This is a genomic window from Robbsia sp. KACC 23696 (assembly GCF_039852015.1).
In the GTDB taxonomy this organism is placed as follows: domain Bacteria; phylum Pseudomonadota; class Gammaproteobacteria; order Burkholderiales; family Burkholderiaceae; genus Robbsia.
This window is the reverse complement of the sequence record NZ_CP156628.1, coordinates 748,648-979,333: the sequence shown is the minus strand read 5'-3', so window position 1 is coordinate 979,333 and position 230,686 is coordinate 748,648. Positions and strand designations below refer to the sequence as shown.

The 230,686-nt window shown below is 62.8% G+C and carries 186 protein-coding genes and 1 pseudogene (1 of these 187 cut by a window edge); 97 read left to right on the top strand and 90 right to left on the bottom strand.

All coding sequences use genetic code 11. The annotated features are described in order from the left end of the window. Positions 1 to 902: 902 nt before the first annotated feature. The 3 genes from ABEG21_RS25475 to ABEG21_RS25465 all read right to left on the bottom strand — a co-directional run bounded on the left by ABEG21_RS25475 (position 903) and on the right by ABEG21_RS25465 (position 4,504). Complete coding sequence (locus tag ABEG21_RS25475; RefSeq protein ID WP_347558385.1) at positions 903 to 2,150, bottom strand: beta-propeller fold lactonase family protein; 1,248 nt, start codon at positions 2,148 to 2,150, stop codon at positions 903 to 905. A 199-nt stretch (positions 2,151 to 2,349) separates the two neighbouring features. Beyond that, positions 2,350 to 3,693: an MFS transporter gene (locus ABEG21_RS25470; protein WP_347558384.1), complete on the bottom strand. Its 1,344-nt coding sequence runs from the start codon at positions 3,691 to 3,693 to the stop codon at positions 2,350 to 2,352. Between the two features lie 28 nt (positions 3,694 to 3,721). Continuing rightward, entirely contained in the window at positions 3,722 to 4,504 is a 783-nt protein-coding gene (locus tag ABEG21_RS25465) for an XRE family transcriptional regulator (protein WP_347558383.1), read from the bottom strand. A gap of 266 nt (positions 4,505 to 4,770) precedes the next feature. Between ABEG21_RS25465 and ABEG21_RS25460 the strand changes: the two genes are divergently transcribed. After that, positions 4,771 to 6,075 (top strand): LLM class flavin-dependent oxidoreductase, encoded by a 1,305-nt coding sequence (locus tag ABEG21_RS25460; RefSeq protein WP_347559099.1) that lies wholly within the window; start codon positions 4,771 to 4,773, stop codon positions 6,073 to 6,075. A gap of 100 nt (positions 6,076 to 6,175) precedes the next feature. Here ABEG21_RS25460 and ABEG21_RS25455 read toward each other — a convergent pair whose 3' ends face one another. Beyond that, a complete protein-coding gene (locus ABEG21_RS25455; RefSeq protein WP_347558382.1) occupies positions 6,176 to 6,436 on the bottom strand; it encodes a hypothetical protein in 261 nt (86 codons plus the stop codon). A 399-nt stretch (positions 6,437 to 6,835) separates the two neighbouring features. Here ABEG21_RS25455 and ABEG21_RS25450 point away from each other — a divergent pair, with 399 nt between their 5' ends. After that, positions 6,836 to 7,306 (top strand): Rrf2 family transcriptional regulator, encoded by a 471-nt coding sequence (locus ABEG21_RS25450; protein ID WP_347558381.1) that lies wholly within the window; start codon positions 6,836 to 6,838, stop codon positions 7,304 to 7,306. Positions 7,307 to 7,360: 54 nt separating this feature from the next. Here the strand turns inward: ABEG21_RS25450 and ABEG21_RS25445 are convergent, their stop codons facing one another. Beyond that, positions 7,361 to 8,113, bottom strand: coding sequence for a GntR family transcriptional regulator (locus ABEG21_RS25445; protein WP_347558380.1), 753 nt, complete (start codon positions 8,111 to 8,113; stop codon positions 7,361 to 7,363). A 525-nt stretch (positions 8,114 to 8,638) separates the two neighbouring features. Here ABEG21_RS25445 and ABEG21_RS25440 point away from each other — a divergent pair. From ABEG21_RS25440 to ABEG21_RS25405, 8 genes are all read left to right on the top strand, one after another. Then, positions 8,639 to 9,460 carry an ABC transporter permease gene (locus ABEG21_RS25440; protein WP_347558379.1) on the top strand — a complete coding sequence of 274 codons (822 nt, stop codon included), beginning with the start codon at positions 8,639 to 8,641 and terminating at the stop codon, positions 9,458 to 9,460. Beyond that, entirely contained in the window at positions 9,460 to 10,227 is a 768-nt protein-coding gene (locus ABEG21_RS25435; protein ID WP_347558378.1) for an ABC transporter permease subunit, read from the top strand. The genes ABEG21_RS25440 and ABEG21_RS25435 overlap by 1 nt, the downstream gene beginning before the upstream one ends. Positions 10,228 to 10,349: 122 nt before the next feature. Continuing rightward, on the top strand, positions 10,350 to 11,423 hold the full coding sequence (locus ABEG21_RS25430) for an ABC transporter substrate-binding protein (RefSeq protein WP_347558377.1): 1,074 nt from the start codon (positions 10,350 to 10,352) through the stop codon (positions 11,421 to 11,423). Between the two features lies 1 nt (position 11,424). Continuing rightward, positions 11,425 to 12,237 (top strand): ABC transporter ATP-binding protein, encoded by an 813-nt coding sequence (locus ABEG21_RS25425; RefSeq protein WP_347558376.1) that lies wholly within the window; start codon positions 11,425 to 11,427, stop codon positions 12,235 to 12,237. Positions 12,238 to 12,275: 38 nt separating this feature from the next. After that, positions 12,276 to 13,730 (top strand): MmgE/PrpD family protein, encoded by a 1,455-nt coding sequence (locus tag ABEG21_RS25420; protein WP_347558375.1) that lies wholly within the window; start codon positions 12,276 to 12,278, stop codon positions 13,728 to 13,730. Positions 13,731 to 13,783: 53 nt separating this feature from the next. Then, positions 13,784 to 14,947, top strand: a complete 1,164-nt coding sequence (locus ABEG21_RS25415) for a DSD1 family PLP-dependent enzyme (protein ID WP_347558374.1) — start codon at positions 13,784 to 13,786, stop codon at positions 14,945 to 14,947. 101 nt (positions 14,948 to 15,048) lie between these two features. Beyond that, positions 15,049 to 17,163, top strand: coding sequence for a hydantoinase/oxoprolinase family protein (locus ABEG21_RS25410; protein ID WP_347558373.1), 2,115 nt, complete (start codon positions 15,049 to 15,051; stop codon positions 17,161 to 17,163). A gap of 52 nt (positions 17,164 to 17,215) precedes the next feature. Further along, positions 17,216 to 18,877 (top strand): hydantoinase B/oxoprolinase family protein, encoded by a 1,662-nt coding sequence (locus ABEG21_RS25405; RefSeq protein WP_347558372.1) that lies wholly within the window; start codon positions 17,216 to 17,218, stop codon positions 18,875 to 18,877. A 124-nt stretch (positions 18,878 to 19,001) separates the two neighbouring features. Here ABEG21_RS25405 and ABEG21_RS25400 read toward each other — a convergent pair whose 3' ends face one another. Continuing rightward, positions 19,002 to 19,751 (bottom strand): SDR family NAD(P)-dependent oxidoreductase, encoded by a 750-nt coding sequence (locus ABEG21_RS25400; protein WP_347558371.1) that lies wholly within the window; start codon positions 19,749 to 19,751, stop codon positions 19,002 to 19,004. A 154-nt stretch (positions 19,752 to 19,905) separates the two neighbouring features. Beyond that, on the bottom strand, positions 19,906 to 20,328 hold the full coding sequence (locus ABEG21_RS25395) for a hotdog domain-containing protein (protein WP_347559098.1): 423 nt from the start codon (positions 20,326 to 20,328) through the stop codon (positions 19,906 to 19,908). 299 nt (positions 20,329 to 20,627) lie between these two features. On the opposite strand from ABEG21_RS25395, the gene ABEG21_RS25390 reads away from it, so the two are divergent. The 6 genes from ABEG21_RS25390 to ABEG21_RS25365 all read left to right on the top strand — a co-directional run bounded on the left by ABEG21_RS25390 (position 20,628) and on the right by ABEG21_RS25365 (position 29,024). Continuing rightward, positions 20,628 to 22,973: an FdhF/YdeP family oxidoreductase gene (locus ABEG21_RS25390; RefSeq protein ID WP_347558370.1), complete on the top strand. Its 2,346-nt coding sequence runs from the start codon at positions 20,628 to 20,630 to the stop codon at positions 22,971 to 22,973. Beyond that, positions 22,970 to 23,335, top strand: coding sequence for a helix-turn-helix domain-containing protein (locus ABEG21_RS25385; RefSeq protein ID WP_347558369.1), 366 nt, complete (start codon positions 22,970 to 22,972; stop codon positions 23,333 to 23,335). Before ABEG21_RS25390 ends, ABEG21_RS25385 begins: the two co-directional genes overlap by 4 nt. A 478-nt stretch (positions 23,336 to 23,813) precedes the next feature. Beyond that, positions 23,814 to 24,527: a gluconate 2-dehydrogenase subunit 3 family protein gene (locus ABEG21_RS25380; RefSeq protein WP_347558368.1), complete on the top strand. Its 714-nt coding sequence runs from the start codon at positions 23,814 to 23,816 to the stop codon at positions 24,525 to 24,527. 93 nt (positions 24,528 to 24,620) lie between these two features. Next, on the top strand, positions 24,621 to 26,393 hold the full coding sequence (locus tag ABEG21_RS25375; RefSeq protein ID WP_347558367.1) for a GMC family oxidoreductase: 1,773 nt from the start codon (positions 24,621 to 24,623) through the stop codon (positions 26,391 to 26,393). Between the two features lie 3 nt (positions 26,394 to 26,396). Beyond that, on the top strand, positions 26,397 to 27,761 hold the full coding sequence (locus tag ABEG21_RS25370; protein ID WP_347558366.1) for a cytochrome c: 1,365 nt from the start codon (positions 26,397 to 26,399) through the stop codon (positions 27,759 to 27,761). A gap of 66 nt (positions 27,762 to 27,827) precedes the next feature. Then, positions 27,828 to 29,024, top strand: a complete 1,197-nt coding sequence (locus ABEG21_RS25365) for an FUSC family protein (RefSeq protein ID WP_347558365.1) — start codon at positions 27,828 to 27,830, stop codon at positions 29,022 to 29,024. An 18-nt stretch (positions 29,025 to 29,042) separates the two neighbouring features. Here ABEG21_RS25365 and ABEG21_RS25360 read toward each other — a convergent pair whose 3' ends face one another. The 9 genes from ABEG21_RS25360 to ABEG21_RS25320 form a co-directional block, all read right to left on the bottom strand. After that, positions 29,043 to 30,368 (bottom strand): MFS transporter, encoded by a 1,326-nt coding sequence (locus ABEG21_RS25360; protein WP_347558364.1) that lies wholly within the window; start codon positions 30,366 to 30,368, stop codon positions 29,043 to 29,045. Positions 30,369 to 30,629: 261 nt separating this feature from the next. After that, complete coding sequence (locus ABEG21_RS25355; protein WP_347558363.1) at positions 30,630 to 31,409, bottom strand: TetR/AcrR family transcriptional regulator; 780 nt, start codon at positions 31,407 to 31,409, stop codon at positions 30,630 to 30,632. Between the two features lie 102 nt (positions 31,410 to 31,511). After that, positions 31,512 to 33,005, bottom strand: coding sequence for an MFS transporter (locus ABEG21_RS25350; protein WP_347558362.1), 1,494 nt, complete (start codon positions 33,003 to 33,005; stop codon positions 31,512 to 31,514). Positions 33,006 to 33,345: 340 nt separating this feature from the next. After that, positions 33,346 to 33,690: a DUF3325 domain-containing protein gene (locus ABEG21_RS25345; protein ID WP_347558361.1), complete on the bottom strand. Its 345-nt coding sequence runs from the start codon at positions 33,688 to 33,690 to the stop codon at positions 33,346 to 33,348. After that, a complete protein-coding gene (locus ABEG21_RS25340) occupies positions 33,687 to 35,402 on the bottom strand; it encodes a PepSY-associated TM helix domain-containing protein (RefSeq protein WP_347558360.1) in 1,716 nt (571 codons plus the stop codon). The genes ABEG21_RS25345 and ABEG21_RS25340 overlap by 4 nt, the downstream gene beginning before the upstream one ends. Next, the gene (locus tag ABEG21_RS25335) at positions 35,399 to 35,725 is read right to left on the bottom strand and encodes an iron transporter (RefSeq protein ID WP_347558359.1); all 327 of its coding nucleotides are present in this window, start codon (positions 35,723 to 35,725) and stop codon (positions 35,399 to 35,401) included. Before ABEG21_RS25335 ends, ABEG21_RS25340 begins: the two co-directional genes overlap by 4 nt. Before the next feature lie 168 nt (positions 35,726 to 35,893). Continuing rightward, positions 35,894 to 37,237, bottom strand: coding sequence for a sigma-54 dependent transcriptional regulator (locus tag ABEG21_RS25330; protein WP_347558358.1), 1,344 nt, complete (start codon positions 37,235 to 37,237; stop codon positions 35,894 to 35,896). After that, positions 37,234 to 39,465: an ATP-binding protein gene (locus ABEG21_RS25325; RefSeq protein ID WP_347558357.1), complete on the bottom strand. Its 2,232-nt coding sequence runs from the start codon at positions 39,463 to 39,465 to the stop codon at positions 37,234 to 37,236. Before ABEG21_RS25325 ends, ABEG21_RS25330 begins: the two co-directional genes overlap by 4 nt. Continuing rightward, entirely contained in the window at positions 39,393 to 40,664 is a 1,272-nt protein-coding gene (locus ABEG21_RS25320; RefSeq protein ID WP_347558356.1) for a dicarboxylate/amino acid:cation symporter, read from the bottom strand. Before ABEG21_RS25320 ends, ABEG21_RS25325 begins: the two co-directional genes overlap by 73 nt. Before the next feature lie 467 nt (positions 40,665 to 41,131). On the opposite strand from ABEG21_RS25320, the gene ABEG21_RS25315 reads away from it, so the two are divergent. From ABEG21_RS25315 to ABEG21_RS25300, 4 genes are all read left to right on the top strand, one after another. After that, positions 41,132 to 45,127, top strand: coding sequence for a DNA translocase FtsK (locus ABEG21_RS25315; protein ID WP_347558355.1), 3,996 nt, complete (start codon positions 41,132 to 41,134; stop codon positions 45,125 to 45,127). 34 nt (positions 45,128 to 45,161) lie between these two features. After that, positions 45,162 to 45,608 (top strand): Lrp/AsnC family transcriptional regulator, encoded by a 447-nt coding sequence (locus tag ABEG21_RS25310; RefSeq protein ID WP_347558354.1) that lies wholly within the window; start codon positions 45,162 to 45,164, stop codon positions 45,606 to 45,608. A gap of 64 nt (positions 45,609 to 45,672) precedes the next feature. Next, on the top strand, positions 45,673 to 45,993 hold the full coding sequence (locus tag ABEG21_RS25305; RefSeq protein WP_347558353.1) for a helix-turn-helix transcriptional regulator: 321 nt from the start codon (positions 45,673 to 45,675) through the stop codon (positions 45,991 to 45,993). A 78-nt stretch (positions 45,994 to 46,071) separates the two neighbouring features. Beyond that, positions 46,072 to 46,329 (top strand): hypothetical protein, encoded by a 258-nt coding sequence (locus tag ABEG21_RS25300; protein ID WP_347558352.1) that lies wholly within the window; start codon positions 46,072 to 46,074, stop codon positions 46,327 to 46,329. 54 nt (positions 46,330 to 46,383) lie between these two features. Here the strand turns inward: ABEG21_RS25300 and ABEG21_RS25295 are convergent, their stop codons facing one another. Genes ABEG21_RS25295 through ABEG21_RS25280 form a run of 4 tightly spaced genes read right to left on the bottom strand, consistent with a single transcriptional unit; the run spans position 46,384 to position 50,715 of the window. After that, positions 46,384 to 47,295: a polysaccharide deacetylase gene (locus tag ABEG21_RS25295; RefSeq protein ID WP_347558351.1), complete on the bottom strand. Its 912-nt coding sequence runs from the start codon at positions 47,293 to 47,295 to the stop codon at positions 46,384 to 46,386. 30 nt (positions 47,296 to 47,325) lie between these two features. Then, the gene (locus tag ABEG21_RS25290; protein WP_347558350.1) at positions 47,326 to 48,084 is read right to left on the bottom strand and encodes an SDR family NAD(P)-dependent oxidoreductase; all 759 of its coding nucleotides are present in this window, start codon (positions 48,082 to 48,084) and stop codon (positions 47,326 to 47,328) included. Positions 48,085 to 48,096: 12 nt separating this feature from the next. Next, a complete protein-coding gene (locus ABEG21_RS25285; RefSeq protein WP_347558349.1) occupies positions 48,097 to 49,458 on the bottom strand; it encodes an MFS transporter in 1,362 nt (453 codons plus the stop codon). A 3-nt stretch (positions 49,459 to 49,461) separates the two neighbouring features. Continuing rightward, positions 49,462 to 50,715 carry a M20 aminoacylase family protein gene (locus tag ABEG21_RS25280; protein ID WP_347558348.1) on the bottom strand — a complete coding sequence of 418 codons (1,254 nt, stop codon included), beginning with the start codon at positions 50,713 to 50,715 and terminating at the stop codon, positions 49,462 to 49,464. 122 nt (positions 50,716 to 50,837) lie between these two features. Between ABEG21_RS25280 and ABEG21_RS25275 the strand changes: the two genes are divergently transcribed. After that, on the top strand, positions 50,838 to 51,803 hold the full coding sequence (locus tag ABEG21_RS25275; protein WP_347558347.1) for a LysR family transcriptional regulator: 966 nt from the start codon (positions 50,838 to 50,840) through the stop codon (positions 51,801 to 51,803). A gap of 269 nt (positions 51,804 to 52,072) precedes the next feature. Further along, positions 52,073 to 53,290 carry a saccharopine dehydrogenase NADP-binding domain-containing protein gene (locus tag ABEG21_RS25270; protein ID WP_347558346.1) on the top strand — a complete coding sequence of 406 codons (1,218 nt, stop codon included), beginning with the start codon at positions 52,073 to 52,075 and terminating at the stop codon, positions 53,288 to 53,290. 3 nt (positions 53,291 to 53,293) lie between these two features. Here the strand turns inward: ABEG21_RS25270 and hutG are convergent, their stop codons facing one another. Further along, a complete protein-coding gene (gene hutG, locus ABEG21_RS25265; protein ID WP_347558345.1) occupies positions 53,294 to 54,118 on the bottom strand; it encodes an N-formylglutamate deformylase in 825 nt (274 codons plus the stop codon). A 307-nt stretch (positions 54,119 to 54,425) separates the two neighbouring features. On the opposite strand from hutG, the gene ABEG21_RS25260 reads away from it, so the two are divergent. From ABEG21_RS25260 to ABEG21_RS25230, 7 genes are all read left to right on the top strand, one after another. Continuing rightward, positions 54,426 to 55,772 carry a Zn-dependent hydrolase gene (locus tag ABEG21_RS25260; RefSeq protein WP_347558344.1) on the top strand — a complete coding sequence of 449 codons (1,347 nt, stop codon included), beginning with the start codon at positions 54,426 to 54,428 and terminating at the stop codon, positions 55,770 to 55,772. A gap of 59 nt (positions 55,773 to 55,831) precedes the next feature. Then, entirely contained in the window at positions 55,832 to 56,854 is a 1,023-nt protein-coding gene (locus ABEG21_RS25255) for a hydroxyacid dehydrogenase (RefSeq protein ID WP_347558343.1), read from the top strand. Positions 56,855 to 56,960: 106 nt separating this feature from the next. After that, positions 56,961 to 58,343, top strand: a complete 1,383-nt coding sequence (locus ABEG21_RS25250; protein WP_347558342.1) for a cation:dicarboxylase symporter family transporter — start codon at positions 56,961 to 56,963, stop codon at positions 58,341 to 58,343. Beyond that, the gene (locus ABEG21_RS25245; protein WP_347558341.1) at positions 58,340 to 59,275 is read left to right on the top strand and encodes a DUF1932 domain-containing protein; all 936 of its coding nucleotides are present in this window, start codon (positions 58,340 to 58,342) and stop codon (positions 59,273 to 59,275) included. Before ABEG21_RS25250 ends, ABEG21_RS25245 begins: the two co-directional genes overlap by 4 nt. 108 nt (positions 59,276 to 59,383) lie before the next feature. After that, positions 59,384 to 61,555 (top strand): hydantoinase/oxoprolinase family protein, encoded by a 2,172-nt coding sequence (locus tag ABEG21_RS25240; protein WP_347558340.1) that lies wholly within the window; start codon positions 59,384 to 59,386, stop codon positions 61,553 to 61,555. Between the two features lie 137 nt (positions 61,556 to 61,692). After that, complete coding sequence (locus tag ABEG21_RS25235) at positions 61,693 to 63,405, top strand: hydantoinase B/oxoprolinase family protein (protein ID WP_347558339.1); 1,713 nt, start codon at positions 61,693 to 61,695, stop codon at positions 63,403 to 63,405. Positions 63,406 to 63,572: 167 nt separating this feature from the next. Beyond that, positions 63,573 to 65,036, top strand: a complete 1,464-nt coding sequence (locus ABEG21_RS25230) for an MFS transporter (RefSeq protein ID WP_347558338.1) — start codon at positions 63,573 to 63,575, stop codon at positions 65,034 to 65,036. 111 nt (positions 65,037 to 65,147) lie between these two features. On the opposite strand, the gene ABEG21_RS25225 is transcribed toward ABEG21_RS25230, so the two are convergent. Both ABEG21_RS25225 and ABEG21_RS25220 read right to left on the bottom strand, forming a co-directional pair. Continuing rightward, on the bottom strand, positions 65,148 to 66,095 hold the full coding sequence (locus tag ABEG21_RS25225; protein WP_347558337.1) for a LysR substrate-binding domain-containing protein: 948 nt from the start codon (positions 66,093 to 66,095) through the stop codon (positions 65,148 to 65,150). Between the two features lie 4 nt (positions 66,096 to 66,099). Further along, positions 66,100 to 67,014 carry a LysR family transcriptional regulator gene (locus ABEG21_RS25220; RefSeq protein ID WP_347558336.1) on the bottom strand — a complete coding sequence of 305 codons (915 nt, stop codon included), beginning with the start codon at positions 67,012 to 67,014 and terminating at the stop codon, positions 66,100 to 66,102. 174 nt (positions 67,015 to 67,188) lie between these two features. Here ABEG21_RS25220 and ABEG21_RS25215 point away from each other — a divergent pair, with 174 nt between their 5' ends. After that, complete coding sequence (locus ABEG21_RS25215) at positions 67,189 to 68,202, top strand: zinc-binding alcohol dehydrogenase family protein (protein WP_347558335.1); 1,014 nt, start codon at positions 67,189 to 67,191, stop codon at positions 68,200 to 68,202. 125 nt (positions 68,203 to 68,327) lie between these two features. After that, a complete protein-coding gene (locus tag ABEG21_RS25210) occupies positions 68,328 to 68,849 on the top strand; it encodes a hypothetical protein (RefSeq protein WP_347558334.1) in 522 nt (173 codons plus the stop codon). Here ABEG21_RS25210 and ABEG21_RS25205 read toward each other — a convergent pair. The 4 genes from ABEG21_RS25205 to ABEG21_RS25190 form a co-directional block, all read right to left on the bottom strand. Continuing rightward, complete coding sequence (locus ABEG21_RS25205) at positions 68,822 to 69,562, bottom strand: GntR family transcriptional regulator (protein WP_347558333.1); 741 nt, start codon at positions 69,560 to 69,562, stop codon at positions 68,822 to 68,824. The genes ABEG21_RS25210 and ABEG21_RS25205 overlap by 28 nt on opposite strands. Positions 69,563 to 69,664: 102 nt before the next feature. Continuing rightward, positions 69,665 to 71,305 carry an efflux transporter outer membrane subunit gene (locus ABEG21_RS25200; RefSeq protein WP_347558332.1) on the bottom strand — a complete coding sequence of 547 codons (1,641 nt, stop codon included), beginning with the start codon at positions 71,303 to 71,305 and terminating at the stop codon, positions 69,665 to 69,667. Beyond that, positions 71,302 to 74,556 (bottom strand): efflux RND transporter permease subunit, encoded by a 3,255-nt coding sequence (locus ABEG21_RS25195; protein ID WP_347558331.1) that lies wholly within the window; start codon positions 74,554 to 74,556, stop codon positions 71,302 to 71,304. Before ABEG21_RS25195 ends, ABEG21_RS25200 begins: the two co-directional genes overlap by 4 nt. Beyond that, complete coding sequence (locus tag ABEG21_RS25190; protein WP_347558330.1) at positions 74,553 to 75,812, bottom strand: efflux RND transporter periplasmic adaptor subunit; 1,260 nt, start codon at positions 75,810 to 75,812, stop codon at positions 74,553 to 74,555. The genes ABEG21_RS25195 and ABEG21_RS25190 overlap by 4 nt, the downstream gene beginning before the upstream one ends. Positions 75,813 to 75,997: 185 nt before the next feature. On the opposite strand from ABEG21_RS25190, the gene ABEG21_RS25185 reads away from it, so the two are divergent. Next, a complete protein-coding gene (locus ABEG21_RS25185; RefSeq protein ID WP_347558329.1) occupies positions 75,998 to 76,690 on the top strand; it encodes a TetR/AcrR family transcriptional regulator in 693 nt (230 codons plus the stop codon). Here ABEG21_RS25185 and ABEG21_RS25180 read toward each other — a convergent pair. After that, on the bottom strand, positions 76,659 to 77,276 hold the full coding sequence (locus ABEG21_RS25180) for an N-acetylmuramidase family protein (protein WP_347558328.1): 618 nt from the start codon (positions 77,274 to 77,276) through the stop codon (positions 76,659 to 76,661). The genes ABEG21_RS25185 and ABEG21_RS25180 overlap by 32 nt on opposite strands. 494 nt (positions 77,277 to 77,770) lie before the next feature. Between ABEG21_RS25180 and ABEG21_RS25175 the strand changes: the two genes are divergently transcribed. Together ABEG21_RS25175 and ABEG21_RS25170 are read left to right on the top strand one after the other, a co-directional pair. Next, positions 77,771 to 78,349: a hypothetical protein gene (locus ABEG21_RS25175; RefSeq protein ID WP_347558327.1), complete on the top strand. Its 579-nt coding sequence runs from the start codon at positions 77,771 to 77,773 to the stop codon at positions 78,347 to 78,349. Between the two features lie 176 nt (positions 78,350 to 78,525). After that, positions 78,526 to 79,866 (top strand): Nramp family divalent metal transporter, encoded by a 1,341-nt coding sequence (locus ABEG21_RS25170; RefSeq protein ID WP_347558326.1) that lies wholly within the window; start codon positions 78,526 to 78,528, stop codon positions 79,864 to 79,866. Here the strand turns inward: ABEG21_RS25170 and ABEG21_RS25165 are convergent. After that, positions 79,863 to 81,131, bottom strand: a complete 1,269-nt coding sequence (locus ABEG21_RS25165) for an EAL domain-containing protein (RefSeq protein ID WP_347558325.1) — start codon at positions 81,129 to 81,131, stop codon at positions 79,863 to 79,865. The genes ABEG21_RS25170 and ABEG21_RS25165 overlap by 4 nt on opposite strands. Positions 81,132 to 81,949: 818 nt before the next feature. On the opposite strand from ABEG21_RS25165, the gene flhD reads away from it, so the two are divergent. From flhD to ABEG21_RS25070, 19 genes and pseudogenes are all read left to right on the top strand, one after another. Further along, positions 81,950 to 82,270 (top strand): flagellar transcriptional regulator FlhD, encoded by a 321-nt coding sequence (flhD, locus tag ABEG21_RS25160; protein WP_347559097.1) that lies wholly within the window; start codon positions 81,950 to 81,952, stop codon positions 82,268 to 82,270. A gap of 24 nt (positions 82,271 to 82,294) precedes the next feature. After that, positions 82,295 to 82,804: pseudogene (flhC, locus tag ABEG21_RS25155) on the top strand (flagellar transcriptional regulator FlhC); the annotation flags it as partial. A gap of 586 nt (positions 82,805 to 83,390) precedes the next feature. Then, positions 83,391 to 84,263, top strand: coding sequence for a flagellar motor stator protein MotA (gene motA, locus ABEG21_RS25150; RefSeq protein WP_347558324.1), 873 nt, complete (start codon positions 83,391 to 83,393; stop codon positions 84,261 to 84,263). Continuing rightward, positions 84,263 to 85,282, top strand: coding sequence for a flagellar motor protein MotB (motB, locus tag ABEG21_RS25145; protein WP_347558323.1), 1,020 nt, complete (start codon positions 84,263 to 84,265; stop codon positions 85,280 to 85,282). Before motA ends, motB begins: the two co-directional genes overlap by 1 nt. A gap of 30 nt (positions 85,283 to 85,312) precedes the next feature. Further along, positions 85,313 to 85,726 (top strand): response regulator, encoded by a 414-nt coding sequence (locus ABEG21_RS25140; protein WP_347558322.1) that lies wholly within the window; start codon positions 85,313 to 85,315, stop codon positions 85,724 to 85,726. Between the two features lie 203 nt (positions 85,727 to 85,929). Beyond that, the gene (gene cheA, locus ABEG21_RS25135; RefSeq protein WP_347558321.1) at positions 85,930 to 88,236 is read left to right on the top strand and encodes a chemotaxis protein CheA; all 2,307 of its coding nucleotides are present in this window, start codon (positions 85,930 to 85,932) and stop codon (positions 88,234 to 88,236) included. Between the two features lie 218 nt (positions 88,237 to 88,454). Beyond that, positions 88,455 to 88,988 carry a chemotaxis protein CheW gene (locus ABEG21_RS25130; RefSeq protein WP_347558320.1) on the top strand — a complete coding sequence of 178 codons (534 nt, stop codon included), beginning with the start codon at positions 88,455 to 88,457 and terminating at the stop codon, positions 88,986 to 88,988. A 165-nt stretch (positions 88,989 to 89,153) separates the two neighbouring features. After that, a complete protein-coding gene (locus ABEG21_RS25125; RefSeq protein WP_347558319.1) occupies positions 89,154 to 90,740 on the top strand; it encodes a methyl-accepting chemotaxis protein in 1,587 nt (528 codons plus the stop codon). A 255-nt stretch (positions 90,741 to 90,995) separates the two neighbouring features. Beyond that, positions 90,996 to 92,021, top strand: coding sequence for a CheR family methyltransferase (locus tag ABEG21_RS25120; RefSeq protein ID WP_347558318.1), 1,026 nt, complete (start codon positions 90,996 to 90,998; stop codon positions 92,019 to 92,021). Continuing rightward, positions 92,018 to 92,884 carry a chemoreceptor glutamine deamidase CheD gene (gene cheD / locus ABEG21_RS25115; RefSeq protein WP_347558317.1) on the top strand — a complete coding sequence of 289 codons (867 nt, stop codon included), beginning with the start codon at positions 92,018 to 92,020 and terminating at the stop codon, positions 92,882 to 92,884. Before ABEG21_RS25120 ends, cheD begins: the two co-directional genes overlap by 4 nt. Next, positions 92,884 to 93,984, top strand: a complete 1,101-nt coding sequence (locus tag ABEG21_RS25110; protein ID WP_347558316.1) for a chemotaxis response regulator protein-glutamate methylesterase — start codon at positions 92,884 to 92,886, stop codon at positions 93,982 to 93,984. The genes cheD and ABEG21_RS25110 overlap by 1 nt, the downstream gene beginning before the upstream one ends. Before the next feature lie 180 nt (positions 93,985 to 94,164). Further along, positions 94,165 to 94,560 carry a chemotaxis response regulator CheY gene (gene cheY / locus ABEG21_RS25105; protein ID WP_024904038.1) on the top strand — a complete coding sequence of 132 codons (396 nt, stop codon included), beginning with the start codon at positions 94,165 to 94,167 and terminating at the stop codon, positions 94,558 to 94,560. Between the two features lies 1 nt (position 94,561). Beyond that, a complete protein-coding gene (cheZ, locus tag ABEG21_RS25100; protein ID WP_347558315.1) occupies positions 94,562 to 95,395 on the top strand; it encodes a protein phosphatase CheZ in 834 nt (277 codons plus the stop codon). Between the two features lie 336 nt (positions 95,396 to 95,731). Next, on the top strand, positions 95,732 to 97,042 hold the full coding sequence (flhB, locus tag ABEG21_RS25095; RefSeq protein WP_347558314.1) for a flagellar biosynthesis protein FlhB: 1,311 nt from the start codon (positions 95,732 to 95,734) through the stop codon (positions 97,040 to 97,042). A gap of 311 nt (positions 97,043 to 97,353) precedes the next feature. Continuing rightward, positions 97,354 to 99,453 carry a flagellar biosynthesis protein FlhA gene (gene flhA / locus ABEG21_RS25090; RefSeq protein ID WP_347558313.1) on the top strand — a complete coding sequence of 700 codons (2,100 nt, stop codon included), beginning with the start codon at positions 97,354 to 97,356 and terminating at the stop codon, positions 99,451 to 99,453. After that, positions 99,450 to 102,863, top strand: coding sequence for a flagellar biosynthesis protein FlhF (gene flhF, locus ABEG21_RS25085; protein WP_347558312.1), 3,414 nt, complete (start codon positions 99,450 to 99,452; stop codon positions 102,861 to 102,863). Before flhA ends, flhF begins: the two co-directional genes overlap by 4 nt. Continuing rightward, a complete protein-coding gene (locus tag ABEG21_RS25080; protein ID WP_347558311.1) occupies positions 102,856 to 103,893 on the top strand; it encodes a MinD/ParA family protein in 1,038 nt (345 codons plus the stop codon). Before flhF ends, ABEG21_RS25080 begins: the two co-directional genes overlap by 8 nt. Before the next feature lie 14 nt (positions 103,894 to 103,907). Then, positions 103,908 to 104,648, top strand: a complete 741-nt coding sequence (locus tag ABEG21_RS25075) for an RNA polymerase sigma factor FliA (protein ID WP_347558310.1) — start codon at positions 103,908 to 103,910, stop codon at positions 104,646 to 104,648. 320 nt (positions 104,649 to 104,968) lie between these two features. After that, positions 104,969 to 106,177 carry a Fic family protein gene (locus ABEG21_RS25070; RefSeq protein WP_347558309.1) on the top strand — a complete coding sequence of 403 codons (1,209 nt, stop codon included), beginning with the start codon at positions 104,969 to 104,971 and terminating at the stop codon, positions 106,175 to 106,177. 66 nt (positions 106,178 to 106,243) lie between these two features. Here the strand turns inward: ABEG21_RS25070 and ABEG21_RS25065 are convergent, their stop codons facing one another. From ABEG21_RS25065 to flgA, 5 genes are all read right to left on the bottom strand, one after another. Next, positions 106,244 to 107,263 carry a DUF2891 domain-containing protein gene (locus ABEG21_RS25065; protein WP_347558308.1) on the bottom strand — a complete coding sequence of 340 codons (1,020 nt, stop codon included), beginning with the start codon at positions 107,261 to 107,263 and terminating at the stop codon, positions 106,244 to 106,246. Positions 107,264 to 107,470: 207 nt separating this feature from the next. After that, positions 107,471 to 107,791, bottom strand: coding sequence for a flagellar biosynthesis anti-sigma factor FlgM (flgM, locus tag ABEG21_RS25060; protein WP_347558307.1), 321 nt, complete (start codon positions 107,789 to 107,791; stop codon positions 107,471 to 107,473). Between the two features lie 210 nt (positions 107,792 to 108,001). After that, positions 108,002 to 108,469 (bottom strand): flagellar protein FlgN, encoded by a 468-nt coding sequence (locus ABEG21_RS25055; RefSeq protein WP_347558306.1) that lies wholly within the window; start codon positions 108,467 to 108,469, stop codon positions 108,002 to 108,004. A 142-nt stretch (positions 108,470 to 108,611) separates the two neighbouring features. Continuing rightward, entirely contained in the window at positions 108,612 to 108,992 is a 381-nt protein-coding gene (gene flgM, locus ABEG21_RS25050; protein ID WP_347558305.1) for a flagellar biosynthesis anti-sigma factor FlgM, read from the bottom strand. Between the two features lie 288 nt (positions 108,993 to 109,280). Continuing rightward, positions 109,281 to 110,207: a flagellar basal body P-ring formation chaperone FlgA gene (flgA, locus tag ABEG21_RS25045; RefSeq protein ID WP_347558304.1), complete on the bottom strand. Its 927-nt coding sequence runs from the start codon at positions 110,205 to 110,207 to the stop codon at positions 109,281 to 109,283. Between the two features lie 156 nt (positions 110,208 to 110,363). Here flgA and ABEG21_RS25040 point away from each other — a divergent pair, with 156 nt between their 5' ends. The 12 genes from ABEG21_RS25040 (at position 110,364) to ABEG21_RS24985 (ending at position 124,074) form a co-directional block, all read left to right on the top strand. Beyond that, entirely contained in the window at positions 110,364 to 110,897 is a 534-nt protein-coding gene (locus ABEG21_RS25040; RefSeq protein WP_347558303.1) for a flagellar basal body protein, read from the top strand. Between the two features lie 97 nt (positions 110,898 to 110,994). After that, a complete protein-coding gene (gene flgC, locus ABEG21_RS25035) occupies positions 110,995 to 111,429 on the top strand; it encodes a flagellar basal body rod protein FlgC (protein WP_347558302.1) in 435 nt (144 codons plus the stop codon). A gap of 11 nt (positions 111,430 to 111,440) precedes the next feature. Next, positions 111,441 to 112,232 (top strand): flagellar hook assembly protein FlgD, encoded by a 792-nt coding sequence (locus ABEG21_RS25030; protein ID WP_347558301.1) that lies wholly within the window; start codon positions 111,441 to 111,443, stop codon positions 112,230 to 112,232. 154 nt (positions 112,233 to 112,386) lie between these two features. Further along, positions 112,387 to 113,625, top strand: coding sequence for a flagellar hook protein FlgE (flgE, locus tag ABEG21_RS25025; RefSeq protein WP_347558300.1), 1,239 nt, complete (start codon positions 112,387 to 112,389; stop codon positions 113,623 to 113,625). A gap of 81 nt (positions 113,626 to 113,706) precedes the next feature. Continuing rightward, positions 113,707 to 114,462 carry a flagellar basal-body rod protein FlgF gene (flgF, locus tag ABEG21_RS25020; RefSeq protein WP_347558299.1) on the top strand — a complete coding sequence of 252 codons (756 nt, stop codon included), beginning with the start codon at positions 113,707 to 113,709 and terminating at the stop codon, positions 114,460 to 114,462. 116 nt (positions 114,463 to 114,578) lie between these two features. Continuing rightward, positions 114,579 to 115,367, top strand: a complete 789-nt coding sequence (flgG, locus tag ABEG21_RS25015) for a flagellar basal-body rod protein FlgG (RefSeq protein ID WP_347558298.1) — start codon at positions 114,579 to 114,581, stop codon at positions 115,365 to 115,367. A 15-nt stretch (positions 115,368 to 115,382) separates the two neighbouring features. Further along, positions 115,383 to 116,555, top strand: a complete 1,173-nt coding sequence (locus tag ABEG21_RS25010; RefSeq protein ID WP_347558297.1) for a flagellar basal body P-ring protein FlgI — start codon at positions 115,383 to 115,385, stop codon at positions 116,553 to 116,555. Then, positions 116,555 to 118,087, top strand: coding sequence for a flagellar assembly peptidoglycan hydrolase FlgJ (gene flgJ, locus ABEG21_RS25005; RefSeq protein ID WP_347558296.1), 1,533 nt, complete (start codon positions 116,555 to 116,557; stop codon positions 118,085 to 118,087). Before ABEG21_RS25010 ends, flgJ begins: the two co-directional genes overlap by 1 nt. 339 nt (positions 118,088 to 118,426) lie before the next feature. Then, complete coding sequence (gene flgK / locus ABEG21_RS25000; protein ID WP_347558295.1) at positions 118,427 to 120,415, top strand: flagellar hook-associated protein FlgK; 1,989 nt, start codon at positions 118,427 to 118,429, stop codon at positions 120,413 to 120,415. A gap of 87 nt (positions 120,416 to 120,502) precedes the next feature. Then, complete coding sequence (flgL, locus tag ABEG21_RS24995) at positions 120,503 to 121,726, top strand: flagellar hook-associated protein FlgL (protein ID WP_347558294.1); 1,224 nt, start codon at positions 120,503 to 120,505, stop codon at positions 121,724 to 121,726. Positions 121,727 to 121,984: 258 nt separating this feature from the next. Further along, a complete protein-coding gene (locus tag ABEG21_RS24990) occupies positions 121,985 to 122,647 on the top strand; it encodes a response regulator (RefSeq protein WP_347558293.1) in 663 nt (220 codons plus the stop codon). Beyond that, positions 122,644 to 124,074, top strand: coding sequence for an ATP-binding protein (locus ABEG21_RS24985; RefSeq protein WP_347558292.1), 1,431 nt, complete (start codon positions 122,644 to 122,646; stop codon positions 124,072 to 124,074). The genes ABEG21_RS24990 and ABEG21_RS24985 overlap by 4 nt, the downstream gene beginning before the upstream one ends. On the opposite strand, the gene fliR is transcribed toward ABEG21_RS24985, so the two are convergent. The 13 genes from fliR to fliF form a co-directional block, all read right to left on the bottom strand. Continuing rightward, positions 124,040 to 124,840: a flagellar biosynthetic protein FliR gene (gene fliR, locus ABEG21_RS24980; protein WP_347558291.1), complete on the bottom strand. Its 801-nt coding sequence runs from the start codon at positions 124,838 to 124,840 to the stop codon at positions 124,040 to 124,042. The two genes, ABEG21_RS24985 and fliR, sit on opposite strands and share 35 nt — an antisense overlap. Next, positions 124,840 to 125,109 carry a flagellar biosynthesis protein FliQ gene (gene fliQ, locus ABEG21_RS24975; RefSeq protein ID WP_347558290.1) on the bottom strand — a complete coding sequence of 90 codons (270 nt, stop codon included), beginning with the start codon at positions 125,107 to 125,109 and terminating at the stop codon, positions 124,840 to 124,842. The genes fliR and fliQ overlap by 1 nt, the downstream gene beginning before the upstream one ends. Positions 125,110 to 125,125: 16 nt before the next feature. Then, positions 125,126 to 126,025 carry a flagellar type III secretion system pore protein FliP gene (gene fliP, locus ABEG21_RS24970; protein WP_347558289.1) on the bottom strand — a complete coding sequence of 300 codons (900 nt, stop codon included), beginning with the start codon at positions 126,023 to 126,025 and terminating at the stop codon, positions 125,126 to 125,128. A gap of 2 nt (positions 126,026 to 126,027) precedes the next feature. Next, positions 126,028 to 126,762, bottom strand: coding sequence for a flagellar biosynthetic protein FliO (gene fliO, locus ABEG21_RS24965; RefSeq protein ID WP_347558288.1), 735 nt, complete (start codon positions 126,760 to 126,762; stop codon positions 126,028 to 126,030). Further along, positions 126,759 to 127,202 (bottom strand): flagellar motor switch protein FliN, encoded by a 444-nt coding sequence (gene fliN / locus ABEG21_RS24960; RefSeq protein WP_347559096.1) that lies wholly within the window; start codon positions 127,200 to 127,202, stop codon positions 126,759 to 126,761. Before fliN ends, fliO begins: the two co-directional genes overlap by 4 nt. Then, positions 127,171 to 128,184 carry a flagellar motor switch protein FliM gene (gene fliM / locus ABEG21_RS24955; RefSeq protein WP_347558287.1) on the bottom strand — a complete coding sequence of 338 codons (1,014 nt, stop codon included), beginning with the start codon at positions 128,182 to 128,184 and terminating at the stop codon, positions 127,171 to 127,173. The genes fliN and fliM overlap by 32 nt, the downstream gene beginning before the upstream one ends. Before the next feature lie 10 nt (positions 128,185 to 128,194). Beyond that, a complete protein-coding gene (gene fliL / locus ABEG21_RS24950; RefSeq protein ID WP_347558286.1) occupies positions 128,195 to 128,890 on the bottom strand; it encodes a flagellar basal body-associated protein FliL in 696 nt (231 codons plus the stop codon). 86 nt (positions 128,891 to 128,976) lie between these two features. Then, positions 128,977 to 130,668, bottom strand: a complete 1,692-nt coding sequence (locus ABEG21_RS24945) for a flagellar hook-length control protein FliK (protein WP_347558285.1) — start codon at positions 130,666 to 130,668, stop codon at positions 128,977 to 128,979. A gap of 129 nt (positions 130,669 to 130,797) precedes the next feature. Next, complete coding sequence (fliJ, locus tag ABEG21_RS24940) at positions 130,798 to 131,247, bottom strand: flagellar export protein FliJ (RefSeq protein WP_347558284.1); 450 nt, start codon at positions 131,245 to 131,247, stop codon at positions 130,798 to 130,800. Then, on the bottom strand, positions 131,244 to 132,698 hold the full coding sequence (fliI, locus tag ABEG21_RS24935; protein WP_347558283.1) for a flagellar protein export ATPase FliI: 1,455 nt from the start codon (positions 132,696 to 132,698) through the stop codon (positions 131,244 to 131,246). Before fliI ends, fliJ begins: the two co-directional genes overlap by 4 nt. Next, the gene (gene fliH, locus ABEG21_RS24930; protein ID WP_347558282.1) at positions 132,695 to 133,342 is read right to left on the bottom strand and encodes a flagellar assembly protein FliH; all 648 of its coding nucleotides are present in this window, start codon (positions 133,340 to 133,342) and stop codon (positions 132,695 to 132,697) included. Before fliH ends, fliI begins: the two co-directional genes overlap by 4 nt. After that, positions 133,335 to 134,330, bottom strand: coding sequence for a flagellar motor switch protein FliG (gene fliG / locus ABEG21_RS24925; protein ID WP_347558281.1), 996 nt, complete (start codon positions 134,328 to 134,330; stop codon positions 133,335 to 133,337). The genes fliH and fliG overlap by 8 nt, the downstream gene beginning before the upstream one ends. Beyond that, positions 134,320 to 136,098, bottom strand: a complete 1,779-nt coding sequence (fliF, locus tag ABEG21_RS24920; protein WP_347558280.1) for a flagellar basal-body MS-ring/collar protein FliF — start codon at positions 136,096 to 136,098, stop codon at positions 134,320 to 134,322. The genes fliG and fliF overlap by 11 nt, the downstream gene beginning before the upstream one ends. Before the next feature lie 505 nt (positions 136,099 to 136,603). Between fliF and fliE the strand changes: the two genes are divergently transcribed. Continuing rightward, positions 136,604 to 136,933 carry a flagellar hook-basal body complex protein FliE gene (gene fliE, locus ABEG21_RS24915; protein ID WP_347559095.1) on the top strand — a complete coding sequence of 110 codons (330 nt, stop codon included), beginning with the start codon at positions 136,604 to 136,606 and terminating at the stop codon, positions 136,931 to 136,933. A 520-nt stretch (positions 136,934 to 137,453) separates the two neighbouring features. Next, positions 137,454 to 137,603, top strand: a complete 150-nt coding sequence (locus ABEG21_RS24910; protein WP_347558279.1) for a hypothetical protein — start codon at positions 137,454 to 137,456, stop codon at positions 137,601 to 137,603. Positions 137,604 to 137,731: 128 nt separating this feature from the next. Here ABEG21_RS24910 and ABEG21_RS24905 read toward each other — a convergent pair whose 3' ends face one another. From ABEG21_RS24905 to ABEG21_RS24870, 8 genes are all read right to left on the bottom strand, one after another. Beyond that, positions 137,732 to 138,103, bottom strand: coding sequence for an EscU/YscU/HrcU family type III secretion system export apparatus switch protein (locus tag ABEG21_RS24905; protein ID WP_347559094.1), 372 nt, complete (start codon positions 138,101 to 138,103; stop codon positions 137,732 to 137,734). Between the two features lie 170 nt (positions 138,104 to 138,273). Continuing rightward, complete coding sequence (locus ABEG21_RS24900; RefSeq protein ID WP_347558278.1) at positions 138,274 to 139,671, bottom strand: flagellar hook-length control protein FliK; 1,398 nt, start codon at positions 139,669 to 139,671, stop codon at positions 138,274 to 138,276. Positions 139,672 to 139,769: 98 nt separating this feature from the next. Further along, on the bottom strand, positions 139,770 to 140,105 hold the full coding sequence (locus tag ABEG21_RS24895) for a flagellar protein FliT (protein WP_347558277.1): 336 nt from the start codon (positions 140,103 to 140,105) through the stop codon (positions 139,770 to 139,772). A 1-nt stretch (position 140,106) separates the two neighbouring features. Then, entirely contained in the window at positions 140,107 to 140,553 is a 447-nt protein-coding gene (fliS, locus tag ABEG21_RS24890; protein ID WP_347558276.1) for a flagellar export chaperone FliS, read from the bottom strand. Positions 140,554 to 140,838: 285 nt separating this feature from the next. Next, complete coding sequence (gene fliD / locus ABEG21_RS24885) at positions 140,839 to 143,100, bottom strand: flagellar filament capping protein FliD (protein ID WP_347558275.1); 2,262 nt, start codon at positions 143,098 to 143,100, stop codon at positions 140,839 to 140,841. Positions 143,101 to 143,249: 149 nt separating this feature from the next. Further along, positions 143,250 to 144,713, bottom strand: a complete 1,464-nt coding sequence (locus ABEG21_RS24880; protein WP_347558274.1) for a flagellin — start codon at positions 144,711 to 144,713, stop codon at positions 143,250 to 143,252. 565 nt (positions 144,714 to 145,278) lie between these two features. Further along, complete coding sequence (locus ABEG21_RS24875; RefSeq protein ID WP_347558273.1) at positions 145,279 to 145,938, bottom strand: response regulator transcription factor; 660 nt, start codon at positions 145,936 to 145,938, stop codon at positions 145,279 to 145,281. A gap of 312 nt (positions 145,939 to 146,250) precedes the next feature. Continuing rightward, complete coding sequence (locus tag ABEG21_RS24870; protein ID WP_347558272.1) at positions 146,251 to 147,174, bottom strand: ATP-binding protein; 924 nt, start codon at positions 147,172 to 147,174, stop codon at positions 146,251 to 146,253. A gap of 819 nt (positions 147,175 to 147,993) precedes the next feature. Here ABEG21_RS24870 and ABEG21_RS24865 point away from each other — a divergent pair. Continuing rightward, positions 147,994 to 150,204, top strand: coding sequence for a hypothetical protein (locus ABEG21_RS24865; protein WP_347558271.1), 2,211 nt, complete (start codon positions 147,994 to 147,996; stop codon positions 150,202 to 150,204). 1 nt (position 150,205) lies between these two features. Here the strand turns inward: ABEG21_RS24865 and ABEG21_RS24860 are convergent, their stop codons facing one another. Then, positions 150,206 to 152,887: a glucosidase gene (locus tag ABEG21_RS24860; protein WP_347558270.1), complete on the bottom strand. Its 2,682-nt coding sequence runs from the start codon at positions 152,885 to 152,887 to the stop codon at positions 150,206 to 150,208. A gap of 27 nt (positions 152,888 to 152,914) precedes the next feature. Next, on the bottom strand, positions 152,915 to 155,380 hold the full coding sequence (locus ABEG21_RS24855; protein ID WP_347558269.1) for an amylo-alpha-1,6-glucosidase: 2,466 nt from the start codon (positions 155,378 to 155,380) through the stop codon (positions 152,915 to 152,917). A 636-nt stretch (positions 155,381 to 156,016) separates the two neighbouring features. On the opposite strand from ABEG21_RS24855, the gene ABEG21_RS24850 reads away from it, so the two are divergent. Next, positions 156,017 to 158,476, top strand: a complete 2,460-nt coding sequence (locus ABEG21_RS24850; RefSeq protein WP_347558268.1) for an EAL domain-containing protein — start codon at positions 156,017 to 156,019, stop codon at positions 158,474 to 158,476. 17 nt (positions 158,477 to 158,493) lie between these two features. On the opposite strand, the gene ABEG21_RS24845 is transcribed toward ABEG21_RS24850, so the two are convergent. The 3 genes from ABEG21_RS24845 to ABEG21_RS24835 all read right to left on the bottom strand — a co-directional run bounded on the left by ABEG21_RS24845 (position 158,494) and on the right by ABEG21_RS24835 (position 162,279). After that, a complete protein-coding gene (locus ABEG21_RS24845; RefSeq protein WP_347558267.1) occupies positions 158,494 to 159,780 on the bottom strand; it encodes a cyclopropane-fatty-acyl-phospholipid synthase family protein in 1,287 nt (428 codons plus the stop codon). A gap of 118 nt (positions 159,781 to 159,898) precedes the next feature. Beyond that, positions 159,899 to 160,747 carry a DUF1365 domain-containing protein gene (locus ABEG21_RS24840; RefSeq protein ID WP_347558266.1) on the bottom strand — a complete coding sequence of 283 codons (849 nt, stop codon included), beginning with the start codon at positions 160,745 to 160,747 and terminating at the stop codon, positions 159,899 to 159,901. After that, complete coding sequence (locus ABEG21_RS24835; protein ID WP_347558265.1) at positions 160,744 to 162,279, bottom strand: FAD-dependent oxidoreductase; 1,536 nt, start codon at positions 162,277 to 162,279, stop codon at positions 160,744 to 160,746. Before ABEG21_RS24835 ends, ABEG21_RS24840 begins: the two co-directional genes overlap by 4 nt. Before the next feature lie 505 nt (positions 162,280 to 162,784). Between ABEG21_RS24835 and ABEG21_RS24830 the strand changes: the two genes are divergently transcribed. From ABEG21_RS24830 to ABEG21_RS24815, 4 genes are all read left to right on the top strand, one after another. Then, positions 162,785 to 163,393, top strand: a complete 609-nt coding sequence (locus ABEG21_RS24830; protein ID WP_347558264.1) for a sigma-70 family RNA polymerase sigma factor — start codon at positions 162,785 to 162,787, stop codon at positions 163,391 to 163,393. A gap of 104 nt (positions 163,394 to 163,497) precedes the next feature. Continuing rightward, positions 163,498 to 164,280, top strand: a complete 783-nt coding sequence (locus ABEG21_RS24825; protein WP_347558263.1) for a cupin domain-containing protein — start codon at positions 163,498 to 163,500, stop codon at positions 164,278 to 164,280. A gap of 126 nt (positions 164,281 to 164,406) precedes the next feature. Continuing rightward, positions 164,407 to 165,240 (top strand): DUF1295 domain-containing protein, encoded by an 834-nt coding sequence (locus tag ABEG21_RS24820; protein WP_347558262.1) that lies wholly within the window; start codon positions 164,407 to 164,409, stop codon positions 165,238 to 165,240. A 162-nt stretch (positions 165,241 to 165,402) separates the two neighbouring features. After that, on the top strand, positions 165,403 to 166,569 hold the full coding sequence (locus tag ABEG21_RS24815) for a cyclopropane-fatty-acyl-phospholipid synthase family protein (RefSeq protein ID WP_347558261.1): 1,167 nt from the start codon (positions 165,403 to 165,405) through the stop codon (positions 166,567 to 166,569). Positions 166,570 to 166,652: 83 nt separating this feature from the next. Here the strand turns inward: ABEG21_RS24815 and ABEG21_RS24810 are convergent, their stop codons facing one another. Then, positions 166,653 to 167,486, bottom strand: a complete 834-nt coding sequence (locus ABEG21_RS24810) for an NAD-dependent protein deacetylase (RefSeq protein ID WP_347559093.1) — start codon at positions 167,484 to 167,486, stop codon at positions 166,653 to 166,655. Between the two features lie 73 nt (positions 167,487 to 167,559). Then, positions 167,560 to 168,435 carry a serine O-acetyltransferase EpsC gene (gene epsC / locus ABEG21_RS24805; protein WP_347559092.1) on the bottom strand — a complete coding sequence of 292 codons (876 nt, stop codon included), beginning with the start codon at positions 168,433 to 168,435 and terminating at the stop codon, positions 167,560 to 167,562. 802 nt (positions 168,436 to 169,237) lie between these two features. Here epsC and ABEG21_RS24800 point away from each other — a divergent pair. From ABEG21_RS24800 to ABEG21_RS24785, 4 genes are all read left to right on the top strand, one after another. Next, complete coding sequence (locus tag ABEG21_RS24800) at positions 169,238 to 170,668, top strand: cytochrome ubiquinol oxidase subunit I (RefSeq protein WP_347558260.1); 1,431 nt, start codon at positions 169,238 to 169,240, stop codon at positions 170,666 to 170,668. Positions 170,669 to 170,698: 30 nt separating this feature from the next. Then, the gene (cydB, locus tag ABEG21_RS24795) at positions 170,699 to 171,700 is read left to right on the top strand and encodes a cytochrome d ubiquinol oxidase subunit II (protein ID WP_347558259.1); all 1,002 of its coding nucleotides are present in this window, start codon (positions 170,699 to 170,701) and stop codon (positions 171,698 to 171,700) included. A gap of 80 nt (positions 171,701 to 171,780) precedes the next feature. Then, entirely contained in the window at positions 171,781 to 171,984 is a 204-nt protein-coding gene (locus tag ABEG21_RS24790) for a hypothetical protein (protein WP_347558258.1), read from the top strand. A gap of 291 nt (positions 171,985 to 172,275) precedes the next feature. Then, positions 172,276 to 172,719, top strand: a complete 444-nt coding sequence (locus ABEG21_RS24785) for a DUF2177 family protein (RefSeq protein WP_347558257.1) — start codon at positions 172,276 to 172,278, stop codon at positions 172,717 to 172,719. A 19-nt stretch (positions 172,720 to 172,738) separates the two neighbouring features. On the opposite strand, the gene ABEG21_RS24780 is transcribed toward ABEG21_RS24785, so the two are convergent. Together ABEG21_RS24780 and ABEG21_RS24775 are read right to left on the bottom strand one after the other, a co-directional pair. Continuing rightward, positions 172,739 to 173,761 (bottom strand): LLM class flavin-dependent oxidoreductase, encoded by a 1,023-nt coding sequence (locus ABEG21_RS24780; protein ID WP_347559091.1) that lies wholly within the window; start codon positions 173,759 to 173,761, stop codon positions 172,739 to 172,741. A 360-nt stretch (positions 173,762 to 174,121) separates the two neighbouring features. Continuing rightward, positions 174,122 to 174,355, bottom strand: a complete 234-nt coding sequence (locus tag ABEG21_RS24775) for a hypothetical protein (protein ID WP_347558256.1) — start codon at positions 174,353 to 174,355, stop codon at positions 174,122 to 174,124. 386 nt (positions 174,356 to 174,741) lie between these two features. On the opposite strand from ABEG21_RS24775, the gene ABEG21_RS24770 reads away from it, so the two are divergent. The 3 genes from ABEG21_RS24770 (at position 174,742) to ABEG21_RS24760 (ending at position 179,026) form a co-directional block, all read left to right on the top strand. After that, the gene (locus tag ABEG21_RS24770; RefSeq protein ID WP_347558255.1) at positions 174,742 to 175,533 is read left to right on the top strand and encodes a gluconate 2-dehydrogenase subunit 3 family protein; all 792 of its coding nucleotides are present in this window, start codon (positions 174,742 to 174,744) and stop codon (positions 175,531 to 175,533) included. Positions 175,534 to 175,827: 294 nt separating this feature from the next. After that, positions 175,828 to 177,597: a GMC family oxidoreductase gene (locus tag ABEG21_RS24765; protein ID WP_347558254.1), complete on the top strand. Its 1,770-nt coding sequence runs from the start codon at positions 175,828 to 175,830 to the stop codon at positions 177,595 to 177,597. A 13-nt stretch (positions 177,598 to 177,610) separates the two neighbouring features. Beyond that, on the top strand, positions 177,611 to 179,026 hold the full coding sequence (locus tag ABEG21_RS24760; protein WP_347558253.1) for a cytochrome c: 1,416 nt from the start codon (positions 177,611 to 177,613) through the stop codon (positions 179,024 to 179,026). A 63-nt stretch (positions 179,027 to 179,089) separates the two neighbouring features. Here the strand turns inward: ABEG21_RS24760 and ABEG21_RS24755 are convergent, their stop codons facing one another. After that, positions 179,090 to 181,267, bottom strand: coding sequence for a hypothetical protein (locus ABEG21_RS24755; protein WP_347558252.1), 2,178 nt, complete (start codon positions 181,265 to 181,267; stop codon positions 179,090 to 179,092). 322 nt (positions 181,268 to 181,589) lie between these two features. On the opposite strand from ABEG21_RS24755, the gene dinB reads away from it, so the two are divergent. Next, positions 181,590 to 182,789, top strand: coding sequence for a DNA polymerase IV (dinB, locus tag ABEG21_RS24750; RefSeq protein ID WP_347558251.1), 1,200 nt, complete (start codon positions 181,590 to 181,592; stop codon positions 182,787 to 182,789). 16 nt (positions 182,790 to 182,805) lie between these two features. On the opposite strand, the gene ABEG21_RS24745 is transcribed toward dinB, so the two are convergent. Then, positions 182,806 to 183,015, bottom strand: a complete 210-nt coding sequence (locus tag ABEG21_RS24745) for a hypothetical protein (protein ID WP_347558250.1) — start codon at positions 183,013 to 183,015, stop codon at positions 182,806 to 182,808. Between the two features lie 216 nt (positions 183,016 to 183,231). On the opposite strand from ABEG21_RS24745, the gene ABEG21_RS24740 reads away from it, so the two are divergent. Further along, complete coding sequence (locus ABEG21_RS24740; protein WP_347558249.1) at positions 183,232 to 183,900, top strand: DMT family transporter; 669 nt, start codon at positions 183,232 to 183,234, stop codon at positions 183,898 to 183,900. Positions 183,901 to 183,945: 45 nt separating this feature from the next. Here the strand turns inward: ABEG21_RS24740 and gcvA are convergent, their stop codons facing one another. Continuing rightward, on the bottom strand, positions 183,946 to 184,866 hold the full coding sequence (gcvA, locus tag ABEG21_RS24735; protein WP_347558248.1) for a transcriptional regulator GcvA: 921 nt from the start codon (positions 184,864 to 184,866) through the stop codon (positions 183,946 to 183,948). Between the two features lie 154 nt (positions 184,867 to 185,020). Between gcvA and ABEG21_RS24730 the strand changes: the two genes are divergently transcribed. Further along, positions 185,021 to 186,361, top strand: coding sequence for an adenylosuccinate synthase (locus ABEG21_RS24730; protein ID WP_347559090.1), 1,341 nt, complete (start codon positions 185,021 to 185,023; stop codon positions 186,359 to 186,361). 120 nt (positions 186,362 to 186,481) lie between these two features. Here the strand turns inward: ABEG21_RS24730 and ABEG21_RS24725 are convergent, their stop codons facing one another. From ABEG21_RS24725 to ABEG21_RS24655, 15 genes are all read right to left on the bottom strand, one after another. Then, positions 186,482 to 187,804 (bottom strand): cytochrome c, encoded by a 1,323-nt coding sequence (locus tag ABEG21_RS24725; RefSeq protein WP_347558247.1) that lies wholly within the window; start codon positions 187,802 to 187,804, stop codon positions 186,482 to 186,484. A 10-nt stretch (positions 187,805 to 187,814) separates the two neighbouring features. After that, the gene (locus tag ABEG21_RS24720) at positions 187,815 to 189,419 is read right to left on the bottom strand and encodes a GMC family oxidoreductase (RefSeq protein WP_347558246.1); all 1,605 of its coding nucleotides are present in this window, start codon (positions 189,417 to 189,419) and stop codon (positions 187,815 to 187,817) included. Between the two features lie 19 nt (positions 189,420 to 189,438). Next, positions 189,439 to 190,032, bottom strand: coding sequence for a sugar dehydrogenase complex small subunit (locus ABEG21_RS24715; protein WP_347558245.1), 594 nt, complete (start codon positions 190,030 to 190,032; stop codon positions 189,439 to 189,441). 200 nt (positions 190,033 to 190,232) lie between these two features. Beyond that, positions 190,233 to 190,847 (bottom strand): alkylhydroperoxidase domain protein, encoded by a 615-nt coding sequence (locus ABEG21_RS24710; protein WP_347558244.1) that lies wholly within the window; start codon positions 190,845 to 190,847, stop codon positions 190,233 to 190,235. Then, a complete protein-coding gene (locus tag ABEG21_RS24705) occupies positions 190,844 to 191,545 on the bottom strand; it encodes a CMD domain protein (protein ID WP_347558243.1) in 702 nt (233 codons plus the stop codon). Before ABEG21_RS24705 ends, ABEG21_RS24710 begins: the two co-directional genes overlap by 4 nt. Before the next feature lie 44 nt (positions 191,546 to 191,589). Further along, positions 191,590 to 193,113, bottom strand: a complete 1,524-nt coding sequence (locus ABEG21_RS24700; RefSeq protein ID WP_347558242.1) for an NAD(P)/FAD-dependent oxidoreductase — start codon at positions 193,111 to 193,113, stop codon at positions 191,590 to 191,592. A 74-nt stretch (positions 193,114 to 193,187) separates the two neighbouring features. Continuing rightward, entirely contained in the window at positions 193,188 to 194,753 is a 1,566-nt protein-coding gene (locus ABEG21_RS24695) for a M81 family metallopeptidase (RefSeq protein WP_347558241.1), read from the bottom strand. 42 nt (positions 194,754 to 194,795) lie between these two features. Next, positions 194,796 to 195,866, bottom strand: coding sequence for an extracellular solute-binding protein (locus ABEG21_RS24690; protein WP_347558240.1), 1,071 nt, complete (start codon positions 195,864 to 195,866; stop codon positions 194,796 to 194,798). Between the two features lie 18 nt (positions 195,867 to 195,884). After that, complete coding sequence (locus tag ABEG21_RS24685) at positions 195,885 to 196,946, bottom strand: porin (protein ID WP_347558239.1); 1,062 nt, start codon at positions 196,944 to 196,946, stop codon at positions 195,885 to 195,887. A gap of 109 nt (positions 196,947 to 197,055) precedes the next feature. Further along, the gene (locus ABEG21_RS24680; RefSeq protein ID WP_347558238.1) at positions 197,056 to 198,045 is read right to left on the bottom strand and encodes a membrane dipeptidase; all 990 of its coding nucleotides are present in this window, start codon (positions 198,043 to 198,045) and stop codon (positions 197,056 to 197,058) included. A 17-nt stretch (positions 198,046 to 198,062) separates the two neighbouring features. Further along, on the bottom strand, positions 198,063 to 198,929 hold the full coding sequence (locus ABEG21_RS24675) for an ABC transporter permease (RefSeq protein WP_347558237.1): 867 nt from the start codon (positions 198,927 to 198,929) through the stop codon (positions 198,063 to 198,065). Positions 198,930 to 198,942: 13 nt separating this feature from the next. After that, positions 198,943 to 199,860: an ABC transporter permease gene (locus ABEG21_RS24670; protein ID WP_347558236.1), complete on the bottom strand. Its 918-nt coding sequence runs from the start codon at positions 199,858 to 199,860 to the stop codon at positions 198,943 to 198,945. A gap of 6 nt (positions 199,861 to 199,866) precedes the next feature. Further along, entirely contained in the window at positions 199,867 to 201,003 is a 1,137-nt protein-coding gene (locus ABEG21_RS24665; RefSeq protein WP_347558235.1) for an ABC transporter ATP-binding protein, read from the bottom strand. Positions 201,004 to 201,014: 11 nt separating this feature from the next. Then, the gene (locus ABEG21_RS24660; protein ID WP_347558234.1) at positions 201,015 to 202,076 is read right to left on the bottom strand and encodes a LysR family transcriptional regulator; all 1,062 of its coding nucleotides are present in this window, start codon (positions 202,074 to 202,076) and stop codon (positions 201,015 to 201,017) included. A 374-nt stretch (positions 202,077 to 202,450) separates the two neighbouring features. Further along, the gene (locus tag ABEG21_RS24655; RefSeq protein ID WP_347559089.1) at positions 202,451 to 203,416 is read right to left on the bottom strand and encodes a bile acid:sodium symporter family protein; all 966 of its coding nucleotides are present in this window, start codon (positions 203,414 to 203,416) and stop codon (positions 202,451 to 202,453) included. Between the two features lie 491 nt (positions 203,417 to 203,907). Between ABEG21_RS24655 and ABEG21_RS24650 the strand changes: the two genes are divergently transcribed. Beyond that, positions 203,908 to 204,312, top strand: coding sequence for a GtrA family protein (locus tag ABEG21_RS24650; protein WP_347558233.1), 405 nt, complete (start codon positions 203,908 to 203,910; stop codon positions 204,310 to 204,312). Here ABEG21_RS24650 and ABEG21_RS24645 read toward each other — a convergent pair. Continuing rightward, positions 204,294 to 205,394, bottom strand: coding sequence for an NADH:flavin oxidoreductase/NADH oxidase (locus ABEG21_RS24645; RefSeq protein WP_347558232.1), 1,101 nt, complete (start codon positions 205,392 to 205,394; stop codon positions 204,294 to 204,296). The two genes, ABEG21_RS24650 and ABEG21_RS24645, sit on opposite strands and share 19 nt — an antisense overlap. A 239-nt stretch (positions 205,395 to 205,633) precedes the next feature. On the opposite strand from ABEG21_RS24645, the gene ABEG21_RS24640 reads away from it, so the two are divergent. From ABEG21_RS24640 to ABEG21_RS24630, 3 genes are all read left to right on the top strand, one after another. Beyond that, complete coding sequence (locus ABEG21_RS24640; protein ID WP_347558231.1) at positions 205,634 to 205,939, top strand: helix-turn-helix domain-containing protein; 306 nt, start codon at positions 205,634 to 205,636, stop codon at positions 205,937 to 205,939. A 208-nt stretch (positions 205,940 to 206,147) separates the two neighbouring features. Then, the gene (locus tag ABEG21_RS24635) at positions 206,148 to 206,573 is read left to right on the top strand and encodes an OsmC family protein (RefSeq protein WP_347559088.1); all 426 of its coding nucleotides are present in this window, start codon (positions 206,148 to 206,150) and stop codon (positions 206,571 to 206,573) included. Between the two features lie 676 nt (positions 206,574 to 207,249). Beyond that, on the top strand, positions 207,250 to 209,556 hold the full coding sequence (locus tag ABEG21_RS24630; RefSeq protein ID WP_347558230.1) for a GGDEF domain-containing protein: 2,307 nt from the start codon (positions 207,250 to 207,252) through the stop codon (positions 209,554 to 209,556). Between the two features lie 84 nt (positions 209,557 to 209,640). Here the strand turns inward: ABEG21_RS24630 and ABEG21_RS24625 are convergent, their stop codons facing one another. Next, positions 209,641 to 210,981, bottom strand: a complete 1,341-nt coding sequence (locus ABEG21_RS24625; RefSeq protein WP_347558229.1) for a tyrosine-type recombinase/integrase — start codon at positions 210,979 to 210,981, stop codon at positions 209,641 to 209,643. Between the two features lie 181 nt (positions 210,982 to 211,162). Between ABEG21_RS24625 and serA the strand changes: the two genes are divergently transcribed. From serA to ABEG21_RS24605, 4 genes are all read left to right on the top strand, one after another. After that, positions 211,163 to 212,365: a phosphoglycerate dehydrogenase gene (gene serA / locus ABEG21_RS24620; RefSeq protein ID WP_347558228.1), complete on the top strand. Its 1,203-nt coding sequence runs from the start codon at positions 211,163 to 211,165 to the stop codon at positions 212,363 to 212,365. Between the two features lie 210 nt (positions 212,366 to 212,575). Beyond that, complete coding sequence (locus ABEG21_RS24615) at positions 212,576 to 213,715, top strand: alpha/beta hydrolase (protein WP_347558227.1); 1,140 nt, start codon at positions 212,576 to 212,578, stop codon at positions 213,713 to 213,715. Between the two features lie 93 nt (positions 213,716 to 213,808). Next, a complete protein-coding gene (locus tag ABEG21_RS24610) occupies positions 213,809 to 214,291 on the top strand; it encodes an ankyrin repeat domain-containing protein (RefSeq protein ID WP_347559087.1) in 483 nt (160 codons plus the stop codon). Between the two features lie 139 nt (positions 214,292 to 214,430). Further along, the gene (locus ABEG21_RS24605) at positions 214,431 to 215,207 is read left to right on the top strand and encodes an HAD-IA family hydrolase (protein WP_347558226.1); all 777 of its coding nucleotides are present in this window, start codon (positions 214,431 to 214,433) and stop codon (positions 215,205 to 215,207) included. Here the strand turns inward: ABEG21_RS24605 and ABEG21_RS24600 are convergent. From ABEG21_RS24600 to ABEG21_RS24580, 5 genes are all read right to left on the bottom strand, one after another. Then, positions 215,204 to 216,193: a DUF2242 domain-containing protein gene (locus ABEG21_RS24600; RefSeq protein WP_347558225.1), complete on the bottom strand. Its 990-nt coding sequence runs from the start codon at positions 216,191 to 216,193 to the stop codon at positions 215,204 to 215,206. The two genes, ABEG21_RS24605 and ABEG21_RS24600, sit on opposite strands and share 4 nt — an antisense overlap. A gap of 40 nt (positions 216,194 to 216,233) precedes the next feature. After that, a complete protein-coding gene (locus tag ABEG21_RS24595; RefSeq protein WP_347558224.1) occupies positions 216,234 to 217,487 on the bottom strand; it encodes an FUSC family protein in 1,254 nt (417 codons plus the stop codon). A 63-nt stretch (positions 217,488 to 217,550) separates the two neighbouring features. After that, entirely contained in the window at positions 217,551 to 218,756 is a 1,206-nt protein-coding gene (locus ABEG21_RS24590; RefSeq protein ID WP_347558223.1) for a threonine-phosphate decarboxylase, read from the bottom strand. Continuing rightward, on the bottom strand, positions 218,753 to 219,799 hold the full coding sequence (locus ABEG21_RS24585; protein ID WP_347558222.1) for a CobD/CbiB family cobalamin biosynthesis protein: 1,047 nt from the start codon (positions 219,797 to 219,799) through the stop codon (positions 218,753 to 218,755). The genes ABEG21_RS24590 and ABEG21_RS24585 overlap by 4 nt, the downstream gene beginning before the upstream one ends. Beyond that, the gene (locus tag ABEG21_RS24580) at positions 219,796 to 221,412 is read right to left on the bottom strand and encodes a cobyric acid synthase (protein ID WP_347559086.1); all 1,617 of its coding nucleotides are present in this window, start codon (positions 221,410 to 221,412) and stop codon (positions 219,796 to 219,798) included. The genes ABEG21_RS24585 and ABEG21_RS24580 overlap by 4 nt, the downstream gene beginning before the upstream one ends. A gap of 907 nt (positions 221,413 to 222,319) precedes the next feature. On the opposite strand from ABEG21_RS24580, the gene ABEG21_RS24575 reads away from it, so the two are divergent. The 6 genes from ABEG21_RS24575 (at position 222,320) to ABEG21_RS24550 (ending at position 230,401) form a co-directional block, all read left to right on the top strand. Continuing rightward, positions 222,320 to 224,677, top strand: coding sequence for an EAL domain-containing protein (locus tag ABEG21_RS24575; RefSeq protein WP_347558221.1), 2,358 nt, complete (start codon positions 222,320 to 222,322; stop codon positions 224,675 to 224,677). After that, positions 224,674 to 226,029 carry a PAS domain-containing methyl-accepting chemotaxis protein gene (locus ABEG21_RS24570; RefSeq protein WP_347558220.1) on the top strand — a complete coding sequence of 452 codons (1,356 nt, stop codon included), beginning with the start codon at positions 224,674 to 224,676 and terminating at the stop codon, positions 226,027 to 226,029. The genes ABEG21_RS24575 and ABEG21_RS24570 overlap by 4 nt, the downstream gene beginning before the upstream one ends. A 104-nt stretch (positions 226,030 to 226,133) precedes the next feature. Next, complete coding sequence (locus tag ABEG21_RS24565; RefSeq protein WP_347558219.1) at positions 226,134 to 226,721, top strand: UbiX family flavin prenyltransferase; 588 nt, start codon at positions 226,134 to 226,136, stop codon at positions 226,719 to 226,721. 204 nt (positions 226,722 to 226,925) lie between these two features. Then, on the top strand, positions 226,926 to 227,963 hold the full coding sequence (locus ABEG21_RS24560) for a zinc-binding dehydrogenase (RefSeq protein ID WP_347558218.1): 1,038 nt from the start codon (positions 226,926 to 226,928) through the stop codon (positions 227,961 to 227,963). Between the two features lie 99 nt (positions 227,964 to 228,062). Continuing rightward, positions 228,063 to 229,181, top strand: coding sequence for an NADH:flavin oxidoreductase/NADH oxidase (locus ABEG21_RS24555; RefSeq protein WP_347558217.1), 1,119 nt, complete (start codon positions 228,063 to 228,065; stop codon positions 229,179 to 229,181). 62 nt (positions 229,182 to 229,243) lie between these two features. Next, a complete protein-coding gene (locus ABEG21_RS24550; RefSeq protein ID WP_347558216.1) occupies positions 229,244 to 230,401 on the top strand; it encodes a hypothetical protein in 1,158 nt (385 codons plus the stop codon). Between the two features lie 51 nt (positions 230,402 to 230,452). Here the strand turns inward: ABEG21_RS24550 and ABEG21_RS24545 are convergent, their stop codons facing one another. Then, positions 230,453 to 230,686: the final stretch of a mandelate racemase/muconate lactonizing enzyme family protein gene (locus tag ABEG21_RS24545; RefSeq protein WP_347558215.1), read on the bottom strand. It continues 903 nt past the right edge of the window; only the last 234 of its 1,137 coding nucleotides appear in the window; the start codon falls outside the window, past its right edge — the gene reads right to left on this strand; its stop codon occupies positions 230,453 to 230,455.

Below are 230,686 nucleotides of genomic sequence, written 5' to 3'. Positions count from 1 at the left end.
AGGGACTCGGCCTATTCAGCGTGCGCTAACGCGTGCTAAACAGTGCGCTTCCCGTTTTCCGTTTTCGTTGCTTAGTTTTAATTGTGCATGAGGCTCCGGTATAGTTTCTTCGCGTCCGAGGCCTAGCGATCATGGACGGCGGCCATATCGTCGACGAACGGGTACAGCACCAACGAAGGTGGTCGCTGACGTCGTCGGAAGTGATCGAACGCTTACGAAACGAGCGTTTGGATGTTCGATGCACGATGCTGAAGCGCTATGCCAGGGAGGCCGGAATGGCCCATGTCGACGGTGCGATGCATCTGTGTTCAATCCGATCGACCCCGCGATGGGAAACGGAACAACTTTTTATGCGAAGCGAAAAGGTTGGAGCGTGCCGCCGTCGGAGAAGGCGATCGAGTCCTGGCGACGCGTAGTGAAAGAAACCAAAGTGGCTTTGTTCGACTTGACTGCTCACACGTCCCTGTCTCGGATTGCGGCGTCTACGGTCTCTGTGGGCCGTACGATTTCGATTTCTGGGGTCTGTACTTCCTGGTCTCAGATCCGAATACAGCGGGAATTTCACTGCCGACCCGATCTACGATCGATGCGCTATCTTCGCCGCTACGCGCAGTGATATAGCGTTGTGCAGGGGATAGATTCGCGGAAGCACCTAACCGTTCTCTCACTGACACGACGCTTTTTTAGCTCTTGTCGGATGGGGGTATTCGAACGCTATGTCGTCAAGCGCTGGAGGACGGCAGGCCGCAGCTCGCGCTGCCAGCGCTCAAGGCCGAGATAAGGTGGCAAATGACCTCGATATGTTCGACCGATTGGTATAGCGGCATTGGCTATGTCTCCCCGAGCGTGACGGGAGGTGGGTCATGCGCAACGCCTTGTCTCGATTTCCCCGCTCGGCGCGCCTAAAGAATCTCTATCCAGTTTGCCCCGCGACCGCCTTTGACTTGTGCAAGGCGGTGCAGCGAACCGTCGTCTGCATCGATGCGATAAACACTGAGCAACGCGGATCGCTCTCCGCAGGCCACCAGGAAGTGTCCCTGCGGGTCGATGCGAAATCCGCGCGGTTGCGTTTCCGTGTGTGCCGAGTGGGCAAAATCAACGCCATATCCTGTCGCATCGCCGTCGGCCGTTTGCGCGAGCACCGGTCCGGCCGCCGAATGGCGGTATCCCACCAACTGACTCGTCGTGCGCTCGGAGGTATATACGAAACGCCCGTCGGGGGAGAGATGGACGTCCGCCGCCCAGACATCGCCCTCGCGGGCTTGGTCGGGCATAGGCGCAAAGGTGTGGGCGCGCGTTTGCTCGACGTAATGATCTTCCGGGGGCAGCGCAGCCACCGAATGGGCAGGACCGTTGCTCGTATGGGCCTTCGGGCCGCGCGCGGAACCGGGGTGCAGATGGGAAATGGGTGGCGGTACGGAGGCGATCGTCGGCGCGCTTAGCGTCCCGTCTTCCGGATCACGCGTGAGCGTGGCCAGGTTGCCGTGCAACTCGCTCAGGACGAGCAGACGCGTTTCGTCGCTTGCCAGGCGCAAATGTCGCGGACCGAATCCGGCAGGCAGCGTGATCGACGCGCCTTGGGTCAAACCCAGTGCGGGATAGGTCTGCAACGTGAACGTGTGCACGGCGTCGTCGCCGAGCGCCGCGACATACAAATCTCTTCCGTCCGCGGAGAAAATGGCCGCATGGGCATTGCCGAGATCGCCGATGACTTGCACTGGATCGCCATGACCGTTAGCGATATCGGCAATGCGGTAGAGGACGATTGCGTGTTGGTGATAGGACGCCCCCACCAAATACAGACTGGACGGATCGACAGTGAGGTAGGCGAGCGGATGCGTCGTCTGCGTGTGGTGCAGCAAGGTGAACGGCTGCGCGGCCTTGGGACCGGAGAACACCGCGATGCCTGCGGCCCCGCCTTCCGGCCCCTTCGTGACAGCGTAAATGTGTTGCCCGTCGGGGCTCGGGGCTAGCGCGGATACCGCCGAGCCGGTGGCAAGCGTGCCTGCCGCCGACAGGACGCCCGTTTTCCGATCCATCCGGTACAGACCGATCTCGGCGTCCAGCGCATTGGACACCAGCACGTGATACGGCTGCTCGCTGGCCGGTGACGATGACGGGATGGCGTCGTTGGGCGCGGAAGTGGTCATTGAATACTCGATTGGAAGCTCAGGCAAATTCGGTGATGCGCGCGATAGCGGCGCCTCTTGACGTCCTTTCCGCTAGCTGCTCGCGCAAGGCAGCGGCGCATGGCATCAGGAGAGAACGCCTTTAATCTACACCGAAACGCTGAAACTGTCCCGTCGAGCGGGGTTTGGCTGCCGCGTGGCGGCAGCGCGTTCCGCCGCCTCAGTCGACCCGTTTGCGCGCCAGATACAAGCCGAGCAGTGAGATCACGCCAATACCGGTTACATACCACGCCGGTGCCATGACGCTACCCGATGCGTCGACGAGCGCATTCACCACCAAGGGCGTTATGCCGCCGAACAGCAACTGCGAACCGACATAGGTGATCGACACCGCGGTGGTGCGGCACGACGTCGGGAACAGCTGCGACAAGACCGAGCTGACCGGGGCGTAGTAGAAGCTGTAGAAGACGAAAGACATCGCGCATTGGAACAGCGCCAAGGTGCCGAACGACGGCGAGTGCGTCAACAGGTAAAAAAGCGGATACAACATACAGAGCCCGATCACCAATGCGATGCCCATGACGCGACGGGTGCCGAAGCGGTCCGCGACATAGCCACCGAATACCGGCACGATCGTGGCGACGATGCCGCTACAGATCGATGCAGTGAAGGCGATGTCCTTGCTGATGCCCAGGCTGCGCTGCGCGAACGTCGGCATATAAATATTGAGAAAGCTCGCGACATTGCCGGCCGCGACGATCATCAGGCCGATCAGCATGAAAGGGACATGCGAATGGAACGTTTCTGCAAGCGGGGTGCGCACGCGCGGCGCTTCGTTTTCGAAGGCCGCCGATTCCTGGATGCGCTTACGCATGTAGACGCCGACGGGACCGATCAGCAGCCCGAAAATGAAGGGCGTGCGCCAGCCCCAGCTTTCGACTTGCGCCGGCGTCAGGATGTGGTTCAGCGATAGCGCAAACAGCGAGGACAGCATCACCGCGAAACCGGAGACCGAGAACTGGAGGCTGCCCAGCATCGCCTTCCATTTCGGATGCTGCTCCGTCAGATAGGAATTGGCGCTACCAAATTCGCCCCCGACGGAGAAGCCTTGCAGCAGGCGTCCGAACACGAGCAGTGCAGGGGCCAGTACGCCGATGTGTGCGTAGGTCGGAACGAATGCCATCAGCAGCGTCCCAAGCAACATCAGCGTTGCCGCGAGACTCATCGCGGCGCGACGGCCGTGCTTGTCGGCATAGATGCCGAGTACGACCGCGCCTACCGGACGTACGAGATAGGAGCTGGCGAACGTCAGCAAACTCAACAACGTCGCGACTTTGGGATCGGTGGTCGGGAAGAATAATTTCGAGATCGTCAGCGCGAACATCGCGTAGACGAGCAGGTCGAACCATTCGAAGAACGCGCCGATATTGGCTGCCACGATGTCCCGTTTGCGAAGGGACCGCGACGCGGCACCGTGCGGTTGTCCCGACGTCGGGGGCGTTCCGGCTTCGGCCTCGAGTGCGAAAGCGGGCGACCGCGGGGAAAGGCTGTCTACAGACTTCATGCCATACCTCGTAGCGTAGGCGGAGGGACTAAACGTAAAAGTGGTTGCCGTTGACCACCAGCAAGGTGGTGGTCTGTTGCGATGCGTTTTCCCATCGGTAGCGGTGGCCCGACGAGAAGCCGTAGACGTCGCCTGTTTCCAGCAGCAGGACGACCTCGTCGACGAACAGTTTCAATTTGCCGCCAACGATGTAAGCAATCTTGTCGCCGGTCTGCCAGGCAAAATCGGCATCGGATTGCGCGCCGGCGCCAATCTCCATCAGGAAGGCCTCCATCGTCGCGCAGTCGGCGGGCGTGACGCGGTACTTCGTGACATCGTTCACGCGCAGCGGCCGCCGATCGATCGCGCGAACGACGAAATCGGCACCCGGCTCCTCGGCGCGGGTCAGAGCGCCTGGCGACGGTGTCCCGGCGATGTCGGATACACCCATTACGCGGCGGATCGTTGTGTCTTCCACTCCGACTGCGGGCATCGCCGGGGCGTAATCACGCTGTGCGCCAGCGGTGTTCCGCGTCTTCTCGTGGCCAGACGTCACAGCGGTGGCTTGCGCCGGCGCACCGTCATCGTCGAACAGTGCCGCGCCGTCTATCTGCAAGGCCTGGCAAATCAGTCGCAACACGCGCATCGACGGCGAGCTGATGCCCCGTTCGATCTGGCTCAACAAACTGACGCTGAGCCCGGCGGCGTCGGCGACGTGTTTCAGCCGTAAGCCGCGGTGCTTACGCAAGTTGCGAAGCCGGGCACCCAGAACCGCGTCTTCTGCATCGGCGCCGGCGCGGCGCGATAACAGCACTTTTTCTGCAATCGACATTCGGTGCGTCCCAAAATGGGGTATTTCGTGAATTGTTGGTGGACAAATTGGCCAGTTCAACGGAAAAAATAATGTTTCGTGAAATTTTGGTCCGCTACGCTAAGCTCACTGAATATCGTGAGGCGCTGCGCGCGAAAAGACGCGGCGCTTCGACGATCGCTTTCGAATGGAGATGTCACATGTCGCAGCAGGCCTCGTCACCCGATCCCGTTTCGGCTACCGCGGTCGCCACCGATACGTCCGCGCCGTCCGGCGCGACGCGCAAGATGCGCTTGGGCGTGTCCTTGCGTTACCTGGGCTACCACACCGCGGCGTGGCGGCATCCGGATGTGCCCGCCGATGGCGCGTTGCAGTTCGATTACTTCCTACGCAGTGCCCGCGCCGCCGAAGCGGCAAAGCTCGATATGCTGTTTTTCGCCGACGGGCTCGGCATTCGCGCCAACGACGAGCCGGCCGGCTCCTTGTGTCGCGATATGCGCAATGCCGAATTGGAACCGTTGACATTGCTGGCGGCGCTGGGCGCCTGCACGTCCCGAATCGGGCTGGTGGCGACAGCCTCTACCACGTATAACGAGCCGTTTCATATCGCGCGCAAGTACGCGTCGATCGATCACATCAGCGGCGGACGTGGCGGATGGAATGTGGTCACGTCATGGTCCGAGCAGGAGGCCTGGAATTTCAGTCGCGATGCGCATCTCGGTTATGCGGAGCGATATGAGCGCGCCGACGAATTCGTCGACGTGGTGACCAAGCTATGGAGCAGTTGGGAGCCGGACGCTTTTATTCGAGACAAGGAGAGCGGTGTCTTCTACGATGCCGACAAATTGCATGTGCCGCATCATGCGGGCAAACATTTCAAGGTGCGCGGTCCGTTGAATTCCGCCCGCACGCCACAGGGCAGGCCGATCATCGTGCAGGCCGGCGCGTCGGAAGCGGGCCTCGAGTTGGCGGCGCGGCACGCGGACGTCGTCTATAGCAATGCGCATGAATTGGAAAAGGCGCAGGTGTTTTATGCGGACTTGAAAGCACGTCTGCCAAATCACGGTCGTTCGCCGGACGACCTGCTCATCATGCCCGGCATTACGCCGTATATCGGACGCACGCGTGAGGAAGCGCAGGCTAAGTTCGACGCTTTACAAGCGTTGATCGATCCGTTGAGCGGGCTGGCGATGCTGTACGGTAATTTCGGCGATCTGTCGAAATACGACGTCGATGGGCCGATGCCGGATCTGAGCGATCATGAAGGATCGCACGTGAAAAGCATTGCGACGAATCTGTTGAATGTGGCGAAGGAAAAGAATCTGACGATTCGCCAGCTCTATCAGATGGTGGCGGCTGGCTTCGGTGTGCGGTATGTCATCGGTACCGCTGCCGACATTGCCGACGATATGCAGCAATGGTTCGAGGCCGGCGCCGCCGATGGATTCAATTTCTGCCCGGCGGTGAACCCGCAGGGCGTCGACGATATCGCCGAACTGTTGGTGCCGGAGTTGCAGAAGCGCGGGTTGTTCCGCACCGAATACGAAAGCAGCACCTTACGGGGAAATCTCGGGCTGCCGGCATTGCGCTGATCGCGCATCGACCAATAAAAAAAGCGGCCGGAAGTGATTCCGGCCGTTTTTTTTGCATTTTGCAAGTCTATCGCGTCATGGCGAGGACCCGCTGTTCGCCTTACCAGCCGCGGTGGTGATCGCGCCATTGTTCACGGCGCCATTGCTCGTGACGCCATGCCTGCTCCTCGTGCCAGCGGCGGGCGCGCCAGTCGTCGTTGTATCCGTAGCGGACCGGCATCGGAGCGGCGTACACAGGCTGCGGGGCAACGTAGGTGGGAACGCCCACGCCGATGGCCACATCCACGTGTGCCGACGCGGCGGTAGACGCCGCAAGCACACCAAGACCCAACACCGCACCAATGATTGCCTTCTTGTTCATGTGTTTTCTCCTCTGATTCCGTGCCGCGCTGTGGGCACTGCCAACGCTGCCAGTACTGCGCCGCGCCGATCGTCAACTCCGTCGTGTCAGTCATCGCGCGGCATCCGCGCTCTGTCCCTCACTGCCGTGCTGCGATGTGAAGCCAGTGTAGAGCGGACTTTCCGTCACAGGTGCTACGCCATTGCGAGATAAGTAACCTTACGTAACCTTGCTTTCGGGGGGCGCATATGTGTCCGGATGCGGCCGTTAGCAGGGTAAGCGACAGTGTGGCATCGTTGCCCACGTGCGGATCGTCGCGTGTGAGAGTTGTAAGATACGTCAAGGGGCGACGTAGTGTGCCCGAGCGGGGCGCTCCGGCGCGTAAGACGGAATGGCAGAGCGGGCGGGGAGGGCGGTGCAATGCGGGTGACACGATTTACAGATCTGGGCATGCGCGTGTTGTTGTATTTGCATGGGAATCGCGGCGCGCGTCAGTCGGCTGCCCCGATTACCGTCGCCGAAATCGCGGCGCAGTTCGACGTGCCGGCAAATCATCTCGTCAAGGCGGTGGGGCGACTGGCGAAGATGGGACTGGTCGATGCGACGCGCGGGCGCAATGGCGGTGTGCGGCTATCGGAAGGTGCCGGCAGGGCGCGATTGGGCCAGGTGATGCGCGGATTGGAAGGGGACGACGCGTTGATCGACTGTGAAGGCCTGCACTGCGCGCTGCGTGGCAATTGCCGCTTACGCGGTGCACTGCATGAGGCCCTGGAAGCGTTCTACCATGCCCTGGACGGTTACACGTTGGCGGACGCGTGTGACGACGCGACCTCGCACCAGGTGCAGCGGATGCACCTCGCCTTCCGCGCGGTGACCACGGCGCTGCAATGACGGCCCGATCGCCGCGCGGAACGCGTGGCGCATGCGCGCGTCGCGTTCCGCACGCTAGCCGTTCTGGCTGACCTGATAGTCGATGTGGTACTCGGCGCGATAAAAGGACTCGCCGCAAACGATCGGCTCTCCGGCCTGATCGCGCAGCGTATAGTCGCGGATCAGCAAGGCGCTGCCTTGCGCGACATCGAGATGCTCCGCGGTAGTGCCATCGGCCACGCTCGCGCGAATCTTCCCGAGCACTTGCCGGACCGGTCGACCCAGTTCGTCGAGAATCCGATGGATCGATCGCGTGTGCAGCATATCGACCGTCATCGCGCGACCGATATCCAGCGGCATCACGCGCACTTCCAAACTCGTACGTTGCTCCTCGACCAGACGCAGACGCCGTAATTCGAACACTTTCTCCTCGGCCGGGAGATGCAGCGAAGCGCCATGGGCATCGCCCGCGGGGCGCATCGAAAAACCCAATACTTCATAATCGACGCGGCCGTTTTCGCCGGCCAGCTTGTCTTCGAAAGACGTGACTTGCGTCAGATGCAGCGGCGTGCTGATCGACCGGATAGAGACGAAGCTACCGCTCCCGGGGCGTCGCACGATCAAGCCTTCATAGGCCAGTTGTTGTATCGCCCGTGCTACGGTCGCCCGCGCCGCCTGGAACTGCTCGCACAGATCGGCCTCGGTGGGAATCTGGTCGCCTTCGTGAAGGCGGCCACTGGCAATTTCATTACGTACGAACTGTTGAATCCGGGCATACAGCGGTTGTCGTCCCGCAAGGGCTTCCCCTGATGGCGCGGCCCGCCGCATGGCCGCCGCTTGGTCGTGTTGTAGCGTTGAGGCTGCCGCCGTCGGGGCGGTCTCGCCGACCGGTCGGGGTCTTGCGTCAAAAGGAGGCGAATCGGATGTGGTCATCAAATGAATGATCAAATAGACATTATTTCTTTCCGCTGCTAGTCTGATGCTGTCGTTTTCAACGCCGATTACACACGTTTGGTGCGCCGCACATTATTGAATAAGCGTCAAAACCAACAACCATCAACCGCACTATGCAGGACAGGCAATCATTGCGTCAATATCGTGTCTTTTTTGGGATCATATGACGTAACATGCGACGTTGGCTATACGACTAGACAGCAACGATGAATGATTAGTCGTGAGGGTTTTACCCTAAAGCCGCGACTTTACGAACGTGCCATGCGAGGATGGCCGCATTGACTGAATACCGTGTCCTGCAATCTATTCGGTATGCGGTATCGTAATCAGCATCGAGCATGCGCCGAGTCATGCTTCTTGTTCGACCGATCGACTAGTGAGAGCGAAATAATTTTTGGGATGAGTGAAAGCGCCGCCAATTCCAATGCGGGGGAGAGCGCCCGCAGCATCGGTCGCCTTGGACCGCGTGGGTCGCACCAGCCGGCGCTGCTGGGCGCGGCGTCCGTCGGCGCCGGCTTGCTCGTCTGGGAGGCCGTCGCGCGGACACAATCGGCGGTGCTGTTAGCGTCGCCGTTCGCCACGTTGCAGAAATTGGGCGCGACGATTGCCGACGGATCATTGCCGACTGCGCTGTGGGCGTCGTTGGGTCATATGGCGCTGGGCTATCTGATTGCTGTCGTGATTGCCATTCCCGTCGGCTTGGCGATGGGACGATCGCGCATCGTGCATGCGCTGCTCGACCCGGTCGTCACATTGATTTATGCCGTACCCAGCGTTGCGTGGGCGCCATTCATCATGATCTGGTGTGGGCTGTTCTTCGAGGCCCGCGTCGCGTTGGTCGTCATCATGTGCGTGTTCGATATGATCATCGTCGTCGACGCCGGGGCGCGGGATGTTAGTCCTCGGCTGCTCGATGTCGGCCGTGCCTACGGCGCGCGTCGCTGGCAATTGACACGCCTGGTGCTGCTGCCCGCCTGCCTGCCTTTCTTGTTGACAGCCTTGCGCATCGGCGCGATCCGTGCGGTGAATGCCATGATTACTGCGGAACTGTTTCTCGCGACGGTCAATTTGGGCGGCATCATGAAGCAGGCATCGGCACGTTTCGATGCCGCGGGCGTCTTGTCGGTGCTGGTCGTGTTGGCCCTGCTGGGACTGGCGGTGCAAGAGCTGTTGCTGCTGTTGGAGCGGCACACTTGCCGCTGGTTGGTAAGGAGCGCCTGATGAACGCATTGCGCGTGCCGATGTGGGCGTTGAACGTGTTGGGCGTCGTCCTGGTCTGTGTGCTGTGGCAACTGGCCGGCGCCGGATTGGGCGAGGCGTTGCTGGCGACGCCATTGCAGGTCGTCGGCACGTTACGGGACACGTTGCACGATGGCGGCTTCTGGCATGGCCTCGGCGAGATGATCTGGCAAATGCTGGTGGGCTATCTGTTGTCGGTCATTGTCGGCATTCCGCTGGGGATCGCGATGGGCCGCGTGCAGGCGGTACGCGCCATCGTCAAGCCTTGGGCCGCGATGTTCGTCGTGACGTCCGCGGCCGCGCTCGTGCCGTTGTTTATCGTGATGCTGGGTCGCGGCCTGTTGATGACCACGGCCATTGTTTTCGTCGTGACGGTCTGGTACATCGTGTTGACGATGTCCGAGGCGGCGCGTTCAGTGTCACCGAAGTCGATCGATGTCGCGCGCGCATATGGCGCGACGCGCTTTCAAGTGTTTCGCTATGTGCTGCTGCCGGCGCTGCACCCGCATACGATGATTGCCACCCGTATCGGTTTGACGCACGCTTTGCGAGCAATGGTGACGGCGGAGATGTTTATCAGCACCGGTTTCGGCAAATTGTTGAACGACGCCGGGCTGGAATTGACGACGGCACCGTTGTTTGCGCTGATCGTCGTCCTGATGGTGTGCAGTGCCGCGGCCACGCGATTGTTGCGGGCCTTGGCGGAATGGAGCGCGCCGTGGTACGCGGCGTCGCGCAGAAAGCGCTAGCGGGGTAGGCGCATGGCGGCGGCGTCGAGGCGTCCCGGCAAGTACGACTAGGGTAGATGCCGCGACGCGTCCGTGTTTCGTCGTGGCGTCAATGGACAATCACTCTCGAGGAAGGATTCGCGATGTTCGATTCGATCAGCCGTCGGCAGATGTTGCGTCTGGGTTTGGGTGGTATGGGCGGCGCGGCCGCGATGGCGACGGGCTTGTCCGCCGGCCTGTCGTTCAGTCCGCGTGCTTTTGCCGCCGATGGACGCGTCCTTAAAATCAGCACGCTCGCGGCCTGTTCCGCGGTCAATGTACCCATGCAGGCGGCGTTCCGCACCTTGCTGCCGTCGACGTCCGGCTATGCGATGCCCGACGTGCAGTTCACCGCAAAGATCCCGCAGATCGTGCAACAGGTCGTGGCGGGCGCCTCGGACCTCGGCGATGGCGATATCGCCTCCACGCTGGCGGCTGCCGAAGCGGGCGCCGACGTAAAGATCATCGGCCTGTCCTACAACAATTGTTCGCAAGTCGTGGTGGTCAATCAATCGAAGGTGAAGAGCCTCGAAGCCATTGCCGAGAAAGGCGGCACCATCGCGGTCAGCGGTATCGGCGACTTTATGCAGGTGATGCTGCTCGGCGCGCTGGAGAAGCGCAAGATCGACGCGAAGAAGATCAATTTTATCGAGATGGGAAGTTCCGGCGATCGTGCCCGTGCGCTACTGGCCGGACGCGTCGATGCGGTGCCGATGCAGTTGGAACAGGCGGCGGAGTTGCAAAAGAAGGACGCCAACTTCGTCATCCTGGTCAAGCCGTGGGAGGAGTTCGGCGATTGGTACAGCGCTGTGCTGATGGCGACATCGGCGTGGTTGAAAAAGCCGGAGAACCATCGCGCGGCGGTGGATGTCGTCAAGGCCGGCCTGACTGCGTTCCGCAAGGTCGATAGCGACTTTGCCTGGTACAAGGCGGAAACGGAGAAATACGCCTCGTCGAAGGATCTGAAGACGGCCGACGAGGCGACGTTGAAGCCGGTATGGACCACGTTGACGAAGACGATGAACGCGTTCCCGAAAAATATGGAGACGCTGACGGCGGATCAGGTCGCGAAGGTGATTCCGTATTACAAGTCGGCCGGTGCGCTGCGCGGCACCGTGGATCTGCACAAAGTGATCGACCGTACCTATCTGGATCAAGCGCTGAAGGAGCTGGGCTGAGATGGCGCAATTGACGGTCTCCGGTATTTCCAAGTCCTATGCGGGCAAGCCGGTGCTGGTATCGCAATCGCTGGAAGCGGCGAGTGGTGAGTTCGTCGCGTTGCTCGGGCCGTCGGGTTGCGGCAAGTCGACGATGCTGCAGGTGATCAACGGTTTGGTACAGGCGGACAGCGGCCGCGTCGTGCTCAATGGTCAGGACATTACCGGCAAGACTGGGAGTGGGCGGGGCATGGTCTTTCAAGGTGCCGAGCTGTTGCCCTGGCGCACCGTGATCGACAACGTTGCGTTCGGCCTCGAAATCGAAGGGGTCGGCAAAGCCGAGCGCCGTGCCCGTGCCGCCGAATATCTGCGGCTGGTCGGCTTAGCCGGCTACGAGCAGGCCTGGCCGCATGAGCTGTCTGGCGGTCAGCAGCAGCGCGTCGGTATCGCGCGGGCGTTCTGCATTCGACCGACGCTGTTGATGATGGACGAGCCGTTCGGCGCCTTGGACGTGCAGACGCGCGATGTCTTGCAAGACGAATTGATGCGGATCTGGGAGGCGGAGCCGAAGACGGTCCTGTTCGTCACGCATGGGATCGAAGAGGCGTTGTATCTGGCGGATCGCATCGTCGTCTACAGCCAGCGCCCCGCGCGGATATTGCGCGAAATCACCGTGCCGTTCGCACGGCCTCGCCGCGACGAGGTAAAGCTGGATCCGGCCTTCCTCGCACTGCGCCGCGAGATTGCCGATTTGCTCCGCGATGAGTTGGGTGAGACGCGGCATGGAAAGGCGGACGCCGCCAGGGGCGCGTCCGCGGAGGGAGCGGCGCACTGATGGCGCCGCATGACACAACAGCCGTGAAGGAAAGCGTGATGTCGACAGCACAGCAGACAGCAGTGCCTTACCGATTGCCGGAGGCGCCAGGTCGGCTCCTGGCCCGGACGCTTAGCGCGCTGCGCTTCGAGGATCTGCCGCCGGAAGTGGTACGCACGGTCAAGCTGTTTACGCTCGATACGCTCGGTGTGATCGGCGGGGCTGCCAAGGCGCCGGGCATGCAGGCATTGATCGGTGCCGTGACGGCATGGGAAGCGGAGGGCGTCGCGACCTTGTTGCTGGATGGTCGAAAGGTGAATCCGGTCACCGCCGCGATGGCGAACGGTGCGGCCGCGCATAGTCTCGATTTCGACGATCAACACGATCCGGCACGGATCCACGCCTTCTGTGTCGTGCTGCCCGCGGTGCTGGCGGCGGTGGAAGCCGCTGCGGCGGATGCGTCCGATGTCGCCGAGCGCGCGCCGGTCATCGACGGCAAGCGGATGCTGACCGCGCTGGCGATCGGCGTCGAGCTGTTCTGCCGCCTCGGCCTGGCCTGTTATAACTCGCTTGGTAAAGGTTGGCATCCCACCACGGCGCTGGGCACGATTGCCTCCGCCGCGGCGTGCGCGTATTTGTTCGGACTCGATGAGGTCAAGACGCTCGATGCGCTTGGCCTGGCGTTCACGCAATTAAGCGGTACGACGCAGTTCATCGCCGATGGCGCACTGGCGAAGCGGATGGGCCCGGGATTCGCCGCGCGTTCCGGCGTGCTGGCCGCCCATCTCGCCCGACACGGTTTGACCGGGCCGGGGCGCTTCCTCGAAGGGAATGCCGGGCTTTTCAAGCTCTATGAACGGGACGAGGTGCGGCCGGAGATTCTGTTCGACGACCTGGGCAAGCAGTGGCACCTTCTCGACTTGAGCATGAAGCCCTATCCGTGTTGTCGATGCACGCATACGGTGATCCAGCTCGCGCTCGATTGCCGCGCGGACGGGCTGACATCGGACGACATTGTCAGCGGTGAAATCGCGTTGGGGCGGGTGAATCGACAAATCGTGGGCGCGCGATTCGACAACGGCCATCCCAATCCGGTCGTGCATGCGCAATTCAACGCGGCCTATACGTTCGCGGCGGCGCTCGTCGATGGTGCCGTTTCGATCGAAAGCTTTTTGCCCGAGCGGATCCGGGCGGACGATCTCGCGTGGGGATCGCGCTTCACCACGGTGGAGAGCGCGACGATCGAGGCCACCGATATCGCACCGGCGGCGGTGCGCCTCACGTTGCGCGATGGTCGTGTGATCGAGAAGCGCCGCGAAACGATCAAGGGCGCACCAAACGATCCGATGAGCGAAAACGAAGTGATCGATAAATTTCGCCGCTGCATGCGTTATGGCCTGGGTGCGAGCGATACGGCCCTGAGCGCTTTGGAGGGCTTGATCGCTGCGCTCGACGAGGCCCCGCGCGCGCAGGCCTTGCTGGATGCATTCGGCGCCTGTCGCGGGACGGCATAAGCAGCGGCACCGTGCCGAGATCGACACGTCATCACCCATTTCGAGATAGATCAATGAGCGTTTCCGATATCGCGTTGTCCAGCGTTGCTGCCGATCTGCCCGATGAGGGCGTCCCCGATAGCCTGATCGGCCAGACGACGGATGTGCTGGACACGCCGGTCGTGATCGTCGATCTCGACCGGTTCGATGCCAATATCGCGCGGATCGTTAGCCGATGTCGGGAGGCCGGCGTGGCATGGCGGCCGCACTGCAAGACGCACAAAAGCGGCGCGATTGCGCAGCGGCTTGTTGCGGCGGGCGCGATCGGCGTGACCTGCGCGAAATTGTCCGAGGTCGCGGTCATGGCGGACGCGGGCGTTCAGGACATTTTGCTGGCAAACCAGATCGCGGGTCCGATCAAGATCGCCCGTCTGATGGCCTTGCGCCAACGGGTCGATGTCGCCGTCTGCGTCGATCACCCCGACAACATCGCGGCATTGGGACAGGCGGCAGCGGGCGCCGGCGTTATCCTGCGCGTCCTCATCGAAGTGGATTGCGGCACGCGTCGGGCCGGTGTGCTGCCGGGTGACGCGGCTGTGGCGCTGGCGCGCGAGATCGGCGCCTATCCGCATCTGCGCTTTGTCGGCGTGATGACATGGGAAGGCCATACGACGCAGATTGCCGACCCGAGCGAAAAACGCGCGGCAATCACTGCGGCGCTGACCGCATTGACTGGCACCGCACACGCTTGCCGCGCGGCGGGATTTCCCGTCTCGATCGTCAGTTGCGGCGGAACCGGCACCTATGACACCTCCGCCTTTGTCGATGGCGTCACGGAGATCCAAGCGGGCGGTGGCATCTTCGGCGACGTGCGATATCGAAACACGTATCGCGTGTCCGTGGATTTTGCCTTGACGATCGTCGCTACGGTTACGAGTCGGCCGACGCCGCGTCGCATCATTGCCGATGCGGGCAAGAAGGCGCTCAGTACCGACGCCGGGATGCCGCTGGCGGTCGGCTTGCCCGACGGGGTGACGGTCACCGCCTCGGGTTTTTCCGCCGAGCATGCAAAGCTGGAGCTGGGGCAGGATGCCACGCTGCCGCGCATCGGTGAACGCATTGCCTTCGTGCCGGGGTATGGCGACACGACCGTGCATTTGCATCAGGCACTGTACGGGGTCAGAAACGGTCGGATCGAGACGGTCTGGCCGATTCGACCCGACGCGCGTCTTTTATAGCGTCGGTCGAGACCGCTTGCGTCGGGTCGAGCACCCGGCTCGACGGGCTGACGATGGTGGGATGGACTGTGGGAAGTAGGATAACCGACGGAATCGAGACGATGAGTAAGCACTACTACAGATTGGGCGTCGACATTGGGGGCACCTTTACCGATGTCGTGTTGATCGGCAGCGACGGCACCATCTACAGCAAGAAAGTGTTGTCGACGCCGAAGGACTACAGTCAGGCGATCGAAAATGGCGTCAGCGCTTTATTGACCGAGCGTCAGATCGATCCGTCGTTGATCACGGAATTCGTCCATGCCACGACGGTGGCGACCAATGCGATCATCGAGCGGCGCGGCGCCAAGGTCGGCCTGGTGACGACGAAGGGTTTTCGAGATGTGCTGGAGATCGGTCGTTTCCGCACGCCGCGCCTCTACGATATGTCCTATCGCAAGCCGGATCCGCTGGTGCCGCGCGAACATCGTTTCGAGGTGACCGGCCGCATGGCGTCCGATGGTAGCGAATTGGAAGCGTTGTCGCTGACGGAGCTGGCCGACATCGCGCGGCAATTGAAAGCAGCCGGCGTGGAAGCGGTCGCGGTGACGTTCATCAATTCGCACGCGAACGCCGCCCACGAGCGGGCGGCGGCAGCCTTTCTTGTCGAGCATCTTCCCGATGTGCCGGTGACGGCGTCCGTGGATCTGTTGCCACAACTGGGCGAGTACGAGCGAACCAGCACGACGGTGGTCAATTCGTATATCCGGCCGGTGGTCGGCCGTTATGTTGCTGCACTGAAGGATCGGCTCGAACGGATGCGCATTGCCGCCCCTTTGATGATCATGCAGTCGAGCGGGGGCATCTCGCCAGGGGATGTCGTGGCCCGTCAGCCGATCGACATCATCGAGAGCGGGCCGGCGGCCGGTGTGCTTGGCGGACAGCGCCTGGGCGTGCATATCGACGTGCCGAACATGATCGTGTTCGATATGGGCGGTACGACGGCCAAGGCGACGATCATCGAGCAGTTTCACTATGCGCTGTGTCCGGAAACCGAAGTGGGCGGGGGCGCGGCCTTGGGTACGCGGATGATTCGCGGTGCCGGCTATCCGGTTCAGGTGCCGACGATCGATATCGCCGAAGTGGGTGCCGGCGGCGGCAGTATCGCCAGCAGCGACGTCGCGGGCGGCCTGCTGGTCGGTCCGCGTAGCGCCGGCGCCGAACCGGGCCCGGTGGCCTATGCGCGTGGCGGCATGCAGCCGACGGTGACCGACGCCAATCTGGTACTGGGCTATCTGAATCCGAAGGCGCTGGTCAGCGGCGAGCTCGATCTCGATATCGCGGCGGCACGCAAGGCGGTGCACGATCTGGGCGCGGGTATCGGTCTATCGGACACCGATACCGCTTACGGCATTCATGCCATCGCCGACGCGACGATGTTGCGCGCCTTGCGCGGCGTTTCGTCGGAGAAGGGCCAGGATCCGTCGAAATACGCGATGCTGGCGATTGGCGGCAACGGTCCGGTGCACGCTTGCACGCTCGCCGAGGCGGCGGGCATGACGCACATCATCGTGCCGCCCGCCGCCGGCTTGTTCAGCGCACTCGGCATGTTGTTTGCCGATGTCGCGCATCAATTGGTGGGGGCATTCTATCGTCGTGCATCGGATATCGACGAGGGCGCTCTGGACGCCGGTGCCGCGCCACTGTACGCGCGGGGCATCGAGATGCTGCATCACGAAGGCTTTACAAGCGACGAAAGTCGTCGCATGACGCTGTTCGCGGACCTGCGCTACGCGGGACAGACGGCGCCCCTGACCTTGCCGGTTCCACCGTCTGCCGATGACGCAGGCACGGGTTCGGCCGGGCGACTGGACACCTTGTATGCCGCGTTCCATGCGGAGCATCAACGCGTTTTCGGTTATGCCTCGCCGAAGGAACCGTTGCAATTCGTTGCCTTGAAACTGGTGGCGGAAGGTCTGGCCGCCGATGCGCGGATGCCGGCGCAAGTGCGGCGGGCGGCGGAAAAAGCGGTGGACAGCGGTACGCGACGCGCATATTTCGGCGACGCGTTCGGATGGATCGACACGCCTGTGCTGGCGCGTGCGGTATTGGATGCGCAAGGTGCGGACGGTCCGATGATCGTCGAGGAATACGACACGACCGTCGTCGTGCGGCCCGGCTGGCATGCTTCGCGTGACAGTTGGAACAATATCGTGCTGACGCGGTCGGTCGCGTGATCGGCATCCGCTTCGTCTGTAAGGCATACGCTCAGGGAGAGGGAAAGCAAGCATGAAGATCGATCCAATCAAGCGGGAATTGCTGAAGAACGCCTTGGTGACCACCGCGGATAATGCGCTGGTGATGTTGACGCGCACCGCGCGCACATCGAACGTCAAGAACAGCATGGACTTTTCGGCAGCCATTTGCGACGCCAAAGGGAATCTGGTGGCGCAAGGCCTCGCGGTGCCGGTCCATCTTGGTGTCGTGATGCCGGCGCTGGCGGCCTGCCTCGACTATTTCGGCGACGACATCCAGGAAGGGGATGTGCTGGCGAGCAACGATCCCTACTCCGGCTGCAGCCATCTGAACGATATCTTTACGTTCAAGCCGGTGTTCATCGACGGCAAGCGAGTCGCTTTCGTCAGCCTGATCCTGCATCACAGTGATCTCGGAGGCCGGGTTCCAGGGGGAAATGCAGCGGACAGCATGGAGATCTTCGAGGAAGGGCTGCGCATTCCGCCTTCCAAATTGGTAGAGACTGGCCAGATCGATACGACGTTGATGCGCATCGTCGAATATAACTCTCGGGTGCCGGACCGGGTGATCGGCGACCTGCGTGCGCAACTGGCCGCGCTGGATCAGGCGGCGGCCGAAGTGTCGAAGCTGGCGGCGGCGTGGGATCCCGATCTCTTCGCGTTCTATTTGTCCGACATGCTGGATTATGCGGAAACATTGACGCGCGCCAATCTGGCGAAGCTGCCCGATGGCGAAGTGGAATTCGAGGAATGGAATGACGATGATGGCGTTGGGCATGGACCCATCCGTATTCACCTGAAGCTGATCAAGCAGGGCAGCACGATTACCGCCGACTTCAGCGATACCGATCGTGACCAGGGCGGCGCCGTGCATTGCAATCGCGCCTTCACCGTGTCCTGCGCTTATGCGGCGATTCGAACGGTGCTGGATGCGCATATTCCGAATAACGCCGGCTTGTATCGTGCGATCGAGGTGAAGACGAAGCCGGGAAGCTTTGTCGATGTCGTGTTCCCGGCTGCGGTGGGCTCGCGCGGCCAAGTGGGTTTCCGTTTGCGGTCGATCGTGCTCGGCGCGTTGGCCAAGCTGATTCCGGGCAGTCTGCCGGCCTGTGCGGGAGGCTCCGAGTTTGCGATTGCTGCATCGGGTAAGGACCAGAACGGGCGCCGCTTTCTGCATCTCGAGTTTCACAACAACACGGGCCTGGGTGGCGGCCCGAACGCCGATGGCCAGGATGCCGGGCCGTACTGCATCGGCAATCTGGCGAACGTGCCGGTGGAGTTGATCGAGGCGGAACATCCATTACGGGTGGAGGAGTACGGCTTCATGCCGGATAGCGGTGGCGCGGGGCAGTATCGGGGCGCGCTGGGGATGGTGCGGCAGTATCGTTTCCTGGTGGACGACGTCCAGGTGCAGGTGCGATCGGATCGCTTCAAGTCCAAGCCGTGGGGTTTGTTCGGGGGTGGGCCTGGCGGCGGTGCGCGCACGCTGTTGAATCCGGGAACGCCGCAGCAGGAGGCCTTACCCTCCAAGTTCATTCGGCGCTTCAAGGCGGGCGATGTGCTGCGTGCGGAGATGGCAGGCGCGGGCGGCTATGGGCCAGCGGAGCAACGTGACAAGCAACGGATCGCCGACGATTTGCGTGAGGGTAAGCTGACGCCGGAGTATGCGAAGACGGTGTATGGGTACGGGGATTGAAACGGTCTACTGTGTTGAAACGTATGCGGTATCCACTGTAGGCTGACTGATACGCGCGACGGCATTGCACGCGTCGCGCCGCAAACCGCCGGCCTCGCCTCGCGTGCGAGGCGGGCCGTACCGCTTACTGCGAGCGTTGCACCTTCAGCGGACCCGGGCCCTGGCACGTCGGCATCATTTCGATTGCATTGATGTTGACGTGCTCCGGCAACGAGAGCAACCAGCTGACGGTGTTCGCGATATCTTCCGGGCTCAACGGCACCGTATCTTGATAGACCGCTGCTGCCTTGCCGTCGTCACCCTTGAAGCGCGTGTTCGAGAACTCGGTACCCCCGACGAGACCCGGCTCAATCGACGTCACCCGCACATTCTTGCCCACCAGATCCGAACGCAGATTCAACGTGAACTGGTGCACGAAGGCCTTGGTCGCACCATAGATATTGCCGCCGGGGTAAGGATACGTGCCTGCCGTCGAGCCCAGATTAATGATCCAGCCGGCGTTGCGCTCGACCATGGCCGGTAGCGCGGCGTGCGAGCAATAGACCAGGCCCTTGATGTTCGTATCGATCATCGTCTCCCAGTCGTCCAGATTCGCCTTGTCTGCGGTATCCAGTCCCAGCGCCAAGCCGGCGTTATTGATCACGGCGTCGAGCGCGCCCACCTTCTCGGCGGCCCACGCGAATGTTGCCTGGACGTCGGCGCGCTTCGTGACGTCGAGTACGCGCGGAATCAATTTGCTGCCCAGTTCGGCGGCCAGCGCGTCGAGACGCGACTGACGACGTCCCGTCGCGATGACGGTATGGCCTTCCTGAATCAAGCGGCGGGCAATGGCTTCACCAAATCCGGCGCTGGCGCCGGTGACGAGAATATTCATAGGGCGATTGGACGGTTCGCGGCGCGGTACAAATGACCGCTTGGTGGAAAACCCCTATCGTAACGCGTTCGCGCCACGCATGTGAGAGTTCGGCCTTGGGTCTGTAGACGTGAGCAGCCTTCGAACGGGGCGCCGCGCATCATTGCTTCGTCCGTCAGGCGACATTTTCCTCGACGCGCGGGCTCAACATCCTCGGTTCGTCGCCTTCCGAGTAGACGATCTGCGTCTTGCCGTGGGGTGCCGGCCGACCGTCGTCGCCCAGATTGACGAAGACGATTTCGTCGACGGTCAGGATGCTCTTCAGCGTGACCTTGTTGCGTACCTCGCAGCGCAGCGTGATCGAGGTCCTGCCGAACTTCGTCGCCGTCATGCCGAGTTCGATGATGTCGCCCTGACGCGCCGAGCTAACAAAATTGATCGCCGAAATCGCCTTCGTCACGACGCGCGGATTGCCTAACTGGCACATGGCGTAAATTGCCGCCTCTTCGTCGATCCAGCGCAGCAAGCTGCCGCCGAAAAGCGTGCCGTTCGGATTCAGGTCTTCCGGCTTGACCCATTTGCGTGTATGAAAATTCATCATGTCACCTCCTCGTTACCTGTAATTATGGGGTTAACCCTAGATTTTCAAGACACCCTAGGGCGATGAGGGTGTTTGATCTTTGTTGGATCGTCGATGATTGCCAACGCCACGTGCATCGATCATTCTGGAAAGACGCCACTGCTCACGCGTTTGTAGCCCTCACGCGCCGTTTTCCTTGCCCAGTCGGGACTGTGCTCCGAAAACTGTGTTCTTTTATTCTCGTTTCCCCTGTATATGCCGACAATATGTCGCAGGCATATGCTTCATGGGCACAAATAAAGTAGCGGAGCGGCACGATGTCAGACCCAAAGATCGAAACTTACAACAACCCGGCCGGTGGCTGGGGCGCGCTGAAATACGTGGCGATCAATATCTTCAAGGAAAAGATCGTCAGCAAGAGCATGCGCACGCTGCTGGCGCAGAATCAGCCGGACGGTTTCGATTGCCCGGGGTGTGCCTGGCCGGACCGGAATCATGCGTCGACCTTCGAGTTCTGCGAAAACGGCGTGAAGGCCGTCGCGGCCGAGGCCACGTCGAAGCGGGTCACACGGCAGTTCTTCGCCGACAATACCGTCACGAGCCTGCTCGAACAGTCCGACTACGAACTGGAACAGCACGGTCGCCTGACCGAGCCGATGGTGTATGACGCCGCCAGCGACAAGTACAAACCGATCGCTTGGGACGACGCTTTCGGGATGGTCGCCAAGCATCTTCGCGCGCTGCCGGACCCGAACCACGCGTCGTTCTACACGTCCGGTCGCGCCAGCAACGAAGCCGCCTTTCTTTTTCAGCTGTTCGTCCGCGAATACGGCACCAACAACTTCCCCGACTGCTCGAATATGTGTCACGAGCCCACCAGCAAGGGCTTGCCGCCTTCGGTCGGGATCGGTAAGGGCACGGTGACGCTGGACGACTTCGACGCGTGCGATACGCTGCTTATTTTCGGTCAAAATCCGGCAACCAATCACCCCCGGATGATGGGCGAGTTGCGAGAGTGCGCGAAGCGCGGCGCGACGATCGTGTCGATCAATCCGTTGCGGGAGCGCGGCCTGGAACGCTTTGCCAGCCCGCAGCACGTGCACGACATGCTGTCGACCACCGGCACGACGATCAGCTCGATGTTCATTCAGCCGACGCTGGGCGGCGATCTGGCGCTGATAAAGGGCTTGATCAAGCACGTCATCGAGCGTGACGACGCGGCGCTGGCAAGCGGCGCCGAGCGCATCGTCGATGTCGCTTTCCTTGCCGAGCACACGCACGGCTTCGACGCGCTGGCCGCCGATATCCGCGCCGAACGGTGGGACCTGATCGTGTCCGAGTCGGGCGTGCCGTACGACCAGATCGTGCAACTGGCCGAAGTTTATATCAAGGGCAAGGCAGTCATTTCCACGTGGGGCATGGGTCTGACGCAGCATAAGTACGCGGTCGGTACGATCCAGATGCTGACGAATCTGATGCTGTTGCGCGGCAATATCGGCCGTCTCGGCGCCGGTCTGTGCCCGGTGCGCGGGCACTCGAACGTGCAGGGCGATCGTACCGTCGGCATCGACGAAAGGCCGCCGGCAGCGATGCTCGATCGGATGGAAAAGGTCTACGGTTTCAAGGTGCCGCGTGAGCACGGCTTGGATGTCGTCGCGACGATTCAGGCGATGCTCGACAAACAGGTCAAGGTTTTCATCGCGCTCGGCGGCAATTTCTTGATGGCCTCGCCGGACACGCCGCGGGTCGCCGAAGCGCTCGAAGCGTGCGACCTCACCGTGCAGATCACGACCAAGCTGAACCGGAGCCATCTGGTTCATGGCCGCGACGCGCTGATCATGCCAACGCTGGGCCGCACCGAAATCGATACGCAGGCAGGCGTGGCGCAAGGCGTGACGGTCGAAGATTCCATGAGCATGGTCCATATCTCGTATGGCATTAACAAGCCGGCGTCGCCGGACCTGCTGTCCGAAATCGCGATCGTCGGACGGATGGCCGCGGCTACGTTGCCGGAGAGTACGGTCCCGTATCTTTGGTACATCGACGACTACGCGCGCATCCGCGACGCCATCGAGTCGATCTTCGATGCGTTCAAGGACTACAACGCCCGCGTCGCGAAACCCGGCGGGTTTCACCTGGGCGTGGCCTCGCGCGACCGCGTCTGGAAGACACCCAGCGGCAAGGCCGAGTTCAAGGTCCACGCCATTCCGACCGATTCCCCAATCCATCGGGCGCGGGCGCGTTTCGGCGACAAGCTGTTGACGCTGATGACCACGCGTTCGCACGATCAATACAACACGACGATTTATGGGATGGACGACCGCTATCGCGGCGTGTTCGGCCAGCGTCGGGTGATCTTCGCCTGTAAGGAAGATATCGAGCGCCTGGGCTTCAAGGCAGGCGAGCGGATCAATCTCGTCAGCGTCTGGGATGACGGCGTCACGCGGCGTGCGGACGATTTCCTGCTGGTCGAATACGACATTCCGGCCGGCTGTATCGCCGGCTATTACCCGGAGACGAATCCGCTGGTACCGTTGGACAGCTTCGCCGACGGCGCCCGCACGCCGACTTCCAAGTCCATCCCGGTATTGATGGAAAAGGTCACGGTACTGCATGCCAAAGGGTCGAAAACGGCACAGGCCCTGGAAGCAACGGTCGCGTGAGTTCGCATCCACTCGACGAGTCGGCCAGCGCGGCGCCCGATGAGGCTGTCGAAGGGGGCCGTGAGGCCGGCACCACAGCAAGCGGTGCCTCCGACAGCGACGGCTCCCTGGAGGAGCAACTGGCGCGCTTGCTGGCGGTTCTGGTCGATCCAAGCGCGGCGTCCGGTTTGTCGCTGGCACGTGTCAGCAAGCGCAGCGGCTTGCCGATGAGCACCTTGCGTCGGCTGCTGACCGTCCTGGCCGATGCCGACCTTGCCACATGGACGCTCGAGGAGAGCGGCAGGGGGAGCGCGTGCCTTACGCCTGCCGGCCGCGCCGCAATCGGCAATGTCCCAGGGCACGATACATCCTCGCCCATCTGATCGATCGCATTCAAAATGGTTCCGCGGTGTCGCTAATCGGCATCGCGGGATTGCCCCTATTTTGAAATCGCTTACCCCGACATTAGTGTTGGTTTGGCGCCGTGGCATATTGCCGCGCGCGCGTGCCGTCACTTTCTAAATGCCTTTCGACACTTTTTGGTAGAAAGCAATTCGTAATTTTTGCAAGAGGATCCAAATGTACTAAATGGTTAGTTCGTTTAGATTTTTCTCACGCCCATCCGATTGTTGTGGATACTGCAATTAGCAACGAAGATTCAGCAACATTCAAACTGTAAACAAGGCGTAATTCGGGGTTCGCTTTGCGTCGAAGACATTTGTATGATTGCGTCCGAATCGTCAGCCGCGACATACCGTCGCTCTGAATGCCATTGGAAGCTACCGCAATGATCGCGAGGGCCTCCGACGCGGGCCGGGCTCGGGCAGACGATGCAATTCATAAAGCATCCAGAGGGAAGACATGCGCAGACGGGGATTTCTCGTATCGATCGCGCTGCTGATTGGCAGTGTGACGGTTGCAAAAGCGAAAGTGATTTGGGGCGGCATGCCTTGGACCGGGAAGGCGTCACCGGCACCGACGCCGGTGGTCGCCGACGGCTGGAAGTTCTTCACCGCTGAGGAAGCGGCGTTGACCGAAGCCCTGTCCGACCGACTGATCCCGGCGGACGAGCTGAGCATTGGCGGCAAGGAAGCCGGCTGCGCGGTGTTCATCGATGCGCAACTGGCCGGCGCCTACGGCAAGGGCAGCTATCTCTACCTCGATGGCCCGTTGAAGCAAGGTCTGCCGCAGGCTGGCCCGCAGTTCAAGGAAGGTCCCGCAGCACGCTGGCGCGCCGGTCTGGCGGCTTTCGATGCCGCAGTGAAGACCAAGGGCGGCAAGTCGTTCGTCGACCTCGCGCCCGATGCGCAGGACGCAATGATCGGTCAGTGGGAATCCGGCACGTTGCCGTTGTCCAACGTCGACGCCAAACTGTTCTTCAACCTCGTGCTCTGGAACGTGCGCGAAGGTTTCTTTGCCGACCCGATCTACGGCGGCAACAAGGACATGGCGGGCTGGAAAATGGTGGGCTTCCCGGGCGCGCAATACGACTTCCGTGACTACATCGGCAAGCCGGGCCAGAAGTTGGACATCAAGCCTGTCAGCTTCATCCGCAAGCCGACCAAGACGACTTAAAGACCCAGACCTGCGTGTCCCGAACCGGTCATGAATGCGGTATCGCGTTCATGACACGGGGTCTCCACAAATACATAGCAAGGAGTATCCAACATGGCGCAAAAGCGGCCAAAAGTGGATGCCGTCATCGTAGGCCTGGGATGGGCCGGTTCGCTGATGGCGAACGAGTTGACGGAAGCAGGATTGAACGTCGTCGCCATCGAGCGCGGCTCGTGGCGCGATACCAGCACCGATTTCCCGACCAGCATCGATACCGACGAGTTGCGTTTCGCCCGTCGTCGCGAATTACTGCAACCGTTGAGCGTCGAGACGATGACGTTCCGTAATCGCCCGGACCAGGAAGCCCTGCCGCTGCGCGACATGAACACCTACCAGTTCGGCTGGGGCGTGGGCGGCGCCGGTTCGCACTGGAATGGCATGACCTGGCGTTTCCTGCCGAACGACTTCCAGACGTATTCGAATACGGTGCAGAAGTACGGCAAGAACAAGTTTGTCGAAGGTCTGCAAGTGCAGGATTGGGGCGTGACGTATGACGACCTCGAGCCCTACTACGACAAGTTCGAACGCATTGCCGGCACTTCGGGCAAGGCGGGCAACATCCAGGGCAAGAAGATCGAGGGTGGCAATATCTTCGAAGGCGCGCGTCAGCGCGACTATCCGCTGCCGCCGCTGGAACGCACGCAGGCTGCGCTGCTGTTCGACAAGGCGACGAAGGACCTCGGTTATCACCCGTTCGCCGTGCCGGCAGGCAATACGTCGGGCGCCTACACGAACACGCTCGGCGTGAAGATGGCCCCGTGTACGTACTGCGGCTATTGCGAATTCTTCGGTTGCGGCAACTGGTCGAAGAGCAGCCCGCAAGCCTGCGTCGTGCCGGCGCTGATGGCGCGCAAGAATTTCAGCCTGATCCCGGATTCGGAAGTGCTGCGCGTCAACCTGACGGCGGACAAGAAGATGGCCACGGGCGTCACCTTCATCGACAACGAGAATCAGGAATGGGAACAGCCGACGGATATCGTCGTGCTGTCGGCCTACCAGTTCGACAATGTCCGATTGATGCTGCTGTCGGGTATCGGCAAGCCGTACAACCGCGATACCGGCGAAGGCGTCGTGGGCCGGAACTACGCCTATCAGACAATCTCGGGCGCTTCCATCTGGTTGAAGGATCAGGAGCTGAATCCGTTTATCGGCGCCGGCGCATTGGCGCAGTCGATCGACGATTTCAACAGCGATAACTTCGATCACTCGAATCTCGATTTCATCGGTGGCGGCACCGCACTGATCCACTCGACCAACGGCCGTCCGATCGGGCTGTCCGGCGGCGTGCCGAAGGGTACGCCGACATGGGGTTCGAATTGGAAGAAGGCCTATAAGAAGGCCTATCAGAACTTCAATTCGATCTACGTCATGGGCAATAGCTATCCGCACCGCGACGTGTTCCTGGACCTGGATCCGGAGTACAAGGATCGCCACGGCCAGCCGTTGCTGCGCGTGACGTTCGACTGGAACGAAAACGACAAGCGCTCGGGCAAGTTCATGGCGGACAAGTCCGTCGAAATCGCGAAGGCGATGAATGCCGAAACGATCGAACGCTCGGAGCCGACCGCGGCACCGTACACGCCGATGACGAACCTGTCGTCGCACACGACCGGTGGTGCGTGCATGGGCGATGATCCGAAGACGAGCGCCGTGAACAAGTATCTGCAGAGCTGGGATGTGCCGAACACCTTCGTTTGCGGCGCTTCGGCGTTCGCGAACAACGGTGGCTACAACCCAACGGGTACCGTGGCTGCACTGACGCTGCATGCGGCGCAGGCGATCCGCGATCATTATCTGAAGGCGCCTGGCGCACTGGTGAAGGTCTAAACGATGGCGCACACTCCTACTCAACAGGCGCCGCGCCGCTCGGGCGCCAAACGCATCGTGATCGCGATCGTGGTGCTGATCATCCTCGCGATCGTCGTGCTGGCCGGCTTGATTGCCTGGCGTTCGCATCAGCGTGCAAACGCGCCGGTCGATACGGCCTTGCTGGATAAGATCACGCAGTACGGCAAGTCGGACGGCAGCGACGAAGCCGATCCGATCAAGCGTGGTCTGTATCTCGCGCAGGCTGGCGACTGTATCGCCTGTCACACGGCGAAAGGCGGCAAGCCGTTCGCGGGCGGCCTGGGCCTGAACACGCCGTTCGGTGTGATCGTCTCCAGCAACATCACGCCGGACAAGCAGTTCGGTATCGGTGATTGGACCGATGCGCAGTTCCTGCATGCGGTGAAGGACGGCGTTGCACCGCACGCGAAGCTGTTATATCCGGCCATGCCGTACAACCTGTATTCGCGCGTCAGCGACAAGGACCTGCTCGACGTCTTCGCTTACTTGAAGACGGTTGCGCCGGTTGCCGAAGCCCCGCCTGCTAACCAGTTGCCGTTCCCGTTCAACATTCGTCAGTCGCTGTTCTTCTGGAATCTGCTGTTCTTCAATCCGACACCGTTCACGCCGGATCCGAAGCAGTCGATCGAATGGAATCGCGGTGCCTACCTGGTCGACGGACTGGGTCACTGCACGGCGTGCCACAGCGGCAAGAACTTCCTGGGCGGCGATACGGATTATCTGCAAGGGTATGACCTGGAAGGCTGGCATGCGCCGGAAATCACGGGCAATACCTATACCGGTATCGGTAGCTGGAGCAATGCGGACGTCGTCGCCTATCTGCACACGGGCGGCAACCGCATCAGCGTGGCGGCCGGTTCGATGGGCGAGGCAGTGACGAACTCGACGCAGCACATGACCGAAGGCGATCTGAACGCGATTGCGACCTACTTGAAGAGCCTGCCGGGCTCGGACCGGAAGTTGCCGACGGCGTCGTCGCAAACCGATGCGATGATGGTACTGGGTCACGACATCTATCAAAGCAACTGCGCCGCATGCCATAAGACGAGTGGCGAGGGTGTGGATGCGATGGTGCCGTCCTTGGCGCACAATCCGGGCGTGCAAGCGCCGGGTGCGAACAACGTGATGCGTACGATCCTGATGGGTGGCCGCGGCGCGGCAACCGCCAGCAACCCGACCAGCGCCCAAATGCCGGCGTTCGCCTGGAAGCTGTCCGATGAGGAAGTGGCCGCAGTGTCGACGTATATCCGTAATAGCTGGGGGAATGCGGCGGACGCCATCGCGACGAGCGATGCGACCAAGATCCGTTCCAGTTTGAAGGCACAGCAACAGATCGGCGCACGCTGATTCTCGAGCGCCGATGGTAAGGTAATGCACAGGACGACACGTCGTTGCCCTGTGCATTTTTTTTGAATGAACGATTCCTCGAAGCATCCCGTTTCGCCGTCGCCCGCGCCATGGGAGAACCTGGTCGCGCCCGACTGGCAGAAGTGTTTATGGCGCACCGGCTTGCTGGCCTGGCCCGCCATCGCGCTGTGCCTGTCGGTTGGCGCGTTCCGGCAACAGATGGTGCCGATGCTGATTGTCGCGGGCGGCGCCTTCACCGTCGGCTTGGGCGCGCTGCAGCGTTTCACGCGGGTGTCGATCATGCCGATGGTCCTGGCCTGCCTCGGCATGATGTTGTCGGCGTGGATCGGATCGCGTATCGGCGCCTCTTTACCGGCCATGTTGCTTGCCAGCGCGATCTGGGCCGCGCTGGGCGGATGGGCGGCGATGCGCGGGCCGGGCCTGACCTGGATCTGCCAGCAATCGACGATTGCCTTGTTCGTGGCGGGCAGTTTCGCCGGCAGCGGCGGCAGCGGCAATGCCGGGACCGGCACGGTGGCGCCGCCCGTCGACGTCGGCCTGCTGCTGGCGGCAATACTGCCGCACGTGGATCACGTGATGCGGGATATCAACCACTTCGGCGCGTCGACGACGCATGCGGCGCAACGGGCCCTGCTGGTCGGCGCCGGTGGCGCGGTGCAAATCGTGTTGCTCGGCCTGGCGCTGGCCTGCTGGCGTCGGGCTATTCCGCCGACCTTGCCGTCGCAGGAATTGAGAAGCGATGCGCGGGGTGCCTGGGCGACCGCGTTACGGGCCGCGCTGGCCTGTACGCTAGCCGGCATCCTCGTACACGTCTTGAAACTCCAGCACAGCTATTGGGCGCCGATGACGGCCTTGGTCGTCTTGAAGCCGTCGTTGAAGGACGAGTTCCACAGTGTGTTGCAGCGCTGTATCGGCACGATCGGCGGCGCGACCTTGGCGACGCTTGCGATCTATTTGACCCATCCAGGAACGGCGATGCTGATCGTTGCGACCAGCGTGTTCGCCTTCGTCGCCTATACGCTGAACCGTGTCAGTTATCTGTTTTTCAGCGCGGCGTTGACGGCCTACATCGTCTGCATGCTCGGTCTGGTCGATCCCGGCCAGTTTGGCGCGGAAATCGCGCTGTATCGCGAGCGCATCGGGGCAACGCTGATCGGTTGCGGCATCGCGCTCGCCACCGACTATCTGCTCAAGGCCATCGGCTTGGACGCCAATCGACGGCCGGAAGCGACGGGCACGTAGCGCCCGCGCGTTACGGACTTACTCGCCGTCCCGCATCGTATTCTTCCCGCGGCAGAATACGACAGTCAGCAGCGACACCAGCGTCAGACCGACCGCCAACGCGGCCACGCCGGTCGAGCCCGCACCGCGCAGCATATAGATCGCGAGGATCGGCGTCAGGCCGCCGACGACGGCCGTCGACAGTTCACGGCCCAATGCCACGCCGCTGGCCCGCACTGCGGCGGGAAATTGTGCCGAGAACAGCGCGCCCTGAACCGCCAGCAAACCGTTCACGCCGATGCCGATCGTCAGCACCATCGCGAGATAGATCAACATCGGCGAGCGGGTTTCAGTCAGCGGAAAGTAGGCGATGCTGGCGGCAATCGAGAACAGCAGCGCGCCGATAAAGAAGCGCCGCACGCCGATCCGGTCGGCCAGCGCGCCGAACAGCGGCGCGGTCACGACGGCAACTGCCGCCGCGATCAAGGTGGCGTGCAGCGATACCGAACGCGGCATGCCGAGCGTCGTGGTGAGATAGTAGGACGTAAAGGTCAGGAACAGAAAGCCCAAGCCGGCCTGCGCGAACTGCGCCCCGATGACGATCAACACGCCGCGCCATTCGTCACGAAGCAGCGTGCGCACGGTGGTGCGTTTTTGTCGCTGCGTTTCGTGCGCGTTCTGCGCCGCTTGAAACGCTTGCGTCTCGCTCAGATTGCGCCGGATCCAGACGCCCGCGAGCAGTAACAGGCCGCTGAACAGGAAGGGGATCCGCCAGCCCCAATCGGCGAAGGCCGGACCGGTAAGCCAGGAAAAAATGCCCAGCGCGGCCGAGGCGAGTAGCATGCCCGCATAGACGCCGGTGGCCGGCAGTGCGCCCCGCACGCCACTGTGGCGCGCCGCACCGGTTTCCACCGCATAGACCGCAGCCACCGCGAATTCGGCACCCGCACCCACGCCTTGAATGATGCGTAAGACGAGCAGCAGCAACGGCGCGGCCAGACCGATCGAGGCATAGGTGGGCAGCAGACCGATCAGGCAACTGCTGCCGCCGGTCAGGAGCAGGATAAAGACAAGGATGCGTTTGCGCCCGAAGCGATCGGACAGGGCAGCGAGTAAGAGCCCGCCGAACGGACGCGCGACGAAGCCGACGGCAAACGTGGCATAGGCGGCAACGGTGCCGACGAACTTATCGGTCGATGGAAAAAAGCTCGCGGACATGACGCTGCCCACCAGCAAGGTGTACAGAAAGAAGTCGTACCATTCGAGCGCGCTGCCGATCACAACCGCCAGGGCCGATTGCCCGCGCTCCTTGCGCGATGGCATCGCCGCTGTCGTCCCCACGCCTTGCAGGGCTGCGACAGGCATGCCCAGGTCCGCTGTTTTTGATGTCGCGTTCCGCATCGAATCTCTAACTCACCGGTGTCTCGGCCAGCGCAAAAAAGCTGGCTAGTCCATGGGGCGCCGTTTGCAAGCGGCAGTCCCTGGCCGAGATTATAGTGAAATGGGGAGATGTAAGGAATCGGTATTGCGTGCTAGGTGTGGGTATATTGCACGATACCCATCAATAATTAGCAGTGAATGCGGGAAGTGCGTAAAAAATGGCGTGATTATGCGGAATCGATGCGATCAAGTCGCGACCGCATCGGGCCGAAGATAGGCCAGCACCGCCTCGACCAGCATCTGACGCTGCGCCGGACGCTGACTCGAGAGCAGCGGATCGCGACCGAACAGCGTGCCGAAGGTGTAGCGATTCAGCACGCGGTGAAACGAGAAGCTGCTCATCAGCATATGCAGATCGATGGCATCGACGTTTGCACGGAAGACGCCCGCGGCCACGCCGCGCTCCAGGATCTGCTCCAATAGCAGGATCGCCGTGGCGTTGCGCCCGCGGCTCGTTTTCGAGCGCTTGAGAAACGCTGCTTGCTGGAAGTTTTCGATGCTGACCAGACGCACGAAATCCGGATGCGCGTCGTGATAATCGAATGTCATGCCGACCAATGTGCGCATAGCCTCGACCGGCGGCAAGCCCAGCAGATGCAAGCGCTCTTCATTGTGCCGGATCCCGCCGTAAGCCTGGTCCAACACGGCTTGGTACAGCTCGTCCTTGCTGCCGAAGTAGTAGTAAATCATCCGCTTCGTGGTGCGCGTCTTAGCGGCGATCGCATCCACGCGCGCGCCCGCGAGCCCATTGCTCGCGAACTCCTCGGTTGCCACTTCCAGGATATTCTGCCGCGTCTGCTCGGGATCGTTCTTACGCTTCGGCCGGGATGGCGTCGATGCCGCCTCGGTCAGCAGCGCGGCTGGCTGAGACGGGAGCGTCGAGGCAACGCCGTCGGAGGCGGCGCGCTTGTCGACGGCCTGGGCGTCCAGGCCGTCCACTACTGAAAAAGGCGAAGCGTCGGGCATACCGGTTGTGCAGTGCGGCAAATCGAGAAGATAGGCACATTGTATGCGCATTTCTCGCGAACCGTCGCCCTGCCGAGCAGGAATCGCCACAACTGATTTACCCTAATGCGAGATTTTCTCGAGCGCGATGTCCCGCGTTTTGGGACCCATCAGTCCGATCACCAGCATGACGATCAGCATCGCGACCGCGATAAATACGAAAACGCCGACCACGCCGAAACCGTGCAGGATCGCCGAAATCGCGAACGCGGTGAAGATGGCGGAGAACCGGCTCCACGAATAGACGAAGCCGACTGCCTGCGCCCGAATCGCCGTCGGATATAGCTCGGTCTGATACGCGTGCAGGTTGAATGACATCATATTGCCGGCCAGCGTGATCAGCACGCCGGTCAGGATCAGCGGCATGCTGCTGGTCACCTGACTGAATAGCAGGCCGCAGACCATGGCGGCGCCCGCCATGAAGACGATCATGCTCTTGCGTTCGAAGCGATCGCCGAGCCACAGTCCGATCATCGGGCCGATTGGCGCCGCCACGGCGATGATGCTGGAATAACCGAGACTTTTGGTCACGGTGACGCCGTGCGAGATCAGCAGCGTCGGCAGCCAGTTTGCAAAACCGAAATAGCCGACGGTCTGGAACACGTGGCAGATCACCAGCATCGTCGTGCGCTTGCGATAAACGCCTTTCCAGATATCGCGGAACCGTTTGCGCTCGCCCACCGGCTCCGGCGGCAACGGCGGGGGCAGCGGCTTGCCGTACTCCGCTTCCACGCGTCGCTCCAAATCCGCGACGATGCGCTCCGCTTCTTCATGTCGCCCTTTCAGCGCGAGCCAACGCGGGCTTTCCGGCAAATGACGACGGATCCACCAGATGAAGAGCGCGCCATGGGCGCCGATCAGGACGACCCAGCGCCAGCCTTCCAGACCGAGAAAGCGAACATCGGACAGCAGATAGGTCAGGATGGCGGCGCAGGGCACCGCGGTGAATCCCACCGCTTGTTCACAGGCGAAGGCGCGGCCGCGAATCTGCTTCGGCACCAGTTCGGCGATATACGTGCCGATGGTCACAAGCTCCACGCCAATGCCGATGCCGGCGATAAAACGCCATAGGTTCAGGCCGAACGCGGTGTCCTGGAACGCCATGATGACGTTGGCCACCGTGTACCACAGCAGGGATCCAGTAAAGACCGCGCGCCGACCGAAACGATCAGCGAGGAAGCCGCAGGCGATCGTGCCGATGAAAAGCCCGGAAAACAGCGCGGCGATAAACCCCGCGACGCCGTTATTGCCGAACAGCCCTGGCGTGGTGGACGACAGCAGGCCGCTCTTGACGATGCCGGGGGCGATATAGCCGGTGAACAGCAGGTCGTACATCTCGAAAAAGAAGCCCAGACTGAGCAGAACGACGAACACCCAGATACTGCGCGTCGCGGGCAGGCGATCGAGGCGCGCCGATAGCAGGCTGGCGGCCAGCGCGGTCTGATGACCGTCATGGTCGGCACGCGGCGCGGACGACGTGGCGCGGGACGATGGGGCGCGCGTGGACGCGGCGCCGGGTGCGTGTTGCGCACCGGTAGGATGGTTGGGCGAACCCATGATGATTGGTGTCTCCGGGATGCGCGCGGGGCGGGGCCGGGGCTTATCCCTTCTGCCGTGTCGCCGTTTCGTCGGACGCATCCGCGATGCAATGAAGCACTGCGATTCCGACCCGATCTGACGCGATCGGGCACTCGATCTTGCCGTAGGTGGGCATCGGGTGGCCCGCCGAAGCGGGGCTCGGGCTAGTACGCGCGGCGGAACCCATCACGTTAGGTAAACCGTTCCTTCCGCACCGTACAATGGGCGATTCCGCCCCCGAACCGGTAAGGTTCGCGACGGGCGCCCCGTTGCACACCGATCCGGCGTGCAGCCGGCGAGTATAGCAGAGCGCAACCGCTCAATGCGCGGTGAACCAGACCAGGAGACCCACCAGTGGCAGGGCCCAGGCGAGGTGTCGGGCGACGCCTGGCAGATAGCGCACCAGCAGGACCAGCGCCTGCGCCGCGGCGGTCAAGATGCCCAACCAGGCAACGACGCCGATCGGACCGCCCCAATGCCAGATGCAGGCGGCTAAGGCGAGACAGAGCAGAATCGCCCCGGCTGCCTGAAGGCCCTTATTCGCGGGCGGACGGAGCGTGGTGCCGATCAGGGTTTCCTGATGGCGGCTCATGGCCATGCTCAATACGGCAAAGCCGCCCAGGGCAGGCGACAAGGCCAGGGCGAGTGCGACGGCATCGTTCATCGTGATTCATGTATGGAGGAAGCGGAGGCGTGACGATCGGCGTCGCGCGCCGATCGCTTATCTCCCGGAAGGGGCGCGACTGGCGCGCGTGCGGGACGCGGCGTGGCGGCCAGATAGCGCGCCATCGTCCCGAGCAGGATGGCCGCGGCCAGCAGCGCCAGATCGAAACCCGGCATCACCCAGCTACCGATGCTAAGCCGATCGACGATCGGCAACACGGCGAATGCCGCTGCACCGGCAACGGTCTGCTCGATCCAGCCACGTCGCCCGCTGCGCAGGGCGGCGTGTACCGCGGCAATCGCCCACACCACGAAGAAGGCTTGGACCTCCAGCGCGGCACGTTGCGGCTGTAGCGCGGGAATCAAACGGTTGGCGTAAAAATACGCTGCCATCGCGAGCGGCAACCCACCGATCGCCGCCAGATTCAGGCGTTCGACCAGCCACAGGCCGAAGTGGAAGCGGTCACCGTGGATTTTACGTTTCTGCCGCTGCTTGTTGGTCCAGATGATCAGCCCGCTCGCAACCATCAAGGTCCCTGCCAGGCCCGACAGGAAAAAGATCGCGCGGAGCAGGGGCGGTGCGAATCGCGCTTCGTGCAGGCCGTACATGACGCCCACCGTGCTTGCGGCGGCACCGTCCATGAGGCGTGTGGCGATGACCGTGCCGTGCGCATCGTAGGTCACGGACTCCGGCGCGACGGAGATCTTCGCATCGGTGCCGCGACTGAACTTGAGCTGCGCCGCGGCGTCACCCGGATTATCGACGGTGATCACTGCCGTCTCGTGATTGCCAAAGCGCGCTGTCGCATCGTGCAGCAACGGTAGCAAGGGCGGGAGCGGCAGCGGCTGCCCCGACGCTTTCCCGGGCAGTGCGAAGTCATAGGCCTCGCCGTAGAACGCCATCGCGCCGCCGTCGGGATAGCGCTCTTTCATGCCCCAGGGCATCAGCATCACCATCAGCGTCGCAAGGCCCGTATAGGTGATCATCAGATGGTAGGGCAGTGCGAGGACGGCACTGACATTGTGGGCATCGAGCCAGGAGCGCTGGCCTTTACGGGGCCTGAATGTGAAAAAGTCGACGAAGATGCGGCGATGCGTGACGATGCCGCTGATCAGTGCCACCAGCATGCTCATCGCGCAGGCGCTGATAATCCAGCGCGCGATCGGAATGGGCAGGTAACGCAGCTGGAAATGGAAGTTATAGAAAAAATCGCCGCCCTCGGTCGCGCGCGGCGTCAGACCGTTCGAACCGGGCAGAATCTGCGTTTGATAGCCATTGGCATCCTGCCAGGAGACGCTGGTGTTGGTCACGCCGCTGCCGGGCAGCGAGATCGTCCAGCGGCTGGCACCGGCGGCGTGCTGGGCAAGCCAGTCGGCGGCCTGCGTCGTGGCGCGCATTTGTCGGCGCACGCCCTCGGGAAAAGAGGGGACAGCCGGCGTGGCACGCGTCTCAGCGGACGGCTGCGTCGCGTGCCACGCGTCTGGCGATACCGAAATCAGCCGCTCCGGCTGCATCCAATCGGTCAGCGTCGTTCGGTAATACGAGACCGTGCCGAATGCGAAAACCATGAACAAAACCCAGCCCACCAGCAGGCCGGCCCAGGTATGCAGCCAAGCCATCGATTGCCGGAAACCGCGCGGTTTTTCGGCGCTGGCTTTCTCGGCGCCTGGTTGCGTGGCAGGCGTCGGCGTCCTCGTTGCTTTCACTGTCATCGCAGCGCACTCAACAGCGCGAACAGGGCCGCGGCCAATACGGCGACACTGATGCAGGCGCGCATCGCCGAGCGAGCGGCAAACACGCCGATCACGACACACACCATGACCGCAAAGCTCAACGCCATGCCAAGGCCGACGGCGTCGCCGCGGGCCGCACCGGGCCAGCGGGCGATGCACGTGGCCGCAAGCGCCGCGCAGCCATAACCGCCGCCCACCGCGGCGATCGTCCGAGCAAGGACCGCTACCCGATAACGCAGGGTCACGCCGCCCGGTCGCGAAGACGGGGCGGAACGTGGAGCGGGCGAAGGATTGACGGACACGGCGAGGGGGCTCCAGGTGCGCGGCGGCATCGCTCGCCGGCGCGCTTATTCGTGAAAATGAGAATTATTACTGTTTAAGTGGGCCCGATCAAGTAAAAGGCATCGGATTGGGACGGTCCCCGGCTTTGGGCACGCCGCCGCGCCACGGTACGGACCCGCGCGCACGAATCAGCCGGCGTCACTGCGGGCCTGGATGCTATAGCGTTTCAGCTTCTCGTATAGCGTGGCTTTCGGCAGTTGCAACGCGCCCGCGGTGGCGCTGACGGAGCCTTTGTGTTCGCGCAAGGTGTCGGCAATGACGGCGCTTTCGAACATTTCGGTGCGTTCCTTCAAGGACAGCGCGGCATCTTGCGCGCCGCCGGTGGCGGGCCCGTCGGGAATGCCGAGTACAAAGCGTTCCGCCGCATTGCGCAGTTCGCGGACATTGCCCGGCCAGTCGCGCTGAATCAAAGCGGCGCGGCGCTGTTCGGCCGACACGGGCACCGGACGTTGATATCGGACGGCGGCCTCGAGCACGAAAAAGTCGAACAAGGGCCCGATATCGTCGCGGCGCGCACTGAGCGGTGGCAGCGTGATCGTCACCACATTCAGACGATACAGCAGGTCGCTGCGAAACTTGCCGCTGGCGACAAGGCTCGCCATATCCCCTTTCGCCGCGGCGATGATGCGGCAGTCCACGCGCACCGGCTCGTTCGCTCCCAGCCGCTCGATCAGGCCGTCTTCGAGCACGCGCAGCAACTTGACCTGGGACGCGAGCGCCATGCTCTCGATTTCGTCGAGAAACAACGTACCTCCCGACGCATGTTCGAGCTTGCCGATCCGGCGCCGTACCGCGCCCTGGAAGGCCCCCGGCTCGTAACCGAACATTTCGTTCTCGAACAGCGCCTCGGGCAAGGCGCCGCAATTCAACGCGACGAAGGGCTTGTCTGCGCGCGGCGACAGGGCGTGCAAGCGGCGTGCGACGACCTCCTTTCCGGTGCCCGTGTCGCCGTGGACCAGCACCGGCACATCGGTATCGGCGACGTTGGCCACCAGCTCGCGCACCCTTGCCATCGCCACGCTTTGTCCCACCAGCCGTGCGCCGGCCGGGTCGCCGGCCATCAACTGTCGCCGCAGCGCCTGATTTTCCAGCCACAGGCGCCGGTGCGCGAGCGCGCGTCGGACCGTCTCCACCAGCCGTTCGGCGGAAAACGGTTTCTCGATAAAGTCGTAGGCGCCGTCACGCATCGCCTGGACGGCCATCGTGATGTCGCCATGGCCGGTGACCAGAATCACCGGCACATCGGGGGCGCGTTCGCGGCATAGGGCGAGCAAGTCCAGGCCGCTGAGGCCGGGCAATTTGACATCGCACACCACGATGCCGGGCAGTGCGGCGTCGATGTGCGCCAAGGCGCTTTCCGCATTGGCAAAACCGGTGACGTCGACGTCGGCCAGCTGCAGGCTCTGCATATTGGCGCGACGAACGAATTCGTCGTCTTCCACGAATAATACTGTCAGACCGTCTTGCATCATTTCTCTGGGTTCAGGGGAGCGCCGGTGACATCGACGACACGGCGCAACGTCAGCACGAAGCGTGCGCCGCTGTCGTGTGGCCGATTGGATGCATGCAGTGTGCCGCCATGCTCGGACGCGATGGCGGCGCAGATGGCCAGTCCCAGCCCCATGCCTTCGCCGTTCTCCTTTGTCGTATAGAACGGTTCGAACAAATGCGGCAGGTGTTCGTCGGGAATGCCGGGTCCATTATCCTGGATCACGATCCGCAGGTGTGCCGGCGTCATCGAGGCGACGATATCGATTCGCGGTTCGGGCCGACCTCGCAGCGCGTCCAGGGCATTGCCGATGACATTGATCAGCAACTGCTCCAGCCGCAACTGGTCACAGCGGGCGATCCAGTCCGGCGCGCCTTGCCGCGCTTCGCCGTGACGCGTATCCAGCGGCAACGGCAGCAGCCCGTCATGGATGACCGGCTCCCGCGTGCCACTGTCGTCGAGCCGACAGTCGGGATCGTACCAGACGCCGATTCGGACGGTTTGCAGGCGTGCCTCAAGGAGCATCAGCGCATTGGCGACGGCGCGTGGCAGAGGCGCCAGCGCATCGCGTGGTCGCGCTTTCGTGATGAATAATTTCAGCTGATTAGTGATACGCCCCATGCGTTCGGTCAGCGAGCCGATGGCGCTGAGGTTCTCCTGCGCGGCGTCGTACTGGCCGCGTTCGAGCAGAATCCGCGTATTGTCCGAGAACGTGCGCAAGGCCGCCAGAGGCTGATTCAGTTCGTGCGTGATGCCGGCCGCCATCTGACCCAGGGCGGCGAGCTTGCTCGTCTGCACCAGTTCCCGATGCGCGGCGCGCAGTTCCTGTTCGGCCCGGGTTCGCTCGGTGACTTCCGTCTGCAGGCGCGTGTTGGCCGAGGACAGGTCCGCAGTGCGGTCGGCAACGCGCTGGTTCAGTTCGGCATAGGCGGCGCGCAACAGCGTGCCGCTGCGGATCATGTCCCGCACGCGCGCACGGCGGGCGTTCAAATAAAAGCCGAGCAGATAAAGGCAGATGCCGCTGAATGCCGTGATCGCCGTGGCGGCGTTGGCGCTCGACACGACCGGTTCCAGCGACGTGAACGTCGTCAGTTGCCAATGCGGCTCGGCCAATTGGCTCGTATTGGCAAGATAGCGGGCGGTCGGCCCGATATGCACTAATTCCGTCGTCGGACTCAGAATCCGATCGACAATGACCGGCAGCGCCGGCAAGGGCTGCGCCGCGTACTGGCGCGACATCCGGATCGATTCGAGAATTGGGGTGCTCAGCGGTTGCAGCGTGTGGTATTTCCAATCGGGCTCCGACGACAGAAAGATCACGCCATGCTCATCGGTGGCGATCAACGGTTCCTGACTGTCCGTCTGTTCGAACCATTCGAGGTCCAGCTTCACCACCGCAACGCCGAGAATCGGATTCGGCGCCGTGTCCCGCTCCGACGCGCCGGAACGCGGCGACGTCCTGGACGCCTCGTTCACCGCCCGGGGGGCGCGGATCGGTTGGGAAACGTAGTAGCCCGGTTCGGCGTTACTGGTGCCGATGGCGAAGAAGCGTCCGGTGCGACCCGCCATGGCGTCGGTGAAATAGGGACGGAAGTTGTAATGCAGGCCGACGAAGCCGGTCGGCTGGTCCCAATTGCTGGCGGTGACGCAGACCCCGTTTGCATCGATGACATAGGTCGCGCTGGCATTCGCTTCGTGATTGACCCGCTTCAAAAAGGCATTCGCGCGTGCCACGGCTGCCTGCCGTGCCGGACTGCCGGGCGGGCTGTCGAGCAGCGTCTCGATATACGGGTGCGTGGAGACCAGATAGGGCAGCAAGGCATAGCGATCCAGCGTGGCTTTCAGGTTCGCATTGACCCGCTCTGCGCGGAACGTCGCGCGTTCACGCAGCGCGTCGATGCCGCGGTGCCAACTGATCGTCCAGGTCGCCGCGCAGGCCAAGGCCAGCATCAATAGCAGGGCCAGCAGCACGGCGCGACGGAAGGGATGGGGGGTGGCCGGGGGCCGGATGAAAGGCGCCGGCAGGCCGGCGCTTTCTGAGGAGGGGAACGGGCGCACGGCGATCGGCGTCAGAGGAGGGAATCCGCCGGATACCGGCGTCGCCCGCGCGCTCGCGCGCGCGGACTCGCCAGCAGGCGTCAGGCGCGTTGCGTCGCCGTCTCGTGCTTCAGTTCGCGATTCAACTTCTCGCGGTCCAGTTCCTTTTCCCATGACGACACGACGATCGTTGCCACACCGTTGCCGACAATATTCGTCAGCGCGCGGCATTCACTCATAAAGCGGTCGATACCCAGGATCAGGACCATGCCCGACAGCGGGATCGTCGGCACTACGGCCAGCGTGGCGGCCAAGGTCACGAAGCCTGCGCCGGTCACGCCGCTGGCGCCCTTCGACGTCAACATCGTTACGGCCAACAGCGTCAGTTGCTGCCCCCAGCTCAAATCGGTATTCGTCGCTTGGGCGATGAACAGCACGGCCATCGTCATGTAGATGTTGGTGCCGTCCAGGTTGAACGAATAGCCGGTAGGCACGACGAGACCGACCACCGAGCGCGAGCAGCCCAGGCGTTCGAGCTTCTGCATCAGTTGCGGCAAGGCGGCTTCCGACGAGCTCGTACCCAGCACGATCAGCATCTCTTCCTTGATATACGCAACGAAGCGTACCACGCTGAAGCCGGCGGCGCGTGCGATGGCGCCGAGGACGATCAGCACGAACAGGATCGACGTCAGGTAGAACGTGCCCATCAGCTTCAACATCGGGATCAGCGACGCCACGCCGTACTTTCCGATCGTGAAGGCCATCGCACCGAATGCACCAATCGGGGCGACCTTCGTGATGATGCGCACGATGCCGAAGAAGACCGCCGAGAACTTCTCGATCAGTTCCGTCACTGCATGGCCTTTCTCGCCGGCGGCGGCCAAAGCGCTACCGAACAGGATGGCGATCAACAGGATCTGCAGCACTTCACCCTGCGAAAACGCCGAGACCAGCGTATCCGGAATGATATGCAGGATGAAGTCCGTCGCGCTCTGACCATGCGCGGCCTTCGCGAACGACGCGACAGCGGCGCCGTCCAAGGTCTTCGGATCGACGTTGAAGCCGACGCCCGGGCGCAGGATATGCGTTGCCGCCAAGCCGAGCACCAGCGCGAATGTCGACACGACTTCGAAGTACAGCAGCGCCTTGCCGCCGACGCGGCCGACCTTCTTCATGTCGCGCATGCCGGCGATACCGGTCACCACGGTACAGAAGATCACCGGTCCGATGATCATCTTGATCAGTTTGATGAAGCCATCGCCGAGCGGCTTCATGTCGATCGCCAGTGCCGGATAGAAATGGCCGAGGAGGATGCCGATCACGATCGCGACCAGCACCTGAATGTAGAGAACTTTATAGAACGGTTGTTTCACGACAACTCCAATGAGGTCTATATGCGCTGAGCGGTATGGGCGTCGAAATCGTTCCTGCAATTGCCACGAAGCATCAAGCGCGGCCACCGGAGGGAAGTCTTCTTTAAGGCGTTTTCCCGAAAAAGCCCGGATTACCCGGTGGCGCGGCGCTATTTGAACAAACCTCGCGGTGTTTCACGAATCGGGCTAAACCCTTGTAGCATCTACGATTGCATGGCAAAAACAGTGAATTTGTACGGCTTTTCGGAATTCCATTCGTTGACCTGTCTGGAAAGCCGGAAAAGATGTCGGCGGGTGCGCAAAGGGGCGCCTGTCATAATATTCCGATCGTCCGGAAGTCAAACCCGGTTCAAACGGGTAAACTCCCTGTTCGTGTTGCTGTGCGTCCCCGTGCCGCCACGCAGCCATAGGTGCCTCGTTTATCGTTGCGCATCGTTGCCGCACCTCCCGCTACGTCTGTCTGCCGCATGCTCAAAGTCGTTCTCGGCCTTTTTGGCCTATCCGCCGTGTTTTTCCTGCCGTTCCTGTGGCACCTGGGTCGTTTCGTCCTGGGGGCGATGCGCGGCGACGCCCGCTATGGGGCGGGCACCATCTTGCGACTGGTGTTGACCCTGGTGCTGACCGTGCTTAGCGCCAGTGTTTTCGAGGGCTTGCTGCGAGGGCCCGCCGCGGGCTCGGTAGGGCAGGGCGGTGCGAGCGTACTGGCGGCGATGATCGGACGTCCCGGCGCGCTGGCCGGCAGTTTCGCGCTGTGGGTGGCGATGCTGCCCTGGTCGTTGGGCATCGGTTGGCGCCGCACGGTGGCGGGCGTGGTGCGCTTGATCGCGTCGCTGGGTGCCGGTGTGCCGGAGAGCGTGCGCGCCTGGGCCGACGACAGCGAGGACGACGCCGATCGTGACCGTGCGGCGTCGAACGCATCACGCGGCGGCGAGCGCGCCGCGCGTCGCCAGGCGTCGCGCAACCAGGCTGCCGGCGATGAGTCGGGGGCGAATGTCGGGTACGCGTCGGGGATGTTGTCGGACCTGTCGGATCGATCATGGCGCACGAGCCCCGGTCAGGCAGAGTCGCGTGGTGCCGGATGGGGCGGTACCGGCGCGAGTGGCATCGGTGCCGCTACCGGGGCGTCGGGCGCCGTGCCGGGCCTGTCGGTCGGATCCGCTTTATCCGGTGGGAAAGGCGCGGGCGGACTCGGCGTTGCCGCGACGCCGTCGCAAGCGGGGCGAATGAGCGCCTCGCCGGTCCCGCCTGGCGTCTACGACTGGCGCCGCGCCGCGCAACAGTCCGCGCGCGACAAGGAGGGCGTCGGTCGGCGTGGTGGCGCAGGCAAGCTGCAGCCTTGGACGCCGGGCGCCCATGCACGCGTTCAGGGGGACAAACGCGCCGGCCGAAACGGTATGCCGACGGCGTCCGTGGGCGCCGTTGGGCCAACCGTCGTGCATGCGGCCGCGACGCCTGCGCCGCAGCGTCAAGGTTTTGCCGCGCGCGGTGCGCAGTCGGGTGTCGCGCAGCCAACGCATGCGGCGGTGGCGACAGCGAAGTCGATGGTAGGCACGCCGACGACGTTGGCGAGCGTCGGTGCCGCGTCGCCGTATGCCGGCTTGTCCAGCGGCCGCCCGAGTGGCGGTCAGATCGATGCGACGCTGGGCGCGTCAGCCGCGGGCTCGGCCGCAATGACGATGCCGCCGGGATCCGTCTCCGGGGCCGCGACCGCATCGCGGCCCGGCTTGAGCGGCGGCGTGCCGCTACCGACCGAAGTGCGGCGCGAGCCGACCTGGCGGGCCCCGATCATGGTGCATCAGGATGGTGTCACCGCGTTCCGCAAGGGCACGATGACGGCAGCGACACTGTCAGCGTCAGGTGCGAGCACCAGCGAAGCGAGCGTATCAGGGCGAGTGGGTGGCGTGGCGGGTACGCCGTCGTCGACGCCTATCGACGCGACGAGCACGGCGCGTGTCGCGTCCGTGACTCAGGGCGCGAGCGTTGCGGGTGCGGGAAGCACTGCCTCGGGACGCGGCGCACCAACGTATCCCGATGAAAAGCGCGAACCGATGTTCGGCGGCTCGGCCGCGCGGGGTGCCGCGCCCGTGACATCCAGCGAGGATTCGGAAGCGCGCGTGCCGTATGTTTGGATCAGTCCGCCGGACGACGATGCGGCCGACACGCCTTCTACGATCGCACCGGCGCCGACGGCACCGGCACCGGCACCGACACCGACACCGACACCGACACCGACACCGACACCGACACCGACACCGACACCGACACCGACACCGACACCGACACCGCCGGCCGCGCGATCGGGTCGATCCGACGAAGACGAATCGACGGGCTGGGAAAATCCGCGCGAATCGGATGCGGTCACGCGGCCTTTGGCCAGCCCCGAACCGGTCGTGCAGGGAATGCAACAGGCAAGCGAGCGCGCCTCCCGGGCGGCGGACACGCAGCCGTCGCCGACGACGGACGTCCCGGCGAGCGTGGCGTCGAACCGTACGGAACGCGACGTGCAGGAAGAGGACGCGGCCGATGAAGTGAATCCGTCGCGCATTCTGTCCGATATCCCGCCATGGGAGGATTTGCCGGACGAAACCGTCGACGACGTACCGGCGCTGCCCACGGAGCATAGTGCTACCGTTGCACCGACGCCCGATTGGCGCGAACGGGTTGCCGCGGCGGCCCCTGGTATCGCACGGGTGGCCCGTCCCGACGCGGAAGCGAACGATGCCGACGACGCGGAAACCGACGCCGATGCAGCGGGCCACGCTACGCGGTCTGTCGCGGTCGCACGGCCGGGCTTGCCGGAAGCGGTCAATGCCGCGACCTACGATGCGCCGTCGGACGGCGGCCCCGTACGGGACGCGTCCACGCTCGGTGGGACGGTCGCGTTGAACTCGACGCCGCCGCAAAATGGACCGTCGACCTCGGAGACGGCACCGGCACCGCGCGCGGCGACGCTCGATGCGTTCTCGAGTCTATTGCCCGAGGCGCCCCTCGTCGAACTGCCGGGACTGGACTTACTGGAGGCGCCTGCCGCTGCCGTCGAGCAGGCGTCCGACGAAACCTTGCAGGAAACGGCGCAGCTGATCGAGCAACGTCTGCGCGAGTTCAAAGTACCGGTCACGGTGGTGGGCGCCTCGGCGGGACCGGTGATCACCCGTTTCGAAGTCGAGCCGGCCACGGGAGTCCGGGGCAGCCAGATCGTCAATCTGATGAAGGATTTGTCGCGCGGGCTCGGGATGACATCGATTCGCGTCGTCGAAACCATTCCCGGCAAGACCTGCATGGGCTTGGAGTTGCCGAACGCACAGCGGCAGATGATTCGTCTGTCCGAAATTTTGGCGGCGGACGTCTACAAGCGGCACGATTCGCCGTTGGCGATCGCGATGGGTAAGGACATTACCGGCGAGCCGGTGGTCGTCGATCTGGCGCGGGCACCGCATATGCTGGTGGCCGGTACGACCGGCTCCGGTAAGTCCGTGGCGGTCAACGCGATGATCCTGTCCTTGTTGTTCCGCGCGACGCCGGAAGAGCTGCGGATGATCATGATCGATCCGAAGATGCTCGAATTGTCGGTGTACGAGGGCATCCCGCATCTGCTGGCGCCGGTCGTGACCGATATGAAACTGGCGGCGAATGCCTTGAACTGGTGCGTCGGCGAAATGGAAAAGCGCTATCGGCTGATGTCGGCCGTGGGCGTGCGGAATCTGGCGGGGTATAACCAGAAGATTCGCGCCGGTATCGCGTCGGGCAACCGTGTGAAGAATCCTTTCTCGCTGACCCCGGATGCACCGGAGCCCTTGCCGCCGCTGCCGCTGATCGTCGTCATCATCGACGAGTTGGCGGATCTGATGATGGTCGCCGGCAAAAAGGTGGAGGAATTGATCGCGCGACTGGCGCAGAAGGCGCGGGCGTCGGGCATTCACCTGGTATTGGCGACGCAACGGCCTTCGGTCGATGTCATCACGGGCCTGATCAAGGCCAATATTCCGACGCGTGTCGCATTCCAGGTGTCATCGAAGATCGATTCGCGGACGATTCTCGATCAGATGGGTGCCGAGAGTCTGCTGGGGCAGGGCGATATGTTGTTCTTGCCGCCCGGCAGCGGCGACCCGCAGCGCGTGCACGGTGCCTTTGTCGCCGACGACGAAGTCCATCGCGTCGTCGAATATCTGAAACAGTTCGGCGAGGCTAATTACGAGGACAGCATCCTCGAAGGGCCGGGAACCGACGGCGCCGGCGAGGGCGAATCCGGCTCGGCGGACGCCGAAGCGGATCCCTTGTACGACGAGGCGGTTGCGTTTGTCGTGCGCTCGCGCAAGGCGTCGATCTCGGCGGTGCAGCGACAGCTTCGCATCGGGTATAACCGGGCGGCACGGCTGGTGGAGCAGATGGAGAGCGCCGGCATCGTCTCGTCGATGGGGCATAACGGTAGCCGCGACGTGCTGGTGCCGGAGGGGTCGGCGTGACGGCCTCGCGTCCGAGTGCGTGCGGGAGAAGGCGGTGAGTCTACGCTTCGATGAACTGGACGAGATCGATCGCGGCCTGCTGTCGCTGTTGCAGGCGAATGCCCGCGAATCTGCGGCGGATCTGGCGCGGACGCTCGGTATCGCGCGCACGACGGTATTGTCGCGCATCGCCCGGATGGAGCGTAACGGCATCATTGCGGGATACGGCGTGCGTTTGGGCAAAGACGTCGACGCCCATGCCTTGCATGCGCACGTCGGCATCGTGGTTCAGGCGAAATCGGGACGCGACGTCTTGAAGCGTCTAGAGCGCATGCCCGAGATCACGCTGCTATGCGCGGTCAGCGGCGAATTCGATTATGTCGCCTGGGTCCGCGCCGCTTCGCCCGAGCGGCTGGACGCGCTTTTGGACGCCATCGCCGAATTGGACGGCGTGGCGCGCACGACCACCTCGATCGTGTTGGCGCGGAAAATCGAACGCTGAGCGCGTTCGTGGAATTCGGACCAGTCTCCTTTCTTGCCCGATATGAGGCAAGCAGGAGAGGCAAATGAGTGGAAAAACGTGCGTCGTAGGTACGGAAAACGTGTTGATGGATCTTGGATTCGACGACGCGGCGGAGCTCTCAGCGAAGGCCGCGCTCGCTATCAAGTTTAATCAACTGATAGACAAGCGTGGTTTGAGTCAATCCGAGGCAGCCGATATCACAGGGCTGACGCAGCCCAAAGTGTCACAGATCCGGCGGTACAAATTATTAAATATCTCACTTGAGCGGTTAATGCGCGCACTCGTCTCGCTAGATCAGCGCGTTGAAATCATAGTACAGCCAGCACGTCGCGCGCAGGCGCCGGGCATTACCGTTGCCGCATAGGCAGGTCTTCCTTCGTGGTGCCGCGCGCTGTCCGTTTTGTGACTATGCTACGCTAGCGGAACGACGAAGGAGGGCGGAATGACCCCATTCGATGTAATCAGGATGTTCGAGCGCCGTTATGCCAATGACGAGGCGCCGGTCGTCGACGACGCCATTTCGGATCTAGCGAGCTGGCTCGCGGCCAATAGGGACAAACTGTCCCTGGAAGACGTCCAATGCCTATTGAACGTCGGCGCGACGCTTTTCGAGAAAGGCATGGAAGCGCGTCTGGAGCGCCCCGGCCCGGCATCCCGCGTGACGGCCGAACTCATCGAGCAACTGCGAACCAAGCGATAGCGTCGCGCGACCACCGTCTCAGCATCTGAGGCCGTCGCGCGTTTTATCGTGCTGTTACCCTTTCACGTAGGCCGCAATCTCGGCGTGCGTCGCGAACCAGACGTTCTTCGTCTTCATGTACGCGATCAATTCCGAGACGATCCAGAAACGCGAGCGCGGCGTGATGACGTGCGGATGCATCGTCAATTGGAACAAACCGCCGTCCTCGTAGGCGCCATCGAATTCGCGCTTGAAGATATCGAACACATCGGTCGGCGGCGTGTACGGGCGCAAGGAATTGAAACGATGCATGCTGAAATACACGGCATCGTCGCGGACCCATTCCACCGGCAGCTCGACAATGCCTGTCGGTTCGCCATGCAACATCAGCTCGTAGCAATCTTCATCGGCCATCAAGGACGAATCGTAGAGCAAGCCCAATTCTTTCTCGATCTGCAAGGTCGAGGGGCTGAAGTCCCATGACGGCGTCCTCAAGCCCACCGGCCTGACGCCGGTCACTTTTTCCAGGACGTCGACCGAGCGGAACAGCAGATCGCGCTCCGCCTCGTAAGGCAGCACCGAATTCAGCTCATGAATCCAGCCATGAATACCGATTTCGTGCCCTTCCGCCACCACGCGACGTTGTTCGTCTTCATGCAAGAGCGCCGTCACGGCCGGGACGTAAAACGTCGCCTTGATGTCGTGCTGATGCAGTAATTTCAGGATACGCGGTACGCCCACGCGGCTGCCGAATTCACCCCATGCGAGTCGGCCGATCGACTTTCCGCCATCTCGCAATTCATTGGTTTCGTGATCGCTGTCGAAAGACAGCGCGACCGCGCACTGCGCGCCGTTGGGCCAGACGGTGGGACGAAGCGATTTGCCCGCGCGGACTTGACCCACGAGTCGCCGCCACGTGGCTTCTTGCCACTGCCACGGTTGCAATGTCGACTCGTCGTCGCCGGTCTGCTTGGGTGCTGTATTCATTACGGTATTCCTTATAGTGTGCGGCACGGCTCAGCTTGCTTTTCCGCCATCGACGGAGAGCACCTGCCCGTTGACGAAACTCGACATATCCGACGCGAAGAACATCACCGCGTCGACGATATCGTCGACCTTCCCCAGGCGTTTCATCGAGATGGCGTCGAGCATCTGCGCCTGTTTGGCGGCGCCGTAGGCTGCCCATTGGCGCTCGGTTGCGGCATTGCTGATGATCAATCCGGGGGCGACCGAGTTCACGCGGATGCCGAATGCACCCAATTCATGCGCCAACTGGCGTGTCAATCCGAGCACGCCGTGCTTCGCCGCGCAATACGCCTGTATTCCGGTCAAGGAGGCGCGTAACGCGGCGGAAGAACTGATATTGACGATGGCCCCCTTGCCGGCCTGCTTCATTCCACCGACGGCGGCCCGGCTGACGGCAAAGGCCGCGCCCAGGTTCACATCGATGATGCGATTCCATTCTTCATCGCTGACCTGATCCAGCGGTTTGTTCGCCTGACCCGCAACGCCACCGGCGCAGTTGATCAGGATGCCGATCGGGCCGCCGCTGTGTTTTTCCACATCGCCGATCCAGCTGGCGGCAGCGGCGCGGTCGGTCAAATCGACGACGTGGCCCGTAAAGCCGGATTGCGTCGACTCGGTCAACGCTGCCGCATCGTAATCGCAGCCATAAACGCGGGCGCCGAGGGCGACGAATCGTGCGGCGATCGCACGGCCGATACCGATACCCGCGCCGGTAATGGCAACGGTTTGATTGTCAAAACGAATATGCATCGATACCCCTTTTTATCGCAGACGGCGATGTGCGGTTTCCTTCATCCTAAAAACAACCAGCGCCGTGACGATAGCCGAACCGATCAGATAGAGCGTCGGCGCAATCGGAGATCCGGTTTTCGCGATCAACCAGGTGGCGACGAAGGGCGCGAATCCGCCGAAGAGCGCGGTCGACAGGCTATAGCTGAACGACATCAACGCGGTGCGCGAGCGCGTGGGGAACATCTCGCAAATGGCAGCGGGACCCGCGCCCGAGAACATGGAAATCAGCAGATTCATGACGATTTGCGCGGCCAAAATCGTGATCCATGTTCCGTGATTGAGCAAGATGTGAAACAAGGGATAACCGAGAACGACGAAACCGAGACAACTGGCCAGCAATAAGGGCTTGCGGCCGATGCGATCCGACAGACGACCGAAGCACGGTACGGCGATGACGATGACCAGCAGCGCCACCGAGTTCGACAATAGGGCGCCGCTACCTGACAAGCCCGCATATTTCGCAAGGAAGGTGGGCATATAGGCCAGGATCACATAAAACGCGACCGTCCACAGGATCGTAAAGCCGAACGCGCGGCCCATCATGACGATCGGCCCTTCGTTCGTCGCGAGCGCTGCGTCCGTTTCCGGCGCCGCATGTGTCCGTTCGTAGGCCGGCGTCTCTTCCATATTGCGACGCATATAGAAGCCCACCGGCACCAGCAATGCGCCCAGCAGGAACGGGACGCGCCACGCCCACGCATCCATTTGCGCGGCGGTGAAACTGCTGTTCACGGCCAGCACGATCAGATTGCTGACGAGGATGGCGAGCGCCACCGACGACTGACCGAAACTGCCGAAGAAACCCCGACGGTCCGGCGGCGCCGATTCGACGATAAAGGCGGCGGATGTGCCCCATTCGCCGCCTGCCGCCAGGCCCTGGATCAGGCGCAATACCACGAGCAAAATCGGCGCGGTCAGGCCGATCGAGGCGTAGGTCGGTAATAGGCCGATCCCGACGGTGCCGATCGCCATGCCGACCACCGTCAGCAACATCGCGCTGCGGCGGCCGTGGGTGTCGGCAAAACGCCCGATAAGGGCGCCGCCCAGCGGGCGTGCCAGAAAACCTACGCCGAATGCGGCGAAGCTGGACAGCAAGGCCGCCATCTCGCTGCCGTAAAAGAATTTACGCGCCAGCGTTGCCGCCAGAAAAGCGTAGACCATGAAGTCGTAGAACTCGAACACATTGCCGATCAGCGCGGCGCGCAGCTGACGGCGTGCACGCGCCATGTCGAAGGGACCCGAGTAGGCCGCGGTGGAGGAATGCGTGCTCCCCGACCCCGCATTCGCAGGAATGGCCGACGTCGGTGGACTGATGCGGTCAACGGTACTCATCGTTCAATCCTTATTGGAGGGAGAGGGCAGTGCCGATGCAGTATTGAGAAAACGTTCTGCGAGGCGGGTCCAAAAGGCCGCGCCGATGGCGAGATTGGCGTCGTTGAAATCGTATGCGCTGTTGTGGAGCAGCGCGTTATCGGTGCCGTTGCCCAAGCGGATAAAGCAGCCGGGGCGATGCTGCAGATAGAAGGCGAAATCTTCGCTGCCGGTGATCTGCGGGAAGGGCGAGATCACGTTCTCTGCGCCGACCAGTTCTTCGGCAACGGCGCAGGCGAGCGCGGTTTCGTCGGGCGAGTTGACGACCACCGGATAGCCGCGTTGATAGTCGACTTCGACGCTGGCCCCATAGCTGGCAGCCTGTGCTTCGAGTAGTTCGCGAATACGCGTTTCCAGCAGCGTGCGAATTTTTTCGTCGAACGAGCGGACGCTCAATTCCATCGTCGCGGTATTCGGGATCACATTGGCCACGTGGCCGGCATGCAGTGTGCCAACGGTTACGACGGCCGTGTCGGTCGGCGGGACGTTGCGCGCGACGATCGTCTGCAGCGCCATGATCATGCTGCTGATGACGACGATCGGATCGATCGATTGATGCGGTCGCGCCGCATGGCCGCCGCGTCCATGCACCGTGACGCGCACCAGATCGCCTGCCGCCATCAACGCGCCCGGGCGGAAGCCGAAGGTGCCGCTGGCCACACCGGGATGATTGTGTATCCCAAATATCGCGTCGCAGGGGAAGCGATCGAAGAGGCCGTCGGCGATCATGCGTGCCGCGCCGCTATCGACCCCTACTTCTTCGGCCGGTTGAAAGACGAGGTGCACGGTGCCATCGAAGCGGCGCGTCTGCGCCAAGGCTTGCGCGGCACCCAGCACCATCGCCGTATGCCCGTCGTGTCCGCAGGCGTGCATTTTCCCGGCGTGACGACTTTGATACGGCAGCCCGGTGGTTTCGTGAATCGGCAGCGCATCCATGTCCGCGCGGATCATGATGCTGCGCGACCCGGTGCCGCACTTCAGCGTGGCAACCAGTCCGGTACCGCCGATGCCGCGGGTCAGTGCATAGCCCCATTCCTGCAGCAACGAAGCGACGTAATCCGATGTCTCGAATTCTTCATAGCCGAGTTCCGGATGGGCGTGGATATGCTGCCGGATCCCCGCTAATTGCCTGGCCGTATCGTCGGCGATATCGTCGAGCGCGAAGAATCGACCGTTCGGGGGACATGCACAGCGGGCTGAAACGGGGGTATCGCTCATGGTCGAATGCGTCGGGGAAGATTCGGGCAAGTATTTCTCGAAAAAAAACCGTAAAACAGACACAAGCTGACATTAAAATGTTGCCTTCAGGTCAACGGTTCGAGCCTTCAGAGAGCGAGACGATGAAGACGTATGGGGATCCGAGCAAGGCGCACGACGTGAAAGTGCATCCTGCCGCGGCGCTGGAGAACGAGGTCAGCGAGCGAGCCATGCGCTATCTGCACGCCGTGGCCTCGCAGGGCGGCGTGCGGAATGCCGCGGACTGGCTGGGCATCAATGCCTCGGTGGTGAGTCGGCAAATTGCGGCGTTGGAGCGTGAATTGCACGCGGCGGTGATCGAGCGTCAAGGGCGCAACGTCGTGTTGACGGAAATCGGCGACGTATTGGTCGAGTTCTATCGCGATCGCCAACGGCGTCAGCAGGACTTGGCCGTGCAATTGGAAGCGTTTCGTTCCTTGAAACGTGGGCGTCTGCGCATCGGTTTTGGCGAAGGCTTTTTGGAGGGGTTGCTGACGGTGGCGCTTCGAGACTTCAGCGCCACCTATCCTGATATCACGATCGAATTGCTGGCGGCATCGACACCGGACGTCATCAAGATGGTCCGGGACGACGTCGTCGATCTGGGCGTCTGCGTGCGCTCGGCCCATGATCCTGCGATCAACGGCCGGCTTTTTACCGTCGGCCCGCTGTGCGCGATTCTGCATCCCACGCATCGGCTGGCGCGACAGCCGCGCATCGCCGTCGACGCTCTGGCAAATGAACGCCTTATTTTCATGAGCGATCGATTTGGCGTGCAACGCTATCTACAGTCGATCCTCGACGAGCAGCGGCTGTCAGTCATTCCGGCGTATCGATGCGATATGTTTGCGACCGCGCAATCGCTGGTCGTCGCGGGATTGGGGATCGCTTTTATGTCGGCGCGTGCCGCGCAGGCCCGTATCGATAAGCACGAAGTCGTGGCGGTTCCGCTGGATCACGCCTACGCGCGTGATTTTTCGGGGGAGTTGGTGACCCGTGCCGGGCGGCGCCTGTCGCCTGCAGGGCAGCATCTGTGGAAGGTGCTGGCGAGTGTGCTGGAAGGGCGATAGCGCGCGAACGTTTCGATGGGCACACATCGTCGCCGATACCAGCGATCGGTCAGGCATGAAAGCGCGCCGACCAAGGGGCTCGTTCGACCAATTCGATGCCTGATGACGAAATGACGAAATAAGCTGTCTAAACGACGGATGAACGTCGTCTATTCGTCCGATTCAATCTTTTTTTCGTCAATCCCTCCCTTTAGAATGGATCGCATCCGCACATGACGTCGTGGCGATGCCGTGACGACCCGACATCTCACTTTCCATAGGAAACCACCATGAAGATCGCACTATTGGGCGCGGGCCATATCGGCGTGACGATCGCGCGCCTGTTGCAGAACTCGGGTGATTATCAGGTCACGGTGGCGGACCGCGATGCGGCGGCGCTCGCGTCGCTAACCGATACCGCCGTGAAGACGGTGACGCTGGATGTCGCGAATCGCGCCGCACTGACCGATTTCGCACGCGGCCACGATGCGGTCGTCAACGCTTTACCGTTTTCCCTCGCCATCGAGGCGGCGCACGCGGCGGCAGCAGCCGGTGCGCACTATTTCGACCTGACCGAGGATGTGCAGGCCACGCAGACGATTCGCGCCTTGGCACGCGATGCGAAGACGGCTTTCATGCCCCAATGCGGCCTGGCGCCGGGTTTCATCGGCATTGCGGCACATAGCCTGGCCCGGCGTTTCGATGTCGTGCACGATATCAAGATGCGGGTGGGCGCGCTGCCGCAATTCCCCACCAATGCGTTGAAATATAATCTGACCTGGAGCGTCGATGGCCTGATCAACGAGTATCGGCACCCGTGCGAGGCAATTCGTGACGGTGTGTTGACGCAGGCGGCACCAATGGAAGGCCTCGAGCATTTTTCGCTCGATGGCATCGAATACGAAGCCTTCAATACGTCCGGCGGTCTTGGGACCTTATGCGAGACCCTGGCCGGCAGTGTCCGGACCCTTGACTACAAGTCGGTGCGCTATCCGGGCCACTGCGCGTTGATGCGCTTCCTTCTCGACGATATGAAGCTGGCGCAGAAGCCGGAGGCATTGAAAGCGCTGCTGCGTGATGCCGTTCCCGCGACCGAACAAGATATTGTCCTGGTGTTCGTAGCGGTCAACGGCATGCGCAATGGACGTTATCTGGAACAGATCTTTACGCGCAAGATCGCCGCCCAACCGTTTCAGGGCGTCTCGGACGCCGGGAACGCGGAGGGGCAAACGATGAGCGCAATTCAGATCACCACCGCAGCCGGCATATGTGCGGCAGTCGATCTGTTTCGGCAGAAGCGGTTGCCGCAGTCGGGCTTTATCGCGCAGGAACAGGTTGCATTGGATGTGTTCCTCGCCAATCGCTTTGGTGCGGCTTACGATCTTGCAAACGAGGGAGCGGGTGCAGCGACGTCGATCGGCGTCGGCAGCCAGGTGACGTTCCGGCCGCCAGCTTTATCGGCCGGCACGCCGGCGTCCGCTGCCACGACGATTCCCTGCGCGGCCTGATCCTTAGTCTGGATAGACAGGTGCCGGCGTATCGTGCGTCGGCAAGGCGGCGACCGCTGCTTGGAGCATGCTCCGCAGCAGTGGCTGAAGCTGTTGCGCACGCGCCGGCGCATACGTGTACGGCGCTTCCTCATGCATATACGTGGACCAGCATTTCTCCAGCTGGACCGTATGCACGCCCTGTTCCGGCACGCCATAGTGGCGCGTGATATAGCCGCCCTTGAAGCGCCCGTTCAAAATCGACGTATACGCCTGCTCGGCGCTTGCAACGCCGAACACGGCCTCTGCAATGGCCGGTGCCGCGCTGTGGCCGTCGGCCGTGCCGAGATTCAGATCCCAGAGCTTCCCGTCGAACAGACGCGGCAACCGGCTCTTGATCGAGTGCGCTTCCCAGACGACGATATGCGGATGGCGCGCACGCAGGCGCATGATCTGCTGCGTTAATGTCTCGTGATACGGTTGCCAGTACTGCGCGACGCGCTGCGCTTTTTGTGCGGCGTCCGGTGCTTGGCCGGCCTGGTACACGTCCTCGCCAAGGAAGGTTTCGGTGGGACAGAGTCCGGTGGTGACCTTGCCAGGGTAGAGGCTTTCGTCGCTGCGAGGGCGGTTCAGATCGATCACATAACGCGAATACTCGGCGCAGAGAATCGTCGCGCCCAGCTCGCGCGCGAAATCATAGAGCCGATCGAGATGCCAGTCCGTGTCTTGCACGGTTAGGCCGGCAGCCGTATAAACGGGCCGCAGCGCGTCGGGAATCGTCGTGCCGACATGGGGAATCGAAATCAACAAAGGGCTGTCGCCCTGGTGCAATTTATAACCGGTCTTCATGTGGTTTCAGGCGAGATAGCATCGATAATGCGCATGGAGCATGATAACCCGCCCGCGTTCGCCAGCGGCATCCGACAAAATGGGCATTGCGAATTCCGCGTTTTGCGCGCTTCCCGTCCTGCTGCCGGGCCGCGAGGCGGATAGCGACGCGATTAGCATGACTCAGCCCTATACGTAAAAACAACGTAATCGGCAGGCCAATGCCGTAAAGCGTAGGCTTGTCACGATTTTGGCCGCTCCCGGCCAATGCGGTCGGCCCGCGCGTGCAAGCGCGAGGCGTCCTTTCGTCAAATGGATTAAGCAAGCGATGTCATCGTCCTCGAATTCCGGTCCGTCCTCCACGAACGTAGTGGCCGCCGAGACTGTCGCCTCGAGCCCGGCGTCTGCAGCGGTCCCGGTGCTGCCCACGCCGACCCCCGACATGGCGTTGGCGCGGCAATTGTTCGATATCTTGCGCGCGGACAGCTTCGACGGCGTCGGCGTGACGCGTGACAGTTACGGCACGGGCGAACAGCGAGCGCACGAGCAGATTCGCACGGCCGCCGAGGCGCTGGGCCTGTCCGTGCGCACCGACGCCGCGCTGAATCTCTACATCACGCTGCCCGGTCAGGAGCGGACGGCGCCGGCCCGCGTGACCGGTTCGCATCTCGACTCGGTACCGCGGGGCGGCAATTTCGACGGCGCGGCGGGCGTCATTGCGGGGCTCGCGGTAGTGGCGGGCTGTCGGGCCGCCGGTGTCACGCCGCCCGCGGACATCGTCGTAATCGGCATTCGCGCCGAGGAAAGCGCCTGGTTTCCGTTCTCTTATATCGGGAGCAAAGCGGCGCTCGGACAACTGCCGGAAGCCGCGCTGGCGGTCCGACGTGCGGACAATGGGCGGACTTTGGAAGAGAGCCTGATCGCGCTCGGTGGGGATACGGCGCCGCTGCGGCAACGGACGCCCGGCATCGATATCGCCCGCATTGCCCGTTTCGTCGAATTGCATATCGAACAAGGACCGGTCCTGGAAGAAGCCGGTGAGCCCGTCGGGGTGGTCACCGGCATCTGTGGCAGCGTGCGTTACCGTGAGGCCAGCGCGCTGGGCGCTTACAAGCACTCGGGGGCCACGCCCCGTTCGCATCGGCAGGATGCGGTGGTGGCCGTCGCCCGCCTGGTAAGCACCTTGCATGACGACTGGTGCGATCTGGAAGCGCAGGGCCATGAATTGACCTTTACCGTGGGCCGTTTCGAGACGGACCGGCGCCAGGCGGATTTCAGCAAAGTGCCGGGCCGGGTCGATTTCTGCATCGACGTGCGCTCCCGCAGTCACGCGACGATGCAGGCCATGGAAGCGCGGATCCTGGCCGCCACCGACGCCATCGCCCGTCAGTACGGCGTGGCCATCGATCTGGGGCCACGCACGAGCAGCGAGCCTGCCGCGATGGATGCGGCCTTGTGCGCGACGTTGACCGATGCCGCGCGTGCAGCCGGGTGGGCGTATCGCGAAATGCCGAGCGGTGCCGGTCATGATGCGGCGCTGTTCGCGACAGCCGGCGTCCCCACGGCGATGATTTTCGTGCGGAACCAGCACGGCAGTCACAATCCCCAGGAAGCGATGCAGTTCCCGGATTTCGAGAAAGGCACGCAGCTTCTTGCGCAGCTCCTGCTGCGTTAAAAAAGCGATTTTCGCGCCAGCGATTCAACCGTATCAAACGAGATAAGGAAGCGGTACCGATGCACAAGAAATGGTCATGCCTGATAACGCAGCCGGTGAAAGCCGAAGGTTGGGCCTTACTCGAAGCCGCTGGCATTACGGTGCGGCAGGCGCGCGCCACGACGATGGAAGGGTGGGCGCAGGAAATAGCGGATGCCGACGCCGTCATTACCCGTGACGGCGGTCTGACCGCTACCGTCATGGATGCGGCGCCGCGCTTGCAGGTCATCGGCAATCATGGCGCCGGCACCAACAAGATCGACGTCGCGCATGCGAGCCGTTGCGGCATCGCCGTGACGAATACGCCGGGCTCCAATATGCGCTCGGTCGCCGAACATGCGATGGCGCTGTTGCTCGCCGTGGCGCGTCGGGTCCCGGAAGCTCACCACGCCGTGCGCAGCGATAACTGGCGTTACCGCTTCTCCACCACAATGCACGAGTTGCACGGCAAGGTGCTGGGTATTGCCGGATATGGCGCCATCGGCAGTGCCTTCGCGACGATGGCACGGCTGGGTTTCGGCATGCAGGTCTGTGTCTGGTCGCCGAGCCTGGATGATGTGCGGCGTGCGCAACTGGCCGCCGACGGCATCGAATGCGTGCCGGACCTGCCTACGCTGCTGCAGCGCGCCGACGTGGTGAGTCTGCATCGTCCCGCCCGGCCCGATACCGTCCATATGATCGATGCCGCAGCGCTGGCCTTGATGAAGCCCTCAGCGATTCTGCTGAATACCTCGCGCGGACCGTTGATCGACGAAATGGCGCTGGCCGACGCACTGCGCGGCGGTCGTCTGTTCGGGGCGGGCCTCGATGTATTCGAACAGGAACCGCCCGCCCCCGATTCGCCGTTGCTGAGCCTGCCGCAGGAGACGAATCTGGTCTGTGCGCCGCACGTCGGCGGTTCCACGCAGGAAGCCTTGGTGTCGACGGTCACGATGGCCGCCGAGCAGGTGATCGCCGTATTGCGTGGCGAACGCCCGCCGCACCTTGTAAATCCCGAGGTTTGGGGGCATCGGCGGGGGACTCATGGTTTTCCCTTGTCATAAGCAAAAGGGATAGCCGGATAAAGACAAAGCACCGGCCCCTGGGGAGCGCTCCTGCATAATCGATTCGCATCATAAAAAAAGCGAGCCGGTTTTCCCGGAGGAGACGATGCGAATATTCAAGAAACTGTACGTCCAGGTACTGGTGGCGATCGCGATCGCAATCGTCTTCGGTCTGGTCGCGCCAAAGCAGGCTCTCGCCATGCAGCCGCTGGGCGACGGCTTTATCGCCATGCTGAAAATGATTCTGGGTCCGATCATTTTCTTCACGGTTGTCCACGGCGTCGGCCATATCAAGGACTTCCGACGGCTGGGCCGACTGGGCGTCAAGACCCTTGTCTATTTTGAGGTGGTCAGCACCTTGGCGATGGGCGTCGGTTGGACCATGGTCCATCTGATTCGCCCCGGCGAAGGACTGCATGCGATAAACCTCGCAGTGAACCCGGGCGCGCTGGCGGGCATCTCGAAAGCCGCGCACGCCGATTTCACCTTCACCCATTTCGCGCTGTCGATCATCCCGAAAACCCTCGGTGAAGCGTTTGTCGGCGGCGAGATCCTGCCGGTATTGTTCGTATCGCTGCTGGTGGGTTTCGCCTTGAGCAGCGTCGCCAAGCCGGATTGGGCGGTTTTCAAGCTGATCGACGAAGGACAGGCGATCATTTTCAAGATACTGGCCTTCATCATGCGTCTGTCGCCCATCGGGGCGTTCGGCGCGATGTCCAGTGCCGTCGGACATTACGGTCCCGGCACCTTGCTGTATCTGCTGCGCTATGTGCTGACCTATTACGCGAGCGCGCTGGTGTTCGTCGTGGTGGTGCTCGGTCTGGTGGCGGCGTGTGCGGGCCTGTCGATCTTCTCGATCCTGTCCTTGATCAAGGAAGAGGCCTTGCTGGCGATGGGCACGGCGGCGTCCGAAGTCGCGTTTCCACGCATGGTTACCAAGCTGAAACAGGCCGGCTGCGACGAACTGGTCGTCGGCTTCGTCTTGCCTGCGGGCTATTCCTTCAATATCGACGGCGCCTGCATCTACATGGCCTGCGGTCTGGGCTTCATCGCACAGGCGACCGATACGACGCTGTCCGCGTCGCAATGGATCAGCCTGCTGTTCGTGATGCTGCTGACGTCGAAAGGCGGCGCGGGCGCCGCGGGCGGCGCATTCGTCAAATTGGCCGGTACGGTCCAATCCACCGGCGCCTTGCCATTGACGGGCGTCGGTCTGTTGTTCGGCATCGATCGGATGTTGGCGGTCGCGACATCCACCGTCAACGTCATCGGTAATTGCGTCGCGACGCTGGTCATCGCGAAATCGGAGCGGATGCTCGACGAGGACGCCTATCGCGTGGCGCTGGGCCGAGGCAAGGCGACAGCGCGTCCCGCCAGCCTGCGGGAGTCGGCGGATCGCGCCGGCCGTCCTGAGCGGGACGACGAAGCGATGGGTGGCGCAACCCCTAACGGCCTATCGATTCCTTTGAGAGCGGGAGATAAATCATGAGCGAGCGTACCCAGACCGGGATCCTTCACGACGCGGCAGACGGTGCGCGGCACCGCATCGCGATCATCGGTTTCGGCGAAGTCGGTCCGATTTTCGCGGACGCCTGGCGCGACCGCGCCGATGTGACGGTGTTCGATATCAAGTTGCAGGATTCCGCCACGCGGGAAGCGATGGTGTCGCGTATCGCTAAAACCGGTGCGCGGGTGTGCGATTCCGTGGCCGCAGCAGTCGACGGTGCGCGCTACGTCTTGTCCGCGGTAACGGCGAGTCAGGCCGGCGCGGTTGCCGTGGAGGCGGCGCGCAGCATGCGCGCCGGGCAGTTATTTCTCGACTTGAATTCGGTATCGCCGCGCGTGAAGCAGGGAAATCGGGATGCGCTGGCGCAATGCGGTGCCGATTATGTCGAGGCCGCCGTCATGGCGCCGGTACCGCCGCAAGGCATTCGCGTGCCGATGCTGCTGGGCGGCGCCCGTGCCGAGGAAGCGTCGGCATTTTGCAATACGCTCGGCATGAAAACCGAGACGATCGCCGACGAGATCGGGCTCGCCTCCGCGGTCAAGCTGTGTCGCAGCATCATGATCAAGGGCAATGAAGCGCTCTGCGTGCAATCGATGCTGGCGGCGAGCCATTTCGGTGTCGATGCGCGTGTCTTGAAATCGCTGGCGGCGACCTTCCCTGGCGTCGGCTGGGACGACGGATACGAAGGCTATTTGATCGGTCGCGTCGTCGAGCACGGGCAGCGGCGCAGTGAGGAGATGCGCGAGGCCGCGGCAATGCTCCAGGAAATGGACATGGATCCGGCCTTGGCCAATGCGATTGCCGATGTCCAGCAACGCATTGCCGCCCTCGGCAAGACCCTGCTCGCGGATCTCGATAAAAAAGGCGCCTTGCCGGGATGGCGCGACCAGCGCCGCGCGCTCGGTGCCGCCTAGCAGGGTAAATAAAATTTACCCTCAGTGAATTTTGTCGTTGATTGCTTGATTCAATTCGTCGCCGCAAGATGAACCCGAATCAATTTAACCCACCTTGGGGAGCAATCGGTGACGACAGCAGGTTCCACTTCCGCATCTCTCGACGGCGCCGCCGCTCGGGTGCCATCCTCCCCATCCGTCTTCAAGTCGATCCGCGCCGGCGCGGACATCGGTGGCACATTCACCGATGTCGCGCTGGAGTGTGACGGCACGCTGTTTTCGGCAAAGGTCCTTACCGATTACGCCCGCCCCGAGCGCGCGATCATCGCCGGCTTGCTGCGCGCCGCATCGCTGGCCGGTATCGCACCCGGCGCCATTCAATCGGTGATCCACGGGACGACGCTCGCGACGAACGCGCTGATCGAGCGACGCGGTGCGCGGACCGCTTTCATCACCAGCGAAGGCTTTCGCGATGTGATCGAAATGCGCACCGAGAGTCGATTCGAACAGTATGACCTCGGCATCACGCTGCCCGCGCCGCTAGTGCCGCGCTCCGACCGCTTTACCGTGGCCGGCCGCATGGACGCGAAGGGCAATGAACTGGTGCCGCTTGATATGGCGGGGCTCGACCAGGTGATCGCGCAGATTGCCGAGCAGGGTTTCGAAAGCGTGGCCGTCGGGTTGATGCATAGCTATCGCCATTCGGGTCATGAACGCGCCGTGCGCGAGCGCATTCTGGCGGCATTGCCGCATGTCTCGGTGTCGCTGTCCTCTGAAGTCTCGCCGCAGATTCGCGAGTTCGAGCGTTTCAATACCGCTTGCGCGAATGCCTACGTGAAGCCTCTGATGGCGTCCTATCTGAATCGATTGGCGACCGCATTGCAGGAAGAGGGCATCGGCTGCCCGCTGTACATGATCCATTCCGGCGGCGGCTTGATGTCCCTGCGTAGCGCGGCGATGTTCCCGGTTCGCTTGCTCGAATCCGGTCCAGCCGGTGGCGCGATCTATGCGGCCGATGTCGCGGCGCGCTACGACCTGGATCATGTGCTGTCTTTCGACATGGGCGGGACGACGGCGAAGATTTGCCTGATCGAGCATCAGCGTCCCAAGACCGCACGTACTTTCGAAGTGGCGCGGACTTATCGTTTCAAGAAGGGCAGTGGCATGCCGATCTCGATCCCGGTCATCGAGATGGTTGAAATCGGTGCCGGTGGCGGTTCGATCGCGCACGTCGATGAAATGCGCCAGGTGCGGGTCGGGCCGGAGAGCGCCGGCTCGGAGCCGGGGCCGGCGTGCTATGGCCGCGGCGGTGAAAAGCCAACGGTGACCGATGCGGATCTGGTGTTGGGCAAGCTCGATCCAGCCCGTTTCGCGGGCGGCACGATGCCGCTCGATGCGCCAGCTGCAGGGCGCGCGATGGAAGACGCGATCGCGGCACAACTCGGCGGCGATGCGGTGCAATCGGCCTTCGCGGTCGCGGAAATGGTCGACGAGAACATGGCGAATGCCGCGCGCGTTCATGCGGTCGAGAACGGCTGCGAGTTGGCCGGCTATACGATGATCGCCTACGGCGGCGCGGCGCCGCTGCACGCAGGCCGTCTCTGTGAAAAGCTCGGCATGGACCGCTTGCTGGTGCCCCCGGGCGCCGGTGTGGGCTCGGCGATCGGCTTTTTGCGCGCACCGTTCGGGTATGAGTCCTTACGCAGTGCGGTGATGCGCCTCGGCGAGTTCGACGCGGTAATGGTCAATACGCTTATCGGCGAAATGGAAAGCGAGGTATCGGCTTTCGTCGAGGAAACCGGGCATAGCGGCGATACGGTACGCGAACTGCGCGCGTATATGCGCTACGCAGGGCAAGGCTGGGAAATTCCGGTCTCGGTCACGGCCGAGCGTTTTTCGACGAACGATGTCGCGGCGGATGTCGCCGCCTTGCGTGCCGCGTTTATCGAGGTCTACGTTCAGCTGTTCGGGCATGAGGTGGAAGGGCTCGATGTCGAGGTGGTGAGCTGGGCGCTTTCCTTGCGTACCGAAGTGCCGCCGCCAGCGCGTGTCACCGAAATCGCGGGCGTCGATCAAGACAGCGAGGGCGTCGCGGTGCCGCTCGAACGGCGTGCCGTCTTCGATGCGAAAAGCGGCAGCTTCCATGACTGCGCCATTCATCACCGCGATGCCTTGCGCGTCGGGCTGCGTGTGGCGGGGCCTGCCATCGTGCTCGAAAACGAGACTTCGACCTTAGTGCCCCCGGGTTTCAGCGTCACCTTGCAAAGCGACCGCTGTCTGCTGATCCAGCGCCAGCACTGAGCGGCATTTATCCATCCAGACAGCAGCGGCATAGGCGGAAGTGCGGCATCGAATGCGATCCGCGTTTCCTCTCTACAGCAGCGATAAAACGGCAACGGCATGACGAATCCACGACGCGCCATGCCGAGGAGCGTGACATGAACAATAGCGATACAAAACAGGCAGGACAGAGCGGCGGCGCCACGATCAAGGTGCGCGAGCAAATCATGTGGAATCGGCTGATTTCCGTCGTCGAGGAGCAGGCGATCACGCTGGTTCGCACGGCGTTCTGTACCAGCGTGCGAGAGGCCGGCGATCTGTCGGCCGGCGTGTTCGACGCGCAAGGGCGGATGGTGGCGCAGGCGGTGACCGGCACGCCCGGCCATGTGAATTCGATGGCGGAGGCGGTGGGTCATTTCTGCGAGCGCTTTCCGGTAGACAGTCTGTCGCCGGGCGATGTCCTGCTGACCAACGATCCCTGGATGGGCACCGGCCATCTGCACGACATCACCGTCGTCACCCCCGTCTTCCGCAACGCGCGTGGCGCCGCAGCGGACAGCGCGCCGACGTTGATCGGCTATTTCGCCTCGACGGCCCACGTTGTCGATATCGGCGGTCGCGGCTTCGGTCCCGATGCACGTGAAGTGTACGAGGAAGGCATCTGCTTTCCGCCGATGCGCTTGTTCCGCGCCGGGGAACTGAATCGGGATCTGATCGATATCCTGCGTGCCAATGTGCGGGAGCAGGATCAGGTCGTCGGCGATTTCTTCTCGCTGGCGGCCTGCAACGATACCGGCCGCAAGCGGCTGATGGGGATGATGGACGAGTTCGGCCTCGACGATATCGAAGGGCTGGCGGCCTTCATCTTCGAGAACAGCGAACGTGCAACGCGCGAGCGGATTGCCGCGTTGCCGCGAGGCGCGCATACGTACACCATGACCGTCGATGGCTATGACAAGCCGGTCGATCTGGTCGTGACGGTCCATGCCGACGGCGATACGATGCACGCGGACTACGCCGGTACGTCCGGTCCGAGCGCGTTCGGCATCAATGTGCCGCTGACCTATACCAAGGCCTACACCTGCTATGCGCTGAAATGTGCGATCGCTCCCGCGATTCCGAATAACTGGGCATCGTTGCGCCCCTTCGTGATCAGCGCACCGGCCGGTTGTATCCTGAATGCGCCACGCCCGCATGCAGTGGCGGTGCGACACGTGCTCGGTCATTTGTTGCCCGACGTCACGCTCGGCGCTTTGCAGGCGCTTGTGCCGGATCTGGTGCCGGCAGAAGGGGCGAGCGCATTGTGGAATCTGCAGATGAAGTTCGAGGGCGTGCGGCCTGAAACACGCCATCTGCGGCACGAGATGCTCGTCTTCAACAGCGGCGGCACCGGCGCCCGGCCGTCGAGCGATGGCTTGAGCGCCACCGCGTTCCCCAGCGGCGTGCAGACGATGTCGGTGGAAGTCACCGAAAGCATCGGGCCGATCGTCGTCTGGCGCAAGGAGTTGCGGCCCGATTCGGGCGGCGCGGGGCGGTGGCGCGGTGGCCTCGGTCAACGGATCGAGATTGGTGCCACGGAGGGCTTCGTCTTCAGCCTCAACGCCATGTTCGACCGTGTCGCGTATCCGGCGCGCGGACACAAGGGCGGCGCCTCGGGGGCGGCGGGCTCGGTGGCCCTCGACGACGGGACCGCGATGCGCGCCAAGGGCACGCAGCGGATCCCGGAAGGGCGGCGACTGGTGCTCGAATTGCCCGGCGGCGGGGGGTATGGCGATGCCACCACGCGCCCGGCCGCATCGGTCGAACGCGATATCGCGCACGGCTATCTGACGCGCGACAAAGCGGCGCAGGACTACCCACACGTTTTTTGACCATGCAATGCTGTAGGACAGCCTGACCCGTACGGGCCAGGTAGCAAACACGCTGGTTTTCTCCCGGTGCCGTGCTCCGCGGACGGATGTCGATCCGCCGTCCGGGCACGGCCACGCGCACCTTTGCCCGCTTCGCCCCATCCGGCCTAGCTTTCATGGAGCACGTCATGCAACACGGCAATCCCCCTGTCTCCGATGCGCCCATTCGCACCGATATCGACGGTGCCAACGCGTCCTCGAAAGGCGTGATAGCCCAGGCAGCCGGCGCCACCGGCCGCACCGCGGACGTCCGCGGTGCGCAACGTCGTGTCGGTCCGCGCGAGTTGCGACGCGTGATCATCGCCTCCGGCATCGGCAGTTTCGTCGAGTGGTTCGAGTTCTCGGTATATGGCTATCTGGCCGCCATCATGGGCCAGATTTTCTTTCCCGCGAGCGCGCCCTCGACGCAGTTGATCGCCTCGCTCGCGGCCTTCGGCATTGCTTTTTTCGCCCGTCCGTTCGGTGGCTTCGTGTTCGGCCCGATCGGCGACAAATTCGGCCGAAAGCGGGTGCTGACGACCACCTTGGTCCTGATGGCGCTGGCGACGTTCGCGATCGGCATCGTGCCCTCTTTTGCCTCGATCGGCGTGGCGGCGCCAATCATCCTCGTATTGCTGCGCTTGCTGCAGGGCCTGTCTGCCGGCGGTGAAGCGAGCGGCGCGTCGATCTATGTCGCCGAATACGCGGCCGATCATCGCCGGACCTTTCTGGTGAGCTGGCTGGAATTCGGCTGCATGTGCGGCTTCATGTTCGGCGCGGTGCTGACGGCCTTTCTGAAGGCAGTCTGCACACCGGCACAGATGCTCGATTGGGCATGGCGTATTCCATTCCTGTTGTCGCTGCCCTTGGGCGCGATCGGACTCTATATCCGCTACAAGCTGGAAGAGACGCCGGCCTTCGAAGCCGCCGAGCAACGCCCGCTTGGCAATGCGCTTGCCGCCGAGCGCGCGCCGCGTGCCGAGAAGTTCGATTGGCGCGGCCTGTTTTCCTCGCACTGGGCGGAACTGCTGCAGTCCGGTGGCGTGATCATCGTCACCAATGTGACGCTCTTCATCGTCGTCACCTATGTGCCCACCTATCTCGTCAGCACCTTGAAGCTGACCGCGACCGAGAGCCTGCAATTGACGTTATTCGGTCAGGCCTTGCTGATCGTGTCGATCCCGGTGCTGGGCTTTCTGGCGGACCGCATCGGTCGCCGGACGATGATGCTGATCGGCAGTGTCGGCATCGCCGCGCTGGCGGTGCCCTGTTTCCATATGCTGATCGACGGTTCGTTCGCGCAGAAGATGCTGTCGCTGGTGCTGATGAACCTCTGTCTGTCGTGTCTGCTTTCCTGCGTGCTGTCGAAGGTGCCGTCCCTGTTTTCGACGAAGGTGCGGTTCACCGGCATGGCGATCAGCTATAACGTCTGCGTGGCCTTATTCGCCGGAACGGCGCCGATGCTCAATGCTTGGTTGATCGACGTCACCGGCAGTCATATGGTGCCCGCCTACTATCTGATCGCCGGTGCGGCGGCAGGGGTGGTGGCCTTGCTCGCGAGCAGCGAACGGACCGGCCAACCGATGCCGGGCGACGCGGTCAACAGCATGTAAGCCTAGCGCCTGAATCTAGCGCCTGAGTTGAGCGCCTGAACCCAGCAGCCGAGGCGCGGTCCGGAAACGGCCGCGCCTTTTTGTTTTGCGTCGTGCCTCGCGCGTATCGCGTCAAGCGGTGTGCCGGGCAACGTTCTGGTTAACGACTTGCTGCAACCATTCGACGAAGGCCTGCATCACTTCCGATTGCAAGGTATCCCGTAATTGCACCAGCGTGAAACGCGGCATTTGATGGGCCGGCAATTGCTTCAGATAATCGAGCCCGAAGGGGGCCAGCAAGACGCCTTGCTCGACCAGGTCTTGCGCATCCGGATAAGAAAGCAAGCCGACGCCGGCACCGCTCACCGTTGCGTCGAGCATCGCGCTATGCGTGTGGATCTGCAGCAGATGTTTCGCGGGCGTGTCGTGCAGGTTCATCAAGGACAGCACGTGTTGCCAGAGGGACGTGTCGACGAGCGGGGAAATCAGCGTGTGCTCCAGCAGATCGGATGCGGTGCGGATCGGTTTGCGTGCGGCCAGCGTCGGACTATAGGCAATCACTTTCAAATCGTCGACCAGGTGCGTTTCGGTCAATGCCTCGCCGCCGCTCCGGGCGACCGTGGCCGCCACATCGCCATAGCCCCAGATGATCACGCCATCGAGTTCGGCGCGCTTCATGTCGCGCATTTCGACCTCGGTGGAGATGCGCAGGTCCAGATCCGGGAAGCGCTGCGTGAACGTGCTCAACGCCGGCATCAGATAATGCGAAGCGAAAAACGGGCTGACCTGGATCGAAAGCCGCTGCGCGCTGTCCATTCTCGCCAGCGCGAGCAGACCTTCGTCGATGCATTTCATCGCGGCGCCGACGTGTTGCTGCAGCACGCGTGCCGCGGTTGTCGGCGTGACGCTGCTGACGTGGCGCTCGAACAGCGTGCGCCCCAGCGTTTCCTCCAGGATTTTTATACGATGGCTGACAGCCTGCGGTGTCAGATCGAGTTCGAGTGCCGCCTGACGGATCGACCCGTGGCGCGTGACGGCTTCGAAAACCTTGAGGGATGTCAGCGAGGGCGTGGAAGGCATTGCGTCAGATACGTGATAGATGTTCGAGGCAGCGCGCCCGCAGAAAGTCCCGTAATTGTTGCACGGATGAGGCGGCGGCAGGGCGGTGCGCGGTGAGCAGGTTCAGCGGCGCAGGTTCGCACCACGCGCTCGGCACCAATTCGACCAGTCTTCCGGCGCGCAGATCGTCGACGACATCGATGCGCGACTTGTAGACGATACCGTGACCGTCGATCGCCCACCGACGGGCCACATCGCCATCGTCGGATATCCGATCGCCCCGCACCTCGACGACACGTTCGCCGGCACGCTCCGACGGCGGGAAAAAGCGCCAGCGTTCATGCACCTGATCGGCCCAGATGAAGCGCAGGCAATTGTGTCGTGTCAGGTCGTCGAGCTCGGTCGGCCGACCGTGGCGCGTAATATAGGACGGCGCGGCACAAAGCGTGCGACGGTTGTCCGGTGCCAGCGGCATCAGCACCAGTCCGGAGTCGGCGGGCGCGCCGTAGCGGATGGCGGCGTCCAGCGGCTGGGAGAAAAGATCGACCGCACGGTCGCTGAGCCGCAGTTCGATCGACACCGCCGGATGCTGTTTCTGGAAAGCATCGAGCCAAGGCGCGAGCAGATTTCGGCCGAAGTCGGACGGTGCGGACAGGCGCAGCGGACCCGCCACGGCGTCGCCTTCGCGCTGCAGCGCGTGCTGGCCCGCGGCAAGCGCGGCCAGCATCGCTCGCGCATGCGGCAGATAGCGCGTGCCGGTGTCGGTCAGATGCATCGTGCGCGTCGAGCGGACGAACAGCCGGGCGCCCAGCGCTTTTTCGAGGCGCTGCACGGCGCTGCTCGCCAAGCCCGGTGAGATGTGCATTTGCCGTGCGGCGAGGGAAAAGCTGCCGGAGTCTACCGTTTGCACGAAGATGGCGACGTCGTCGAGTCGAATCATTTGCTGCAAAATGCGGAAAGTGTTTACGTGTCGGGGCCGTATCTCAGCGCGTCGGTCTGCGCCATCATGGCGACAGTCGAAAGGTTGTTGCACTGCGGACGGTGCGACCCTCCCGCTTATCGAACACCGGTCGCGGCCGATATTGCCAAGCCGCGGCTTTACCAGGAGCATACGATGAAAGCAGTCGGTTTCTATCAACCCGGGTCGATCGATCGCGCCGATGCGCTGTTGGACCTGGAATTGCCCACGCCCGAATTGCGCGATTATGACCTACTTGTCGAGGTCAAGGCGGTCTCCGTCAATCCGGTCGATACGAAGGTCCGTCGCGGTTCCACGCCGCCCGAGGGCCAGGCGCGTATTCCGGGCTGGGACGCCGCCGGTATCGTTCGGGCGGTGGGACCACGCACGAGCCGTTTCAAGATCGGCGATCGGGTCTGGTACGCCGGCGATATCAACCGGCCTGGCAGCAACTCGGCCTTGCACGCGGTGGACGAGCGTATCGTCGGGCCGATGCCGACCTCGCTGAATTTCGCCGAGGCGGCCTCCTTGCCGCTGACCACGATCACCGCCTGGGAACTGCTGTTCGACCGCCTGGAAGTCCAGCGCGCCGATCCGACCGACGATAACGTGCTGTTGGTCGTGGGTGCTGCCGGTGGGGTGGGATCGATTCTGACGCAGTTGGCGCGTGCCCTGACCGGCTTGACCGTCATCGGCACCGCATCGCGTCCGCAAAGCCGGGAATGGGTGCTGGGGCGCGGCGCGCATCACACGATCGATCATCATCAGCCATGGGCGCCGCAGCTCGCGGCACTGGGTTTCAAACACGTGACGCATGTCGCTGGGTTGAATGAGAGTGCGCGCCATGTCCCGCAGATCGCCGAAGTGCTTTGTCCGGAAGGTCAGTTCGCACTGATCGACGACCCGGTCAATCTCGATATCGGACCGTTCAAATCGAAGTCGATCGCGATTCATTGGGAGTTGATGTACACGCGGCCGATCTATACGACGAAGACGATCGAGCGCCAGCACGCACTGCTGCGCCGCGCCGCGCAGCTGGTGGATCGCGGTGTCTTGCGTCACACCTTGACGCAACGCATCGACGGCATCGACGCCAGCACGCTGAAGCAGGCCCATGCGTTGGTCGAACGCGGCGATATGATCGGCAAGGTGGTGCTCGTCGCGCAGTAAGGGGCGGCGTAGCGGCGTGGTGATGGCGTGAGGCAAGGGCCATCGCCGCGCGGCGACGGGGAACATTTTCAAGCGCGAGGTGACTGAGCGGGATATCGACCCCATGCGTGCGACAGGATCCCGAGATGCAAGCCAGGCGACCCCACTCCTTCCTGAGACTCGTTCCGCAATCGGCGTTGCCGCTGATATCCGAAGGTGCGGCGCGGCACAGTCTTCATGCCGCAGCGCACGTCGCTGCGGTCACGGCGTCCGCGACGTTACCGGCGCGCGCGAGCGATACGACGTCGGCGGATCGCTTGGCCGAATGGCAGACGATTTGCGGGCGCCTCGCCGCGATGCCCCGCGCGCGCGACGACGGTTCGACGCCTGATTCGCAACAGGCCCGCGTGCTCGATCCGATTGTCGAGGAAGCACGCGGCACGATCGCGCGAATGAACCAATGGTGTCGTCAAGAGGTATCGCGTCTCGCCGGCTTGCGACAGCCGCATACGGCGATGCAAGTAATCGCCACTGCCATGGAAGCGGCCCGCGCGATGGATGCCGTGGCCCCGGAAGCGGCATCCGAATTCCACGCCGGCTTGTTCGTGCTGGCGGATACCATCTGGGACGATCGCCGAAATCAGGTGTCGACGGCGCTGTTGCTATAGCGTTCGGCCGCTACGCGAAAATGCTGGCGCATGGCCTCGCGTGCCGCTTCCGCATTCCGTGCCGTAATGGCCCCTTCGATCCGCGCGTGGACCTCGTCCAGCAAGAGGGCATAACGCGTATCGAGTGACGCGTGATGGTCGGGATGATCCACGGTCCGCGCGGCCCCGTGCAGATGGGCGCGCGGGATCGTCGACACGGTGCGGAGATAGGACAGGAACTGCGGATAGTGCGGATTCTGCGATGCACGCGCGATCGCCATATGAAAATCGGCATCGGCCTGCACACCCGACGCGCCGTTTTGCATTGCGTCGCGCATTGCGAGGCGGGCGGCACGGATGGCGTCCGCTTGCGCATCCGAACGGCGCAACGCCGCCAGACCGGCACACTCTACTTCGAGTCCTGCACGGAACTCCAGCAACGCAAGCGCATGAGGCAATGCGGCGAGATCTTCCGCGGCCAGCCTAAAAGGGGGCGTGGGGGGCAGCGCTGCAACGAAGACGCCTGCGCCCCGTCGACTCGTCAACATGCCTTGCGCGCGCAGCGCGGCAACCGCCTCGCGCAACACCGTGCGACTGACGCTCAGCGAGGCAATCAATTCATGTTCCGGCGGCAGGCGCGCTCCGGCCGCCAAACGGCCGTCGCGAATCATCGCTTCGATCTGACTCGCGACATCGGCGGTCAATGTGCGGGCAGGGACAACAGGAGCGAACATGACACCTCGATCAATCGATACGGCCTGACCTGCTTTACCGTCTCGATTATATCGGAATGCATCGCGCCCTCTCGCGGGGAAGGCACGGACGCCGCCAGGGGACTAGGACGCCGTGTCGGGGTTTTGCGCGGGATGCGGCGGTGTCGTCGCGCCGATGGCCTGGTACAAACCGATGAGGTCTTGCCACTGCGTGGCGCGGGCATCGATCAGATCGCGCGCCGCTGCCAGATCCTGTTGCTCGGCGGCACGCACGGCCGTTGCCGGAACGGCGCCCAGCGCGGCCCGTTCACGCTGACGCGCCGTGCTGCGTCGGGTACTTTCCCAGCGGGTCTGCAGTGCCGCGATGCGCGCTCGATCGGCGTCCAGCGCCGCGAGACGATCGGCCACTTCCTGAAAGGCCTGAAGGACCGTCTGCCGATATTGCGCCTTGCTTGCCTCGAATGTCGCCTGCGCGCCTTTGACCTGTTCGCGCAGAGCACCTCCATGAAATATCGGCGCCGTCAGTTGAGCGGCGGCGGCCCATATCCAAGCCGGTCCGGACAGCAGGGCCGGTTGCAGAAGACCGCCGCGTCCCAGTCCTGCCGTCAATTTCAGCGAGGGCAACATCGCGGCGCGTGCGACACCGACGGCGGCGGCACTGCCTTGCAGCGCGGCGGTGGCTGCCCGGATATCGGGGCGTTGCGCCAGCAGTTCCGAAGGGACGACCGTCGGAATGGTCGAGATCGCGCCGCGATCGGCGCTCGTTGCGTCGTTCGATGCGCCGGGTGTGCGCAGCGGATCGAACGGCGCCGCGGGGGGGGCCGCATCGGGCGTGCGTCCCAGCAGGGCCGCAAGTGCGTGGCGGGCGGTGGCGCGTTGCGTGTCGAGCGCCGCCACGGCGGCATGCGCCGAAGCGGCCTGCGCGCGTGTGGACAGCACCTGATCGTCATCGACCGCGCCCAATGCGGCGCGGTGCTGCAACGTATCGAGGTCCGCATCGGAGAGCGCGGCCGCGCGTTCGGCATCGACCCATTGCGCCTGCAGCGCCGAGACGGTGATCGTCGTCACGGCGACGCGGGAGGCCAGCGCGAGTCGCGCCGCATCGAGGCGTGCGGCTTCGGCATCGACCTGCTTGCGCCGGGTGTCGTTGTCGAGTCGCGTTGCACCGAACAGATCCACGTCATAGCTGGCGCGGACGAAGGTCGACCAGTTGTCGTAGAGCGTCGCGCCTGTGTTGCGCAACTGCACGTTGCCATCGGGCGAGGTCGACACGGCGGGAATGCCCGGCCCGCGAATGCGTGCCGCGGACGCGCCGACATCGATCGACGGCAAGATCGCATTGCTCACCGACGCTTGCAGGACATGGCGCGCCGCCGCCAATTGCTTCTCGGTGGCGGCCAGCCCGGGGTTCTGCGCCAGGGCCGCGTCCACGGTCGCACCCAGACCGGGTTGGCCGAGACGATGCCACCAGGGCAATGCGTCGGCCGTCGCCAGATCAGACGGCGCCAGACTGGTTGGCGCGGGCGTGACGGCCGCGGAGCTGTTTTGCGGTACGTCGATCCCGTCCGGGGTCGTCCTAAAAATACCGGCATCGTCGCGCGTCGTCACGCTAGGCGGCGTGGCATCGGGCACGAGGTGGGTGCAAGCCGTCATCGTCGAGAGAACAGCGACCGTCGTCAGCAGCCGCGCGAGGCGCACGGGGCGGGACGATCCATGCGTTGCCGCGACGGCCATATGGCGCGGGGAGAGGGGCGGGCGCATCATGACTGACTTCCTTGTGGCGGCCGCGTTTCGGCGGCCTTGACGCGGAACCATGCGGCATACAAGGCCGGCACGAACAGAATGGTCAATAAGGTCGCGACGGTGATGCCGCCCATCAGGGCCGTGGCCATCGGGCTGAAGAAACCGTTGCGCAGCAGCGGGATCAGCGCCAGAACGGCCGCGGCGGCGGTCAGCACGATGGGCCGGAAGCGGCGCACGGTGGCGTCGACGATGGCATCCAGGCGCGGGTGTCCGGCGGCGATATCGCGCTCGATCTGATCGACTAGAATCACCGAGTTACGCATGATGATGCCGAACATGGCGATCACGCCCAGCATGGCGACAAAGCCGAACGGCTGATGGAACAGCAGCAGCGCCGCCACGACGCCGATCAAGCCAAGCGGTGCGGTCAGCACGACCAGCAAGGTCCGCGAGAAACTCTGCAGTTGCATCATCAGCAACACCAGAACGACGATCCCGAGCAGCGGCAATTGCACGACGATGGAGCGCTGGGCCTTCGCGTTTTCCTCGATCGGGCCGCCCGCTTTGATCGCATAGCCGATCGGCAGGCCGGCGCGCAAGGGCGCCAGTTGTTTGTCGAGCGCGGCCATCACGTCCAAGCCCGCCACGCCATCCGAGACGTCGGCCTGCACGGTGATCACCGGTTGCCGATCCCGGGTCCAGATCACGCTGTAATCCATCGCCGGCACGAATGCGCCGAGCGCGTTCAGCGGCACTGGTCCTTGCGGTGTCGGCATCGACAGTTGCGCGAGTCGCGCCGGATCCCGTCGTTCCTGACGCGGACCACGCAAAACGATGGGTACAAGCCGGTCGTCCTCGCGCCATTGCGTGACCGGATAACCGTCCACCGTCAATGCCAGGAATTGCGCGATGTCCTGCGATGTGATGCCTGCCGCCCGTGCTTTGGCCTGGTCGACGTCGAAGGTCAGCGTGCGGCGGCCGGGTTCGTCCCAATCCAGCTGCACCCCGTGCGTGCGGGTATCGGTGCGGACGCTTGCGGCGACTTGATCCGCAATGCGTCGGACGGTGGCGATATCGTCGCCGCTGATGCGGAACTGCACCGGATAGCCGGTAGGCGGTCCATTCTCGAGGCGTGTCAGACGGGTGCGCAGGAAGCCGAAATCGTCGCGCAAAATGGGACGCAGCGCGGTCGCCAACGCTTCCCGATCGGCGACCGATTTCGCGGTGACGAGGAACTGCGCGAAATTCGGTTGCGCCAATTGCTGGTCCAGCGACAGGAAGAAGCGGGGCGCGCCCGTGCCGACAAACGCGGTGCTGTTATCGATGTGGGCAGCGATATCGGAGCGGTCGCGAATGATCGCTTCCATGCGCTTCACTTGTACCAGCGTGGCGTCGTACGATGCGTTGTCGGGAAGCCGAAGATCGATCAACAGTTCCGGCCGGTTCGAACTGGGAAAGAACTGCTGCGATACCAGACCGAAGCCGGCCAGGGACAAGACGAAGACGAGTCCGGTGGCCGCCAGCACGCGCCAGCGACGCGTGATGCACCATTCGATGACGTGCCGCAGGCGATGGTAGAAGCGCGAGTCGTAGACGCCCTCGTGATCGTCATGGGCGGTGTGATCGACGTGCGGGTCTTGCACGGGTGCATCGGCGGCATCGCCAGCGTGCGTTGTCGCTTTCGGCTTGAGCAGGTGATAGCCGAGCAAGGGCACGACGATCACCGCCGACAGCCAGGACAGCAGCAGGGCCAACGCCGATACTTCGAAAATCGAGCGCGTGTATTCGCCGGTGCCGGATCGCGCTAAGGCGATTGGCAGGAAGCCGGCCACGGTAACGAGCGTCCCGGTCAGCATCGGAAACGCGGTGCTGGTATAGGCGAAGGCGGCGGCCTTGCCGCGCTCCCACCCCTGCGCCAGTTTCACCGCCATCATCTCGACGGCGATGATGGCGTCGTCCACGAGCAGGCCCAATGCCAACACCAGCGTGCCCAGCGACACCTTGTGCAATCCGATGCCGAACATCGACATGCCGAGCGCGGTGGCGGCAAGCACCAACGGAATCGAAATCACGACGACCATGCCGGTGCGCCAGCCCAGCGAGACCAGGCTGACGGCCAGCACGATGACGACCGCTTCCGCTACCGAGTGGATGAAGTCCGATACCGAATCCGATACCGCATGCGGCATGTTGGTCACCGGCTGCAGCGACAGACCGACCGGCAACGTCGATTGCAATGTCTTCACGCGTGCATCGAGCGCATGGCCCAGCGCGATGACGTCGCCGTTTGCGGCCATCGTGATGCCGAGACCCAGGACCGTATGGCCGTCGAAGCGCATCGTTTGCGCGGGCGGATCCGCATAGCCACGGCGGATCGTCGCGATGTCGCCCAGGCGAAACGTCGCGCCGGCCGACGTGCTGCCCGCCGCGCGCGTCGCGCTGGCCGCCGGGGCGCGCAGCAGCACGTTGGCGAGCGCGGCGCGTGCCGTCGCATCCGGGTCATACGGCTGATGGGCGGGTGACGGGGCGCCCGGCGGGGCGTACGGTCCGAACTGTCCCGAGGGTCGGATGGTGATCCGATCCTGCGCGGTATCGATCGTGCCGGCGGCACTGACGGCATTCTGCGCACGGATGGCCGCGGCGATATCGCTTGGGGCGAGGCCTAACTGCGCGAGCCGGGCGTTGTCGATCTCGATATCGATTTCGGGATTTTGATCGCCGAAATAATCGACCTTCGCGACCCCCGGCACATGCAGCAACTGCGCGCGCAACGCGTCCGCATAGGCACGCAGTTCGTCCGGCGAGAAGCCGTCGCCGCGCAAGGCGTAGACGTTCGTGTAGACATCCCCGAACTCGTCGTTGAAGAAGGGACCCTGCACGCCATCCGGCAAGGTATAGGCCATATCGCCCACTCGCTTGCGCACTTGATACCAGGTGTCCGGTACGGCGCTCGACGGCGCACTGTCGAGGATCGTGAAAAACAGCGTGGATTCGCCCGGCCGGGAATAGGCGCGCAGAAAGTCCACATTCGGCGTCTGTTGCAGCGTGCGGCCGATCTTGTCGGTGACCAGCGACTGCACTTGTTCGGCGCTCGCACCTGGCCACAGGGTGCGTACCACCATCGTCTTGAACGTGAACGGGGGATCCTCGGATTGCGACAGCCGAGAATACGACAGTACGCCGAACAGCGAGACCAGGACCAATACGAAGATGACAAAGGACTGGTGCCGCAAGGTCCATGCGGACAGATTGCCGCGATCGCTTGGTTTCATCGTGCTGCACCCGAGGCCGGGGCGGACGCGGACGTCGCCGTGGGGGCGGACGCGGTTTCGGCCGCCGATGCCGGCGCGATCGGCACCGACAGTACGGCTCGGCCATCGTCGATATGCGGCGTCACCGTCATCCCTGGCGAAAGCACGGTGACGCCGCGCGCCACCACCTGCTCACCGGCACGCAGTCCGCCGCGTAGCGTCACATCGTGTGCACCGTATTGCGCGACATCGACCGGACGAAGCGTAACGGTGTGGGCGGTCGGATCCACGACCCAGACGGCGGGCGATTGCCGCTGATGGAACAACGCCGTTGCCGGCACCGCGATACGCGCTTCGCGTGGGCCGCCATCGCCCGATGCCTGAGCCGACGTGGCCAACAACGCCGTGCCGCTCATGCCGAGCAATACGGCGGGATCGACGCGGTCGAAAGCGAGTTTGATCCCGTACGTCTGGCTACGCGGATTCGCGGCGGCGGCGATTTCCCGAACATGCACCGGCAAGCGACGTCCGGGAAGCGCGTTCAATACAACGGTCGCCGGCATGCCGACTTTCAATGACGCGACGGTCGTGTCGGCAACCTGAGCGATGAAGTCGCGCGGTCCATCGATGGCGAAGCCGTAGATGGCCTGTCCCGCCGCGACGGTTTGACCCGGTTCCGCCCGAACGTCGGTGATGACGCCGTCTTGTTCGGCGATGATCTGTTGGTACCGCAGTTGGTTTCGCGCCGATGTGCGTTGTTGCTGAGCGCGCGCGTTATCGCCGGTCGCGGACAAGAATTGCTGTTGGCTGCGCTCGCGATCGGCGGCCGAGATCAGCCCGGCATCGGCCTGTTTTTGATCGCGATCGCGTTGAATGGTCGCAATGCGCAGATTGTCCGCGGCAGTGCGCGCCGCCGTGTCCGCGGCATCGGACTGTGCCCGCGCGTCGGCATCGTCGAGCCGCGCCAGCACGGCACCGCGTGCGACCCGTTGTCCCGCTTGGAATGGGCGCGACGTCATCAGGCCGGCGACGCGGAACGACAACTCCGTATCGGTACGCGCCGCCACCGCGCCGGAAAACGCCTGGTCGGTGACGCGAGCCGGTCCCGCCGCGTCGCTCGCGCCTCCGCCGCCGCTTTCCGGACGCGCGGCGCTGGTATCGATTGCGATCGCGGTGATCACGGTAGGCGCTACGACGGCGGGCGGCGCTGCTTTCTCGCATCCCGTCATGCCGCCCGCGGCAGCCAATACCAACACGCCAGGCAGCAGCGCGGACATCCGCCGATGGATCCGGGAACGCCTGATTTCAGGCGGACGGTGGTAAGGTTTGCTTCGGACGGACGGCACATCGATCTCCAGGGCTGACGGCGGTGCCTTTCAATACTAATACGGAACGACATTCAAATACAATGTGTATTTGAGTATGATGTGTCTTGAAGTTCATTCCGCGATATGATTGCGTCATGAACAAAAAACCCAATCCCAGATTGAGCCGGGAAGAAAGTCGCGCGGTGACGCGGGAGCGGCTATTGGCGGCTGCCGGGGTGCTGATCGAGCGCCAGGGACTTGCGTCGGCCTCGGTCGAGGATGTGGTGGCGGAGGCCGGCTATAGCCGGGGCGCGTTCTATTCGAATTTCGAGGACAAGGCGGCGCTGCTGCTAGCGCTTCTGGCGCTGGAGCAGCGTCGATTGATCGACGACTTGGGGGAGGTGTTCAGCGCCGATCTCGCGCCGTCGGACCTCGAGCAGGCCGTGCTCGCGTACTATCGCAATCTGCATCGGAATCGCATTTGTTTTTTGGCGGGGATGGAAGCCAAGCTGCTCGCCATCCGCGATCTGGCGTTTCGCGACAAGTTACGTGATCTGACAGCCGAGGGCCATGGCCTGATTGCCGGCTTCGTCGATGCGTACCGGCAGCGCGTGGGAATTCATCCATCGGGACGGATGAGCGATACCGCATCGGATGGTTTGACGCATCCCCACGGCGCGGCACCGGTCGCGGTACTACCTGCCGAGCAATTGGCGATCGGCCTGATCGCCATGTGCGAAGGCATTCATTTCACGCACCTTGCGGACCCCGAGAGCGTCGACGACGCGATGGTCACGGCCGTGCTGTCGCAATACTTCAACTCGCTGCTTGGGCGTCGTGCCGCGTGAAGGCGCGATAGGCGCTTGCCAATTTTTCGTCGTAGCGGTTTTTTCGATAAGCCGGGCCGTTATAGGCACGAGCGAATGCGGCCCAGTCCCGCGTGCGTAATGCGCGAAGCACGCGCGGATCGAGACGGAGAAAGCGGCCCAGTGCGTCGAAATGCGCCGCCTCATCGCGAAACATCGCTTCGACGAAGGCATCGATGCTCGCGTAGCGGAGCGCGCGCCAATGAAAGCCCATGATCTGAAACGCGCCCCAACTTGCCGACTCGCGCGCCGCGGCTTGGTGAATGCGCTCGGCGCGACGCAGCCGTTCATGCTGGCTGGCGGAAGTGCCATAGCCGCCGGGCGTCGTTGAAAGGAGCGTCGGCTCACGCAGTGCGTGCGAGCGCGGATCGATCTTGTGTACCACGAGCCGACGCCAGAAGATGTGTCGCTCGAAGAGGATCGACGGCTTGCCATCGTGCTGAAAAGACGCGCCGGCCGATTCCACTTGCCAGACCGCTTTCAGCGCGGCCGGTTCGACGTGCAGCATGTCGCTGAGTGCATCGATGGCGGCTTCGGGTGGCACGCGCGTAGGCGGTGAACGGGGCATCGTTGTCTGCGCGACCTCGGGCGGTGCCGCTCTCTCGCGAGAAGACGGCGCGATGGAAAATGGGCGTGACGGATGCATAGGCGTGGGGTCCTTCGCCTTTGGCTTGAGGATGGCGGCCGCGAGCGTCGAGAGGAAAGCAATACAGTAGCGATGAAGCGGGCGCGTCGACAAGGGTTCGCGACCGGATGGCAGCCATTCTGGCTATCCGGACTAGGCCCGCGTCGGCCGCTGTCCACTGGCTTCACCGCGTCCGCCCATGTCGTGACGCGAAGCGGGTCAGATCGGCCAAGCGGTCGACGTGACGCTCGGCGACATAGGGCGCATAGTGAACGCGCTCGATCTCATCACCGTGCCTGGCGGCTACCGAACGGCGGCAACATCGCGCCAGGCTGTATACTTCCCCTCCTCGCGGCCGCGCCCGATGCAACGCTTCTGCCTGTCGGCATGGGCGTGATGGGAGCGGCAGCGATGTCAGCAGGCGGAAAGGGACTCACATGCCACGATCAGTAGGAAATGCAGCAGCGCGCGACACGGAAACGAAGCCGGATGACGCGCTCCCATCCGTCGATGTCGATCTCGATAACGAAGCGCAGGAAGCGGAGGGCGACGGTGCCATTCGCGAAGCGCGCCTCTGGCAGGACGATGGTTGGACCGCGCAAGTCATCAAGAACGAAGACGATGAAGGCTGGGCGGTGTCCATGACCCTCGACGGCGAACCCGAACCGTCCTTGGTGGGACCGTGGACGATGGGGCGCGACAAGAAGAATCCCAAGCCGATGGATGCGAGCGCGTTCCAGGTGCTGGTCAAGACCGCTTCGGAGGTACGCCGGCGGCATGAACAGCATATGCATGCGATGCTGCACAAGAACGTGGATGTCGATCACGAATCCGGGCGCATTCGCGTCACGCTGGATATCGTTCCCGATGAATACGAACCGCACGCGATCCTGCGCGCGTTCGATGTGTATAACGATCTGCTCGCCGAAGTCACCGTCGAGCCGGACTACAAGCTCAACGTCCGCGGTGCCGAAAAGTGGATTGCGGACGGGTATGCACGCCCGCAGCGCGCCTAAGGCACGCTGCCTTCCCGCGTTCGACGTCGCCTTGCTACAGGGTCGCTTCTGACGCAAAATGGCAGCCACGATGATCCCCTCGGTGAAGACATTTTCGCGAGGGCGTCAGCGCATGCCCGCAGCATAGTCCGTTCGGGATCAACCTCCGCTACCGCGTTATAAAGCGCTCACGTCAATTGCCGATTTTCAAGTTCCCCTTCAAGCTGCCGACGACGGCCACCGCGCCGTTCTGTCCGTCCGAGGTGCGTGGCAGCGTCCAGATTGCGCCCGATGCGCCGTGGTTCTCTCGCTTGGCAAAATTCGCCGGTCCGGGCCTGCTCGTGTCGATTGGCTATATGGACCCGGGGAACTGGGCGACCGACATCGAGGCCGGCTCGAAATACGGCTATAGCCTGTTATTCGTCGTCGTGCTGTCGAGCGTGGTCGCGATGGTGCTGCAATGCCTGACGATGCGCCTAGGCGTGGCCACGGGGCGCGACCTCGCCGAGTTGTCGCGCGAGCGCTATCGTCCCGCGGTGGCATATGGTCAATGGGCCCTCGCCGAGATCGCGATCATCGCCTGCGATCTGGCCGAGGTATTGGGCGGCGCGTTGGCCTTCCATCTGTTGCTGCACATTCCGCTGGGCTGGGGTGTCGCACTGACGGCACTCGATACGCTGATCGTGCTCGGTCTAAAGGGGAAGAACTTTCGGCAACTGGAAGCGATCATGTTGGGTTTGATCGCGACCATCGGCATCGGCTTTATCGTCGAGCTGTTCTGGGTCAAGCCGCAGTGGCCTGCAGTGGCCGCCGGCCTGGTGCCGTCGTGGCAGACGCTGTCGTCGCAGGAACCGCTCTATCTCGCCATCGGGATTCTGGGCGCGACGGTGATGCCGCATAATCTGTATCTGCACTCGTCGATCGTTCAGACGCGCGTCGCCGGCAATGCCTTGCCGCAGAAGCGCGATGCCATCCGTCTGCTGCGGATCGATACGATTGGCTCGCTGGTTCTGGCGATGCTGATCAATGCCGCAATTCTGATCCTGGCGGGCGCCGCGTTTCATGCGACTGGTCATCAGGGCGTGACCGAGATCGAGGACGCCTACAAACTGCTGGCGCCAATCGTCGGTACCGGTCTGGCGGCGACCTTGTTCGCGTTGACGCTGCTGGCATCGGGGCAGAGTTCGACGTTCACCGGCACCGTGGCGGGACAGGTCGTGATGGAAGGGTTTCTGCGGCTGAAGATACCGTGCTGGCAGCGCCGCATCATCACGCGCGGCCTCGCATTGATCCCGGCCTTTATCGGCGTGGCCTGGGCCGGTGATCATGCGATCGGTATGTTGCTGGTGGCAAGCCAGGTGGTCCTGAGCCTGCAATTGCCGTTTGCGCTATGGCCGCTGATCCGGATGACCAATGACCGCACGTTGATGGGCGCCTTGGCGAACGGCTGGCTCACCAAGATGGTTGCGTGGGTCTTCTTCGTCGCGATTTCCCTGGCCAATATCTGGCTGGTCGTGCAGACCTTCCAGTCTCCTTAGACGTTTAGCGAATACTGCGTGATCCAACGCAGCGCCGCCAGGCTGATGCGGCCTGCATCTTCCGGCTCCATGCCGGGCATCCGCTCGCATGCGATCTCGATGCCTTCCGCTTCGCTGCGCTCGACGGCTTCCGCACAAGCGAGCAGGGCCCCCAACTTGCCCTGTCGTTCCGGGCCGATGGCTGCCGCGATGACGGGCGGAATGCGCAGTTCCTTCATCACGTCGATATTGGTCGAACCGAACATCGATTCGGCCATCGAGAACACGCCGGTCATAAACGCTTGATCGGCAAAGTCCTCTTCGCCCGGATAGAGGAATTCGGTCGTCAATTCCATGAAGCGCGCGCGCATCCCGATCATCTGGATCAGCGGGTCGGTCCGGATCGGATTGTCGGTACTGTTCGCATAGAGCAGCAACTGCGTCCAGCGTGAGATCTGTCGAATGCCGACGGCCAGCGTCGCTTCGCGCAACGAGGTCACCGGTCGCGCCAGGCTATGCGCACCGCTGTTCGCAAAACGCAGCAACTGCACGATGAGCTTGGGGATACGCTTGATTTCGGATTCGATCTGCGGCACGCCGGCGTCGCGTCCCAGCAGGCCGAGCAGGTTCAATAGCGGCACGCGGTCCGTCAGCAGGCGACGCGACGAAAGCACTTCAGGGCGGGAGAAGAAATAGCCCTGAAACAGATCGAAGCCGAGCGAGCGGGCGAGGTTATAGGCTTCCAGCGTTTCGACCTTCTCGGCCAGCGCGATACAGCCTGCGCGCTTGACCATCGCCAGCACCTTGGGCAAGTCCGTCTTCGAACAGCGGAAGAAGTCGACCTTGGCCACATCGACGTGCTGCAGATAGGCCAGCGCCTCGATGCTGTTGATCGAGACATCGTCGAATGCCAGACGGAAACCCAGCGAGCGCAATTCCTTGCAGCGCCGCAATAGCGCCTCGTCCAATTCGACGGACTCGAGAATCTCCAGCACGAACAGTCGCGGCGGCAACACCGAGAGCAGGTCACTGAACAGAATGTCGCGATTGACGTTGATATAGCCGATGTCGCTGCCCAGAACGGTGCCCATGCCGAACTCACCCAACATCGTCGCAATAACGTGCGACGTTGCCTGGGTATCGTCCGCGACCAGCGCGGCATTGCGCGAACTGCTGCGGTAGAGCAATTCGTAGCCGACCAATCCACCGTTACGGTCGATGATCGGTTGCCGGCCAAGGTAGACGTTCGCCGCGTCTCCGGCGCGGGCCGGGTCGATGTTCGTCATTATGGGATCTCGCATGCGATTCTTTTCAATGCGGCCAGGAACGCTTGCAGTTCTTTCGCCCACTTACTACTGTCTCTGTCAGAGTGCCGCCGCGCGGGCGCTTTCGCGCTCGCACCTGATCAAGCGTTGCTGGCAGAACGGAATATTAATTGGTTTGCACGCGCGGTGGTGTCTTCATTTTGATCGAGGTCCTCGCCCACCTCGCCCTGAGGGATCGATTAGAGCATCGCGTACGTGTTTCACCAAGCTGTGCTGTTTAGCGGCCACGGAGGGCACATTCTGAAGGGTGACCGTTCAAGTCTCTTGTAATTGATTTTTTTCGGTAAAATTGACTGTTCCTACAAAACAGGGGTGCTTGCGACTGTCGGTCGCAGATTGATTCAAACGCCCGTATTACGGGGGTTTCAGCGCTATTGTCGCAAAAAAACACCGGTCATCGTGGTGAATTTGCTACTTTCCGGAAGTATTTTCGGGCAGGTTTTACCGAATGGCAGCGCAGGTCGAAAAAATTTCTGCCTTACACCCTAAAGTCCTGCGCGCCCGGGCCGTTAGTGCCAAGAGCCGAGAACCAGTAAACACAGGGCTCCGCGTGGTTTTACCCGGGAAGTCGAAGTAAAATGTAGGAAATGTTCTTACAGCGTGTGAGAAAAACGCTGTACACGAATAGGCATCTTCTTCCGATATGCGGCGCCCTTCCGGTTGGCGACAATGCCTTCACTGCAGCACGAGACGCAACCACGGCGATGCCAAGTTACCGGCTGACCCAGAGCGACAGTGCGCTGATGACGGTCAACCTATCGCCCACCTGGGGACTGAACATGAGTTTCGGCAATTCCACACTCGATGAGCTCAGGGAAGTCAATCTGTCGTACCTGATGCTCTGCCAACGCCTGCTGCGTGATGACAAGGCGATGGGAATGTTCCGCCTGGGCGTCTCCGAGCAGATCGCCGACGTGCTCGTCAGCTTGACGTTGGCCCAGACCGTGCGTCTGGCGTCCTCCAATCAACTGCTCTGCCGCTTCCGCTTCGACGACCACGCATTACTGTCGTCGTTGACCCATACGACGAAGAGCGTGGACTCTGCTTCTTCGCACACCGCTATTCTGCTTGCAGGACAGCCTGCTGAGCAGCTCGGCTAACAAACTTTTACATTTGATACAGCCATGGCCAGCCGCAGTGTCGTCCTCGAAGCGCGCGAAATCACGTTGGCGATCGAATTGATCGAACTGGGTGCGCGACTGCAGGTGCTTGAAGCGGAAGTGGGTTTGAGCCGCGAGCGCCTCATCAAGCTCTACAAGGAAGTGCGCGGCGTGTCGCCGCCGAAGGGGATGCTGCCGTTCTCCACGGACTGGTTCATGACGTGGCAGCCGAACATCCACTCGTCGATGTTCTACAACACGTACCGCTTCATGGTCGACGAAGCCGGCTGCGAGCCGATCCAGGCAACGCTGCGTGCCTACCGTCTGTATCTGGAGCACGTGGCACTGCATGGTGGCGAAGCGGTGCTGGGTCTGACGCGTGCCTGGACGCTGTTGCGCTTCTTCGATAGCGGCATGTTGCAGTCGGCGCCGTGTTCGCGCTGCGGCGGTAAGTTCGTGGTCCATGCGCACGATCCGAAGCAGGGCATGGTCTGCGGTCTGTGCCAACCTCCGTCGCGTGCCGGCAAGACGCGCGCCGGCCGTATCGCGGCCGAAGAAGCGATGGCGGACGATGCGATCGCGACGGAAGACGTTGGTATGGAAGCGGCCTTTGCGGCCGTTGCCGACAGCGACGCGATCAGTATCGAGGCCTTGGTCGAGCAAAACGCGGTGATGGCGGCCCTGCTGCCGCACGACGAGCGCGATGACGCCGGCGCGGCAAAGCGTGGCGGGCTGGATAACGTCGCGAAAGTGTCGAAGGCGACGCGGGCGCAATCTCGCCGCGCGATGGACGCCAGCGTGGATGCGGCAATGCGGGCCGTCATCAACGCGGATGTCACGATGCCAGTGGACGCCGTGACGATGGCGGACCTCGCCCTCAACGCGGTGGCGGAGACCGCGCAAGTGCTGGCGCCGCTCTCGGCGTGAAGTCGACCCTTCAGAAATTCCCCTTTGCGGCCGTAACACCCTGCTAGACTCGGGCGCTTGACCATGATGGATGGCGGGCGCGGCGGTGTCGGACGCGTTCGGCGTCCGATGGCGGCACGCGCGGTGTCCGGTGGGATCCGATTTGGATCGCACTGTCTTGAAATAGCGGGAATTGCACCACAAGGGGAACGGTGTGCTGGTTTTTGTCGGTTATCTCGTCACGTTGGTTTCGGTGTTCGGCGGCTATGCGCTGGTCGGCGGCCATCTCGCCGCGCTGCTGCAGCCCGCGGAATTCTTGATGATCGCCGGTGCGGGATTGGGCGCCTTCATCGTCGGCAATAATGGCAAGTCGATTCGCGCGACCTTGCGCGTCCTGCCGACACTATTGCGACGTACCCATTACGACAAGCAGTTGTACATGGACCTGATGGCGATTCTCTATCGCCTCCTGGCAAAGGGTCGGAAGGAAGGGCTGATGAAGCTCGAATCCGATATCGAGAACCCCGAAGCCAGTCCGATCTTCAAAGCCTATCCGCGGATCACCAGTAATCCTGTCATTCGCGATTTCCTGGTCGATTATTTCCGCTTAATGGTCAGCGGCAGCATGAACGCCTTCGAACTCGAAAATCTGATGGACGAGGAAATCGAGACGCATCACGCCGAAGGCGAGGTGCCGGCGCAGTGTCTGCATAAAACCGCCGATGGCCTTCCGGCATTCGGTATCGTTGCCGCCGTCATGGGCGTGGTCCATACGATGGCGTCGGCGAATCTGCCGCCCGCACAATTGGGCGTGCTGCTGGCCCAGGCGCTCGTCGGGACTTTCCTCGGGATTCTGCTGGCCTATGGTTTCGTGGCGCCGTTGGCGTCCTTGGTCGAGCAGCGCGTCGATGAGTCGACGAAAGTACTGCAGTGCATCAAGGTCGGCATCCTCGCGAACTTGAACGGCTATCAGCCGTCCGTCGCCGTGGAGTTCAGCCGCAAGGTGCTGTTCAGCAGCGAGCGCCCGACGTTCGCCGAGCTGGAAGCGCACGTCAGGGAAGTCAAGGAAGAAGTGAGGTCGCGCTGATGGAAACGCGCCCCGAACGTCCGATCGTCATTCGCCGCGGCGGCCCCGTACGCGCCAAGTCGCACGGTGGCGGCTGGAAGCTCGCGTATGCGGACTTCATGACGGCGCTGATGGCGTTCTTTCTGTTGATGTGGCTGCTGGGCTCCGTGAATGGCGCGAAGCTGGAAGGCATCGCCGACTATTTCAAGCAGCCGTTGAAGGTCTCTCTCCTCGGCGGCGATCGTGCCGCCGACGGGCGCAGCGTATTGAAGGGCGGCGGTACCGATATCACGCGTCGCGACGGCGAGCAGCGCAAGGTGGATGGGGCGCGTTCGACCAGCGACACCACGTCCAACGACAATGCCGGCAAGCCGGTATCGGCGCCGGGCATCGCCCCCGATCCGACGTCCTCGCCGGACACGGTGATCCAGAAGGATGCCGAGGACGACAATTTGCGCAGCTTGCAGACGCGTATTCAAAACGCCTTGGACAACAATGCCGCGCTGAAGGCGTTCCGCAACCAGATCGTGCTGGACGTCACCCGTGACGGCTTGCGCATCCAGATCGTCGACTCGAAGAACCGTCCGATGTTCGCCAATGCGAGCGCCGAAGTCGAACCGTATATGCGGGCGATCCTGCGCGAATTGGGGCCGGTGCTGAATCAGGTGCCGAATCGCCTCGTCCTTGAAGGGCATACCGATGCGACGCCTTATGCCGGTGGCGCCAATGGTTATACCAACTGGGAATTGTCGGCGGATCGCGCGAATGCGTCGCGTCGGGAATTGATTTCAGGCGGCATGTCGCAGGATCGGGTGCTCCGCGTCATCGGGCTGGCGGATACGAATCCCTTCAATCCCGACGATGCCGTCGATCCACGCAACCGCCGTATCAGTATTCTCGTATTGAACCGGCGGTCGGAGCGACAGTTGATGAATGATCGTGCCCGACCGGCGGTGCTCGACAACGCCCGCAGCGCGCAGGCGCAGTCGACGTCGATTGGCGCACCCAATAGTCAAGCCGCCTCCCCAGCCGCGCCCTGAGGCGCCAAACAAGCAGATCACGAGTAAATCATGAACCAAGACAGCACGACGAAACCCACCGTACTGGCCGTCGACGACTCCCCGGCGATGCGTCTGATCCTCGATGCCACGCTGGCCGCGGCCGGCTATGCGGTGACGTTGGCGGAAGACGGTCGGCAAGGGCTGGAGAAGGCCGTCGCCGCCACGGCCGCCGGTGGCCGCATTTTCGATCTGGTGCTGACCGACCACAATATGCCGGGGCTGACCGGGCTCGAATTGATCGCCGGTCTGCGCCATCTGGCGCCGTACGCCGAGACGCCGATCCTGTTGCTAACCACCGAGGATGGCGACGACTTCAAGGCCGCCGCGCGCGAAGCCGGCGCCAGCGGCTGGTTGTTGAAGCCGTTGGATCCGCAAGTGCTGACCGAGGTCCTGGTCAGCGTACGCGGCAGCATCGCTTCCTGATTTCGCGACAGATTCGTCTTGCGCCGCGAAAATTTTCGCAAAGCGATTGAAGTTTAGGCCTAGTCGTGCCGTTACCCGTGGTAAGCGCCAACGCTGAGGAGCGTCCGAGGGGTTTCGGGCAAGGCTCTTCGCGTGGCAAAACCCGGTGCGGGAAACCCGCGCAGGCGAAACAAACAGTTTTTCAGCCGGAAGATCCAACGGTCATGTCTCTCGATATCACCCAGTTTTACGAGACGTTCTTTGACGAAGCGGACGAGTTGCTCACTGAAATGGAGCGCTTGCTGCTCGGCATCGACGTCCAGCATCCGGATTCGGAACAGTTGAACGCGATTTTCCGCGCGGCCCACTCGATCAAAGGCGGCGCCGCCACCTTCGGCTTCAGCGTCCTCGCCGAAACCACGCACGTGCTCGAATCCGTGCTGGACCAGGCGCGTACCGGTGAGCTGGCGCTGCGCACGGACATGGTCGATGTGTTCCTTGAGTCGAAGGACGTACTGGAAGTCCAGCTTCGCGCCTACCGCGAGTCGGGCGGCACCATCGAGCCGGACCGCGCGCTCGGCCTCGCACTCGGCGAAAAATTGAAAGCCGTCAGCCAGGCGCCGGTCGGCGCGCCGGCAGTGGCGGCCGCTCCGGCGGCAGCAGCAGTGGTGCCGGCTGCGCCGGTCCCGGACCCGTACCATACGACCGATCCCGCTGCCGCTCCGGGACATGTGATTCGTCAGTTGCAGGAAATCGCCGGGGTCGACGTGCCGGCCATCGCCGCATCCGCGGAGGCGTCGGTTGCCGCGGCGGCGCCTGCGGCCGCGCCGGCCGCGGCACCGGCTGGCGGCGGTGACCACGGCAATCTGAAAGTGCGGTTGATCGACGTCAAGGAAGGCGACCAGTCGCTGCTCGTCGATGAACTGGCAAACCTCGGCACCGTTACGGCGCGCGTCCAGACCGGCAATGTGTTGAGCGTCTGGCTGAAGAGCGATTGCTCGCCGGACGACATCATCGCCGTGTGCTGTTTCGTCATCGACGAAGACCAGATCGAAGTCAGTTATGACCACGGCGGCGCTGCCGCGGCGGCCGCCTCGGCGCAAGTCGAGACCAGCGGAGAGGCGCAAGCCGCCGCCGAGGCCGCGGCCCATGCCGCCGAGAGCGCGGACGCCGCCGAAGTCTCGGCACAGACCGATACGGCACCGTCGATGTCACCGGTGCCGGCCGTGGCCGTGCAGGCAGCGGTCACCGCGCCTGCCGCTGCGGGCGCGCCGCAGGCGACGGCCGCGACCGTCACGCCGCGCAATGCGCCGAGCGGCGGCGCGCCGCAGGAAGGCAGCTCGATTCGCGTCGGCGTGGAAAAGGTCGACCAACTGATCAATCTGGTCGGCGAACTGGTGATTACCCAGGCGATGCTGGCGCAGACCGCCTCGAAGTTCGACCCGGTCCTGCATGATCGCCTGTTCAACGGCATGGCGCTGCTCGAGCGCAATGCCCGCGATCTGCAGGAAGCGGTCATGTCCATCCGGATGATGCCGATGGATTATGTGTTCAGTCGCTTCCCGCGTCTGGTCCGTGATCTGGCGTCGAAGCTGGGCAAGAAGGTCGATCTGGTCACGTTCGGTCAAGCCACCGAATTGGACAAGAGCCTGATCGAACGCATCATCGATCCGCTGACCCATTTGGTGCGGAACAGCTTGGATCACGGCATCGAGACGCCGGACGTGCGTCTGGCCGCCGGCAAGGAAGCGGCAGGCGAATTGGTGCTGTCCGCGGAACACCAGGGCGGCAATATCGTCATCGAAGTGTCCGACGACGGTGCCGGCCTGAATCGCCAGCGGATTCTCGCGAAGGCGCAGAAGCAAGGCCTGGCCGTCAGCGACGCCATGACCGACGACGAAGTCGCCCAGCTGATTTTCATGCCGGGCTTCTCGACGGCCGAGCAGGTGACGGACATCTCCGGGCGCGGTGTGGGCATGGATGTCGTGAAGCGTAACATCCAGTCGATGGGCGGCCACGTCGAGATCCAGACCCGTCAGGGCAACGGTACGACGACGCGCATCGTGCTGCCGCTGACGCTGGCGATCCTCGATGGCATGTCCGTCAAGGTGGGCGGCGAGACCTTCATCGTGCCGCTGAATTCGGTCATGGAGTCGATGCAGCCGACCGATAACGAGATCTTCACGATCGCGGGTCAGGGCGAGAACGGCCGGGTGCTGCGCGTGCGCGGCGAATATCTGCCGATCGTCGCATTGCACAAGGTGTTCGGCGTCGACGATGCGCGCACCGATCCGACGAAGGCCATCGTTGTCATCGTGCAGGCCGAGGGCAAGCGTTTTGCGATGATGGTCGACGAATTGCTCGGTCAGCATCAGGTGGTGGTGAAGAATCTGGAAACCAATTACCGGAAGGTGTTCGGTATTTCCGCCGCGACGATCCTGGGTGACGGCAGCGTCGCGCTGATTTTGGACGTGCCCGCATTGAACCGCGCAGGCAAGGACGATTTGTTGAGCCTGCCCGTAGCGGAATAAAGCGAACGCGGAGGACGGGCGCGGAATTTCGCGCCGTCATTCAAGTTTCAGGCAGGTGATGCCGCTAATGCATATGACGCCTCGTGCGCAAAGCAATGTGGGGGCACCGCGTAACGCGGGCGCGACCGACGGTCGCATTGCGGTAAGTGCGTAATTTTCAATCGATATGACAGTGCGTGGCATATTAAACGTCACGCGATCCAGGGAAAGGAAGACATATGAGCACCGAACTCGTCCAGTCCAGCCAACGCGGCGCGGCGCCGCTCGCGGTCATCGAGCACCACCTGAAAGGCGACGGCGTCGCGCAGGAATTTCTTGCGTTCACGTTGGGTGGCGAGGAATACGGTATCGATATCCTGAAAGTCCAGGAAATCCGCGGCTATGAAGTGGTGACGCGCATCGCCAACACACCCAATTTCATCAAGGGCGTGATCAATCTGCGCGGCGTCATCGTGCCGATCGTCGATATGCGGATCAAGTTCGATCTCGGCACGGTCGAATACGATCACCAGACCGTGGTCATCATCCTGAACGTCGCGCAGCGCGTGGTGGGCATGGTGGTGGACGGTGTGTCCGACGTGTTGACGCTGTCGAATGCACAGATCAAGCCGGCGCCGGAATTCGGTTCGGTGCTGAATACCGAATATCTGACGGGCCTCGGCACGATCGACGATCGTCTGTTGATTCTGATGGACATCGAACGCCTGATGACCAGCGATGAAATGGCGCTGATGGACAACGTCGCGGCCTGATCGCACGGAAGCAGATTGAAAGGCAGTGGAAAAGCCCCTCTGTTCGAGGCTTTGTCCACTGCCGGTGTCAGTAAGCTGTCGGTATGGCATTACAGGTCGCGCCCCGTAGTTGGGCGCGACGCCGAAGGGTAGTAGAACCGGTTTTGATCGGAGCACGGACCAGAGATGAAACAGTTGACGATCCGGGCCACCTTGCAGGCGGTGGTGGGTATTTTCGTGTTGATGCTGGTGTGCGGCAGTGCGGTCGGCTATTTCGCCTTGCGTGCGGCAACGGGCGCGATCGAGACGATGGCGCAGAACGTGTCGGTCGCCGCCGGCCAGATGGGCAGTGCCGGTGCGACATTGCAGGCCTCCACCAACGAGATGCTGAGCGCCGCGCATGACCGTTTATCGATGCTCGATGTCGCCATCGTCGTCGCGCTGATCGTGGCGGTGGGATTCGGACTGGCCACGCTGTGGTTGCTGCGCCGTCAGGTCATTGCGCCGCTGGATGCCGCGACGGGTTTATTCCACCGGATCGCGGCCGGCGACTTGTCGCAGCGCGTCGACAATACGTATGGCGATGGCTCGCGTAATGAGATGGGCCGGGTTTTCGAAGCGATCGATGCGATGCAGCACGGTCTGTCGAGCACGCTGCGCACGGTGACGTCGAGCGCCAACAGTATCGGTGTCGGCGCGCGCGAAATCGCCGCGGGTAATACGGACCTCTCGTCGCGTACCGAACAGCAGGCGGCGTCGTTGCAGCAGACCGCGTCGAGCATGGATCAGTTGACGACGACGGTTCGCCAGAACACCGACAACGCGCGGCAGGCCAGCCAATTGGCGGCCAACGCGTCGGAAATCGCGTCGCGCGGCGGTGAGGTGGTGGGCGAAGTCGTCGTGACGATGCAGGGCATCACGGCCAGCTCGGACAAGGTCGTCGACATCATCGGCGTCATCGAAGGCATCGCGTTCCAGACGAATATTCTGGCGCTGAACGCCGCGGTGGAAGCGGCTCGTGCCGGTGAGCAAGGGCGTGGTTTCGCGGTGGTTGCGGGCGAAGTGCGCAGTCTGGCGCAGCGCAGCGCGGCGGCGGCGAAGGAAATCAAGGCGCTGATCGGTGATTCGGCGCAGAAAGTACACAGCGGTTCCGAATTGGTGGCGCGTGCCGGCGCCACGATGAACGAGATCGTGCAGGCGGTGCGGCGTGTGACGGACATCATGGGCGAAATCAGCGCCGCGTCCGAAGAGCAGCGCGGCGGCATCGAGCAAGTGAATCAAGCCGTGACGCAGATGGATGGCGTGACGCAGCAGAACGCTGCCTTGGTGGAAGAGGCGGCGGCCGCGGCCGCATCGCTGGAAGAGCAGACGCGGCAATTGAATACGGCCCTCGGCCACTATCGTTTGGATCAGCTGGGGTCGACGCCGGCTACGGCCGCGGCTGCGGCACGATCGACTGCGGCCCGCGTGGCGCCGACGATGGCGCCGGTCGTGATCGCGAAGCCGGTTGGTGGCGCAGCATCGAAGCCGAAGTTGAAGAGTCGGGTGGCAAATCGTATCGCCGATCGTGCCGGATCGTCGGCGGGTAGCGCGAAGGCCGCGGCCAGCACTGCATCGGCGGCAGCCGCGGTATCGACCGCCGCGAGCAGCAAGCGTGCGTCGACGGCAACGTCGGCACCCGCGGCGGCCGCCGAACAGGCGTCCGCGCCGATCGGCAGCAGCACGCGCGCGTTCAAGGCGAGCACGGCGGAAGGTGAGTGGGAGTCGTTTTAATAAGCGTCACCTCGTATCACGGACCGTTCAGGAACATCGACGGGATCATCCACGCCGGCCAATGAGCGTGATCGGTCCCGCAGTGAAGCGCACCGGCGCATGCACGAAGGAGCTGGGGCTGGGCGCGAGGCGCGCTGCGGTGAGTGGGCCGTGGGCCGCTCGAAGATGTGTCCGGTTGGCGGCGCGGCGCGAAGATGCCGCAACGAGCCGCCAGTCCGGGCCGGTTAAACGGTTGTCTTGAATTGATGCGTTGACATGACTGCGTTCCGCACTGCGCCCAGCTCGCTGTCGCCTTCGTCCCGTACGAATGCACAGTCCTCCCCTACGTCCTCGGGCCACGGCTTGTCCGGCGGTTCCGCCGTGACCGGAATCTCTAGCAGCGACCTTGAAGCGGCGCGCGATTTCCCGTTCACCGCTGATGACTTCACCCGTATTCGCGCGTTGATCTACCGGGAAGCGGGGATTTCCCTGTCGGACCAGAAGCGTGACATGGTCTACAACCGGCTCGCGCGCCGCCTGCGCGTGCTGGGGATTCCATCGTTCTCGACCTATCTCGATAATCTGGAGCGCAGCCGCGATCCTCAGGAGTGGGAAGCGTTCACCAATGCGCTGACGACGAACCTGACCGCGTTTTTCCGTGAAGGACACCATTTCCCGATTCTCTCCGAATTCGCCGCCAAGCATACGTCGCCGCTGAATGTATGGTGCTGCGCCGCGTCGACCGGTGAGGAGCCGTACTCGATCGCGATGACGCTGGCCGAAGCGGCGGGACGTCAGGGTCAGGCGAAGGTGCTCGCCACCGATATCGATACGCAGGCGCTGGCGACGGCATCGGCCGGTATCTACACGGCGGACCAGGTCAAGGGTCTTCCCACCGGGCGGCTGCAACGCTTTTTCCTGCGTGGCACCGGCTCGCGCGAAGGTCGTGTGCGCGTCAACGATGCGCTGCGCGCGATGGTCTCGTTCGAGCAGTGCAATCTGATTGCACCGCCGTGGCAGCAGGTGCAGCGCCAGGGCCCGTTCGATGTGATCTTCTGTCGCAATGTGATGATCTATTTCGACAAGCCGACGCAGGCGCGCATCCTGGAAACGTTCGCGCCGCTGATCAAGCCGGGCGGTCTGTTGTTCGCTGGACACTCGGAGAACTTCTCGTATATGACCTCGGCGTTCCGCTTGAAGGGACAGACGGTCTACGAGCGGACGTCGGAGCCGGCTGCCTCGTCGAATCTGCTTGCCGCCGGCGACAGTCGTGCCGCTGCGCTTGCGGGTAACCGTCGATGAGTGCGCTGCCGCAAGCCAACCATTTCTATCAGGATATGGATTTCGGCAAGCCGGGCGTCAAGCTGTTGATGAATGAATTCTTCGTCACCAGCGACGATATGGTGCTGACGACGGTGCTGGGTTCCTGCGTGTCCGCCTGTATTCGCGATCCTTATTCGGGATTGGGCGGCATGAACCATTTCATGCTGCCGGACGGCGGCGGCGATCCGTCGCGCGCCTTGTCCGACGCGATGCGTTACGGCTCCTTCTTGATGGAAGTGCTGATCAACGAATTGATCAAGCGCGGCGCGCGCCGTGCCTCGCTCGAAGCGAAGGTGTTCGGCGGCGCCGCGGTGCTCAAGCGGATGCACACCTTGAATATCGGCGACGACAATTCGCGCTTTGTCCGCCGTTATCTGGCGCTCGAAGGCATTCGGATCGTCGCCGAGGATCTACAAGGGGAGCACCCGCGCAAGGTTGCCTATATGCCGACGAGCGGGCGCGCCATGGTGCGCAAGCTGCCGCTGGACGTGCGCGTGACCGATCCGGTCAGCCGCACCGCGGAGATCGAGCTGGCGCAACGTGAAAAGGCAATGGCCGAAGAAATGGGTGCGATGCGCGACCGGCATGCGCGCCGCGCCCCGGAAACGATGCAGCTGTTCGGGGCCGCCGCGCGCGGCACCGCGCCGCGTCCGGCCGCAGCCACCTCCGGCGTGACGTCGACGAAAACCGCGGCCGTGGCGGGCGCGACGGCCACGGCGTCGGCGGTCACTTCGGGGGCCGCGCCCGCGCCGAAGTCGAGGGTCGAACTTTTTATCCGGCGCCCGGCGCCCGCGACGCCGCCGGCTTCGCCAACAACAAAAACCATTACTGAGACGATGTGATGTCTACCCCGAAGATTCGCGTCCTTTGCATCGATGATTCCGCGTTGGTACGCAGCCTGATGACGGAAATCATCTCGAGCCAGCCCGACATGATGGTGTGCGCCACGGCGCCGGACCCCCTCGTCGCACGGGAACTGATCAAGCAGCACAATCCGGACGTCTTGACGCTGGACGTCGAAATGCCGCGGATGGACGGTCTCGATTTTCTCGAACGACTGATGCGTTTGCGCCCGACGCCGGTCGTCATGGTGTCGTCGCTGACGGAGCGCGGCTCGGAAATCACGATGCGCGCGCTGGAACTCGGTGCCGTCGACTTCGTGTCGAAGCCGAAGGTCGGCATCCGCGACGGCCTGCTGGACTACACGCAGATCATTGCGGACAAGATCCGCGCCGCATCGCGCGCCAAGGTGCGGCCTCTCGCCGCACGTGCGCCCGCAGCCGCTGGCGCCGCGGCGCCAGCCGGCGCGCCGGCAGCGGTGTCGCCGCTGCGCAATATGCTGGTATCGACGGAAAAGCTGATCGCGATCGGCGCGTCCACCGGCGGTACCGAAGCGATCAAGGAAGTGCTGATGCCGATGCCGTCGGACGCTCCGGCGGTGTTGATCACGCAGCATATGCCTGCCGGCTTTACGAAGTCCTTTGCCAAACGCCTGGATTCCTTGTGCCGGATCGCCGTGAAGGAAGCGGAGCACGGCGAGCGGCTGCTACCGGGCCATGCGTATATCGCACCGGGCGATTTCCACCTGTCGTTGGCGCGCAGTGGCGCCAACTACGTGGCGGCCTTGAGCGATGCGGCGCCGGTCAATCGGCACCGCCCTTCGGTCGACGTGTTATTCAATTCCGTGGCGGAGTTTGCCGGCAAGAACGCGATCGGCGTTATCTTGACGGGAATGGGCAAGGACGGCGCGGTGGGAATGGGTGCGATGCGTCGCGCCGGCGCCTACACTTTTGCGCAGGACGAGGCCAGCTGCGTGGTGTACGGGATGCCGCGAGAAGCGGTGCTGATCGGTGCCGCGTGTGAGTCGGTGTCGGTCCAGCAAATGACGCACCACGTCATGCAGAAATTGCTGTCGATGGGCGAGCGCGCACATCGCGTATAGTACGCGATTGAGTGCAATCTGCCCTCAAGATCATGCGGATTCATGCCGATATCCTATGAAACGGCGTTAGACGGGTGGGTCTGCGAGAGACCGATGTGTTTCTCGCGGCGCATCCGGCGGACGGCAGGATAGGGCGCTCACTAATTTGAGATTAAGTACAGGTTTTCAGAGGCGCAAACGATGGATACTTCGATAAAGATTCTTGTGGTGGACGATTTTCCGACGATCCGTCGCATCGTGCGGAACCTCCTCAAGGAATTGGGTTATAGCAACGTCGATGAAGCCGAAGACGGCGCGATGGGGCTGGCTAAGCTGAAGGCGGGGTCGTACGAATTCGTTATTTCCGACTGGAATATGCCGAATATGGACGGGCTGCAGATGCTGACGGCGATCCGTGCCGATCCGGCGCTGGCACATTTGCCGGTGTTGATGGTCACGGCGGAAGCGAAGAAGGAAAATATTATCGCCGCGGCGCAAGCCGGGGCGAGTGGCTATGTGGTAAAGCCGTTCACCGCCGCGATTCTCGACGAAAAGATCTCCAAGATCCGCGAGAAGATGGCGAAGGCTGGGGCGTGAGATGACTAAGCGCGAGGATGCGGTCGTGGATATCGATGACGAACTGTTCGGGGCGCCGCCCGCCAAAGGCGAAGTAAAGACCGACATGCAGGTGGCACCCGTTGCCGACGCGGCCGATCAGCCAGCTTCGACGGCATCCGTCGCGTCTGCTGCTGCGGGCCATGAATCCGGTACCGGTGTGGATTCCGCCGATCCGGCGGAGCGGATGACGGCCCGCATCGGACAACTGATGCGCATGCTGCGCGACAGCATGCGCGAATTGGGCCTCGACAAGCAGGTCGAGCAGGCGGCCGAAGTCATCCCGGATGCACGGGATCGACTGACGTATATCGCGGCGATGACGGAGCAGGCTGCCGAGCGCGCGTTGAACGCGACCGACGTGGCGATGCCGCTGGCGGACAAGTTGAACAAGGAAGCCAATGCGCTGGATGGGCGTTGGCAGAAATGGTATGACGCGCCCCAGGACATCGACGCCTCGCGCACGCTGGTCAACGAAACGCGTGCTTTCTTGCAAACGACGTCGGCACAGTCGGCAACGATCAATGCCCAGTTGCTCGAAATCATGATGGCGCAGGATTTCCAGGATCTGACCGGCCAGGTGATCAAGAAGGTGATGGACGTCGTCCATCACATCGAACAGCAACTGCTGGGCGTGCTGCTGGAAAACATCTCGCCCGAACGGCGTGCCGAGTTGATCAAGATCGTCAGCGGCGTCAAGGCCGAAGACAAGGAACCGTCCTTGCTGAACGGTCCGCAGATCAATCCGGAAGGCCGTGCCGACATCGTCACCGACCAAAGTCAGGTCGACGATCTGTTGACGGAACTCGGATTCTGATCGATCGTTCGATCTGTCTCGTTGATCCGCATCGGCGGCCCGGCGTTTCCGATGCTGCTTTACCGCCGACCTGGCGCGACCACTCCCTGCGGGCAGTGCACGCGACAGGCGGCTGATACCGGTCTCACTCCAACGGCGCATGGCCCGATTTCGGGAAATGCGCCGTCTTTTTTTGTCTGATCGTCGGATGGGCGTTGCGTACGACACCCGATAATGCCTTCTGTCGACAACCCCGTCCCGTTCGGACGGGCGGGGTTCGGCAGGAAGTGTCAGGACAGGAAAGGGGCGGAGACAGCGCGGCCATCGGGGCCGACGTCCGCCCGCTGCGGAGCGCGCGTGGCAGAAGATAGCGATCTCGAAAAAACCGAGTCAGCCTCACCCCGGCGGCTGGAGCAGGCGCGCGAGGACGGGCAGGTTGCGCGTTCGCGCGAACTGTCGACGTTTGCGCTGTTGGCCGTGGGCTTCGGTGGCGTTTATATGATGAGCGGGTCGCTGCTCGGTCAGTTCTCGCAGCTGTTTCGGCACGCCTTTATCTTCGATCGCGCGGCAAGCCAGGATCCGACGCAGATGCTGCATCGGGCCAGCGATGCCCTGACGCTGGCGGCGATGGCGATCAGCCCGATCCTGATCGCGATCACGCTCGCGGCGCTGTTGTCGCCGTTGGCGCTGGGCGGCTGGTTGCTGACGACCAAGCCGCTGGCGCCGAATTTCGGCCGACTGAACCCCATTTCCGGGCTCGGCAAGATGTTCTCGACCCACGCTCTCGCGCAGCTCGGCATGGGCATCGCAAAGTGCGTGCTGGTTGGCACCGTGGCCACCTTGGTGGCGCTCCATTACAAGGACGATGTGATCGGTCTGCTGACCGAGCCGGTGCGCGTGGCGCTGCCGCACGCGGCGAATATGGTCGGCGTCGTCTGTGCCGCCACGGTCGGTGCGATGCTGCTGCTAGTGGCGGCGGACGTCCCTTATCAGCTGTGGTCGCACGCGAAGAAGCTGCGCATGACCAAGGAAGAGGTCAAGCGCGAGTACAAGGAAAACGAAGGCGATCCGCATATCAAGGGCAAGATCCGCGAGCAGCAGCGCGCGATGGCACGCCGCCGGATGATGTCGCAGATTCCCACCGCGGACGTCATCATCACGAACCCGACCCACTTCGCGGTGGCCTTGCGCTACGCCGACAACGGCATGCGGGCCCCGCGCGTGGTGGCGAAGGGCGCCGATCTGGTGGCGGCGCGCATCAAGGAAATCGCCAAGGAAAACGGCATACCCGTGCTGGAAGCGCCGCCGTTGGCGCGTTCGCTCTACAAGCACGTGCAGTTGAACCGGGAAATTCCCGCGCAGCTGTACGGTGCGGTCGCCGAAGTGCTGGCCTGGGTATTCCAGTTGCGTCGCTGGCACGCCGAGGGCGGACAATATCCGGATCGCCCCGGAGACGTCCTCGTCCCGGACGAATTGGCCGTCAGCGCGCAGTCGTTGTCGGGAAGCGACGGCGATTTAGACGACGCGGCACTCGATGCGGCGGCCGCCGACGCCGCCGAGGCCAAAGCCGCCGCCGGTGGCGGAACGCGCGGCGGCCCGGCCGGTATGGCCGACGAGGCCGTCAGCGACGTCGATCCGTCGAGCATCCGCGAGACCGGCGCGCCTTGACGCGCCCGGCCGGCGCCCGCCGCGGGCGCCGATCTGCAGAAGTAAGGGGATTTCCGCCACCTTATCGTTCGATCGCCGCTGGCGTCCTCCCGTAATAATGCATTCCGTCGGAGTGCGTCTGTAGCGCCGCAGTCGAATGCGGCACACCGCGGTTGTCGCGGAACGCGCCCTCCCCAGAATCCCAGCGGAGAGTCCCCAGTGCGCCATTCCAGCCCAAGCGATGCCGATCGGACGCCCCAAGGCGCCCGTGACGCACGTGCGCACGCCGTCTCCGCACGCGATGCCGCGCGGATGATCGCAAGGAGCGTCGCATGAATCGCCTGACTGCGATGCTCGGCATGCCTGCCGGCGCCAACGGCGCCGGACTGCGGGGGATGTCCGGTCCGATTCTGATCATCATGATCCTCGGGATGATGATCCTGCCGCTGCCGGCCTTCATCCTCGATCTGTTGTTCACGTTCAACATCGCGCTGTCGGTGATGGTGTTGCTCGTCAGCCTCTACACGCAAAAGCCGCTCGATTTCTCCGCCTTCCCGAGCGTGTTGCTGTTCTCGACGTTGTTGCGCCTGTCGCTGAACGTCGCCTCCACGCGGATCGTGCTGATGGAGGGCCATACCGGCCCGGACGCGGCGGGTAAGGTGGTCGAGGCATTCGGCCATTTCCTTGTCGGCGGCAACTACGCGGTCGGCATCATCGTTTTCGCCATCCTCGTCATCATCAACTTCATGGTGATCACGAAGGGCGCGGGTCGGATCGCCGAAGTGTCCGCGCGCTTCACGCTGGATGCGATGCCCGGCAAGCAGATGGCCATCGACGCCGATCTGAACGCCGGCTTGATCAATGAAACGGACGCCCGCAAGCGTCGCGTCGCCGTGGCGCAGGAAGCCGAGTTCTACGGTTCGATGGACGGTGCGTCGAAGTTCGTCCGCGGCGATGCCGTGGCCGGGCTGATGATCATGGCGATCAATATCGTCGGTGGCCTGATCATCGGCGTCGTCCAGCACCATATGGCTGTCGGCGACGCGGCCTCGAACTACACTTTGCTGACGATCGGTGACGGCCTGGTGGGGCAGATCCCCGCCCTGGTGATCTCGACCGCGGCCGGTGTGATCGTCTCCCGCGTCGCGACGGACGAGGACGTCGGCACGCAGATCACCGGTCAGCTGTTCACGAACCCGAAGGTCCTGGCGATCACCGGCGGTATCCTGGCCGGCATGGGCCTGATCCCCGGCATGCCGCATCTGGCGTTTGGTCTGCTGGGTGGCGGTCTGTTTTTCTTGGCACGCAAGATGCGCCAGTTGGCGGAGCGTCGCGCCACCGAGGCGGCCGCGCCGAAGCCGATCCTCGAAAACGCCGTCAATCCCGAAAACACCGAAGCGAGCTGGGATGATGTGCAGTTGGTCGATCCGCTGGGACTTGAAATCGGTTATCGGATGATTCCGCTGGTCGATGCTGCGCAGGAAGGCGAGCTGTTGAAGCGGATCAAGGGCATTCGCAAGAAATTCGCGCAGGAAATCGGTTTCCTGGCGCCGGTGGTGCATATCCGCGACAATCTGGAGTTGCGGCCGAATGCGTACCGGATTACGTTGAATGGTGTGGAAGTGGGTACCGGCGATGCGTTCCCGGGCCAGTGGTTGGCGATCAATCCGGGACAGGTCAGTGGTCCGCTGCAAGGCGCGCCCACGCGGGATCCAGCGTTTGGTCTGCCGGCGGTCTGGATCGATATCGGCATGCGCGAACAGGCTCAGTTGTTGGGCTATACGGTAGTTGACGCGGGCACGGTGGTGGCCACGCACTTGAACCATCTGATCACGTCGCACGCATCGGAATTGCTGAGTCGCCAGGAAGTGCAGCAGTTGCTGGATCGGATCTCGCGCGATGCGCCGAAGCTGGTCGAGGATCTGGTGCCGAAGGTGGTCTCGCTGACGACGCTGCAGAAGGTGCTGCAGGGGCTGCTCGACGAAGGCGTGCCGATTCGCGATATGCGTACTATCCTCGATGTACTGGCCGAACATGCGCCGAAGGTCGGCGATCCGTACGAATTGACGGCAATGGTGCGCTTGGCGTTGGGTCGCGCGATCACGCAGCAAGTCGCGCCGGGCAATGGCGAAATGTATGTAATTGGTCTGGAGCCGGGTTTGGAGCGTATCCTGTCGCAAGCGTTGTCTAACGGCAACGGCGGCGGTCTGGAGCCGGGGCTGGCGAATACACTGCTGCAGCAGGCGCAGGACGCGCTGATGCAGCAACAGAATCAAGGCTTCCCGCCGGTGATGCTGGTACAGCACGGGTTGCGGTCCCTGCTTGCCCGCTTCCTGCGTCGGAGCATGCCGCAATTGAAGGTCCTGAGCTATGCGGAAGTGCCGGATAGCCGCACGATCCGCGTGACGACTACGATCGGAGGTCAGGTTTGAAAGTCCGTAAATTCTTCGCTCCCTCGTCGCGTGAAGCACTGAAACTGGTGCGCGCGGAATTGGGCGCCGACGCGGTCGTCTTGTCGAACCGGGTGGTTGACGGTGGCGTGGAACTGGTCGCGTTGACGGAAGATTCGCTGAGCGGCATCGTCGAAGATCCATCGGCGCTGTCGTCCGCCGCCGCTTCGGTGCCGCCGTCGCCGCCCGCGGACGCACCGACTCGTGTCGAGCCGGCGTTGCGTAGTGCGCCGTCGATGCCGATGGAAGCCGATCCGTTCGACGATGTCGAGCCGTTCGAAGGGTATGGACCGAGCGCCTTCGGTGCGCCCTCGCAGCCGTCGCCGATGCAGCAAAACCAGCCGAATCAATCGAACCCCTTTGGTTTCACGGGCCGTGGTCGTCCGTTCGAACCCGCGCGGACGCCGGCTTCGACGGCAGGCGGTGCGGGCGGCGGAATGGGTCAAGCGCGCCCGGGTCGTCCGGCGGACGAGGCCGACGATCTTCCAGGCGGTTTTGCGCGTCGGGCCTTTCCGACGCTGCAGCCGGGTTTCGATGGCCCGACAAGTGCGCAACAAGGTCGGCGTTTCACGCCACGCGATGAAGCCCCGCTTGCCGAGCGCTCCGATCGCGATCGGCGCCTGGCACAACCGGTCGAGACGCGCGACGACGCGCTGCGGGCCCAGGCGGAAGAAGCGCTGCGCGCGCCGACGCCGTATCGTCCCGTGCCGGGACTGCATAGCCCCATGACGCATTTGGACAATGCAAACGGGCAGGACCGTACGCGCGCCTTGCCCGGCGTGCTGGCGGCGAAGGCGGTGGGCGACGATGGCGCTTCGGCGCTGGCTTACGTCCATCGCGCGACCCAGACAGCCTATTTGCAGCAACGTCGCGCGCGGGAAGAGGCGGAAGCCGCGGCGGCCGCACTGCGGGGAAGCCCGGCGGCGTCTGCAGCGGGTGGGATTCCGGGACAGCCGGGGGCCGATGGATTGGCTGACGCCGGCTGGACCGGCGAAGCGAGGTCACCCAGGCAAGGCGGAGACCGAGACACCCAGCAAAGCGAATTTGGCGGCCAAGCTCGCCCGTCAGCTGTTGAGGCCGATGCGCGGCCGGGCAGCGCGGCGGCGATGAACGACGCAGCCCGTCAGGCGTACGGCCAGGATCAGCACGCGGAGCGCGATGCGTTCGGCCATGCTGCCACCTACGGCGACGTCGAATACGGCAATGACGACATGCACAGCGAGGATGACCGCGACGACGCGGCGCATCTGCATCCGGACTATTTTCTCGACGAACCGGCCGTGCCGTTCGCGCGCGCGGCGGAACGCGGACAGTCGTTGTCCGGCGTCGCGGGTCTGGCGCGCCCGGAACGCGACGACGAAACCGCGGCGCAAGCCCATGTACTCGGCTTGGCCCGGGCGGAACGAGGCATTCCCGAGGTTCAGACGCTCGCACGTTTGGCTCGTGATGCGGCCGGACTGCAAGCGCACACGAGCGCACCGGCACCGATGACCGCGAGCGAAGCCGTCGCGCGCGGACTCGGCACCGCGGGCGAAGTGATCGTGCGTCCGGCAACGATGCCGCGCGAGGAACAGGACAGCGCGCCTTTGCCCGAGGCGGCACTGATGGATGTCGAGACGCCGTCGGACACGGCGGACACGGCGATCCCGTCGGCGCCCACCTTGGCCGATCCCGCCGCGCAAGCGGACGTGACGGCGGCCGCACCGCACAGCCGGCAAACGTCGACTGCGCCGGCTGCGGTCTTGTCGGCGCGCGAATACGGTTCGACGCGTTATGCCGCGACGACCCGCGTCAAGGCGTCGTTCGCAACCTTCCCCGGCTCGCATCCCGCCATCGGCAATCCGACGGCCAGCCTGCGCGCCATGCAGCCGATGTCGCAGATGGCCGTCGATGCGGCGCTGCAGGCGGATGGCGCACACACAAGCGCCCCGTCGGCGGCAGCGGCAGAAGCGACCGTAGCGGCACCGATCGCCAGCGACGCCGCGCAGACGGATGCGGGCACATCGACCGATAGCGCCGGGAATGCGCCGCTGGATGCGCGCGTGGCGCCTGGTGCGCAGTCAAACGTCGCCGCCGCGCCAGCGGATGCGAGCGCGTCGCTGCTGAACGATGCATTCGGCGTCGATGCGGACGCCGGCAACGTTCCGGCACCGTCCCCGATTAACAAGACAGTTGCCGACGCATTCGAGGCGGCCGCACCGGCGGCGGACGCGGTCCCTCCCGCGGCATCGGCATCGGCATCGGCATCGGCATCGGCATCGGCATCGGCATCGGCATCGGCATCGGCATCGGCCAATGGCAGTGACACCGCCACAAGCCCGCGCAGTGCCAGCGCCGTGCTGGACGAGATGCGCAATCTCTGTGGTGCCTTGGGCTTGCAGTTGGAAGCGATCGATCAGAGCGAGCGGATCCGTCGCGACCCGGTACGCAATGGCGTGACGCAGATGATGCTGGCGTGCGGTTTCTCGGCGCAGCTGGTGCGCTTGATGCTCGACAAGCTGCCCGCGGTCGGCACGGCGGAAGAAGGTCTTGCCTGGGTCAGGGCGACCTTCGAGCGCAATCTGCCGGTGCTGGACAACGAAGACGCGTTGATGGAGCGCGGCGGGGTGTTCGCGCTGATGGGGCCGACCGGTGTCGGCAAGACGACCACCACGGCGAAGCTTGCGGCCCGCGCGGTCATGCGCCACGGTGCCGATCGGGTGGCGTTGCTGACGACGGACTCGTATCGGATCGGCGCGCATGAACAATTGCGCATCTACGGTCGGATCCTCGGCGTGGCGGTGCATGCGGTGAAGGATGCATCGGACCTGAGCCTGGTGCTTTCCGAGCTGCGCAACAAGCATATGGTGCTGATCGATACGATCGGCATGAGCCAGCGTGACCGTGCGGTATCGGAGCAGGTGGCCATGCTGCGCGGTGCGCAGATGCCGGTCAAGCGGCTGCTGCTGTTGAACGCGACGAGTCATGGCGACACGCTGAACGAAGTCGTCCGCGCTTACGGTTCGGCGATCAATGCGGCGGGTGGCGGCAATGCCGGCGAGTCCGAAAGTGGCTTGAGCGGCTGCATCATCACGAAGGTGGACGAATCGAACGGCATCGGTGCCGCGCTGGACACGGTCATGCGTCATCGCCTGCCCGTGCACTATGTGTCGAACGGCCAAAAGGTTCCGGAGGATCTGCGAGTGGCTCGTCGGGGATATTTGATCGACAATGCCTTCAGCGATCCGCACCGGGTCTCGCCGTTCCAGCCCGATGCCGAGGCCTTGGCGATGCTGTTCGCTGGTGAAGACCAACGTATCGCCCAGTCGGCGCTGCAGGCATCGACCAATCCGGGTACCGTCGGCACGCAGCCGGCGTCCGGCGAGGCACATTACGGAAGTTCGCATGGATAAGTTCGTTATCGACCAAGCCGAAGGATTGCGCCGCCTGGTGGCGCGCCGTCCCCTGCGTATCGTGACCGTTCTGGGCCCGGCAGCGGCGTCCGGCGCGACCACGGCGGCACGGAACCTGGCGGCGGCGCTGCGGTTTCACGGGAAGCGCGCCTTGGTGATCGACGAGCACGCCGGGCAGGGTCAGTATCCGGCGTCGTTGGCGGACATCGTGGAAAAGCGCATTGCTTTGGATGACGTACTGTCGCCGTTCGACGACGAGATGCAACGCGGCGTGCCGACGCTCGGCGCGCCGGCACCGTTGGACGATCAGGCCGATCTGTTGCGTCACTGGCGCGGCGACGAACAGGCGGCGGCGATGAACGGTGCGCTCGACGTGGTGCTGGTGGATGCGCGTGTTGGAGAGACCGGTGCGTTGACGCCGTTGGCAGCGCAGGCGCACGACGTTTTGATCGTCCTCGATGCGGATCCGGCAGCGATGCCGGCCACCTACGGTTTGATCAAGCGCTTGCATTTCGCGCAAGGCATCCAGCAGTTCCGCCTGCTGTTCAACCGCGTGGCGCAGCCGATCGATGCGCAGACCGCTTATCAGAATCTGAAAGGCGTCGCGATGCGCTATCTGGGCATATCGCTGTCGCCGGCGGGCGTGATCTCCCGCGATGCGGTGCGTCTGGCGCGCGCCGATGCCTTGGGTGGATGCGTCGTGACGGCGTATCCGACGGCCCCGGCGGCGATCGATTATCGCCGAGTGGGCGCGGAGATCGTGCATTGGCCGTGGCGTCCGCTGGCGGGCGTGGGCCATCCGCAGGGTGGGGGCGATGGCGGCGGCTCTGGCGGTCGTGCGGAGGGGCAGTCAGGAATGTCGGGGCAGGCAGCAACGGGTGGCACGGTTGGGATGGACTCGGCGGCACTGCGTATGGCGCAGTCGGCAGCATCGAGTGGCATGACGGCTCGCCGTCAGGAATACAGGAATGGTCCGCAGGCGATGGCCGCGGCGATGCAACGGCACGCAGTGCCGGCGCATTTTGCGTGACGAAGGAGTCGCGGATGTACACTGCCCAAGGCAAATTGACGCAAAACGAACAGTCGATGCACGATACAGCGATGCGCTACGCGCCGCTCGTGCGTCGGATTGCGTTGCATATCGTCGCCAAGCTGCCGTCCAGCGTCGACCTGGACGATCTGATCCAGGCCGGCATGATCGGATTGCTCGATGCCGCCAACCGCTACAAGGGCGAACTCGGCGCGCAATTCGAGACCTATGCGAGCCAACGGATCCGCGGTGCGATTCTCGATCAGCTGCGCGAGAACGACTGGTTGCCGCGTAGTCTGCGGCGCTCGTCGCGCCAGGTGGAAAAAGCCGTGCACGAGGTCGAGCAACGCAAGGGCGGCTCGGCGACCGAATCGGAAGTCGCGGAGCACCTGCAACTGCCGCTGGACGAGTACCAGTCGATGCTGCAGGACCTGCACGGCAGCCAGCTGTTCTACTACGAAGATTTCGAACGCGAAGGCGGTGACGAATCGTTCCTGGACCGGCACTGCGTGGACAAGACCGACCCGCTCGCGACGCTGATGGATGGCGCGTTTCGCGGGGCCTTGATCGAGGCGATCGAGCGTCTGCCGGATCGGGAAAAGCTGTTGCTGAGCTTGTACTACGAGCAGGGCCTGAATCTGCGCGAAATCGGCGCCGTGATGGAAGTCAGCGAATCGCGCGTCTGCCAATTGCACAGCCAGGCCGTGGGCCGGCTGCGCGCCAAAATGCGCGAGTTCGCGCCGGCAATGTCTTAAAGGGCGGCAACGAAGGGGCACTGTGTCGCCCTACGCCCTGCCGCCGTCGCATTCCGAGTAGGTGACGGCGCGCTCACTCTGTCTTTTCTTTCCGCACGACTCACGGCCCGGCACCGGTCACGGCGCACCGGGCAAGCGACACGTGCATCCCCTGTCCTCACCATCCTCGACCACGCTTCGTGTCGCCCATCACGCCCGTCTCGAACCCTACATGCAACTCTACTTGGAACACTACATAAATTCTGAATTAGTGTTTTAATATAAAGACTTGTGGCGTTTATTGGTGTACAAAGAACTCTACATTTATCTGGACGACCAGCATGGCTAGCAGCGTGGTGTCTTTCGAGCCGCTCTATCCCGAAGATCGAATGCTTGAGCCACTCCTTGAACGTGCCTCTCGTTTGATTGAACTGTCTCAGAAATTGATTCCGATGACAGAAACGCCAATGGCGCGGGCGTTGATCCCGCAATTGCGCGCGATGAATTCGTACTACACGAATAAGATCGAAGGGCAACATACGACGCCAGCTAAGATCGAAGCGGCCTTGAACCGGCATTATGCTGTCGACGATGCGGAGCGAAAAAAGCAGCTCTTTGCGATGGCGCATATCGAAGCCGAATCGACTCTGGAGCAGGACTGGGCCGGGCTGACCGTCAGCGCGTTGTTCGAGCCTGAACGAATTTCTGTTTTACACGATCGTTTCTTCGCGTTTTTGCCTGCAGAGGATCGCTTCACCGGCGAAGGGGAGGCGATCCTCCCAGGAGAGATACGGCAGAGTGACGTTACCGTAGGACGCCATCTGGCACCGCGACCCGAGCTCATTGAACCCTTACTCAATGCGTGGGCAACAAGATATGCACGCATTCGTGGAAGGGAGTACCAATTAATCGGTATCGCGTGTTCGCATCATCGCCTGACATGGATTCATCCCTTTGTCGACGGTAACGGGCGCGTTGCCCGTCTGCATTCGCACCTTGCTTTGCGGGCTGCTGCGTTGACCCACGGATTATGGTCTCCGCTACGAGGACTTGCACGCTCACACGCAGAGTACTATGCAAGGCTGAGTGCGGCAGACCAATCACGTCGTAATGATCTGGATGGGCGCGGCAACCTTTCGCAGGAGGGCCTTGTTCAATTTGTCGAATTCTTTCTGGATTGCTGCATCGATCAGGCCGAGTTTATGGTTCGGATGACCGATTTCGACGGAATTACAGAGCGGACGAAAGATCTTTTACATTATCTCGAGGCTCATCCTTGGGCGCTTGGATCAGAAAAATCCGTTATAAAAGCAGACGCTGCCGTGCTCCCGATGGAGTTTGTGATGCGCACGCGTGCCGCCACGCGTGCCGAATTCGGGCAAATGTTGGGCAATGTCAGTGACGTCAACAAACGCCGAATCGTTCGTTCCTTGCAGGATTTTGGTCTACTCGATGCCCCGACGCACCGCGGCGATTTGACGTTCAGCCTACCGCTCCGTAGCCTGCGCTTCCTGTTTCCTAAGCTCTGGCCAGAGGTCGATCAAGAGTAGCGGCATGCGATAAATCGTTCTCGGTGCGCTTGGCATTGCGCCGCAAAGCATCGTACGCGTTCCCGGTCAATCAGGCTCCGCCATCAGCGCGAGAAGCGCGAACGTTGCCAGCCAATGCTCGCCCATGTAGTCGCCCTCGACCTGCGCCAGGGCCTGCGTCAAATGCACATGCGCCGTGTTCGCCAGCAATGCGCGCCGTGCGTCGTTTTCCGGTAGCGCCTGCGCGATCTGCCGCAGGCACCAGGCACGGCTCAGATTCAAACCGTCGAGATGCGCCAGCTTGCCGTCGCTGCGATCGCTTACCGTCGCCGGAACGAACATCGCCGCTGGCTGCCCTTTCAGCAGATCCGGCAGAAACGCATCGAACCAGGACAGGAAGGTGTCGGCCGGCAGGACGCGCCGCATCAGGTCGGCCTCCATCCAGCCCGGGGACAGGAACTCGTCCCCAGCCGGTTCCCAGCCCTGATAACCGCGGTCCTCGCTATACCACCGCACGGCGGTATCGTTGAGCAGTGCCGCAAACGGCGCGTTGCCGACATCTCGCGCGTAGTCGAGCGCCAGCGCCAACGCAAACGCGGTGTTGAAGTGGGTGCCGACGCGCAACGGGTAGGTGCACTTCGGCAGGAATTCGGTGAAGCGTGCGACCAGCAGATCCGCAAGCGGGCGCAAGGCGTCGTGCCAGCGGCGTGCATCGGTATCGCCCGACTCGGCCATGCGATGCAATTGGCCTTGTAACGCCAGCAGCCAGGCCCAGCCATAAGGCCGCTCATAGCCCCGTGCGGTAGGCCGTTCAAAATACGCGACCTCACCGGCCAACCGTTCCGGCGTCAAATGGGCATCGAACGTCGTGCGGATCGTTTCGCGTTGCGGGACTGAGGGGAAGTGCTCGAGCAGCGAGGCCAGCAGCCAGTAGCCGTGCACGCAGGAGTGCCAATCGTAACTGCCGTAGAACACCGGATGCAGTTGGCGCGGCGTGACGGCATCGTTGTCATCGGCCAGGACGTGCAGCAGGCTATTCGGATATTCGCGGGTCAGATGACGAAGCGCGATGGAAGCGAATTGAGAAGCGACGTCAGCAGTTAGCATCAGGGCACGAAGGCGCACACGGCGCGCAAGTTCACAGAGTCCCACTATACCGCCGAGTGCCGCAGACGATAAGAGAAGATAGGGCGTGCCAGATAAAATAATGCATAGTGCGCGCGATCGACGTGATTCCGCTCGACGACGATCCGACGACGTGTCGACACACATCCCGCCAACGGCGGGCACGTGCTCCGGCGCCAGACAGCCCGCTTAGTTGGGCATCTGGATCAGCTCCTGTGTCGTCACCAGCAGACCGTCCGCGATCTTCGCGGCGTCGATGCGCAGCGTACCGTTGGCGATCGCCGAACGCAGTTCGTCCACACGTGGCACGTCGATGTCGTTGCTCGGATCGCTGGCGGCAGCTAGCAATGCTGCCGTCATCGGCGAAAACGACACACTGCCGCTGGCAATGGTGGTGTTGGCAAGAATGGCAGGCGTCAGCGGTGACGCCGAGGCGCCTGCCTGGTTGCCAACGGTCGGCTTTTGCAAGGCCGCGGGCGTTTGACCCGGTAAGGATGGATTCAATTTCACAGCAGTTCCCCGAGGGAGGTTTCCTGCCTTAACGGCCTACCCCAGGGGAACTTTAGAAATTTCCTCGGTATAAATGCAACAAGCTGTTAATCGTTCGGATATTTCGTCACATAACAGTTGACGAACAGTCGCTTGATTATTTACTAAATCGAACATGCGGCGGATGGTCGCAGTCTATAAAATCGTTTTCATCGGGCGACAGTGCCGACGTCACCCCATCCGTCCGTCTGCGCCGTAGGTCGACAATGTCGTCGCGCCGCTTGCAACGCGGATCGCGTCGAGCGCCGACCGGTTGTACACCATACGTGTCCGGACTAGTCGACCATTCGTTTCGTTACTGGCGCGTGCGCTCCGTGCAAGTCCCAACAGCGTTTCCCATTTCGCCGCGATTTCTTGCGTGACAGCGGGATCCGATTGACGGGTGCGCTCCAATAACGATTGCATCCCCGACAATGCCGCGCTGACAAACCACGAAGTCCGCTGCCGGCCCAAATCGCTCAATTGTCTATACAGTTCGGTCTTGCGCGTCACGATATCGGGCAACGTCGACACATCGGTGCTGCGCGCCAGCAGTTGCTGCTCTTCCTGCAAGGTCGTCACGAATAGTCGCAAGGCGGCAATTTCATGGTCGAGCAAGGTCAGCAATACGGCGTAATTGAGCGAGAGGGTCGGTGTCATCACGGAAGTTCCAGCGAAGCGCAAGACGGCAGCCGCCTGTCACCCGGTTTGGACGCGGGAAGCGGAGGCAGCGCGAAAACAACAAAGCGACCCAGCGGCGTGAAACGCGGCTGGGTGATGTCAGAGAAACAGGGGATAACGCTCAGATCGCGCCGTTCGGCGACATCAGTTCGCGCGAGCCACGGAGCATGCCGTCGGCGATCCGCGAAGAATCGATCTGATAGGAGCCATTGGCCAGCGCCGCCTTGATCGCGGCGACACGATTCATGTCGACGTCGTGACTGGGATCGTTTGCCGCGGCCATCAATTGCGACGTGCGATGCGAGACGCGAGCGTCTCCGCCAATACGTTGGGACGCGTTGGCGCCGCTCGCATCGTACGGCGACGCAATCTGTTGCTGCCCCGATACATTGGTGGCGCCAGCAGCCGCCTCCGCGTTCGGATTCGGCCGCGTCCGTGCGGCTTGTCGTTGCAACGTGTCTTGTCGCACCGACGCGTCGTTTGGATTCGCGTTGAGTTTCACGGTCTGTCCCGTCAGCGTGGTCTGCAGGGCCGAAAAGCGCCGACGCAGAAGACATGACAGTCGACCGCATCCGCGCATTCGGCGAAGAGTGCATTCCTATATGCGCTTCCAGTGTAGCAGGAAAGCCGCATTCGCCAAAGAAACCCCGCGCAAAATCGCCGTAACCGTACGCGCGTGTCCAGCCCCCGGCCGTGGCGCGGCCTACCGTGCGCTCGCGTCCGGCGCGGGTCGGGCACGATGACGACGTCAGGGGGGCGGAAAGGGCGGACATGCGCGGTCGCGGAGGCATTACAACGGGATGTTGACGGACGAGTCGGATTGGGCGATGCCACTGACGATCGCGCCGTTCGACGTGCGAACGCGGACCTGTTGGCCCGCCGAGGCATTCGCCAGGGCGCTGCCCTCGGACGAAATCGCAAACCCGTTACCCTGCGCGATCAGCTTCACGATCTGGCCGAAACGAATCGCGACGGCGGCGCGCACCGAATCGGTCCGCAACGGCATGCCGGCCATGACGGCGCCCATCGTCGTGGTGCCGATGATCTGCGTCGGATCAGTGACGATCACGGCGGGCAGGGTGGTCAGATCACCGTTCTGTGCCATCAAATCGTTTGGTCCGATCACCGTGTTAGGGCTCAGACCGTGCGAGGCCACATAGTAATTGCCGATGACGCCGACGCGCGCTTGCAGATACAGCGTCCACGGCCGTTCTCCGACGCACCGCACGCCGACCGTCGCCTGTCCCCAAAGCCGTACGCCCGGCGGCAGGAAGGCTTCCAGGGATTGGCAGGCAGCCAGTCCCTGCGGTTGCGGCGGCGTCACCGCGATGGTGACGCGGCCCGGCACCCCTTCCGTTTGCTGCACCAGGAAACGCTCGGCCGCCTGAACGATGCGCGCCGGATCCTCGTTGTTGCCCTGCGCGTGCGCCGGTGCCACCACGGTGATCAGCGAGGCCGCAACCAAGCCCAGGACGGCGGCGGTTGCCAGCGCGTCGCGCTTTGACAACGGCGATGACGACAAACGTCGCACGCGCGGTGCCCCGCGTTGTTGCGCAGTGGCGCGCATGCTGTTGCGTGCGGCCGACACACGTACCGCACCGCGTGCCGCCGACGCGTCCTGCGTCGCCGCCGTGGCGCGTGCCATCGGCGTCGAAGGCACGCCAAACAAGGCGCGAACGGTCTGTAGCCACAATCGGATAGGGGTAGCGGCGCGCATGGGCTGCTCCGGTTTTTCAGTTAGAGCGGATTGTAGGGAGTGGCTGCAACGCGCTATCTGCCGAAATGAAGCGCCAATTACCCCTTTATCCTCGAATTGCCGTGGACCGCTTCCCCGTACGATGCGTCCCATACCTGAAAAGGAAAGGGGCGGTTCGTGGACAAACTCGACGCGGAATTCAATTTCGGGCGCCAGGCGCTGGATGTACGCGCTTATCGCCAGCAGTTGCTGTCGGGCAATATCGCCAACGCCGACACGCCGGGCTACAAGGCGCGTGACGTCGATTTCGCCAAGACGCTGCGCAGTGCGCTGGGGTCGGATGCGGCGGCGAAGCCGGGCCCGGTGTGGGACAGCGGCAGCGTCTCGCGCACCGGCTATCTGGCGATGGCCCGCCCGGAAGGCGATGCCGGCATGGGGGCAGCGAGCGGCAACGGCAGCTTGTCGATGGACGCAACGCATCCTGGGCATCTCGCCGGTGTCGCCGGCGCGGCGGCCGCGGCGAGCGCTGCTTACGGTACGCCGGCCTACCGGACGCCGTACCAGTCGGCGATGGACGGCAACACGGTGGAACTGGATAACGAGCGCGTCAATTTTGCCGACAACGCGCTGCATTACGAAACGGGCCTGAACATCGTCAATCAGCAGATGAAGACGATGTTGACGGCGGTAAGCGGCGGTAGCGGTAGTTAAGTGATCGGGCGGCCGCCGCGGTAACGGGGCGGAAGGGATGCGGGTGACGGTGCGACGCCGGCCTGGCACGAAGCGGACGAACGGTGAGGGTGGTGCGATGTCTTCGATGATGAACATCTTCCGGGTGGCCGGTTCGGCGATGAATGCCGAATCCCAGCGCCTGAACACGACGGCCAGTAATTTGGCCAACGTCGACAGCGTGGCCGGTCCGGACGGCAAGCCGTATGTGGCCAAGCAGGTTGTGTTTCAGGTGGATCCGCTCGGGCATGGCCAGGGCGTTCCGGGAAATCCGGCAGGCGACATCGGCGGCGTGAAGGTCAGCAAGATTGTGGATGATCCGTCGCCGATGAAGGTGGTGTATGACCCTTCGAATGCGGCGGCCGATGCGAATGGCTATGTGACGATGCCGAACGTCGACCCGGTACGCGAGATGGTAAATATGATTTCCGCCTCGCGCTCCTACCAGGCCAACGTCGAGACGATGAACACCGCCAAGTCGCTGATGTTGAAGACGTTGACCCTCGGTCAGTAAGGAAAGCACGGATGAACACGATTTCGAACGCGGCTTCGGCTGCAGGCGGCGGTCTCTCGCAGCAGATGCTCGATGCGGTCAACGGTCCCGGCCGTCGCGCGCCGGGCGAAGCGGCCGGTGCGCCGGGGGCGCCCGGCGCGGCAGGCGCGTCGGCCACGAGTAGTGCGGCGGGCGGCGAAGCGAAGGCGTTGGGCGCGGGCAAGACCGGCGCGGAGATGCAAGACACGTTCATGCGCCTGCTGGTTACGGAAATGAAGAATCAGGATCCGACCAATCCGATGGACAGCTCGCAGATGACGTCGCAGCTGGCACAGATCAACACGGTATCGGGCATTGCCGGGTTGAACGCGACGATGACCTCGCTCGCCAAGCAGTTGAACGCGGGGCAGCAGGTACAGGCGAGCAATCTGATCGGCAAGAGCGTGATCTCGAACGGTCATGACATCGCGTTGAGCAAGGGCCATGCGAGCGCCTTCGGCGTGAACCTGGATGCGGCCGCGAAGGACGTGCAGGTCAAGATCTCGGACGAAAACGGCAAGGTGGTGCGTTCGATGAAGGTGGCGGGCGATCAAAGCGGCGTCAACACGCTGTCGTGGGACGGGAAGAACGATGCCGGTGTCGCCGTGCCGGACGGTAAGTACTCGTTCAAGGTCAGCGCGTCGAATGGCGACGATCCGGTCTCGGCGCAGGCCTTGTCGCAGGCCAAGGTCGAAAGCGTGATCGCGCAGCCGAACGGTTCCGCGGGCCTGAAGTTGAACAATGGCAGCGTCACCAGCCTGTCGAGCGTTTCGCAGATTCTGTAGCAAGACTCAGCAGCATCGTATGACCCCGTCGTAACGCAATACCTCTGATTTCCCGGTCGTATGCCGACACCTGCGCGAAGTAAAGACAGTCGCGCCGCACGCATCGGTCCGGCTTTGTTCAACTTGCACTAACTACGTATCCAGGACGGCAGTCATGGCTTACTCCCAGGCCCTTAGCGGTTTGTCCGCAGCCTCGCAAGACCTCGATGTGATCGGCAACAACATCTCGAACGCGAACACCGTCGGCTATAAGCAGAGCCAGGCGCAATTCGCCGAGATGTATGCGAATGCCATGAACACCAGCACGAACAACCAGGCCGGCATCGGCACCAGCGTGGCGAAGATCGGACAGAACTTCACGCAGGGTACGATCACCGAAACCGGTCAGACGCTGGACATGGCGATCAACGGCAATGGCTTCTTCACGCTGTCGAACAACGGTGCGGCGCAATACTCGCGTAACGGGCAGTTCACGCTCGACAAGGACGGCAATATCGTCAACGCGCAAGGCTCCAAGCTGATGGGCTATGCGGCGGACAAGAAGGGCACGCTGAATACGTCCACGCCGGTAGCGTTGACGATTCCCAGTGGATCGGTCGATCCGAAGATGAGCACGAAGGTGACCGCCGAGGCGAACCTGAACTCGGCATCGCATGTGCCGAAGAATATGCAGTTCGACCCTTCGGACACGAGCTCGTACAACAACGCCACGACGGCGCAGGTGTTCGACTCGCTGGGCAATGTGCATACGCTGAATATGTACTACCAGAAGACGTCGAACGAGGCATCCACCTGGAACGTGTACGCGACGATGGACGGCAAGGCCGTTGGCGGCACGAACACGGCCGGCCTGCCGAAGCCGGTCGATCATCTGGCGTTCGATACGAGCGGTGCGCTGGTCTCGGGCAAGGATGCCAACGTGAAGCTGCAATTGGAAAACGGCGCAACGGCGACGCAACCGCTGAAGCTGGATTTCTCGAAGATGACGCAGTTCGGCGCCGACTTCGTCGCCACGTCGGTGACCAGCGACGGCTATGCGGCCGGCTCGCTGTCCTCGTTCGGCGTCGACAACGCCGGCAAGCTGACGGGCACTTATTCGAACGGCCAGAGCATGGTGCTGGGCCAAGTCGCCCTGACCAGCTTCGCCAACGCGGAAGGCCTGCAGAACCTCGGCAACAACATGTTCGCGCAAAGCTCGACGTCGGGCCAGCCGCAAACGGGCGTCGCCGGCACGGGGCCGCTCGGTAATTTGAAGTCGGGTGCGACGGAAGCGGCCAACGTGGATCTGACCTCGTCGCTGGTCGAACTGATCACCGCGCAACGCTACTACCAGGCGAATGCGCAAACGATCAAGACGCAGCAGGCGGTCGATCAGACGCTGATGAATCTGTAAATCGACATAGCGTCTGAATGATGTGATGGATGCCGCGGTCCTTGCGGCGCCCCAGCGTAGCACCCACCCGGATTCGCAAAGATGGACAGACTGATCTACGTGACGATGAGCGGCGCCTCGCAAGCGCTGGACCAACAGGCGACGATCGCGAATAACCTCGCGAACGCCTCCACGACGGGTTTTCGTTCGCAGTTGTCGGCCTACCGGTCCGTACCGGTGGAAACGGCGACGTCGGGCGGCGCAGTGACGCGGACCTATGCCCTGACGACGAATCCGGGCACCGACTTCACGCCGGGTCCGATTCAACGCACGGGCAATCCGACCGATGTGGCGATTTCGGGCAGCGGCTGGCTGGCGGTGCAGACGGCCGACGGCAGCGAAGCCTACACGCGTGCCGGCAATATGCACGTAAACAGCGCCGGCCAGCTGGTGGACAGTTCAAACCGTTCGGTCTTGGGCCGGACCGGTCCGATCGCGATTCCGCCCGGTGCGAAGCTGGAAATCGCCAAGGACGGCACGATTTCCGCGCTGCCGCCCGGTGGCGACGCGACGGCGGTTCAGGTCGTCGACAAACTGCGTCTGGTCAATCCGCAGGGGCAGGAATTGAAGCGCGGCGATGACGGCCTGTTTCGCACGGCAAATAATCAGCCGCTGACACCGGATGCAACGGTGCAAGTGGTTCCGGAGGCGGTGGAAGGCAGCAACGTCAATCCGGTGACGGCGATGGTCCAGATGATCGACAACGCCCGCAGTTTCCAGATGCACATGAAGATGTTGGACATGGCATCGACGAACGAACAGCAGGCCAATCAGCTGTTGAATTTCAGTAACGGTTGATCGATGTGATCGGTGGCGGCGGATAAAGCCTGCACCTGAGCCTTGTGTTGCGCGGACCGTATCCGCGTCCCGAACGAATCGAATAGTTACGCGGCTTGCCGCGAGGAAGTTTCAGCATGAATCGCTCTCTGTATATTGCCGCAACCGGGATGAACGCCCAGCAATCGCAGATGGACACCATCTCGAATAATCTGGCCAACGTCAGCACGACCGGTTTCAAGGGATCGCGCGCGGTATTCAGCGATCTTTTGTACCAAACCGTGCGTCAACCGGGTGCGGCGTCGAGCGCGGATTCCACCGTGCCGTCGGGCCTGCAAATGGGTACCGGCGTGCACCAGATCGCCAGCGAGCGTCTTTATACGCAGGGCAATCTGCAGCAGACCGGCAACTCCCGCGATATGGCGATTCAGGGTCAGGGCTTCTTCCAGGTTCAGATGCCGGACGGCTCGACCGGCTATACGCGTGACGGCTCGTTCCAGACGAATCAAAACGGCCAGTTGGTCACGGCCGACGGCTATCCGGTGATTCCGGCCATCACGATTCCGCAGACGGCGGTGTCGTTCACGGTGGCGAAGGACGGCAGCGTGACGGTGACCAACCAAGGGTCGGCCGCCACCGCGCAGGTCGGCCAGATGCAGTTGGCCACGTTCATCAATCCGGCCGGCCTGCAGGCGAACGGCGGCAATCTGTTCTCGGAAACCGCGTCGTCGGGCGCGCCGCAGGTGGGTCAGCCTGGGGCGAATGGTGTCGGCACGCTGCAACAAGGCTATGTTGAAGCCTCCAACGTCAACGTGGTGGAAGAGCTGGTCAATATGATACAGACCCAACGCGCGTATGAAATCAACAGCAAGGCGGTGACGACATCGGATCAGATGTTGCAGACGCTGAGCCAAATGCAAATCTGACGGCGGGCCACGATCATGTCGCGTTTCGACCTTTCCTCGTTTTCGATCTCCGGTCTCGTCCGGTGCGCCGGGCGCTGCGCCACGCGCGCGCTGGTGCTGGCCTCAGCATCGGCGGCGCTGCTGTCGCTGTCCGTTGCGCCGGCGCACGCCGAACGTGTCCGCGATCTGGCGACGGTTCAGGGCGTACGCGACAACCCGCTGATCGGTTATGGCCTGGTGGTCGGCTTGGATGGTACGGGCGACCAGACGATGCAGACGCCGTTCACGACGCAAAGCTTGTCGAGCATGCTGACGCAGCTCGGCGTGACGGTGCCGGCTGGCACCAATATGCAGCTGCGTAACGTGGCCGCGGTGATGGTCACGGCGGCCTTGCCCTCCTTCGCACGGCCTGGGCAGGCGATCGATATTACGGTGTCGTCGATGGGCACGGCCAAGAGCCTGCGCGGCGGCACGCTGATCATGACGCCGCTGAAGGGCGCGGACGGTCAGGTCTACGCGGTGGCGCAGGGCAATATGCTGGTGGGCGGTGCCGGTGGCGGCGCCAACGGCAGCAGCGTGCAGATCAACCAGCTGGCCGTCGGCAAGATCAGCGGCGGTGCGATCGTGGAACGCGGCGTACCGACGATGCTGGCCGCGGACGGCACGATGCGGATGGAATTGAACGACACGAACTTCGAGAATGTGATGAAGGTCGTGAACGCGGTAAACGGTCGTTTTGGCGCGAATACCGCCTATCCGCTGGACGGACGCACGATCGGTCTGCATGCACCGATGGATTCGTCGCAGCAGGTCGCGTTTATCGCCGGCATTCAGGATCTGGAAATCACGCCGAACGCCGGTATCGCGAAGATCGTCTTGAACGCGCGCACCGGCTCGATCGTGATGAACCGCCTCGTGACGTTGCAGAGTTGTGCGGTGACCCACGGCAATCTGTCGGTTGTCATTAATACAACCCCGGCGGTCAGCCAACCGAACGCTTTCGGGCAAGGCAGCACCGTAACGACGCAACAATCCAACGTTCAGGTGAAGCAGGAAGGCGGCGCATTGCGAATCGTCGGTGCGGGCGCTAATCTGGCGGATGTGGTGCGTGGTTTGAATGCGCTGGGCGCGACCCCGGCGGACCTGATGTCGATACTGCAGGCGATGAAGGCAGCCGGTGCGCTGAACGCCGATCTGGAGATCATCTGATGAACGATATGAAGTCGTCGGGCGTGCTCGGTGGCGCGGGCGGAATGGGATCGATGAATACCATGGGCCCGGCCGGTGGCGGCGACCTGTCGCAACGTTTCTCACTCGATGTCCAGGGTTTCGATGCCTTGCGCCGTACCGCGCATGACGATCCGGCTGCCGTCGAAAAGACTGTCGCCAAACAGGTGGATGCCTCGTTCCTGTCGATGATGCTGAAGAGCATGCGCGATGCCACGCCGCAGAACGGTTTGATGGACAGCCAGGACGGTAAAACCTACCAATCGATGCTCGACGGGCAGATCACGCAGGAGCTGTCGAACAAGGGCGTCGGCCTGGCAGACACGCTGCTGAAGCAACTGAGCAAGCAGGGTCACGGCGCGCCGGAGCGCGGCGGTGCCGGACTGAAGGGCGCCGATGCCTTCGATGCGCACAGTGTACGCGGTGCCGGTGCCCTCGGCGCGGCAGCCGGCGTGCAGTCGGCACAGGCGCCGACGCAAGCCCGCAACGCCACTCTCGCACAGCGCGGCAACGACGCCCAAGCGGCGCCACGTCCCGAGCAAGCCGGTAAGGCGTCCGTTGCCAGCGGTGCCGCCGGTGTGGCCGCCGCCGCGGCGCGCGCGATGCAGGCCGCCGCGATGGCGAATGCCGCCTATGAAGGCAGCAACGCCGGTGGCGAACAAGGCATGGCCGGCATGGGCAATATGGGCGGCGGCATGGCGGCGATGGGCGGCATGGGCCTGAGCGCGGCCACCGCCCTGAATATGCAGGGCGCGGGTCCGGGCGTGGCCATGATGAATCCGGCTGCCAATCCCGCCATCGCCGCGCGTATGGCCGATATGAATATGTACGATCGTTCGAAGCTGACCACGCAGGAACGTGTGGCGGCGGTCGAAGCGGCGGCCATCCAGGCCGGCTGGCGTCCGTCGCACACGGAAGTGAGCCCGCTGGCGGCCGGGTCGCAGGGGTATGGCCAGGTCGCGCAACGCGGTTCGCTCGACAATGCCCGCGCATTCGGCGCCGGTGCGCCCGCGGGCATGAGCGCCGAGGAAAGCAAGCCGATTCAAATCCGCAACGGTTCGGACCGGATGAACGCCTTCCTGGAGCGTCTGACGCCAGCGGCGGAAGCGGCCAGCCGCGAAACCGGCATCCCCTCGCATTTCATTCTGTCGCAGATCGCGCTGGAATCGGGTTGGGGCAAGAGCGAGATTCGCGGCGCGGGCGGCGAGCGCACGCACAATGTGCTGGGCGTGAAGGCCGGCGACGATTGGAAAGGGCCGACGACGGTGGCCACGACGACCGAATACGTCAATGGTCATCCCCAGAAGATGCACGAACGTTTCCGCGTGTACGGCTCGTACAAGGAAGCATTGAAGGATTACGCCGACGTGCTGACCGGCAATGCCCGTTACGCGCAGGCACTGCGCGGCTCGCAGACGGCGAGCGGTTTCGCGCACGGCATGCAGCGCGCCGGATACGCGACGGACCCGAACTACGCGCGCAAGTTAATGGCCATCATCAAGCAGATGGTCTGACGAAAATTTCCCTCAAGTTCGGCTCGCCACCGCCGATAACAGTGGTGAGCCCGTCGAGTCGTCAGTCTTCGTCACGGGCGTCACGCGTTTCGGCGCGAAAGCGACAGCAGGGACGAAAAACACGACAGGGCCGGGAGGCATCCGACGGTCACACAACGGCGATGCCCTTGCCATCCAGGACGGATGCGGGAGGGCGGCGAAGGACAACGAAGGACGGCGCACGGCGGCGCGGCGGATGGATAGGCAGCGGAACGTGGAACGGAGCGGTAGCGGGATAGCCCGCCACCGGGTTCCGGGATGCGGCGACAGTACTATCCGAAGGCGGCGCGGGACGGATCGATGAGTAATTCACTCTCCAATATCGGATTGAGCGGCATTGATGCCGCGCAATACGGCCTGACCACGACGGGTCAGAACATCAGCAATGCCTCCACGCCGGGATACAGCCGGCAGCAGGTGTTGCTGAAGCCGTCGTTCAGCATCTACACGGGTGGCGGATTCGTCGGTACCGGGGTCGACGTCGAGACCGTCAAACGGAATTACAGTGACGCGCTGTCGTCACGTCTGGACGCCGCGCAATCTCAAAGCAGCGCGTTGGAAACGTACAACACCGAGGCGAAGTCGCTGAATGCGCTGGTCGGCGATCCGTCGAACGGTATCTCGAATACGATGAGCGGCTTCTTCGCCTCGGCGCAGGCGCTGTCCGGCAGTCCGTCCGATACCGCGCTGCGCAGCGCGATGATGGGCAGTGCGCAGGCGGTCGTGAATGCCGTGCATCAGACCGCGGAGCAGATGGACGTCCAGCGGGCGAGTGTCAATTCGCAGATCGACGACACTGTGTCGCAGATCAACCGCGCCGCGTCGTCCATCGCCACGCTGAACCGGCAGATCACCGCCGAAAGCGCGAAAGGCCAGCCGCCGAACTCGCTGCTGGATGAGCGCGACAAGCAGTTTGCCAACCTCGGCAAGCTGGTCAACGTGAACATGACCACGCAGTCCGACGGTTCCTACAGCATTTTCACGGGCACTGGTCAGCCGCTGGTGCTGGGTTCGCAAACCTTCGCACTGTCGGCGGTGCGATCGCCAACGGACGTATCGGAACTGACGATCGGCTATCGTGGCGCGGTCGGCGCGGATAACGAAGGCGGCAAACCCGGCTATCTCAATGAAAGCACGCTGACCGGCGGGAAGCTGGGCGGTTTGTTGACGTTCCGTTCGCAGATGCTGGACCCGGCGCAGAGCCAGTTGGGCCGGGTTGCGACCGCGTTCGCGGGGGGCATCAATCAACAGAATGCCCAGGGCGTCGATATGACCGGCCATCCGGGCCGCGCGTTGTTCGATCTGAACAAGCCGACGGTGACCGCGAACGAGCACAACCACAGCGCGGCCACGTTGGATGCGGCGTTCGGCGACACCAGCAAACTGACCGGTGACGACTATATCTTGTCGTACGACGGCCGCGATTACACCTTGAGCAACGTCCGCACCGGGACGCAGACGCAGGTCAGTAATTGGCCGGCGACGGTGGATGGCGTCGAATACAAGTTGCACGGACCGATGGCGGCCGGCGATTCGTTCAAGATCGTGCCGACCCGTTCGTCCGGCACGCAGTTGCAAATGGCGACCACGGAAGGCAGCGCGATTGCGGCGGGGCAATCGGTGGTGACATCGGCGGCCACGGGCAACCGTGGGACCGGTGCGATCGCCTTGAAGGGCCTCGAGGGGCTCAACGGTCGTCCGGCGCCCGACGTCAAGCTGACGGTGGATGCCAAAACGGACCCGCGGACCGGGGCCAGTGTCGCCACGTTGTCCGGCTTTCCGAAGGACGCCGATGTCACGGTGACGGTGCCCGGCGGTGCCGGTAGCACGGACCAAAAGCGGACGTTCAAGGCACCGGCGGACAATGTGCCGTTCGTGCCGGGCTCGGTACTGGATTTCGGTGGCATGCAGATGCAGGTGAACGGCACGCCGCGCGCCGGCGACACGTTCAGCGTGAACCGTAATTCGGCGCTCAGTGGCGATGGCAGCAATATCGTCAAGATGGGCAATTTGCAGAATGCGAATCTGGTCAATGGCGATACCTTGACGCGCGGGTATGCCGACTATGTCGGTCAGGTCGGTTCGCTGGCATCGCAGACGTCGATCGCCCATACGACGCAGGAAACATTGGTGACGCAGTTGAAGTCGCAGCAGCAGGAAGTATCGGGCGTAAACCTCGACGAGGAAGCGGCCAACCTGATGCAGTATCAGCAGATGTACCAGGCGAACAGCAAAGTGATCTCGACATCGGAGACGCTGTTCCAGACGATCCTGGATCTGGCGCGCTAAGGGGCCGGCACGCCGCCCCGAAGCACGCGGTAACGGAACGATTTTGATCGCAAGCAAGCCCGCGATGGCGGGCAGTGAGAACCAACCATGCGTATCGCGACGAACACGCTGTATTCGAACAGCCTCGACACGATCGACAATCAACAGAAGTCGCTGACGGATCTGCAACGGCAGATCTCCAGCGGCAAGCGCGTTGCCACGGCCGCGGACGATCCGGTGGCCGCGGCATCGGCGGTACGCATGACGGAATCGACGGCAAAGCTGTCGCAATATGCAGGCAATCTGGAAACGGCGAAGTCGCAGTTGCAGCTGGAAGACAACACGCTCAGCAATGTGACGACGCTGGTGCAGCAAGCGCAGACCATTCTGATCAACGCCGGCGATACGACGTTGGACAAGACGTCCCGCGGCGCTTTGGCGACCCAGCTCGAATCGGTGCGTGACCAGTTGTTGGGTGCGGCGAATACGACGGACAGCCAGGGCAATTTTTTGTTTGGCGGGTATAACACCGGCTCGGCACCGTTTGTGACGGACGCGCATGGGGCCGGCGTCTATATGGGCAGTCAGGGGCAGCGTGCGGTGCAGGTGACCGATACGCGCCAGATCGCCATCGGCAATATCGGTAGCAATATTTTCCAGCGCGTAGGCGTGGGCGCGTCGCGCGTCATCTCGGCGCCGGCGGAGAACACCGGCAATGCACTGGTGTCGCCGATTTCGTCGCGCAATATGAACGATCCGTCGTATAACGACGACTTCACGATCGGTTTCGCGAAGAGCAAGGACGGCGGCCTGCACTATACGATTCACGACGACACGACGAACGCGGATATTGCAAAGGACCAGCCTTTCGAGACCGGTACGGCGCTCGTGTTCGGCGGACAGAGCGTGACGATCAACGGCACGCCGAATCCGGGCGACAAGGTGCATCTGCAAAGCCCGCAGGCGGCGGGCATGGATCTCTTCGGCACCTTGACGCAAATGGCGAAGACGATTCGGAGTGCGACGCCGGGCTCGGAAGGGAATGCGCGGCTGGCGAACGCCTTGACCACGGCCAACGAGAAGATGTCGAACGCGCTCGACAATGTGCTGACGATCCAGGCCGGAGTAGGCGCGCGCGAGCAGGAAGTCTCGACGCTCAGCACGCAGAATTCCGATAGCAATACCCAATACCAGACGCAGTTGAACGACCTGACCGGTTCGGATTTCGTCTCGACCTACAGCAAGTTCAGCGAGCTGCAGAACTCGCTGACGGCGGCGGAGAAGACGTTCATGCAGGTGCAGAATCTGTCGCTGTTCGATCTGATCAAATAAGGGCGGATAGGTGCGGCGAATAGTTTGCCGCGCTGCTTCGCCTTATGACGCGTCACCAATTTGTCTCTCAAGGGCTACAAAAATGACCTATATGGCATATTTTGTAGCCCGAGGGACACAAAATATATGTTTCTCGATTGAGGTGCCACTCTGTCCTTGAGGTCCGACTGCCCCCGGGGCTACCGGCCCGTTCAGCGTCCCCTAAGCCACGTTGCGCTACGATGCACGCTGTGAGAGGCGAGGTCGGGAGAAGTCGCAATGCGTTTGTTGCTGGTGGAAGATGACGAGATGATTGCGGAGTCCGTGCAACGGGCGATGGCGCAGCATGGCTATGCCGTGGACAACGTGCGCAATGCGCGCGATGCGAAATTATCGGTTGCCACGCACGAATACGATCTGGTGTTGCTGGATCTCGGCCTCCCGGACGGCGACGGCCTGGCCTTATTGCAGTCGTGGCGCCGCGACGGTTTCGGCGGCGCCGTAATCATCCTCACAGCGCGCGACGCGGTGGAAGACCGCATTCTCGGCCTTGACTCCGGCGCCGACGACTATCTGCTGAAGCCGTTCGATCTGAACGAATTGGGTGCCCGTGTGCGCGCCTTGCTGCGGCGGCGTACCGGGCAGAGCCAGCCGCTTTATCAGCACGGCAGCCTGGTCCTCGACCCGGCGGCGCACGAAGTCCGCTTGTCCGACAAGATCGTCGCGCTGGTGCCACGCGAGTTTGCCTTGCTCCATGCCTTGATCGAAGAGCCCACCCGCGTGTTTCGCCGCGATCAGCTCGAGGAAAAACTGTACGGTTGGGGCAAGGAGATCGGCAGCAATGCCATCGAGGTCCACGTCCACTCCCTCAGGCGCAAGCTCGGTGCCGATCAGATCGTCACGGTCCGGGGCGTCGGCTATCGTTTGAAGGCGCTCACGTGACGTCCATTCGACGTTGGTTGCTGACTGCGCTCGTGATCGGCTTGACATTGAGCTGCGGCGGCGCGGCGTACGGGATCTTTTTCGCGCTGCGGGAGGAAGCCGCCGAGCTGTTCGACTACGAATTGCAGACCGTGGCCACGTCCTTGCCCGTTCGCAGTCTTAGCGACACGGCTGGCCCCATTGCCGAACTGCCGGCGCAAGATATGGGCGGCATTTCCGACGATGCGATCGTCATACAGGCCTGGGATGCGCAGGGCCGCGCCATGTACGCGCCCAGCCCCAATGGCGCGCTACCGCGTCTGGCGGCCGGTTTCCACCAGATCGAGCGTGAGGAGCGGCATTGGCGGGTGTTCGGACTCGACGAAATGAACGGGCCGGCGAAGCGTTTCGTTCAGGTCGCGCAGCCTATCGAAGTTCGTGACCGCCTGGCTTTGCACCTGGCATTGCGCTCGTCCTGGCCGATTCTGCTGTGGTTCCCCTTCACGATCATCTTGATTCTCGTGATCGTACGCCGCGGCCTGCTGCCGCTTGCTGCCGTGTCCGAAGCGCTGGCGCAGCGTTCGCTGACGTCCTTGAAGCCCCTTGGTGCGCCCCACGACGACCTTCAGGTGCCAATGGAAGTCCGACCGATGGTGGATGCGCTGAATGCCCTTTTCAAGCGACTGGACGAGGCGTCGGCCGCGCAGCGGGTGTTTGTCGCCGATGCCGCCCATGAGCTGCGCACGCCGCTGACCGCTTTGAAAGTCGAGATGCAACGCGCGATCGGCGAATTCACCGATAAGGCGCTGCGTGCTGCTCCGACGCCGCAGGATCAAGCCACGCGCGCACTGCTGCAAGGACTGGAGGCGCGCCTGAACCGGATCATCCATGTGGCGCAGCAATTACTGTCGATGGCCCGCGAGGATGCGATTTCGCCGGTGCCCTCACGCGTATTCGATTTGCGCGACGTGGCGGAACAGGTGGTCGCCGATCTATCGGTGCTGGCGGAAGGGCGGGGCATCGATCTCGGTTTGATCGCGTTGCAGGACGACGGATTGGCCGCGACGCTGGATGGCGACCGGCATGGCCTGGCGATGTTGCTGACCAATTTGATCGACAATGCGATTCGTCATACGGACGTCGGCGGCGAGGTGGACGTGATCGTCGCGCTCGCCGCCGACGGCACGAATGGGGTGACATTGACGGTACGCGATACCGGGCCCGGCGTGCCCGAGGCGGAGCTTCCCCGGATTTTCGACCGCTTCTATCGTGGCCGCACGACACGTGCGCAAGGCAGCGGGCTCGGCTTGGCCATCGTTCAGCATATCGCCGCGCGTCATCAGGCGAGCGTCAATGCCTACAATCGCGCCGATCGTTCGGGCTTCGTCGTGACCGTCCGGTTTCCGCTGGCCGTCACTGCATCCCTTCCGCGCCCGTCAGATGGCTGATCGTTCCCATCCCCATGTTGAAAAGCCGTAGGATGAACGGCGCCGCATTCGGCAAAATCAGCTGCAACACCAGAAAACCGGTCGTCAGCGTGATGGCGAAGCCGACCTGGTAGATCCCGATCTGCGGCGCTGCGCGGTTCAAGATGCCGAGCGCGATATTGGCGATCAGTAGCGCCGCGACGATCGGCAACGACAACATCAGGCCGGCCCAGAAGACGACGCTGCCCCATTCGGCGAGAATACGCCAGTGCGACGCCGTGGCGAGCAGCCCGACGCTGTTGGCGCGGATCGGCAGCGTCTGGAACGTGTCGGCCAGCGTGGCGATCAGTTGCAGATGCCCATTGATCGACAGGAACACCAGCATCGCGATGATGTCGAGCAGGCGCGACAACGCCAGCGTCGAGCCGTCGGATCCGGGCGCGATCAGCTGTGCAAAAGACAAGCCCATTTGCAAACCGGCGAATTCCCCGGCGGCCTGTACCGACGCAAACACGATGCGCATCGCCATGCCGATCGAACCGCCGATGATGATCTGCTCGCCCAAGGTCCATAAGCCGGCGCCGCTGCCGATGGGCACTTGCGGCAGCGGCCCGAGCGTCGGTGCCACCAGGATGGCCAGTAAGCCGGCCAACGCCACTTTGACGCGCACGGGGATGACGTTGTCGCTGAGAACCGGCGCCGTGGTGATCAGCGCCAGAAAACGTGCGAACGGCCAGATGAACATGCCCATCCACGCTTGCAACTGCGCGTACGTGACGGTGATCATCAGCCGATCATGCCGGGGATGCCGGTCAGAATCGAACGCATGTAGTCCAGCATCGTATTCAGCATCCAGGGACCGGCGATCACGAGGGCGACGAAGACGGCAAGTAGCTTCGGGATGAAGGACAGCGTCGATTCATTGATCTGTGTGGCCGCCTGAAACAGGCTGACGACGAGACCGACGACGAGCGCGACCAGCAGCAGTGGCGCGGCCAGCAGCAGCGCAATCTGCATTGCCTGGTGCGCCATCGTCATCACGGTTTCCGGGGTCATCGCGGTGCACTCCGGTTCAGGTCAGGAAGCTCTGTGCCAGCGAGCCGATCAGTAGGTTCCAGCCGTCCACCAATACGAACAGCATCAACTTGAACGGCAGCGAAATCGTCGCCGGCGAAACCATCATCATCCCCATCGACATCAGCACGCTGGCGACGACGAGGTCGATGATCAGGAAAGGAATGAAGATCGTGAAACCGATCTGAAAGCCCGTCTTGATTTCGCTCGTCGCGTAAGCCGGCAGCAATAGACGCATCGGCACGTCGTCGGGACCGTTCATCGGCGGCGCCTTTGCAATCTTGGCAAAGAGGGCGAGGTCGGTTTCGCGCGTTTGTCGCAGCATAAACTGCTTGAACGGTGCCTCGCCGCGCTGCAAGGCCTGATCGAAGGTGATCTGGTTTGCCGAAAACGGTTGATAGGCGTCCTGGTAGGCGCGGTCCAGCACCGGGGACATTACGAAGAAGGTCAGGAACAACGCCAGTCCCAAAAGTACCTGATTAGGCGGCGTGGTCGTCGTGCCGATGGCTTGGCGTAGCAGCGAGAGCACGATGATGATCCGCGTGAAACTGGTCATCATCAGCAGCATCGCCGGCAGGAACGACAGCATCGTCAGAACCAGCAGCGTCTGCACCGACAGCGAGTACGTCGTGTTGCCGTTCGCGCCAGGCGTGCTATTCAATGCCGGCAGCGTGGCCGTCTGCGCCTGCGCATGGGTGGCGACGCCGAGCAATATCAGCACGATCGCAAATACGAGCCAGGCCGCGGGGTTGCGCGGCAGACAGCGTCGCGTCTGCCGTGCCGGCGGCGCCTCGTCCCGCGCGGTGTCGTCGAACGCGCGCGCATCGACTGACGGCGATGTCGGACAAAGGCTTGGCATGCGTTGCAGCACACTGCGGAAAAACAAACTTGCGGACATGTTCAATCCTTGCCGCCAGGGTTGCCGGTGCGGCCGAAGCCGTGCAGGCGGTCTTTCAGTTGGCGGGCAAACGCCGTTTGAAAAGAAGGGGGCGCATCGTGTGTCGCGTCCGCGTCCGCCGCAGTCGAGACAACCGTGCCCTCACGGAGCGGCGTGACGCCCGATTCGCTGCCAGCGGCAGCGCCCGTTTCATCGCCCCCATGGCGGTCGACATCGGCGGCGGGCATCGTATGCAGCCGCCGCACATTGCCGGCCGCAACGCCGAGAACGAGCCAGGTATCGCGTACCTCGACGACGACGACCCGTTCGCGCGCGCCGAGCGCCGCCGAGCCGATCACCTTGACGATGCCGCCGCGCCGCATCGACGGCTTGAGGCCGAGTCGGCGGGCGACCCAGCCGCAGGCGAAGACCAGGGCGATGACGACGGCCAGACCGAAGACCGCCTGGAGCATCGCCCCGGCCCCCATCGAGGGTACCGCACTGCCGATGACGACGCTCGAGGCCGTGCCACTGCTGACCGGTAGGGCCGGTGCGCCCAGATGCGTATGCGAGGCGCTGACCGGGCCTATGACGCCGGGCACGGCCGGAACGCTGCCGGAAGCCTCCGTTACGGCTCCGGCGGTGAGATTCGATGCCGGAGCCGAGCCGGCATCGGCCGACGACGCGGGCGCGGCGGTGGCCACGCCGTTGGTGCCGGATGACGTGGATGCGGCGCCAGTCGCCGCATCGGTCGTCATCGATTCAGTTTCCGGATGCGCTCCGACGGCGTGATCACGTCGGTCAGGCGGATACCGAACTTATCGTTGACGACGACCACTTCGCCTTGCGCGATCAGGCAGCCGTTCACCAGCACGTCCATCGGTTCGCCGGCCATGCCGTCGAGTTCGACGACCGAGCCCTGTGCCAGTTGGAGCAGGTTCTTGATCGCGATCTTCGTGCGACCCAGCTCGACCGTCAACTGCACCGGGATATCGAGAATCATCTCGATATCGTTCGGCGGCGTGCCGCCGAGATTGGTGCCCGTCAGCGGTTGGAATACGCCACCCGCACTGGCCGCAGTCGTCGCCGATGCCGCTGCCGCTGTGCTTTGCTGCTGTTCGGCCAGGGCGCTCGCCCAGTCGTCCATCTGATCGATATCACTCATCTCAACCCTCGTCTTGCCCGTCGCCACCGCCATCGCGGGACGAATCACTGGCTCGGATCATCTTCGACACGCGGAGTGCGTGTTGCCCGTTGAAGATCCCATAAGCGCATTCCATGACCGGCACGCCGTCGACCTTCGCTATCACTTCGTCCGGCATGTCGAGCGGGATCACATCGCCCGCACGCATCGCCAGGATGTCGCGGAACGTACTGTCCATCGTGGCCAGATCGACACACAGTTCCACGTCCGCCGATTGCACCTGTTGCGACAGCAGGCGCACCCACCGCTTGTCCACCTCGAGCGCTTCGCCCTGCAGCGGGCTGCTCAGCATATCCCGCAGCGGCTCGATCATCGAGTAGGGCGTGCAGATATGCAGCTGGCCGCCCCCGGGTCCGAGTTCGATCGTGAAGGTCGTAGTGACGACCACTTCGTTCGGCGTGGCGACGTTCGCGAACTGCGTATGTACTTCGGCGCGAACGTATTGGAATTCGACCGGAAAGACCGGCTTCCACGATGCGCCGTAATGTTCCAGCACCAGATCCAGCAGCTTCTGGATGATTCGTTGCTCGGTCGGCGTAAAGTCCCGACCTTCGATCCGCGTATGGAAGCGCCCGTCGCCGCCGAACAGATTGTCCACGATCAGGAAGATCAACTGCGGGTCGCAGATGAACAGCGCCGTGCCGCGCAGCGGCTTGATGTGGACCAGGTTCAGATTGGTCGGAACCGGCAGGTTACGGATGAACTCGCCGTACTTCTGCACCTTGACCTGGCCGACCGAGATTTCCGCGCTACGGCGCATGAAGTTGAACAGGCCGCCGCGGAACAGACGTGCAAAACGCTCATTGATGATTTCGAGCGTCGGCATCCGGCCGCGCACGATGCGTTCCTGCGTGCCGATGTCATACGTGCGTATGCCGGTGGCATCGCCGCTATCGGGCGCAGCATCGGATTCGCCGTTGACGCCTTTCAGCAGCGCATCGACTTCTTCCTGTGACAGAAACTCTTCGGTCGACATGGCCTTTGGATTACTGAATCACAAAGTCGGTCAGCAATACGCCGGATACCTTCGGCCCGTTGCTCTCGTGTTCAAACGTTTTTGCGATCGTCGCGCGCAGCTCGTCGGACAGCTTTTGCTTGCCCGCCACCGTCGCCAGGTCGGACGGCTTCTTCGACGATAGCAGCAATAGGATATGGCTGCGGATTTCCGGCAGATATTCCGTGAGCTTGTGCTCCTCGGCGGCGCTGCCGATCTTCAAAGTCAGGCCCAGGTGCAGGTAGTGGTCGCCGCTGTCGCTATCGCTGTCCGGGTCGTTCGCGAGATTGACCGTGAACGGATCCAGGGCAAAAAAGACCGGGGGCGGTACAACCGCCACGGCCGGTTGGCTCGAACGCTTGTACAGGAAATAGCCACCACCGCCGCCACCTGCCAGCAATAATAGGATGACGACGAGCAGGATGGGAACCAGCTTGCTTTTGCCGGCTTTGGCTTCCTTCCCACCCTGCGCTGCGGATGCACTCATAATCTTGACCTCGACGACTGTCTCGCAAACACGCCCGTCGCGTGATGCGCAATCTTCAAGTTGGCATGATGCCTGAGACACAGCAAGATGCAACGTGCGAACAGACAGGCATTGCCGGGTCAGTTTGACGTTTTGTGAGAAGAGGCCGGGCGATTTCCCTTCGATCGCGGCCGTATGTCGCTGGTTCGCGGCATGAAACACGCACGCCCACGCCACGCGGAATCATTCCGCGGCGTGGGCGCGCGCATGAGCTCCGGACGCGCGCGGCGCCCGGTTGAATCGAAAAATCAGGCGAACATGTCGACGCCGGACAAGGTGCCGGTGCTGCGCGGCGTACCGCTCGGCGCGCTTGCCGTATTGCCCCATGCGTTGGCCACGGTACCGCGCGAAGCCCCGCCGATACGGCCTGACTGACCGATGGCCGGGCGTTCGCCACCGCGCTGTCCATTGCTTTGCGCACCGCCGGAGCCGGCATTGGCGAGACTGTTCGCCATCGCCTGTGCATCACCATTGGTCTGCGCGATGTTGGTCTGCAACTGCATGCCGTTCTCGGCGAACCGTTCGCGCAAGGCCGGCATCGCCGCCTCGATCGCTTCACGGACGTGCGCGTGCTGCGAGACGAAGGTCGCTTGCGCATCCGAGCCGACGACGTTCAAGACGACTTGCACCGGACCCAGATCCGGCGGGTTCAGCGTCAATTCGGCGCGCTGTTCGTTGCCTGGACGCGACATCGTCATCACGTTCTGATTGAATGCGTCGGCCCAGCGCGCATCGACGAAGGGCGTATCCAGATTGTGCGGCACGAAGGACGGCGCCTGTTGCGTGGCTGCTTGTTGCTGCGCCTGATTTTGCAGCGGCCCTTGCGGCGTCGGATTGCCGGCCGCCGTCGTCGCTGCCGTCAGCGACGGATCCGGCGTGGTATTGGCTTGCTGCGCGTTCGCCGCGGAGGCATCCGCCGTCATATTTTGAGACATGCCGGCATCGGCACCACCGACTTCGGTACCGCGGCCCGTCAGCGACGCCAGCATTTTATCGTCGCGGGACTTCATGCCATCGTCGATGCCGGCGGGTGCATTCGTGCGCCCGGCCGCGCCGGTGGTATCGCCGGTGCTCGCCGACGCGGCGTTCGTGGCGCCGGCAGCGCTAAAGGCATTGCCGAGCGTGAATTTCCCGGCCGTGTCGCTGTCCGCCGTCGCACCGGTGCCGGTGGCGTTTCCAGGCGCGGCACTCAGGCCGGCGCCGCTTGAGGCATCACTGCCGCCCGCTTGCGCTTGCGCCGATGCATCGGTGGAGGCCAGCGTCGACGCGCCGCCATTGGCGGCGGCGCTCGCATCGCTCGCGGTCGCGCCGTCGGTGGACGTCGCGGCGCTGGCGTCGGTGTTGCTGCCGGCAGCTGCGGCACCGACGCCTCCGGCGATCGCGGTGTCACCGTCCTGCGAAGCGGCATCGCGTGCGCTGGCAGCCGCCGTTCCGGCCTGAGTGCTGTTCTGTTGTTGTGCCGCGGCGCCTGCTGCCGCTGCGGCTTGCGCATTGGCGGCGCTGGTGTCGGCCTGTTGTGCTTGTTGCGCGACGTCCTTTGCCTCGGCCGACTGCGTCTCGGCGCTATCTTGCGCCGCATCGGTCGCGTTGCTGCGCGCCTCGGTCGATTGCTGCGTCTGTTGCTGCGCACTCCGCGCACGGGCTTCCTGCGCCTGCCAGGCCGTGGTGTCGGCGATATGCTGTTGCAACCGTGCATTTTGCGCGGCGGTCTGTTGCGTGGTTTGCGCCTGCCGTGCCGCATCGTTCGCGTGCGCCTGCGTTTCGCGCGCGTCGCGACGGTCCTGATCGGCCGCGCGTTTCTGCGCATCCAGGGCGTCGCGGAAGCGTTCGCCCGACCGTGCGATGGCGCGATCGTCGGACGAATTGACGAGGCTGCTCGGCACTGGCTGGGTGGCCAGCGGCGAGACCATGGACTGCGAGGCGGCGTTATCGGAGCGCATCTGACTTTTCCTTCACTAAACCGGCGAGGTCGGCATCGTGCCTTGTCGTACCGGTCGAACAAGTTCAACCCATCGGCAGGCCGGATGTCCGGCCGCTTCGCGCTTGCGCGCGTTTATCTCATGCTGTACTTAGAAGCCGTGTTGCGCCTCGCGCGCCCGGCGCGCGGCGAATTCATCGGTCATGCGTTGCTCGTACTTGGCAGTGCGTTGTTCCTGCACCTGCCGCGCCCGGGTTTCGAGTGTCTCGAACGAATTCAGCTTCTGTTTCTTTTGCTGCCATTGCATCCGCGCGACGGCAATCTTACGGTCCAGCATCTCGACCTGTACCTGCTGCTGATCGATGGCGGTGCCCAAGGTGCCGAGAAACGCCTGGTAATTGCGCCGTTGTCCCATTGTCATGCCTTCACGCGCCGCCTGGGCCAGTTGCTGCTCGTATTCGGCACGATAGCCGTCGAGGTTCTGGCGCTTGCCGGACATCTCGTCGCGTTGCCGCTGCAGCGTACCCAGCGCCTGCGCCGCGGCATCGACTTCCTGCTGCGCCAGATCGATCAACGTGGTGAAGGGCAGCGCTTGCTTCATGACAGCAAGTGATCCAGTTGCGCAACAGCGTCCGCGTGGTCACACCGCTCGCGCACACGCTGCTGCAGAAATCCTTCCATTCGCGGATACAAGGCGATGGCGCGGTCCAACATCGGATCGCGTCCGCTTTGATAGGCGCCCACGTTGATCAGATCGCGATTGCGCTGGTAGCGCGACAGCATCTGCTTGAATTTTCGGACCTTGTCGAATTCGTCTTCGCCGACCAGGGCGTTCATTACGCGGCTGATCGACTGCTCGATATCGATGGCCGGATAGTGCCCTGATTCGGCCAGCGTCCGCGACAACACGATGTGCCCGTCGAGGATGGCCCGCGCCGAGTCGGCGATCGGGTCCTGCTGATCGTCGCCTTCGGTCAGCACCGTATAGAAGGCCGTGATCGAACCGCCACCGGGCGGCCCGTTGCCAGTCCGTTCCACCAGCGCCGGCAACTTTGCGAATACCGATGCCGGATAGCCCTTGGTGGCCGGTGCCTCGCCGATCGACAGCGCGATTTCACGCTGTGCCATCGCATAGCGCGTGAGCGAGTCCATGATCAGCAACACATCGAGACCCTGATCTCGAAAATACTCGGCCAAGGACGTTGCGTAGGCCGCACCCTGCAGGCGCAGCAGCGGCGAAACATCGGCCGGTGCCGCCACCACGACGGCGCGTGCCAAACCGTCCTCGCCCAGGATCTCTTCGATGAATTCCTTGACTTCGCGGCCCCGTTCGCCGATCAAACCGACGACGATGACCTGCGCGCTCGTGAAGCGCGCCATCATGCCCAGCAGCATCGACTTACCGACACCGGAGCCGGCGAACAGTCCCATCCGCTGGCCACGGCCAACGGTCAGCAGCGAGTTGATCGCGCGCACGCCGACGTCCAGCACTTCATGGATCGGTTCGCGTTGCAGCGGGTTGATCACGTCGCCTGTTAGCGGCGCGGTGGCTTCGTTGTTTAGCGGCCCCTTGTCGTCCAGCACATTGCCGGCCGCATCGACGACGCGACCAAGCATGCCCATGCCGACAGGCAGGCGCTTGGCATTCAACTGGGCGCCGATGACCGGCGCCGATTCCATCGGAAATACGCGCGCGCCCGGCGTCAGGCCGGACATATCGCTGGTCGGCATCAGGAACAGACGGTCGCCCTGGAAACCGACGACTTCGGCCTCCGCGCGCGCACCGGCGCGCATGCCTGGCAGTTCGATCGTGCAGTTCGCGCCGATCGGCAGCCGCAGACCGGTCGCTTCCAGCACGAGGCCGGCCGACCGAACCACCTTGCCGCAGGCGCGCAGCGGCAGCGCTTCGGCGCTGCGCGACTGCGCGGATTCCAGCGACATGCGCCAACGCGTCAAATGGCCTTCGAGATGCGGCGCCGACAATTCCGCCGCGGACGCGGCGAGCGGGGCCTTGGCCAGTGCTTGCGGGGTGGGGAAGGGTGCCGGTTTCATCGACCGTTCTCCGCCCAGGTTTGCTCGCGACCAAGGGAGGCCGCCACGCGCGACCAACGCGTCGCCAGCGTCGCATCGATCTCGCCGCTGACGGCCTTGGCGCGGCAGCCGCCGCGTTCGATACTGGAATCCGCACGGACAGACCAGCCGGCCGCCGCGAGATCGCCTGCCAGATAGGCATCGATCAGCGGTTGATCGGCGGGATTGACCAGGAGCACCGGGGCGCCGACCAGCGGCGGATCCGAACTCAAGACTTCGCGCACGGCGCCGAGCATCGCGGTCGGATCGAGGTCGACCGTCTGGCGCACGACGGTCTTGGCGACTTCGAGCGCCAGCGTCAGCAGCGATTCGGCCATCTGCGCGTCCAGTGCGTCGATCGAGCCGGAGAAGGCCGATACCAGGCCGGCCAATTGCGCGGCATGCGCGCGTGCATCGGCCAGGCCTTGTTCGAAGCCTTCACCGCGACCGGTCTCGAAGCCGGCGCGATGGCCTTCTTCGTGACCGGCCGCATAGCCTTCCAGGCGCGCGGCGGCGCGAGGGGCTTCGAGCGGATCCTCGACCGGTTCCGGCACCGGATCGAACGATGCCATTTCCCAGCGTTGGTACGCGCTCAGACGTTCCTTCGGAATCAGTCCATCAGACATATGCGTCGTCCGCCTTGCCGCCCAGCATGATGGCACCCGAGTCCGCCAGGCGCTTCACGGTTTGCAGAACACGCTTTTGCTCGGTTTCCACGTCCGACACCCGGACCGGGCCACGCGTCTCGAAATCTTCGCGGAACAGGTCCGCCGCCCGTTGCGACATATTGCGCAGGAATTTCTCGCGCAGTTCCGTCGGCGCGCCCTTCAACGCGACGATCAGCGCTTCGGACTCGACTTCCTTCAGGATGGCCTGGATGCCGCGATCGTCGATTTCCATCAGGTTCTCGAACAGGAACATCTGGTCGACGATCTTCTGTGCCAGATCCGCGTCGTACTTCTTCACGTTCTCGATCACCGATTCTTCGTTGACCCCGCCCATGAAGTTCAGGATTTCCGCCGCGGTCTTCGCGCCGCCCAACGGGCTACGCTTGATGTTCTCGCTGCCGGAGAGCAGCTTGGTCAGAACGTCGTTCAACTCGCGCAGCGCTTGCGGCTGAATCCCGTCCAGCGTGGCGATGCGCAGCACGACGTCGTTACGCAGGCGCTCGGTGAAGCATTCCAGTACTTCGGAGGCCTGGTCGCGGTCCAAGTGCACGAGAATGGTGGCGATGATCTGCGGATGCTCGTTGCGGATCAGCTCGGCCACCGCGGCCGAGTCCATCCATTTCAAGCCTTCGATACCGCTGGTGTCGCCGCCTTCGAGGATCCGTTCGATCAGCCCGGCGGCCTTGTCGTTGCCCAGTGCCTTGGTCAGCACGGCGCGAATATAGGAACCCGAGTCGAGGCTCAGGGCGGTGTGCTGTTGTGCGGATTCGACGAAGTCGCCCAGCACCTTGCCGATGTCGTCGCGCGACACCGCTTTGAGCGAGGCCATGGCGGCGCCCAGGCGTTGTACTTCGCGCGGGGCGAGGAAACGGAAGACCTCTGCGGCCTCGTCCTCGCCCAACGACATCAGCAGTACGGCGCTACGTTGAAGTCCTTCAGCGTTCATCGCTTATCCAGCTCTTGACGACGGTTGCCACCACCTTCGGATCGGAGCGCGCGATCTGGCGGGCAAACTCCAAGTCGCGTTCGTATGCATTCACATTGCTGTTCTGATCTATCGCCACGCGGGCGTCCGGACCATCGCCGGTCGTCACGTCGGCGGTCAACGCGCCGCCAGCCGAGGCCGCTCCGGCACCTTCCAGCGCTGCAACAGGCGCCGGCGGCGGTTCCGGACGGAACAGCTTGCGCATCGACGGCCGCAACACACCGAAGAACAGGTACAGCGCAACCAGACCACCCAATCCGTACTTGCCGATCTGCAGGCCCAGGTCGATCATGCCCGGCTGCTTCCACAGCGGTACCGCCGCCGCGGCAGGACTGTCCGAACCATCGAATGCCGCGTTCACAACGTTGACGCTGTCGCCCCGCTTGGCATCGAAACCCATCGCGTCCTTGACCAAGGCCGTCGTTTGCGTGATTTGATCCGCACTGGCCGGCTGCAGCGACTTCACACCCTTCGCGTCGACCTTGCTGACGTAGTTCACGACAACGGCAGCCGACATCCGAATAATACCGCCCATCGCCTGATCTGAATGACGAACCGTCTTGTCCAGTTCGTAATTCGTGGTCGAATCGCGACGTACATTCGTTGGACCAACAGCATTTGCCTGACTCGTCGTCGTGGTTACCGCGCTGGCGCCTTGCGCGGCCGCACCGTTCGGCCCGGCATTAGTGATCGGCGTGGTCGGGTTGGCCGGCGGCTCGTTCGACAGCGCGCCCGGCACGCCGCCATTGCCCGCGCCATTGCTGCCGTCGCTCGACATACTGGTTTGCTGGCTGCGGATCGAGGCATCGGACGCCGGGTTCGGACGGTATGTTTCAGACGTTTGTTCGCTTTGCGAGAAATCGACGTCGGCGCTGACCTGTGCGTGGACATTTCCCGCGCCGTAGATCGGTGCCAGGATCGCTTCGATCCGCTTACGCGCGTCGTCCTGAACCTGTTGCACATATTTCAACTGCCGCCCGTCCAGACCTTGTGACGATTGCGAGCCCGTCAACAGGTTGCCGTTCTGGTCGACGACGGTGATGTTCGCCGTCGGCATGTCCGGCACCGCGCTCGACACCAGGTGGACGATCGCGCTGGTCTGCGCGTCGCTGAGGGCGCGGCCCGGATACAGATTCAGCAGCACCGACGCCGACGGCTTTTGCTGGTCGCGCACGAAGACCGACGCCTTCGGCATCGCCAGATGCACCCGCGCGCTTTGAATCGCGGAGATGGCGCCGATGGTGCGTTCCAGCTCGCCTTCCAAAGAACGCTGATAGTTGACCTGTTCGACGAATTGACTGATGCCGAACTTCTCGTTGTCCATCAGTTCGAAGCCGACCGAGCCGCCTTTCGGCAGGCCTTGCTGTGCCAGGCGCAGACGAACGTCATTGACCGATTCGGACGGGACCAGAATGGCGCCACCGCCTTCGGCGAACTTGTACGGCACCTGCATCTGCTGCAGCGACTGGATGATGGCGCCGCCGTCCCGATCCGACAGATTGCTGAACAGCACGCGGTAGTCCGGGGCGCGCATCCACATATAGAGCGCGGCCAGCATCGCGACCGCGAACGCTGCCGAGATGATCAACGGAATCTTTGGGTTCGCGCGCAGGCGATCGATCAGCGGCTGTTGCACCGGTTGAACGTCGACCATTTGGCCTGGACGCCCTGCGGCGGCCACGGTTTGCGGCAAGGATCCCGCTCCGGCGGCGACGGGCGGCGTGCTCATCGCGCGAAAGCGCCGGTCGATGCCGGGCTGCGGTGGGGGAAGTCAGGATGCAAGGCCATGGATGACGATCGGGTCGAGCACTGCGGGTTCATGGTCCGGGCCGATGACGTTGCCGCTAAACGGCATCATGCGTCCGGAGCCCATACTGGGTCGTTGCCGGTCTTTACGAAGGCGCGCTGGGGATTCCCCTGGCGCCTGACGGACCGATTTCGACATGGGGCAGATTATGGCGGGGGGGCGCAAGCGTCTATCAGTCGATAAGCGGGGGTTTTTGGTCTCAATTGTCCGATTCGAGCGGTGTAGGGGGCAGGTAAGATGCCGGTCATTGGTGGAAAAGGCGTTGCGGAACGATTCCGCGGGGCTGCCACCCGACCGGGCCAGCGGCGCTGCCCCGGGTGACGAAACAGGGAGCAAGGCGATGGCGGCACCACTGACGGGACTGAACGGCGTGACAGGCGGCCTGTATGGCAGCAGCGGCGTGGGCGGCGCGCGCGGTGGGGCGGCAATGGCCGATCAGCTCGGCCAACTGCGCGCGATGGCGAATCAGGCGGCCGGCAAGGTATCGCTGGACGGCGCGTCGGCGGTAGAAGGCGGTGCCCCCTCGGTCGATGGTGGCAGTTTTGCAACAGCGTTGCAGTCGGCGCTCCAGAAGGTCAGCACGGATCAGACCAAATCGGTGAATCAGGCGCACGCCTTCGAGACCGGTGCCACGGACGCCAGCCTGAGCGACGTGATGATCGATATGCAAAAAGCCAACATCCAGTTCCAGGAAGCGGTGCAGGTGCGCAACAAGCTCGTGGCCGCGTATAACGACGTCATGCAGATGCAGGTATAAAGCGCGCCGGTCCGGATTGCGCGACGTCTCAAATTTGAGACGGGCGACAGACCGCCGACGTCTGTGCCGCAATGGCCGCCACCGAGCCGCTACGCATGCTCAGGGCAATAGACCGACCGGGTGAAGACTTTGTACGATGAGGGTGATGTTCCGAGTGCAGGTTGCTGCGAGCCTGCCGGATCCCCTCGCTGAAGGCGGTGTCTGCCGACGGCCGTTGCAGGAGTCTTACTATGGAAACCCAGCGTGCCCATGTCGACGTTTTTACGATGACCTCTTCAACGACTTCGGCCCGGACAGCCCAACCCCGTTAGCGGTCGCCGAGCGGGTGACGCGTGGCGGCGGTTTAGTCGATGCCTCACGCGTCCTTACCGAAATCACGCCGTCCACGGCATCGACGCCATCGACGCCGCGGCTCGAGCCCACGCTGTTCTGGCGCGGCGTCCAACACGATCTCCACCCCATGGTCGATGCACCTCGGATAACGGCGAAGCTGTAGACCTCGCCGTCGTAGGAGTTGGCTATGCACAATATGGGTCTGAGCCCGGATACGGTGTGGGAAGTCGATAGGCTCGCCGTCGCGAAGGATGTCGATCTTTTTCGTGTCGAGAAACTGGCGTGGTCACGGCTGGACGACAGCGATGCGGAAGTGCTGCGGACGCCTTTTCTATGAATATGCCCGTACGAATCCAATGGGCAGGCCGCAGCGGTGGTCCGAGTGGTTGATGGAACCAACAGTCGTTTGACGCTGAGGCATGCGGCGCGGCGACATACCGATGGAGGCCCTTTCCCGCACTGCCTTCAATGACCTTCCGGGGCGAATCGCTTTCCGAGATGCGCCGGCAGCGACTTTTTATCCGCCGCGCCGGTAGCGGCTTCCAGGCGATAGAGCCAGGACAGCAGCTCGGCGATCGCCTGATAGAGCGCGGGCGGGATTTCCCGATCCAGGGCCACGTTCATCAGCATCGACACCATTTCCGGTGCTTGATGGACGTAGAGCCCTTCGGCACGCGCGCGGGCAATGATCGTATCGGCGATCAGGCCATAGCCCTTGGCAACGACGCGTGGCGCGCCATTGCCGCCGCGGTCGTACGACAGCGCGACGGCGCTTCGGCGCGGGTCCGGCCCGTCCTCGGCGGCGACATAGGTGGGTCCGCCCGCACCGGGCGGCAGGCCGCTGGGGCCGTATTCGCTCGGGCTCGCTACCGACTGGCTCGGCGCAGGGCGACCCGGACGGGTCGTCTCGCTGCGGACTTGATAATCGGTATCGATGGCTTCCGACGGCCGTTTGACCGGCTGCGGCTCGGCACTGCCATCGGCCGTCCAGGGATTGTGCGGATCGTTCATGACGCGATTCCCGCCTGGTGATCGCCGCTCATGCCGCCGCCGGCCTCGGGCGACGCATTGCGCTCACGCACGGCGAACCCCTTCAGCTCCAGGCCCGTGTTGGCAATGCGTTCGCGGAAGTGGTCGCTGTCGTGTAGCAGCGCGGCGGCACATTCGGGCGCCGCTTTCAGGCGCGTGATCAGCCGGTCGCCCACTAATTGCAGTTCGGCGTCGACCTGACCGAGTTGCGGCAGATCCAAGGTGATATGCATCCGCCATGACGGCTCGGCTGGTCCGTCGGGCGCGGACGGCCCGTTTTGCTCTTCGCGTCGCTCGATTTCCCATGCCATCTGCGTGCCCGGCCAAGCCTCGCCGGTCCAACGCAGTGTCGGATTCTGCAACAACTCCATTTGCTGCCGAACGGTCGGCAAGGCGTCCGGATGCACAGCATGCGCCAGCGAATTCGGCATGCCGTTTGCATCGAGCGCATTGGGATCGAGCCCCGCAGCCGAGAAATGCGTCGCGGCACCGTTGCCCGGATTCGCTTGTCCGGCTGCCGCGCTCGATGCGTTCGCATGGCTGGAAAACGGTGACAAATGCGACAGCGCCTCAAGCAGCGGCGACGCCATGTTCGCCAGGCCGCCTTGCGTATGCGCCGTATTGCCGCCGTTTGCACCGGGCTGGCCGTCGCCGGCACTATTTTGAGACGCACCGTTGCCGTGCGCATTGGCGCTGTTGCCGCTCAAAGTGTTCTGCAACACATCGGCGACGCGCGAAAACCAATCGCCTGCCGGCGCCGGCGTGCTGCCTGCCAGCGCACCGGCATTCGATTGGAATGCCGTCAGGGCGTTGGCGATCAGCTCGTCGTGCGCGGGCAGCGCCTCCTGTGGCGCTTGCGCACCGGTGTTCGGCATCGGTGCGAGCCGTGCCTGGGGCTCGCGTTCGAGCGACGCCAACGGCCGCTGGCCGCTGGCCCATTGGGCGAGATGCGATTCGTAGAAGAGCCCGCTATTTTCGAGCGACTGGACCAGCGCCTTGGCCAGCAAGGACGTGAAATGATTGCCGACGTTAGGGGCGTCGCCTGCCTGTCCGGTATTGCTCGTGGGCGGTACCGGGCACAGCGGCTTATCGGACAGGATCAGCGGTTCTTCGCTGGGGAGGCGGGCGAGGGCGTCCAGGACGCGCGCATCGCTACTGACGGTGGCATAGGTCGAGGTCACCGCAGCGGGGGAAGGCGGCAGGCGCACGCCGGCTTGCAGATTCGGGCTGCCCGCTGCCACGCCGGTTTGCTGCTGAGCGACCGAGCCGGTGCCGGGCCCCGAGGCTCTTGCCCCCATTCCGCCGGTAGCGCCGGTCACCATCGTGTCGACGCGAAGCGGGACCGGGTTTTGTCCGATACGATCGAGCGCGTTCATGATTGGGTTCACCGGCGCCATCGTGGCGCGTTTCAAACGGGAGACCGGAGGTCCGGGGGCATCCCGCTAAACGTTGAAACAAACAGCTGCGCCGCCTCTCATTCCGCCATGCGGCCGTAGGCGCCTTGCAGCGCACGGGCCTGGCGGCCACTGGCCAGCAACGCCGACAGGCGCGCGAGCCGCGGTTCGAGACGGGCGCGGATGCGCGCATCGTCATCAAGGATACGTCGAATCAGATCGAACTTGCGCGCGCGCTGCTGGGCATCCAGCGGGGCCTGCGCATCGCTCGATTCCAACAAATCGACCAGCCGCGAGTATTCTTCCTGCATCGTCAGCAGGTCATCCCAATTTTCCGAGGACGCCGCGTCGCGCATTTCGCGCGTGACGCGGGCGATTTCCTCGTAATGCTCGATCAACTGGTCGAAACCACGCATCTCACACTCCTACGGCCTCTGCGACCGCCTGTCCGTTCATCTGCGCTACCGGCATCCCGTCCATCGGTGCCTTGCGCCAAGCCTCTTCAAGCGCCGCCAGCATCTGATCCACTTCCAGCAGCAACGATTCGTTATTCTGGAGATTCGCTTGCGTCAGCCGGGACAGCATCGCGTCGTAATGCCCCGCGAGCCGAACCGCCAATGCGCCACCACGATCCATGTCCAAGCCGTCCTTCAAGCCGCCGCCGATGATCTTGACGGCCTTGCTGATCGCTTCGCCTTTTTCCGCCATCCGACCCGCGCGAATATGCAGGCGGGCCTGGACGATGGCTGCACGGCTGGCTTCGAACATCATCACCGCCAAACGCTGCGGGCTGGCACCGAAGATCCCGGTCTGCGCACCCACGCGGGCATAAGCATTGGCACCGAACTGGCTCGTGGAAAACATGTTGCGTCTCTCCTTCAGAAACCTGACTGTCTGAAACTGGCTCTGCGGCTCGGGATTTCGGCGAGGATGCGCGCTAAATGCACGCCGTTTCGCTTTGTTTCCTTCGTTGCCGCCTACATTTAGGTAAACGGCCAACAGCGCCGCGACTTTACCCCTGTTTTGCAGCCGGTTTCAGTTTCAGGCACATTTTCTGTACCCGGCCCGGATTCCGATGGGTCCTGCCTTTACCGCTTTCCTGCCGACTACATTTACTGCCTCGCCACTGGCGCCGCGTTGCCGCCGCGCTTAGTGACTGCTGGTCCAGTTGAACTGGGCGTTCAGCATGTCCGACGCGGTTTTCATCTTTACCGACAACTGATTCAGCTTCGAAAACTGTTGCTGGTAGTTCGATTGGACATCGTCCAGGTGCGACTGAAACTTCGTGATCTGCTTGTCGATTCCGGACACGCGACTGTCGAGTGCCTTCGTCGCCGTCGACAACGATCCGGTCATGCTCGTCACGTCGTCGACAAAGCTATTCAAGCGCGCGGCGAAGCCTACCGAATACGACACGGAACCCCGTGCGCCATGCCCCGAGCCTTGCACCTGCAGCGCGACGCCGTCGATCGGCGTACCGGCCTGACCGGTCAGCGTCTGACCGCTGCCGGTGGCCTTGAAGCCGCCGACGGTCCCGGCGACATCCTTGCCGGGCGTGCCCTTGACGGCTTCCTTGCCAAACAAGGCCACCGTGCCATTGCCGCTGATCGCGACATTGGAACTTTTGCCATAATTCGTCGAGGTCACCGTCAGCTTGCCGTCGTCGTCCGCATTGACATTGACGCTGGCGCCGCTGGCGGTAAAGGCCGAATTTTCGTTGATCGCTTTCTGTAACGCGCTGGCCAGATCCTTCGGCGTCGCGTAAACACCCTTGGCCAGCGTCACGTTCTGCGCGCTGCCGTTGACGGTGACCGTCAGATCGAGCGCGGCCTTCGAGGCAGCGTTGAGATCGGCTTTCGCTTCCCCCTTCGCTTCGCCTTGCGTGGCCGGCTGCGTGATGATGACGTCATACTTTCCGGCCTGCGCCTTGGTACCGGCAACGAGGAAGTTGACGCCGCTATCCGAGGTCGTGCCATTGGTCGCGAACAGGGAAGCGAAGGCCGGCAAATTCTTGCTCAGCGCATCTTTCAACTTCTGCTGATTCAGCGCAAGCGTGCCATCGGCATTGAACGTGATGCCGACATCGGCCATCGTGTTGTAGCCGTTGCCACCCTCCAGCGAGCTGGAGACCATCCGTTGTAGCGACCCTTTGATGTTCGACGCGGTCGAGTCGCCGAGCAAGGGGCCGTTCTTCGACGCATCCGTCGAATCGTAATTGGTCAAACTCGATACGGAGCCGATCAGCGCGTTGTAGCCGTCGACGAAATTCCCGATATTCGTTTCGATCGCGCTGGTGTCGTTGCTGACCGACAAGGTGGTTTTGCCGGTATTCGCCAAACGCATCGTGAAGCCGTTCAACGCACCGCTGACCTTGTTGGTCGGGCTCGTCAGCGAAATGCCATTGACCGACAACTTGGCATCCTGCGCGGTCGTCGATTGCGTCATCGCCTGCGCATCGGTCTTCGTCGGATCGAACGACAGCAGCTTGCCGACGGCGTCGTCGCCGCTCGACGTGATCTGCATGGCTTGCGCCGCGCCGGTCTTGTCGTTGCTCAGCACGAGCCGGTAAGGGTTGTCCGCGCCGTCGTTGACGATCGATGCGGTTACACCCATCCGTGCATTGTTGATCGCGTCGCGAATCCCGCCCAGCGTATTGTTGCCGGCGTTGATCGTGATCGTTTTCGAGGAGCCCGTCGACTGCGTGAAGGTCGTGCCGTCGCCGTAATGGCCGGATGCATCGGGCGTACCGCCGCTGGTCGTCGGCGCCGCGCTATCGTCGGCGTCGTCGCTGGCTTTGTCGGTCCCGCCGATCGTCCCGAAATTGAACGTCAGCGTTGTCGGCGTTCCCGAGCCGATCGCCGAGTTGACGCTGGCCTGGCCGCCGGTGACCAGCGTCTGGGCCTGTGCCAACTGGGAGACATCGACGTTATAGTTGCCGGGTTGCGCGCCGGTGAAGACATCGGCTTCGGCAACGTTCTTGTCCGAAGACGTCGAATTCAGCGTCTTGAAATTAGCCGCCAACGTCAGATTGCCGAGCGAGGACTGGAACGTCGTCAGCGAATTCTTCAGTTGTGCGAAGGCCGATAATTCGGTCTTCACACCATCCTGCTGGCGATGATATTGCGAGAGGGGAATGCTCGCGACCTGCATCAGGCCGGTCAGCAACGACGACAAAGACAACGATGTGCCCACGCCGAGCGTCGAGATGACCGCGGACGCATCGCGTTTTTCGTTGTTGGTGTTATTGGAGGACGAGTTGGTGTTGTTGCCGTTTCCATTGTTGGCATTGGAAGCGGACACACCGTTCCCGGAGGCGTTCGCGCCTCCGGTGTTGCCGCTAGCTCTCGCCGAATTCGCCGCACTCGACGTACTGCTCATCGTCGAGGTATTGGCGTTGGAAATGGTTACCATTGCTCAATCCGCCGCCTCACCGTTTCGCGACAAGAGAGGGCGCCGACACTGCGGCCCATTCCTGTCGTCAAACGGCATTTGCGTTTCCACCTTAGACGACGCGGCGCCCGATATCGGGCGCCGCGTCGTCGCTTACCGCTGGACCCTGATTAGCCCGTCACGAGCTTCAGGATTTCCTGCGGGATTTGGTTGGCCTTGCTGACCATCGACACGCCTGCTTGTTGCAGCACGTCAGCGGTCGACAGCGTGGAGGCCACCGAGGAGTAATCCGCATCGGTGATCGTCGATTGCGCCGACTTCACGTTTTGCGTCACCGAGTTCAAGTTCGAGATCGTCGAGTCGAATCGGTTTTGGATTGCGCCCACGCTACCTTGCAGCGTCGACACCGTCGACAGTGCCGAGTCCAGCGATTGCAGTGCCTTCACAGCGCCGTCGGCCGTCGACAGGTCCAGCTTAGCCAGCGTGTTCGAGCCCAGACCGATCTTCGACGCGCCGCCGTCGATCGATGCCGCACCCGTACCGCCCAGGTTGATTTCGCTCGAAGCCGACAGCGACACCGTGCCTTGCAGCGCTTCACCGAGGTGACGGCCATTGCCGCTGTGCTCGTTGATGACGTCCTTGCCGCCGGTTTGCGAGACGGTGATGTTACGGCCGTCGGTTGCAGTCATCTGCAGCGTGCCATCCTTGTTCAGCGAAGCCGATACACCCGTTTGGCCCGACACCGAGTTGATCTGGCTGACCAGATCGCCCGAGGACAGACGGTTGTCGTTGGCGGTACCGAACGTGTAGCCCGAATCGCCGAACACCTTCACGCCGTTCACGGTCATGTTGATCGTGTCGCCGGCGCTGCCCTTCAGCGCGCCGTTGGCTTCGCCGTTCAGCTTGAACATTTGCGTGTTCGTTGCCGTTGCGGTCAGACCCGAAATGTTCGCGCCGTTGATCGCGGTGACAGCAGCGAATGCGCTGTTTGCGTCTTGACCGGCTTGGTCGCCGCCCACTGCCGAACCCACTTCGTACGTACGACCTTGACCGACTTGCACCGTCAGCGTCTTGCCTGCCAGGCCTTGACCCGTGATGTTGTTCGTCGCTGCGGCGGTTTGACCGATTTGCGAGGTCTTCACGCCTTGGTTCAGGTTGACCGTCGACGTTTGGCCAGCGTTCGCGCCGGTTTGGAACACGGCGGTACCGAAGCTACCATCCAGTAGCGTTTGGCCGTTGTACTGCGTCTGCGTTGCAACCGTGTTGACCTGCGTCAGCAGCTGTTGTGCTTGCTGGTTCAGCGATGCACGGTCCGAAGCCGAGTACGTCGAGTTGGCGGACTGCACAGCCAGCGTACGAACTTGTTGCAGGTTCGACGTGATCTGCGACAATGCCGAGTCAGCCGTTTGTGCCAGTGCGATACCGTCGTTCGAGTTGGCGATAGCTTGCGTGCTACCGTTGATCTGCGACTGCATCCGACCCGAAATGGCCAGGCCTGCGGAGTTGTCTGCGGCGGTCGCTACCTTCTTGCCCGAAGACAATTGGTTGATCGCGTGGGAGTACGTCGACGAAGCCTTGTTCAGGTTCGTTTGTGCAACCATCGAGGCCGAGTTGCTGCTGATGATCTGGGGCATGAGAGGCTCCTAATAATTCCGAAATTTGGACCGTTGGGCGGGTTTGCCGCATCCGGGTAGGCAGTACCGGTAATCGTTGTTTTGCCGATCAGCGCCGCCGTTGTATTGGTTATCGGACCCCATTTGGAAAGCTTGAGGGTTGCGGCGCAATTTTCTTGACATTCCTGCACGCCCCATCCCGCCTGACCTGCAAACGACTGTTTAATCCGGTACGACTATCCGGGTCCAGCGAACCCGCTTGTTCCTGCCAAATTGGCCGCCCACCCTCTGGTCGCTTCAAGGTGCCATCGCGCACACCGTGCGACGCAGGAGCACATCGGCCAACGATCACGCATCTGTGCCGTCACTGCCGAATCATACCGACGCGCCTGTAAGGCAATAGCGGGAATAACGGGGGAAGTTCACCCTAATTGCGATGATGCAATGGATGGGGGGCGAGACGGGACTGGGCAGCGAAACGCGAGTGGCGGGACAGGACGCCGCGCACGGGGGTGCGACGTACGGTCGGAGAGGCGGGTGCGCTGTCGGCAAGGCGCCGACGGCGGGACAGTACGTTCTAGAGGACTCAGGCGGCGTTGGTGCGGTTCGCGCCGAGATCGACCAACTGATTACGCATTACATAATAGGTCAGCTCGGCATTGTTTGCTAAGCCAAGCTTCTCCAGCAAACGAGCGCGGTAGACGCTGACGGTCTTGACCGAGAGGGAGAGCACTTCGGCGACGTCGGTCAGGCGCTTGCCGGATCCGAGCATGCAGAGCGTCTGATACTCGCGGTTCGACAACTTTTCATGGGGCATTTGCGCCGCATCGGCCGAGACATACTCCGCGAGCGCTTCGGCAAGGGAGGCGCTCACGTACTTCCGACCCGCACAGATCTGCTGCAGCGCCGACGTCAGTTCCTGGGCGTTCGCCGTTTTCGACAGGTAGCCCGAGGCGCCGGCCTTCAATGCGCGAACGGCGTATTGGTCCTCGCGGTACATCGAAAAAATCAGAACCGGCAGGGAAGGCGAAAGCCGTTTGATCCGCCGCAATACCTCGACGCCGCTCATATCGGGCAAGGAGATATCCAGCAACACCATGGCCCAGGGCCCGCGTTCGGCCAGTGCCAGCGCCTCTGCACCGGTGGAAGCCTCCACCGCTTCCGTAAACAGATTGCGGGCCAGCAGCAACTGGGCAATCCCCTGTCTGATCGCGGAATGATCGTCGATCAACAGAATCCGTGACATGCCTTACTCCCCGTGGAGTGTGTGGTTTGGTTCGACGCATCGTCCGGACGGCTTCATCGATGGCCATCCTGAAAATAATCCAAGCTGCGCTGCCGACGGCTACAAGCGGCCGGCGCGCTACTGCGGCGCAATCGCCATGCCGACAGCAGCAGGCGCAAAAATATCACACCGTCCTACCTTATACGTACCACGCCGTAAAAAAGACCACACGCGCTGTCAGAAAAACACCGTCTGCGGCTTCCTGGGCTGGGTATCGCGGCATTGTCAACGCGAGTGAGCGAAACGATGCTCTCTCGCCTTGGTCCAGGCCGCTCAGCGCGGCGACCGACGCTCCCGCGGTTGGGGCCCGTTCCATGGCAGCTTGGCATCCACCACGGTGCCTGCTTGGGCCGACGCATCGCCTGCCGGGATGCCTGACACGCAGGTCCCATGCGGCGGTGCCTCGGCAATATCGATCAGATCGATCAAGTCGAAACGGCCCCCCAAGGCTTCGCAACGCTGGCGCATGCTTTCCAGGCCGACGCCATCGCGGACGTGCCGTGCCGGCGCGGCGTTCGGCGAGGGGCGATACGTCTGGCCCTGGCTTTCGTGGTCGTTTTCGTCCCATGCGTCATCCATCGCGTCCTGGGCCGCGCGCACGGCACGGGCACGGCGGGCCGCGGCGATGCCGCGTCCGTCATCGGCGATCACGACGCGTACGCCGGTGGCCAGTATCGTCAGGGATACGGTCGCACTGGATGCCTGCGCATGCTTGACGACGTTATGCAGCGCTTCCTGACAGATGCGCCACACGGCCGTGGCCGTGGACTCATCCATCGACGCCAGTCGCGGGTCCGTCTTGCAATCGAAGGCGATGTGCAGGCCACTGCGTTGACTGAAGCTCTCCACCCATTCCCGCAGGCGAACCACCAGATCCGTCGCTGGCGGCAGCGCGTGCCGGTCGTCGATCAGCCGACGCATGGCGGCAAAGGCTGCCTCCAGTGCCGTTTCGGCATCGGCCAAGGCACGCGCTGCGGGTGACGCGACATTGAATCCCTCCGAGATAGCCACACGACTCAATGAGAGCCGGAGCGCCGTCAGCTCCGCGCCCAAGTCATCGTGGATATCGCGCGCCAGGCGAACACGCTCCTCGTCGCGCATCGCCACGCCCATCATGCCGAGGGGGACCGTCGTGCCGGAGAGTGTCCCTTCTGCGTCATCGGAAGCGAGTAACTTAGCGCGCAATGAACCCGCCATTCGGTAATTTTTCGAAGACAACACGATCGATGCGTCTGCCACGTGATCCTTACGGTTCGAGCCAGCAGATATCGGTGAGCGGCGCGCGGACGATCGAGGGTTTCCCTCGAATCGATCATTTCGGCCGGTGAAGGGGCGAGATGATCCGCTGCCCATTCAGCGAGGTCGTTCACCGATGAATGCCGTTTTTTTATAAGATACCGCATTCAGTCGCCGAGGCGTGTAGGAAAAAATCTAACTTTCTCTTCCTGAAATTCCGACTGCAGACCGGATCATAACGTATTTCGAGACCCAATATGGGCGGATATCCGCGTCATTCAATCGCGTTGTGCGGAACACGCAACATTGCGTGCCCAGGCCCGTTGGATAAGCCGATACCCTCATTTTTGACACTCTCGCGTCATTTTATCAAGTGCGAAAGCGGGCCAATTGGACGCGTCCGTTGTATTTTGAAATGGCAGTGCGGTGCCGCTGATCGCCTTAAATGCGATCGATTAATACAGTCGTTTTGTCAGAATTATTCTCATCTCGAAAGTCGCGCGACGTGCCGCCTCTATAATGATTATGAGACGCGAAAAGGTAATGCACGATGATCGTTTACGGCACGAATACTGGAGATCGTGCAGGATCGTGGTACGAGGAGCGATCGCTGATAACGTGCATTCAACGTGCAGCCGATCGAAATCACGCGCGTCTGTAGCGCCGTTTCCCCGAGGGCAAGCGCGCCCGTAAAGCAGCGCACTTCCTATGCTTTGGCGCTGCAACCCTGCCGTCGATCCGGTATTGTCACGGCTTGAACCTGATGCCGAGAGTATCGCAATGCTTCCCGATCTATCCGTGCTGCCACTGCCGTTGCTGACGTCCGAATGGCGCGCGCCGCCGACGGCAGCCGACGCGCCGCACGTAGTCAATCGGCTTTCGGCGGCGCGCGGGTGCCTGGTTTCCGCGCTCGCTGACGTTTCTGCCGATCGCGGCGCGAACCCGCGCATCGACGGCACCGAAGGCATCGACAACATTCAGGGGCCGGGGCGCGCCAGGTATAGCGTGGCCGACGCGTTGCTGCGTCTGGCGCTGTCCTACGGCGCGGCAGGCGCGTTTGCCGACGGGATAGCGTACTGCGGGCTCGCGGCGGCCTTGATGCGCGACGCGGCCGCGGCAGGCGCCGGATCGGCGGGCAGCATGCATCCCGATGGGCTGTCGGGGGCCGCCTCCGCGGACGGTGCATGGTATGAAACGGTGGCGAAGCGGGCGGATTGTCTGCGCGCTTGCTTGATGGCGGAGGCAGAACGTTTCGAGGAAGCGATCGATCTTTTCGCGAACGTCATGACCCCGTCGTCCGATGCCGTCGAGTGCGCGGATCGTGGCGAGTGCGTCGAGGCGCTGCGCTGGCGCGTGGAGGCCGGGATCGGCGCCGCGCTGTGTCTCGCAACATTGGGGCGCGGTCTCGAGGCGCGAAGGACCTTGGACGCGCTCATGTCGTCGTTGCAGGACTGGGTCGCCACAGCGCAAGATCACGCCGTCGCGTCGGACGCCCGTCGCGCGATGGTGCGGTTCGCCTTTGCGCAAGTGCGCGCCTTGCTTGCGCTGCATCAGCCGATGGATGCGCTGGGGGCGCTGACGCAGGTCGACGCCATGGGCGCCGCCGAGGATCCGCAGACGGCGCTGCTGCGTGCAGCCGCCTATTTGTCCTTGGGTCGTCCGATGCAGGCGGTGGCGCCGCTCGACGCGGTGTTGGCCGTTCGCGCCGACGATCCCGCGGCCCTGGTCCTCTATGGTCAAGCGATGGCGGGCTTGGGCGAGTATGCGTTCGCGGTCGACCGTTTCGATGCCGCGCTTCGGGCGATGCCGCGTTTTGCGCCGGCTTATCGTTATATGGCCAGTGCCCTGGCGATGCAAAAAAGCGATGATGCCGCGTTGGCGTGTTTGCGCGCGGCGCGGGACATTCGTCCCGACTTTCCGGAGGTCTGGCTCGACGAGGCCGGCATCCGGCTGCGGCGCGGCGAATTGCGGCGGGGCTTTGCGGCGTATGAACAGCGTGATGGCGCGCGACTGGCCGCCCGTCGTAGCGATCAATACTGGAACGGCGACGATACGCTGGCGGGGCGCTCGTTGTTGGTCGTGGCGGAACAGGGCTTGGGCGACACGGTCCAGTTCCTCCGATATATCCCGTTGGTGCGCGCACTGGCGCGCGAGGTCGTGGTCGAGGTGCAGCCGCCGCTTTGGCGCCTGGCCGCCGAGCGCGCGCAGGCGTGGGGCGTTCGTGTCATTCCGCGCGGCTCGCCGCTACCGGAGTGTGACCGCTTCACGATGCTGATGAGTTTGCCGTATGCGCTGCAGACGACGATGGCGACGATTCCCGCGGGTGCGCCGTATTTGTTCGCGGCACCGGCACTGCGCTTGGCGCTGCCCGATCAGGCGCTCGACATCGACGCTGCGCGTGACGACGGCATCGAACATGACAGCGAAACCCGCTCGCGCCATGGCGACACTGTTCCGCGCGGCCCGAGCGCGGGCCTGGGCACAGGCCAAAAGGCACCGTTGCGAATCGGCTTGGTCGTCTCGGGAAATCCGGCGTATCGCAACGATGCCCTTCGTTCGATGCCATTATCGGCGTGCGCGCCATTGTTCGAATTGGCAGACGTGGAGTGCGTCATGTTGCAGCCCACGCTACGCGACGCGGACCGCCAATGGATCGATGCGCAACGGGCGGCCGGCAAGGCGCCAAACTGGCGGCCCGGTTTGATCGATACGGCGCAAGGCGATTTCGCCGACACGGCGGGGGTGATTGAATCGCTCGATGTCGTCATTAGCGTCGACACGGCGATCGCGCATTTGAGCGGTGCGCTGGGCAAGCCGGTGTGGATCATGTTGCCCTACGTCGCCGATTGGCGCTGGCTCAGCGACCGGAGCGATAGCCCCTGGTATCCAAGCGCGCGATTGTTTCGACAGCAGGCGATGCAGGATTGGACGACGGTGATATCGGAAATCAGCGCTGCGCTGACGCAGCGCGTGGCGAATCAGACCTTCTGACTCAATCCTTTGCCGGTCTTTCCTGTAGCAACAGCGCCACCAGGCTCGTCCAGCCGCTTTGATGCGCCGCGCCGAGTCCGCGACCGTTGTCGCCATGGAAGTACTCATGGAACAACACCAAATCGGCAGCACGGGGATCCACGCACAGCAGCGGATAGGCCTGCATCACCGGCCGTAATCCCGCCTGATCCTTGCGGAACAAGCGACAGAGCCGCTCGGCCAGTGCATTCGCGATCTCGCGGAGTGACAGCATCTTGCCGGACCCGGTCGGATATTCCACACGGAAATCCTCGCCGTAATAGCGATGAAACTCGTATAGCGATTCCACCAGCAGGTAATTCACCGGCATCCAGATCGGTCCGCGCCAGTTGGAATTGCCGCCGAACGTTCGCGTGACCGATTCCGCCGGCGTGTATTCGATGCCGAACGATTCGCCGTTATGATCGAGCGCGAACGGCGCGTGCTCATGGAAGCGCGAGAGCGAACGAATGCCATAGTCGGAGAGAAACTCGGTTTCATCGAGCATCCGCACCAGCAGCCGTTTCATCCGATGGCCGCGCAGCAGAGACAGCAGCAGCGTATTGCCGCGTCCCGGTTCGTACCAGCGCGACACCAGGTTCGCCAGATCAGGCCGATGCCGCAGGAACCAACGCAAGCGCTCCTCCAGTCGCGGCAGCTTGTTCACTGTCAGTGCGTCGAGCACATGCACGGCAAACAGCGGGCTGAGCCCGACGATCGAGCGCACGCGCAAGGGCAGGGACTTCCCGTCGGGTAGTTTCAGCGCATCGTAGAAGAACTCGTCGCGATCGTCCCACAAGCTGATATGGCCGCCACTGGCGCCGTTGATTGCCTCCGAAATGTACAGGAAGTGTTCGAAGAATTTGACCGAGATATCGACGTACGCTTCGTTCGTCGTCGCCAATTCCAAACCGATGCGCATCATGTCGAGCGCATAGGCGGCCATCCACGCGGTGCCGTCCGACTGATCGATGCGGCCGCCCGTCGGCAAGGGCGCGGAGCGATCGAAGATCTGGATATTATCGAGACCGAGAAAGCCCCCCTGAAACAGATTGTGTCCCTCCGCGTCTTTCCGGTTCACCCACCAGCCGAAATTCAGCAGCAGTTTGTGGAACGTCCGTTCGAGAAACAAGCGGTCGGGCCGTCCGGTCAGTTTCATGTCCATTTGATAGACGCGCCATGTCGCCCATGCGTGGACGGGCGGATTGGCATCGCCGAATGCCCATTCATAGGCGGGCAACTGACCGTTCGGGTGCATGAAGCGGTCTTGCGTCAACAGGATCAATTGCTTTTTTGCAAAATCCGGATCGACGACGGCGAAGGCCACCGCCTGAAACGCCAGGTCCCATGAGGCATACCAGGGGTACTCCCAGGTATCGGGCATCGAGATGATGTCGGCATTCGACAAGTGCCGCCAGTCGCTGTTCCGTCCATGCTGGCGCGCCTCCGGCGGCGTCGGCTGCGACGCATCGCCATTCAGCCAGCGTTTCACGTCGAAGTGATAGAACTGCTTCGACCAGATCAAGCCGGCCAAAGCCTGGCGATGAATCAGCTTGCCGTCGGCATCCGATACATTGCTTTGCAGCGCATTGTAGAAAGCGTCGGCCTCGGCGATACGCTGCGCGAACACCTCGTCGAACGCCTGTGCCGGCGCGAAACTATTCGTTTCCCGCTTTAGCCGCATGCCGATCGTGCGCTTGCCGTGGCCGGGCATTTCGATGCGCCAGTGCGACGCCACCTTGGTGCCGGACGCATCTGCGCCCCGACGCACCGCCTGCGTCTTGCCGTCGATCAGGAAGTCGTTGATGCCATCCTTATACGGTCCCTCGCCGGCGTCGCCGAAAAGGCGTTCGACGTTGGTCTCGTTTTCGCAGAACAGCCATTGCGGCGGCGCGCCGGCCGCGCTGTCTTTCTGCGGCTGGACCGTCCAGCGATAGCGATGCGGCAACTCGGGATTGCTTGCCAGCACCGAGTCCCCATCGCGACGCATCTCGGGCTTGGCGCGCGCCGTATCCCATGACCACGTGTTGCGCGCCCAGAAGTGCGGCAGCAAATGGATCAGCGCCGGTTGCGGGCTGCGGTTCTCCACGGTCACGCGCATCAGGATATCTTCGGGCGTGGCCTTCGCATACTCGATGACGACGTCGAAATAGGCGTCGTCGTCGAACACGCCGGTGTCCAGCACTTCATATTCCGGCTGTTTCGGGCCGCGCCGCCGGTTTTCATCGACCAGATCCGCATAGGGAAAAGCCGCGTGCGGATACTTGTACAACATCTTCATGTACGAGTGCGTCGGCGTTCCGTCGAGGAAAAAGTACAGTTCCTTGACGTCCTCGCCGTGATTCCCTTGTTCGTTGGTCAAGCCGAACAAGCGCTCCTTGATGATCGTATCCTGACCGTTCCATAGCCCCAGGGAAAGACACCAGTTCATCTGTTCGTCGGCAAATCCGCCGATGCCATCCTCGCCCCATCGGTAGGCGCGGCTTCGCGCATGATCGTGCGGGAAACTGTCCCACGCGGTGCCGCCCGGGCTGTAGTCCTCTCGGACCGTGCCCCATTGGCGTTCACTGAGATAGGGGCCCCAACGACGCCAGGTCGCAGGCGACGCGGCGTGCAGACGTTGTCCTTCGGTGGTATCGAGTACGGTCTGCGGTGCAGCGGACATCTTCACTCCTCAGGCAAGAATAGCGAATTAGATGAACGGAACGGTGGCGGCGGATTCCGGATAGCGCAGCAGCACTTCCATCCGCAGGCGCTCGGCAAGCGACCATGCCTGGAACGGCGCGCCCCGTGGCGTATGGGGCGCGTCGCCGTCGGCGATCTCGCTGATATGTCCGATACCGGCCGAGGCCAGATGCGCATCCAACGGCGCGATGAAGCGCCGTCGTGCCTCGGCCGCCACCCTGTCCAGATCCGCCGGCGCGCGACCATGCGCATGCACCCTTAGCCAGGCCTCGACAAACGGGCCGAGCAACCACGGCCATACCGTGCCTTGATGGTACGCGTTGTCGCGTCGATCCGGCGAGCCTTCATAACGGCCGATGTAGCGCGGATCGGACGGCGCCAAGGTCCGCAAGCCCATCGGTGTCCACAAATGCCGCTCGACGTGCGCGACAATCGCCCGCGCCGTCGGCAAATCGACGACGGGATAGGGCAGGCCGCCCACCGCGAAAATTTGATTAGGACGCAGACTGGCATCGATTCGTCCCGGCTCGCCGTCTGCGTCCACGTTATCGTGAAGTCCGTGTTCATGCACGTCGCCAAAAATGCCGTTGGCGGGCGCGTCCTGGTCGTGATCGGCAGTGGCTTGCCCCGCGCCGTCCTGAATGAAACGTCGCGTAAAGCTCGCCTGCGCCTGATCGGCGAGGTCGCGCCATTTCGGCACCCAGGCGCCGACGATGCGTAGCGCGTTGATCCATAAAGCCTGCACTTCCACCGGCTTGCCGATGCGCGGCGTGACTGGGCGGATGCCCACGCGGGCATCCATCCACGTCAATTGCGATTCTGGAACGCCCGCGAACAGCAGACCATCGACATCGGCGTGGATGCCGTACCGTGTGCCGCCGGCATAGCCCTCGACGATGGCTTCCATGGCCCGATGCAGGATCGGTTGCAGCGGATGCGTGCCGACGCCGATCGACGCGGCGGGTCCGGAACCTGCCTCCGCGGCGCCGATGCTGGCGCCCGGCGCGGCATTGCCGTCCTCTGCCGATACGCCGCGTTCCAGACCGTCTTGTGCACCGGTATCTGGCGCGTGCCCGAGAAAGGCGTGCGCCGCGACGACAAACCACAATGATGCATCCACCGCGTTGTATTCCGCCGGGGCATCCGGATTCGCATCATCGGTAAAGCGGTTGGGCAGCATGCCCTGATCGACCACCGACGCCCATTCCTGCAAAATCGCGCCCGCGAGCGCAATGTTTCCGCTGGACAAGGCAATGCCTCGCAGCGCGATGAATGTGTCGCGGCCCCAGTCGGTGAACCAGGGATAGCCGGCAATCACCGTCGCGCCGGCACCGCGCTCGACGATATAACTGTGCACCGCACGGCCGAGGACCGCCAAGGTGTCCGCCGATGGGGGCGGCGTGTCGGCCGCGGCGATGGCTGCGACGCTCGATCGCGCGGGGTGGCGCAGCGCCGCCGCGATATGCGCACTGCGCGCCGCGCGTGTCGTCATTGCGTGTTGCAAGGCCTGGTGGACATAATCGCGTACGCGGATATCGCGGCTGTCGCCGGCACGGAGCACCATCATCGCCTGATCGCCCGGATCACCGAAGGCAAACGTAAAGATACCCGGCGATGCAAGGTCCTCCGTGTCGTCGAGGCCGCGCATCGTCTCTTCTTGGTAACGGAATCGATCGAACCATTCCGGGTCGTGACGATAAGTGCCATTGCTGAGTACCGACACGGCGATACGGTCCGCATAAGGGCGCCAACTGATGCGCCCGCCCTGGCCCGATGGCGTGAAGTCGAAGCGATCGTTGCGCTTATGCAGCGAGTGATAATCGCGCACGCTCAACAGCGGGCGCACGCGCAATCGCGCGCCGGCTAGCGCACCGGTCCGATCCTGTGCCGACCATCGCAGGATGACATCGCCGCCTTGCGCGGCATTACAGATCTCGAAGGTGACGCTGTCGCCGCCATCGTCCGCATCGGGAGTGGCGGCCAGCGTGTAGCGCCATGTCGGCCAGGGCGTGGCGGAAAAGGCCCGCAGGCGACGCCAGCCATCGGGGTGCAAGGTGTCGGGGGCGTAGGCCTGCGTCGTCAAGGCGATAACATCGCCCTGCGCCGTTTCTACCCAGGCCTCCACGCCATTGATCAACACGAGCCGACCGGATGGTGGGACCGACGCGCTCAACAGCAATGCATGATAGCGCCGCGTGCGAATGCCATACCGCGTGCCGGAGGCAAATCCGCCCAGACCATCCGCTTCCAGCCATTCGTCCGCGTTGGTGCGCGGATCGCCGGCATCCGGCGTCAACGTTTCCCACGACGGTGCCACGCTCTGCGCGCCTGTCGCGATATCGGGGCTGCCAGTCGTCACGCTGCCAACTGTCGCGCTTGCCGTTGCAAGCTCGGCGCTGGCCGCCGCCGGGGCGACGGTCCGCGACTTGGCGCGTGCTCTCGTACGTTGGGGGGGCACTGCCTCTGTTTTCATTAGCCGATCCTGTCCACGTCATCTCAGACCACAGCATAGCCGAGCTCGGCGGGTCCTGCCGCACGTCGGTTCGAACGATTGAGTGAACACATCGGTACCGCGCAACGGCACAATGGCATTGCGTATCCTACATTCGTCCAAGCCCCACTGACTTTTCTCATGTCGGCATGACAATATGACAACGCGTGAGGCGTTGGGACACGCTTTTATCGCAATGACATTAGCGAATAACCGCTTGCTGCAAACAACGAGACGGGACGACGGGCAACCTTGCATTACGGCTTGGCCTGTAAGCATCTAATGAATCATCAGAAAAGCAAAATGCAGTCGATGGAAACGATCGTTTGTACAAGAAAGCCGCAGTTGCGTGGCACGGTATATGCACGAATCTTTCGATCGATTTAATTGTTTGCGTGACAGCGTCCAGGAGGGTCGAAACGGTGCGTATTGCGGGATGGTGAGGAGTGGCGCACTATGTGGAAAGGAACGTCTACAACTCATGATCGCGCGATAATGATTTAATCCAGAGGCAAAACGGGCTGCGTCGAGGACGTGTGCGTGCTGCTCGCTTTTTGCGGTTGGCGCGAGACGGCAAGTCGAATCTCTTATAACGCGAATCTGCTTGCAGGATTTCCGATGGTCTATCCGACACCTGATGACGAAGATGCGCGATTGGCGGCGTTACAGGAGTATGGACTTCTGGATACGCCCGATGAGGAAGCGTTCGACCGCATTACACGGCTTACCGCGCGCATCTTCAACACCTCGACAGCGCTCATTACGCTAGTCGACGCGCACCGGCAATTTTTAAAAGCGCGTACCGGATTCACGGTGACGGAAACGACACGTGACATGTCGTTTTGCGCTTATGCCCTGATGGAACCGGGCATGTTGGTCATTTCCGATACGCTCGAAGACCCTTTATTCAAGCAACATCCGCTCGTCACACAAAACGCGCCGTTTACGAAAGCGGCGCCCGTGCGGTTTTATGCGGGGATTCCGTTGCGCACGCCTGCTGGCCATGTGCTCGGCACGCTCTGCGTGCTCGACACGCAGCCGCGTGGCCCCTTGTCGGATCTGGAGCAGGGCGTGTTGCGCGATCTGGCTAGCCTCGTCATGGATGAGTGCGAGCTGCGTCGCCTGCAATGTGCCGCATTGGAAGGGGCGTCGGTGTTCTCCGAGCGCGCCGCAAGCTCTTCGCACGCGGTGCTGATCCTCGATATGCATGGCAACGTCATCGACGCGAATGCTCGGAGCGCGGTGAAATTCGGCTGCCCGCTCGAGCGACTGCGCGGCAAACCCATCGATAGTGTCATCGCTCACGGCTGGCAGGCTGTCATGGTGCAGCGGATGGACAGCACGCACGATGGCGAAATGGCGGCGGCAGTCCCGCCGACGGCCAGTGGCGATCTACGCGCGACGCGGGCCGACGGTACGTCATTGGCGGTCGAGATGTTCGTCGCCTCGCTTCCCGTTCATACGGTGCCTTTGCACGGGCCGCATATCGCGATTAGCGGCGATGAGGTGCGTGACACCGGGGCAGTGAACGGCAATATCGTCGACGAGGGGAATGGCCGCGAGGGCTATGGGATTGCAACCGTTCAAACGACGGGAGAGATTCCCCGGTTCGATGGTTATGGCATTGTGATACGCGATCCATCGCGTCGGCGAAAGATCGAAACGGACCTCTACCGCCTGGCGCGGCTCGATCGCCTGACTGAAATGGCCAATCGTGAAGCCTTCCTCGAGCGGCTGAACGACATTATTTCGGAGCGTCGCGCGCCCAGTGACCTGCTGTTGATCGATCTGCACGAGTTTCGCATGGTGGCCGATTCCTGGGGACCGACTAGTGGCGATCAACTGTTGCAGGTCATCGCCAACCGCGTGCGCGAAATCACCGAGAATCCGGATGCCGTCGGGCGCGCACACTGTATCACGGGGAGAGTGGGCGAAAACGCGTTTGGTATTCTGTTGTGGCCAGTCGTCGAGGTGCAGTGCGCGCCCGACTCGGATCGCGCGCATGCCGCAACCCTCTCGCCGACGACCTTGGTCCAGACCCGTATAGGCCCGTTGTGCGAACGCTTGATCGCCGCGATTGGGCGGCCGGTGCAAGTGCAAGGGCGTACGGTATCCGTTAGCGCTTGCATCGGTTCGGCCTCGTATCCGGCCGATGCGAACGATGCCGCCGAGTTGCTTGCCAACGCCGATCTCGCCTTGTTTCAGGCTAAGGCCTCCGATCCGGCGACGTATCGCTTCTTTGTTCCGTCGCTTCGCGAGGCGGTATTGCAGCGGCGGATTCTGGAGTACGAACTCGGCGAGGCAGTCGAGAACGGCCAGTTGGAATTGTTCTATCAGCCGCAGGTCGATTTGGCGACGGGTGCCGTCCTGGGCGCGGAAGCGTTGCTGCGTTGGCGTCATCCGTCGAGAGGCTTGCTGGCGCCGGCCGCTTTTCTGGACGTACTCGAATCGAGTGTGCTGGCCGGCGCCGCTGGCGAGCGCATCATCGCGATCGCGTGTGAACAAGCAGCGCGCTGGCGCAAAGCCGAATACGCGCATTTCCAGATGAGCGTCAATTTGTTCGGGCGGCAGGTAGCCAGCGGGAATCTGGTGGCGCAAGTGATGGAGCCGCTCACTCGCTTCAATCTCCCGCCCGAGGCGATCGAAATCGAGTTGACCGAGTCGACGATTCTACGGCGTGACAGCATTACGCTCGAACCGCTTCGCCAGTTGTGCGAGGCCGGCGTGCGGATCGCCTTTGACGATTACGGTACCGGGTATGCGTCACTGAGCCTGCTGAAAGATTTCCCCTTGACGCGGCTGAAAATCGATCGGGCTTTCGTGACCAATTTGGTTCACGACGCTGCCGATGCCGCCGTCGTGCAGGCGATCATCTTTTTGGCGAAGCACTTCGGCTTGCACGTCATTGCCGAAGGCGTGGAGACAGAGGCACAGGCAATGCGCTTACGGCAGTTCGACTGTCCGCAGGCGCAAGGCTATTTGTACGGCAAGCCTGTCAGCGCGCAGGAATTCGAGGCGCGCTATCTGCGCTTCGCGCCCGCGACACCGATCGATACGCGACGCGTGCTGACCGTTTGATCGGCGTCACTGCGCGCTTACGTGCCAACGGGCGCATGGCTCGCGTCGGGCGCGGCGACCTCGCGCCGATATTGATACAGTCCGACCTCGATCGCGCCGGCGGAAAAGCCCCCTTCGCAATAGGCCAGATAGTATTCCCATAGGCGGCGAAAGCGTTCGTCGAAGCCCATCGCGCGGATGTCGGGCCAACGAAGCAGGAAGCGTCTGCGCCACTCGGCCAGCGTCGCCGCATAGCTAAGTCCAAAAAGACGCTCGCGCAGAAGCGGCAGGGATACGGCGTTGCCGAGGGAGCGCAAATGGGAGGGCGCCGGGAGCATGCCGCCCGGAAAGACGTAGCGCTGGATAAAATCGACGTCTTTGCGATAGGCATCGAAACGCGACTCGTCGATGGTGATGACCTGCAATACCGCCACGCCGCCCGGGCGCAAACAGGCCGAGAGTTTTTGGTAATAGGTCGACCAGTACGTTTCCCCGACGGCTTCGAACATCTCGATCGAGACGATCCGATCGAATGTGCCTTCGACGTCCCGATAATCCTCCATCCGCACCGTGACGCGATCGCTCAGACCCGCCGCGGCAACGCGCGCCACCGTTTCGTCGTGTTGGGCTTGCGATAGCGTCAAGGCAAGGACCTGGCATCCGCGCGCGGCCAGTCGAATCGCGAGCGCGCCCCATCCGCACCCTATTTCAAGGACGGTCTCGCCACCTTGGAGCATCAACAGTCGCTCGATTTCATCGAGCTTGCGCGCTTGCGACGCTTCGAGCGTGGCAGGCCACGCGACGTCATTCGGTTGCGCCGGCATATCGCATGGAAACAGCCCCGACGAATAGCACATGGACGCATCGAGCCATTCACGATAGAACGCATTGCCGAGATCGTAATGGTCGGCAATGTTCCGACGGCTGCCGCCGCGGGTGTTCTCGCGCTGTTTATGAGAGCGATGATCGGCCAGGCGGCGCCACCAGGTTCCCGAAAGGGTGGCATCCAGGGCAGCCCGATTGCGCGCCGCCAAGGCGATCAACGCCGCCAGATCCGGGCTGGACCAGTCGCCGTCCATATAGCTTTCCGCAAAGCCGATATCCCCGTCGCGCAGCAGACGCAGCAGCATCCGCCAGCGATGCATGACCAGCGTTGCATGCGCGCCAGCGGGAGGCGTCTGCGCATCGTCGTCGCCGCTGCCGGTTGTTCGATCCGATAGGGCCTCATGCGCGACGATCATGCCCTCGGGCGTCACCACCCGAAGGTTGCCCCATTCCAGCCGTACCAGCAGTCGTTGCAGTATCGCGGTCCCGATGCGCTGCAAGGGGCCGCGCGCGCGAGGCAGTGGAAGGGTGCCGCTCTCGTCTCGATAGAGCGTGACCGGGCGAGGGTCCAGTGATTTATATCGCGTTGCGCACATAGTGACAGGGAATGGAGTTCGGCTAGGGAGAAATGTCGGAGACGTCGCGTGTCGTGCCATCGGCGGCCACGAGACTCAACGGGGCCGGCAGGCCGGGCGTGCGATGAAAGGTTGCCCCCTTGCGCCAGATGAACAAGGCCTCCCAATGGATGCCTAGCGTGACTTTCAATGTCAGCAGCGGATGCGAAACGAAAGCGCGCAATAGTGCGCCATCGTTCAATGCATGGCGCTCGGCGACATATGCCGCGTCCAACATCGATTTACCCTCGGTCCGCTGGCCGTCGCGTCCTTGCAGGCGCGTGTCGATAGCGACCGACAGGCGGGGCCCCGGCGGTGCCACGCGGAATATATAGCGCATGGACAGCGGCAGAAACGGCGAGACGTGGAAGCGCTTGTCGCAGGTCTGTCGGATGATGCGATTCGCTTCCTGCCTATGCGATACATCGACGGGAATGACATAGGTGTGGCGCTGTCCAAAGGTATTGTTCACCTCGTAGACGATCGCGATCACGCTGTCGTTACGGTCGTAGCAGTAGTAGATGGACAAGGGATTGAAGGCATAGCCGAGCACTCTCGGCATGCACAGTAGCGCGACGCGGCGGATGTCGCGCGCGGTATCCGGGTGTGCCAGCGCGACGCGATCTACCGTCTGTTGGCGTAACGGCGCGGCGCTGCCGTCGCCATGGTCACGATCGTGGAATGCAAACAGATTGAATCGATTGCGCGAGAACACGCGGCAGCGGCGCGCGGTCTCGTCGATGCGATCGAGATCGAGCAGGATCGAATAGATCCGATAGCGCAGTGCGTGCACCTTCGGTGCATGTCTATGGTGCGTGACCACGCCGGTATAGAGCACCGCGTCGTCGTTCATGAGATCACCGCATCGACGACGCCGACGGCCGCCGGGACCGCAGCGGGAACGGCGGCGTGGTCCGTCGGCCATTGCCGGCCGGATTTTGGGATGGGTCCGAGTTGAATCCGGCCGGATTCGTTTGCGACGATCCAGGGGCGCCGCATCCTGCCGAGTTGCTCGGCGAGCGCCAGACCCGCCTGCAAGCCGTCTTCATGAAAGCCCGCGCCGAAGTAGGCACCGCAATACCACGTGCCGCGTAGCCCTTGCAGCGACCATAATTGCGATTGCGCGCGCGCGGTCGCTTGATTGAATATCGGGTGACTGAATTGGCGTTCGTGATAAATCAGCGCGTCGCGCGGACCGCGTTGCGGATTCAACGTGACGAACAGCGGATGCGTCGGGTCCAGATGCTGTAAGCGATTCATCCAATAGGTCAGGCTGACCGTTTGCGGCTGATCGATGTCCGCGGGGTCTGCGCCTATGCGTGCCCGGCGTCCGAGATAATTCCAGCTCGACCAGATGGCCCGCCGTTTCGGCATCAGCGCCTGATCGCCGTGCAGGACGACCCGATTCTGCGCATAGCCGAAGGCGCCGAGTTGCCGGCTTTCCGCGTCGTCGGGATCGTCCAGCAGCGCAAGAGACTCGTCGGCATGCGCTGCCATGACGACCGCATCGTAGGCGGCATTCTGCCCGTCACTCCCTTGCACCCAGACTTTCCCCGTGCGAGCAAAATCATGCCGGGACACGCGCACCGCCGCGCCGCGCAGCGCAATGCGGTTCCCGTACGCGGCAGTCAGCCGTTTGACATACTCGCGGCTTCCGCCGCGAACGGTGCGCCATTGCGGACGATCGCGGAGCTGCAGCAAGCCATGATTTTCGCAAAAGGTGACGAAAGCCTGTGCGGGATAATCGAGCAACTGCGCAGCCGGCGCGGACCAAATCGCGGCGGCCATCGGCAACAAATGATGATGCAAGAACGCGTTACCGTAGCCCTGTGTGCGCAGCCATTCGCCGATGCTCATCTCGGCGAAGCGTCCCAGATGGCGGGGCGCCTCGCGGTAGAATCGCATCAAGTCACGCAGCATCGACCAGAAGCTTGGCGACAACAGATTGCGCCGTTGCGCGAAAAGGGTATTGATCGTGTCTCCGCCGTATTCGAGCGCGCCGTCGTCGAACGACACGGACAGCGACATATCGCTTGCCTGTGTCGGCACGTCGAGGTGCTGGAACAGCGCGGTTAAATTGGGATAGCACGGTTCGTTGTAGACGATGAAACCCATGTCGACCGGCAAGTCGGCCGTCCCTCGGGACGGGGTCCCTGCGGCGGATGCGGAGGCGACATCGACCGTATGGCTATGCCCGCCGATGTTGGCGGCTTCGAAGACGGTGACCTGATGTTTCTGGGAGAGCAGCCAGGCGGCGCTCATGCCACTGATTCCTGTCCCGATGACGGCGATCTGAAGCGGGCTCCGCGAAATCCTATCCCATGAGGATGGTATTTCGGCGGCGCGGCTGATGGACGATGTTACATTCGGCTCGACATGTGGCACGTGACGTTCTCGCTGGACCCTGTCACTATCTTACATAAACGGTAAGCTTGACGTGGGGCGGGTAAATTTGACCACTCGGCCTGCGATCCTCCACCGGCGCGGCCCACCGCGCGGTAGAAGTCGATATCCAGGCCGCCGCATGCCGGCGGCGGGCCGCAGCCGCTCCTTGCGGGGCGGGCCACTTTTCGTACTTGATGTATCAGGTATACGCGGCGTTGGTGGGGACGGATCACTCACTGAAAAAAAACATCGGGCTGGTGATCCAGCCGAATGTTCACAACGTAGAAGAAGCAGACTATGCAATATCAGCGTGCGCAATTTCCGCTGCGGGTAGTGGACCGCGCCGTGGTGCGGGCCGGTTGCATTGCATGCTTGCGCGGTCGTCCGGAGCAAGGCCAGGGCGCAGGCATGCGTGGCCGTGCGGCGCGCGAACGCGCGGTTGCCTTCGTGCCTGAGAAGAGGTGCCGGGCGGCAGCGCCAGAAGGTTTAGTGGAGGAGGTGCGCCGTGAATGAGGCGTTGACCCTTCACGCCCTGGCGGCGTCTGCCGGCTCGCCGGAGCGGCATGCATTTTTGATCGTGCGCATTGCCGAGAGTGCCGACAAGGCGGCATTTGCCGAGCTCTTTGCCTATTTCGCGCCGCGGTTGAAAGGGTTCTTGATGCGGGGTGGCAGTCCTGCCGATAACGCCGAGGATCTGAGCCAGGAAGCGATGTTGATGGTATGGCGCAAGGCGGCGCAGTTCGATCCGGCACGGGCCGGCGCGTCGACCTGGATCTACACGATTGCGCGTAATTTGCGGATCGATGCGGGCCGGCGCGGAGTATTGGAAACGATCAGCGACGATGCGCTGGAATCGGGTGAGCGCGCCTTGTCCGAGGACGGCGCTGACGATACGAGCGCGTGGGTGGAGGCGAGCCAGCGGGACGCGCGCGTACGGGAAGCGGTGCAGCGTCTCCCCGACGAGCAGTCGAAGGTCGTGATGATGGCTTTTTTTCATGGTCTGGCGCATGCCGACGTGGCGCGTGAGCTGTCGTTGCCCCTCGGGACGGTGAAGTCCCGGTTGCGGCTGGCGACGCAAAAACTGCGCAGTATGTTGGACGCGTGGGGCAGTTGACCGGAAGGGTTGGCGAGGGTTGCGAGCGCCGCACGCTTGCGGCTTCGATTGTGGTATTTCATGTGCATCTTTTTAAATAGGCGATTTTGTCAGAGGATGAGACGATGATCGAGCATCATCCAGCCGACGAGACACTGGCGCGGCTATCCGCCGGCGATTTGGAGACGGGTCCGTCCCTGGTCGTCGCGGCGCATATCGCGCAGTGCGAGCATTGCCGCAAGGTGATGCGTGTGCTCGAAGGCGTGGGCGGGGCGGCAATTGAACAGGCGGCGCCGGTCTCGTTCAACGCGGACGTCGCCGCCTTGCTGGCGGATCCGGATGCGGCGCTTCTCCAGCGCGAGCCGGTCGGGGCGGGCGCTGCCGGTCATGCCGTTCGGTTCGCCGAGCGTGCTGACCGTTTGACAGAGCGTGGGCTGGTGTTGCGGCGGCCTGGAGTGGGCGCGTCGTGGCGTGCCGGTATCGCCGGGGCCTGGCGCGGCAGCGCCGTCTCGCGTCGCAAGAGTGCCTGGGACGGCCTGACGTTGCCATCCCCGCTGTCGGCGTATGAAGCCAGTCCCTGGCGCATGGTGGGTCCGGGTATTCATTGGGCGCGCGTGCTGATCCCGGAGGATCCTGCGGCAAAAGTTTTGCTGCTCAAGGCCGTCCCCGGGACGGGTTTGCCGCCGCATACGCACTCGGGGGTCGAATACACCTGCATCCTGCAAGGGTCGTTTCAAGATGGCGAACGACATATGCAGATCGGCGATCTGTCGGAATGCGATGAGAACGAGCATCATCGACCGATGGTGAATTCGACGGAGGCCTGTGTATGCGTGCTGTCGATCGACGGTACGTTAGTGATGGAAGGATGGCTGGCGCGGCTCGCGCAACGTATCGTCGGCTTGTAGCGCGAGAGCCAGACCGGCCGCGCGGCGCGGTCGCTGGTGGGTTCGGCTGAACGCCGCTCGCAGCAACCGTTGCGCATCGCAACCGTCATTCGCGGATCAAGAAATGCCAATAATAAGGAGTGCGATATGATGACCGGGGCCCAGATCGGCGCGAATGCGCTGATGATTTGGATCGTGCTGGCCTGTGTCATGCTGGCGGCATGGGGGGCGGCACTGCGCACCGGCAACCATGGCTGGATCGATGTGTTCTGGTCGTACGGGATCGGTATCGCCGCCGTGGGTGCCGCGTTCGAGCCGGTTTTGTTCGGCGCGGCGGACATGAGCCCGGCAACGAGCGGGTGGCCACGTGCGGCGTTGTCGGCGGTCATGGTGGCGGCGTGGGCGATTCGGCTTGGTACTCACATCGCTCAGCGTTCCTTGCGCGGCAAAGACGATCCACGCTATGCCCAATTGCGTGCGGAATGGGGCGCCAGCTATCGCGGACGGCTGCTCGTCTTCCTGCAGATTCAGGCGCTGGCAGGTTTGCCTTTGGTCCTGGCGGTGATGTTGACGGCTGCTCGCCCTGTTCCGTTCGGTGATTGGCGCGACGCGCTCGGGATCCTGGTGTTTATCGTCGCGTGGCGCGGGGAGGCCGTCGCGGATCGGCAGTTGCGCCAATTCGGTCATGACGCGTCGGCGCGGAGCGGGGTTTGCGATATCGGGCTCTGGCAGTGGTCTCGGCATCCGAATTACTTTTTCGAATGTTTATCATGGTGTGTGTGGCCGTTGATCGCTTTTGCGCCGCTCAACGCGCCGTGGTCGGCATTGACGTTGCTCGCACCTCTGCTGATGTATGGGCTTCTTGTACACGTCTCGGGGATTCCGCCGCTCGAGGCGCATATGGCGCGTTCGCGTGGGAAGGCATGGCAGGCCTACGTGGCGCGTACGTCGGCGTTTTGGCCGCGTCCGCCAGCGCCCTAGGCCGATATCGACGCGGGGACGCGAGCTAGGGTTGCTGCGGATGGGGTGTGGCGCAGGGGCACGTTACAGTCGCCTCGAGCCCTAGCCCTTTCCGGGTCCGTGTCCGCGTCTAGCCGATCGATCTTCCGATTGTCTTTTGTCTCGCAAAAAGCAAGGAAATGTATGAATCCTATCGCATCGTTGATCAATGTCGCTGAGCGCCTGCCGTTGCCGGATACCTTGACGCTGGCCGGTATTGCTTATCTGGTCGACAAGACGGCCCGCAAGACCGCGGATCAGTTGATCGATCCCGCCGAGCGCGATGCCGCATTCGCCGCCGATATGCAACGCTTCCCGATCGCGGTGCACACGGACGCGTCACGAGAACAGCATTATGAGATTCCCGCGGCGTTTTTTGCGTTGATGCTCGGTCCGCGCCGAAAGTACTCCTGTGGTTATTACGTTTTGCCGAAGGCGACGCACGCGCCGATGCACGCCGACAGATTCGCCGGTACGCCACTCACGGCAGCGGACAGCAAGGCCGCGCCCGATGGCCAAAACGCGGCGCTGGCCGAATCGTCCGCTTTGGCGCAGGCGGAAGAGGACGCGTTGGCGCGCAGTTGCGCCCATGCCGAGCTGCGAGATGGCCAGCGTATTCTCGAGTTGGGATGTGGCTGGGGCTCGCTGACGATCTGGATGGCGCAACATTACCCGGCGGCGCGCATCACGGCCGTGTCGCATTCCGCTTCACAGCGCGCCTATATCGAATCCGTTCTCGCAGCGCAGGGATTGCGTAATGTCGAGGTCATCACCGCCGACATGAACGATTTCCGGATCGCCGACACCGCAGCGCGCTTCGATCGTGCGGTGTCGATCGAAATGTTCGAGCACATGGCGAACTGGCGTGGCTTGCTGGAAAGGGTACGCCAATGGCTGGTGCCCGGCGGCAAGCTTTTTCTCCATGTTTTCTCGAATCAAGGCGCGCCTTACCGCTTCGATCACACCGATCCGACCGATTGGATCGCGCAGCATTTCTTCACCGGCGGCATCATGCCCAGCCATACGATGATCGCGCAGTTCGACGACTTGTTCGCGCTGGAAAAACAGTGGCGCTGGGACGGAACGCACTACGAGCGCACGGCGCAGGACTGGCTGTCGAATTTCGACCGGAATAGCGAGGCGATAGACGAGATCTTGCGGGACGTCTACGGTGCCGACGCCAGCCTGTGGAAGCGTCGTTGGCGGTTGTTCCTGCTGTCGACGATCGGCCTGTTCGGCCATCGCAACGGCGCGCAGTGGGGCGTCTCGCATTATCGTCTGGTGCGGCGCGACGACGTCACCTTGGGCTAAGCGTCAGGGTTCGGCGAGCGCGGCACGCCGTCACGACTTGTCCCCGGCTTTTGGTTGGGGACGAGACAATGGCCAGGCCTTGCTCAGTCGTCGATCGTAGCGCCCGAGCGGTCCAGCGAAAGGTCACCGAGCACTGCGCCTGCCTGACCCTCGATTTTCAGTGACAGCAAAGCATCGGCGCGCGTGTGCCCCACATTCAAGGCGGCAAGCGGGATGCCGCGTTCGGCGGCCGCTAGCGCAAAGCGATAGCCGGAATAGACCATCAACGACGAGCCGACGATCAGCAGGGCGTCCGAGGCCTCGATCGCCGCTTTGGCCCGTTCGACACGCTCAGGGGGAACGCGCTCCCCAAAAAACACGACGTCGGGTTTCAGCATCCCCCCGCAACCGGCGTGATCGGGGACATCGAAATCGGCGAAGGCCGCGTGTTCCAGGTCCGCGTCGCCATCCGGCGCGCTGGGCGCATCCAGTGTGGCGAAGTGCGGATTGCGTCGGGCGAGTTCCGCCTGTACGTCGGTCCGCGGCATGCGGACGCCGCACTTCAGGCAGACCACGCCATCGAGACGACCGTGCAGATCGACCACGTCGTGGCTGCCCGCCGCCTGATGCAAGCCGTCCACGTTCTGCGTGACCAGCAGGGACAGGCGTCCGGCTTTTTCCCATGACGCCAAGGTGCGGTGCGTTGCGTTTGGCGTCGCGCGCGCAAGGTGACGCCAACCCACCATCGCCCGTGCCCAATAGCGTCGTCGTGTGGCCGCCTCCGCCGTGAAGGCCTGGAACGTGATCGGCATCGGTCGCTTCCAGGCGCCTTGTCGGTCGCGGTAGTCGGCAATGCCGGACTCTGTACTGCAGCCGGCGCCGGTGATCACGAATACCCGCCGATGGGCCAGCATGAAGTCGCGCAGCCGTTCGCGCATCGACGCCAGATCCGCCGTCGTCGGCGCCTCGGGCGCAAGCGGCGCCGACGACGGCGTGCCGATCGGCGGCGTATCAGTCATTGCGCATCCTTGCCTGCGCGATATTGCTGTTCTCCGGCACCGAATGCGTGAGCCAGACGTTCCCGCCGATCGTCGAGTTTCGGCCGATGGTGATACGTCCGAGGATCGTCGCGCCGGCATAGATCACGACGCCATCCTCGACGATCGGATGACGCGGTATGCCCTTTATCAACGCGCCGTTCTCGTCTTCCGGGAAGCGCTTTGCGCCCAGCGTCACTTGCTGATAGAGGCGAACATGTTCGCCGATGATCGCCGTCTGACCAATTACCACGCCCGTGCCGTGGTCGATAAAGAAGCTGCCACGGATCTGGGCACCCGGGTGGATATCGATCCCGGTTGTCGAATGCGATATCCGGGAAATCAGGCGCGCGATGAAATAAGCGCCGAGGTTCCATAGCGCGTGGGCGATGCGATGGTAGATGATCGCGATCGTGCCCGGATAACACAGCAACACCTCGGACATGCTGGCCGCCGCGGGGTCGCCCGCGTACGCGGCGCGTACGTCGCTTACCAGCAACGCCCGGATCGGCACCAATTGCTGGGCAAACGTCACTGTGATTTCATCGGCTCGTAGTCGGCTGACCTCGGCATCTTGCGGCGCGTCTTCGGCGAACAGCAGGCCCCGTCGAATCTGCTCGTTCAAGACGCGCAGCGCATTGCTCAAGGTACTGCCGACAAAGAAATCGATGTCCCGGTCGGTAAGATCGGTGCGACCGTAATGCGTCGGAAATAGCGCCGCTGCCAATGCTTCCATCGTATCGGCGATCGCGGTGCGCGACGGCAATTCGCGCACGCTGCCGCGATGCCGCACATTGTGGGTAGACTCCCGGGAGTCCCGCAATGCCGCGACGATGTCGTCGAGCGGCAGCTGGTCGCCACCGGGAAGCGGTGCGCTCTTTGTCGCCGCGCCCGGACCTGCGCCGGCCGCGGCGTGCGTGGTATCGAATGAGGCAGCGGCGGTTTTCACACTATCGTTCATGCGCATTGGAGTCAGGAGAAGCGTCGTGCCTTCCGCACGAAAAGCCGTGATGCTGAAGGTCTGGGGCGGCAAACAGTGCGTCGTCGTCCGGAAACGGCGTGGGTGTTCGTCAAGCGTCCCTGCATTTTACCGCCGCCCGCGTTAGGCCGCCGAATACCGGCCAGCAGATCGTCTTGCATCGATTGCCGCCGCAGCGGAATACGTCGGCCGCGAACGTGGCGCTCCGCGTGATGCAGCCCCTTCGCGCTCTGCACCACATTGGGGCGCTTTAAGCGTTAAGCCGACGCCCGTTCGTCTGATTTACCCGAAAGGGTCGATGCGGCAGATCGACGCATCGACGACGCATTTTTAGCGAGGCCGGACGCGACGCGCGATCGATTTCCTTTAAAGTAATCATATCGTTATGAACGTGTGCCGCTGTCTAGGCAACTAGTTTGTACTGGTAAGCGTAACGTTGCATGCGGCGGCCTGTCGCGTCGTCTTGGTGCATCGCATCTGGGATGATGGCGTCAGTCTCCCCACGCCAGAAAAAACAGCAGACGTGTAGCGGGAGCCGCGGTTCACGGTCAGGCAGTCCGGGCGTCATTGGCGCGCGACCCGCCGACGGATGAAACTGGGGTTTCCCGTACAACAAACGGATGTATCTCACGAGGGGTTGCCGATTGTCAGTGACAGGCCCTAAGGACGTAACATGTCGGTCAATATAAGTGCAGTCGATCTGGCCCGGTTCCAGTTCGCATTCACCGTTTCATTCCACATCATCTTTCCCGCGCTTAGTATCGGTCTCGCGAGTTTCCTCGCGGTGCTCGAAGGCGTGTGGCTGAAAACCCGCAACCCGATCTACAAGGACATGTTTATGTTCTGGTCGAAGGTGTTCGCGGTGGGCTTCGGCATGGGGGTGGTGTCCGGGGTCGTGATGAGTTATCAGTTCGGCACGAACTGGGGCGGATTCTCGACGTTCGCGGGGCCGGTCACGGGGCCGCTGCTCAGCTATGAAGTGCTGACCGCGTTCTTCCTCGAAGCGGGCTTCCTCGGCGTGATGCTGTTCGGCTGGCACAAGGTGGGCCCGAAGGCGCACTACGGCGCGACATTGATGGTGGCCATCGGCACGCTGATCTCGACGTTCTGGATTCTCGCATCCAACAGCTGGATGCAGACGCCGCAAGGCTTCGAGATCGTCAATGGCCGCGTGATGCCGACGGACTGGTTCAAGATCGTCTTCAACCCGTCCTTCCCGTACCGTCTGTTCCATATGGCCATCGCCGCGTTTATCGTCGCGGGCTTTGTGGTGGCGGCCAGCGCCGCCTGGCATATGCTGCGCGGACGCAAGGATCCGGCAATCCGCAAGTCGTTCTCGATGGCGCTGTGGCTGTTGTTGATCCTGACGCCGATTCAGGCTGTCGTCGGGGACGCGCACGGTTTGAACACGCGCAAGTATCAGCCGGCCAAGATCGCCGCGATCGAAGGGATCTGGGACACCGAGAAGGGCGTCGCATTGAACCTGTTCGGTATTCCGGACATGGAGAACGAAGAGACCAAGTACCGCATCTCGGTGCCGCATCTGGGCAGCCTGATCCTGACGCATGAATGGAATGGCGAGATCCGCGGTTTGAAGAGTTTCCCGAAGGAAGATCGTCCGAACTCGACGTTGATCTTCTGGACCTTCCGCATCATGGCCGGTCTCGGCATGCTGATGATCCTGATGTCGATCGTCGGTCTGGCCATGCGTAAGGGCGGCAAGATTTACGAGGCGCGTTGGTTCCAGCGCTGGGTGCTGTTGATGGGCCCGAGCGGCTTCCTGGCGCTGCTGGGCGGTTGGATCACGACCGAAGCCGGTCGTCAGCCGTGGGTGGTGTATGGCGTGATGCGCACCATTGATGCGGCCTCGCCGAACAACACGCAAGCGATGGGCATCTCGCTGATGATGTTCGTGATCGTGTATTTCCTGGTCTTCGGCACCGGTATCTACTACATCCTGAAGCTGATCCGGACGGGTCCGGCGCTGCCGATGGCGAGCGATCGCGAGAAGTCGCACCAATGGGGCGATGATGGTCGCGGCGATCATGCACAGACCGCCCGCCGTCCGCTGTCCGGCTCGAACGAGTCGATTGAATCGCACTGATCGCAGCCCTCGCGAATAAAGAGCAAGCAAATGGATATCACCTTTATTTGGGCGGCGATCATCGCGCTCGGCGTGTTCATGTACGTGGTGCTGGATGGGTTCGATCTGGGGATCGGCATCCTGTTCCCGTTCTTTCCGGAGCACCATGATCGCGACGTGTTGATGAACACGGTCGCGCCGGTGTGGGACGGCAACGAGACCTGGCTGGTGCTGGGCGGCGCGGGCCTCTTCGCGGCCTTCCCGGAAGCGTATTCGGGGATCCTGTCGGCGCTGTATCTGCCGCTGATCTTCATGCTGATCTGCCTTATTTTCCGTGGCGTGGCATTCGAACTGCGGGCCAAGTCGCGCCGCACGCGGAACCTGTGGGATCTGGCGTTCATTCTGGGTTCGGCTGGCGCGACCTTCTTCCAGGGCATCGCACTGGGTGGCTATCTGTCGGGCATCAAGATGGAGAACCACGCGTTCGCCGGCGGCCCGCTGGATTGGTTCACGCCGTTCAGCATGTTCTGCGGCTTTGCCTTGCTGATCGCGTACTCCGTCCTGGGTTGTGCCTGGTTGATCGCCAAGACGGACGGCGATCTGCAACGCAAGATGTATCGGCTGATGTGGCCGCTGACCGTGCTGCTGCTGGGCGCGATCCTCATCGTGAGTATCTGGACGCCGCTGGGCAACGATCTGATCGCCAGCCGATGGTTTGCAATGCCGACGCTGATGTATTTCTCGCCGGTGCCGATTCTGACGCTGCTGTGCGTGTGGCTGATGCGCCGTTCGGTTCGGAAGCAACATGACCGCCTGCCGTTCGTCTGGGGCCTGTCCTTGGTGTTCCTGTGCTACACCGGTTTCATCTTGAGCCTCTGGCCGAACATCATTCCGCCGTCGGTCTCGATCTGGGATGCGGCATCCCCGCACTCCAGTCAGCTGTTCGCCTTGATCGGTGTGGTCATCGTGTTGCCGATCATCTTGATCTACACGACGATGGGTTACTGGGTGTTCCGCGGCAAGGTTCGTCACGACGACCCGGGCTACCACTGATCCAGACGTGACACGGGGCAGGGCAGTAAGCGCCCCGTGTATCGCTTCAGCTTCGTTCCAAATCACTGACAGGTGACGTCATGAACCTCAATGCACCTTGGCTTGCCGCCATTCGCAAGCCGTTTCAAGCGGACGTCGGCACGCGTGGTCCGCGCGCGGCCGATGGGCAAGCACCGCGCGCCAAGCACCCGATGTTGTGGTTCGTGATGTTGTACGGCGGTGGCGTGGGCGTGACGCTGTTGGTCGCGATGATTTTCCATATCCTGGTGTTTTCCGCGCGTTGATCGCGACGGGCGTGCCGGCTTCACACCGCGCGCCAATCCGATCGCCCGCTGCTCGGCGGGGTTGTGTCGACCAGCCCCGCCTAGGGCCGGAGCGTTACCGCACTGATCCTCCGCACCCTCGTTCGAGGCGCGCGCACCCCGCATGACCGGTGTCCCCGCCGGTATCTGTTGTCCTGTTCCCTCCCCTAGCCGCTACACGCAACGACACTTGCCGATATGATCGAAAGACGACCGTCGCAGCGGCAGCGCGCGCGGTCGCATCGTTCAACACGGCGACATCGGAGAGACGCAATGGCAGCAGTAATAAGCGAGGGGACGCTCAGCGGGATCCTTTTACGTGGCGTGATCGCCTATATCGGCACCGCGGTGGTATTCCTGCTGATGGACGCGCTCTATCTGCGCTTTGTTGGCGGGGCCCTGTATCGTGCGGCATTGGGGGATTACCTGGCGGAGCCGGTACGCATCGGCCCGGCAGCCGCTTTCTACGTGATTTACGTGCTCGGCCTGGTGTACTTCGCCGTGCTACCGGGTATCGCGTCGGGGCACTGGAGCGCGGCGCTCTGGCGGGGTGCGGCTTTGGGCTTTTTCGGCTATGCCACGTACGAATTGACGAACTACGCGACGCTGGCGCGGTGGACGCCGGTTCTGGTTGCGGCGGATCTGCTGTGGGGGACGATCGTCAGCGCGGTGGGTGCCACCGCGGGGTACGCGGCGTTGCGGCTGTTCCTGCGCTGAACGATCCGTCGGGTAGCGCTTATGCGCGAACCGGCTGAAGCGTGCGCGCCGCTTCGGCCGCAATCTCGAACGAGCGCAAACGCGCCGTGTGATCGAAGATCTGTCCGGCCAGCATCAATTCATTGGCACCGGTGCGGGCCAAAATGCCTTGGAGCGCGGTATGGACCTGTTCCGGGTTGCCCACCGCGGCACACCCCAGCGCGCGCTCGACATTGGCCTTCTCGCTTTCGTGCCACAGGCCTTCCATCGAGTCGACCGGCGGCTTCAAGCGTCCCGGATTATTTCGACGCAAGGCGAGGAATTGCTGTTGCGCCGAGGTCATGATCCGACGCGCGTCGGTTTCCGTGTCAGCCGCGAAGACATTGACGCCCACCATGGCGTACGGCGCCGCCAACGTGGGAGAAGCCTCGAAGTGATGGCGGTAAGTGTCGAGCGCGGCGTCGAGCAGGTCCGGCGCGAAATGCGACGCAAAGGCGAAGGGCATGCCGAGCGCCGCGGCCAGGCGCGCGCTGAACAGACTCGAGCCAAGCAACCAAATCGGCACCTCGGTGCCGACGCCCGGTACGGCCAGTACGCGCTGGCCCGGAGCGGCCGGTGCGAAATAGTCGCGCAGCTCGAGCACGTCTTCCGGGAAACGCTCGGCGCTATCCTGCAATGTTCGACGCAAGGCACGGGCGGTCAATTGATCCGAGCCCGGCGCACGCCCGAGCCCGAGTTCGATCCGGCCGGGGAATAAGGTTGCCAGTGTGCCGAATTGTTCCGCGATCACGAGGGGGGCGTGGTTCGGCAACATGATGCCGCCCGAGCCGACGGTAATGTGTTTCGTCGCAGCGGCCACCTGTCCGATCAAGATCGACGTCGCCGAGCTGGCGATGCCCGGCATATTGTGGTGTTCCGCGAGCCAGTAGCGATTGAAACCCCACCGCTCGGCATGCTGGGCAAGATCGACGGTGCAGCGGAACGATTGCGCGGCGCTACCGCCCTCGACGATCGGCGACAGGTCGAGCAGCGATAAAGGCACTGGAAAAGCGGGGGATGGCATTGTCGCTTGTTCCGACGAAGCCGGATCGGAAGAGGGCGCGTAGGCGGACGTGCTGGCATACGTGCCGGCGGCGGTAGACTGCGACTCGGACATGATCGGGCGGCGCTCCGGGGAACGCGAAAGGAAAACGCCATGATAGGTCGTTCGCGATTCCGCTGCAGCGGAGGGGTATTTTTCGGGCGTTTCGATACGGGCGAACACCGCGCGTGACTGCCGTGCGGGGCGCGGAGACGCCCCTCGTCGTGGCGCGCGGCTGGCCGCGTTAACGCGGACCGGCCGACCTCAACGCAAACGCGCTGTCGCTTTCCAATCCGTCGAGGGCCTTTTACCCACGCAGACGGGGAATAGGCTGGGTGGAAATCAGCGATTGATCAGGCAGCGCGCCAGGACGTTCTCAGCTTGCGCGAACGCACCTGCTTTGGAAAAGCCACTCGCCAATGATTCGGATCGCGTTGTCGATGCCTGTTGGAAACAGGTTTTGCCGCCTTCCGCAGTGCCCGCGTGGGCATGCTGGATGGCCTTGTTCACCACCAGAAAGCCGAGCATCAGGATCACCAATATGGTGATGGCATGTCTCATGTAGTGATGGGTCACGGGCTGTCTCCTCCGTTAGCTATTCAACACGCCGTCGGCACAATAGACCGTTGCGCTTTTCGTGATGACGCTATCGAAAATGCGCCACATTTTGGGTTGACCGAGCGGCGGCCGCCCCGCGCATAACACCGTCCAGGTCTTGCTGTACCGGGCATTTGTAACGGTAGAGTAAGGCGGAAATAGGGGATACGTTAGCTAGGTCTTTCCCGCTCGGGTTAACGGCAAGTACCGCAGTCTCATCCGGAAGTCAACGCATCATGCGTCGTATCGGCACAGCGGCGTTTTGGCGCAATATATTTCATTTGGTTGTATGATCACATCGGGTCATCCCTAGGTGACATTTTAGAGCGCCGGGGCCTCTCTCTTCACTTACAAGCCAGTTCATCGTGTCAGACAAAAACGGTTTCAACGATGCGCAGCGGGCCGATGCCGCGGATGCTTCCGACGGCGCCCCGGTGAGTTCGAACCGCCGCCGCTTCCTGCGCGGTTCCGCCGTCATCCCGGTCATTCCGGTTGTCGCGGGCGCCAGTGCGCCGCTGATCCAGTCCGCCTTTGCGGAAGCGCCGCCCGCCCCGCCACTCGACCAATACCAGCCCAAGTTCTTCAATGCATCGGAGTGGTCCTTCATCAAGGCGCTGACTGATCGTCTGATCCCTGCGAACAGCGACGGGCCGGGTGCCTTGGAAGCGAACGTGCCTGTCTTTATCGATAGCGAATTGTCCGGTGGCTATGGCGCTGCCGAAGACTGGTATATGGAAGGGCCGTTCGACGTCAACGCCGATCCCATTTTTGGCTATCAGCTGCCGTATTCGCCGCGCGAAGTGTACCAAAAGGGTATTGCCGCGACGCAGAAGTACTGCCAGCAGACGTATCAGAAGGGCTTCGAGGCACTCGACGAGAAGACCCGCGATACGGTTCTGACCGCGCTGGAAAAGAACCAGGTGGACTTCAAGAATTTTGGTGAAACGCAGTTGCGTTCGGCGCAATTCTTCAGCGCAGTCTTGGGTAACACGCAAGAAGGCTATCTGTCGGATCCGATCCATGGCGGTAATCGCGATATGGGGTCGTGGAAGATGATGGGCTTCCCGGGCGTGCGCGCCAGCTATACGGAATGGATCGACCAGCACAACGTGCCCTATCCGCTGGGTCCCGTCGATCTGGCGGGCCGACGCGGCTAATTTGTCGCTCGCCCCAGACGAAGGCCTCGTCGGGTCCCGCGAAAGCTATTTGCCCCCTCGTCCCGCGTATCCAGCGACGACGTTTAATGGTCGGTTTCGAGCGCGATGTTATAGGACGACGTATAACACGGCGACGCCGAAAATCTATGTCGTCGGCAAGGGTATTCGCGGGGCAGGGCGAAGTCGGCGGGGCGGTGTCGGACCTTACAAAAGATGACATAGCGCGATTCAGTAAGTCATTACGTGAATGCAAGGCGGCACGGCGAGTCCGTGCGGCGCAAAAAAACAGGACAGATGATGGCTATCACAAAGGATCCGGTCGACGTCGTTGTCGTCGGCTTGGGATGGACTGGTTCGATCATGAGTATCGAATTGGCAAAGCAAGGGCTGACGGTGTTGGCGCTGGAGCGCGGCGGCGACCGTAAGAATGCCGAGTTCGCTTATCCGAAAGCCGCGGACGAATTGATGTACGGGAAGCGTCACAAGCTGATGATGCGGCCGAAGCAGGCTGCCATCACGGTGCGCCAGAACATCAATCAAACCGCCTTGCCAAACCGCGTGCTCGGACCCTTCCTGCCGGGCGACGGGGTAGGCGGTGCCGGTTTGCATTGGACCGGGCAGTTGATGCGCTCCACGGCGACCGATCTCAAAATGGCGTCTTTCGCCAAAGAGCATTACGCCAAGGGTCAGTTGCCGGACGACATGCGTTTGCAGGATTTCCCGGTTTCGTACGACGAGCTGGAACCGCATTTCGACTTTTTCGAGAAAGTCTGCGGCCTGTCCGGTCAGGCCGGCAACGTGCGCGGTCAGCTTTTCGATGGCGGCGATGCGTTTGAAAGCCCGCGCTCGAACCCCTATCCGCTGCCCCCGCTGAAAGACAGCTTGAGCAGTTCGATGTTCGACAAGGCGGCGCGTAATCTCGGCTATCACCCGTTCCCGAATCCGTCGGCGGCCGTGTCGCGTCCGTGGACGAACCCGTATGGCATGCAGCTCGGGCCGTGTAATTACTGCGGCTTCTGCAGTTTCTATGCGTGCGTGAATTTTTCGAAGGCCTCGCCGGAAACGACGATTCTCGACGCGGTACGCCGCATGCCGAATTTCTCGTATCGGACGAACAGCAATGTGATCCGAGTCGACTTGAACGCGGACAAAAAGACCGCCAAGGGCGTGACCTATGTCGACGAGAATAACAACGAGGTGTTCCAGCCCGCGAAGCTGGTGATCCTGTCGTCGTTCTCGCTGAACAATGTGCGTCTGATGCTGTTGTCCGGTATCGGCAAGCCGTACGATCCGGTGACCGAACAGGGTCAGGTCGGGAAGAATTACGCATGGCAGATGGGCACCAGCTTGCAGATGTTCTTCAAGGACTTGCACTTCAATCCGTTCGCCTCGGCGGGCACCACCGGCAAGATGTTCAACGACTTCTCGCCGGGAACGTACGACGCGGCGAAGCTTGGCTTTATCGGTGGCGCGAAGCTGCATGGTTCGCAACCCACTGGCACGCCGATGTCGACGACCTTGCCGGCCGGCACGAAGAAGTGGGGCGCCGATTACAAGACGGCGCTGAAAAACTACTACGGCCATCACATGAAGTTGTCGATGTCGCTGACGAATATGTCGTATCGCGGCGTCTATCTGGATCTGGATCCCACGTACAAGGATCCGTACGGCCAGCCCTTGCTGCGTATGACGTACGACTACAAGGACAACGAGATCAATGTCGCGCAGTATCTGGGCGGCAAGCTGCGTGAAATCGCCGCCGAGCTGAAGCCCGATCGGATGGACGACACGATCATCAAGCCGGGTACGCATGTGAAGATGGTGGGTTATGTGTCCACGCACAATGTCGGCGGCGCCATCATGGGTGACAGTCCGAATAACTCGGCGTTGAACAAGTTCATGCAGAGCTGGGACGTACACAATGTGTTCGTGCCGGGCGGCAATGCGTTCCCGCAGAACTTCCAGAACAACCCCACCGGGACGATCGGTGCACTGACGTACTTCTCCGTGAAGGCGATCATCGATCAGTACTTGAAGAATCCGGGCCCGCTGGTTCAGGCATAAGGCGCATATTGGGATGAAAAACAAGATGAAGGTCTCTACACCTCGCGCGGCGTGGCAGCGTCCGGCTGTTCGCGCGTTGCGCACCGGCGTGTTGGTCGGTGCATTCGGACTGGCCGCCTGGCTGCAACCGTCCGCTGCGGTTGCAGCGCCGGATGCCACGGCATCGTCGCCGCTGGCCGCATCGGCGACGGGCGCCGACGACGCGTCGATCCGGCACGGTGCCTATCTGGCACGTGTCGGCGACTGTATCGCCTGCCACACCGCCGCCGCGACGAGCAAGAACCCGGCCGGTCAGCCGTTTGCCGGCGGACTGCCGATCAAGAGCCCGCTCGGCACGATCTATTCGACGAATATCACGCCGGACGCGGACCACGGTATCGGTCAATACACGGAAGCGCAATTTGCCGCGGCGTTGCGCGATGGCAAGCGTGCCGACGGATCGAATCTGTACCCGGCCATGCCCTATCCCTCGTATAGCAAGCTGACGGACGCGGACGTGCATGATCTGTACGTGTACTTCATGAAAGGCGTGAAGCCGGTGGCAGTCACGCCGCCCCAGACCGCGTTGTCGTTTCCGTTCAACCTGCGCTTTGGTCTGAGCCTGTGGAACTGGGCCTTTACGCAACCGGGGGCTTTCAAGCCGGACCCGAAGTTGAGTGTCGATCAGAATCGCGGTGCCTATTTGGTGGAAGGTTTAGGTCACTGCGGTAGCTGCCATACGGCACGCGGTGTCGCGATGCAAGAAAAGGCGCTCGACGGCAGCGGCAGCGACTATCTCGGTGGCGCTGGCCTGAACGGTTGGTGGGCGCCGCAACTGCGCGCCGGCGGGCAGGCAGGCGGCGTGGCAAGCTGGACCGCGGACGAAGTGGTCGACTACCTGTCATCGGGTCGCAATGCGCACACGACGGTGGGCGGCGAGATGAAGTCGGTTGTCGAGCACAGTACGTCGCATATGAGCGATGCCGATCTGCACGCAGTGGCCGATTACCTGAAGACGCTGAGCGTCAATCAGGCGACGGCGACACCTGCGGTGGACGAAATCGCGCGGGCCGCAACGCAGGCACATCTGACGGCGGCAAAGCAGCTGACGTTGGGCGAGCGTCTGTATCTCGATAACTGCGCGGGCTGCCATACGGTCACCGGTAACGGCGCATCGCGTGTGTTCCCGGCCACGGCGGGCAATTCGATGGTCAATGCCAAGGATCCGACTGGCTTGATCGAGACGATCCTGCGTGGCGCCGAAGCGCCGTCGACGGACAAGGCGCCCGAACGTTTGCCGATGCCCCCGTTCGCGGGTCGGATGAACGACGATGAAGTTGCGCAGTTGGCCACGTTTGTCCGTTCGGGTTGGGGCAATAAGGGTGCGAGTGTTTCCGCATCGCAAGTGGCGAAGGTAAGAGCGCAACTGGCTAGCGACGAGAAAAACTAAACGCCGCACGACTCGGCGTGCACGTGACGTTGGCACGGCATGCCGAGTGGCCCCTGCGCAGGGCTAGGTGTCGCATTTGAAATAATCTATCAATTCTGCTCTGCCGCGCGTTTCCTGCAGTAGATAGAAGAAAGCGTCCGCGTCGTCGAAACCCGCTTCGCGCAGCCGCGATCGGAGGACCGATTTGACGAGGAAGTCGCGCGGCGCGATGTTGTCGGCAATGCCGTCCAGGATGATTTCTCGCATCGCGTTTCTATCCGATTGCAAAATACCCATCCGATTGCAGAAGCAGTCGAACTTGCTGAGAGGGCCCTCGCGCTTATCGGGCATCATCGGGAAGTTGACCGCGGCGATTTTGCATAATTGTCGGGAAAAGATCGTCTCGGAATGATGGCTTCGCGACGTTGGATTGAGCAAGAACGCCTCGGTCAACCGGACCAGGCACGTTTTGCTAATCAAACGCTTACTGCGTGACAGCAGAAACGCGCGCGCATTTGCCGGAAACGTCGACAAGTCGAATCGATTGGATGACTGCCACATATAAGATAGCAACACGCCCCATGACCACGACGGCGTCGAATCAACCACTTGCTGCGTCAGCGCGGCAATCTCGTTGAAGCGCGCTTCGCTGAGGGGGAGATCGCTACTGCGTAACAAGGCCTGAATCTCAGCGACGTAGCTATGTACGATGGCGAACGGCTGGTCGCGTTTCGTGAACTTCTCGACGACTTCACGTCGCCATGTCTCAAAACGCCGGTAGGGCTCGCCGTTTGTTTCCTTGGTCAGACCGTTCGCCAACCGTTCCATCAGTAACGGCTGAACACGGAGAGGCGCGGATTGTATTTTTTCAAATAGCGCGTCGAACTGCGCGTGGAGCTGCGCCTTGAACCGTGGGCCGAGCAGCGCGAGATAGGCCTCCTCGAAGACCGCCAGATCGTAGAGCTTCACACAGTTGACCACCGTCCTTTGCCGCAGCTTCCGGGCATCCGGACAGGTTGCCGGATCCGCTTCCTTGCGTTCCTGAGCATGGATTTTGGCAAACCGCGCGATATGACCGTCGAAATTTTCCATGCTGCCAAAGTCGCGTAGACGGATGGGCGCCCCTGATTTCCCAGGCTGCACATCCGCTTCGACAGCCGCGCGCGTACTGGGCAAGACCTCGAGTTTTTTGTCCGATACGATCGCGGCGCGTATGTGCGCGGTAGCGCCAAACACGTCGGGTTCCAGCCTCTGAAAGAAGCGATAGGCATGATCGAGCCAATCGTGTCGCATCGCGCCGGCATGGCATTTGAACGTGCGCAGCCATTTGTTATGGCTATGTCGCAACGCTGGCAGGAAGGACTGCATGTGCAGATCTTCCGTTAGCGTCATAAAAGCGAGGTCATCACCCGACCACACTGCGCAATGGGCTTTGTAGGGGTAGTTGCGCCCCTTCATTTTTGCCGCGATATCGCCTGCAATGATCGGATCCAGCAATGCGTGGCGCTGAGCGTACGTGATACCAAAACGCAGCTGAAGGGCCTCGGCGATATTCGTGATCCCGGCGTCGATGTCGCGATCGAGGCCGACTGTTCGAGCGAGGCCGATGGCGAGTCGGTCCGACACCCTCGGAAAAGGTCGACCGCCGTCCTTGATCAGCGTCCAGACGATCGACGACGCTATGGCACCGCATGTCGCGAAAATCGCATCGAGGGCACCCGACCATTCAGAGGAAGACATGTCCCGGTGGCGATCGACGAATTCGCTGGTATACGCTTCATATCGAGACGAACGCAAGGGGCAATTGGCGTACCATTCGGCAATACGGAGATCGACCAGCCAGGGTGTGATTGCAAGGGACGGGGCGTCCAGGCGCAGCACATGCAATGCGTGCCGGGCGATGTCGATGCTGTCGTTCATCGCCGTGTGAATCGGGTTCGAGGCGTGGCGGGCCAGGCCGCGCCGGCGAGTGGCAAGCATATAAAGCAGGACCGGGCGCACCGTGGCGGGCGCAGTATCGATATGCGCCAACGCGTCCAATAACGTGTCGTTCGTGACCATATCGGACAAGGCCGATGAAATAACCTTGACCCATCGTGTGCCGGGAAGTTGGTCAGTCTTGTAGTAATGCCACAGTGTCTTATTGGTGCCGTGTAACGTCGCAATATCCTCAAAACAGAGGGCACCAGCGATCTGTTCCAAAATAGGGGGGCAAAGCGTCGTGAACATGTCATGCGACGTGGCGAGTCTGTCGATGTTCATCAATCGCTCCGTTTCGGTTGAAGCCGACGACTCCCGACAGTGGCGACGACGGCAGCTTTTGATATTAGCGATTCGCCCAGTGCGGAAATCCAAACTCTTCGGTTCAACAGCGTTATCTTCGTTGCGTTGACAGGTCAATTTCGCTGGATTTACAGTGCGGCGCGTAACGGTTACGAGACGGAATCTTTTTGTGATAGGTGGGTGGGGCCGCGTCGTTTCGTCCTGGCGGACCGAATTATGATACTGTACGGATACACAGCCTTTACGAGTCGAGGGCACGTAAAGGCGTAACGTCGCGACTGCCCGAATCATCGCTCACACGATGCCTGCCTCCCATCCCGATTCACCGATCGATTCAGTCGAGCCGCCTGTCCGGCGCATCGCGCATTTGGATATGGACGCTTTCTATGCGTCCGTCGAATTGCTGCGCTATCCCGAATTGAAGGGCCAGGCGGTCGTGATCGGTGGCGGTCGGCAGGCTGCGCCTACGGAGCGCCCGGACGGCAGTCGCCAATTCGCGCGTCTGCGCGACTATGCGGGTCGGGGTGTCGTCACCACGTCGACGTATGAGGCACGTGCATTGGGTGTCTTCTCGGCGATGGGCATGATGAAGGCGGCGCAATTGGCGCCGGATGCCTTTCTGCTGCCAACGGACTTCGACGCGTACCGACACTATTCGAGACTTTTCAAGGCAGCCGTCCGCACGTTTACCGATTGCGTGGAAGATCGCGGCATCGACGAAATCTACATCGATCTGACGACGTTGGCCGCGGACTTACGGATTGGGATGACGGAATTAGGGACCCGGATCAAGGATGCCGTCACGCAGGCGACCGGCTTGACCTGTTCGATCTGTATCGCCCCGAACAAGCTGCTGGCGAAAATCGGTTCCGAACTCGACAAGCCGAACGGCTTGACGCTGCTGACGATGGCCGATCTTGAGACGCGCATCTGGCCGCTGGCGGCGAAAAAAGTCAATGGCATCGGCCCGAAGGCAAGCGAGAAACTGGCCGGCCTCGGACTGCATACGGTCGGCGACTTGGCGCGGGCCGACCCGGCCGTGCTGCAAGAAAACTTCGGCCGCAGCTATGCCGCATGGTTGGGCTTGGTCGCCCATGGGCAAGACGAACGCGAGGTCGTCGTCAGCTCCGAGCCGAAATCGATGAGTCGCGAGACGACGTTCGAGCGTGATCTGCACGTCAAACACGATCGGCCGGCGTTGACCGCGGCGTTCACGGCCTTGTGCGAGCGGGTAGCGGACGACCTGAGACGCAAGGGGTACGTCGGGCATACGATCGGCATCAAACTGCGCTACGACGATTTCAAGACGGTCACGCGCGACTTCACGCGTCAGGTGCCGACGGCGGATGCCGCGGAAATCCGCCGCGCGGCGGGCGAGTGTTTGAAGCGTGTGCCGCTTGAGCGAAAGCTGCGCTTGCTGGGGGTGCGCGTGGGCGGATTGGTCGATGCCGAGTCGGCCTTGGCTGGGCACGAATGGGTGCAGCACGATTTGTTCGGATAAAGGTCAGCTCGCGCTATCATAAACGTTGCAGGTCTAGCCCAATAGGCATTTCCCCGGCGCGGTTGGCGAAGTCGTCATGCTGGTGCGCGATGTCTGGCTGCAGGCCATCTACAGCCCGGTGCTGGACCAGGAAGGTCGGCCCTTCAAGATCATCAAATAGGCCACCGTGGTGACGCGCGAGAAACTTCGCCAGGCAGACCATCAGGGCCAGATCGCGGCGATCCATAAGTCGCAGAGCGTCGTTTCGTTCGACATGGATGGCAAGATGCTGGAGGCGAATGACAACTTCCTCACCCTGATGGGCTATACGCTCGCTCAGGTTGTCGGCAGCATCATCGGATTTTCGTCGACAAGAAAACGGCTGCGCATGCCGGTTTCGCGCTTGATGCGTCGATCTTGCTTGATTTACAGTGAATCCTCCTCCTATTTGGACGCAGGTCAGATGAGACGCGCATTAGATGGATCCGCCGTTGCGACAATGGTCGTGCTTTGCTGCACGTGGGCCTTGCAACAAATCGCCATCAAGGCGATCGCGGACACGGTTTCCCCCTTCTTTCAGGTTGCGCTGCGATCCGGCGTGACGTTGACGTTCGCGGGCATTGCCGTCGCCTTGCTGATGGAGATGCCGGGCGCGCGGACCGGGCATGCGTTGTTCGGCGATTTTCTCGCGCTTTGCGGGGGCGTGGTGTGGGGCGCGACGACAGTGGCCGTGCGTATCAGCCGCCTTAGTGAAGCGCCGCCAACACAGACCTTGTTTTATCAGTTGCTCGGCGCGTTCGTTCTGCTGTTGCCGGTGTCGCTGGCCACCGGGCAGGTCCATGGGCTGTCCGGGCTGCTCGTATGGGCCAGCTTGGCATTTCAGACGCTCATCGTCTCCGTTGTCAGTTTCCTCATCTGGTTCGGATTACTAAGGCGGTATGTTGCGGCCCCCCTGGGCATTTTGTGCCTGATGACTCCGCTGATCGGTGTCGTTTTGGGATCGATGATTTTGAAGGAGCGGCTTACGACGCCCTTTATAAGCGGTACCGTGTTGGCGTTGACTGGTTTGCTTATTGTCAGTGGCAGTGCGATCGCCAGGCGACAGCTTGCCGCATCACGGCTCAAGGGCTAGGGCCAATAGCAAAATGCACGATGCGGCGATGGTGATCCTAAAAGGTCAGGAGCTTGCCGCGGAGGGATTTTTCCCTTTGTCGCCGCGTGCTCCGACGATCGAAAGCCAGTGCCGCAGCGCACGGACGCCGGCGTTGTCGGCGCGCTCGGTGCGTACGTAGGTAAAGTATCGCCAAGCGGGCAATGCCGGTCCATCGAAGGGACAGATCAACCGTCCTTCGGCAATATCGTCAGCAACCAATGCGGTGGGACCCATCGCGACACCCAGGCCATCTACGGCACCTTGCAGCGTCATATAAAAATGTTCGAGCGTCAGCCCCTGTTGCGGCAGGAGATCGGCGTTGCCGCTCGCGGCCAACCAATCGGGCCACATTCTGGGATAGGTGGCCGCGTGCAGCAGCGTGAACCGGGCGAGGTCGGAAGGCTTCTCCAGCGGCCTGCCTTGCAGTAGCTTGGGTGAGCAGACCGGCAGACGTCGCTCCGCAAGAAATTCCTCCGCCTCGAAGCCATCGACTGTTTGCGGGCCCCCTCGAATCACGACATCGATATCCGGCGACACTTTGTCGATGGGCTCGTTCGAGCTCGACAGACGGACTTCGATGGCCGGTTGCGCAGCCTGGAACGACGACAGGCGCGGAATAAGCCAGCGCAATGCAAACGTGGCGGGCGCGTTCACGCGCAAAACCGTTTGCCCGTCCGTTTGTGTTTGCTGTGCGGTGGCCTCGGCGATGCGATCGAATGCCGCGGTGATCTCGCCGACATAGCGCTGGCCCGCCGCAGTCAGGGCGACACGGCGATTGTAGCGGTCGAACAGGGCATGTCCCAGCCAGCTTTCCAGTTGCTGGATATGGCGGCTGATCGCGCCGTGCGTGACGCAAAGTTCGTCCGCCGCAGCGGAGAAGCTGCCGAGCCGCGCGGCGGCTTCGAAAGCGCGCAGCGCGTTCAACGGGGGAAGGCGTCGGGCCATGTGAATACGCGATGTTCGGGTGACTTTAAGTCACACGATACGTCAAGATTAATGGTTTGTGGCGATTTCCGTTCGGCATTTATAGTGACGTCGGATCGCGTGTTGGCGCGGGTGGCAGAGGAAATAGACCGAGGAGCAAGGCGTGTCGCAAGTAATAAACGTTGTCGCAACCGAGACGCCGTCCCCGGCGAAGCGCGCGGAAGGCGCAAATGTGGTGGTCGTCGGCGCGCAGTGGGGCGACGAAGGAAAGGGACGCCTCGTCGATTGGTTGGCACGCGACGCCGACATCGTTGTGCGGTATAACGGCGGCCATAACGCCGGTCATACGCTGGTGGTCGACGACAAGATCTACAAGCTCGCGTTGTTGCCGAGCGGTCTGGTTCGGGGCAAGCGCGGCGTTATCGGCAACGGGGTGGCACTCGACCCCGAGGCACTCCTCGCCGAGATCGACCGGGTGGCCGCGCAAGGACTGCAGGTTACACCCGAGAATCTCGCTATCTCGGAAAACGCGACATTGGTATTGCCGTTGCATCGGGACATCGACCGCGCGCAAGAGCAATTGCGTCGCTCGCCTATTGGCACGACACTGCGCGGCATCGGGCCGGCCTATGAGGATAAGGTGGGGCGCCGTGGCTTGCGCGTCTGTGATCTGGGGGATCCGGCAAGCCTCGCGGCGAAACTCGACGAACTCGTTGTCTATCACAATGCCTGGTTTCGGGGCTTGTCCTTGCCCGAGGCGAACAGTGCGACGATCTTGGCCGGTTTATTGGCACTGGCGCCAAGGGTGCTTCCTTTCGTTCGCCCGGTCTGGTCCGACCTGCAGGCGGCGCAGGCAAGCGGCCAGAAGATGTTGTTCGAAGGCTCGCAGGCGGTGATGCTAGACATCGATTGGGGGAGCTATCCCTATGTCACGTCCTCGAATACGGTGGCTTCTGCTGCCGCCACCGGGTCGGGTATCGGCGCCAAGTCTCTGGGACATGTAGTCGGCGTCACGAAAGCCTACGCGACGCGCGTGGGAGAGGGACCGTTCGTTACCGAGTTGCACGATGCGATGGGCGAGCGGCTGCGAGCCACCGGACGCGAATTCGGCGTGAATACGGGGCGGCCCCGGCGATGCGGCTGGCTCGATATGGTGCAACTCCGGCAGAGCGTTCAGGTCTCCGGTATCGATTCCCTCGCGCTTACGAAAATCGATGTGCTGGATGGTCTGGATCGTATATCGCTGTGCGTCGCTTACACGCTCGACGGCGAGCGCCTGGATTACCTCCCGGCGAGTCTGGCGACGCAAGCGCGGCTTACGCCGGTCTATGAACACTTCGAGGGTTGGTCGCAGCCGGTGCAGGGCATGCGTGATCTGGCATCGTTACCGGCGCAAGCGCGTGCCTTTATCGACCGCGTCGCGTCGTTGGCAGGCGTTCCGATTTCGATCGTCACCACAGGACCGGAGCGCCAGGACACGATCGTGATTCGCGATCCTTATCAAACGGCGCATTGATAGCTTCCCCCTAGCCCTCGCCGTTGCCGCGGGATGATGGCGGCTTGCGTGCTTCGCCGTCCATCATCGCCGACCGCGCAGTGTAGAGAAGCGCGATCGCGCCTCTCCTCGTCATAGGGATCAGCGCAGTTTATGAACGGCTTGTGCCGTCGTCGTCGCGCCGTTACCGAACTGCTTCGTGACGTAATTGACGAGTAATGCCACTTCGTCATCGGTCAGCTCGGTCCCGAATTGCGGCATCGCGACATCCCCGTGGTTGGTCTCGCGGTTGACACCGTGGAGCACGACCATTGTCAGATTGCCCGGATTCGTGCTGCCGACGACGCTATTGTGCAGCAGACTCGGGTAGTTGCCCAGCGCGTCGCCGCCTATGCCACCGCCTGTGACCGAGTGACAACTCGCACAGTTGGCAACGAACAAGGTCTTGCCATCCGTCGGCAGACCGGCCACTGGGACCGCAGGCACTCTGCCGCGAATGTCCGTCACGCCGGCCAACGGCGTACCGGCGCCGAAGCGAGACACCTCGCCATTGCCACCGCGCGCGGGGACCGTCTTCAAATACGTAGCCAATGCGTGAAGATCGGCATCGCTCATGAAGCGCGTGCTGTTTTCCACGACTTCTGCCATCGGGCCGGCGGCGTTCGCCTTGCCCGGGGCCGCGCCGTCACGCAGATAGTGCGCGATTTCCTCAGGGCTCCAGCTGCCGATGCCGGCGGTGGCATCCGGCGTGATGTTGAACGCCGTCCAATTGCCCAATTGCGCGCCCGCGAGATCCTTGCTGCTCAGACCCTCCATGACGTTACGCGGCGTGTGGCATTCCTGGCAATGGCCCAGCGCCGTGGCCAGATACGCGCCGCGATTCCATTCGGCACTCTTGGTCGCGTCCGGCTTGAAGCGACCGTCATTGAAGTTGAGGATATTCCAAAAGCCCAAGGTCCAACGCTGATTGAATGGGAAGGGCAGCGTATTTGCCGGAGGCGAACTGGCGATCGGCTTGACCGTTTTGAGATAGGCGCGGATCGCGAGGATATCGTCGTCGGTCAGCTTCGTGTAGGACGTATAGGGCATGGCCGGATACAGCCGCTTGCCACCCTTCGACACGCCTTCGCGTACCGCACTGATAAAGTCCTGATCCGAGAACGTGCCGATGCCGTGCGCCTCGTCGGGCGTGATGTTTGTCGAATACACGGTGCCGAACGGCGTCGGAAAGCCCACGCCGCCGGCATACGGACTGGCCTTGTTCGCGGTATGGCACGCGATACAGTCCGCTGCCTTCGTCAGATAGGCGCCCCGTGCGACGAGGTCTGCATTGGCAGCAGGCGTATCGGCGGCATAGGCATTCGGCAACGTGATGGCGCCTAGCAGTAGCGTCGCGCCCAAGCGGGAAATTGCACGACCGGTGCGGCCCATCGAACGGGGCCATGCAGGTAGGGGAAATCGCATTCTATTTTTCTCACGCATGCTGTGCATCGTTGATCAGGGTGTCTGCCAGACGCATGGCCAAGGCGGACAGCGTCAACGTGCAATTGACCGTGCCGGCGCTGACCATCACACCGCTGGATGCGATATAGAGATTCGGGTGATCGTGGGAACGCAAATCCTTGTCGACGACCGAGTTTCGCGGATCGTTCCCCATGATCAGCGTGCCCATGATGTGATTGTTATTGAAGTAGGTGTCGTCGAAGAAGACATCGGTGCCACCGAACAGATCGGCGATACGCGCATAGTGGCCGCGTGCCACTTTCGCCGCACGATTCACGTAGTCATGAATGCGGTAATGCACTTCGGGGCGCGGTATGCCCAGCGCGTCCTTGAATTCGGTACTTGCCGTGATGCGGTTATCCGGATCGGGCAGGATGTCGAAGAAGCTGTTGACGACGACCCAGCGCGAGGCGGTGTCGCGAACCTGCGCGTCGAACTCGGCACCATAGACGCCTTTCGCCAATAGGTAACTCGAGACGGCGCCCATCGGCGAATAGTTGCCGACGTTGATCTTCATCGCGGCGTGATCCGAGCGGAAGTCGCCATCGCGCAGGTTATTGATGCAGCTCAGACGCATCGGCCCGCGACCCGGCCACATCGGTTCCTTGGAGAGGAAGCGCACGGTCGTACCCGGATGGTCCATCAGGTTTCGCCCTACCTGATCGGAGCGATTGCCGATCCCGTTCTTGAAGCGATCGGACACCGAGTTCAGCATCAGCTTAGGCGTCTCGATCGCATTTGCGGCGAGCACGAACAACTTGCCGGTGACGCGATGGGTCTGGCCATTGGCGTCGAAGTAATGCACGGCCGTGATCTTGTCGCTTGCATCGTGCTCGACGCGATAGACGACGGCGTCCGTCAGCAAGCGGGCCTTTGCAGCCTCGGCCTTGCGCAGTGCCGTCTCGCCGGTGTACTGCGCCTCGATCGGGCAAATCGGCATGCAGTTGCTATTGCCGCAGCATGACGGCCGTCCGTCGAACGGTGCGGTATTGCGCGCACAGGGCTCTGTGACGTGTTGATAACCATCCTTTTCGACGACCTCCTTGAAGCGCCGGTCGAAATCGGACAAGGGCTGGGCCGGATGCGGATAGGGCTTCGAGCGCGGCGAGCCGAGACCTTCGTCCGGACCGCCCACGCCCATCTCGACTTCCGCTTCGTAGTAGTAGGGCTCGAGGTCGTCATAACTGATCGGCCAGTCGCGGCCGACGCCATACGCCGATTGCAGGCGCATATCGTTCGGCAGCAGTCGCCATGCCTGCGCCGACCAGTGCCAGGTCGTGCCACCGGCAACGCGCAAATACCCGGCCTTGTAGTTTTCCGGGCCGCGTTGGATCAGATAGTCGTTATTCGGCGAGTACTGCGGATGCGGGGCGTGTGCGGTCGGTGGATAGGGCGACTGAAAGTCGTTCTTGTAGGCGCTGTTGCGGTAGTTCTCGACCACGCGCCAGCGTTCGATGCGCGGGCCCGCTTCCAGCATCAATACATCGATGCCTTGCTTGGCGAGTTTCTGTGAAATTTGAGATGCGGCAATGCCGGAGCCGACGATGACGACGTCGGCGTGGAGAGAATCTGTCATGGTGTGATATCAGCGTGGGTCAGCGAGGGCGGACGGCGTCCGGCGCGGCATGCAGCAGGACGGCGGGCGGGTCGGCCCAATAGCCGGGGATGCCGCGTGCGAACGTCGGCATGACGACGACGTCGGCGATAGGCGGATACATCAGGGCCTGTTCGTAGGCCACGGCGCGGGCATTTTTCCCGGTGCCGACGGTACCGAGATACCACGCGGTCATGACCTTTCGGGGCACATCCGCGAGCGGGTCCTTGACGGTGTCCAGCACGCTTTGAATCGTGCGGGCCTCGGCCTTGTTCGCTGCGATGAAGTGGTTTGTTTGCGCGACGCGATCGGCGAAGCCCGCTTGCGTTTCGTTGAAGGCCGCCTCGATCGCCGCGGCGAGCGTGCGATCCAGTTGCGGCTTGCCCGTCAGAAACTGCGAGAGCTGCAGAAAGTCCGTCGAGGGCAAGGCGTCGGTGTCACCGCTCGGCTCCGCGGCGACGGCGCTATCGCCACCGAAGAGATAGCGTGCGGGCACGGATAAGGCGCCGGCCGCGGCCGCTGCGGCGGACGTCATGAGAAAGCGGCGACGCGATCGAAGTGCGGGCGGCCACGGGGAGGTATCAGGAGTTTTCATTTTCTTTGTTAGCGCGGTGTCAGCGATCAACTCGCTGCCACCGACCGGCGCATCAGATAATTGCGTCGGCCTGACGGTGGCATGCAGCGCGTAACTTAAGGGAAAACCCGAAATACTGCGGCGGTAGGACGCATCTTTTGTGCGTTTATCGCGCAAATTTCGCGATAATCATCCTTGGTTGGGGTTAACCCTAATCTATTTTAGGATGGCTGAGGTGCCGGCTCGACCGGCTCTCCCAGCGATAGCATCAAGCGATTCGCCCAATTGAAGAAAGCGGCCCCGTTGATGACATCGGCGATCGCCAGGTCGTCGAGGCCCACACGCTGCAATTGTCGGATATGCGGCGCACCGAACGACGAGGGGGTTTCCGTCAGTGCCACCGACGCCGCGATGATGGCATTCCAGCGGGCATCGATATCGACATCGACGCCCCCTTCCAGCAGACGCATCAAATCGTCTTCACGCTTCGCATGCGCGATGGCGAAACGGGCATGCACGGAGGCGCAGTAGACGCAGCCATTAAATCGCGAGACCGCGGTGGCGGCCAGTTCGCGCTCGGCACGCGGCAGGCCGCCGTCCGGATTGTAGAAGATGTCCTTGTCGGTCTTCGTGCGTGCTGCGAGAATCGCCGGCGCGCGTACCAGCAGGCGGAAGTAAGCCGATTTTGCACGGGCCGGATCGACCAATGCCGCCCATTGGGTCTCGTTTAATGCCGCGACGTCCAGCGGTGCCAACCAGGGCAACCAGGGCACGATGGCAAGCGTGAAGCCGGACGGATGCGTGCTGTCGTTATATCGCAGAACGTGCTCGGTCATGCCAGTGCCTCCGCGCACACGGTGTCAGTCCGCATGGCGGCCAGGACCGACAAGCCGTGGACGATCCGAATCTGAAACGTCAGAAACGCGACCATCTGACTGAGCACGATCACATCGTCGCTCGACCAACCGCTGTCCAGCAGCGACTGTAGCGCGCTCGCGGATGCATCTCTCGGATGGTAGACCAGCAGGTGCGCATGGTCGAACGCCGCGGCCAATCGTGCGCCGAGTTGTGCACGGCGTCGGCCGTCGACGGCCCAGACGGGGCCTGGCCGGTCCTCGATGGACAAGGCGCCGGGCGGAAAATTGCCGTACGGTCCCTGGCATGCGGCATCGTCACCCAAGGCGCAGACCAATCTCGCAAAGTCGGTGTCGGCAGTCGCGCAGCGATTGCTTTCGGGCCGCGCTCCGAGCGCTGCCTGCGCTGCCTCGAGTGCCGCGCGATAGAATCGGCTGGCATCGTCCTGCCGATGCAAATGGCTGATAAACAGGGCCAGCGCAAAGCGTTCGTCCACGCTGAACCGGACCGTCGCAAGGGGGGCGATACCAAAAAGCGCGTCATAGCTTTGTTGCGCATTGATTCTCGCCATCCCGCGTCGCTCGCGTAAGGGCGCGACGTTGGCCGCCCGGTCAGGGCCCAGCATCGTATCGATGACATCATGCTGCATGTGTGCGATCTGCTCGCCTGTAATCTGCATACCCATCCGTTGATTGCTCGCGTTGTACCGTGGCAAAGCGCGACTCAGGCGCCCCGCACTGCTCGTCCCGTCGCCGGCACCCATTCGTCGCCGAGCAATTCGGGATCGTCGTACGCCTGCATCGCCGCGTAGTAGGCAGGGATGTCCTCGCCGTACAACGTGGCAGCCAGCGCGCGCGACAGGCGTTGCGCGCCGGCACTGATCGCCGGAATATCGCCCGAGATGGCGCCGTGACTCAACATCGCGGGCGAGCAGAAGCAGTGAATGCGCGACAGACCCGGGCAGGCGCCGGGCGTTTTTTCGAGAAACTCGAAACCGTCGCCCAGGTCCGGCGCCGTCGCCAGTTCGGGGTCGGCGTCGCCATCGGCCGGTTCGAAACGGTCGCGCCACATTTTGATATGCGGAGCAAAGGCAGCGAACTCCGGGCGGCTGGCCCAATCGACTTTGAAGCCGGTGGCGACAATCAGGAAATCGACGACGAAATGGCCTTGTGCGGTATCGATTAGCAAGGTGCCGTCACGACGGTGCGCAACACTGCGGATCGGACAGTTGAAGTTGAAGAAGGCATTCGGATGTCGCGACACCCGCATCGTGCTGCCACGGGGTGGCGGCGGGCGGGTCGCATTGATGTAGTGCCGGATTTTCCACTTCCAGTCATCCGGCAAGGTGCGATGACCGTTTGTCAGCCCCGGATTCCCGGCGCCCTTGCTCTTATTGATGCGTTGGAAATCGCCTCGTCGGATCAAAATGTCGACGCTGGCGGCGCCCGCTTCGAGCGCCGTCGCGGCACCGTCCATCGTCGAGGCGCCGGCACCGACGACGGCAACGCGCTGACCGCGCAGCGTCTCATAATTCATCTCGTCCGACGAGTGAGCCCATTTATCGCGCGGCAGGGCGGCCACGAACGGCGGCAGCGACGGGCCGCCCAGGCCGTCGCGTCCCGTCGCGAGAACGACGTGACGGGCATAGACGATAGTGGTGTGGCTGGCGGCGCCCATCGCATCGGCCTGACCCGCTGACGGTGCACGGATCGTTAAGGCAACGAGGCCGTCGTCGCGGGGAACGATGGCTTCCACCGTATGTTGATTACGGATATCGACGGCCATCACGCGCCGATACCAGCGCAAATAGTCCATCCATTGAAGACGGGGAATTTTGTCGAGCGCTGCCCATGCCGCCAGGCCGAATTGGGCTTCGTACCAGGCGCGGAAGGTCAGCGACGGCAGACCCAAGGCCGGTCCGATCAACTGCTTCGGCGAACGCAGCGTTTCCATTCGGGCGGTCGTTGCCCAGGGGCCTTCGAAGCCTTCCGGTGCCCGATCGAAGATCGTCGCACGCATGCCGAGATGGTGAATCGACGTTGCCGCGGCCAGGCCGGCCATGCCGCCGCCGATGATCGCGACATCGAGTACCGTCTGGCCATCATGCTCGTACGGCACGACCCAGTGCTTGGCCGGCAATTCGAGCCGCGATAGATCTTCGGCCAAGCGTGCCTCCAACGCGGGAAGACCACAGGCATCCGCAGCGAGAGTCGCGCCGATTTCGTCGGAGGGTGTCAAGGAAGTCATGATCAGGCTGAGGTTAGCGATTCGGGTGAGGCGGGGCTTGTGTGCCCCTATTTCTGGGATACCGTATGTGGCGTTTAGCGCGGCGCCGCGCCGTCGTAAAGACGCGCAGCGGGCAGTCGCGTTGCCGCGACGTCGATGGCCGTCTGCCATGCACGTTCGTCCATCGGAACGAAGGGCAATCGCGGCGCGATCGCGCGGTCGAAGGCATAGACCGATAAATCGGGTGACGACCATCCGCCCCCATCCAGCAGGACAATACCGCCTGTCGCCAAGGGCGTATAGGATGCGCGGAAATGTGCCGACGTTTTCAGTGCGATGACGCCCATCTCCGTCAAATCGATGCCTTGACTGATAAAAGCGTTCACGTCATAGGCCTGTATGCGCTCGGTCGTGACGACGACGATGCCGTTCGGAACCGCCAGGACCGCACCGAGTCCGCCGTCGAGCCGCGCACCTTGCATCATCGGCCCGGTGTTGCAGTAGCTGATGTCGCCACTTTTCAGCACGCGCGCCTCGACGGACAACACCGGATTGCGCGCATATTGTCGGGTCGTGCCGAATGTGAAGCGTGCCGTGTTGCCGACGCCGACCTCCGCGGCCGCTAACGCCACCGTGGGATCGACGTGAAATCCGGAAACGAAGCGGACGTCAGGCACCGGATGGTCGATCAACTGGCGCAGCAGCGCCACCTCGTCACCGGTGCCGCCGGCGCCCGGGCCGTCGGCCACATCGGCGATAACGACGCGTCCGCGTGCGGCCGCGTCGAGGACATCGGCCCAGCCCGTCTCGAGCGGCCGGATCGGCTTTAAAAAGGACGCGCGCAGCGTCGACACGATTGTCGCGACGTCGCGAAAGGCCGCTGCTGCCGCTGAATGCGAAGCCGACACGATCAGCACGCTCATCCCCATGTAATCGGCGTTGCCATAGGCAAAGCCGCCGGCGACGGCGATATCCGGCACACCATGCGTGCGTTCGATTTCCGATACGGCACGCAAGAGGTGCGCGCCCGGTTCATCGGCGACCGTCGATTGGCTCGGCAAGGGCACCACCAATGGCAAGGGAAAGACAAACGTCTGCAAGGACGCGTCTTGCGCACGTAGCGCCAACTCGACGGCCTTGCGCCCCCGCGCATAGGTATCGACGTGCGGATAATCCTGTCCGACGACGATGATCTGCGCGTAGTCGGGAAGGCGCGGATTCACATTCGCATGGAAGTCGAGCGTGATCGCGATGACGACGTCGGGCCCGACGATGGCGCGCATGGCTGCGGCGATATCGGATTCAGGCTCGTCGACGCCTTCGACGACCAGTGCGCCATGCAAAGCCAGCATCAGCAGATCGGGCGCGCCCGCCGCGACGATGGCACGCATCTCCGCGCACATATGCGCCAGTATCGCATCGAAGCTGGCGCGCTCGACAACGCCTCCTGGCAAGCAGCCGGCACACAGGCCGATCGCCGTCTCCGCACCGGCTGCGTCGAGGCCGTCGAGGATGCCGGTGAGCCAGTCGCGATCGGTACTGAAGCGCGTCCGAACGGCATCGCCGCTCAGATAGTGGCGACGTTTGAAGTCGTCGATGGTGATCGGCAACGGTGCAAAAGCATTCGCTTCATGAAAGCATTGCGTAACGGCGACGCGCATCGACGGACTCCTGTTGGCAATCGAGTTAAGAACCAATGCCGCTTATTGCGAGATCACTTCCCGCTTGATTCGGGTGATCCAGGGCGTGTAGCGATCCGTGACCCAGGCCCAGTCCACCGGGATCAGGTTTTTAGCGGCTTCGGCGCTGCCGTTGACCCGCGCTTCCAACGCCGGATCCAGCTTGACGGTCGTATTCGTCGGACCGTAGAAGCTCGCTTTGGCAAACGCCGCCTGCGAATCCGCGCTCAACGCATAGTTGATGAATGCCTGCGCTTCGGCATTGTGCGTGGAATTGCCGACCAGATTGATCGTATTGATCTGCGCGACCGAGCCTTCCTTCGGCAACGCCACCGCGACTACGCCGCCCGATTGGTCATGCAGGTATTGGCCGCGCGCGTTGTATCCGAGACCGATGGCGATCGAGCCCGATTGTACCGCTTCATACACGGCCGGCTGCGGATCCCAAGTCTGTACGGAAGGCGCCAGGCGCTTCAAATCGGCAATGGCCGGCTCGATCGTCTTCTTGTAATCGGCGCCGTCCATCTTAGAAAGAATCGGGATCAAGCAGACGCCACGGGTATCTGCAATGGGAAAGCCCAGCTTGCCTTTATAGGTCGGCTGCCAGATGTCCTTCCAGCTGGTCAGCGGCGTCTTGACCTGTTGCGTGTTGTAGATGAGCGCCAGATTGTCATGCGTCAGCGCCGCCCCGTAATTGCCCGGGAACCGTCCCCACGGCGCGATCTGTTGCAAGTTCGGCACCAGGGTATCGCTCAACGGGCCGAACAGTTTTTCACGGTTTGCAAGCGTCGCCACGGAGATGTCGACGATCGCGATATCCAGCATCGGGCGATTGCGTTGCAAGCGCAGCGACGCCATGGCTTCAGCCGAATTTTTTACCGGCCGATAGACGATATGAATGCCGGGATGCGCCTTCTCATACGGTTGAATGACCGTCGAAGTAAATCGGTCCTGGAAGATGCCGTAGAACCCGGTGATGTTCAATGTCACATCGGCTGCCGCGGCCTGTGCGGTCAAACCACCGAACAGGGCGAGTGCAAGCAACGGGGCCGCCAAACGTGCGACGGCACGCGGTGCGGTAAATGGCTGAGTCATGGCGTGGCTCCTTACGAATTAGAACAAGTGGCGGATGCCGATGGCGATACCGGTTTGATTGCTGTCACCGGGCGCGAGCGTCGACACCGCCGCGAAATTGATGGCCGAATGCCAGTTGTGCGTGACGGCGGCGTAAAGGTCCGTACTCTTGCTGAGGAAATAGCTGCCGCGCAATGTGACCTGCTGCGGATTGGCGGGATTGGCGCCATTCAGCAGACGGAGATCCTGATAGTAATAGCCGAGTACGCCGACGATCGAAGGCGTGGCACGGTACTCGACCCCGGTCCAGTACATTGCATCGCGTTGCATCGTCACGCCGCTGGCGAGATCGGTACGTCCCCACTTATAGCCGGCAAACAACGTCGCCTTTCCGAGTTGATACTTGACGCCGGTATTGAAGCGGAGTTGCTTGCCTACCGAGCCGACGGGTGCGACAGTATTGGCCGCCGTGTTGGTCTGATCTGCCGAGGCCGCGATGGCGAAGGGACCGTAGGTGTAGGTGACGCCACCGGAATAGGCCGCATTAGCGCGGAAGTTGCCTGCCACGCCGCCTAAAGACGCCGAGGCGATGATCTTGAAGCCGTGCGTACGCAGATCGTATTTGATCGCGTTGTTCACGTAGATCGACATGGTCTGCGCGTACGGCTCGTATTCCGGCGCCCGTGTTTGCGGGAAGAACTGCGCGATCGTATCGAACTGCGCGCTGTACATGCGGCCCAGGGTGACGGTGCCATACTGCGATTCCAGGCCCACGTAGGACAGGCGACCGAAGGCCAGGCTACTGGTGGCGGCGCTGCCGTCGTTAGTATTGATGCCTTGTTCCAGGACGAATATCGCTTTCATGCCGCCGCCCAGATCCTCGGTGCCACGGAAGCCGAAGCGTGAACCCCATTCGCCACCGCTGCCCATAGCAATTTTCGACGACGAGCGATTCGCGCCGTCGGCGACGTGATTGACATACGAGATATTGGTATCGAGTACACCGTACAGGGTGACCGAACTTTGCGCGAAAGCGCTGGACGGCAGCATGAAGCTTGCCGTGGGCAGCGCGATCGCGGCAGCGATAAGGGTTTTTTTCATTTTCTTTATATGTGCGAGAAGGTGTCAATAAGGACTGCTAACGCTCAGTTACTGCGCGTTTGCGCGGATGCTGCCTGTTTGTCGACAGCTTTCCGCGACTAAGGGCCTGTTATGCGCCCCAAATCTGCTTCAAGTAGCGCATCCAGTTTTCGCCGAGAACCTTGATCATTTTTTCGTCGGACCAGCCGGCGCGCGACATTGCCTCGGCCAGCGGCGGCCGTTCGGCCAGCGGCCCGAGCGGCTTGACGACCTTGTCATGCCCGAACGGCGTCAACTGACGGGCATAGCCCTTATCGTGGTTGCACCATTCCATGAAGGTGCTGGGACGCGCATGGCCTTCCGATGCATCGGTGCCCAGACCGACATTGTCCTCGCCCGCGAGGTCGATCATGTAATCGATCGCTTCGACATAGTGATCGATCGTCGAGTCGTTGCCGTGCTGCATGAAGGGCCCGAATTGCGACAGGCCGATGATGCCGCCTCGTGCGCCGCATGCCTTTACCAGCTCGTCCGACTTGTTGCGCTTGTGATCCTTCATGCCGGCCGGCAGCACATGGGAAAAACACGGCGGGGCTTTCGCGTATTCGATGACGTCGGCCGAGGTCTGCGGTCCGACGTGCGACAGGTCGCAAACGATACCGACACGTGCCATCTCGTCGACGACCTCGCGGCCGAAGCCGGTCAGGCCGCCGTCCTTCAATTCGAGATAGCCGGCGCCCGAATAGTTTTGCGTGTTGTACGTCAATTGCATTTTCAGGACGCCGAGGTCGCGGAAAATTTGCAGGAAATCGGCGCGGTCTTCGATGCCCGACGTATTTTGCCAAGAGAGCAACACGCCCGTCTTGCCTTCGCGTTTGGCGCGACGAATGTCTTCGGTGCTGCGAATCTGCAGAATCAGATCGCTGTTGTCTTCGAAATGCTTGTTCCACGCGATGACGTTATGAATCGAATCGCGGAAGTTTTCCCACAGACCACAGGTCGCGGAGACGCCGGTGAAGCCGCCCTTGTGCCAGGATTCGAAGATGTCCCGTGACCAGTTGCAGATGTTCAGGCCGTCGAAGACGATGGCGTTCTTGTAGACGTCGGATGCGTTTGACATATTCGGAAGGTTCACGGTTACTGTAGCGATTTGCGCAAGCCTGCGGTGCGCTCGATAAAGACGACAAAGATCAGCGACAACAGAATGAGGACGACCGACAGCGCCGCGACTTGCGGATCCGTCTTGTACTCGACATAGCGAAAGATCTCGACGGGCAGCGTGCTCGCATTGGCGCCGACGACGAACAGGGCAATCACTGCCTCATCGAAGGAGATCAGGAAGGCGATCACGGCGCCTGCGGCCAGTCCCGGCCAGATCAACGGCAAGGTCACCCGTCGGAAGACCGTCAGCGGATGGGCGCCCAGCACGCTGGCGGCTTCTTCGCATTGCTTGTTCATCGTCATCAGGCTCATCGACACGGTCCGGATCACATATGGCAAGGTGATCCCCAGATGGGCAATGACCAGCCCGGTGTACGTGTCCGTCAGATAGAGCGGCGCGAGCACCAGCATCAAGGCCATGCCCAGAACGATGTGCGGCACCAGCAGCGGCGAAATGAATATCCACGACAGCAACGCCTTGCCGCGGAAATCGAAGCGTGCGAGCGCCAGCGCGCTCAAGGTGCCGAGCGCGGTGGACAAAACGGCGACGATGGCGCCGACGATCAGGCTCACCGTAAAGCCGTGCACGAAAGCCGCGTTGTGTACCAGCGCGCGATAGGAACCGAGCGTGAAGCCGGCCGGCGGAAACGACAGATAAGGCCGCGTGTCGAACGAGATGATGAACACCACGATCAACGGGCTCAGCAAAAACAAATAGATCAGCGCGATCAGCACGCGCCACAGGACGCGATAGCCGCGTCCACGGCTCGGCGCCGATGCCGACGGAATACCGTTGCCGGCTTCGGGCGACGAGGCGCGTATCGAGGAGGGTGTGAGGGACATGACGGTCGTTATCTCAATATTCGAGCGCTTTGATCGCGCGCTGATAGAGCGAGATCAACACACCGAAGATCACCAGCAGCACCATGGACAAGGCGGCTGCCAATTGCCAGTTCAGCGTCACGGTGGCTTCACTGAACACCTCGGTGGCCAGCACGAAAACGCGCCCACCGCCCATCAACTGCGGGGTGACGAACGAACTGACCGACAGCACGAAGACGAGCAGCGCCGCCGTGGCAACGCCCGGCAGACTTAGCGGCAAAATGACCCGCAGGAAGACTTTTACAGGGCTGGCGCCCAAGACGGCCGCCGCATGCTCGAGTTCCCGGCTGATGCGGCCGAAGCCGCTCATCATTGCCAAGACTGCATAGGGCATCAGGATTTCGGTGATGGCGATCGCGGCGGCAAAGAAGTTATTCGCGATCGGCAGCGGACGATCGATCAGATGCAAGGCGCGCAGCGTGCCATTGATCACGCCGTTGTCGTTCAACAGGACCATCCAGCCATAGGTACGGACGATCATCGATGTCAGCAACGGCGATATGGCCAAGGCGACAAGAACGCCGCGCCAGCGCGATGTCGTACGGGCCAGAAACATCGCGAGCGGATAGGACAGGATCACCGTCATCACCGCGCAGAGAAAACCGAGCTTGAGCGTCGCGCCCAACACGCCCCAGTAATATTTGTCGCTGAAAATCGTTTTATAGGCGCTAAGGGCGTGCGTGTCCGGGGGCGCGCTATCGGATACCGTGATCGACGTCACGACGAGCCAGGCAATCGGTAGGCCGAATGTCAGCAGCAGGGCGAGCAGGCCCGGCGTCAGCAGCGCAAACGGTGCGAGCCGTGCAAACGTCCAGGGCGCTTTCGGGCGCGCGACAGTGCCGATTTGCGCGGTGGATGCCCTGGCGAGGGAAGGATCGGAGGGGTGCGTCATTGCCGCTTACTCCGCTTCCAGCAAAACCAGATCCTGCGCCGACCAAGCGACACCGACGGTATCGCCGGGCACGGGATCATGCTGACCCCCGCTCAGCGCTTCCGCATGGAGCGTCTGCTGGCCGATCTGGATGCGATAGCTGATCAGTTCCCCGGTATAGCTGCGATCGACGACGCGGCCGCTTGCCCATTGCGTGACCGGTGCCGGCGATGCGCCATCGTTGCTCGCGGAAACGCCTTGCCCGGCTTTGAAAAGGACAACCCGATGCGGACGGACCATCGCCGTGACCGACGCGCCGGTCGCGATGCCGGAACGCGTCCCCGTGGCACGGTTTTCGGTACGCAACGGCAGCAGGCCGACGCCGGCGACATCGATGCTGGCGACGCCCGCGTGCTGTTGCAGATTTCCCGTCAGGAAGTTCGCCCGACCGATGAATTCAGCGGCGAAGCGCGTGGCGGGCGCGCGGAATAGCGCTTCCGGATCGCCGATCTGTTCGATGCGGCCTTTGGACATCACGGCGACCTTGTCGGCCATCGATAGCGCTTCGTCTTGATCGTGCGTGACCAATACGGCAGTGATGCCGTGCGATTTCTGAATGTGCCGTATCTCGGCACGCATGGCGTCACGCAGTTTGGCATCGAGATTCGACAGCGGTTCGTCGAGCAGCAGCACGGCCGGCTTGACGACAAGCGCGCGTGCCAAGGCGATGCGTTGCTGCTGTCCGCCGGACAATTGCGAGATGCGACGATCGGCGAGATTTGCCAATTGCACCATTTCCAACGCTTCGACGACCCGCTTTTTCGTTTCGCTCCGGCTGACCTTCCGCATTTCGAGACCGAATGCCACGTTTTGCGCGACGGTCAGGTGCGGAAAGAGCGCGTAGGATTGGAACACCATGCCCAGCCCGCGCTGGTAGACAGGGAGATGCGTGATATCGCGTCCGGCGATGGCGATCGTGCCCGCTGTCGGGGCGATCAGGCCGGCGATCATCCGCAGTGTCGTGGTCTTGCCGCAGCCTGAGGGGCCCAGCAGTGCCAGCATCTGTTCCTGCGGCAAGGCAAGGGAAAATTGGCTGACGGACGGCACGGACTGGCCGGGATAGACCTTCGTCAATTGGTCGATATGCAGAAAGGAATCGCGCATTGATAAGTCTTTTAGGCTTGGGGCGAGGCGTCGCCGAGCGTCACGTCCGGCGTGACCGCGACGTCGATGTCGGTGTCGAGCGCGTCGTCGGCCAGGGCTGGACGGTCCGCGGACAGGGACGTCGACGCGGGAATTTCATAGCGCTGCGTCAGTGCTTGATGCGCGCTCGCTTCATGCAAGGTGAAGCCTTGCGCGAGCGCGGTTTCACGCAAGGCGGCCAGCACTTTCTCGACGGTCTTTGTCGCGGGTTTGGCAATCGGCGTGATCACGCTGAAAAAGAACGGCACATAGGCATCGAGGGACAGGACCTTGACGCCATCGATCGCGCCTGACACCAGCGTCGTTCCTTCGACCAAGGCCACGCCGAGATCCGCGCGGGCGGCCAGCACGGCATTCAACGAGGAGTTCGTCTCGATAAACGCGGTCTGATCGACTCCGTGGGCGCGCAGCGTCGCATCGATACGACCTTTGAGGCGATTCGGATTCGATACCGTGATCAGTTTCTGGCCACGCAGATCCGCCAAGGACAGCGTGTCTTGTTTTGCCATCGGATTGCCGCTTGCAACCACCGCGACCAAAGGCACTTCGGCGATCCAATGCACGTCGAGCCCGGGATGTTCGATCGGGAGACTGGCGAGTCCGATATCGACACTCCGCGCCAGTACGGCATGAACCACCTGTTCCGCCGGCGCGCCTTTTATCGAGATCTGTGCCGGCATGTCCGCTGCGGCCAAGGTCTTCAACGCATCCGGCAACAAGCCGGCGGCCAAGGCTTGGATCGAGATCAGGCGGACCGTTTGCGCGCCTTCGTTGTCGGCGATCTTGGCGGCGCGTTCTTGCAGGTGGCGCACGCTAACCAAGGTCTGTTCGACTTCCTCGTACAGCAGGAAAGCGCGATTGGTCGGATTGATGCGCGGGCCGCGGCGTTCGAACAGCGTGTAGCCGAGTTCCGCTTCCAGATCCTGGATCAAGCGGGTGATCACGGACTGGGAACGATTGAGTTTAAGGCCTGCCGCCGTGACGCTGCCCGTCCCCATGACGGTGAAAAAGGCCTCAAGTTGTCGAAGCTCCATGCGGATCCAGAAAGGGAGTCGGCCATACGGCAAAGAATGCTGTAAGTGCATGGTGCGGGTTCATGATGTGGAAATCAAATGAAATAAAATGCTAAAGGTATATGCATTTAATGGATATGCAGTGGGGAGATTGTGACGTCAATGCCCCGTGGATCGGCCGTTGAGCGCCGATAAGGCAATGATTTGCGGAGGGAAATGACTATGTAATTCGCGGCCAGAGAGGCCGCGTCACATACCTGTCGTGGACGACAGCGGGGCGTCGGACACGCCACCTGCGATGCGAGCGCGCGACGTGAATAGCGGAAGCAAGGGGGGGGCGCGTGCCGCGGTCTATCCGACCGTCGCGGCACGCGGTACGCCGCGCGGGCGTGAAACTAGTGTTTCGCCGCGGCCGCTGCGGCGGCGGCTTCTTCTTCGGCCGTACGTTGCACGTCGGTCGGGCGCGACGACCACCAGCCGGCGACGGTCGATCCGGACAGGTTGTGCCAGATGGAGAACAGCACGCCTGGCAGGGCGGCGGTCGGGCCGAAGTAGAGCTTGCCAAGCGTGGCGGCCAGGCCGGAGTTTTGCATGCCGACTTCGATCGCCAGGGTCCGGCATACCGATTTGTCGAAACCACACAGACGCCCGCCCCAATAACCGCCCAACAGACCCAGGCCGTTATGCAGAATCACGCCAACGATCGTGATCAGTCCGACCGTCGCGATGGCGGCATGCGTCCCGGCCACGACCGCGGCGATGATCAGCAGGATCGCAACCATCGATACCACCGGCAGCACCGGCTCGATACGACGGACGGCACGGTTGAACAGTGTGTTGACCAGCAGACCGAGGCCGACCGGCACGGCGACGATTTCGAGAATGCTCATCATCATCTGCCCGGTAGGCACTTGAATCGAAGTGTCCGTATAGAGACGCGTCAGCAGCGGCGTGGCGACCACGCCGACGATCGTCGACACGGCGCTGATCGAAATCGACAGCGCGACGTCGCCGCGCGCGATATACACCATGACCGTCGACGCGGTGCCGCTGGCCACGCTGCCCACGAGCACCATGCCGGTGGTCAGGTCCGGCGGCATATGCAGCAGCTTGGCGACGGCCCAGGCAGCCAGCGGCATGACGGCATAGTGGATCACGGTGCCGGCGATCACCGGTGCCGGACGGGTCAGTACGCGCTTGAAGTCCGTCAGTGAGAGCGTGACGCCCATCGCGAACATCACCAGCATCAGTAGCTGCGCCACATGCGGCAGCAAGCCGACAAAAGCGCCGGGGGCGAAATAGGCGAGCGCCGAAACGACGATGGCCCACAAAGGGAAAAGACGGGTGAACGAGGCGATCAGATTCATGATGAGTCGTGGCGAGGCAGGAAGCCCTGACGCTTTGCGTCGATAGTCGGTGCCGAGGTCACATGCACTTATTGCTGCGGCAATGACAAGCGGGCTGAGGAAGCACTGCGGCCTGACGGCGGTGAGCCAGGCAAGACGACGCACCGGGGAATCGGAGAGGGCGACGCGATGCAGCGCGTACCGTTCGGGGTGACGAAACGGGCATCGCGCTGCATAAGGGATGCGGATAGCAATGGCGGATTATAAAGCAATGCACCGCCTTTCAAGCGACTTTCCGCCCCGACGCGGCGTGGCGGCGGTCCCCGGTAGCATCTGCTTGCAATGGTTGCCGCGCCGTGGCAATTGGCTGCTGGCCCTCACCGCTCAGGGAGACTATTATTCGCACTGGAACGCTTCCTCGCCGAGCGAGCATTCCGCCTGATGCCGGGCTGTGTCGCGGTTGCACGCACGGCCAGACCCGCGAACCTCTCGAAATCGACCTCATCGTGTCCAGCTATCAACCGATGTTTATGCAATTCTGCCGCTTTGCCGCTGTCGGACTATGCGGCACGGCGGTGCAGTATGTGACGTTGTGGATCGGGGTCAAGGCGCTGGACGCATCGCCGGTGTGGGCATCGGCGATAGGCTATCTATTAGGCTCGGTATGTAATTACGCGTTGAATTACCTGATTACGTTCCGCGCGACGCACGGTCATGTCAAGACCGCCCCACGATACTTCGCCTTGCTGGCGGTCGGCTGGTGTCTGAACAACCTGCTGATGTGGGTCTTTACGCATCATCTGGGCTGGCCCATCTGGATCGCCCAGTTGATCACCACCGGTATCGGCCTGTTTTGGAATTTCTGCGGCAGCCGGTGGTGGGCGTTCAAGCCTCAGGCGGCCGGCGCATAGCGTTCGAGCCAGTGCGCATAGGGCGCCGGCAAGGTCCACGACGGCTTGTCGATGCCGAGCGTCTTGGCCGCGTAGTAAGACCAGTGCGGGTCGGCGAGATGGGCGCGACCCACCATCACCAGATCCATTTGCTCGGCACGTACGACCTCGTCGCATAGCGTCGGCGTGTCGATGCCCCAGGCCGACGATACCGGCAAGCCGGTTTCGGTGCGCACGCGTTGCGCGATCGGCGCGAGCATGGCGGGACCCCACGGAATGTTCGCCTTCGGCGTGGAGAAGCCCACCGACACGCTCAACATATCCAAGCCTTCCGTCTTCCAGCGCTTGACCAGATCGATCGACTCGACCAGCGTCTGCTCGTCCTGACCGTCGTATTCGAGGACCCCGAAACGCGCGGTCAAAGGCAGGTGCGCCGGCCAGACTTCGCGAACGGCAGCGAGCGTTTCGGTCAGGAAACGGCCACGCTTCTCGGCCGTGCCGCCATAGGCATCGTCGCGTTGGTTCGAGTGATGCGAGAAAAAGCTCTGGGCCAGATAGCCGTGCGCGAAGTGCAGTTCCAGCCATTCGAAGCCGGCATCGCGGGCGCGCTTGGCGGCGGCGACGAAATCGGCACGGACGCGGGCGATATCGTCCTGCGTCATCGCTTTCGGCACCTTCGACAATTGGCCGCCAAAGGGGATCGCCGAGGGCGCGATGGTTTGCCATCCGCGCGGATCCGAATCCGGAATATGGTCGTCGCCTTCCCAGGGCTTGTTCGCGCTGGCCTTGCGTCCGGCATGGCCGATCTGGATGCCAGGCACCGCGCCGGCCGCTTTGATCGCTTGCACGACCGGTGCGAAGGCAGCCGCCTGTTCGTCATTCCACAAGCCGGTGCAGCCCGGGGTGATACGGCCTTCGGGCGAGACGGCGGTCGCTTCGACGATCACCAGTCCGGCGCCGCCTCGCGCCAGGCTGGCCAGGTGCACCGCGTGCCAATCGTTCAACACGCCGTCGTTTGCCATGTATTGGCACATCGGCGGGATCGCGATACGGTTACGCAAGGTGACGGACTTGAGGGAAAACGGATCAAACAAACCAGCCATGGGAGGACTCCAGCGGTGTCGGGTAAAAAAGCGCCGCCGCGCCTGCGCAAGCGGGCAACACGGAATGGCGCCATCGAGATAGAGGGCGATGTACCAGCGACTGCGTACACGAGATACAATGGTCGGTACGTATTCGGTAATTCGATTATATTCGAACTAACGAATTTGTGGCGGCGCCGCGCGACTGTGCTGGTACGCGGCGCGCATCGCTTTGTTTTTCGATCGTTTTTTCTTCCGCCATGCGAATTTATACCCATCCTTCGCTTAAGGACGTTGTCCTCGAGCGGCTATTTCATGCCTTGAGCGATCCCGTCAGACTGGGGATCGTGCGCGAGCTGGCACGGGTGAAGGAGGCGAGCTGCGCGGCGTTGGAGGGCGGTCGTCCAAAGTCGACGATGTCCCATCACTTCCGCATCCTTCGTGAAGCGGGATTGGTGCGCACGGACGTCGTCGGCACGACGCATCACAATTCTCTCCGGCGCGACGAGCTGGACGGGCGTTTCCCGGGCCTGATGGCGGCGATCCTGGCATTGCCCACTATCTGATTCGGCGTCGATCGGCGTAAGGCGGGCTGCCGATGCGGGTCCGCCGCCGGACAACGGCCGCCGGTGTTGACGCGCAGCCTCGCGGTTATGCCTTCTTGCACCGCTGGCGGTGGCGCGCTTCGCGTCCTGCACGCGGCGGGGTTCCACGCTACTCTGGTGATTGGCGTCGGGATGCCGACATCGCACAGTCAACAGGGAGAAGACAATGATCAAGAAAACCGCATCGGCACATTGGGAAGGCGATCTGAAGAAAGGCACGGGCTCGATTTCCACGGAAAGCGGCGTGCTGAAGGCCGCGCCGTATGGCTTCAATGCCCGGTTCGAGGGCGGTTCCGGCACCAATCCGGAAGAATTGATCGGTGCAGCACATGCAGGTTGCTTCTCGATGGCGCTGTCGATGATCCTGGGTAACGCAGGTCTGGTGGCCAAATCGATCGATACGAAGGCAACGATTTCCTTGGACAAGGAAGGCGACGGTTTCGCGGTGAAGGCCTCGCATCTCGACGTCGTCGTCGAAATCCCGGGCGCCGATAAGGCGAAGTTCGACGAGTGCGCCGCGGCCGCCAAGGCAGGTTGTCCGATCTCGAAGCTGTTGAACGCCGAGATCACGATGACCGCCACGCTCAAATCCTGAAGTAGCCATACGCCGCGCGGTGAATGAAGCGCTTTCACCGTCGCGGCGGTGCCGCCGAACGAAGTAAATCATCAGTCATTTAGTTGGCCAGGCTTTTGGCCGTTATTCAATTATCCAAAAGCCTAGTCAATCACGCGTGCACTTGGAAACGATAACATAGACCGATCGGTATCCTCGACATACCGCGCCCGGGAGTTGTCGTATGCAGGCGATCGATCGCGCGCCGCGAATTTCACCCTTCAGTTTCGTCGAAGTCTGCCGATATACCGCTTGCGATATGCCGTTAGTCTCGCCCCACACGACGTTGCGGATCGAGGTCGGCGTGATGGCGCGATCGAAATGTCATGATGCAGTGCGGAAATATTTCCATGCAGAAGTGTTCGAGTGGTGCATGGTATTCTCCCCCGGCTTCGGATAAATCGCGATACGGGCGTTTGTCGTGGTAAAAAATGCAGGCGTTGTCAGTTTCCGAATGCGTAATTTCAGCTGGCTAGATTATTCATCAGCGAAATTTCAGGAGACGGGTTGGAAAAGTCGTTCGCACGCATCCCGATCATGCTTATCATCAGAGGCGACCGCCAAGTCGTCGTATGACAGAAAAGGGACGTCGTCGCGGAAAGGTGCTCTAAACGAAGCACGCCTGTCGGCTGGGCGCGCGAGGTGCGGTTGGGACAGCATGGTCAATAAAGAGCAGTTGCGGGTGCTAGGGCAGGCGTTACGCCGTGACTTGGACGTGGGACAGGTCGAACTGGATCTGTTTTTCGACGACGGCGACCAGTGGCGGGCCATGTCGGCTGCCGACTATGTCGCGCCTAGCCCGGTGCGTTTGCCCAACGAGCAAGTGGTACGCGGCGCACACAAGGTCGCCCCGGAGTCGGGGGCCTTATGGTTCGACATCGCCGGCTTGCGTGCGGCGGCGTCGCTCCGTTTCGAGACGCCGCCCGATGCCGAAACGGCCCGTCACTGCGCCGCGCGGATCAGTACGATTCTGCAGCATGCGATCAACGCATACCATGTCTCCCATAACCCGCTGACGGATTTGCTGGCGCGGGATTCCTTCCGCGCGATCCTGCGCGACAAGGTCGAGCAGATCAAGAATTACCTGAACAACGGCAAGATCGCGCAGGAGGGCGGAAAATCGCAGATCCTCGCGGTGATGTCGCTGGACGTGGATCGTTTCAAGCAGGTGAACGACAACTTCGGTCATCTGTACGGCGATCAGGTCCTGAAAACCTTCGCGCGCCGGCTCGATCAAGTGGCGCGGACCATCATGGCGGAGCAGGATGGCGTGGACATTCGCGTCGCGCATCCGTCCGGTGAAGAATATCTGGTGCTGATCGAGGGCGCGGTGGAGGCGAGCACGATCCGCGAAATGGCGGAGCGTTTCTGTTTCCGGATCGAAGACGAGCCCCTGCCGTCCGAGGCGGAGTGGTCGGCGTTGATCAGCCAGCAGCCGGAAATCGAAGAAATCGAATTTCCGCTGGCGAGCGAGCGTCATTTGACGACCAGCGCCGGGGTCGCGATCTATGCCCCCAATCACTCGAACAGCGCCGATGCGGAAGTCCTCGCCCTGCTCGACAACGCGGATACCGCGCTGTCCCGGTCGAAGGCGCGCGGACGCAATCTCGTCACCGTCTTCGACGAAATCATCCATAACTGCGGCCGGGTGCTGGAGTACGACGGCCAGACCGGCGTGACGGCCATCGATATCGGCTCGAAAGTGGGCGTGGCGGTGGGGCAGGAATTCGTCGTTTTTCCGGAAACCTATTCTGGCAAGGTGCCGTTCGTCACCGACGATGGACGCACGCGCAAGATCGTTGGGATGTATCCCAAGCGCGAGCTGGTCCGCGTGGTCGTCTTCAATGTGCAGAACGAAATCTCGTTTGCCTTGCCGGCGGACAGCACGCGCTCGGTGCCCGTGCCCGTGGGCGCGCATCTCGAAGCGGTGCCGCTCGGCAGTATTTCGCACTTGATCCGCTTGTCCAGCGACCAGGGCTTTCCCGGGACGGTGTTCGACAATGCGGCCACGCAAGGAAGCGAGGAGTTGAACACTGCGGCATTCAATGCCTTGCGCCGCAACGAGATGCCGGCCGCGGCGGTTTTCCGCTTCAAGAATGCCGCCACGTTTACGAAGAAATTCGGCACGGGCGCCTTCAATCGCAACTTGGCGAAGCTGTACTCGGATCTGAACCGTATCTTCCCCGAGGTCACAGTGGGCGTGCTCGATCAGACGTCGATCTGCGTGGCCGGTGGAGAAGCGTCGATCACGCCGGGGGTGCTGCGCAAGGCATTGGTCGCGTGCGCGGCCCTCGACGATCTGGAGCTGATCTGCGGCTATTTCTATGCCGATGACGCAACTGCCGGTGTCGGGCTGAAGGATGTCGATCCGCGCTACGCGGTCGATTTCGCGCAATATGCCGCATCGGACTATGGCCTCGAACGCGTGGACCGGATGGATCGCGCCAAGATCAATCTGATCCCGTTCAATCTGCCGCGCGCGCGGGAGTTGCTCAAGGCGCTCTACGCGGTGCGGGCATCACAAGGCATCGTCGATTACGAGCGTTTCCGAGACGCCAATTTCGTCCATCACACGCTCGATAACCTGGGTGGCGTGTGTTATTCGAAACAGAATCGTATCGACAAGGCGGCGGATTGCTACGAGTACGCGATTCGCAAATCGCTGCGCGACGTGGTGTATCGCGGCAATCTGGGGATCGTGTGCTATCGCAGCGGGCAGCACGAACGTGCGCTGAAGTGGATGAACGATATGAGCGACGAGCAGGTTCAGGAGCTGCGTCGTACCTATCCCTACGGCTATGTCTGTTATGCGATGCATCTGGTTCAGGCAATGCGACTTGGCATGCCGGCGTTCCGCGCCGATCGCCTCGCCGGTATCGGTCCGGATGCATTGACCTTGCCCGATATCGCGAAGTTTGCAAATGGGCAAAAGCAATTGAGCGATGCGATCGCGCTACTGACCTAGTCGTCAAGGGTGCCGGTCACATCGGTGCCGAACGGGTCGGGCGTCCGGCACCGATGTGCGCGGCGATGGGCCGTGCGATCCCGATCACGTACGATCGCGCCGCCGTGACGGCCGTGCCGTCATGCTGCCGTCGCCCGCGCCGTTGGTGTTGGGCGCGGCGCGTGCCACATCCCAGGCGGCGCGCAGCCGACGCGCCGACAATACCTTGATCATGCCGAGCCGCTCGGCCACTTGCTCGTCCGGGAGCCCTGCGCTGAACAAAGCCGCAGCGTAGGCATTTCGCAGCGTCTGCGGACTGACTCTACCGTGATGCAATGCCCGCAAGCCGCTACGCTCGACGAGCACATCGATGGCGCGTAGCGCGGTGGCCTTGTGCATTTTCAGGCCGTTGCGGCCCGCCGGAAACACCAGATCCGCCTCGACGGCGTTTTCCGCGCGCGCCTGCAGCCAACGCTGCAGAATGACGGCAGCGTGAAGGGGGATCGGCACCGTTCGATACCCGTCCCGCTCGTCTAGTGCCGGCGCGGCGCGTTCGGCTGTTGGGACGGTCTCGTCCCCGCCGCCCCAGTCGGCCTGCACCGATGCACTGGCCCGATCGGCTGTCTCAGTCGTGTTTGCCGCTTCCGCACGATCCAGGGCATCGACGTCATACGGCGCGGGCGGCCGATTGCCGCCCTCGGCGCGAGCGATCCATAGCGCGCCGCCACGGCGATCGGTTTCCTGCTGAATCGACCAACGCGGTGTGGCCGGCGGCTCGGTGCTCGTGTCCGAATGGCGTGTCGACGGAATAACGCCGAGCCGCACCTGATCGAGCCGCATCGATTCCAATTCGTTCAGCTTCAATCCCGCGCCGAGCAGCATCGCGGCCATTGCGCGGTCACGCAGATCACGCCACGGCAGCGGTTGCCCATCGGGTGCATCGGCGCGGGCCAGTTCCTCCCACAAGCAGGTGCGTTCGCTGCGATCGAGAAAGCCGGTAGGTGCATTCGAGGCGGTGTCGGTCCACGGTGCATCTATGCTGCGCGTCACCGCTCGGGCGGGATTGCCTAGCGCCTGCGATTGCCCGCTCATATCGTCGAAGACCCGCTCCATGATGCGCAGATAGCGCGCCCTCTGCTGACGTTTGACATCGATTGTCGCGGCAAATTCGTCGATCAACGCCGGTTCCGCGCCGCGCAACGTGCGTCCGCGCGCGGCGAGCCAATCGAGGAAATGATGCCACTGCGCGCGATACACCAGGATCGACGAGGACCGGAAGCGTTGCAGGGACATCCATGCGTCGAACGCGGCGCGGGGATCGGCGTACCACGCCTCGGGGGTCGGCGCCACGAGGGCCGCGCTCGGCGGCGTACCCGGCGCGGGCTTGGCGCGCGCGCGCGGCGCAGGCGAAGGGGGAGGAGAAGCGGGCGGCGGCGTGTCGGGCATCGGCAAAAGGAGGGTGAAATATCGAAAACGCGAGCAGACGGGTCGACAGCGCCATTAGGCGCCGAAGGGTCTTTGCGCGGGTGACGTACGGCGTACCGCGTTTGCCGATATGCTCCGATTATAAGGGCCTGATGGCTCGGAACTCTGCTTACGCTCACCCGTCTTACCATCGAGTGCATCAATGACGTCGATTCTGCTTTTGGAAGGTATTCATAAAACCGCGTCGGACTTGCTCGTCGACGCCGGCCTGGACGTGCGCCGGCATGCGTCGGCACTGACCGGCAAGGCCTTGCACGATGCGGTCGCCGACAGTGCGTTGCTGGGCATTCGCTCGGCCAGTCACCTCGGTGCCGAGGACTTCGCCGCGCTGCCCACGTTGCAAGCGCTGGGATGCTTCTGTATCGGCACGTCGCAGGTCGCGCTGGACGCGGCCGCGCGTGCCGGCGTCCCCGTTTTCAATGCGCCGTTTTCCAATACGCGTTCGGTCGCCGAACTGGTGATTGCCGAAGCGGTGCTGCTGCTGCGTCGTGTCCCTGAAAAAACCACGCTGACGCACGCGGGCGTCTGGGCCAAGGGGGCGGCCGGCGCCTTCGAGGCGCGTGGCAAGACGATTGCCGTCGTCGGCTACGGCAATATCGGCTCGCAGGTCGGCGTGCTGGCGGAGGCGTTCGGCATGCGCGTCGTCTACTACGACCTGCAGGCGAAGCTGGGGCTGGGCACCGCGCGCGCCGCGCCCACGCTGGCCGATGCCGTGTCCCAGGCCGACATCGTCACGCTGCACGTTCCGGCGACCGCGGCGACGACCAATCTGGTGAACGCAGACGTCTTGCGGCAATTCAAGCGCGGCGCGATTCTGATCAACGCGTCACGGGGCAAGGTCGTCGATATCGTCGCCTTGCGCGCTGCCCTCGATGATGGCCATATCAGCGGTGCCGCCATCGACGTGTATCCCACGGAGCCGGCAAGCAACCAGGACCCGTTTGACAGCCCGCTGCGCGGTGCGGTGAATACGATCCTGACGCCGCATATCGGCGGCAGTACGCAGGAGGCGCAGGAAAATATCGGCGTCGAAGTGGCCGCGAAGTTGGTGGGTTTTCTGCGCACGGGCGCTACCACCGGTGCCGTCAACGTGCCGGAGATCACGCCGGGACCGCTGGAAGGACGTTGCCGCGTGTTGAACCTGCACGCGAACGTCCCCGGTGCGCTGGCACGCCTCAATACCGCATTTGCAAGTAACGAAGCGAATATCGTGTCGCAGCATCTGCAGACGCGCGGAGAATTGGGGTATGTCGTGACCGACCTCGATCGCACGCCCTCGGCGCACGCGATCGACGCGCTGCGCGGCGAGCCGGGCTTTATCCGCACCCGCGTCATCTGCGACTGAGGCAGTGCGGCGCGTTGCGCGCAACAATGGCCGTTTCCGGATAGCATAAGGTATCGTTGCCGGGAACCGGCGCGCTGCTGTGTCTCACATTTCGCTTCAAAGTGTAAATTCTGCGCCACACAGTTCGTCCACCCGGTAAATTAGTGCATGAGTCGGCCGGCGGCCTATCGCTCCGGCCCTTGATGCCAGCCAAAACAAGGAGACGGACGAATGACGGAGCGTACGGAACGCGGCGGAAGCCTGCCTTGGATCCTCGGGGGCGTCGCGTTGACTGCGGCGGCGCTCGCGGCGAGTACCGTGTGGAACAAGCGGCAGGCCAAGCGTTCGGAGCGGCGAGCGCCGGCACTGGGTCGTTTCGTCGATATCGCGGGCGTCCGCCTGCACTACCTCGAGAAAGGCCAGGGTCCCGTCGTGCTGTTGTTGCATGGCACGGGGCTCCAGGCCACCGATTTCGTGGCCAGCGGGCTCTTCGATCTGCTGGCACGCCGCCATCGCGTGATTGCGATCGACCGTCCCGGTTTCGGTTATAGCGGCGTGTCGCCCGACGGCGGTCCCGTACTGCATGGTTTGCGGGCATTCGACGACGAATACGGCGAGGCCGGCTTGCTGGCCGATCCGTACACGCCGGCCGAGCAGAACCACCCGGATATGCCCGTATCGCCGATGGCGCAGGCGGCGACGATCCGCAATTTCCTGGACTTCATGGAGATCGACGAAGCCGTCGTCGTCGGCCATTCCTTTGGTGCGACCGTTGCGGCCGCGCTGGCATTGACGTCGCCGGAATCGGTGAAGGGACTCGTTCTCGTCGGCGGGTATTTCTATCCGGGAATGCATCTGGAGGCGCTGGCGGGCCTGCAGCAGATCCCGGTTGTCGGCAAATTGATCGCGCAGTCGGTGACTCCGCTGGCCGTGCGTGCCTTGTCGCGACGCGTTGCCAAGCGCATGTTCGCGCCCCATTCGGTCGCGCCAAGTTTCGAATCGATGGTGCCGCGTGGCATGCGCGCCCGTCCGTCGCAAGTGACGGCGGCGGCGCGAGAAAAAGCGCTGATGCTGCCGGGCGTTTTCAAGTTGCGCAAACGTTATTGGGAAATCCTGCAGCCGACGACGATTTTCGTCGGTGACGCGGATGGCGTCGTCGATGCGGGCGCGCAGTCGCTGCGCCTGCATCGCGACATCCCGCATAGCGATTTGCGCATTCTGCCGCGCGTTGGACATATGGCCCACTACGCGGCGGTGCGCAAGATCGCGGCCGCGGTCGCGCAGCATTCGGGTCAGCCGTCCAGTACCTATGGCGCCTTCGGTGGCGATGTCAACACGCTGCTGCGTGCGGGCGACCGCCGTGACGATTAATCGCTGACCGAGACCGCTACGATGACCGCTACTCCTTCCTCCGATCCGATTGCCGCAACCGGCCAGGGCGCCAGTGGCCCCGATGAAGACGCGATGGCGTTCGCGCGCGAGGTCTTCGATTGTGCGCGGCGCGGCGATGCGCCGATGCTCGCCAAGCTGCTCGAAAAAGGCCTGCCGCCGAATCTGCGTAACGAAAACGGCGACACGATGCTGATGCTGGCCAGTTATCACGGCCATGTCGACGCGGTGAAAGCGTTGTTGAACGGCGGTGCCGATGCGAACCTGCGCAACGACAAAGGGCAGACCCCGATCGCCGGCGCCGCCTTCAAGGGCTATCAGGCGATCATCGATACGCTGCTGGACCATGGTGCGGACGTCGAGGGCGCTTCGCCCGATGGGCGTACCGCGCTGATGATCGCGGCGATGTTCAATCGCATCGACATCGTGCGTCAGTTGATCGCACGCGGGGCCAATCCCGCCGCGCGCGATGCGCAGGGCAACGATGCCCAGGCCGCCGCCCGCACCATGGGCGCCACCGACGTGTTGGCGCTGCTGCAGGCCGGCCCCTCTGCCTGATTCCTGGCCTGATCCTCTCCCCGACGCCCTACGCGAACGTTGCGCAATCGAGGCACTGCCGGCACAGCGCGCGTGCGCTCGTGTAGAGTGTCGGCGGCAGTGAATCACACCAACGTTTACCTACCCTGGGGAAGAAAGCATGACGGCAGCTGGACGCGCTGAAATCGACGCAACGCCATCGGAGACGGTTACCGATGCGCCAGACGCACAGGGCGCCGTGTTGCACGCCGATTTTTCCGGCAAGGGCCAGATTCGGGCGGTCATCTTCGATAGCGACGGAACCTTGGTCGACAGTGAAATCCTGTCGGCATTGGTGGTCGTCGAAATGGTCGCCGAGCAAGGCATCACGATGGACGCCGAAGAGGCCTTGCACCGATTCCGCGGCTGCGAATTTGCGAAATTCCTGGCGAAGCTGGCACAGGACACTGGCTTGACCGAACTCGATGCGTTTACGCAGGCGTTTCGGGAGCGCAGCAAGGCGCGCTATGCGGTCGAACTGCAGGCGATGCCGAATGCGGTGTCATTGGTACGTCAGTTACAGGTGCCGAAGTCGGTTGCCTCGAACGGTCCGCGCGACAAGCTTGACGTTTGCCTGCGCGCCGCGGGCTTGATCGATTATTTCCCGAGAGACCGGATTTTCAGTGCCTACGAAGTGGGTGCGTGGAAACCGGATCCGGCCTTGGTCCTGCATGCCGCGAATGCGATGGGCGTTGCGCCGTCGCAGTGTCTTTTGGTGGAGGACAGCGTGGCGGGGATCGAAGCCGGGCTTGCCGCCGGCGTGCATGTCGTCGGCTATCGGTTGGAAGACGACGTCAAGGCGGGTCTTAGCCGGCCAGTGCCGGTGATCCAGGACATGCTGGAAGTGCTGGAATGGCTGGCACCCGACGCGCAAAACGCTGCGCCATCCCCGCGTTAATGCGCCGCGGCGCTCGTAGCGACCGGTGTGGCAGCGGTGGCGCCCGAGGCCGCGCTCGCGGGCGCGGGCGCCGTTGCCGGCACTGAGGCCGCTGTAGATGCGCTCGCCGCCGCGCCGGTTGCGGCGGGCGCCATGCCTGCCGTGCTGGCCGACGCTGCTACCGGCGCCGAAGCCGCCGAAGCCGTCGATACCGCCGAAGCCGCCTGCGCTGCACTAGCAGCGATCGGCGGCGGTGCCGGGGCCGGCAGCGGCTTCACGGTGGCGGTCTGAGACGGTGTGGCATCGACGATAACCGGCACCGGTTCGGCATTGCCGAGTTTCGGCGATGCCAGCGGCGCCAGGCGACTGCTGATCACGTCGGCATCGGACACGGGCATCGCCCGCACCACCGTCTTCAAATACTGATCCACCAGACCGAAGAAGCGTTCGTAGAACAGGCCGGGCGGGATCGTCTGACTCGAAATCTTCACCATCGAATCACTGTTCGAACGGATCGGCAAGGAAACAGATCCCAAGATACTGAGGCCGACACTGGCCGACGTGTCGCTTTTCTTCAAGCCGTAATTGTCCTGCACCGCGTTGACGTAGATCACGCTCGAACCGCTCGACGATTCGCCCGGCGTACAGACGATATGGAAGGACACGGACACGTGGTTTTCCGGGGTCGGCTGGAAACCTTTGGACGCGTCGATCGTCTCCGACGTCGAGGTCGTCGTGGCATAGCCCTGGCTCAATACCGCACGCCGCGCCGCCTCGCAGGCCTGGGCGCTCGTGGCGGCGAAGGTATGGGCATAGGGGCTGACCGTGGTCGAGAACAGGTCCGGCTGGAACGGCTTCTCCGTCGAACAGGCCGCCAAAGCGAGCACGGACGACAAGGCAAGCATCGCCGCCGGACGGGCGGCCTTGGGACACGGACGCGTCGCGCCGGCAGCGAGGCGGGGGCGACGGGACAATAAGGACATCAGGGAAGGAAAAGCGTGGCGCATGGCGGCTGGAGGCGACAGCAATGACGAAGGCAACCGCACATCATAGCGCCGCGTCGCCCGTGCCGCCAGTCGAATCCCGGTTGACCTTGTTACGCGGCGTGATTGACGCCGTGTGATTTTCATCGGGGCTGGCGTCGGTTTTTCCGCTTTCCACGGGGGTGGCGGTCTGCGTTTCCGTTGCCTTTTCGTTTCGTTTATCGGCGTCTCCGCCCTCGTTGTCGTCGTCCGTCGCGCTGGGACCGGCCAGCAGATCGGCGAAATCGACGATGTCCCGACGCAAGGTCTGAATCGTGAACGGCAGCACCCCCAGTTTTTGTTGCGCTCCGACGGGTAGATCGGCCGCTTGTTCGGGCGGCGCCGAGAGCGCCTCGATGACCTTGCCGATCGCCAAGTCGAGATTCCGCACCGCGGCGGTCGAGCCGCCGTGGGTCAGTGCATGTCCCAAGGCGTCAAAAGATCGATGGAAGACATCGCTGAGTTCCTCGATGGCATGATCCAGCGCCGGCCAGCGCGCTTCGGGCGGCCAGTCGTAGGTCGCGCGGCCGACAAAGATCACATCGCTATGGATACGCCGAAGGGCCCGAATCTCGACGCCGAGGTCCATATGGCGCGCGCCGGGTTCGCGTCGGGCGTCCTGGACGCTTTTCTCCGCTACCGCGATGGCGGCGCGCACTTTGTCATGCAGCGGATTGATGCGATCGACGCTGATCCTCCCGCGTTCGGTCAAAAATCGGTCCAACAGATCGGCGAGCGGGCCCATCGCCCGCGCGCATTGACGCCGGATGCCGCGATGGGCGTGCGACGGGAACACCAGCAGGGACACCAGCACCCCGAACACGGTTCCCAAGGAAATCTCCAGCACCCGATAGGCGGCACCGAGCCAGAAGGGATGGAAGTCCGCGCCGGCCAGGATCACGATGACGCCGGTGATGGGCGCGATGCGATAACCGGGGCGGGTGGCGGCCATGAAAGCCAGTGGCACGAGGGCCAGCAACAGCGCCACCCACACGGGCGCGTCGAGGGCGAGGATCGGCGTCACCACGGCACCGACCAGAGCGCCGGCGACGGTGCCGACCAGGCGATCGATCCCCGCCGTGACGGTCCCGCCGACATTGGCCTGGATGACGACCAAGGCCGTGACCACGGACCAGAAGCTCTGCGCGAAGCCGAAAAACTCGGCGCAGGAATAGGCCCCGAAAGCGCCGATCAGCAGCCGCGAGACCATGCGCCAATGGGTCCGCACCAACTTCAATGCCGCGTTGGCGAGCGTGTGCAGCGTGGCAAGCGACATCATCCGAAATCCCTCATTCGTCTCCTTCTGCTTTGCAATCGATTGCTACACGGCCCGATCGTTCGCCTACCGTGCCGATGCGCCGATCGTCGACAAGGCGCGTGAGAGGCGTTCCAGCGCCGCCGTGCTGCCCGGCAAGCCGATCCGCACACTCGGCAGTCGCGCTGTCTCGAAAAACGCCGTGGCGGACGGGCGTGCGGGGCTGGGCGCAGCCGACGCGGCGAAGCAACGAATCCAGATCCCTTGCTCGGCAAGGCGCGCCTGCAAGCCGAATGCATCGGCCCATGGCCACCAGGCAAACAAGGGCGTGGATCGCGCGGGGAAGCCGTGTTCCACTAGTATCGCGTGCAATGCGCGCCGCTGCGCGTTCAGGCTCCGACGCATCGCCGTTTGCCAGGCCGTATCGCGCAGTGCTTCGCGCGCTGCGTGACGGGCGGGACCGCTGACGGTCCAGGCACCCAGATGCACGCGCAGTGCCTCGCAGATCGCCGGCGACGCGAGCACGAAGCCGGCGCGTATTCCGGCCAGACCGAAAAATTTGCCGACCGATCGCAAGACGATCAAGCTGGAATCGGGCAGCGCCATGGCGTCGATGTCGATGTCGGTCCAGCCGATGTCGCTGGTGCCAGCGCCGGCGTCCCCGTCGGCGTCCGCATCATAGGCATCGGCAAACGCTTCGTCGACGATCAAGGCGCCACCACGCCGTGCCAGTCGGGCTTGCCATTCACGCAGCGTCGCGACGGGATGGCGATCCGTCGTCGGATTATTGGGGTTGACGACGACCAGATAGCGCACGGTGTCGGGCAGCGTGTCGAGCGGTGCCGGGTCGGCCGGGTCGTAGGTATGCACGCGCACGCCGGCCGCCGCGAAAGCGGGTGCGTATTCGCCGTACGTAAGCGTGGCCACCGCCGCGTCGCCCCGCCCCGCGGATGTCGGCGTGTCGGTTTTCCCTGCCCGCGTCATGCCATCCAGCACGGCTGGCAAGGTGCGAATCACCGCTTGACTGCCGGCCACCGGCAAGACGTGGGACGCGGGCCAGTGATAGTAGACGCCCGCCACGGCAGCCAGGTCATCGTCGTCGTCGGGCAGCGTGCGCCAGATATCGGAGGTTGGCATCGAGACCGGATAGGCCTCCGGATTCACGCCGGTCGAGAGGTCGAGCCAGTCCGCACGCGGCCGGCCGTACTGCGCGATGGCCCGATGCAGATCGCCGCCGTGCTGCACGACGACTCGCGGCCGCGGAAAGGGCAAATCAGACGCATCAACCGTCATGACGCGGTGCCTCCCATGATCGCCAGGATGGCACCGATGCCGACGGACAAGGCGAGCCAGGCGATCAAGGTTCGCTGGACAAGGTCGAGCGCCCGCTGGACATCGATGGCGACGGGCGCCGCGCCGCAGCCGAGCACCGGACGGTATTCGTCGTGGCCATGATAGCGTGCGGTGCCGCCCAAGCGAACGCGCAAACTGCCGGCGCCGGCGGCCATGACGGGGCCCGCATTGGGGCTGTCCCATGTCGGGGCCTGGGTGCGCCAGCAATGCCAGCCATCGCGGGACGCGCCCAGCAGCAGATACGTGAGCGCCGTCAGGCGCGCCGGTACCCAGTTTGCGACATCGTCGATGCGCGCGGCTGCCCAGCCGTAATGGCGCAGGCGCGGCGTGCGGTAACCCCACATCGCATCCAGTGTGTTGATCAGACGATAGGCGAGCGCAGCCGGGCCACCGCCGATCAGAAACCAGAACAGCGGAGCGAAAATGGCATCGCTGCCATTTTCCAAGGCGGATTCGACCGCCGCCTTCGCGACGGCGGTTTCATCGGCGTCAGTGAGATCGCGAGACACGACGCGCGCGGCGGCGGCGCGCGCGGCGCGGAGATCCGCTTGCGCGAGGGCCGTCGCGACCGGAGCGATATGGTCGCGCAGGCTGCGCGCGCCGAGCGCGAACCAGAGCAACAGCGCATGCAATAGGGCGGCCAGGGGAAGCGGGCAGCATTGAATCAAGCCGATCGCCAAGACGGTCGGCGGCACGACAAGACAGCCCCATCCCAGCAGACCGCACACGCGTGCGCGCAATGCGGTACGCCGCTGCGCGCACGCGTCGGTGTCGATGGCCGTATGGGCGTCCGGGCGGATCGTCGCGGGCGGCGCTGCGTCGGCTGCGGCAGCCTGTGCGTTCAGCCTGCGTTCGACGTCTGCGGCAAGGCGACCGAAACCGACCAGAGGATGCCAGCGTGACGGCTCGCCGATAAGGCGATCGATACCGGCGGCCACGATCGCGAGTGCCCCACCGGCGAGGAAAGTGAAGGTGCCGATCATGCTTGGCCCGTGACCGCATCGTGGGTGGCCGAGGACAGGCCCAGGCAATCGGCCAGCCGCGCGAGATCGAGATGCGCTTCCACCGCATCCGTCAGCCGGTTCAAGTCGGCTTCGCGTCGCGCGGCGAGATCGAAGCCCGCCATCGCCTTCGGCATGGCACCGCGCATGCTCGCGTCGCATGCGTCGCCGGCCCACGCGAGGAGCGCGCAGGCGGCCTCCGGATGATCGAATACACCATGCAGATAGGTGCCGAGTACTTGCCCGTCATCGGACTGCGCGCCATCGAATCGGACGTCGCCGGCGTCGTCGATGCGCGCCACGGGCCGGGACAGACCGGGACCGTCGCTGCTGCCCATGTGAATCTCATAGCCGAAAACAGGGACCGCGGGCGCCGCGCCATCGGACGCGACAATAACGGATGCATCGGATGCATCGAGGACCATGGCGGATCTCGCACGGGAGGCGTCGTGTTTCGCGCCGTGGTCGAGCGTCAGCGCGCCCCGCACATTGCGCAGTTGCTTCTGTCGTCCGATAGTCGTCTCGATATCCAGCAGTCCCAATCCGTCGCTGCTGCCCGCAGGGCCTTCGACGCCATCCGGATCATGCACGTGCCGTCCGAGCATCTGGAAGCCGCCGCATATCCCGATCACTTTGCCGCCGTAGCGCAGATGTCGACGCAGCATCGGCACCCACCCCTGTTCATGCAACCACGCCAGATCGGCGCGCGTGCTCTTGCTGCCGGGCAGGACGATGAGGTCGGCCGGCGGAATGACTTCGCCGGCACGAATAAAGCGGAAATCGACGGCCTCGTTCAGGCGCAGCGCATCGAAATCCGTCGCATTCGAGATCCGCGGAAAAGCCGGCGCAATGATCCGGATGCGCACATCGGCGGACGCCTGCGCCCCGGTGTCGGGCAAGGCATCTTCGGCATCGAGATACAGACCGTGAAGATAGGGCAGCACGCCCAGCACCGGCTTGCCGGTGCGTGCCTCGAGCCATCGGAGCCCGGGCTCCAGCAAGGCCGGGTCGCCCCGAAAACGATTGATGACGAAGCCGATCACGCGCGCCCGTTCAGAGGGTGCGAGCACGTCCAGCGTCCCCACCAGATGCGCGAAAACGCCGCCTTTGTCGATGTCGGCAACGAGGATCACGGGGCAGTCCGCCGCTTCGGCGAATCCCATATTGGCGATGTCGCCTTTGCGCAGATTGATTTCCGCGGGACTGCCGGCGCCTTCGACCAGTACCGTATCGTATTGCTGCTGCAGACGCCGGTAGGCGCGCATGACGGCCGCCATCGCCACTGGCTTATAGGCGTGGTAGTCCCGCGCATTCAGATTGGCGACGGCCTTGCCGTGAATGATCACTTGCGCGGTGCGGTCGCTGCCGGGCTTGAGCAAGACCGGATTCATATCGGTATGCGGCGGCAGACCGGCCGCATAGGCCTGCAACGCCTGCGCGCGGCCGATCTCGCCCCCGTCGATACTGACGGCGCTGTTCAGCGCCATGTTCTGCGGCTTGAAGGGCGCGACGCGGATGCCGCGCCGAACCAGCAAGCGGCACAGGGCCGCGACGAGCGTGCTTTTCCCGGCGTCGGACGTCGTGCCTTGCACCATCAGGGTCCGCGATCCCGGCCGGGCGGCCGGTGGAACCACGGCCGCCCTATGCGGGTGAAGGCTGGAGGACGCCGTCGCACCGTCGGCGTCGGCAGAATCGGGGGCAGCAGGAGCGGGGGAAAGCAAGGAATCGGACATCGTTTCGCGTGAACGGCCGTCTGTCGTTGCAGACGGCGCTGAGGTGCGCGGGCGTGACTATCGGCGCCGCGGGCCTCAACGATAGCAAAAATGCGGCATGCCGTGCGCGTTGACGAGACCGCCCGGCGCGCGAAGCAGCGCGATCGTCCGCGAAGCAGGGCGTTTATGGAAGCTGCCCGAGGCATGCGTCGGCGCAATTGACCCGGGTCACGCGGTGTGTCGGAACCCATTCGGCCAGGACATTGGACTAGGCAATGACCATCACGACTAGGCTTTTATCAGACGTATGACGATCGGGCATCGAGACGCGATGCAATGGCGCGCCATGCCCGAGGAGCGTGCTGCGTGGCGCGTCATGCGGGTTTCTGTTGCGTCCAGACGTCGGTCGTTTTTTTTATAAAAGGCGTGAAATAAAGCTGATCCGATTGGAATGACTGGCCGTATACCGCAGTAAATGACTACCAAAAATTGCGGCGCCAGTCTGTGGCCTGGCCGGGACTCGGGATCGGTGTCGTTCTTGCCGCGATCAATGCGCTAAATGCACACAACTCGACCGCCCGCGTAATCAATATCACGGTCTGGAGTCACTGCGTATCAGCGTTTTACGAGTCATTTTAAAACGATCGTATGTATGTTACGTAACGTCAACGGTACGTAACATGCGCTAAAGAGATGTGTTTTGCGCTCAAGTTGTGCTTATATGTCATTTCAGATGGTGACGCGCATTTGTCTCATTGAAAAATCACCCTAGCGTCACCCAGGTCAGTCCATGGAAGCCTTGCAACGAACCTCACCGCCGCTGCCGTTCAACGAAGCCGAGCGCCTGCGCGCGGTGTTGGACAGCTGCATTCTCGATACGCCGCAGGATCCGGCATTCGATGCGGTTGTGCACGCGGCATCGATGCTGGTGCGCACGCCCATCGCGGGCGTCTCTTTGATGGATCAGCATCGGCAGTGGTTCAAAGCGTCGGTTGGCCTCGACGAATCGGCGACGGCGCGTGAGGATGCGTTTTGCGCCTACGCCATCTTGCAACGCGAACCGTTGATCGTCCCGGATGCGCGCGGCGATGCGCGCTTCGCGACGAATCGCCTCGTGGTCGCGGCGCCCGGCGTTTGTTTCTATGCTGGCGTGCCCGTTCGCAGCGACGACGGCCTGCCCTTGGGCACGTTGTTTGTCGCGGATGTCGTGCCGCGTAGCGATGTCGATGCGGAGATGATCGATCGCCTGAAAGCGCTCGCGGAGACCGTCGAAGCGTTGATCCGACTCTCGCGCTCTACGCATTACGTCGACCGCACATCGGGTCTTCCCAATGAGCGGCGTTTTCATGAAAACGCTGCTGCCTTGCGCGAGTCCGTGCTGCTGGCGGGCGAGGGCGCCGATATCGACGCCGCGTCCGATGCGGACGCGGACGGCATCACATCGCCGTTGGGCTGGATGGGGCAAGCGATGGCGTCGACTTTCGGCGGTGTCGCGGCGGACGCGCAAGTGTGCGGCGTCCATTGGGCCGTCTGTGTCGAGGCGGTTTCGTCGGCGCAAGCGGACGACTGGGTGAAGCAGGGAAAAGCGTCGCGCATCGATCAGCAGATCGAAGCGATTGCAACGTGGTTACGCTCGGCCGCCGCGACGCGCGATGGCGTGTATCGGATTTCGGCGCGCCATCTCGCCTTTTTCCTGGCCATGCCGCGTGCAGGTGTCGCGCGGGTGGTGGGCGGGCTGGCCCGTGACCTCGCGCCGCTCGTCGGCTATGCCGCCGACGTCGGCAATGGACCGCTGCAGGGCGGCGCCTCGCGAGAGTCGCATCGGTTTGCCGCGCAGGGCGATGCCTTGACATGCGAGACCGAGACCGGAGAAGTCTGCGTCGGAACGTCCCAGGTCGTGGCAATGGACGTGGCGGCATGTGCGCATGTCGCCGATCTGGTTACCGCATTGATGGCGCCACGCCAACCGATGTCCGCGCCCCTGCGTCGTGCCGTGCCTGCGTTGCCGCGCGGGTCCGAACGTCGCATCGGTCGGACCGCGCTGCACGTTGCGGGGCGACCGGTCGGGCGCATGCCGGGGGCACTCGCCGACGCGGAAAACGCGCCGGCCGACGCGCTTCGCGAGGCGCCGTTCAAGGGGCTTCACGCCGTGCCGACCGCAAAGACGGCGGCGCCTGACATGGACGATGCCAAGCCGACGCGTCTAGCCTATGATCCCGCACGGGATGGTTGCCAGATGCGTGTCAATTTATCGGCGGCGTTCGCGGAAGGGTTCGATGTGACCGTGCCCGACTATGGCACCGTCGGCGACGTCGTCAGCTTGCGGGGCGCCGGCTTGGGCGACGGCGCGGCGATCGGTCGCGATTGGCGCAGCGCGACGGCCCAGGCGTCCTCGGCCTCGCCCGTGCCGCTCGACGTCGCGCAGCGTCTATCCTTGCTCGATTGGTTTTCTCGCTGGTGGACGGTGGAGCGGCGCCAGACGGCACGCCTGCAATTGCGCGGCGGCATGGCCTTGCTCGATCAAGCGCCCCGGCCCTGGTTGGACGCCTTGTTGCACGTCGGTCTGCTGCCGGCGCAATTGGAAGTGGCCGTACCCCTTGCGGCCTTGCGCGAGCAGTTTTCCGCGACGCAGCGTCGTATTCGCGTGTGGCGCGAGGCCGGCATCGGCGTGGTCATCACCGGATTCGGTGCCGGCTTCGACACCGTCCGCTGGTTGCCGAATTTGCCGCTCACTGGCGTCAGTTTCGATCCGCGAGTGATCGACACCGTGCGCGACATGCCGAAGCACGCGCGCGTCGTGCAGCGCCTGGTGTCGTTGGCGCACGCCCTCGGTATGCGGGTCAGCGTCGACGGCCTGCAAAGCGAGGAAACGCTGCGTGTCGCGCGGGGCCTCGGTATCGACGAAGGCTGCGGTGACGCCGCTGCCAAGGTCTTTGAAATGCGCGCCGATGCCGGTGTCGCGCGCCGGATAGGACGCACGGTCGATCAGACCGATTCCACGCGTGCTGCTAACGCGAAAGGCGCCAATGCGATGGCGCAGTGCCAACACGGCGAAGGCTGTACCGCCGGCTGTATTCCGCTCCGTTCCGCCACGGGTGATTCGATCACGCGTGCTTCCATGTATCCTCGATTCAGATTCCAGTCATGAACGTGATCTCGATGTTTCGCCAGGTATGTAACCGCCTCACCGGACAACGGTCGCTCGATGACTTGACCGGTCAGGTGGCCGCCATCGACAAGTCGCAGTCGGTCGTCGAATTCTCGCTGGACGGGCGGATTCTGGACGCCAATGAAAATTTCTGCCGTCTCAGCGGTTACTCGCGCAAGTTTCTGATCGGCAAGCATCATCGGATATTGGTCGAGCCGTCGATGCGGCAGAGCGAGGCGTACCGACAATTCTGGGACGTGCTCGGGCGCGGCGAGTTTCACGCCGGCATCTATAAGCGCGTAGCGGCCAACGGTCGCGAAATGTGGCTTCAAGCAACGTACAACCCGCTCCTCGATACCTACGGCCGCCCGTTCAAGGTGGTCAAATATGCCACCGACGTCACGGAAGAGCGTCAGCGTACCGTCGAAATGGATGGCGAGATGGCGGCAATTCGAAAGGCGCAATTGGTGGCGGAATTCGATCTCGCGGGCAATGTCCTGTCGGCCAACGATAACTTTCTGCAGCTGTTCGGATATCGCATCGAGGAACTGGAAGGCACGCACCACTGTCGCTTTATCGCGCCCGCGGATCGCGTCGGGGCGGACGGTAAGACGTTCTGGGAGAAGCTGAGCCGCGGCGAATACGATGCGGGATGCTATCCGCGCGTCTCAAAGTCGGGCCGCACCGTCTGGCTGCAAGCAACCTACAATCCGATCTTCGATGCCGAAGGGCGCCCGTTCAAGGTGGTCAAGTACGCGACCGACGTCACCGAGCAAACGATGGCCGCGCGCTCGCTGCAAGACGCGGTGGCGAAGTTGTCCGCCGCGCTGCGCACCAGTGCCGCGAATGCGCAGGAAGCGAGCGATATGGCGCACGGTGCATCGGAAGTCGCCTTGCGCGGCGGTCAGGTGATGGACGAAGTGATTGCGTCGATGCGTGAGATGAAGGCGCGAGCGGAAGCCATTTCGTCGATTGTCGATGTCATCGACGACATTGCATTCCAGACGAATTTGCTGGCCTTGAATGCGTCGGTCGAGGCGGCGTGGGCCGGCGAGCAGGGCAAGAACTTCGCGATTGTCGCCAACGAAGTCCGTGCACTGGCGCAGCGCAGCGCGGATTCCGCGAAGGATGCGCGCGATCGCATCGACAGCTCGGTCGATCAGGTCAGTGCCAATGCACAACTGGTGACGGTGGCGGGGCAAGCGATGTTCGACATCGTCGGATCGGTCGACCGCGTCAACGGCAAGCTTGGTGATATCCGCACGGCGGCTCTCGCGCATTCCGCCGGCGCGCACGCGATTCGTGAGGTTGTGGCCCGGCTGCCGCAGGCGAAACGCGACTACGCGGCTTGAACGATCACCTCGCCGATAAAGCGCATCCGTCGTTCCGTCCGCACGATTTCCGGTAAGCTGTCGAATCGATGATGGATGGTCCGGAAATCAGGACGCGAGTGAATATGCGATTGATCGTTGGGATAACCGGTGCAACAGGCGCACCGGTCGCCGTAAAAGTGTTGGAAGCGCTACAGGTGCTGGGTGTGGAAACGCATCTGGTCATGTCGCAATGGGGGCATGTGACCTTGCGAACCGAGTGCGGCGAAACGGTACCTGACGTCAAGGCGCTTGCGAGCACCGTCCACGATGCGCGCAACCTCGCGGCGCCGATGTCGAGCGGCTCCTTTAAACACGATGGCATGTTGGTCGTGCCTTGCAGCATGAAAACGCTGGCGTCGATCCGCATCGGTCTGTCCGATAATCTGATCGCCCGCGCCGCCGACGTCACGTTGAAGGAGCGTCGCAAATTGGTGCTGGCGGTCCGCGAGACGCCATTCAATTCCATTCATCTCGAGAACATGTTGTCGCTGTCGAATCTCGGCGTGACGATTTTCCCGATGGTGCCCGCCTATTATCTTCGTCCCACCACGATGGACGAGGCGAACACGCAAATGGCGGCGCGCCTCCTCGATCAATTCGGCCTCGAGCATCCGAGCGTGCGCCGCTGGGAAGGCCTGCGCGCCGACGCGGGCGATGGCAACGGCAACTAAGCCCCCGATATCTGCCCGGCTTCGTTTTTCTCCTGTAAGCGCGCAGCAGACTCGTCGCCGCGCCTTACATAAGAGAGTTTTATCGAAACGATAACTCTCCATTAGTTCCCGTGCGAGCGGAACTAGCCTAACCTTGTACGATCCACTGCGCCGGCGGCCCCTGACCTGCGGGGCCGCGGCGGATCTGTTAGGCAATCCACTCTTATGAATCAGACATTGACCCATCCGCTGCCGAGCCATCACCGGGCGTGGACCTGGGTAAGGAACGGCGCGCCGCGTACCTTGACCTTGCAGCGCATGGCGCTGCCAACGCCGGCAAACGGGCAAGTCTTGGTGCGCAATGCGGTGATCGGCTTGAATCCGGTCGACTGGAAGCTGATCGAAAGCGCGCCGGAAGGGTGGCGCGAGGGCCATATTCCTGGCGTCGATGCCGCCGGCGACGTCGTGTCCGTCGGCGCAGACGTTTCGGCGGCCTGGATAGGACGCCGCGTCGCGTATCACACGAACTTGCAAAAGCCGGGGAGTTTCGCGGAATTCACTGCCGTGGATGCGCGCGCGCTGCTGCGTGTGCCCGATGCCGTCGACTTCGAGATGGCGGCCAGCGTCCCTTGTTCCGCGTTGACGGCTTTTCTGGCCATCGAAAAGGTGCCGGTGCAACGCGACCAGCCGGTGTTGATCTCCGGCGCCGGCGGCGCCGTTGGCAACTATCTGGTGCAATTCGCCGCGATGCGCGGCTTCATCGTCACGGCGATGGCGCATCCCCGACACTGGGATCGTCTGCGGACACTCGGTGCGGCCGCCTGTCTGGCCTCCCCGGCCGAGGACGCACCGCTGCAGACCGGCCAGCAGCGTTTCCATGCGGTGATCGACAGCGTGAACGCGGAACACGCGGCGCGTATGGCGGACAGCTTGCTTGCGAACGGTCACCTCGTCTGCATCCAGGGACGCCCCGCCGAATGGGTCTGTCCGCCATTCGGACGCACGCTGTCGATGCATGAAGTGGCATTGGGCGCATTGCATGTCTACGGCGACGACGAAGCATGGTCGCGCCTCGTTGCCGCCGGCGAACAGATGCTGCAGCAGATCGCCGCCGGCGTGTTGTCGCCCGAAGCCCGCGTGGTACGGCCTTTCGATGTGCTGCCGCAATGCTTGGAAGATCTGCGAAACCGCCAGTTCTCCGGCAAGGCCTTGGTGCGTGTGCGGCCGGAAGCAAACGATCCGCCACATGGCCTGCCTGCTTGAGCACGTCAGAGTAAGCACGTCGGCGCGCATTACGCGCAGCGCCAATACACTCACCTGGCCCGTCGGTAATCCGTCGGGCCGTATCGATCAGGAGTCGATATGTCCGCTTTATTCACGTCGTTCAGCCTCAAAGACGTCACGTTGCGCAACCGCATCGCCGTACCGCCGATGTGTCAGTACAGCGCTGTGGACGGGATGACCGGCGATTGGCACCACACCCACTATCAGTCGCTGGCACGCGGCGGTGCCGGGCTCGTGATCGTCGAGGCAACGGCCGTTTCGCCGGAAGGTCGTATCACGCCGGGATGTACCGGATTGTGGAGCGATGCGCACATTCCCGGCTTGGCGCGTATCGCTGCCGCGATCAAGGGGGCCGGTGCGGTTCCGGGTATCCAGATCGGTCATGCGGGTCGGAAAGCCAGCGCCAACGTGCCGTGGGAAGGCGATGACCACATTCCGGCGGGCGCGCCGAATGGCTGGCAACCGATCGCGCCGTCGGCGATCGCATTTGGCGGCGGCTTGTCGCGCGTCCCGGAAGCGATGACGCTCGACGATATTGCGCGCGTCAAAGCGGACTTCGTCGCCGCGGCCCGTCGTGCGCGCACGGCCGGCTTCGAGTGGCTCGAATTGCACTTCGCACACGGCTATCTGGCGCAAAGCTTCTTCTCCGCCTATAGCAACCAACGGAACGACCAATATGGAGGCAGCGTCGATAATCGGGGGCGCTTCCTGTTGGAAACCTTGGCTGCCGTGCGGGAAGTATGGCCGGAGCATCTGCCCTTGACCGCCCGTTTCGGCGTGATCGAATACGATGGACGCGACGAGGAAACGCTGGCCGAGTCTATCGCCTTGATCAAGAAAATGCGGACAGGAGGACTCGACCTCCTCAATGTGAGCATCAATTTCGTGATCCCCGGTGGCAAGGTGCCATGGGGCACGCAGGCTTTCTTGGCACCTGTCGCACAGCGTGTTCGCGACGAGGCCGGTATTCCGGTTGCATCGGGCTGGTGTATCGATGACCCGCATACCGCGGAGCGCGTGGTGGCCGACAAGCAGATGGATCTCGTCATGATCGCGCGCGCCCATCTGGCCGACCCGCATTACCCCTATCAAATCGCCTTGGCACTTGGCGAATCCGAACCGTCGACCGTGCTCCCGACGCAATACAGCTATTGGCTGTCGCGCTATAAGGGCCCGGGCAAGGCATCGGCGCAGTAAATGGAGGCGGTGTGCGCCGCCGCGCCACGACCGCGGCGCCGGCTTTTCATGGAGTGCCTCGAATGACGAAACACGTACGGCGTGAATTTCTCAAAATGGCCGGTTTTGCAGGGCTGTCCATCGCAGCCGGCAGCGCCGTCGCGTCGAGCGGACCGTTGCCGTTGAAGGTGGCGGCAAGATCGCCATGGATGGCCAATCAGGTTGCGTTGACGCGCAACAACACGCTTTTCCTTGGCTTGCCGCGCTATGCACGTGACACGGCAACGCCGTCTTTAGCGCGACGCGATCGCGACGGCGCGCTGTCCGCGTTTCCAGGAAATGCCTGGAACGACTGGAAGCCCGGCGACGATGGACGCATGGCGTTCGTGTACCTGAATTCGGTGCATATCTTCGCCGACGATAGCGTGTGGTGCGTCGATCAAGGCAGCCTGAGTCCGGGGGTTTTTCCAGGTATCAATGAAACGCTGGCCTTCGATGCGCAAAAGCTGATTCAACTCGATCCGATATCGGGCAACGTGCTCACGGTGCTCCGGTTCGACGAGTCGATTTTGCCGCCCGGCGCGCAGATGAACGATTTGCGGTTTCACGGTACGACGATGTACATCAGCGATTCCGGCCTTGGCGGCATCATCGTGCATGACAGGAAGACCGGAACGACGCGGCGACGCCTGTCGGGCCAAACGGTGACGAAGGCGTCACTGACGCATGTCCCCGAGATACTTGCGCACATCAAAGGCAATGCGGTCTTCCACCCGCCCAACAGCGATTTGCTCGAAATCACGGCGGATGGACAGTGGCTTTATTGGGCCGCGCCAACCGGACCGTTTTACCGGATACGAACACGGTTCCTGAACGACGCGCGTCTGTCCGATGCGGACCTGGCGGCGCATGTGGAACGGGTCTACGAAAATGCGTTTTCCGGCGGATGCGCGATGGACTCGCTCGGCAATGTCTATTTTTGCGAGACCGTCACGCATCACATCACCGTGCTTTCGCCGACGGGGCGCACGGCCATCATCGCTTCCGACCCTGCGCTGATCAGACCCGATGGCGCGTTTATCGGTGCCGACAGGCGTCTTTACATTCCGGTGAAGCGGCCGTTGCCACCAAGCGGGAGGGACGCTGCGGATGCCGTGGCCAATCCTTTCGCGATCTACGCGATCGACCTGCCCAAGCATTTCGACGGCATCGCATTGGGCGACGCGGTCACAGGACGGTGAGCGATGACGGCCTCGCCGTCGTCATTGCCTTCCAACGCTTGCCGCCGCGAATTACGCGCTCGCCCGAAACGCGTCCAGTGCATCGCGGTTGATGTCGATCCCCAGCCCCGGGCCTGCCGGAATCGCCAGGCCGCCGCGGGTGTGCACCAATGGCTGGGTCAGGATGGCATGCCGAATCGGATGTTCCGTCTGATCCAGTTCCAGAATCGGTGCCTGTGACGATAGCGCGGTGGGCGTATGCGTCGGGAGCGTCGCCATCAGTTGCAACGACGCGGCAATACCGAT

Coding starts and splice junctions, on each gene's coding strand:
- ABEG21_RS24745 (WP_347558250.1), bottom strand. CDS start 183,015: ATGGATCGCCGCGATCTGGCCCTGATGGTCTGCCTGGCGAAGTTTCTC.
- ABEG21_RS25430 (WP_347558377.1), top strand. CDS start 10,350: ATGTTCGATTCGATCAGCCGTCGGCAGATGTTGCGTCTGGGTTTGGGT.
- ABEG21_RS24550 (WP_347558216.1), top strand. CDS start 229,244: ATGACGAAACACGTACGGCGTGAATTTCTCAAAATGGCCGGTTTTGCA.
- fliQ (WP_347558290.1), bottom strand. CDS start 125,109: ATGACCCCGGAAACCGTGATGACGATGGCGCACCAGGCAATGCAGATT.
- ABEG21_RS24945 (WP_347558285.1), bottom strand. CDS start 130,668: ATGCGCTCCGATAACGCCGCCTCGCAGTCCATGGTCTCGCCGCTGGCC.
- ABEG21_RS25120 (WP_347558318.1), top strand. CDS start 90,996: ATGACTGCGTTCCGCACTGCGCCCAGCTCGCTGTCGCCTTCGTCCCGT.
- ABEG21_RS25255 (WP_347558343.1), top strand. CDS start 55,832: ATGCACAAGAAATGGTCATGCCTGATAACGCAGCCGGTGAAAGCCGAA.
- ABEG21_RS25380 (WP_347558368.1), top strand. CDS start 23,814: ATGCGCAGACGGGGATTTCTCGTATCGATCGCGCTGCTGATTGGCAGT.
- ABEG21_RS25350 (WP_347558362.1), bottom strand. CDS start 33,005: ATGGGTTCGCCCAACCATCCTACCGGTGCGCAACACGCACCCGGCGCC.
- flgJ (WP_347558296.1), top strand. CDS start 116,555: ATGAACGATATGAAGTCGTCGGGCGTGCTCGGTGGCGCGGGCGGAATG.
- ABEG21_RS24690 (WP_347558240.1), bottom strand. CDS start 195,866: ATGACTCAGCCATTTACCGCACCGCGTGCCGTCGCACGTTTGGCGGCC.
- fliF (WP_347558280.1), bottom strand. CDS start 136,098: ATGAGCACGCCGCCCGTCGCCGCCGGAGCGGGATCCTTGCCGCAAACC.
- ABEG21_RS24670 (WP_347558236.1), bottom strand. CDS start 199,860: ATGACGCACCCCTCCGATCCTTCCCTCGCCAGGGCATCCACCGCGCAA.
- flhD (WP_347559097.1), top strand. CDS start 81,950: ATGAGTTTCGGCAATTCCACACTCGATGAGCTCAGGGAAGTCAATCTG.
- fliM (WP_347558287.1), bottom strand. CDS start 128,184: ATGTCGACCGAAGAGTTTCTGTCACAGGAAGAAGTCGATGCGCTGCTG.
- ABEG21_RS25260 (WP_347558344.1), top strand. CDS start 54,426: ATGTCATCGTCCTCGAATTCCGGTCCGTCCTCCACGAACGTAGTGGCC.
- ABEG21_RS25070 (WP_347558309.1), top strand. CDS start 104,969: ATGGCTAGCAGCGTGGTGTCTTTCGAGCCGCTCTATCCCGAAGATCGA.
- ABEG21_RS24720 (WP_347558246.1), bottom strand. CDS start 189,419: ATGACAGATTCTCTCCACGCCGACGTCGTCATCGTCGGCTCCGGCATT.
- ABEG21_RS24810 (WP_347559093.1), bottom strand. CDS start 167,486: ATGCGCGAACGGCTGCGCGACTTCATGCTGGCCCATCGGCGGGTATTC.
- ABEG21_RS24825 (WP_347558263.1), top strand. CDS start 163,498: ATGATCGAGCATCATCCAGCCGACGAGACACTGGCGCGGCTATCCGCC.
- flhA (WP_347558313.1), top strand. CDS start 97,354: ATGAATCGCCTGACTGCGATGCTCGGCATGCCTGCCGGCGCCAACGGC.
- ABEG21_RS24910 (WP_347558279.1), top strand. CDS start 137,454: ATGCACAATATGGGTCTGAGCCCGGATACGGTGTGGGAAGTCGATAGG.
- cydB (WP_347558259.1), top strand. CDS start 170,699: ATGGATATCACCTTTATTTGGGCGGCGATCATCGCGCTCGGCGTGTTC.
- ABEG21_RS24990 (WP_347558293.1), top strand. CDS start 121,985: ATGCGTTTGTTGCTGGTGGAAGATGACGAGATGATTGCGGAGTCCGTG.
- ABEG21_RS25340 (WP_347558360.1), bottom strand. CDS start 35,402: ATGACAGTGAAAGCAACGAGGACGCCGACGCCTGCCACGCAACCAGGC.
- fliS (WP_347558276.1), bottom strand. CDS start 140,553: ATGTTTTCCACGAGCCAGTTCGGTGCCAATGCTTATGCCCGCGTGGGT.
- ABEG21_RS24585 (WP_347558222.1), bottom strand. CDS start 219,799: ATGATCGGCACCTTCACTTTCCTCGCCGGTGGGGCACTCGCGATCGTG.
- ABEG21_RS25400 (WP_347558371.1), bottom strand. CDS start 19,751: ATGAATATTCTCGTCACCGGCGCCAGCGCCGGATTTGGTGAAGCCATT.
- motB (WP_347558323.1), top strand. CDS start 84,263: ATGGAAACGCGCCCCGAACGTCCGATCGTCATTCGCCGCGGCGGCCCC.
- ABEG21_RS24575 (WP_347558221.1), top strand. CDS start 222,320: ATGGAAGCCTTGCAACGAACCTCACCGCCGCTGCCGTTCAACGAAGCC.
- ABEG21_RS24820 (WP_347558262.1), top strand. CDS start 164,407: ATGATGACCGGGGCCCAGATCGGCGCGAATGCGCTGATGATTTGGATC.
- ABEG21_RS24625 (WP_347558229.1), bottom strand. CDS start 210,981: ATGCCCGACACGCCGCCGCCCGCTTCTCCTCCCCCTTCGCCTGCGCCG.
- ABEG21_RS25210 (WP_347558334.1), top strand. CDS start 68,328: ATGCAAGCCAGGCGACCCCACTCCTTCCTGAGACTCGTTCCGCAATCG.
- ABEG21_RS25370 (WP_347558366.1), top strand. CDS start 26,397: ATGGCGCACACTCCTACTCAACAGGCGCCGCGCCGCTCGGGCGCCAAA.
- ABEG21_RS24880 (WP_347558274.1), bottom strand. CDS start 144,713: ATGCCCCAGATCATCAGCAGCAACTCGGCCTCGATGGTTGCACAAACG.
- ABEG21_RS24695 (WP_347558241.1), bottom strand. CDS start 194,753: ATGCGCGTCGCCGTTACGCAATGCTTTCATGAAGCGAATGCTTTTGCA.
- ABEG21_RS25360 (WP_347558364.1), bottom strand. CDS start 30,368: ATGCCTGTCGCAGCCCTGCAAGGCGTGGGGACGACAGCGGCGATGCCA.
- ABEG21_RS25140 (WP_347558322.1), top strand. CDS start 85,313: ATGAACCAAGACAGCACGACGAAACCCACCGTACTGGCCGTCGACGAC.
- ABEG21_RS24785 (WP_347558257.1), top strand. CDS start 172,276: ATGGCAGCAGTAATAAGCGAGGGGACGCTCAGCGGGATCCTTTTACGT.
- ABEG21_RS24855 (WP_347558269.1), bottom strand. CDS start 155,380: ATGAAAACAGAGGCAGTGCCCCCCCAACGTACGAGAGCACGCGCCAAG.
- fliJ (WP_347558284.1), bottom strand. CDS start 131,247: ATGAAGCAAGCGCTGCCCTTCACCACGTTGATCGATCTGGCGCAGCAG.
- ABEG21_RS25215 (WP_347558335.1), top strand. CDS start 67,189: ATGAAAGCAGTCGGTTTCTATCAACCCGGGTCGATCGATCGCGCCGAT.
- ABEG21_RS25450 (WP_347558381.1), top strand. CDS start 6,836: ATGCGGGTGACACGATTTACAGATCTGGGCATGCGCGTGTTGTTGTAT.
- fliI (WP_347558283.1), bottom strand. CDS start 132,698: ATGAAACCGGCACCCTTCCCCACCCCGCAAGCACTGGCCAAGGCCCCG.
- ABEG21_RS25275 (WP_347558347.1), top strand. CDS start 50,838: ATGAAGACGTATGGGGATCCGAGCAAGGCGCACGACGTGAAAGTGCAT.
- ABEG21_RS25055 (WP_347558306.1), bottom strand. CDS start 108,469: ATGACACCGACCCTCTCGCTCAATTACGCCGTATTGCTGACCTTGCTC.
- fliG (WP_347558281.1), bottom strand. CDS start 134,330: ATGAACGCTGAAGGACTTCAACGTAGCGCCGTACTGCTGATGTCGTTG.
- ABEG21_RS25440 (WP_347558379.1), top strand. CDS start 8,639: ATGAGTGAAAGCGCCGCCAATTCCAATGCGGGGGAGAGCGCCCGCAGC.
- ABEG21_RS25420 (WP_347558375.1), top strand. CDS start 12,276: ATGTCGACAGCACAGCAGACAGCAGTGCCTTACCGATTGCCGGAGGCG.
- fliN (WP_347559096.1), bottom strand. CDS start 127,202: ATGGCGGTGGCGACGGGCAAGACGAGGGTTGAGATGAGTGATATCGAT.
- ABEG21_RS25365 (WP_347558365.1), top strand. CDS start 27,828: ATGAACGATTCCTCGAAGCATCCCGTTTCGCCGTCGCCCGCGCCATGG.
- ABEG21_RS25290 (WP_347558350.1), bottom strand. CDS start 48,084: ATGCATATTCGTTTTGACAATCAAACCGTTGCCATTACCGGCGCGGGT.
- ABEG21_RS24765 (WP_347558254.1), top strand. CDS start 175,828: ATGATGGCTATCACAAAGGATCCGGTCGACGTCGTTGTCGTCGGCTTG.
- fliH (WP_347558282.1), bottom strand. CDS start 133,342: ATGTCTGATGGACTGATTCCGAAGGAACGTCTGAGCGCGTACCAACGC.
- flgG (WP_347558298.1), top strand. CDS start 114,579: ATGAATCGCTCTCTGTATATTGCCGCAACCGGGATGAACGCCCAGCAA.
- ABEG21_RS25200 (WP_347558332.1), bottom strand. CDS start 71,305: ATGATGCGCCCGCCCCTCTCCCCGCGCCATATGGCCGTCGCGGCAACG.
- ABEG21_RS25280 (WP_347558348.1), bottom strand. CDS start 50,715: ATGAGCGATACCCCCGTTTCAGCCCGCTGTGCATGTCCCCCGAACGGT.
- flgK (WP_347558295.1), top strand. CDS start 118,427: ATGAGTAATTCACTCTCCAATATCGGATTGAGCGGCATTGATGCCGCG.
- ABEG21_RS24760 (WP_347558253.1), top strand. CDS start 177,611: ATGAAAAACAAGATGAAGGTCTCTACACCTCGCGCGGCGTGGCAGCGT.
- ABEG21_RS25195 (WP_347558331.1), bottom strand. CDS start 74,556: ATGAAACCAAGCGATCGCGGCAATCTGTCCGCATGGACCTTGCGGCAC.
- ABEG21_RS24780 (WP_347559091.1), bottom strand. CDS start 173,761: ATGCCATCCCCCGCTTTTCCAGTGCCTTTATCGCTGCTCGACCTGTCG.
- flgE (WP_347558300.1), top strand. CDS start 112,387: ATGGCTTACTCCCAGGCCCTTAGCGGTTTGTCCGCAGCCTCGCAAGAC.
- ABEG21_RS24860 (WP_347558270.1), bottom strand. CDS start 152,887: ATGTCCGCTGCACCGCAGACCGTACTCGATACCACCGAAGGACAACGT.
- ABEG21_RS24570 (WP_347558220.1), top strand. CDS start 224,674: ATGAACGTGATCTCGATGTTTCGCCAGGTATGTAACCGCCTCACCGGA.
- ABEG21_RS24715 (WP_347558245.1), bottom strand. CDS start 190,032: ATGAAAACTCCTGATACCTCCCCGTGGCCGCCCGCACTTCGATCGCGT.
- ABEG21_RS24895 (WP_347558277.1), bottom strand. CDS start 140,105: ATGCGTGGTTTCGACCAGTTGATCGAGCATTACGAGGAAATCGCCCGC.
- ABEG21_RS24610 (WP_347559087.1), top strand. CDS start 213,809: ATGGCGTTCGCGCGCGAGGTCTTCGATTGTGCGCGGCGCGGCGATGCG.
- ABEG21_RS25355 (WP_347558363.1), bottom strand. CDS start 31,409: ATGCCCGACGCTTCGCCTTTTTCAGTAGTGGACGGCCTGGACGCCCAG.
- flgC (WP_347558302.1), top strand. CDS start 110,995: ATGTCTTCGATGATGAACATCTTCCGGGTGGCCGGTTCGGCGATGAAT.
- ABEG21_RS25175 (WP_347558327.1), top strand. CDS start 77,771: ATGCCACGATCAGTAGGAAATGCAGCAGCGCGCGACACGGAAACGAAG.
- ABEG21_RS25390 (WP_347558370.1), top strand. CDS start 20,628: ATGTCAGACCCAAAGATCGAAACTTACAACAACCCGGCCGGTGGCTGG.
- ABEG21_RS24740 (WP_347558249.1), top strand. CDS start 183,232: ATGAGACGCGCATTAGATGGATCCGCCGTTGCGACAATGGTCGTGCTT.
- ABEG21_RS24700 (WP_347558242.1), bottom strand. CDS start 193,113: ATGACTTCCTTGACACCCTCCGACGAAATCGGCGCGACTCTCGCTGCG.
- ABEG21_RS24600 (WP_347558225.1), bottom strand. CDS start 216,193: ATGCGCCACGCTTTTCCTTCCCTGATGTCCTTATTGTCCCGTCGCCCC.
- ABEG21_RS25165 (WP_347558325.1), bottom strand. CDS start 81,131: ATGACGAACATCGACCCGGCCCGCGCCGGAGACGCGGCGAACGTCTAC.
- ABEG21_RS24900 (WP_347558278.1), bottom strand. CDS start 139,671: ATGAACGCGCTCGATCGTATCGGACAAAACCCGGTCCCGCTTCGCGTC.
- ABEG21_RS25065 (WP_347558308.1), bottom strand. CDS start 107,263: ATGCTAACTGCTGACGTCGCTTCTCAATTCGCTTCCATCGCGCTTCGT.
- ABEG21_RS25270 (WP_347558346.1), top strand. CDS start 52,073: ATGAAGATCGCACTATTGGGCGCGGGCCATATCGGCGTGACGATCGCG.
- ABEG21_RS24800 (WP_347558260.1), top strand. CDS start 169,238: ATGTCGGTCAATATAAGTGCAGTCGATCTGGCCCGGTTCCAGTTCGCA.
- ABEG21_RS24875 (WP_347558273.1), bottom strand. CDS start 145,938: ATGTCACGGATTCTGTTGATCGACGATCATTCCGCGATCAGACAGGGG.
- ABEG21_RS24710 (WP_347558244.1), bottom strand. CDS start 190,847: ATGACCGAGCACGTTCTGCGATATAACGACAGCACGCATCCGTCCGGC.
- ABEG21_RS24560 (WP_347558218.1), top strand. CDS start 226,926: ATGAATCAGACATTGACCCATCCGCTGCCGAGCCATCACCGGGCGTGG.
- ABEG21_RS25190 (WP_347558330.1), bottom strand. CDS start 75,812: ATGTCCGCGCTGCTGCCTGGCGTGTTGGTATTGGCTGCCGCGGGCGGC.
- ABEG21_RS25470 (WP_347558384.1), bottom strand. CDS start 3,693: ATGAAGTCTGTAGACAGCCTTTCCCCGCGGTCGCCCGCTTTCGCACTC.
- ABEG21_RS25330 (WP_347558358.1), bottom strand. CDS start 37,237: ATGATGCAAGACGGTCTGACAGTATTATTCGTGGAAGACGACGAATTC.
- ABEG21_RS24870 (WP_347558272.1), bottom strand. CDS start 147,174: ATGGCGGGTTCATTGCGCGCTAAGTTACTCGCTTCCGATGACGCAGAA.
- ABEG21_RS25435 (WP_347558378.1), top strand. CDS start 9,460: ATGAACGCATTGCGCGTGCCGATGTGGGCGTTGAACGTGTTGGGCGTC.
- ABEG21_RS25425 (WP_347558376.1), top strand. CDS start 11,425: ATGGCGCAATTGACGGTCTCCGGTATTTCCAAGTCCTATGCGGGCAAG.
- dinB (WP_347558251.1), top strand. CDS start 181,590: ATGCCTGCCTCCCATCCCGATTCACCGATCGATTCAGTCGAGCCGCCT.
- ABEG21_RS24590 (WP_347558223.1), bottom strand. CDS start 218,756: ATGACGGTTGATGCGTCTGATTTGCCCTTTCCGCGGCCGCGAGTCGTC.
- ABEG21_RS25010 (WP_347558297.1), top strand. CDS start 115,383: ATGTCGCGTTTCGACCTTTCCTCGTTTTCGATCTCCGGTCTCGTCCGG.
- ABEG21_RS24865 (WP_347558271.1), top strand. CDS start 147,994: ATGCTTCCCGATCTATCCGTGCTGCCACTGCCGTTGCTGACGTCCGAA.
- fliE (WP_347559095.1), top strand. CDS start 136,604: ATGGCCGATCAGCTCGGCCAACTGCGCGCGATGGCGAATCAGGCGGCC.
- ABEG21_RS25295 (WP_347558351.1), bottom strand. CDS start 47,295: ATGAATACAGCACCCAAGCAGACCGGCGACGACGAGTCGACATTGCAA.
- ABEG21_RS24815 (WP_347558261.1), top strand. CDS start 165,403: ATGAATCCTATCGCATCGTTGATCAATGTCGCTGAGCGCCTGCCGTTG.
- cheD (WP_347558317.1), top strand. CDS start 92,018: ATGAGTGCGCTGCCGCAAGCCAACCATTTCTATCAGGATATGGATTTC.
- fliR (WP_347558291.1), bottom strand. CDS start 124,840: ATGATCACCGTCACGTACGCGCAGTTGCAAGCGTGGATGGGCATGTTC.
- ABEG21_RS25415 (WP_347558374.1), top strand. CDS start 13,784: ATGAGCGTTTCCGATATCGCGTTGTCCAGCGTTGCTGCCGATCTGCCC.
- fliO (WP_347558288.1), bottom strand. CDS start 126,762: ATGACGACCGATGCGGCGACTGGCGCCGCATCCACGTCATCCGGCACC.
- ABEG21_RS25405 (WP_347558372.1), top strand. CDS start 17,216: ATGAAGATCGATCCAATCAAGCGGGAATTGCTGAAGAACGCCTTGGTG.
- fliD (WP_347558275.1), bottom strand. CDS start 143,100: ATGGTAACCATTTCCAACGCCAATACCTCGACGATGAGCAGTACGTCG.
- flgF (WP_347558299.1), top strand. CDS start 113,707: ATGGACAGACTGATCTACGTGACGATGAGCGGCGCCTCGCAAGCGCTG.
- ABEG21_RS25185 (WP_347558329.1), top strand. CDS start 75,998: ATGAACAAAAAACCCAATCCCAGATTGAGCCGGGAAGAAAGTCGCGCG.
- cheY (WP_024904038.1), top strand. CDS start 94,165: ATGGATACTTCGATAAAGATTCTTGTGGTGGACGATTTTCCGACGATC.
- ABEG21_RS25235 (WP_347558339.1), top strand. CDS start 61,693: ATGAACAATAGCGATACAAAACAGGCAGGACAGAGCGGCGGCGCCACG.
- ABEG21_RS24615 (WP_347558227.1), top strand. CDS start 212,576: ATGACGGAGCGTACGGAACGCGGCGGAAGCCTGCCTTGGATCCTCGGG.
- ABEG21_RS24595 (WP_347558224.1), bottom strand. CDS start 217,487: ATGATGTCGCTTGCCACGCTGCACACGCTCGCCAACGCGGCATTGAAG.
- ABEG21_RS24850 (WP_347558268.1), top strand. CDS start 156,017: ATGGTCTATCCGACACCTGATGACGAAGATGCGCGATTGGCGGCGTTA.
- ABEG21_RS25245 (WP_347558341.1), top strand. CDS start 58,340: ATGAGCGAGCGTACCCAGACCGGGATCCTTCACGACGCGGCAGACGGT.
- ABEG21_RS25345 (WP_347558361.1), bottom strand. CDS start 33,690: ATGAACGATGCCGTCGCACTCGCCCTGGCCTTGTCGCCTGCCCTGGGC.
- ABEG21_RS25460 (WP_347559099.1), top strand. CDS start 4,771: ATGCGCTTGGGCGTGTCCTTGCGTTACCTGGGCTACCACACCGCGGCG.
- ABEG21_RS25395 (WP_347559098.1), bottom strand. CDS start 20,328: ATGAATTTTCATACACGCAAATGGGTCAAGCCGGAAGACCTGAATCCG.
- ABEG21_RS24755 (WP_347558252.1), bottom strand. CDS start 181,267: ATGAACATCGACAGACTCGCCACGTCGCATGACATGTTCACGACGCTT.
- ABEG21_RS25080 (WP_347558311.1), top strand. CDS start 102,856: ATGGATAAGTTCGTTATCGACCAAGCCGAAGGATTGCGCCGCCTGGTG.
- fliP (WP_347558289.1), bottom strand. CDS start 126,025: ATGTCCGCAAGTTTGTTTTTCCGCAGTGTGCTGCAACGCATGCCAAGC.
- ABEG21_RS25130 (WP_347558320.1), top strand. CDS start 88,455: ATGAGCACCGAACTCGTCCAGTCCAGCCAACGCGGCGCGGCGCCGCTC.
- serA (WP_347558228.1), top strand. CDS start 211,163: ATGACGTCGATTCTGCTTTTGGAAGGTATTCATAAAACCGCGTCGGAC.
- ABEG21_RS25300 (WP_347558352.1), top strand. CDS start 46,072: ATGACCCCATTCGATGTAATCAGGATGTTCGAGCGCCGTTATGCCAAT.
- ABEG21_RS24665 (WP_347558235.1), bottom strand. CDS start 201,003: ATGCGCGATTCCTTTCTGCATATCGACCAATTGACGAAGGTCTATCCC.
- ABEG21_RS25030 (WP_347558301.1), top strand. CDS start 111,441: ATGAACACGATTTCGAACGCGGCTTCGGCTGCAGGCGGCGGTCTCTCG.
- ABEG21_RS25375 (WP_347558367.1), top strand. CDS start 24,621: ATGGCGCAAAAGCGGCCAAAAGTGGATGCCGTCATCGTAGGCCTGGGA.
- ABEG21_RS24680 (WP_347558238.1), bottom strand. CDS start 198,045: ATGTCAAACGCATCCGACGTCTACAAGAACGCCATCGTCTTCGACGGC.
- ABEG21_RS25225 (WP_347558337.1), bottom strand. CDS start 66,095: ATGCCTTCCACGCCCTCGCTGACATCCCTCAAGGTTTTCGAAGCCGTC.
- hutG (WP_347558345.1), bottom strand. CDS start 54,118: ATGAAGACCGGTTATAAATTGCACCAGGGCGACAGCCCTTTGTTGATT.
- ABEG21_RS25220 (WP_347558336.1), bottom strand. CDS start 67,014: ATGATTCGACTCGACGACGTCGCCATCTTCGTGCAAACGGTAGACTCC.
- flgL (WP_347558294.1), top strand. CDS start 120,503: ATGCGTATCGCGACGAACACGCTGTATTCGAACAGCCTCGACACGATC.
- ABEG21_RS24725 (WP_347558247.1), bottom strand. CDS start 187,804: ATGCGATTTCCCCTACCTGCATGGCCCCGTTCGATGGGCCGCACCGGT.
- ABEG21_RS25445 (WP_347558380.1), bottom strand. CDS start 8,113: ATGCGGCGGGCCGCGCCATCAGGGGAAGCCCTTGCGGGACGACAACCG.
- ABEG21_RS24660 (WP_347558234.1), bottom strand. CDS start 202,076: ATGGAGCTTCGACAACTTGAGGCCTTTTTCACCGTCATGGGGACGGGC.
- ABEG21_RS24645 (WP_347558232.1), bottom strand. CDS start 205,394: ATGGCTGGTTTGTTTGATCCGTTTTCCCTCAAGTCCGTCACCTTGCGT.
- ABEG21_RS24580 (WP_347559086.1), bottom strand. CDS start 221,412: ATGGTGCAAGGCACGACGTCCGACGCCGGGAAAAGCACGCTCGTCGCG.
- ABEG21_RS25250 (WP_347558342.1), top strand. CDS start 56,961: ATGCGAATATTCAAGAAACTGTACGTCCAGGTACTGGTGGCGATCGCG.
- ABEG21_RS24705 (WP_347558243.1), bottom strand. CDS start 191,545: ATGCAGATTACAGGCGAGCAGATCGCACACATGCAGCATGATGTCATC.
- ABEG21_RS25110 (WP_347558316.1), top strand. CDS start 92,884: ATGTCTACCCCGAAGATTCGCGTCCTTTGCATCGATGATTCCGCGTTG.
- ABEG21_RS24685 (WP_347558239.1), bottom strand. CDS start 196,946: ATGAAAAAAACCCTTATCGCTGCCGCGATCGCGCTGCCCACGGCAAGC.
- ABEG21_RS25455 (WP_347558382.1), bottom strand. CDS start 6,436: ATGAACAAGAAGGCAATCATTGGTGCGGTGTTGGGTCTTGGTGTGCTT.
- ABEG21_RS25410 (WP_347558373.1), top strand. CDS start 15,049: ATGAGTAAGCACTACTACAGATTGGGCGTCGACATTGGGGGCACCTTT.
- ABEG21_RS24555 (WP_347558217.1), top strand. CDS start 228,063: ATGTCCGCTTTATTCACGTCGTTCAGCCTCAAAGACGTCACGTTGCGC.
- gcvA (WP_347558248.1), bottom strand. CDS start 184,866: ATGGCCCGACGCCTTCCCCCGTTGAACGCGCTGCGCGCTTTCGAAGCC.
- ABEG21_RS25205 (WP_347558333.1), bottom strand. CDS start 69,562: ATGTTCGCTCCTGTTGTCCCTGCCCGCACATTGACCGCCGATGTCGCG.
- ABEG21_RS24630 (WP_347558230.1), top strand. CDS start 207,250: ATGGTCAATAAAGAGCAGTTGCGGGTGCTAGGGCAGGCGTTACGCCGT.
- cheA (WP_347558321.1), top strand. CDS start 85,930: ATGTCTCTCGATATCACCCAGTTTTACGAGACGTTCTTTGACGAAGCG.
- flgA (WP_347558304.1), bottom strand. CDS start 110,207: ATGCGCGCCGCTACCCCTATCCGATTGTGGCTACAGACCGTTCGCGCC.
- ABEG21_RS24840 (WP_347558266.1), bottom strand. CDS start 160,747: ATGAACGACGACGCGGTGCTCTATACCGGCGTGGTCACGCACCATAGA.
- ABEG21_RS24605 (WP_347558226.1), top strand. CDS start 214,431: ATGACGGCAGCTGGACGCGCTGAAATCGACGCAACGCCATCGGAGACG.
- ABEG21_RS25465 (WP_347558383.1), bottom strand. CDS start 4,504: ATGTCGATTGCAGAAAAAGTGCTGTTATCGCGCCGCGCCGGCGCCGAT.
- ABEG21_RS24640 (WP_347558231.1), top strand. CDS start 205,634: ATGCGAATTTATACCCATCCTTCGCTTAAGGACGTTGTCCTCGAGCGG.
- cheZ (WP_347558315.1), top strand. CDS start 94,562: ATGACTAAGCGCGAGGATGCGGTCGTGGATATCGATGACGAACTGTTC.
- ABEG21_RS24790 (WP_347558258.1), top strand. CDS start 171,781: ATGAACCTCAATGCACCTTGGCTTGCCGCCATTCGCAAGCCGTTTCAA.
- ABEG21_RS25315 (WP_347558355.1), top strand. CDS start 41,132: ATGCTCAAAGTCGTTCTCGGCCTTTTTGGCCTATCCGCCGTGTTTTTC.
- ABEG21_RS25475 (WP_347558385.1), bottom strand. CDS start 2,150: ATGACCACTTCCGCGCCCAACGACGCCATCCCGTCATCGTCACCGGCC.
- ABEG21_RS25180 (WP_347558328.1), bottom strand. CDS start 77,276: ATGCCCCGTTCACCGCCTACGCGCGTGCCACCCGAAGCCGCCATCGAT.
- ABEG21_RS25325 (WP_347558357.1), bottom strand. CDS start 39,465: ATGGGAAAAGGAACTGGACCGCGAGAAGTTGAATCGCGAACTGAAGCA.
- ABEG21_RS25075 (WP_347558310.1), top strand. CDS start 103,908: ATGTACACTGCCCAAGGCAAATTGACGCAAAACGAACAGTCGATGCAC.
- ABEG21_RS25230 (WP_347558338.1), top strand. CDS start 63,573: ATGCAACACGGCAATCCCCCTGTCTCCGATGCGCCCATTCGCACCGAT.
- ABEG21_RS25285 (WP_347558349.1), bottom strand. CDS start 49,458: ATGAGTACCGTTGACCGCATCAGTCCACCGACGTCGGCCATTCCTGCG.
- ABEG21_RS25305 (WP_347558353.1), top strand. CDS start 45,673: ATGAGTGGAAAAACGTGCGTCGTAGGTACGGAAAACGTGTTGATGGAT.
- ABEG21_RS24675 (WP_347558237.1), bottom strand. CDS start 198,929: ATGTCCCTCACACCCTCCTCGATACGCGCCTCGTCGCCCGAAGCCGGC.
- ABEG21_RS25125 (WP_347558319.1), top strand. CDS start 89,154: ATGAAACAGTTGACGATCCGGGCCACCTTGCAGGCGGTGGTGGGTATT.
- ABEG21_RS24565 (WP_347558219.1), top strand. CDS start 226,134: ATGCGATTGATCGTTGGGATAACCGGTGCAACAGGCGCACCGGTCGCC.